Here is a 228008-nt window from a genome sequence, read left to right on the forward strand (position 1 = left end):
TGCCTGCGACCGCCACGCGCTCGACGCCTGGTGGCGCACCGTGTCGCTGCGGACCGCGGCCCGAGTCGCGCCGGATCACACCGCGGTGTGTGAAGTGTTCAAGTAGCGTCGGGTGGGTGAACCCATTCTCCGCACTGTCACCGACATCCTGAGGAGCGCGCTCTTCGCGCGTCTCGAAGGATCGACGGCCACCGGCCGGGCCGTGCATCCTTCGAGGCTCGCTCCGCTCGTACCTCCAGCGACAAAGGCGAAGCCTTTGCGCGGGGATGACGGGACAACGGAATCGGAGGATGGGTTAGCTAACCCACCCTACAGATCACGGCCGCGCTCAGAGCGTCTCCTGCTTGTGACCGCACTCCTTGCAGGCGAACTTGACGCGGGACTGGCCCTTTTCCGCCTGCACCCGGTTCGGCGCGCCGCATTTGCCGCAAACGGCCTCGATCCGGGTCGTGCCCTGCTTGATGACGAGGTTCCGCTTTTCCATTGTCTCGCGGATCAGGCGTTCGGCCTCCTCGCGCAGCGATTGCTTCGACATCATACCCACCGGTCATTGGTTAGCGGGCGGCGTCATAGCACGACCCGATGAAGCTTTGACAGCGGGTATCGCAGCTAATTTTCGGCAATGCTAGACGATGAGACGGTCGACCGGCAGGCGGAAATGCTGAGGTTTCAGCGGTTTCGGCGGCCGGCCGACGCGGAACACGTTGACGAGGCGCAGATCGCCGCCAACCTTGCCGAGTTTTCGCAGCCGATCGTTGAAGTCAGGATGGTCTGATAGCGCCGAGATCGGGCACGCCGCGAACCCGGCGCGATCGATCTCCAGCCAGATCCGATAGAAATGCCGTCCCGTCGTGAGTGGATCCTCACCGACCGGGCGGCAGAACAGAACGATCGCCGATGCCGACGCGGTCTTGGCGCTGTCTGCGAGCAGCGATGCGGCGATGCCGAGGCGATCAAGCGGCCTGAACAGGCCGCCGAGCACGAAGCGGGCCGCGCTGGCCTCGACCGCATTCATGGCGAGCGCGTCGCGGTTGAGACCATCCTGCAGATAATGCGGATGGCTCGGCGACAGCCGCATCCATGCGAGCAGTTCGTGCCGGTAATCGTCGTCCCGAACAAAGGAGAACTCGGCCTGGTCGGCCCAATCAGCAATTTCGGCAATCGCCTGGCGATCCCCAATGCAGATCACGTCGTCGCGCGCGGCAGCAAGCTGTGCCAGCACCGCCGCATCATCAGGCGACGCCACGAACTTGCCGCGCCACGACATGCGGCGCGCCACACGGCTCGCCAACGGATCGGGCCCAACGCCCTGCCGGATCGCAAAGCTGCAAAGCGCGGTAAATTGCGGCGACAGCGGCTGCTCGATCGTCGTCATGCCTGTTATGGCGAGACTGCGGCGGTTGAGCGCGAGGCTCATGCCCTCCAGCGCCGCGCCGTGCGATACCAGCACGTCGTGCCCCCGCGGGGTCCGCGACCGGCGCGCGTACGCCGACGTCGTCGACCAGCGCCAGCCGCCCGTCCGCGAGCAGCCGCCAGCGTGTCGGCTGGATGTTGTGGACGCTCGGCGCCAGCCGCGCCTCCGCGACCAGCTCGCGCAACAGATCCGGCGTCAGCTCGCTCATGCCGCCGCCAGCCGTTTGAAGAACAGATGCAGCCGGTGCAGCGGCTGGGCGCCGACCTTCTCGACCTGGCGCAGCGACGGACCGTTGATATCGGCGATCCAGGTGCCGCCGAGCGTGCGGTAGCCGGCCTCCTGCAACGCCAGCGCCGTGCGATAGAGCATCGCGCCGTTGAGACCGCGATTGTGCAGGTCGCGGCAGACCGACTGATAGATCAGCACGGCGCGCGTGTTCATGATGCGGTGCTGCACGAACCTGAACAGCGCTGATAGCCCGATCCGGCCGCCGATCGCCTTGATCAACGGATTGAGATCGGGGATCGCGATGATCGCGCCGGCGGGCCGGCCGCGGTGATAGACCACGGTCGAAATCCGCTTGTCGATGATCCACATCATGTCGCCGGCCTGGAACAGATATTCGGCCGCGGTCGGCGGCACGAACATCGGGTTGTCGGCAAAGCCGTCATTGAGGATGAGGCGGGCGTCCTCCAGCCGCTCCTTGAAGGCGGAACGCCTGATCGGTTGCCAGACGAAGTCCTTGTCGGCGAGCACCGCGCGCTGCTTGTCGCCAAGCAATTGCTCGGGCTTGCCGCCGTCGAGCGCGATCTCGAACGTCGTCATCGGGAAGGTCGCGGCATAGCCGGCGCGTTCGAGGTGGCGCGCGATATGCGGCGGCGACCACATCATGTCGGTGAATGGCGCATGGTCGAACCCGTCGGTCATCACGCCGATCTGCTGCATCGCCGTGAGATTGAAATTGCCGGCGACGCGGCTCATGCCGCGCGCGGACAGCCATTGCTCGGCGGCACCCAGCAGCGCGTCGGCCACCTCGGGCTCGTCGATGCAATCGAAGAAGCCGAATGCGCCGCGGCGGGTGCCATGCTTGCGGTTGGAGGCGTCGTGGATCGAGGCGGCGATGCGGCCGACCGGCCGTCCGTCGCGATGCGCGGAGAACAGCGCGTAGCGGCCGTGGCCCTCGGTGACGAACGGGTTCTTCGCGGCATCGAACATCCGCTCGAAATCGCTCCACAGCGGCGGCACGTAGAGACTGTCGGGCCCATAGGCATTGAGCGCGGCATCGAATGCCGCTTTGCGGTCGCCCTCCCTGATCTCGAGCGTCATTTGGCCTCCGGGGTCAGCGCCAATAGCCGCCGCACCAGCGCCAGCGCGGTTTCGGTGGCGGGATCGGCCGCGGTCACGGGTACGGCGAGCACGATCAGATCGAGCGGATCATGCGCGAGCACGATGACATGGGAGGCGCTGTTGGCCGTCATCAGCGAGACCATGCGTTCGGCCGCAGGATCAACCGCCGCCAGCCCCCACGGCGCATCGGACCGGCGCAGCACGCGCCTTTCCGACAGGAAATCGCGCAGCAGCGGCGGATCGTAGATCCCGAGCTCGCTCTCGCGAAAGTGCCGCGCGCTTTCGAAGATCGGATGCCGCGCGAGCTCGGCGATCAACTGCTCCCTTGTCTGCGCCGGCGACGCCGCCACCGAGTTGAGCACGCCGGGCTCCTGCGATTCGAACAGCGCGCGCAACGCATCCGTCATCAGCCCGATGGTCAGCACGCCGGCAATCGCGACCGCGACGAACCGGACGATCTGCGCGGCGTCGACGTCGGGCGCCATGAAGGCGGCGGCGAGCCCCAGCAGGCCCGAAGAGATCAGCCGCAGCGCCATCATCGCAAGCCCGTGGCGGCGGGTCTCGGCGCCGCCGCCGGCGATCAGCATCACGGTCACGGTCAGCAGTGCACCCAGCGCGCCGAGCCGAACCGGAATGTCCGGGAACAGCGTGCGGAAGTCGGTCAGGATGAACGGGATCACGACCAGCGCGCCGACCGCCATGCGGCCGATGCTGCGGTTTTCCGAGGCCATCAGCGAGGCGCGGTCGCGCGTCGCCAGCAGCAGCGCGCAGGTGGCGAAAGCAAGCAGCTGAAACAGCGCCAGCGTGATCGCGTAAGGCATCGCGAAGCGCTGCAGCCCGAACAGGCCGCCGAGGCCGAGCAGGATGCCGCCCGCGAGCGCTGCGATCTTGACTGCACGCGGCGCGTGGCGCCGCAGGATGCCTTCGGTGACGATCAGGGCGCCGAGCGGGATCAGTGCGGCCGGGATCACCGAGAGGTGGTCGAGCAGCCGGCTTCCGCTCCACCACGCGAGGCCGCGGTCGAGGAACAGGATCGCGATCACGCCGAGCGCAAGCAGCAGGCGGCGGGTCAGCGGGCTCCTGGGATCGCGCCGGTAGAACGTCATCATCGCCACCGCAAGGCCGATGGCGCCGCAGAGATTGACGATGGAATCGGCAATCGCCCCCGAGGTCATGTGCTGCCCGTCAATTGCTCGATCGCCCGGCGCACCAGCGGGCGCATCAGGGCGGCAACCAGCGCATTGCGCGGCCGCTCGATCGCGGGCCGGTGCGGATTGAGGAACCAGCCGCGGCAATCGGTGCCGGAGGTGCGGCCGAGGATCAGCGCGACCGCCTCATAGGCCATCAGCATCCCGGTCGAGATCACCATCGGCGCGAACGACATCCGGCTGCGGCGGCCGGCCGCGACTTCGCCGGCAATGGCGAGATCGACATAGTTGCGCGACGAGGAGTGCAGCATCACGTGCTCGATCTCGGCACGCATCGCGGCGCGGCGGTCGTCCTCGGTGATAGCAGTCCAGTCCTTGCCCGTCGTCGGAAAGCCGAGACGCTCTTCGGGCCGGGGGTCATGCGGGCGCACCACGATCACCGACGGCAGCGGCGACATATAGGCGTCGATCACGGTCGCGTCGGCACGCTTTGCGGTCCGGTACAGATGCACGCCGGCGGCGATGTCGTCCATGCCGTTGACGATGACCGGGCAACGCGCGGCGATCGCGGCGAGCTCATCGGTCCAGTTCTCGCCGAGCACCTCGATCTCGATGGTCGGGTTGATGCGTTTGGCGGCTTCGGCGGCGACCTCCGCCTTCTCGCGGCCGACCTCGTCGGCGAAGGCGAACACCTGGCGGTTGAGGTTGGAGACCTCGAAGCGGTCGATGTCGGCGATCACGAACTTGCCGACACCGGCGCGCGCCAGCGCCATGAAGGCCGCGCCGCCCATGCCGCCGACGCCGCAGACGAACACCCGCGCCTGGCGCAGCAACTGCTGCTCGTGCTCGTCGATAAAGCCGATGTTGCGGCCGGTGAAGGAGTAATAGTCGAAATTCATCGCGCTCCCCCGCTCTCCTGCCTGCGCGGCCGCAGCGTGCCGAAGGCGCGGCTGTCGTCGAGCCAGTAGACCACCGGCAGCACCAGGCGCTGCAGCGCCAGCATCGCGGACGCCGCGAGCAGCGCCGGCAGCGAGCCCGACGGCACCTCGCGCATCAGGTAACGGCGCGCGCCGGCAAGATCGACGCGACCGAGCTGCAGCACATCGTCGCCGCGGCCGTAATCCAGCTCGCGCGCGCAAAATTCGTTGTAGACGGCATCGCGATGTTTCGCTGCGATCTCGAAGGTCTTCTTCAGCGCGTCCGAGCCGCCGGTATAGGCATTTGTGATGACCGAGCGCGCCTCGTCGAAGCCGGCCTCCTCGCCGACGCCGAACACCGCGCGATGCCGTGCCATGATGCCGCGTGCCAGCTGCAGATGCGCAAAGCTCTGCCGCGCGCCCGGCTGCGGCGACGGGAACACGTCCGAGAACGTGTCGCTGACCATGCCGACCACCGCCGGCACCTGGGTGACGTTGGAAATCCATTTCGGCCGCAGCCCGTCGCGGGCAAACAGCACCAGCGCGGTCAGGCCGTAAAGCACCCAGGACAACCCCTGCCCGCGCACATCGGGATCGACCATGACGAGGCCGAGATGGGTGACTTCAGCGGGCTCGCCGTCGAGCGGCACGTCCATCACCGACAGCGCGTTGAAGGCGATCGGCCGCCCGGTGTCCTCCTCGGAGATCAGGGTGACGACGGCGCGCGACAGCCGCTCGGGCTCGCCGGAAAAGATGCCGTAGGTCAGGCTCTCCTCGGGCAGCGTCTTGGCGGCAACGATGCGCAGCTGCGCGACCAGTGCGTCGAGCTCGTCCTTCGGCAGCGACACGCCGGGCGATTCGACGATGCGGGTGCGCTGGCCGGCCTGGGTGCGCAAGGTGAGATCGATGGTCGGCTGCGACAACGCCTTCAGCCAAAAGCCGGCATGGCTGCGCAGGCCGTCAAAGGCCGCGCGCGCCTTCGCAAAGCCCCTGCCGCCGCGCGAGGCCGGGGTCGGATCATCCGTGGACGCCATTTCTCTGTCCCTCGGTCGCGATCTCTGCACTCAGGCCTGTTAAAGAGCCATGAGCGCAACCTGCCGCTGTTGGCCGCAGGGTAAACAAGCCGTTCCGGAAACGGAACAAGTTGCCCCCAACGACGAAAGCGGCGGGTGCAAAACACCCGCCGCTTCGCATCGGCTCCGGCTCAGGCCGCCTCTCATGCTGCCTTCGAGACTTCCATCAGCAGGCGCTCGGCCTTGGCGTCCTCGATACGGTTGACGAACTTGCCGCTCTCGTAATTGTCGCGCACCGTCTTGGTCATCGTCACGCAGGTCTGGATCAGCATCACGATGCCCATCGTCAGATAGCCCTTCATCCAGAGATCGATCGGCAGGAAGAACACGCCGATGCCGACGAGGAAGGCGGAGCCTGCGAAGGACGCGTAGGTGAAGGTGACCCAGGCGCCGCTGTGGGGTTGGATGGTCTGGTTCATGGTCGTCTCCTTGATGATATCCGGTTTGAAGTTGGCGTGGTTTCAGGCTTGAGATTTCAGGCTTGAGGTTTCAGATTTGCGGCGGGCGCTTGGCTCTCAGCCGCGCCAGCACGTCGTCGGCGGTCGATTTCATGCGCGGGCCAAAGCCCTGCTCGGCGAGCCTCTCGGCGACGACTGATGGTCCCGAGGCGGTATCGATTTCGAACAGCGCGTCGTCAGCCGCCTGGATCTCGATCTGCCGCTCGCGCAGCCGCTTCAGCGTCGCTTCCGCTTCCGGCAGCGTCGATTCGTAGGGGCGCGCCGCCTCGATGCCGCTCCGGCGCAGCGAGCGCACCGCCTCCGAGGCGCGGGCGAGGCGCCGGCCGCGATCGAGCTCGGCGATCCGCGCCTCGGCGTTGCCGACGTGGCGCTTCAGCCGTGTGATCTCGGTGGCGAACAGGGTGCGCGCGGTCATCGCGGCATCGCGTTCGGCTTCGAGGTTGGCGATCGCCTGCGCGGCTTCGCGGGCGAGGTCTTCCCGGCCGCCCTCGAGCGCCGCTGAGGCGCGCACCTCGAGATCGGCGATCCGGGCGTTGGTGGCGTCGAGCCGCCGGCCCTCCTGCTGGTCGCCGGCGATCGCCAGTGCCAAGGTCCGCTTCGAGCGGTCGACGGCGGCGGCCGCATCGCGCATCTGCTGGTCGAGGATGACCAGCGCGGTCCGGTCTTGCAGTTCCTCTTCGGCGACCGCCACGCTGCCGCGGAAAAGTGTCAAAACAGTTTTGAACATTTGGTCACTCCCTGTTATGAGCATCGCTCATGAATCTTTTGTACCACATACTGAGCGTTGCTCAAGAATTATTTGAGCGTCGCTCAAGTATATGGTTAACGGCGGGTAAAACATGTCCAAAGCATTGGAACGACGTGCGAAACTGCGGGAAGCGCTGATCGAGGCGGCGGAACGGGCGATTGCGACAAAGGGTCTCGGCGGCCTGAAAACGCGCGAACTGGCCCAGGAAATCGGTGTCGCCAACGGCGGCGTCTACAATCTGGTCGAGGATGTCGACGAGCTGATCCTGCGCGTCGGCTCGCGCACGCTGGCCCGGCTCGACGCCTCGCTGTCGCTGGCCGAGATCGGCGGGGCGGCGGCGCCGCGCGAGATGCTGGTGCGCATCGCGGTCGCCTATTGCGACTTCGCCGCCGACAATCTCGAATTGTGGCGGGCGCTGTTCGAGCACCGCATGCAACCCGGCAAGCCGGTGCCGGAATGGGCCATCACGGAGCAGATGGAATTATTCCGCCACATCTACAAGCCGCTCGCCGCACTGTTCCCGCAGCGCTCGCCGGCGCAGCTCGGCGTCACCGCGCGCAGCCTGTTCTCCGCGGTGCACGGCATGGTCGCGCTCGGGCTGGAGCACAAGCTGATTGCGGTGCCTATCGGCGCGCTGCGCAGCGAGATCGGCACCCTGACACGCGCGATGGTCGACGGGCTGACGGCGAAGAAGGAGTAGCGCACCCGCCCGATGCCCCCGCTGTGCGGTCGAGCAGACGACTTGCCGCAGGGAGACGTGGATTTCAGCTGTTGCCCCAGGAGCAAGGGCGACGTAGCGATTGAGGTCAGGACGGCAGAAACCACTTGCGGAATGATCGGATAGTAGCCATTTAGCTCGGATGGAGTTTCGGCCGAACGACTTGGCCTCGCCGCTGATAGCGCGCCTGACTGACGACCCTCCCCCCAAAACTTCGAACTAGAGCGTTTTCGAGCGAAGTGGCTACCGGTTCGCGTGAAGAAAACGCGCAAACGCGCATCTATTGAAGGACGAACTCCCATGAATACGGGAACTGTGAAGTGGTTTAACAGCCAAAAGGGTTTCGGCTTCATTCAGCCGGACCAGGGAGGCCAGGATGTTTTCGTTCATATCAGCGCCGTTGAACGCGCCGGCATGAGCACCCTCAACGAGGGGCAGAAGGTTTCTTTTGAAGTCGTTGCAGACCGCCGGACTGGCAAATCTGCTGCGGACAATCTGCGCGCCGCGTAAGCTGCCGCAATCGGCGCCATGCTGCTTTGACCACGGATGTACTGGCAGAGCCTCTGGTTTCGCGACCCCGCGACTGGTCACCCAGCCGCGGGCTTCTCTTTATCGCACCGCGCGCAATGCCCGCCAAGACCAGGACTTGAGCCGTCCGCTGGCGAGACGGCCCGCACATTGAAGCAATCGAGGTCGCGAGCGTGTCCACCAATATCGATCCAGTGTCGCAACACGACGACATCATGTACCCGCAGGTCCTCCCGTTCCTGCTGGTCCACGCAGGGTGTCTGGCGGCGATCTGGTCGGGCATCTCATGGCAAGCGATTACAATCTGCGTTGTTCTCTATTGGCTGCGCATGTTTGCGATCACGGCGGGCTATCATCGGTACTTCTCGCATCGCGCTTACTCAACAAGCCGGGCCTTTCAATTCATCCTTGCCTTCCTTGCCCAAAGCAGCGCCCAAAAAAGCGTGCTTTGGTGGGCTGCGAAACATCGGCATCACCATCTCCATTCCGACACCGAGCAGGATGTGCATTCCCCTCTGCACACGGGCCTCGTGTACAGTCATCTCGGCTGGATCTTCTATCGACAGCACGACGCAACCGATCTGACGAAAATCTCGGATTTTGCCGCGTATCCAGAGCTGATGTGGCTGCACAGATTCGAGGTTTTGCCGGCGGTCGTGGTCGCGGGCCTGTGCTTCCTCATTGGCGGATGGCCGGGGCTCGTGGTCGGTTTCCTCTGGAGCACCGTGCTGGTGTATCACGCCACGTTCTGCATCAACTCCCTCGCACATGTTCACGGACGCAAGCGGTATGTGACAGGCGACGACTCCCGCAACAATTGGCTGCTGGCCCTGATTACGATGGGTGAGGGTTGGCACAACAATCATCACGCCTACCAAAGCAGTGCACGGCAAGGCTTCCGCTGGTGGGAGATTGACGTGACCTATTATGTCCTGGTGGCCTTGTCCTGGCTCGGTGTTGTCTGGGATCTGAAGGCGCCGCCCGCACTGGTTCTCCGCAACGAGCGGCGCCTGGGATCACGCGTGATCAAGCGAACGGCCGAGCAGCTCGCGGGACGCTTCAATCCCGAGTACATCGCGATGGCGATCAAATCGTCGGTCCATGAGACCGGAATGTCGGTGCGGGACGCGCTTTTCCTGTTGCAGCATCGTGCCGACCTGCATCTGCCCAGCATGCCAACGCGTGACCAGTTGCTGGCTGAAGCCCAGGCCATGTTCGCGATGACGCCATCGCTGGACGATATCGTCGACCGTGCCCATGAACTCCTGGTGGAATCGGTTTGTTTTCTTCTGGCCGTTCCGCCTCCGGTCGCCACCGTAAGCCCGAAACCTTGAGCAGACGGTAGCATTTTGCCTCGGGCATCCCCATATGGGGTCAATGACCAACTGGCAAAAGCCGAGCAAGCGAGAACCACCCAAGACCAAGGCTGAATTGCGCGAGATGCTGACCGAGGCTGTGCGCAACACGCCGAGCCCCGACCAGGTGCCGCAGCGGCGCCCGGCAAAGGCCAAAAAGATCGCGGCCGGGACGGCTGACGACTAAGCCTCGCCCTCCACCCGACCGGATCGCCCGGCCCGGGATACGACCGAACTCCATTGGCGACGAGCGCGAAGATTTTCGCGAAGGAGTAGTATGCGCAGATTACCCAAGCCGACCGAACAAGAGATCAATGAGGGACCCCAGGCGGTGTCTTTTCAGATCGCGAACGGAAACGCGCGGCAGGACTGCATCCTGCAAACCACATTCCCAACGAAGATGCAGGCGCACAAGTATCTGCTCACGAATTGGCCGACCATCGAAAAGATGGCTCGCGACGCCCTTGCGGCGGGAACCATCGAAGGCGGCCAGATCAAGCTCGTGATGATCTGAACAGCCCGTGGGAAACGCCTGAGCCTCACGGCTCCATCGTGTAGGCGCGCCCGGGTTCGAGCGCGTAGATCGTCAGAAAGCGCAGCGGACGTTCCGGGTCGCAGTTGCGAAACAGCGTGTGCGGAAGGTCGGGGCGATCCTGCAAGGTCTCGCCTGCCCGATACCGGCGCGGAGCCTCACTGCCATAGGCGGACTCGGCGACACCTTCGACGATGAAGATAATTCCCCCAACCGGATGCCGGTGCAGCGGCGCGACCCCGCCGGGCGGATAGGTCACCTCGGCAACGACGAGCTCGCGATCATCGCCGGGCAAAGCGAGACGCTCAAGGGTCTTGCGCGTCACCCCGGCAAACCCGGTCTGTTGCGCGTTTGCCTGACCGTCCTTGCCATCAGCCATTGGAATCCCTTTTCTCGTCACGTGAGCCGTCCCCCCGATCAAGTCGCGATGACCATGAGGGCGCCTCACCACGGCAACAAGATGTCGGAGCGACGGTTCAGCACGTCGGCTCCCGAGCAACACAGAATGGCCGAAGGCCTTGCCACCCTCGCTCCGACGTTGCAGGATTCTTGCACCGAAGAAACCTTCAGCAGTGGGCTTTGCATGGGAATGAGCATCGTGACGACGCGGTTGCCGGGGATCGCCGCCCTGGCGCTCAGCATTGCAGCATCAAGTGTCATGCCGGCGTTTGCGGCGCAAGCCGTATCCGAATGCTCGATGTCGGTCACATTAGCGGATTGGGGCGAGAACTCGACCGGCGATATCGACGTCGCGTCAGGCCAAAGCTGCCTGATCCCGATCGGGATCCGCGGCACGGTGACCGACTCCGCGATCTCGCAAAAGCCGACCTACGGCAAGTTGAAGAAGATCAACGCATTGACCTTCGAATACAGGGCGAAGGCCAAGTACAAGGGCAACGACAGCTTTGCCATCAAGGCGACGGGTCAAGGACCGAAGACTTCAGGCACCTCGGTCATCACCGTGCGCGCGACGATCAAGTAATTGCCCCCTTCGCGCGCCGAACAAGCACGGCGCGCGACAGATTCCTTGATGAACGGGCGTCAGGCCGGACGCGCGCCGGTGCGGATGATCGACCCGACATGCTGGCCGCGCAGTGCCGCGGTGAGCCGGCCGGGAACGAGGCCGTTCACGACCTGCACGCGCTCGATATGGCGGGCGTTCTTCATCACCTCGAGCAGCGCGGGATCGAACGGCAGCGTGCCCTTCAGCTTGGCAAGATCGGCGACGCTGGTCTCGCGCAGCAGCTGCGCCTTCTTGCCGTCGGGACCGTTCGGATCATCGGTATACACGCCGTCGACGTCCTCGACGATGGTGAGGCCGGCCGCGCCGAGCGCATCGGCGAGCAGGAATGCACCGGTGTCGGCCCGATGCAGCGGGATGCGCGAGTCCGGAAATTCGTGATGGTGATAGGGCGGAAAGCCGCTGCCCACCACCGCGCGGGCCGCGGAGAGGTGGATCGCAAGCTGGCTCGCGATGGTCGGGTGCTCGATATAGGAGACGCCTTCCGGCGCGAGCAGGCAGGCCAGGATATGACCGTTCTGGCCGGCCTCGCTCGCCGCGAGCGGCGCGAGCGAGCCGACCGGCAGACCGAGGTCGAGGCCGACGCTGTAGAGGTGGCGGGCGCGGATGCCGGCGCCGGTCAGGATCAAGAGGCGGTGCTCCGGCAACAGCGAGCGCAGCTCGTCGACGATCGGCAGGATCGTTTCATGGCCGCGATCCATGATCGAGCGGCCGCCGATCTTCACCACCTGCACCCAGGGCAGCAGGGGTATAGGGCGTCCGCCGGCAACGGGACGGGTAAGATCGCTGTCGAGCAGGGTCTGGCGCGCGAGCGGCGAGGCGACGTGCTTGGTGGTATCATCCATGGTCGTGTCTCTCTCAGCTCGCGGTGATGATGGTGCCGACATGCTCGCCCGCGAGCGCGCGGGTGAGATTGCCGGGGACAAGGCCATTGACGACCTGCACCTCGCGGACATGGCGTGCGGCGGCGAGCAGATCGAGCACCGGGAATTCGAGGATCGAATCCTGCAATCCCTTCGCCTTCATCTCCGCGACCGAGATTTTCGGAATGAAGGTGGCGCCCTTCGAGGTCTTGGGGTTCGCGGTATAGAGGCCGTTCTCGTCCTTCACATAGATCATCGCCTTGCAGCCGAACTGCTCGGCGACCAGGAAGCATCCGGCGTCGGTGCGGTACGGCGGGATCATGCCTTCGGGTGCGGGGCGCATCCACAAGCCATAAGGCGGCATGCCGCTGAAGATCACCGCATTCACCTCGGCGAGATAGAGCGGCACGGCCGATAGCCCGGCGCCGCTGACCGCGGAGATGCCGTGCTTGGCAAGCAGCTGCCCCAGCATCACGGCGTTCTGATCGGCGACCGAGGCGCCGAGTTGCGACAGCACGCCGGCCGGCAGGCGAAGCCCGGCCGCGATCGAATAGAGATGCCGGGCGCGGGTGCCCGCGCCGGTCCCGATCAGGAGCTTGTGGGCCTTGCGGGCCGCGACGATCTCGTCGACCAGCGGATAGACGGCGGCGCGGCCGCGGTCGATGACGCTCTGGCCGCCGATCTTGATCACGGTCGCATCCGGCAGGATCCGGAAATCCGACGCCGCTTCCGCCGCCGCCAAAAGCTGCGGATCTGTCAGCGACCGCTGCATCAGGAGCCCTTCAAGCTCTGCCGTCGTGTTTGCCATGAGAAACGTTCCTTTTCCGATGCGCCTGGCACCGCTTCCGGATTGCACTGGTAGCGGTAAGCCGGCCGGGTCTCAAGATGCAATGGCATTGATGGCGCACCCCGGCGGTCGTGGCGCTGACGTCCTAAGCTTAGACAATCACATGACTATCCCAGCCTGGCGCGACGCGCGGTCAGCCAAACCGAACGGTGATGTCTTCGAGGGGAATGCCGCCGGCCAAGCGTGATGCCGCCAGGCCGCGAGGAGAATGTCGGGATCTGGGAATGATTGTTCAGGGAGGCAATGACCTCCCCGGCAATCGCTTCGAAGTTGGCTTGCGCCGTCATGCGACATGTCTACACCGGGGTGCCGACAGCGTCCAATCAACGGCGAAGTGCTAGGGCAAGATGAGTTTACTTCAAATCGAGCAACGGACTCCACCTCGCCCCGCGTGCGGGGAGAGGTCGGAACGCATCGTTAGATGCGTTCCGGGTGAGGGGGAGCCTCCGCAAGCGCAGCTATCGCCGAATACGCGGAGACGGCCCCTCACCCCAACCCTCTCCCCGTTAAGAACGGGGAGAGGGAGCGCAGCGTCTTCGTGGTTGCTATCCAACCTAATCTCATCACGTCCTAGTTGGGCGTGAAGATCACCTTGCCCTTGAACGCCGCGGCCTTGGCGATCGCTTTCGAAAATCCCTCGAGGCCGTAGGTCCCGACGACCGGCGCGCTGATTGCGCCGGATGCGACCATCGGCACCAGATGATCGTACATCGTGGCCAAGGCCTCATCGGTTGCGGTCTTGCCCCAATGTCCCAGCCAGAAGCCGCGCACCGACACTTCATTGAAGATCACGCTCAAGGCCGAACCTGAGAACGGCTGTCCGCTCATCGCGCTGTAGATGACCAGCACGCCCTTCGATGCCAGGCAGTTCATCAGGTTCAAGGCGGACGCGCCGCCGACGACGTCGAGCGCCAGCTGGATCGGCGCCCCGCCGGTCTCCCTGGCGACGCGCTTGGCGAGGTCCGGTCCGTCGACCAGCACGATATCGCCGCCGATCGCCTTGACCTCATCCACGACTTCCTCGCGCCGGACGACGTTGACCGTCTTGAGGCCGAGCGATTTGGCGATGCCGATCACCGCGCGCGCGGTCGCCGAGTTGGCGCCGTTCTGGATCACCCAGCCGCCGCGCGGGACTTTGACGAAATCGGTCAGCAGCAGATAGGCGGTCGCCGGATTGACCCCGATCATGGAGAGCTGCTGGATATCGGCGTGTTCGGGCAGCGGGCGCTGCCACGACGCCGTGAATTTGACGCGCTCGGTCCAGGTCGGGACCGTGAACGGAATCAGCGTGCGGTCGCCCTCCCTGAGGTTCTTCACCTGCGATCCCGCGGCGATCACCCGCCCGACGCCCTCGATGCCGAGCGTGGCCGGCGGCGACGGCAGATAGCCGTAGCGTCCGGCCATGATCATGAAATCCGAGTTGTTGATCGGCGCCGCCTCGACGGCGACCACCACCTCGTTGGGGCCGGGGCTATCAACGTCAGCCACCTCGTTGAGCTTGACCACATCAGCAGGACGTCCGAACGCAACAACCTGAACCGCCTTCATGGCACCATCTCCCGATTTTGTTATGTACCAGTAAGTACAGAATGAGGCTCGCGTCAATGGCCCGGAGCGCCTTCACAGCAAGGTGAAGGCTTCACATCCGACGCGGGAGTACATAAAACAGCGGTATGGCAAGGCCGCGCAGCTTCGATCCGGACGACGTCCTGGAAATCGCCCGTCAGGTGTTCTGGCAGAAGGGGTTTCAGGCAACCTCACTCGACGAGATCACGGCGGCGAGCGGCATCGCCAAGCCCAGCCTGTACGCGGCATTCGGCGACAAGAGCGCGCTGTTCCTGAAGGTGCTCGATCGCTACCACGACGGCATTCTGGGCTGGGCCGAACGCACGCTGGCGCAGCCGGGGCCCGCGCGCGAGGCAATCAGGCAATGGCTCACCGGGTTCATCCCCTATTGCTCGGGCGAGAAGGGGCAGCGCGGCTGCCTGTCGATCAATTCCGCGGCCGACGGCTCGCTCGATCGGGCCGAGGTCCGCAAGAGCATCGAGCGCTACAACCGGCGGCTCGAAGAGCTGTTGCGCACGCGGCTGCGCGCCGATCGCGCCCAGTTCAGGAAGGGCTTTGACCCCGACGTCACCGCGCACACGATCATGGTGGTGCATGCCGGCCTGCTGGCGCTCGCGCACCAGCGGCCGGAGTCGAAACAGGTGAAGGCCGTGATCGACCAGGTGATGGGCCTGCTCGCCTGACTTTAACGGCACCCGGCCTGACCTGGCTCACTCCGCGCCTCGCATGAATGTGAATATATGACGATTATCATCTTATTGATGTAGAGCTTCCGATGACCATGTCCGGATTGGCTGCCATGGGCTTTCCGGATTTGGGGATCAGATGGACAAACCGTTTTTGCGTGCGACGCTCGTTTTATTCACCGCGCTGCTGGCGATGCCGGCGTTCGGTCCGGCTCTAGCCCATGATCACCAGCATCCCGAGCTGAACGGCTGGTATGAGAGCCTGCAAAGCGGCAAGGGACCCTGCTGCGACGGCAGCGACGCGCGACGCGTCGACGATGCCGATTGGGACACCAAGGACGGCCACTATCGTGTGCGCCTCGAGGGCGAGTGGGTCGACGTTCCCGAGGACGCCGTGGTTACAGGACCGAACCGCGCCGGCCGCACCATGGTCTGGCCGTATTATCTGGATGGTCACCCGCGGCCGCGCTGCTTCATGCCGGGCAGCATGGGCTGAGCAATCGCGACGGCGCTGCGCGGGCCGAGTGGTCGGCGAACGCGGCCGGTCAGAGATCGAGCTGGATCCGGCCCTCGCCCTCGGCGTCCGGCTGCGCCGGCACGGCGCAACAGATCAGCACCTCGTCATCGGCCACCTCGGCGGTGGGCTCCTTCACATAAGTCACCGCGCCTGCCAGCAATCGGGTTCGGCACGTTCCGCAATTGCCTTCGCGGCAACTGAACACGGGGCTGAGACCGCGCTCTTCCGCCAGTTCGAGCAGCGTTCCCGACTCCGGCGTCCAGCGCGCCTCCTTCAGCGATGCGGTGAAGACCACCGGGACCGGCATGGTCGCGGGCGGCCGGCGCGGTGGTGCGGCCGTGACCACGTCCGGCTTCCGCACCAGCGACGACGGACCGAACGCCTCAGCGCGAATCCTGTCGTCGGCAATGTTGTAGCCGCGCAGGGCGTCATAGAGTGACTGCGTGAACTGCGGCGGCCCACACAGATAGAAGTCATAGTCGTTGAACGGCAGGACGCGCGACAGCAGCGCCATGTCGATCCGCCCGGCGGCGTCATAGTCGGCACCCTGTTCGGCGCCATCGACGTCGCCGAGCACGCGGATGATGCGGACGGAACCACCGGCGGCCTCAGCCAGTTGCCGCAATTCGTCGCCGAACGCACGATCCTGCTTCGTGTGCGCGGCCTGGAACAGGAAGGTCGGCCGGATGCCGCGGGTGCGCAGGCCCTCGTAGACCACGTGGCGCAGCATCGCGAGCATCGGCGTGATGCCGACGCCGCCGGCGAGCAGCACCGCGGGCCGCTTCTCGCGCGCATCGATCGTGAAGCCGCCGCTCGGCGCGCCCGCTTCGATGATGTCGCCGACATGGATGTGGTCGTGGAGATGCTGCGACACCAGGCCGTCGCGCTTCACGCTGATGCGGTACTTGCCGTCGGACGGCGCGACCGAGACCGTGTAGGTGCGGATGACGGGCTTGTCCGTCCCGGGGATCGAGAGGCGGATCGGCAGATGCTGCCCCGCCGCGTGCGGAAGCAACCCTGCCCCGTCATCCGGCTGCAAATGAAACGAGCGGATCGAGCGGCTCTCGTCGACGATGTCAGTCACCTTGAACGGACGCCATTGCGTCGCAAGCTCGGCCGCGCGGATGCGGTCGGCGGCCTGCGCCCAGTTGCCGGTCATCAACGCATTCGGCGACCAGCCGTCCGCCCGGAACGCCCAGCGCAGCGGCAGCGCGCCGCGCCGGCGCACCACACGGCGGGCGCGGAAGCTCCACAGCCGTTCGGCGCCCTGGAACGCCGCGACCTCCGGCGAGTCCAGGATCACCTCGGCGTCACCGCTCAGTTGCAGCAGGTCGCCGGTTTCGAAATCGGCAAACACCAGCCCGGCCTTGCCGTTGAGGTGGATGTTGCCGAGCGTGTTGAAGAACAGATTGCCGGCGAAATCGGGAATCGTCAGCGTGCCGTCGTCGCCAACCCGGACGAAGCCCGCTTTGCCGCCGCGATGCGAGACGTCGACCTGGCGGCGGTCCTCGCGTTCGGCATAAGACGCCACGAAGAACGTGTCGGCCGCCTTGATCATGTCGCGCGCGGCCTGATCGAGCGTCGGGCTCTGCTCGATCACCCCGGTGAACCGCTGATCCGGCTCGCGCACGAAGCGGAAATCGCGGAGCTGGATGTATTGCGGACAATTGCCGAAGCTCTGATCGAGTTCGAAGTTGAGCACCTTGCCCGACGATGCACCAAGCAACCCGTTCGCACGGTTGCGGCGCCGCGTGTGCAACTCGATTCCCAGCAATCCGATCGCATCGCCGTCGCGCATGCCCTCGCTGACGGGATCGCTGGGGTCGGGCCGCGCATCGATCTCGAGGCTGTGTGGCGTCGGCGACGAAATGAAGCCGGGCCGGCCGGCGAGCAGCGAGGCCCATGCGTCGCCGCTGCGGTCCACGCTGCCGACAACGATGAAGGGGATTTGCGCGAAGAAGTCGCGGTGCTGATCGGGCATGAAGTCGCGCACCGCGCGCTGGCCGACGGCCGCCATCTTCTCGGCCACGCCGACCTTCTGCTGGATCGCCTTCTCGCCGGCATGCCACACGGCCAGCTTGTTCTTGGTTCGCCTGTCGCTCATCTCGCAGCCCTCCCCTTCGGGGGTTGGACGGGCGTGCCCGAAGGCACGCCCGGTCAGCACGTTACGCTGCCGTAGCGAGACCGACGCGGGTCTTGGCGAACGGCACGAAGCCCGGCAGCGCCTCGATCCGGCGCAGGAAGGCATTGACGCGGGAATAGTCGGAGAGATCGACATTGCCTTCGGGCGCGCTCGACAGATAGCTGTAGAGCGCCACGTCGGCGATCGTCGGTCCCGTGCCGACCAGCCAGTCGCGACCCGCGAGATGCGCTTCGAGCCGCTTCAGCAGGAGATGGGCGCGGGCGATCACATCGTCCGGATTATGCTTGGCACCAAACACGGTGATGAGCCGCGCCGCAGCAGGTCCGAACGCGAGATCGCCGGCGGCGACCGAGAGCCAGCGCTGCACGGCGGCCGCACTCTTCGCATCCTGCGGCAGCCAATCGGTGCGGCCGAGCTTGGTCGCGAGGTAGACCAGGATCGCGTTGGAATCGGCAATGATCGTGCCGTCATCGTCCAGCACCGGCACCTGGCCGAACGGATTGAGCGCGAGGAATTCCGGCGTCTTCTGCGCGGCGGACTTGAGGTCGACCTCGACCAGCTCGTGCGGAATACCCAGCAGGGAGATGAACAGGCGGGCGCGATGCGCGTGGCCGGAAAGAGCAAAGTGATAGAGCTTCATGATGCCGTTCCTGATGTCGTGGACGGGATCCATTCCCGGCCGCACCCTCAAGGTGGCCCATTGCACGTCACATTATAATCGCCGACAACGGCACTTCATTATTGCAAATAGTGCAACGATCTCATTTCTCGTCATGGCCGGGCTCGTCCCGGCCACCCACGTCTTTCCATCAACCAAGCAAAGACGTGGATGCCCGGCACAACGCCGGGCGTGACGGTTTCGTGGCGGCGGCCCTTACACCTCGACGATCACGTAATTGTCTTCGATGTGCACCGGGAACGTCTCGGCGACGTACGGCCCCTTCTGCAACTCCGCGCCGCTTTCGACCGCGACCGGATAGGAGCGGATCTTGAACCGTTTCGGATCGAACCAGGACTGGCCGTTGCGCATGTCGAATTCCCAGCCGTGCCAAGGACAGCGCAGCATCTCGCCGACGCGGTCGCGCTGATAGATGCCGGGCTCCGGCGAGGTCAGCCGCGCGACGCAGGCCGCCTTCTCCAATGGCGCGCCCTCATGCGGGCAGCGATTGAGCAACGCGAAGAACTCGCCATTGACGTGGAACACGACGATATCGCGGCCCTCAAGGCCGAACACCTTGTTTCCGCCGGCGGGAATCTCGCTGGTGCGCGCGACGATGTGACGGGCCATTTGAATCCTAGCGCAGGGTGAGGTCAGCTTGAAACGGTTCGGCAACAGACTCGCTGCACCTCTCCCGCTTGCGGGGGAGGTCGTATCGCATCGCTAGATGCGATACGGGTGGGGGCTCTCTCCACACGAAGAGTGTCGCAAGCGGCGACACCCCCACCCCAACCCTCCCCCGCAAGCGGGAGAGGGGGCTCGGTTCCGTCGCGGTTGCTACTCGTCCTAATCTCATGATCCTAGAACTTGTAAACCGCGCGGGCGTTGCTGTTGAAGATCTTGCGCCGCTCGGCCTCCGTCAGCGGCGTCTTGAACGCGTAGCGCGCGTCGTCATAGTCCCAGTGCGGATAGTCCGACGAGAACAACAGCCGGTCGATGCCGACCCATTCGATCAGCTGGCGCAGATGCCTCGCCTCATCGGGCTCGTCGATCGGCTGGGTGGTGAACCAGAAATGCTCCTTCACATATTCGCTCGGCTTGCGCTTGAGATGCGGCACCTCGCTGCGGAAGCGCTCGAAATGCTGGTCCATCCGCCACATCGTCGCGGGAATCCAGCCGAAGCCGCCCTCGATGAACACGATCTTCAGCTTCGGGAAACGCTCGGGAACACCTTCAAGCACGAGGCTCGTGAGGTTCGAGGCCACCGTGTGCGCGTTCGACTGATGCTCCTCGCAGTAATAGGACGGCCAGCCGCCGCCGGTCGGCGCGTGCCCGCCATAGCCGCCGACATGGATGCCGAGCGGCAGATCGAGCTCCTGCGCGCGTTGATAGATCGGCCAGTAGCGGCGGCGGCCGAGCGGCTCGTTGGCCGGCGGCGAGACGTTGATCTGGATGTATTCGCCGGTCTTGGCGCAGCGCTCGATCTCGGCGAGGCCGAGGTCGGAGCCATCCTGCCCGACCAGGATCGAGGCCTTTAGCCTGGGATCGCGATGCGCCCAGAAGGCGAGCTGCCAGTCGTTGATGGCGCGCTGGATCGCGGCGCCGAATTCCAGATTCTGCTGCGAGAAGATGAAGAGGTCTAGCACCTGCAGAATCCCGAACTCGACGTCGAAGGGATCGAGGTGCTGCTTGCGCATGAAATCGAGATCGGAGCCGGGCACGCCGCCGGTCGGCGGCCAGGCATCGCGCCGCGCGATCAGCGGCGAGGAGCGCGGATACGGCGTGGTGCCGATATAGGGCGTGCGCAGATGGCTGCCATATTCCTTCAGATGCTGCTGCCAGCGTTTTGGCAGGAACTCGTTGAGGTCGCTGTGCGCATGGATGCTCGGATGAATGTCGCAATCGATGATCTTCAGCCGCGTCGCGGCGGTGGTCTCCTGGTCGAGCATCGGACGGTCGATGACATCACTCATGCGATCCTCGTTTTTGTTTGGCGCATGATCTTATCGGAAAACCGGTTCCCACTTTTCCGGATCATGCGCGCGAACTAGGAATCGAGCTTCAGGCGCGGAAAGGTTTCCAGCGGATTATCCTCGCACATCCGCTTGACGATACTGTCAGGCAGATATCGCGGGATCGGATCGTCGCCGTCGAACTGCCAGTGCGGATAGTCGGATGCGAACAGGAACATCTTGTCGGAGCCGATCTGGTCGATGACGTCGGCGACACCGGTGGCATCCGGCGGGCCGTCGAACGGCTGCATGGTGACGCGGAAATGGTCGCGGATGATCGCGGCCGGCTCGCGCTCGACCCACGGCACCTCGACACGCACGCCGCGCCAGGTCTTGTTCGCCCGCCACATGAACGCCGGCAGCCAGCTGACGCCCGACTCCATCAGCACCACAGTCAATCCGGGATACTTCCCGAACACGCCCTCATAGATCAGGCTCAGCGCCTGCGCCTGGAACGCCTGCGCTTCCGCGAGATAATATTCGTAGCGATAGGACGGCCAGCCGATCGAGCTCGGCGCGCCGCGGTAGGCGCTGCCGGCGTGGATTGCGATCGGCAATCTGTACTTCTCCGCGGCCTGATAGATCGGCCAGTAATGCCGCCGCCCGAGCAGCGTCTCGCCTTGCGAGGGCACCAGCACGGAGACGAAGCGATGATCGCCGGCCCTGCGCTCGATCTCCTCGACCGCAAGGTCCGGCGCCTGGATCGGCACCACGATCGAGGCGCGCAGCCGCGTGTCCCTGGCAAGCCACTCGGCGGCGATCCAGTCGTTGATCGCCTTGCAGAAGTCTGCCGCCATGTAGGAATCGAACACCGCCTGCGCGCCATAGACGACGTTGCAGATCGCATGGCTGGCGCCGAGTTGGTCGAACGCGCCGCGCTGCACCATGGCGAGATCGCTGCCAGGCTTGCTTCCGTCGGAAGGCCGCCAGTCGGCGCGGCCGGACAGCGGCATCGACGGCGGATAGGAATTGAGGTCGAGCCCGTCGATGGCGCGGCTGACGACCTGTTCCTTCCAGTGATCGCTGAGATAAGGCAGCAGCGTGGTGCGCGTTCCCCCCACCGCGGGATGGATGTCGCAGTCGATGCGCGTGGCCACCATGGCGCTCCTCGGAATATCTTTGTCTTCATTGTTGGCGGCATCGCTACCGCAGAGGGGACTGTGCCGCCGATGGCGCGATCGCGCAAGCCGATCCGCGCGGGGCCGCCCTGCCCTGTGCGCGCACCGTCCCTCACACGAAGTTGCAGGATGGCCGCTGAATGGAGTCACCCATTGAGGCCGCAAGGCGTGGTAGCGATTCCGCGCCGCGGAAGGCGCAGCGACAGGAGACTGGAATGAGGCTTGGAATGAGACTTGGCCGATTGACTATCCTCGCATGTTCATTGTCGCTGGCCGCGTCCGCCGCAGCGGCTGCGCCCGCGACCACTACCGGCTCGGTCGCGCTGGCGCTGGCAGGCGTGGTGGCGCCCTATTCGCCGCTGCTGCCTGCGGAGAAGGCCGCGGTCGCCGCGTTCTTCAACGGCGACAGCAATGTCCCCGCCACGACGAAGATCACCGTCACCGCAGACAAGGTGGTCTGCCGCGCCAGCAATGTCGACATCACCTCGCGCTCCTGCGAACTGACCTTCGGCAGCAAGACCCACACCGTGAAGGGAAGCGCAGCCAACGCGATCTTCGCCACCGTTGCGCTCGCCGGCGTGCCGCCCGACGGCGCCGCCGGCACGATCTACGAGGCGCTGTCAAAACTGTCCTGCACGCTCGATCCCGCCGTGATCAAGGACAAGGCCGGCGGCGGCGCCGACTGCACGTTCGAACCGGGGAATTAGTCTCCGGCAACAACAACACCCAACCTGGCAGCCACACGGCGTGCGGTCTCTTCCCGCTGCGCCGTGATCGCGCGTGTCGCCTGGCGCGTCTGCTGCAGGATCTCGGGTGGCGCGGTCTCCGGCGTGCCGCTGTTGAAGGGCGGTTCCGGCGCATAGGCCATATAGAGCTGGATCGCCCGCGCGACATCGTCGCCGCGCAATTCGGCCGCCAGCCGCAATGCGCCGTCGATGCCTGCGGTGACGCCGGCAGCGAAGACGTAGCTTCCATCCACCACCACGCGCTCGTTCACGGGCACAGCGCCGAAGAACGGCAGCAGATGAAACGACGCCCAATGCGTCGTCGCCCTGCGTCCCCTGAGAAGCCCGGCCGCTCCGCAGATCAGGGCCCCGGTGCAGACCGAAAAGATGCGGCATGCCCCCGCGGCCTGCGCGCGGATCCAGTCAAGAACCTCGCCGTCCTCCATCAGCGCCTCCTGACCGAATCCGCCAGGCACATGCAGCACATCGAGCGGCGGCGCGTCGGCCAGCGTGGCGTCCGGCGTCAGCCGCAATCCCTTGATGTCGCGAACCGGCTCCAAAGTCTTGCCGTAGATGCGGTAGGTCGAATTCGGAATCCGCGACAGCACCTCGAACGGCCCGGTCAAATCGATTTGATCGACGCCTTCGAACAAGAGCGATCCGATCCGGAGATGAACATCGTGAGCAATCATCGAACTTCCCTCGAACTTCCCGTGCGCTATGGACAAAGCGAAACTAGCGCGGCACGTTCCGGCGATGACGCCAAAGCCCCCACATTTTCCGCCAAAAGGCCGACGCCTGATCGAAGTGCTGGCGTACCCGGCGGTGCAACTGCTCGATGTCACCGGGCCGCTGCAGGTGTTCGCGTCCGTCAACGCGCAGATGGCCAAGGCAGGCAACGCCGAGCCCTATGAAGTCCGCGTTGTCGGCAAGGACGGTCCCACCATCGAAGCATCGGCCGGTGTCGGCGTTGCGGTGCATCCGCTTTCCGCGATCGATGCCGCCGTCGACACGCTGGTGATTCCGGGCGGCGACGGCGTCAACGCCGCAACGGCGGATGCCGTGCTGGTCGACTGGGTGCGCAGACGCACCACGCAAGCGCGCCGCACCGCGTCGGTCTGCACCGGCGCGTTCCTGCTCGCCGCAACGGGTGCCCTCGACGGTCGACGCGCCGCGACTCATTGGCAATTTTGCGCAGAACTCGCCGAGCGCTTTCCCGCTGTCCGGGTCGAGCCCGATCCGATCTTCGTGCGCGATGGATCGTTCTGGACCTCGGCGGGCGTCACGTCGGGGATCGACCTCGCGCTGGCGCTGGTGGAGGAAGATCTCGGCCGCGCGACGGCACTCGCCGTCGCGCGCTATCTCGTGGTGTTTTCCAAACGGCCGGGCGGGCAGGCTCAATTCAGCGAACTATTGTCGCTGCAAACAACCGACGACCGGTTCAGCGCGCTGCATGACTGGGTCGGCAATCATCTGGCCGAAGACCTCTCGCTTGCAACGCTCGCCAGGCAGGCCGGCATGAGCGAACGCAGCTTCAGCCGGCACTATGCCGATGCGACCGGGTTGACGCCGGCGCGCGCGATCGAGCGATTGCGGGTCGAGGGCGCCAGGCATCTGCTCTCGGAGACGCACCTGCCGATCAAGCGGATTTCACAGCGTTGCGGCTTCGGGTCCGAGGAGACGATGCGCCGCAGCTTTATGCGATTGCTGTCCACCACACCGCAGGACTACCGCGCCAGATTTGCGCGCTAGAGTCACGCTAGAGTAGAGTAAGGTGAAGTCAGGTTGAAGCGGCCTCGCGGCAGACTGGCTACACCTCTCCCGCTTGCGGGGGAGGTCGGATCGCATCAAAGATGCGATCCGGGTGGGGGCTCTCTCCACGACATGACTCGCGTGTTCAACCGGCATGATTCCCGACATTTTGGACCGGCATGATCCCCGACAGTTTGGGTTAAGCGGTCTGTTCGCCCGGTTCGCGCAGCCCCTCACGAGGCGGAGCGAACCGGGTGAACAGGCCGCGGCGGTCGATGAGACCGACGTCGAGGTCGCAGAAGCGGACGACGTGGTCACCGGTATCGAGTTCGGCGATGCCGACAAGTTCGTTCACCAGCGCCTGACCGATAAAGACGAACTTGCCTTTCCATTTAATCTCCCCATTGCCGCGAACACGGCGGGCCTGGTGATCGGCGTCATACCAGGGGTCTTGCTCGCGATCCGGCATGGTGCGTTGAGATGCTCGATAGGCGTCCTCCGGCGGCCGTTGGCCCAGCGCTTCGTGAGGACGTTCCTTATTGTAATGCTCTCGGAAGGCGTCAAAGCGGGCCTGTTGCTCGGACGCATTATCTGCCGGTGGGCTCGATGTTTGCGCCTTCAAGGTGCGATGCATGCGCTCATGGCGACCGTTCTCCTGCGGCGAGGCCGGACGGATGAAGTGCGGCGTAATGCCGAGCTTCAGCCACCAGACCGACAATGTGGTGAGACCGCCGGCGCCGCGCGAGCCGAACGGCGAACCATTGTCGCAGCGGATTGCCCGCGGCAGGCCATGCTCGCGGAAAGCCCTCTCGAAGCGGGGGCGGACGCCCTCGGTCGTCGGTGCGACGATCTGCAGTTCGATCAGGAAGCGACTGTGGCTGTCAGCCACCGTCAACGGATCAATCCGGCACTGGTCGCGGGTGCGGAACCAACCCTTGAAGTCCACGCTCCACTCGTCGTTCGGCTCCTGCACCGGCGTGCAGGGACGCCGCTGGTCGAGCGGACGGCGGCGGCGCTTCACCGGCGAGATCAGCCCCGCGCGCTTGAGAATGCTCCCAATCGTCGACGCCGCCGGCCAATCGATCTCCGGCGCCTGGCGGTCAAGCAGGGCGAGCAGCTTGCGCGGTCCCAGATAGGGAAAGCGCTGCCGAGCCGCGATCACCTTCTCTGCAATCGCCGCATCGGTCGTTTGTCGGCATTGCTGCGGCGCGTGCGAACGGTCCCTGAACCACTCCGGATCGCCGCTCTGCTTCCGCTGGCGCCATGCGTAAAACGTGTCGCGGCAGATACCGTGACGGCGGCACAACTCCGACACGCTCCAGTTCCCGCTCTCGTACTCCATAAGCATCCGGATACGCTCTTCCATCCGACTGGTCTCTCTGAACGGCATCGTCGGGCCCTCCCGCCGATGCTTCTAGAAACCTGTCGGCAATCATGCCGGTCTAAACTGTCGGGTATCTATCCGGTCTGTACCGTGGAGAGAGCCCCCACCCCAACCCTCCCCCGCAAGCGGGAGAGGGAGCGCACCGCCGTCGCGACCGCTTTTCAACCTAACCTCATCACGCACTGGTCCGGGCTTGCAGTACAGCGATCAGAGCCGCATGCCGGCCTCACAGCCGGCGTGCAGTGCTCGGCGCTCAGGCGAGATCGGCTCAGCCATTCCAGGCATGCGCCTGCAATGCGGCCTCCAGCGGCGGGTTGGTCACGCTGCCGGTGTAGTTGGTGATGGTCGATGCCGCCACGATGGTGATCACTTCAAGCACGAGGTCCTTGTAGAACCCGGCCGCCAGGAATCGTTCGATCTCCTCGTCGTCGAGCCGCCCGCGCTTTTCGATCAGCGACCTCGCCAGCGTCGAGAGTGCACCGAGTGTTTTGTCGGCAGGCGAGCGGCCGGCACGCATCGCCTCGACATCGGCCGGAGCAAGACCGGCCTGCAAGCCGAGCGCGGAATGCAGCGCGACCGCCCAGGCGCAGCCATTGGTTACCGCGTCGGTGAGCAGCACGGTCTGGATCTGCTGCTCGGTGAAGCTGCCGCTGTGAACCTTGTCGAAGATGCCGATGAAGCTCTGGATGAGCACGGGCGACGTCGCCATCGCCGCCGCAAGGTTGGGGATCATGCCAAACCGCGCCTCGACGTCGCGCAACGCGGGCCTGGAGGCTTCAGGCGCGGAGTCGCGCGTATGGACCGGAAAACGTGCCATCGGAATTGCCTTTCGCTGTGTTGATTGAACCCGAGGCCTCGGCGCGCAACCGAGCTGTTGCGACCAGCGTGCGGGCAACCGGGTTCGATGCAGGCTATCTAGCTGCGCCCAGACGCCAGCGTTCGCCAAACTCCCCACATTCCGCGCCATCCGCGGGGCCTGCGTTGACGCTCAGCTACGTCGCGCAACACTCTCTCAAACCCCGGCACGGTCCTTTACCCGCCGCGTCACAATGCCGAGCAGGCGGCTGAGCGTGCCGCCGGCGGGGCCCTTCTTGCGCGCCAGCGCGAGCGGCGCGACGAGACCCGCCGCACGATCGAGGCGGAGATAGGACACGCCTGCGGTCTCCAGCCGCGCCATCGATTCCGGCACGATCGAAATCCCGAGCCCCGCCGCGACGAGGCTGAGCGTCGACACCATCCGCGTCGCCTCCTGCGCCACCTTGGGGCTAAAGCCCGCGGCGCGGCAGGCCGCGATGATGCTGTCATAGAGACCCGGCCCGGTCGGGCGGCGGTAGAGGATCAGCGGCTCGTCGGCGAGCGAGGCCAGTGCAATCCGGCGGCGCGTGTCCTTGCGGGCGCGCGGATGATGGTCGGGCAGCGCAACCAGCATCTCCTCGTCGAGCAGATGGGTAATCGTCAAATTCTCCAGCCGCTCGCTCGGCGAGCGCACGAAAGCCGCATCGAGCCGATCGGCCTCGACGGCCTCGATCAGCTCGCCGGTCGAGGCCTCCTCGAGCGACAGCGTGATCGCCGGCGCACGCTCGCGCATCTCGCGCATCACGCCGGTGACGAAGGGATGGAAGGCGGCCGAGGAGGTGAAGCCGATCGCAAGCTGGCCTTCCTGGCCGCGGCTCGCCCGGCGCGCGGCCTCCACGGCGAGATCGGCGTCGCGCAGGATCGCGCGGGCCTTGTCGACGAAGGCACGTCCGGCCGCGGTCAGCTCGACCCCGCGCGGCTGCCGGCGAAACAGCGGCGCGCCGATCGCGGTCTCCAGCGCGCGGATCTGCTGGCTCAGCGGCGGCTGCTGGATGCCGAGCCGCGCGGCGGCGCGGGTGATGTGACCTTCCTCGGCCACCGCGACGGCATAGCGGAGATGGCGCAGCTCGATCATCGGATGCATCCATATCTAGAATATATGACAATTACCTGATCCATATATTTGATATTTGGAGCATCGCAAACTAGGTTCGGATCGAACACGACAAGAAACGGAGCCGATGCGCCGATGGATGCAGCACCCGCCACCCTCACCACCAAGCACGAGGCGCCCGATGTCGGCGAGTTGTTCATGGGCTTCTTCATCCTCGGCCTGACCGGCTTCGGCGGCGTGCTGCCGCTGGCGCGGCACATGATGGTGGAGAAGCGCGGCTGGCTCTCCAGCGCCGAGTTCACCGACCTGCTCGGGCTCTGCCAATTCCTGCCCGGCGGCAACATCATCAACATGTCGGTTGCGGTGGGCTTGAAATTTCGCGGCATTCCCGGCGCGCTCGCGTCGATCCTCGGCCTGATCGCGGTGCCGACCGCGGTTGTGATCGGCCTCGGCGTGATCTATGGCCGCTTCGCGAACGATCCCGTGGTCCGCCATCTGTTCGGCGGCCTGGCTGCCGCCGCGGCCGGGCTCCTGATCTCCACCGCGATCAAGATCGCCTGGCCGTTGCGGCGTGATGTCCTCGGCCTGTTCATCGGCGCGCTCTGCGTGCTCGCGATCGCGGTGTTGAGGTTGCCGCTGCTGCCGACGCTGCTGACGCTCGCGCCGCTCAGCATCTTTCTCCGATCGAGGCAGGCGTCATGAGCGGAACCCTTGTCACGCTCGCACTGATCTTCGCCCAGCTCTCGCTGCTCGCCTTTGGCGGCGGCAACACCATCCTGCCGGAGATGCAGCGTCAGGTGGTCGACATCCATCACTGGATGACGGCGCAGGAATTCGGCGCCCTGTTCGCGCTGGCGCAGGCCGCACCTGGACCGAACATGATGGTGGTCCCGCTGGTCGGCTGGCACGTCGCCGGCTTCTCGGGCGTGCTGGTGACCTCGCTCGCCAAGTTCGGGCCGTCGTCACTGGTCACCGGCTTCGCGCTCCGGCTCTGGGAACGCTTCAAGGACCGGCCCTGGCGACGCACCGTGCAGGCCGGGCTCGTGCCTGTCACCGCCGGCCTCGTCACCGCGAGCGCCATCGTCATCACCCACACCTCGGTCTCAGGCTGGGGCACGGCCCTGATCGCGGCTCTGGTCGCCATCGCCACCACGACGACCCGCATCCATCCGCTGCTCGCGCTCGCCGCTGGCGCCGCGCTCGGCCTCACCGGCATCGGCCAGCCCTGACCCCTGGCGCGTTGCGGCGATAGCGCGTCGTTCCCCGCGGCACGTGCGCGCTTTCGCCGCAATGGATGCGGCGCGACGTAGCGCTATGTTGATCGTGCCATGATCGACATGTTGAGCATCGACACCCGCATTGCGCGCCTCGGATTGCGCGCCGGACGTCTGCACGCAGGCAATTAGCCGGCCGGCGATTGCGCGCCGTCCGGATTCTCAGCGTCACCCAAAAATCATAACGTCATCAAAATCATTTCGGTCCGTCGCGTCGCGCGAGGCATCTGCGCGCACCCCCGATCAATCGCAAGGTCAAGCCAACATGACCAGAACCATTCAGACTAACTTTACCGCCCCTGCGTTGCCGCCGATCGTGATCACCGCGAGCGAGGCGCATCGCCTCAGCGTGCTGGCCGATTCCAGCATGGCGGTGTTTCCCAGCGTGGCCGAGTTCCTCGCGCGCGAGACCGACCGGGCGCAGCTCGTCGCCGATGATGCCGAGTTGCCCGACGTGGTCCGTATGGGCTCGCTCGTGCGCTATCGCGACGACGAGACCGGCGACGTCAGGGAGGTCGTGCTGGTGTATCCGCACGAAGCCGACATCGCACTCCGGCGCATCTCGGTGCTGACGCCGGTCGGCGCCGCGCTGATCGGGCTCTCGGTCGGACAGACCATCGATTTTCAGACCCCGAGCCACCAGACGCGTTCGGTGACGATTTTGGCCGTGAGGCATCACGGCTAGCGGTGCGGCTTCGCCAAGTGCAACGGCCCGTCGACGTAAGGGAGCCACCAACGGAAGAGCTCCCTCCCCCCTTGCGGGGGAGGGTTGGGGAGAGGGGTGCCACACGGCACACTCTCTCGGCTCAATCTTGAACGGCACGCGATCGGCGTTGCGATAGCGACGTGCACACAAATCATCGCGCCCGGGGCCACCCCTCTCCCCACCCTCCCCCGCAAGGGGGGAGGGAGCCTGAGAAGTGTGCTCACCTCACAAGATCGAGTCGGATACGCGAGCGCATCGCGCTGCTACTCACGCCGCGAGATGGCACTGGCCCATCTCAAGGCCGTGCCGGCGGCCGCGTGCGATGCCTTCGGCGATCGCTTTCACGACGATCTCGGCCGTATCGGGGGAAAGCTGATCGAGCGGCTGCCATGCGCGCATGATGTCGCGCGCGCGGTCGAGGTCGCCGTAGATTGCAAGGAGAGGAAGCGATTTGATCGACATGTCCGTGGCTCCCAACCGCAACTGCGCGAGCCTACCTCAGCTGGATCGGCCGAGCCATGCTTTTGGGAACCGCGTTTTACGTTTTACCGATCGCCGGTGCATGGCGAGGGCGCTATCGCCCCCGCCATCGATGCGCGTGTCACTCCGCGCCGGAGCCGCCCTGCACGATCTTCTCGTTCAGCTTCTGATCGACGGTCTCGACGGTGCGGTCGATCTCGGCGCTGGGCTTGCCGAGCTGGTGCGAGATCAACTTCACCAAGAGGTCGACGCGCTCAATGAACGGCGCGCCGGCGGCGACCGCACGGGCCGCCGAGGACGGCTTGAGCAGGCTTTCCGCCGCCTTGGCGTATTTCGCGAACGGCACCTGGTCAGCAGGATCGGCGCCGAGTTGGCGCGCGATCGAATCGACATGGTCGTAGATCGCCTGCGAGCGCGTCAGGTCGCCGTGCACGGCGTCGCGGATCGATTGCGGCTCCTTCGGCGTGATGCAGCGATAATTGCCGGTCAGCAGCATCGACCACTTCGCCAGCGGCACGAACAGCGACGAGAACACTTTCAGCTTCACCGGCACGTCCTGGCCGTCGAGCGTGACCGCGTCGATGTCGGCTTCGAGCTCGCGCAGCACCTTGTTGTGCTTGTCGTCGGCGAAGACGGAGGCCTTGAAGTTGGTCGGCAGGCCGACATGCAGCACGTTGGCCTTCTCTTCCGGCGGACGGAAGGCCTGCGGATCGGGCGAGCACAGCGTCACCAGTCCCGGCTCGAAGCGCTCCCACACCTGCGCATTGGTATAGGCCTCCTCGAGGTCCATGCCGGCGAGCGCGGGAATCCGCTTCAGATAGGGCAAAGGCGGCATGTTCATGATCGACAGGCAGGGCAGCTTCGCCGCCGCGATCTTGATCATCAGCACGCGAACCGTGTGGTTGGTGTATTGCGGCTCCTGCATCGCGAGCCCAACCATGTCGTAGCGCGACACGTCGACATCGGCTGGTGTCACGGCGTCGAGCTTGCCCGGCAAATCGCGCGAGAAGATCGAGCGGTGCTCCTTTTCGTCTCGCAGCTTGATGCGGACCTCGGTGCCGTCGCGGTTGATCAGGTCGGCCGTGTTCTTCCGGCACACCAGGGTCACGTTGTGACCCGCCATCAGAAGCTTGGTCCCCAGCAGGGAGCCGTAGGAAGCTCCCAAAATCAGAATGTTGCGCGCCATGCTCTCTCTTTCAAAGCCAATGCTGGAAGTCTCTCAACGCCCGAGCCGGACCCGTCCGGGTGACTGCCGCCGGTCCGCACTTGGCGGACAACGGAGAATGCCAGGCCGTGGTATACCACGGAAGCAACCCCTTACCGCAAGCCGCGCCGGTGTCCAGCACAAAGTGCAAGGGCGCGACAATGAGGGGGGCGACAATCGCGCCGCTCGAGACGCGGGTTGACGGCGGAGATCGGCGCCCGGCGCAACCATCCTGATCGGAGACGTTAATCACCCAATCGGTGAAATCGGTCGGGAACAGCGACTTAGGTCTAACGCCTATCGAGATCGCGAGAGGCGTTATCCCGCACCACGGGATGAAGCACGTGCGTTGCACTATTTACCGAGCGCTTGCTCACTTTTCCGGATGGTCGGGCACAAGCCATGCCCGAACCAGACTTGTCAATGCGTGGGCATTCGCGCAGTATCGCCGCGCTGTTGCGCTGCAACGATCAGCAAAACAAACTTCAATCAAAGTCAATCTTCAACGAGGAAACGACAGGATATGCGTCATCTTCCCTTTGCCGTGGCTGCGGCCTTCCTGATGCTTGGCGGCGCGGCCTTCGCGCAGGAAAACATCAAGATCGGCTATATCGATCCGCTCTCCGGCGGCGGTGCGAGCGTTGGTGAAGGCGGCCTGAAGACGTTTCAGTACCTCGCCGACGAATTGAACGCCAAGGGCGGCATCCTTGGCCACAAGGTCGAGATCGTTCCGCTCGACAACAAGACCAATCCGCAGGAAAGCCTGGTGCAGGCGCAGAAGGCGGTCGACGCCGGCATCCGCTACATCACCCAGGGCAACGGCTCGTCGGTCGGTGCGGCGCTCGAGGATTTCGTCACCAAGAACAATTCGCGCAACCCCGGCAAGGAAGTGCTCTACTTCAACTACGCCGCGGTCGATCCGGCCATGACCAACGAAAAGTGCAGCTACTGGCACTTCCGCTGGGATGCGAACTCGGACATCAAGATGGAAGCGCTGACCAGCTACATGAAGGGGCTGCCGTCCATCAAGAAGGTCTATCTGATCAACATGGACTATTCGTTCGGCCAGTCGGTGCGATCGCAGGCGCGCAAGATGCTGGGCGAAAAGCGGCCGGATGTCGAGCTCGTCGGCGACGAATTGCACCCGATGCTCAAGGTCACCGACTTCTCGCCCTATATCGCCAAGATCAAGGCGTCCGGCGCCGACAGCGTCGTGACCGGCAACTGGGGACAGGACTTCGCGCTGCTCTTGAAGGCGGCTGCCGACGCCGGCCTCAAGGTCAACTGGTACACCTATTATGCCGGCGGCGCCGGCGGACCGACCGCGATCAAGCAGACCGGCCTCGAGAACCAGGTGTTCCAGATCAGCGAAGGCGTCCCGAACTCCGGCAACAAGGCGGCGATGGATTTCGAGAAGGACTTCCGTGCCAAGACCGGCATTTCCGTGTGGTATCCGCGCGCGGTCAACGAGATGCGGATGTTCAAGGCGGCCGCCGAGAAGGCCAACTCGATCGATCCCGTCAAGGTCGCGGCCGCGCTCGAGGGCATGAAGTTCGACGTGTTCGACGGCGGCGAAGGCTTCATGCGCAAGGACGACCACCAGTTCTTCCAGCCGATCTACATCTCCTCGTTCGGCTCGCTGGCCGACAAGGCCAAGGAGCCCTACGACGAGGAAAACACCGGCTGGGGCTGGCGCATCGTCTCCAAGATCGACACCGCGCAGACGATGCTTCCGACCACCTGCAACATGAAGCGGCCCTGATCGGCTATTTCAGTCATTCCGGGATGGTGCGTAAGCACCAGACCACAGGTGCGCAATTGCGCACCGGGGAATCTCGAGATTCCGGGTTCGCTCGCTGACGCGAGCGCCCCGGAATGACAGGCAGTTCATTTCGTTCGACAGGTCTTTTCTCTCGTGAACCGTTCGAGTTTTCAGCGGGTGCGCCATGGCTGAGCTGATCGTCATCTCGACGCTCAACGGCGTCTTGTTCGGCATGCTGCTGTTTCTGTTGTCCAGCGGGCTCACCGTCATCTTCAGCATGATGGGCGTGCTCAACTTCGCGCATGCCAGTTTCTACATGCTCGGCGCGTTCTTCGGCTTTCAGCTCACCCGCTGGATCGGCTTCTGGCCGGCGCTGGTGATCGCACCGTTGCTGGTCGGCGTGGTCGGCATGGGCGTCGAGCGCTACGGCCTGCGCAACACCCACAAGCATGGCCATGTCGCCGAACTGCTGCTGACCTTCGGTCTCGCCTTCGCGATCGAAGAGATCGTCTCGATGATCTGGGGCAAGAGCCCGGTCGACTACCGGGTCCCGGCGGCGCTCGACTTTCCGGCCTTCACCATATTCTCCACCAACTACCCCGCCTACAAGATCTTCATGCTGGTGGTCTCGGTCGTGATCTTCATCGCGCTCTTAGTCACGCTGAAGAAGACGCGGGTCGGCCTCATCGTGCAGGCCGCGCTGACCCATCCGAGCATGGTCGGCCATCTCGGCCACAATGTCGGGCGTATCTTCATGCTGGTCTTCGGCGTCGGCAGCGCGCTTGCCGGTCTTGCCGGCGTCATCGCCGGTCCCTCGCTGGTGACGCAGTCCGACATGGCCGCGCTGCTTGGCCCGATCCTGTTCGTCGTCATCGTGTTCGGCGGCCTCGGCTCGCTGCCCGGCGCCTTCATCGCATCGCTCTTGATCGGCCTGATCCAGACCTTCGCGGTCGCGCTGAACGGTTCGCTCGCCAGCGTGTTCGGCCCGCTCGACCCGAGCCTTGGCGCCTCGCCGCTCACCGATATCTGGAACGTCACGATCGCGCAGATCGCGCCGATCCTGCCCTATGTGCTGCTGGTGCTGGTCCTGATCTTCCGCCCCATGGGCCTGCTGGGGACGCGCGAGTCATGACGAACGCTGCGACCCCCGCTCCCGCCGTCGCCAAGGAAGAGCCCAGCGGCGCCCTCGGCTTCTATGGCGTCTGGCTGCTCGCAGCCATCGCGCTCGTCGTGCTGCCGCTGATCTTCTCCTCCGGCGGCTCGCTGACCTCGTTCAGCCTGATCGGCATCGCGATCATCTTCGCGCTGTCTTACAACATCCTGCTCGGCCAGACCGGGCTATTGTCGTTCGGACATGCGGTGCAGTACGGCCTCGGCGGCTTCCTGGCGGTCCACGCCATGAACGCGGTCGCCAGCCACAACTGGCCGATCCCGCTGCCGGTGATCCCGCTGGTCGGCGGCATCGGCGGCATGGCCTTCGCGTTGGTGGTCGGCTGGGTCATGACCAAGCGCGCCGGCACCGTGTTTGCGATGATCTCACTCGGCATCGGTGAACTGGTGGCCTCGTCGTCGCTGATCCTGCGCAGCGTGTTCGGCGGCGAATCCGGCATCACCACCGACCGCACCGCCCTGATGCCGATGTTCGGCTGGACCTTCGGGCCGCAGATTCAGGTCTACTATCTGATCGCGTTCTGGGTGCTGATCTCGGCGATCGCGATGTACGCGCTGACCCGCACACCGCTCGGGCGCATCTGCAACGCGGTGCGCGACAATCCGGAGCGCGTTCAGTTCATCGGCTACGATCCGCATGTGGTGCGCTATCTCGCCTACATGTTCGCTGGCTTCTTCGCCGGCATCGCCGGCGGGCTCGCCGCGATCAATTTCGAGATCGCGAACTCCGCCTATCTCGGCGCGACGCAGTCGGGCCTGGTGCTGTTCGCCGCCTTCATCGGCGGCACCGCCTATTTCTTCGGTCCGATCCTCGGCGCCATCCTGGTGACCTATCTGCAGCTCGGGCTGAGCAACGTCACCTCGGTCTGGCAGCTCTATTTCGGCATTATCTTCATCGTCATCGTGATGTTCGCGCCGGGCGGCATCGCCGGCATCCTGATGAAGCACCGTCCGCTGATCCGCGCCGGCACCCTCGGCACCGTGATCCCGTCCTACCTGGTCGCGGCGATCCCGACACTTGCCCTGGTGCTCGGTATCATCCTGACCATCGAAACCGTCGCCCGCTTCGCGAGCGGCGACGCGATCAACCTCCTGGGCATTGCCTTCGTCCCGACCGCGCCGACGACCTGGGCGGCCGCCGCGGTTCTCGTCGTCGGCGGCTTCCTGGTCGCGCGCATCACCTGGCGGCGCGTCGCCGAGGCCTGGGATCGCGCCGCGACGGTGGCCCGTGATCGGGGGTATCTGGCATGACCGCTGCCATCCAAGTCAACGCCGTCGAGAAGAGCTTCGGCAATGTCGCCATCATCCGCGATCTCAACCTGAGCGTCGCCAAGGGCGAGCGCCACGCCATCATCGGCCCGAACGGCGCCGGCAAGTCGACGACCTTCAACCTGATCAGCGGCCACATCAAGCCGACCTCGGGCGAGATCCGCCTCAACGGCGAGCTGACCTCGGGCTTGCGGCCGTTCGAGATCAACCGGCGCGGGCTGTCGCGCTCGTTCCAGGTCACCAACGTGTTCGCCCGCATGACGGTGTGGGAGAACGTCCGCTGCGCCGTGCTGTGGGCGACCGGCCACCGCTACGCGTTCTGGAAGAATGTCGACAATCTGCCCGAGGTGAGACAGCGTACCGCGCAGATCCTCGACGACATCCATCTCAGCCATCGCCGCGACGTGCCGGCGGGCCTGCTCACCTACGCCGAGCAGCGCGAGCTCGAGATCGGCATCACGATCGCCGGCGGCGCCAGCGTCATCATGCTGGACGAGCCGACCGCGGGCATGAGCCACGCCGAGACCGAGCGCGCCGTCGCGCTGATCCGCCGCCTCACCGAGGGACGCACGCTCGTCATCGTCGAGCACGACATGAGCGTGGTGTTCGGCCTCGCCGACCGCATCTCGGTCCTGGTCTACGGCCACATCATCGCCTCCGGCACGCCGGAGGAAATCCGCGGCAACCCGAAGGTCAAGGAAGCCTATCTCGGCGAGGAGGTTGACTGATGCTCGAGGTCAGGAATCTCCACGCCTATTACGGCAAGAGCCACATTTTGCAGGGCGTCGATCTCGACATCGCAGCCGGCGAGGTAGTCAGCCTGTTGGGGCGCAACGGCGTCGGCCGCTCCACCACCGTCAAGGCGATCATGGGCGAGGTGCCGCCGCAGGGCACCATCCGCTTCAAGGGCCAGGACATCGCGGGTCTCCCGAGCCACAAGATCGCCCGCCTCGGCCTCGGCTACGTGCCGGAGCATCGCGACATCTTTCCGGGACTGACGGTGCGTCAGAACCTGATCCTCGGCATCAAGGACCCGCGCCGCCCCGGCAAGTGGCGGCTGCAGGAGATGCTCGACATGTTCCCGAACCTCGCCGCGCGCGCCGACACGCCGGCGGGCGTGCTGTCCGGCGGCGAGAAGCAGATGCTGACCACCTGCCGCACGCTGCTCGGCGACCCCGAATTGATGATGATCGACGAGCCGACCGAAGGGCTGGCGCCGCTGATCGTGCAGCAGGTCGGCGAGCTGATCGCGCGGATCGCGAAAGCCGGCGTCGCGATCCTTTTGGTCGAGCAGAAGCTGTCGATCGCGATGAAGATCTCGAACCGGGTCTACATCATGGGCCACGGCCGCGTCGTGTTCGAAGGGACCCCCGACCAGCTCAAGTCCAACGCCGCCATTCGCGAGGAATGGCTGGAGGTGTGAGGCGGGACGCCCGGCCGGGCCAGCCTGCCGTGGTCCTCGCAGAATCCACGAATGTCGGCGTCGCGATACCGGGTCAATTCACGAACACGACCCAAATCAGCGCAATCAAGAGGCTGTGAAACAAAATTATCGAAGCCAGGAACAGCCAGTCGTCCTTGCTCATGAAGCCGAACACCGCGTCCCTAGCGCGGCACCAGCGAAGCGCGAGTCGAGACAAGAAGCTTGAACGCATGGCACTCGCCTAGCGGAATACGATCCGCCAAGTCTTGTTATCCTGTGCCAGGTATTTGAGGCTTTGTGTCAGCCGATCACTGAACGTCGTTCGAAGCACGGTACGCCTTTGGCGTGACGCCGGTCCAACGGACGAAAGCATGTGTGAAGGAAGAGAGCTCGCTGTAGCCCAATAGCCATGCGATCTCGGAAATCGGCCGTTCTGCTTCTTCGAGATAACGGCGCGCATGTGCAATTCGAAACGCCTCGAGGACATTCGAAAAGCCCACACTCTCAGACGACAGGGCCCGAGCGAGAGTTCTCCGGCTCATGCCAAGACGGCGCGCGACTTCCTCAGCGTTGGCTTTGCCGTGCGGTAGCAGCTGGGCGATCTGGTCTTCGACCCGAGACCGCACGCTGGTCCGTCTGGATGCCCGGTTGCTCAGCGCTTCGTCGGCATACTGAAGCAATATCTTGTTGAGATGCAAATCAGCTCCCACGGAGGGTAACGCGGCGATCTGGGAAGGAAACAGCATCTCATCCCTGTCCGCTGCGAATTCGATGTCGCATCCGACGAGAGATCGGACATCCAAGGGTGTTTCTCGTCTATAGTGCTTCAGTTTGATTTGCATTGGGGCCAGCCTGCCGTCAGTCAGCGCGCGGCAGATACGGAGAAGCGCAATCAGCCAGAATTCCGCATGGTGGCGATCTGACGACCTGTCGATGTTGACATATTCGAATCCGATGGCGAAACCGCGCTCCAGAGACGCCCGTAGCCGCACCCCCTCGTTGTTGATCGCGCAGTAACGTCCCCCAATTTGCAGGGCGTCACCGAGGTGCTCCGATGAAGCCATGACGTAGTACAGAAGCCCGATCTCCCCCAGTTCGAAGCCTTGAGCCAAATGGAAACCAAAGCAGTCGTCCTGCAATTCCCTGGCAGCTAGCTCAAGCAGTCTTATCTGTGCTCGCGCGTCGATGCGGCGCTTGCGGTCTTCAACATCGTCGATTGTCAGGCCTGCGGCTGACACGATCGGAGCCAGCTCAATTTGTGCATCCCGCATTCGGGCACATGCGAGACGCGCTATGCCCCCGGCAGAGCTTGGTATCGATGGCAAGGTGCTTGCAAGGCGTTTGGCGATCTTCATCCGGCACCGAACTGTGTTATCGCCAAACGTCGAGGGCTTCGAGCGCCGCATTTTGACCTATGTCAAACAAGCCCATCCGTTCGAGGCATCCAGCCTGACAAGATCTCGCAATCAAATGACCCAGGATCACAATACGCTATGGAGGCAAATCATCTAGCCGATTGCTTCGCGGCCGTTCCATTTCTGCCTTGAACCGACGGCAGTTGGCTCCAACCGGGCCCGCGCAAGGGCGAACTTATGATGGGCGCGGTCATGGATCGGGAAAAACTTCAGGTGGAACGGGTGATTGACGCCAGTACGAGCGGCCATATGAGCTAAGTCGTGGCCGGACAAGGACGTGCTCAACAGAGCGGAATTCATCGATCAATTCATTACCTGATCACCGAAGCCGGGGCTCCGGGCACTTGGCATTACTCGTTCTTCATCGGCGATCGCAACTTCACGGGCAAGGTCCAGGCAGTTTTAGGATTGCTGGCGGCACGCCGCGTAAGGATGAAGATCGATCGGCTGTTAAAGCACCATGCGTCAATGGCGACTCATACCGATGCCGCAGTCGAACCGGATGTCTCTCAGCGCCCGCCCCCACCTATTGCGAGTGACGCCTCTTCAACCACTTTCCCCGATAGTCCGGAGTTGGCGCCGCTAAAGGCCGAAGCTTCAAGCACTGTGGCGTTTACCTGCGAGGCTTGCAAGTTCGTTTACGAGGCCGTGCAGGTTCGCGCTGCCGCAAGGGGGGTCTTTCGCTGCACCGCCTGTTGGTGGCCAGTCCATCGATGGGATGGCGAGTATGATTATAAGGGCTGGCGGCGGCTCGATAAAGACGTCGAGCCGCCGCCTCCGCTCGTCCCGCCCGCCGATCCCAAGGAATAGCGCAGCAGGCGTACCCACCTAACCCGGCCGGATCAACGCCACCACGTCGCCCGCGCGCAGCGTCTGCCCGGGCTTCACCGGCACCGACGCAATCCGGCCCGCTGCGGGCGAGAGCACGCTAATCTCCATCTTCATCGACTCGATGATCGCAAGCACGTCTCCGGCGGCAACCCCGGCGCCCTCCTCGACCAGGATCTTCCAGATGTTGCCGGGCACTTCCGAGAAGGCGCCGATCTGGCCGTCGGGAATACCCGTCGCGACGGCACCCGCATCGATCGACTCCGGCGGCGCCTCGTCGAGCTTCATCTCGCGCCAGCGCTGGCGTTCGGCATCGAACGCTGCCTGTTGGGTTGCCTTGAACGCTGCGATCGATGGGCGCGCCTCCGTCAATGTCTTGGCATAGTCGGCGTAGGAGAATTCGCCCGGCTCGATCCTGATGTCGTATTGCCCGTGCGGGAATGCGGCGCGGGCGTCGAGCAGCTCGTCGGCGTCGACCGGGAAGAAGCGGATCTTGTCGAAGAACCGCAGCAGCCAGGGGTGGCCAGGCTCGAACACCCGCGTCGTGCGCCAGCTGTTCCAGACCTGGATGGTGCGGCCGAACAGCTGGTAGCCGCCCGGCCCTTCCATGCCGTAGATGCACATATAGGCGCCGCCGATCCCGACCGCGTTCTCCGGCGTCCAGGTCCGCGCCGGATTGTACTTGGTGGTCACCAGCCGATGCCGCGGGTCGAGCGGCGTCGCCACCGGCGCGCCGAGATAGACGTCACCGAGGCCGAGCACGAAATAGTCGGCATCGAACACGATGCGGCGGACATCGTCCTCGCTCGCAAGCCCGTTGATGCGCCGGATGAACTCGACATTCGACGGGCACCATGGCGCATCTGATCGCACCAGCTCCTGATACTTCCGCATCGCAAGCTCTGCTTGCGGATCGCGCCATGACAGCGGCAAATGCACGGTGCGGCTCGGCACCCGCATCGCATCGACCGGCGGCAATTCGCGCTCGATCCGCCTGAGCATGTCGAGCAGTTTTTGCCGTGACAACGTCGTGCCGTCATAATGGATCTGCAGCGAGCGGATGCCGGGCGTCAGATCGATCAGGCCGCCGAGTTTTTCCGCCTCGAGCGCCTGCGCCAGCACATGCACGCGCAAGCGGAGCGCGATGTTGAGCTCCATCGGGCCGTATTCGACCAGCAGATTGTCGTCGCCGGCGCGCCGGTAGACCACCGGGATCGGGCCGTCATCATGACGTCCAACCACCGCCGAACCGAGCTCGGGCGCCCGCAGCACCGTGGGTCCGGCGACCGGATCGTCGCGTTTCACCGGCAGGAAGCGGACGGTGTCGCCGGGCCTGAGCTGGCCGATCTTCCAGAGCTCGTCGCGCGCGACGACCGCCGGACAGACGAAGCCGCCGAGACTCGGCCCGTCGGGGCCGAGAATGATCGGCATGTCGCCAGTGAAATCGATCGAGCCGACCGCATAGGCGTTGTCGTGGATGTTCGACGGATGCAGTCCGGCCTCGCCGCCATCGGCGCGGGCCCAGCGCGGCTTCGGACCGATCAGCCGCACGCCGGTGCGGGCGCTGTTGAAGTGCACCTCGTAGCTCGACGCAAACAGCGTCTCGATGTCCTCGTCGAGGAAGAAGTCCGGCGCACCGTGCGGGCCATAGAGCACGCCGATCTGCCATGCCGACGCGAGCTCTGGCCGCTCGCTTTCCTCTGCGCGTCGCGGGGCTGCAAGGCTCGACGTCTCGGCACCGATATGCAGCACGTCGCCCGCCTTCAGCGACCCCGTCGCATGGCCGCCGAAGGCACCGAGCGCAAACACCGCGCGCGATCCGAGAATCTCCGGCACGTCGATGCCGCCGCGCACGGCGAGATAGCTGCGCTGGCCCGCGCCCTGAATGCTGCCGATGACGAGCGTCTGGCCGCCGCGCACCGTGACCGGCTCGTGATACGCAACCTCGGCGCCGTCGAGCGATGCCTTCATCCGCGCACCCGAGAGCGCCACGATCGCATCGGTGTTGAAGCGCAAGGTCGGGCCGTTGACCGTCAGCTCCAGCGCGGTCGTCGTCTCCGGATTGCCCACCACACGGTTGGCGAGGCGGAACGACCGTTCGTCCATCGGACCGCTCGGCGGCACGCCGACATGCCAGAGATGCAGGCGGCCGGGCAATTCCTGCACCCCGCTCTGCGCGCCGGGTGCGACGACGTCGATGGTGCGGGGACGATAGGCGAACGCGCCGAGCACGCTGGTCGCGACCTGCCCGCTGCGGAACACGTCCGACGCCGCGATCGCCCGCAGATAGGCGAGATTGGTCTCGATGCCTGCCACGACCGTGTCATCCAGCGCCTGCGTCAGCCGCGCGATCGCGGCATCGCGGGTCTCGGCCGACACGATGATCTTGGCCAGCATCGGATCGTAGAACGGCGACACTTCGGTGCCGGTCTCGATCCAGCCGTCGATCCGCGCCTCCGGCGAAAAGCTGACCTGCGTCAGCCGGCCCGCGCTCGGGCGGAAGCCGGCGCCCGGATTCTCGGCATAGAGCCGCACCTCGATCGCCGCGCCCGTTGGCATGAGCGCGCCGGCGGTGCCGAGCACGTCCTCTCCGGCCGCCTGCCGGATCATCCATTCGACCAGATCGACGCCATAGACCTGCTCGGTGACCGGATGCTCGACCTGCAGACGGGTGTTCACCTCGAGGAAGTAGAAATCCTCGCGCTCGACGTCGTAGATGAACTCCACGGTGCCGGCGGATTCGTAAGCGACCGTCTTGCCGAGCGAGACCGCCGCCGCATGCAGCCGCCGCCGGATGTCTGCTGAAAGCCCCGGCGCAGGGGTCTCCTCAAAGACCTTCTGGTTGCGCCGCTGCAGCGAGCAATCGCGTTCGCCGAGCGCCACAACGTCTCCCTTGCCGTTGCCGAATATCTGCACCTCGATGTGGCGCGCCTGCGCAACGAACCGCTCGAGATAGACTCGCGCGTCGCCAAAGCTCGCCCGCGCGGTGCGCTGCACCGATTCGAATCTCTCGCGCAGCGTCGCCATGTCGTGGCAGAGCTGCATGCCGATGCCGCCGCCGCCCGCCGTGCTCTTCAGCATCACGGGAAAGCCGATCACGTCAGCCTGCTGCACCGCCTCATCGATGGTCTCGAGCAGGCCGGAGCCCGGCAGCAGCGGCACGCCGCTGCGCTCGGCGATCTCGCGTGCCTTGTGCTTGAGGCCGAAGGCGTCGAGATGCTCTGGCCGGGGCCCGATGAACTTGATGCCGTGCTCGGCGAGCCGCTCGGCAAAGCGGCGATTCTCCGACAGGAAGCCATAGCCGGGATGCACCGCCTCCGCGCCGGTCGCAAGACAGGCCGCCATGATCGCATCGACGTTGAGATAGCTCTCGGCGGCCGGCGCGGGGCCGATCCGCACCGCCTCGCCGGCGTCGAGCACCGGCCGCGTGAAGCGGTCGGCGTCGGAATAGACCGCGACCGAGCCGATGCCCATGCGGTGCAATGTTTTGCCGATCCGCCCGGCGATCTCGCCGCGGTTGGCAATGAGGACCTTGCTGAACATGCCTCATGCCTCCGGCTCGAAGATCGTGACCTGAACCGGCGTCGGGAAGAAGCCGTTGCAGGGATTGTTGATCTGCGGACAGTTCGAGATCAGGCACAGCACGTCCATCTCGGCCACCAGCTCGATGGCGTCGCCGGGCTTGGAGACTCCATCGACCACGGTGAAATTGCCGGCAGGGTCGATCGGCACGTTCATGAAGAAGTTCAAATTCGGCACGATGTCGCGCTTCGACATGCCGTATTTGGCAGCCTCCAGCACGAAGTTCTCGCGGCAGGCGTGCTGGTAGCGGGTCTGGTGCCCGAACCGCACGGTGTTGCTTTCGCAGGAGCAGGCGCCCGCCGAGGTGTCGTGCAGGCCGCAGCTATCCGCGGTGACGCGCAGCATCACGCGGCCTTCATTGGACATGATCTTCGTGCCGAGGCCGACATAGGCCGAGCCCTGCGCACGCAGCGTATCCTGGCCGCTGTAGCGCTCCTGATAGTCGTCGGCACGATAGAACAGTGTGTCGACCGCCTGCTGACCATGGGTATCTGTGATCCGCAGCGTCTGTCCCTTGCGGATGACGGCCGACCACGGCTTGCGTGCGGGAATTTCGGCGTCGAGAATGATGCGGCCGGCGGAGCGAGCGGATTGCGTGGTCATCGCACGGCTCCTTCCAAGGTCTGGCCGAGATACAGCGCATTGTTCTCGAGGGCGCGGATCGCCTCCGCCGTCGCGGTGCGGCACAAATCGTCGGTCGAGGGCGCAGCGGCGCGGTAGCGCACGACCTCCACGCTCGCCTGCGGATAGGTTTTCGCGGGATCGAGCGGATGCGGACAGTTCGACAGCGCAATCAGGAGATCCATCTCCGCGCGCAAATCGACGAAATCGCCCTTTTGCCGGCGCGCGTCGGACCAGACAAACTTGCCGTCCGCGTCGATGGCGACCGGTGCAAAGAAGCTGACGCAGGGATGCACGTCGCGGCGATCGAGCCCGAGCTTGGCCGCGGCCAGGATGAAATTGTCGCGGGTGTTGCGGAAATTGCCGTCGCCGTACTTCGCCTGGTTGGTCGCCGCGGTCGAGCCGCCGACCACGGCATCATGCGCGGCGCTGGTGTCCTCGGTGATGCCGAGCAACGCGCGCCCCATGTCCGACAGCAGCACCCGCCCCTTCTGCAGCCGCGCCGCCCACTGCACCTTGATGGTGTCGGCATGGTTGAGCCGCTCGATCGGATCGGCGCTGTTCCAGGCGAGCAGGCTGACGGTGGAGATCCCTGACGAGTTCACGATGCGCAGCGCCTCGCCGCGGTTCAGCCGGGTGGTCCAGTACCAGCCGGCCGGAATCGTCTCCCGGTGGATGATCGCGTCGGCGGCGATCGGCGCGGCGTCGCGCGAAGTCGGCTGTGGCAGCGCACGCGGGGCGTGCTCCTGCCCCGCCGCCTTCAACTCGTTGTAGCGTCGGGTATGCGCCGCGACCTCGGCCTTCTGTTCCTCTGTGAGGATCATGGTTGCTCCTTCAAGACGAGAGCGCCGGGCCGTCCCAGCTGATGCTCCTTGCCTGACCGGGTCGTCCCGATCGGAGCTGGCTGAACTGATGACCGCGGCTCGGCGCTGCGGCGCGGGAATATCTCGAGGTCGCGCGACACCGTGGCGCCGTAGCGCTCGCGCTCCTCGGGCCGGTTGCGCTGCCGCTCCAGCGCGATCACGCGCGTTGCGAGCCCGAACGCTTCGCTGAGGTCGTGCGTGACCATCACGACGGTCAGATGGGTCTCGTTCCACAGCCGCTTCATCAAAACATGGATGTCGGCGCGGATTCCCGGATCGAGCGCACCGAACGGCTCGTCGAGCAAAAGGATTTTCGGCTCGCGCATGATCGCCTGCGCCAGCGCGAGGCGCTGCTGCATGCCACCGGACAGCGCGGAGGGATATTTGTTCTCCTGGCCGGCGAGCCCGACCTCGGCAAGCAGTTTCATGGCATCATCGGCGGCGGCGCGGCGCGCGGCGCCGAACAGCCGGGCGGTGAATTTGGCGTCGCGCAATTCGCGGCCGAGCATGACGTTCTGCAACACGGTCAGATGCGGAAACACCGAGTAGCGCTGAAACACCACGCCGCGGTCGGCGTCCGGCTCGCCGGGCAACGGCTTGCCGTCGACCAGGATCTGGCCGCGGCTCGGCTGCTCCTCGCCGAGCAGCATGCGGAGCAGCGTGGTCTTGCCGCAGCCCGACGGGCCCACCAGCGCAATGAAGGCGCGCGGCTCGACCTCCATCGTGATGCGCTCCAACACGATGTGGTCGCCATATTCCTTCCAGACGTCGTCGAAACGGATCGCGCTCATTCCGCCCTCACCGAGGCAAACCAGGGAAACAGCCTGCGTTGCGTGACGCGCAGGCCGACATCGATCAGGAACGCAAGCAGCGTGATCCAGGCGACGTAAGGAATGATGACATCCATCGCGAGATAGCGGCGCACCAGGAAGATCCGGTAGCCGAGCCCGGAATCGGAGGCGATCGCCTCGGCCGCGATCAGGAACAGCCAGGCGGGCCCCAGCTGCAGCCGCAGCACGTCGATCAGCCGCGGCAGGGTTTGCGGCACCGCGACCCTCAGCGCGATCTGCCAGGTCGAGGCGCCGAGCGTCTGCGCCTTGACGATCTGCTCGCGCGGCAACTCCTGCACTTTCATCGCGAGATCGCGGATCATGCAGGGCAGCGTTCCGATCACGATCAGCGCGACCTTCGAGTTTTCCCCGAGCCCCATCACGATGAACAGGATCGGCAACAATGCCAGTGGCGGCACCATCGAGGTCACCGACACGAACGGCCCGAGCAGGGCGTTAGCGCCCGGCAACAGCCCGATCACGATGCCGAGCACCAGCGCCGCCACCGTCGAGATCGCCAGCGCCGACCCCAGCCGCCCCAGGCTGGCGACGGTGTCGGAGGCCATCAGATAGCTGCCGGTGCGCGGGTCGACCTCGAACGCCATCTGCTTGACGGCCTGCACCATGTTGGGCAGCGCCGGCAGCAGCTTGTCGTTCGGGTTTTGCGCGAGCCGCGCGCTGGAGCCGGCGAAGTAGGCGATTGCGACCAACAGGAACGGCAGCGCGAGCAGATAGAATCGCGTCTGCCGTCCCGGCCGTATGTTCACAAGTCGCATGGTCGGCTCCTGCCTAAGGCGGGCGATACGTTAGAGCCTGGCGTCAGAGCTTGCCCTTGGCGGCTTCGTCCATGTAGGTCGGGTCGAAGCGCAGCTTGACGTTCGACTTGTCGCCCAGCACCGACTTGTCGGCGAGCTCGATGCCGACGGCGTCGGCCGATTTCGCGCCCTTGCCGAGCAGATCCTTCTCGAACAGGAACTTGCGCACCCGATCCATGGTCGCCCCAACCGTCTTGCTGCGCGTAAAAGCTTCGGCATCGGTGGCCTTGTCGAACAGTTTGGTGGTCGAGAGCTGGCTGTCGAAACCGGCGAGATCGGTGCCGGAGGCCTTGGCCATTGCCTCCTTGGCGGCCCTCGCGGCGGGATCGTTCGCCGTCATCTTGGAGATCGTCTCGTACCAGATGCCGACCAGCGCCTTGGCGAAGTCGGGATTGTCCTTGGCGACCGCCGTGTTCACCACCATCAGGTCCATGATCTCGCCGGGGATCTGCGAGGAATCGAACACCTTCTTGGCGTCGGGCGAGCCAAGGACTTCGGTCACGATCGGATTCCAGGTCACGACTGCAGTGACATCAGGTGTCTTGTAGGCCGCCGCGATATCGGCGTCGGAGGTGTTGATGACCTTGACGTCCTTCTCGCTCAGCTTGCTGCTCTCGAGCGCGCGCGCCAGCAGATAATGCGACACCGAGAATTCGACCAGGTTGACAGTCTGGCCCTTGATCGCGGCGAGATCGGCCTTGTTCTTGAGGATCACGGCGTCGTTGCCGTTGGAGAAATCGCCCATCACGACCGCAGTCGTATCGACGCCGCCGGCGGCGGGAATCGACAGCGCGTCCATGTTGGTGATGGTGACGGCGTCATAGCCGCCGGCGGTGTACTGGTTGATCGATTCGACGTAGTCGTTGAACTGCTTGACCTCGATCGCGATGCCGTATTTGTCCGCCCACTTCTTGACGATGCCGGTGTCGGCCGCATAGCCCCACGGCATCCACCCGACATAGATCGACCAGGCGACCTTGAAGCTTTTCTTCGGTGCGGCGTCGGCGCTAGAAGCGGCCGCGAGCGCAACTGCGCAGCCGATGACTACAGAGCGGAGGAAGAAACTGAATTTGTGCATTGCCGATCCCTCTTGCGAAAACTTCACAAAAAGGGACTGGCGAAAAGACCATCGCTCCGCCAATCCCTTGGCTAACGAGGTCTCCCGGGCTTTTATCCCGCCGTGCACCTGCGGGGATGTCTCCCCCGCAAGCGGCTGCTCTCGGACCAGCACCTTGTCTCTCAAGGTCGGAACCCTAGCGGCCAACTCGACGCCTTCGATGCACGAGGCGTGCCACAGCGCCGGCATTTGAATCTCATAAGATTTTTTGGCGCGGGTCGCTCCGACGCGATGGCCGTTTGCTCAAAAACTGCGCAGGCCTGCCCAGAAATGGCTCTGTCATTTCGCCGGCGACCTCCGCAGGATCACGCTATCCTGATGTCGAGAGGGACGTTCGATGCGCAAGCTCTTGAGTGCCCTCTGGCGCGGACTGCATGGCCGGTACGGCCTGACGCCGCGATGCGACGTCGGCGGTCCAAAACGGACCGGGACGCGGGCTCATTGATGCGCAGCATACCCTTATCGATGCGAGTTGGACGAGCGTGGGGTAGATGGCAGCAAGCCTGTCCTATCGCGTCGCGGCCCGACGACGGGGCTTGATTCTATTGACCTGAGGCTCGCAGATCGAACGACGTAGCGTCTGTTCTCGCGCTCAGCCCGTCAAAGACTCGCCGGGCATTGGGGCTACCCCTTCTGAGCCGATCAGCCTGCTGGCAGAAACGTTCTTGATTGGTTGGCTGCAAGATTCGCTTCTGGAATGGCGGCCAGTCCGCCCTGCCGGAGGACTGCCCCGCGGATGATCGGTCAATCTGGCACTTGTAGGACTCCCGATCCGCTGTCATCTTGGAGCATGCGGAACTCGCATGGCTGCTGCCCGAAACGGGCCGGCGTCACCATAAGCAGGGGCGAACCAACGCGCCGGTTTTTGGGATCGAGACCGACATGGCCGGTGGCGGATCGTTTGACACGTTCCCCAAATTGCTGCTGCGGAATGCAGCGCAGTTAGGCACGCGTCCGGCGTTTCGGCACAAGGATCTTGGCATCTGGCAGAGCTGGACCTGGGCTCAAGTTGCCGGGATCGTCCGTGCCTATGCCGCGGGTCTGCATCGGCTTGGTTTGCGGCAGGGTGAGATAATCGCGGTCGTTGGCTCCAATCGGCCGAAGCTCTACTGGACCATGATGGCAGCGCAGGTGCTGCGCGCGATTCCCGTTCCGGTTTACGCTGATGCAGTGGCCGACGAACTTGCTTTTGTGCTCGCCCACGCCGAGGCGAAGCTGGTCGCGGCGCAAGACCAGGAGCAGGTCGACAAGATCCTGTCGGTGTCCGATCGATTGCCGCAACTCGACAAGATCGTCTATGACGAGCCGCGCGGCCTTGATGGCTATGATGACGGTCGACTGATCGCAATCGGCGATGTCATCGAAGACGGCCGCGTAGCGCTTGCGGCTGACATGGCGCTTGGCGAACGGATCGATGAATACGTGCAGGCGGGCAACGGTTCGGACATCGCAGTCATCCTCTACACTTCGGGAACGACCGGCGCGCCGAAGGGAGTCATGCTGTCCTCGCGAGGCTGCATCGATGCTGCGACCGACACCACGCGGTTCGACAGACTGACCGACAGGGACGTGGTGCTCGCCTATCTGCCGCTGGCCTGGGCCGGCGATCATTACGTCAGCTACGTGCAAGGCCTCGTGGCTGGATTCTGCATGGCGTGTCCCGAGAGCGGCGACACGATTGAGCAGGATCGGCGTGAGATCGGACCAACCTTCTACTTAGCCCCACCACGCGGTTTTGAGGCCATGCTGACGCGGCTGATGGTCCGGATGGAGGACGCGGCGCCGATCAAGCGGCGATTGTTCAGCTACTTTCTGGACGTCGCGCGGCGGTATGGCGAGCCAGTCTTGACGGGACGTCCGGTGCCGCTGTCAGGCCGATTGCTCTATGCGCTCGGACGCTGGCTGGTCTACGAGCCTCTCAAGAACGTTCTTGGCCTGTCTCTGGTGCGCGTTGCATACACTGGAGGTGAAGCGATCGGTCCGGAACTGTTCGCGTTCTACCGCTCGATCGGTCTGAACCTGAAGCAGCTCTACGGCCAGACCGAAGCGTTCCTCTATGTAACGTGCCAGCCCGATGGCGAGATCTACTCGGATACGGTTGGTCCGCCGGCGCCCAATGTTGACATTCGCATAGCGGAATCGGGCGAAGTGCAGTTTCGCTCGCCCGGCATGTTCCTCGGATATTTCAAGGATCAGGCAAAGACCGCGGAAGCTATGTCGTCCGACGGATACGTCAGGACTGGTGATGCAGGCTTTTTCGACGAGAAGACCGGGCATCTGAAGATCATCGATCGTGCGAAGGACGTCGGTCGGCTGGCGGACGGCACGATGTTTGCCCCGAAGTATCTCGAGAACAGACTGAAGTTCTATCCAAATATCAAGGAAGCGGTCACTTTCGGTGACTCCCGAGATTTTGTTTGCGCGATGCTCAACATCGACCCGGTCGCCGTCGCGAATTGGGCGGAACGCAACAACGTTGCCTACGGGTCGTATCAGGAGCTGGCCGGGCATCCGCTGGTCTACGACATGGTCGCGAATCACGTTGCCGAGGTGAACCGCTCGCTTGCAAAGGAAACGGTGCTGGCGGGCGCGCAGGTTCGCCGCTTCCTCATCCTGCACAAGGAGCTCGACGCGGATGACGGTGAATTGACCCGCACGCAGAAGGTGCGCCGCCGGTTCATTGCCGAGCGCTATGCGCCGCTGGTCACGGCGCTCTACAACGGCTCGCAGGAGGCCGACATTTCCACCGAGGTCACGTTGGAGGATGGTCGCAAAGGTACGATCGCGGCACGGGTCAAGGTGCGCGACATGCAAGTCATCGGTCCGACAGAATCGCTGGGACGAGCAGCATGAGAGCGCCGGACACCAACGAAATCCTGCTCCAAGTCGAGGGCGTGGCACTGGCCTTCGGCGGCGTCAAGGCGCTGCGGGACGTTTCGTTCAACGTCAGAAAGGGTGAAATTCGAGCCATCATCGGCCCCAACGGCGCCGGCAAAACCTCGATGCTGAACGTCGTCAACGGCTTCTATCATCCCAACCATGGCGCCATCACCTTCAAGGGGCGCACCCGGGCCAGAATGCAGCCTTTCGAGGCAGCACGCGGCGGCATCGCGCGCACCTTTCAGAATGTCGCCCTATTCAAGGGCATGAGCGCGCTCGACAACATCATGGCAGGCCGCAGCCTGAAGGTGCGCCGGGGGCTGTTGTGGCAGGTGCTGCGTTATGGCCCTGCCCTCGCGGAGGAGGTCGAGCATCGGCGCAAGGTCGAGGAGATCATCGACTTTCTGGAGATCGAGACAATCCGCAAGGTACCGGTTGGGCGTTTGCCATACGGCTTGCAGAAGCGTGTCGAACTCGGTCGCGCTCTCGCGATGGAGCCCGACCTTCTTCTCCTCGACGAGCCGATGGCAGGCATGAACCTCGAGGAGAAGGAGGACATGTCGCGGTTCATCACTGATGTGAACAACCATTACGGCACGACCATCGCCTTGATCGAGCACGACATGGCCGTGGTCATGGATCTGTCGGATCGCGTAGCGGTGCTTGATCACGGCGTAAAGATCGCCGACGGCACGCCTGATGAAGTCAAGAGAAGTCAAGCCGTCATCGACGCATATCTTGGCGTCGCGCATTGAGGTGCGTCCATGATCGCACTGGGTCAGTTTCTCGAGGTCCTTATCGGCGGATTGATGTCCGGCGTGCTCTATTCGCTGGTCGCGCTCGGCTTCGTGCTGATCTTCAAGGCATCCGGCGTATTCAATTATGCTCAGGGAGCAATGGTATTGCTCGCGGGATTGGCGTTGGTTCGCTCCCTCGACCTCCTGGTCGCCAACGGCTTTCCGCTTTGGGTCGCGGTCGTCCTCGCTGTCGGGTTTGCCGCCGTGATCATGGCGGCAACGGCCTGGCTCATCGAGCGGTTCGTGATCGGACCTCTGGTCAACCAGAACGGCCTGACGCTGTTCATGTCGACGATCGGCGTGACATTCGTCATCGAGGGCGCCGCGGAGATGATCTTCGGATCGGATGTCTACCCGTTGCGGCTGTTCCCGACCGACGCCTGGTTCTTGTTTGAAGGCTTGTTCCCGGGTGGGATTCTGGTCAACAAGCTGGATGTCTGGGGCGCACTGATCGCAGGCATTCTGGTCGCTGGCCTCGCAATTTTCTTTCAGCGTACCAAGACCGGTCGCGCACTCAGGGCCGTGGCCGACGACCATTTGGCCGCGCATTCAGTCGGTATCCCGATCAGTTGGATCTGGTTCGTCGTCTGGCTTGCCGCCGGCCTCGTTGCGCTGGTCGCGGCGACCGTGTGGGGGACCAAGCTCGGCGTGCAGTTCTCCATCACTTTTCTCGCCCTGAAGGCGCTTCCGGTTCTGATCATCGGAGGCCTCACCTCGATTCCGGGAGCCATCGTCGGCGGGCTCATCGTGGGGGCGGGCGAGAAGCTTGCCGAGGCGTATCTAGGGCCATCCATCGGTGGCGGTATCGAATATTGGTTTGCGTTTGTGTTGGCGTTGGCGGTGCTGCTCGTGCGGCCGCAGGGGCTGTTCGGCGAGCGGATCATCGAACGTATCTGAGACAAGGAGTTCGTCGTGCTTTATCGCGAGGCCGGCCAGTTCAAGACGAGCTACGCGGAGGACATGGCGATCTTTCCGATCCGTCAGGACCGTATTGCGCTCGCCGTCTTGCTCGCGATCGCTTTCGTTGGCGTGCCGCTGTTGGCCACCTTCCGTATCTGGCCGTTCCGCACCGACTATCTGTTGTGGGCGATCTTGCTGCCCTTCCTTATCCTGGCGCTCGCCGCCATCGGCACGAACATACTTGTCGGCTATTGCGGCCAGATTTCGCTCGGCAGCGGCGCGTTCATGGCCATCGGCGCCTATTCCGCCTACAAGCTGGCGACCGGCGTTCATATCCCGCTTGCCTGGCTTGGCTTCGCGATCTCGATGCCGCCGTTGCCCGTGCTGGCATCCATTCTGCTTGGCGGGTTCACGGCGGCTTGTGCCGGAATCCTGTTCGGCATTCCCAGTCTGCGGATCAAGGGTCTCTACCTGGCGGTCGCAACGCTCGCCGCGCAGTTCTTCTTCGATTGGGCGTTCCTGCGAATTCCGTGGTTCACCAACTACGCCCCGTCGGGATCGGTCAATGCACCGGCGCTGGATTTCTTCGGCATGGTCGTTCGCACGCCGGTCGAGCGCTACCTGCTGTGTCTGCTCTTCGTGACCGTGATGGCGGTGTTGGCGAAGAATCTCGTTCGCGGCAATCTCGGCAGGCAGTGGATGGCGATCCGCGACATGGATATCGCCGCCGAACTGATCGGCATCCGGCCGCTCTATGCCAAGCTCACAGCCTTCGCGGTCTCTTCATTCATCATCGGGGTGGCGGGTGCGCTCTGGGCGTTCGTCTACCTCGGTTCATGGGAGCCGCTTGCGTTCTCGATCGACCGCTCGCTGGAGCTTCTGTTCATGGTCATCATCGGCGGGCTCGGATCGATCATGGGCTCGTTCATCGGGGCGGCTTTCATCCTCATCGTGCCGATCATGCTGAATGTGATTCCAACCGAACTCGGCCTGCCACTGTCGACGCAAACGATCACTCACCTCCAGTTCATCATCTTCGGATCCCTGATCTGTTATCTGCTGATCAAGGAACCCCATGGCTTCGCCCGGCTGATATCGATCGGCAAGGAGAAGCTCCGACTTTGGCCGTTTCCATATTGAAGGAGCGATCGCGCCTCGATCGCGACGTGGATGGCGGCCGCTGACAACCGAGAGGAAAGAAGCATCGCAGACGGAAAAGAGGGGCTTTAAGGAGGAGGATATCAATATGGCAAGTATTGCACGCAGTGTATTGATACTGGCGACCGCCTTGGCCGGCGCGGCGTTCAGCGCACCGGCCGCAGCGCAAAACGAGCAGTTCATTCCAATTCTGTCCTACCGGACTGGACCGTACGCCGTGAACGGCGCGCCCTATGCAAACGGCGTTGCCGACTACTACAACCTGATCAACGAGCGCGACGGCGGCATCAACGGCGTCAAGCTTCTGGTCGAGGAGTGCGAGACCGCCTACGCGACCGACAAAGGCGTCGAGTGCTATGAGCGTCTCAAGAGCAAGGGACCAACCGGCGCGGCCTTCATCAATCCGCTGTCGACCGGCATCACCTTCGCGCTCACTGAAAAGACCGTGACCGACAAGATCCCGATCATCACGATGGGGTACGGCCGTGCCGATTCCAAGAACGGCGCGGTGTTCGCGTATAATTTTCCGTTGCTCGGCACTTATTGGTCCGCGGCCGATATCGCGATCCAGCACGCCGCCAAGGAGCTCGGCGGGTTCGACAAGCTGAAAGGCAAGAAGATTTCGCTGCTGTATCACGACAGCCCCTATGGCAAGGAGCCGATTCCGATGCTGCAGGTGCTGGCGCAGAAATACGGCTTTGAGTTCACGCCGATCCCCGTCACGCATCCCGGCGTCGAGCAGAAGTCGCAATGGCTGGCGATCCGCCAGAATCGGCCGGACTATGTGCTGGTCTGGGGCTGGGGCGTCATGAACAGCACGGCAATCAAGGAAGCAGCGGCCGTTGCCTATCCGCGCGACAAGATGATCGGTGTTTGGTGGTCGGGCGCAGAGCCGGATGTGACGCCCGCGGGCGATCAGGCCACGGGTTACAAATCGTTGATGCTGCAGCATGGCGCGGGAAAATTCCCGGCACACGCGGACATAGAGAAGCACGTCTACGCCAAGGGCAAGGGTTCGACAGAACCTGGCAAGATCGGCGAAGTTCTCTACAACCGCGGCATGACGAACGCCATGCTCGGCGTGGAGGCGATCCGCAAGGCGCAGGAAAAGTTCGGCAAGAAACCGCTGACGGGCGAGCAGGTCCGTTGGGGGCTTGAGAACCTCATCCTCACCGCTGATCGGATCAAGGAACTCGGCTTTGAGGGGATGTTGAAGCCGGTCAGCATTTCCTGCTCCGACCACGAGGGCGCGCGCTACGGGCGCGTCCAGCAATGGGACGGCAAGGGTTGGAAAGTGATCTCCGACTGGTACACGGCCGACGAATCGCTCATCGAACCGCTCGTGGCCGATGTGTCCGCGAAGTATGCCGCGGAGAAGAAGATCACGCCGCGCGACTGCGCGAAAGAAACCTGAGCCCGTGCAAGTGATCCGGGAGGCAGGATTGCCTGCTCCCGGATCCCGCTACAGTTTGGAGGTCTGCGCGTGTCAATCGCCAAGGTCGTCGCTGCGACGGAAGCGGCAGCTCTGATTCTATCGGTCAACAATATCGAGGTTGTCTACGATCACGTCATCCTCGTGTTGAAGGGCGTCTCGCTGGAGGTCCCGCGAGGCGGCATTGTCGCGCTTCTCGGCGCCAACGGCGCCGGCAAGACGACGACGCTGAAGGCGATCTCCAACCTGCTGCACGCAGAGCGCGGCGAGGTCACCAAGGGCTCGATCCTGTTCAACGGCGTCGAGGTGAAGTCGCTGTCGCCAAACGACGTGGTGCGACGCGGCTGCATTCAGGTGATGGAGGGGCGGCGCGCCTTCCCTCATCTTACGGTCGAAGAGAATCTCCTGACCGGCGCCTTCACGCGCAGGGATGGCAAGTTCGCGATCACGCAGGATCTGGAACGGGTCTATGCCTATTTCCCCCGTCTCAAGGAACGGCGCGGTTCCACCGCCGGCTATACGTCGGGCGGGGAGCAACAGATGTGTGTGATCGGGCGCGCGCTGATGTCGCGCCCGAAGATGATCCTGCTCGACGAACCTTCGATGGGCCTCGCGCCCCAAATCGTCGAGGAGATCTTTGACATCGTGAAGGACCTCAACGTCAAGGAAGGTGTATCGTTTCTTCTGGCCGAGCAGAACACCAATATGGCGCTCAGATATGCGAGCCACGGCTACATCCTCGAGAACGGCCGCGTGGTGATGGATGGCGAAGCGCGCGCCCTCGCCGCCAACGAGGACGTCAAGGAGTTCTATCTTGGCATCGCCGGCGACAAGCGAAAATCATATCGCGATGTGAAGCACTACAAGAGGCGCAAGCGTTGGCTCGCTTAGCCGACGGCAACGTTTGCCTTTGAGCGGCCCGGGAGGCCCTGACACGTGTCACCGCTCAGATCTTCACGGTGTTGACCGCGACGCTCTCCTTGTAGGCCGGCCTTGCTGTGACGCGATCGAGATACGGCGTCGCGACGTCGCAGACCCCGACGCCGTAATCGATGGCCCACACCAGACAGGTGGTCAGCAGGATATCCGCGCTGGTGAACTGATCGCCCATCAGATACTGGCGACCGTCCGACAACGCGACTTCAACGTGCCGCAGTTGCTGGCGGAAATACTCCGCGGCCTTGCCGACCACATCGGGAGCGTGGCCGTAGATATGCGCGAGGCCCTTGAGGCCGTGGCGGCGCATCACGTAGAGGCTGGTCGAGTCCAGTTCGGCCACGATGAAGAAGCACCACTCCAGCCATCGCGCGAAGTCGTGCTCCTCGACCGGGACAAGAGAGATGTTCGGATTGGAATAATGGCGCGCCAGATAGGCGACGATGGCGGCACTCTCGCCGATCGTGAAGTCGCCATCCTGCAGCAGGGGTATTTTCTGACGCGGATTGAGCAACGTGTATTCCGGCGTCTTGGTCTCGCCCGAGCGCGGCAGGATCGGCTTGCAGTGATAATCCAGCCCCAATTCGTGCAGCGCCCAATGGGCCCGAATCGTCCGCGATGTCCCTACCCCCCACAGCGTCAGCGTTTCCGGCATGGCGTCACCATTTCTCGACGGAGGGACGCAGATCCAGCTCGTGGCTCCAACCGTCGCGGCTTTGCTGGTGCACGAACCAGTAGGCTTCCGCGATCGAGGGCGTGCGGGTCAGGGTGTCAGGCGGGATCGCCGACGCATCGATGCCCGTGGCGGCCTTCATCCGCTGGTGGATGGCCGGGCTGTCGACGCCGGCATCGATCAGGAGATGGGCGACATGGATGTTCTTCGGCCCGAGTTCGCGCGCCATCGCCTGGGCGACCGCGCGCAGGCCGAACTTGGCGGATGCGAATGCCGCAAAGCCGCTGCTGCCGCGCACGCTGGCGGTTGCGCCGGTGAACAGCATGGTGCCGCGGCCATGCCGCAGCATGTGCCGCGTCGCCTCGCGCCCGACCAGGAAGCCGGCGAAGCAGGCGAGCTCCCAGGCCTTGAAGAACAGCTTTTCGCTGGTCTCATGCAGCTCCTTCTTGACGTTCGACCCGGCATTGAACAGGCAGACCTCGATCGGCCCGAACTCGCGTTCGACCCGCTCGCAAAGCTCCTGCACCTCGGTCTCGCGCCGGGCATCGACGCTGAGCGCATGCACCCGGCCGCCGGCGCCGGTCAGCTCCTCCACCAGCGCGCTCGATTTCGCCGCATCGCGCCGCGCGATGCAGACGGTGTAACCGCCAGCCGCGAACCGCCGCGCCACCGCGGCGCCGATCGCATCGCCCGCGCCAACCAGCAAGGCAGTCTTGTTGTTCTCGGCCATAGGACATCTCCCACCGACGGCGGTTGCTCAGTTCAGGAATGGGTACGTTGCGTGGTGCGGCCGCTCAGACCGCGCGCACGGCCCTCTCGGCGATCATCTGTTCGATGGCCGCATCGCCGTAGCCGAGGTCGCGCAGCACCTCGCGACTGTGCTGGCCGATGCGCGGCGCCGGACCGCCGATCGCGGCAGCATCGACATCGAACCGCGCCGCGGGTTTTGGCTGCCGCACGGTGCCGACCCCGGGCTGCTCCAGCTCGGCGATCAGCCCGCGGGCAACCACCTGCTCGTTGGCGATGATCTCGCCGCGCCGCAGAATCGGCGCGCACGGCACGTCGGCCGCATCGAGCCGCGCCAGCCATTCGGCGGTGCTGTGCCGGCCGATATAGTCCTGCATCCTGTTGATGCGCGCCGTCGCATTGACCGAGCGCGAGGCCGGCGTGGCGAAACGCGCATCACTGGCCAGTTCCGGATCGCCGGTGGCCCTGCAGAAGCCTTGCCACTCGGAATCGGAAATGGTCCCGCAGGTGAGGTAACCGTCCGAGGTCTGGAACACGAGATCGGGACGGTCGTTCGGATCCGACGTGGTCTGCTCGCGGCCGACCACCGTGTATTGCATCATGCCTTCCGGCCAGAGATAGGCGATCATCGCGTCGAGCATCGCGACCTGGATATGCTGGCCGCGGCCGGATTTCTCGCGGGCGTACAGCGCCGCGGTGATCGCCTGCGCGGCATAGACCGCCGTCGTCTTGTCGGCCACGATGGTCCGGATCATCTGCGGACGGTTGGTGACCGGCTGCGCCTGGATATCGCAGAAGCCGGACAAGCCCTGCACGATCGGATCGTAGACCCGCTTCTTGGCGTAAGGCCCGTCTTCGCCGACGCCGCTGATCGAGACATAAATCAGCCGCGGATTCTTGCTGCGCACCTCGTCCGGACCGAGCCCGAGACGTTCCATCGTGCCGGGCCGGAAATTCTGCACCAGCACGTCGGCCTCGAGCACCAACTTGCCCAGCACGTCGCGGCCGGCATCGGTTTTCATGTCGATCGAGAGCGAGCGCTTGCCGCGGTTCGACGAGATGAACAGCGCCGAGAATTCGCCTGTCTTGTCGACATTGGCCCGGCTGCGGCGGGTGATATCGCCGCCGATCGGCTCGACCTTGAGCACATCGGCGCCCTGATCGGCCAGGAACATCGTTGCGAACGGGCCCGAGACGACACCGGTCAGATCAAGTACGCGAACTCCCGCCAATGGCCCAGACATGCGCTGCTTCCTTCTCCGATTTACGCCATGCAGGCGTACGATGGAGCATGGGCCCGCGCTTCCGGGAAACCGCCGCGACTTGCAAAAAAGCGCCGAAACTCAGGCCCGGCACTGCTGGCGGAACAGCGACGGGCTCATGCCGGTGGCCTGCCTGAACGCCGACGAAAAATGCTGGGCGTGGCTGAAGCCCGACGCCAGCGCGATGCTGGTCACACTGTCATCGGTTTCGCCGAGACGGCGCTTGGCCTGGTCGATGCGTAGATCGAGCACATAGCGATGCGGGCTGGTGCCGGTGCTCTCCTGGAAAGCGCGCAGGAAATGCCGCTTGCTCAGGCCGGCCACATCTGACAGCGCCGACAGCGAGATCGTCTCACCAAGGTTTGCCCGGACGAACTCCTCGATCCTGCGCAGCTTGAGCGCCGGCAATCCGCCGCGGCTCAATCGCTTCGCAGGCTCCGCGCCGCGCGACAGCCGCGCGATATGGGCGAGCGCCTGGCTGGCCCAGCCCTCGGCGAACAGATCGAACAGATTGTCGGGCGTGGTGGCCTCCTGGCTGAGCTCGGCGAGGCCGCGGCAGAGCTGGTCATGGCCGAACGCAAGCGCGGGCCGTTCGATCAGACCATTGAGACGGCTCTGCACGAACTTTGGATCGAGGAACACGACCACATAATCGAACGCCGGCCCGACTGACCATTCGCCCTCGATCTCGGTGCCGGCCGGAAACAGCGCGAGATTGGCCGCCTCGGAGAACTCGGATTCGACCGGCCGGCCATTGATCGTGGCGCGCAATTGCGAGCAGCCATTGCGGAACCAGAACAGGGTCAGTTCAGGTTGGCGGAAATGCCAGTTCATGCGCGGCCGCGAGGTCCGGCTCAACAGCTCGACCCGGATCGGCTTCGACCGCGCGATGACGGAGGACACAAGTTCACCGCCGACCTGGCGGACATACCGCTCGGTGCGCGCTTCCTCCATGGGATATCTCCTCCGCGTTTGGCACGGATGGGTGAGTTCTGAATCAGAATTGACTATCCCGGAGAAAAAATCCAGCCCCTTGTCGCTGGATTGTCGCGGCGCACGGAACCGTGATGCGGCCTATTGCGGCTAACGCGATCGTCGCGCCGACCGAAGCGGCGCGGCCGGGCGGGTGTGACTCAGCGCCGATCAACCGCGCGTCATCCCCCGGCGGCGACCCGCAGCGCCGTCACCGCGACGCAGGCATTGCCGAACGGAATCAGCACCACTTGCGCGCCGTTCGGCAGCGCGATGGTCAAGAGCTCGCCCAGCGTGCCATTCTGCCCATTGAGCTTGGCGAGCTCGGCGGCAACCGTTGGGCAGCTTTCCGTGCGTGGCGTCACCCGCACCAGATTGCCTTCGCAGGACGATCCAACCGGTGCGGCAAACACGATTCCGGCGGCCTGCTGCGCCGCGCTGCCTTGCGCGTTGCCTTGCGCGTTGGCCTGCGCGGCCTGGCCGGGCGCGAGCGCGACCAGCGACTGCACCGAATGGGAATTGCCGGCCTTGGCGTCCCATTGCGACTGCGCGGTGTAGTTCGAGTTCATCGCGAGACCGCGGCCGAGCGTCGCGAACAGATTGGCGCAGGTCACGATGTTGCCCTGCCGCGCATGATCGTCGAACACCGTCGGCTGCTGCGCCGCCTGCTGCGGCGGAGCCGATACCGCAGGCGATTGCGGCTGCGCTTCCTGCGGACGCGACTTGTGCGGCTGCGGCTTCGCGGCGACGGCGGGCTTCTTGGCCGGCGCGGGCGCGCCCTGCTGCAGCGGCAGCGGCTGCGCCTGGGCAGGCTGCATCTGCTGGGCATATCCCACGACGCCGGCCGCGCTGAGCGCCGCCACGACGACCGCCGCGAAAATCAGGATGGGGGTCTTCAGTCGCATCGGCGTCTTCGTCCTCTTGTCGATCATTTCAATTTCGCCAGCACGCCGGACAGTCCGTCCAGCGGCGCCGTCAGCACGATCGGCCCTGCTTGCGGAAGCTGATAGGACACAAGGCACGGCGTTGCCGCGCGGATGTGCCGGCGGAGCACATTGCCGATCGCAATCGTGGCGAAGCAGAAACTGGCATCGCAGCGATCGGTCTGCGCGACGATGCGGTCCGGCGTTTCACCCATGGCGAGCTCGATCTGCGCACCGACGCCGGCGGCTGCGGGGATGCGCATCGCCATCAGCGGCTTGCCGTCGGCGGTCGCAATCAGCGACCAGTTGAAGGCGACGGCGCCCTGCGCGTTGACGATCGACTGCGTGACGTTGCAGACCCGGCGCTTCGATTTCAGGCTCTCGTCGCAGATCAGGGTCCAGTTCTTGAACGGCTGGATCATCCGCCTGAACTCGCCGAGCGTCTCGCCTTCGGGCACCACGACGTCCGACGGCTTCACGGCGTAGGCGGACGGCGGCGCACCCTGCGCTGCCGCACTCGCCGCCGCGCAGAGCCAGATTGCAAAAGCCAGACACGCCAGCCGCCTCGTCGACGTCAGGGTCAATTGAGTGTCAGGCTCACGCCGGCACTGACGCCCCAGTCGCTGCCGGCGGTGGTCGCCGCGGCGTTGCTGCGCAGCCGGCCGTTCTCGCTGGTGTAGCCGATGCCGAAGGCGAGCGCGCCCTGGCTGCGCCAGACGCCGCCGCCGGCCGATGCACTGATCTTGCCGGGCCGGTCGTCGTAGCGTAGCGACGCGGCGGCCATGCCGATCGCCGCCGCGCGCCAGGCGTCCTGCCGCACCTCGCCGATCTGGCCGTTGAGCTGCTGGAACGCACTGTTGAGCTGGTTGACGTTGACCGCATCGGTGCCGGCGACGCCCGCCGCCACGTTGCTGATCGTCACCGGCCCGCTACCGCCGCTGTTCAGCGTCACCTTGTTGGTGGTGTTGCCGGAGGCATCGGTGTCGTAGCGGATCGAGCCGCTCGCAACCGCCTGGAGCTGGCTCACATTGACCGCATCGGTCGCAGCCGAGCCCGCGGCGACATTGGTGACGCGGCGTTCGGCGCCGGACGAGCCGACCGAGACTTCGCCGGTCGCGACGCCCGCCACGGTCTTGCCGACGACAGGCGTATAGGCCGCATCGCTCAGATTGGCCGTGGTGGTCGAGTTCGCACCGAGCGCCAGCGAGTTGGCCTGGGTCGCCTTGGCGCCGGCGCCGATCGCGACCGAATTGTCGGCCGACGCGGCGGAGCCGTTGCCCATCGAGATCGCGTTGGCGCCGCTGGCGACCGATTGCGGTCCGATCGCGACGCTCTCCGCACCGGTGGCGGAGGAATCCGCCGCGGTCGAATTGGCGTGGAAATACTTGATGCCGCCACTGCCGGTCGAGATGTTGTTGACGGTGGTATAGAGCGCGTCGAGCGAGGTGTTGGTGGCCCACAGCTGCGAGCCGTTGATCGCATCCGTTGAGGTCGCGCTGATCTGCCCCGCGGCCAGGTTGGTGAGGGTACGCTCCGAACCGGCGCTGCCGATACTGACGGTCGAGGTCGGCGTCGCGCCGGCGAAGGCGTACGTGGTGCCACCGATTGTGGTGTTAGCGGTCGCCACCACGGTCGAGGTGGTCGAATTGGCGCCGAGCGCGACATCGCCGGCCTGCGCCGTCGCCTTGGCATTCGGACCGAGCGCGACACTGGTCGGATTGGTCGTCTGGGATCCTGCGCCGATCGACACCGACTGGATGCCGCTGGCCTGCGCATTGGTTCCGAACGCGATCGAATCGGCAAAGTTGGACACCGAATTCTGGCCGATCGCAATGCCGCCGGGCGCGGTCTGCGCCACGGTTGCACCAAAGCCCATGCCGATGCCGTTGTCGCCATTGACCACGGTCTGCGGCCCCACCGCGACCGAGTCGTTGCCGACCGCCAGCGAATCCGCCAGCGTCGAATTTGCGTGGAAGTATTTCGTCGTCGTGGTCGCGAACGAGGTCAGCGCCCCGGTCAGCTGCCGCACGGTGACGGCATCGCTCGACTGGGTGCCGTCGGCCACGTTGGTGATCTGCCGGTAGCTCGTCGCGTTGCCGACCGACACCGCGCCGAGCAACGCGAGATCGGTGGTGTTGAAGGGGATGATGGTGCCGCCGATGATGCCGGACGCCGGCGCGACCGCGCGGTTGGATATCGAACCCGAGCCGATCGCAACGCCATCGGCCACCGTGGCCTGGGTGTTGAAGCCCACCGCCGTCGAATTCGTGGCCGTTGCCGACGCGGCAACGCCCGCCGCCATCGAATTGGTCCCGGTCGCACCGTTGTTGGTGTAGTTGGCCTGCTGGGTGCCGCCGTCATTGACACCATAATAATGCGTCAGGCCGTTGCTGACGACGGTCGAGAGGCTGTCGATCGCCGACGTCGCGGCAAACAGCTGCGAACCGTTGATCGCGTCGGTCGAGCCGTTGCTGACCCGGCCCGCCGCGACGTTGGTGATGGTGCGCTCGTTGCCGACCGTGCCGACACTGACGGTCGAGGTTGGGGTGGTGCCGGCGAAGCTGTAGGTGGTGCCGCCGATGACCATGTTGGCGGTTTGAACCGCCGTGCTGGTCTGGCTGCCCGAGCCGAGCGCGATGTCGTTGGCGTTCGCGGCGGTCGCGCCGTTCCCGATCGACACCGAGCCGCTGCCGGTCGCAGTCGACACCGGTCCGATCGCAACCGAGTTTGTTCCCGCGGCAGACGAATCGGCCAGCGTCGAATTGGCGTGGAAATACTTGATGCCGCCGCCATTGTTGATGTTGTTGACGGTGGTGCCGATGGCGTCGACCGCCTGGTTGGTCGCAAAGAGCTGCGAGCCGTTGATCGCATCGGTCGAGGACCCGCTGATCCGCCCCGCCGCGACATTGGTGATGGTGCGCTCATTGCCGACCGTGCCGACGCTGACGGTCGAGGTCGGTGTTATGCCCTGGAAGTTGTAGGTGGTGCCATTGATCACCGTGCTCGCCGTGCTGACCGCCGTGCTGGTCTGGCTACCCGAGCCCAGCGCGATATCGTTGGCATTCGCCGCGGTCGCGCCATTGCCGATCGATACCGAGCCGGCGCCCGTCGCGGCCGACACCGGTCCGATCGCAACCGAGTTCGTACCCGCGGCGGAGGAATCGGCCAGCGTCGAGTTGGCATGGAAATACTTGATGCCGCCGCCGGTGTTGATGTTGTTGACGGTGGTGGCGAGGCCGTCGACCGCCTGGTTGGTCGCAAAGAGCTGCGAGCCGTTGACCGCATCGGTCGAGGATCCGCTGATCCGCCCCGCGGCGACATTGGTGATGGTGCGCTCGGCGCCGGGTGCGCCGACGCTGACGGTCGAGGTCGGCGTCGTGCCCTGGAAGGTGTAGGTGGTGCCGTTGATCACCGTATTCGGCGTGCCGACCGCCGTGGTGGTCTGGCTGCCCGAGCCCAGCGCGATATCATTGGCATTCGCCGCGGTCGCGCCATTGCCGATCGACACCGAACTGCTGCCGGTCGCGGTCGACACCGGGCCGATCGCAACCGAGTTCGTACCCGCGGCAGACGAATCGGCCAACGTCGAATTGGCATGGAAATACTTGATGCCGCCGCCATTGTTGATGTTGTTGACGGTGGTGCCGATGGAATCGACAGCCTGGTTGGTGGCAAACAGCTGCGAACCGTTGACCGCATCGGTCGAGGATCCGCTGATCCGCCCTGCGGCGACATTCGTGATGGTGCGCTCGGCACCGGGCGCGCCGACGCTCAGCGTCGCGGTCGGGGTGGTGCCCTGGAAGGTGTACGTGGTGCCGTTGATCACCGCATTTGGCGTGCCGACCGCCGCGGCGGTGACGCTGCCGTTGCCGAGCGCGACGGCGCCCGCGTTGGTCGCGATTGCGCCCGCACCGAGGGCGATTGCGTTGGCGGCCGACGCGTTGGCCTGGCTGCCCAGGGCAACCGCGCTCGCGCCATTGGCCACGTTGCGGTCGCCGATCGCCACCGCGCCCTGGCCGGTCACTGTGTTCTGATAGCCGATGCCAACCGCGCCCTGCGCCGGCGTGCCCGCGGTGCCGACGGCCTGGCCGCCGCCGCCCACCATGTTGGTGTTGCCCATCGCGACCGCGCCGTCGCCGGTCCCGGTGTTGTTCAGGCCGCTCGCAATGGCGCCATTGCCGGTCGCGGTGTTGGGATCGCCGATCGCGACCGCGCCATTGCCGCTGGCGACGTTGCCGGCGCCGACCGCGACCGCCTGGCCGTTGGTCGCAAGCGTATTGGTGCCCACCGCAACGGCGTTGGCGGAATTGGCGACGGCGCTGGTGCCGACCGCGATCGCGCTTGCAGCGCTGGCGGCAGACTGTCCGCCGATGGCGATTGCGTTGTTCCCCGATGCATTCGCGCCGGCGGTGGCATTACCGCCGATCGCCAGTGACCCGACGCCCGAGGCGGTCACCCGCGTCGCAAGCGTGGTCCCGCCGGAGCCATATGCGTTCGCATACGTGCCAGTGGCCTGCGCCAGGGTGCCGACGGCTGTGGCATTCCCTCCGGATGCGGTAGCCCCGACACCGATGGCGGCCGCCGAGACGTTGGTGGAGCTCGCATTGTTGCCGAGCGCAATACCACCGGTCGCCGTGTTGCCAACGATGGCGCCCGATCCAATCGCGACCGCGCCCCCGGCAGCTTGCGCCTGCGCCTGGTTGCCCACAGCCACGGCGAAATCTCCGGCCGCGGTGGCGGAGCTACCCCCGGCGAATGAGTTGATCCCCGACGCGACCGATTGTTTGCCAAGAGCAACAGCGCTGTCTGCCGAGGCGACGGACGACCAGCCTCCGGCCCATGAATAGTTGGCGCTGGCCGTGGAGCTGACGCCGACCGCGGTGGCATTGCCGCCGGTGGCACTGGCGAATGTGCCCAAGGCGCTCGTGCCTGCTCCCGTGGCATTGGCGGAAACGCCGAGCGCGACCGAATTGACGCCGCTCGAGACCGTGCCCTGGCCCAGCGCCATCGCGCCGCCGGTGCCCGTGGCCTTCGCGTTCAGGCCGAGCGCCACCGAGTACTGTGCCGACGAAACGGATGAACGTCCAATCGCAATGGCGTCGGCCTGGGATGCTGTCACGTCCGTGCCAATGCCGATTGCACTTGCAGCGGTGGCACCTGTTCCCGCAACAGTGCGCGAGCCAAGGTAGACGGAGTTCAACTGGGACGCGATCGCCTGGAAGCCGATCGCGACGGCATTCTGAGCACCTGCGCTCGTGCTCGTGCCTTGGGCGATGGAATCGAGTCCCGACGCCGCTGCTCCGCTTCCAAGCGCGATGCCGCGCAGCCCGCTGGCCGTCGAGCCAGGTCCGACCGCCACGGCATTGCCGCCTGTCGCGGAACCTCCGCCTGCCTGATAGGCCTGCGCGTTCGCGGTCTGAGGGATGGCAGCAAAACTCGCCGCAACCAGCACGAACGACGCCCAACCCACGAACCCGCCGCTGAACAACCGTGGTGTTATGGCTCCCGAGACGCCCAGCGTCCCGAGCCCGAGCCGGTCACGCTTGACGCCGAGTCTCCGATGCGCCTGGCGCAGCACCGTCATCAGCCGGCGCCGCAGCGAACGGCTGTCCGCATCGCCGGATGCGACCCAGCTCCGGACGAAGCCTTGCGATCTCACGCGTGCAACAGAGGTCCGTGCAACAACCATGGCGTGTCCCCTTTGTGACATCTTGTCCAGACGTCGGGGTGCCGTGCCACGGACTGTGCCCACATGCGTGCCCATCAAGAACGCATGTGGAGAAGTAAAGACAGCGCGTTGCGCGCTCGCCTTTCGGTCCTGGCCAACGATGTGTCGAGTTTAGCGAGCGCACTCTTGCCACCCCGCGCTCGCTCGACTGCCCCATCAATGTGCCCCGAGTCGTCATAAACAAAAATGATAGACACATATTTGACAACGTCACTCAGCAGGCCGTCCAAATAGCGCGCAGATCGTCTCACAAGTTGAATGATTTGCCCGATGCACCGTGTGGTATTTTGCGCCTCTTCAACCGGCAGTTGATCAACGGCGCGCGCGTTCGCGTGCCTCGCGCGGGCTGACACCGAACTCGCGGCGGAAGGCGCGGGTGAAATCCGACGCCAGCTTGAAGCCGTGCCGATAGGCGACCTCCTGCACCTGCCGGTCGGTGGTCGCGACGAGCTCTGCATGCGCCGCGCGCAGCCGCTTGCGCATGATATAGCCGGCGACACCACCGACGCTCTCGAATGCACGGTAGAGTGCAGAACGCGAGATCCGCAATTGCTGCGCAATGCGATCCGGCGTGAGGTCGAAGTCGCCGAGATGCGCCTCTATATAACGGCGCGCGCGCTCGAACAGGATGGACTCGATGGCGCCCTGCCCTTGCTCCACCCCGTCAGCCGACAGCTCGATGCACGCGGCGATCATGTTCGCGGTCGCCCGTCCGGCCTGCCTCAGCTCGTCCGGTGACATCTGAATCAAACGCATCTCGAGCCGGTCCAGATAATCCGCAAGCAGGTCGATCAGATTGCCTGAGAGAATGGTGTTGCAGACGCTGTCGAGTTGCTCGGCGACGCCCGCGAAGGCGCCGCGCCGCAAGCCAATCACCAGGCCGTCATAATCCGTGATGCGGCCGCGGAAGTCGTCGTCAAGCGAGATCATGAACATGGCGCCAGGCCCGGCAAGGATTTGCCGCTCGCCGGTCTCGAACCAGGCTTCTCCCGAGCGCACGCGGAACAACCACCAGATATCGACCGGGGGACGCTGCGACGACTCGGACATACGCGCAAAGGTCTGACCGGCAAACTGCCCGGATGAGAACACGATGTCAGCCATGTTGCAGGTGAGGTATTCGACCTCGAACCCGCGTGCAGGGTCGTGGCCGTCCGGTGGCGCCACGTCGAGCAGCGAGGCCATGCGCGTCTTCCAGACCTCGAACTGCTCCGGCGCCGGATAGGGTCTGGTCGAGAAGAGCCGCGGCGGCGCCGGCGTGATGTCCCTGATGTCCCGGGGCTCGCGTGGCAGGGGAACCTGTTCCAGCAGCTTGGCTGCGCTCACCGGCCTGTTGTCGTCTTCTTGCATGTCATTTCGTCCCCCGTTGTCGCAACCGACGAACGTCGGCTCAACGGAGGTGCATTCCCAAGGTTGCGTCGCCGGCCTCGGACGGACCGGCGAATTTTCAGGCCGACGGAGAAGCGGGATTTTCTGGATGCGGGCATGTCATCCTGCTTACGATGGCCGCTCCTGATAGGGCCGATGCAGGTTCCTGCGGCACTCGTGCTCACACATGGCATTCATCATTGTCGCGATTGTATTGTCGCGTGGTTGCCGGATCCGGCTCGAGAACCCATCGCCGAGATCGCTCGAGTGATCTAGAGAACAATCTGCGCGAGAACCAGAGGAGCGGCAACGTGCATCGTGAAGAAATCCAAAATTGCTTTCGTGCGATGCGATCGGGCAACGCATCGTCGCGGCGTGTTCAGAAAATTTACGCGATCTTCGCGCTGAGACGAAACGCACGTAGCGGCCGAGAACAGACGTAAGCACGGTACATGACATATCGAGAATCCAGCGCACCGGATTCCCGTCGACCGCGACTGAAGACGTGTGCCTAATCATGTGGCAATCCACCGCGCGCGACGTGAATGCGATCCATGCGAACAGAACACGCGGGCTGCGCGGGCCGCACATGTTGTCGCAGGTTGCGGCATCCTCATATGAACGTCGAGATGACGAAGGTCATAGCGGCTCGTCACATTGCGCGGCGACCCCAGCCCTCATCATCGATGGCGGACACGACCTCTGCTCGGGCGTCGCCCCCGGCTATGCCTTGCTTTGCCCGATCTGGTCGAGCCACGCCGCAAAGCGCGGATGTTTCACGAACCTCAGTTTCACGACCGCCAATTCCTGCTGGAAGACAGGCAGGGAGAGCACCCTTTCGATATCGGGCTCCCTGATCTTCCAGATCCCCGGCGGAATGAAGCCATGGACCTTGAGTTCAAAGAGCTCGAAGATCGAGAAGATAACTTCATGCACGATCCGGCGCTCGTCCGGCGTCATCTCAATGCTGCCGGCGGCGCCCTCGTCATGGAACGCCGCCGTTGGCAGGCGGCGTCGCAGGTCGGAAATGCGGTCGGAATATCTGAGGAAGATATCGGCGCCGAGCCGCCGGTTGTTGGTGTGGAGCGCAGTGTAGATCGCCGTGATGCCGACGATGATGGTCCCGAGCGTCATGAATTTCAGGATGTGATCGAGCACTGCGATTTCTCCTCCGACCTTCCATGATCGCGCGAGAGGCCCTGAGCGACCTCAGGTTCCCGTCCCTTTATTACCGCAGTCGCAGCAATCGTCGAGATGCGGATCACTGAGTTGCCCGACGGCGCAAGCCCCAACAGCAAAAATATTTCGGTTTATCGGAACGATAATTTGATGTATGGTTCGCCCGTCTCACCCGATCGAGGGGCGCTTCGCGATCGTCACGAACGCGGTGTGGGATGCGGTGGACGCGGAGATCACGACGGACGAAGCGTGATTGATGCGGACGGTGAAGTCGTGTGGTCCTGACGCCCTAGCGGCCGGTGTCCCCTCGCAAAACGCGCAAGCGTTCTTACGAAGGCGGTGACAAACAAGCCCAGTCTCGCCGGGGAGAGCACGAAGTAAGCCGTAACCCATCGTGCAGGGAAAGCCGGATTGCTCCGGTTACACCTGTGGTCCTACCCCCGAGCTTTCACCCTTTGCTCGGGGCCCATGGGTGCGATCGGCACCCGGCTTTCCCTGCGCCCTCTGCGAGAGGAGGGCGGAACGAAATCCAAAGCTCGGACAAATCATGTCGCGAGAATGCGAAGCTGTGTCCCCACCCTCACTGTCATCGCCCGGCTCGACCGGGCGATCCAGTACGCCGCGGCCTCTCGGCTCAAGCACAACCGTCTCTGGAATACTGGATCACCCGCATGCGCGGGTGATGACACCGAGCTAGCTGTTTGACAGGTTGAATCGGAAGATCGTCGCCATTGCCGAAGCGTGGCTTGCCCAGCCGTAGCCTGCGGCGACAGTCCGTCTTCGCTTTCACGTTCGTTCAAGCTACGCCGGACACGCTTCGCTCTGACGGTCTCCGCGTGGCTGCGCCACGCGAAGCCCGAAGTAAGAAGATAATGAAGCGTGGCTTGCCGAGCCGTAGCTCGCGGCCAAAGGCCCGCCTACGCCCGTCGGGCTTCGGCGTGGCATCCTTCTCTCGCTTCGCGAGCGAAGGATGGTGGGTGCGACAGGGATCGAACCTGTGACCCCTACCATGTCAAGGTAGTGCTCTCCCGCTGAGCTACGCACCCAAAGCGCTGTTTGGATCGGGACCCTATAACGGACCGCGGCGGGGCAGGCAAGGACGCAAAGTGAAGCTTTTTTGGCGAATCAGGCCGCCAGCAACTTGTTCACTTCGCTGACCAATTCCCTGAGGTGCACGGGCTTGGCCAGCACCTTGGCGTTTTTCGGCGCCTCCGAATCGGAATTGAGGGCCACCGCGGCGAAGCCCGTGATGAACATGATCTTGATGTCGGGATCGAGTTCCGAGGCGCGGCGCGCCAGCTCGATGCCGTCCATCTCGGGCATCACGATGTCGGTGAGCAGCATTTCGAACGGCTCCTCGCGCAGCCGCTGGTAGGCCGACATGCCGTTGTCGTGCGGCGAGACCTTGAAACCCGCGTTTTCGAGCGCCTTGACCAGGAAGCGGCGCATATCGGTGTCGTCTTCGGCGAGGAGAATTTTCGGCATGACTGGAATCGTCGAATCCGGCTTGGAGGATCTGTCCGAACAGTAGGCACGACAGACGGTAAATTTCGGGTGAAATTTGCGGCCGGCCTGAGGCGGCAAGCACCACCTATTTGTGGACCGAACCCCGCAGCGAAGCAACCTTGGTTGGCATTTCCTGCTTTTAAGACCCGTTCCAGCGGAAACCATACTCTTTTCACTTGGCAGAATGATCGCGATTACCGACAATGCCCGCCCATAAATCTCCGCTTTTCCGGCAGAATCAATTCTTGCGGGGCGAGGCGGACGCAAGGGACGGCGCCAAGGGAATGAGCGAATTTGCTGGCGAGTTGTCGCCCCCGTTCGAGATCGTTGAGCCGCAGGCCTGGCGCGCGCCGATCATCTTCAATTCTCCGCATTCGGGTTCGGTCTACCCCACCGAATTCCTCGAAGCCTCGCGCATCGATCTGACCTCGCTGCGCCGCTCCGAAGATTCCTTCATGGACGAGTTGATCGCGGGCGTGAGCGACCGCGGCTTTCCGATCGTCCGGGTCAACTTCCCGCGCTCCTATGTCGACGTGAACCGCGAGCCCTATGAGCTCGACCCGCGCATGTTCACCGGACGACTGCCGAGCTTTGCCAACACGCGCTCGATGCGGGTGGCCGGCGGGCTGGGCACCATTCCCCGGGTGGTCGGCGACGGCCAGGAGATCTACCGCGAGCGGCTCGACGTCGACGAGGCGCTGCGACGGATCGAGGTGCTCTACAAGCCCTATCACCGCGCGCTGCGCCGGCTGATCAACAAGGCGCACCAGGCATTCGGCGCCGTGATCGTGGTCGACTGCCATTCGATGCCGTCGGTCGGGGTGTCGCGCGACGAGCCGCGCCGGCCCGACGTCGTGATCGGCGACCGCTACGGCACGAGCTGCGCGCCGCTATTGCCCGACCTGGTCGAGGAGATGATGAGCTCGCTCGGCTATTCGATCGGCCGCAACAAGCCCTATGCCGGCGGCTTCATCACCGAGCATTACGGCAACCCGGCGAGCGGCCTGCACACCGTGCAGATCGAGCTCAACCGCGCCGTCTATATGGATGAGCGCCACCGCGAGCGCGGGCCACGCTTCGCCCAGGTCGCGGCCGACTTCGCGACCTTGGCGGATGCGCTCGCGAAAATTCCGTTCGGGGATCTCGGCCCGTTCCAGGCGGCGGCGGAGTAGACAAGTCTCGGACGGGCACTGCGGTGCCCGTCGAAGTCATGAACAGAGAATCCATTTCGCGACGGGAGCCGAGCGCCGAACTGGATTCCAGGTTCACGCGTGGAGATGTCGGCCCAAGAAAAAAGGGCCGCTTGAATGAACAAGCGGCCCAAGTCTAGGGAGGAAACGCCCAAGGAGGGCAGCGATAGCGCGAGGCGCTACCGCACCGCAACAATATGCGGCCGCGCTGCACAAAACGCAAGAACTTTCGAAACATTTCCTCTGCAATGTTGGTAAATCTGGCGAAACTGCAACAGCCGCACGCCCTGAGTTTTGTTATTTAGATTCAATGGCTTATGACAAAAATCTGGAACGTTCAGCGCCCCGCGCATAGCTTGTATACCAGGACTCGCAACTTCGTGATCCGCCGCCAAGCCCAGGAGACTTTCGAATCCGAGGCCAAACGAAAGTGGGGAACCCCGTCATCAAGCCGGGATAACACTCCGTTAACCGTGCGCGCCGCGCCGGATTGAGCTAGGCAGATCGCATCCGATTTCTACCGCGTCGTTTGCGCATTCAGGGACATGCCGTGACGGTCATCGACTTCACCGCCTTCATCGGCCGCCTCGCGACCGCATCCGGCGAAACCATCCTTCCGTTCTTCCGGACCTCGCTCTCGGTCGACAACAAGAGCTCGAACGATTTCGATCCGGTCACCGAGGCGGACCGGGCCGCGGAAGCCGTGATGCGGCGGCTGATCAAGGCGAACTTCCCCCAGCACGGCATCGTCGGCGAGGAATTCGGCAATGAGCGCGAGGACGCCGACTATGTCTGGGTGCTCGATCCGATCGACGGCACCAAATCCTTCATCGCCGGCTTTCCGATCTGGGGCACGCTGATCGCCCTGCTGCACAAAGGTACGCCGGTATTCGGGATGATGCACCAGCCCTATATCGGCGAGCGCTTCTCCGGCGACAGCGGCTCGGCGCATTATTCCGGGCCGTCGGGCCAGCGGCGGCTCTCGGTGCGGCGCTGTACCGCGCTGAAGGAGGCGACCGTCTTCACCACGAGCCCGCTGCTGATGAATCCGGATGATCGCGCCCGCTTCGGCCGCGTCGAGAATGCGGCGCGCCTGTCGCGCTACGGTGGCGACTGCTACTCCTATTGCATGCTCGCGGCCGGCCATCTCGACCTCGTGGTCGAGACCGAGCTGAAGCCCTACGACATTGCCGGCCTGATCCCGATCGTCACCGGGGCCGGCGGCATCGTCACCACCTGGGACGGCAAGCCGGCGCAAAGCGGCGGCCGCATCATCGCAGCCGGCGATCCGCGCGTGCACGAAGCGGCGATGAAGCTGCTCAACGCCTGATTTCCTGGCCTGATCTTTTGGCGTGATCTCTTGGCCTGATTTCTTGAGTTGCCGCGCGATTGATCTGCGCCCATCCTGACGGCAACGAGAAAAGTCAGGGATGGATGGGCGCACATGACGATTTGCGGCAGGTTGCTGGCGACCCTTCTGCTTCTCGCGCCCGGCGCAGCCTCGGCCCAGGATTTTCCGGCCAAACCTATCCGGCTGATCGTGCCGTTCCCGCCCGGCGGGCCGAACGACATCATCGCGCGCGTGATCGGGCAGAAGATGTCGGAGCTGGTGAGGCAGCCGATCATCGTCGACAATCGCGCCGGCCAGGGCGGCGTGCTCGGCACCGACGCGGTCGCGAAGGCTGCGCCCGATGGCTACACGGTCGCGATCGCGAGCGCCGGTGCGCTCGCCATCAGCCCGAGCATGGAAAAGGTCGCCTACGACACGCTGAAGGATCTCGCGCCGGTGACGCTGGTCGCGACCGTGCCGGAGATGCTGGTGGTCGCCACCAATGTACCGGCGAACAACATGAGCGAACTGGTCGCGCTCGCCAAGGCGCAGCCGGGCAGGCTCAACTTCGCCTCCTCCGGCCCCGGCAGCCTGCCGCATCTGGCCTGCGAATTGTTCAAGCTGACGGCGAAGATCGACATCGTGCCTGCCCTATCGCGGCGCGGCGCCCGCGGTGAACGATCTGCTCGGTCAGCAGGTGCAGATGACTTTCCTCGACCTGCCGGTCATCCTGCCGCAGATCAAGGCGGGCGCGCTGCGCCCAATCGCGCTCGGCGGGCGCGAGCGCGCCCCGACCGCGCCCGACGTGCCGACCACGGCGGAAGCCGGCATGCCCGACCTCGTCATCGAGAACTGGTACGGCATGGCCGTGCCCGCCGGAACGCCGCCGGCGATCGTCGCGAAACTGAACAGCGTCGCCACCGCGGCGATGGCCGATCCGACGGTGAAGCAAAAGCTCGCCGAGCAAGGCCTGACGCTGGTCGGCGACACGCCGGACCATTTCCGCGACTTCGTCGCCGCCGACATCAGGAAATGGGCCAAGGTGATCCAGGATGCCGGCGTCGTGACGACGAAATGAGCGTGCCGTCAGCGCTGGGCTTCGGCCCGTAAATATTCCACGAGCTGCTTGGCCGCCCGCGGCAGCGCCTTGAAGCTGCGGGCGCAGATCGTCAGCCGGCGGTTGGCCCAGGCGTCGCGGATCCGGATCGTTGTGATCGGCATCGACGCTGCGCAGCGCCGCGCCGCGGTTTCCGGGATCACGGCGATGCCGACGTCGGCAGCGACCATCTGGCAGATGGCGTCGAAGCCGCGCAGCCGGGCGCGAAAGCGCAGCCGCGCGCCGAGCTTGGCCGCGTGGCGGGAAATATGGACCTGCAGCGCCGACGTCGCGGTAAGCCCGACGAAATCGCGGCCAACCACTTCCTGGAAATCGATCTGGCGACGGCCGCCGAGATCGCTGCGCCGCGACGCCACCAGCATCAGGCGATCCTCGCTGAACAGGAAACGCTCGACGCTGTCGGGCAGCGCGTGTTCCGCGGCGAAGCCGAGATCGGCGGCGCCGCTGGCGATCGCGGTCGCGATATCGGTGCTCTCGCGCTCCTCGACATCGACGCTGATGTCGGGATATTCGTGCAGGAAGGCGGCCAGCGCCCGCGGCAGGTGCTCCGACAGGCCCGAGGTGTTGGCGAGCAGCAGCACGTTGGCGCGGACGCCGCTGGCATAGGCGGCAAGATCGCTCTGCAACGCCTCGACATTGTGGATCACGATGCGGGCGTGGCCGAGCAGGCTCTCGCCCGCCGCCGTCAGTTCGACGCCGCGGCGGCCGCGCTTGAGCAGCGCGACGCCGAGCGCCTCCTCGAGGCCCTTGATTCGCTCGCTTGCCGAGGCTAGCGCCATGTTCGCGCGCGCCGCGCCCTGGGTGATGCTGCGCGCATCGGAAACCGCGATGAACAATTGCAAGTCGATCAGGTCGAACCGCATGATTTTTCCCGCCCCATACCTTCGCCTCGTCCGAAGGCTAACTCCGTAACCTCCAGATTGTGCCGATCGGATCGATCGGTCAATGTGCCGCTATGGTCGACCATCTCCTGATCTTCATCGCCTTCGCCTTCCTGCTCGCCGGCTTCGTCAAGGGTACGCTCGGCCTCGGTCTGCCGACGGTCGCGATGGGGCTGCTCGCAACCACGATGCCGCCGGGCCAGGCGATCGCGATCGTGATCGTGCCGGCGATCGTCACCAATATCTGGCAGACCTTCGTCGGCCCCTATCTGCGCGACATCATCAAGCGGCTGTGGCCGCTGATGCTCGGCACCGTGGTCGGGATCTGGATCAATGCCGGGCTGTTGACCGGGCCTTACGCGGCCTACGGCACCGTCGTGCTGGGCGTGCTGCTGGTGATCTACGCGATCGTTGGCCTGAGCCGGTTCAACTTCAAGGTTGCGCGCCGCAACGAGAAATGGATCGGCGGCATCGTCGGCGTCATCACCGGGCTGATCTCGGCCGCAACCGGAGTTCAGGTCATCCCCTCGATGCCGTTCATGCAGGCGATCGGCATGGAGAAGGACGAGCTGGTGCAGGCGCTCGGCGTCTTCTTCACCACCGCAACGATCGCGCTCGCCTTCAACCTCACGGCCTCGGGCCTGCTGACGGCGGCCACCGCACTGCCGGGCGCGGTCGCGATGGTCGCATCATTCACCGGCATGTTCATCGGCCAGGCCGTCCGCACACGGATGCAGCCGGACGTCTTCCGCCGCTGGTTCCTGATCGCGATGATCCTGCTCGGCATCTATCTCGCCGGCAGCGCGCTGCTCAAGATCCACGGCTAGGGCATGATCCGGAAAAGTGCGAAGCGGTCCGAAAAGATCATGCCCAAACTAAAGGGCTGAAGCGCGAGGACGATTCACCCCAATCTCATCGCGCTTAGCGCGCCTCCAGCATGGCGACGCGGACGCCGAGATAGATGAAGAGCGCGCCGAGCGAGCGGTTGATCCAGGCGATCACGCCGGCGGATTGCCTGATACGGCCGGCGGCCCTCGCCGCAAAGGCGGCGAGGCCGAAGCACCACAGCGTGCCGCCGGTGATGAAGATCAGCCCGAGCACCAGGAAGGCCAGCGTCTTGCGCGGCGCGTCCGCCGCCACAAACTGCGGCAGGAAGGCCAGGAAGAACAGCGCCACCTTGGGATTGAGGATGTTGGTGAGCGCCCCCTGCCAGAACACAAGCGAGATCGAGGTCTCACCGCCCTGCCCGGTGATCTCCGCGATCGGCTTGGCGCGCGACAGCAGCATCTGCAGGCCGGTCAGCACCAGATAGGCCGCGCCGATCAGCTTGACGGCCAGGAAGGCGGTCGACGACGCCATCAGCAGCGCCGACAGCCCAATCGCCGCCCCCAGCACATGGACCAGGCAGCCGCAGCTGATACCGATCGCCGCAGCGGCGCCGCCACGCCACCCCAGCTGAATCGTGCGCCCGATGATATAAGCGGTATCCGGCCCCGGCGTGATGTTGAGCAGCAGGCCGGACAGGACGAAAAGCCAAAGTTCGTGAATTCCCAGCATGTCAGCGCAATTAACCTATGTAAGTAACGGCCGGATAAGGATGGTCAGCCGACCGGCGCCATCCCGGCGACACACGAATTCAGTAGACAAACGGACTGTACGATCCGTTGGTCGCATGCCAATTCCTGCTACTATGCATTATAGGTGCCTGCAAACCGAGCTTCCGCCGAACCCGGCCTGTCTTGTAAGTATCGGATTCGGTCACCTCGGCTGAGTGGCCATTCCAGGGCACAGGAAATATGGAAAGACGGCTCGCTGCCATTCTTTGCGCCGACATTACCGGCTATTCCCGCATGATGGGCGCCGACGAGGCGGGGACGCATGCCTCGTTCAAGGCGCACCGCAGCGCGATCTACCCGATCATTCTCAACCATGGCGGCCGCATCGTCAAAAACACCGGCGACGGCTTCCTGCTGGAATTCCCGAGCATCATCGGCGCCATCGAGGCTGCCGTCGCCATGCAGACCATGATGGCCGAGCGCAACGAGCATCTGCCGGCCGACCGCGCCATGCATTTCCGGATGGGCGTCCACATGGGCGACGTCATGGCCGACGAGGACGAGGTGTTCGGCGACGACGTCAACATTGCCGTCCGTCTCGAGACGGTCGCAGCGCCCGGTGGCATCGCGGTATCGGACAAGGCCCGCACCGAAGCGGGGCGGCGGCTTGCCGTCATCCTGGCGGACGCCGGCCCGCACCGCTTCAAGAACATCGCCGAACCGATCCATGTCTGGACCTGGGCGCCGGCCGGATCCGATCTGCAGGAGAAGACCCCGGACGACGGCCCGCATCTGCCGGGGCAATACCGGACCGCAATCGTCGGCGTGCTGCCGTTCGACAATCTCAGCGGCGGCGCCGACGAGTATTTCTCCGACGGCCTGACCGAGGATCTGATCCACGCGCTGTCGCTGCAATCCTTCTATCGCGTGCTGAGCCGCAACTCGACCTTCGCCTACAAGGGCAAAAGCGTCTCGACCCGCCTGATCGCGCGCGAGATCGACGCGACCTATCTGATCCAGGGTTCGGTGCGCCGCGCCGGCAACAAGATCCGCGTCTCCGCCGAACTGATCGCGCCCGAGAAGGGCGAGCAGCTGTGGACCGGCCGCTATGATCGCGACATGGGCGACCTGTTCGCGATGCAGGACGAGATCACCGCCAACCTCTCCGCCGCGGTGGCCCAGGAGATCTACCGTGCCGAGGCCTCGGCACCGGCGCGCTCGCCGAACGCCGAACTGACGGCGTGGGATCGCTTCCTGAAGGGCCTGTCGCACTACTATCACCAGACCAAGGACGACTGCGACACCGCGATCGCGCTGTTCAAGGAGGCGATCGAGCTCGACCCCGCGCTGTCGATCGCGCGCGCCTATCTGGCGCTGATCCAGATCCAGAGCATCCAGTTCGGCTGGATCCCGAGCACGCGCGAATTGTGGGCCTCGTCGGTCAGCCTGGCCGAGAGCAGCGTCCGGCTCGACCCGCGCTCCTCGTTTGCGTTTTCGCTGCTGGCCTATCTGCATGCGATGCAGGGCCACTACGAAGCCGCGATGGACGCCATCAAGCGCGCGATCGAGCTCAACCCCTACGACATGGGCGCGCGCGGCGTGCTCGGAATCTGCCACATGGTGATCGGCGACCACCGCAAGGCGGTCGACCTGTTCTCGACGGCGGTCCAGCGCGGCAACAGCGACCCGCGCTACCAATGGGCCGGGCTGAACGCGTTCAGCCATTATCTGCTCGGACAATATGACGCGTCGCTGTCGTGGTCGCGCGAGGGGCTGTATCTCAACCCGAACCATCTGCAGTGCCTTGCGGTGCGCACCGCGGCGCTCGCCCAGCTTGGCCGCGCCGACGAGGCCGCGCAGGCGGCAGAGGCGCTGCTCGCCAGTCATCCCGATCTGACGGTCGAACGTCATTTGCGGAATTTCCACTGGAAGAACCCGGCCGACATCGCGCATTACCGCGATGGCCTCTTGAAAGCCGGCCTGCCCTTCGGCAAACTCGTTCTGGTTGCATCTACGCCGAAATTCGCCGCTGAATCCTGAGCGAGTTCATCCGCTGGTAATGGATGCTTTTTAGGCTGAAGCTTTTCAGGATGTGGTTTGATGTCCGATATGCCTGCAAGCGAGGCCGCTGCCCCGCAGGTTTCCCCCAATAATCCCTGCCCGTTCCTGCGCGCACTCGTCGCCGGCAACTATGTCGGCGGTCATGTCGTGCCGCTGCCCGAACTGACCGGCACGATCGGCCGCGCCACCGGCAAGACGGGCCTGGCGGGTGCCGACGCAAAGGCGAAGATCTTCATGGTCGCGCAGATGGCCAACGGCATCGGCCCGTTCAGCCAGTTGCGCAGCCTGACCCAGGGCGCGATCCTCGACGAGCTGCGCAACGGCCCGCTCGACAAGCACGGCGCGGGCTCACGCATCCTCGACCAGCATGCGGTGGTGCATGACGACGAGATCGCCCGGCTTGCTACCTTCGGCAAGGACTATCCGAATCCTGACGGTGGCACCGAACGCGGGCTGTCGGCGTCCGACATCAAGACCTTCATGGCCGCGAACTTCCAGCGCGCCAAGGACGAGCATCCGCCGTCCTACGCGATCCTGCACGGCTACTATCCGCTCCTGATGCTCGGCGAGTGGCCGGTGCTGCTCGACATCATGGGCAAGGGCGACGGCAACGACCGCTATCTCAGCGTCGCCGAGGTCAGGACGCTGTTCGTCGAACGGCGCTTTCCGGACCGCATCGTCGCGTTGCTCAACGGCTGAGCCACAGGCCTTCCGCAAACAGATGGATCACTTGAACAGCGGCGTGCCCGGCACGAAGGCGTCGAACGCCGCCCAGAATTGCGCGCGATAGCGATCCTGCTCCTGCAGGATCTCGTGCTTGGAGCCGGCGATCACGAGATGCGAGCCGGCGCGCAAATGATAGGCGAACTCCTCGATCGCCGCTGTCGACACCACCTCGTCATTGCTCGCCGCCAGCATCAGGATCGGCTGACGGATTTCGGACGGATACGACATGCCGCGGAAGGTGCGCATCGCCTTGAACGCGGTGTCGGCCCAGGCAATAGTCGGCGCCGCGATCCCGAGCGTCGGGTCTTCCTCCAGGATCGCCGCGTTGCGGGCGTGGCGCACCAGATCGCTGGTCACGGGATTGCCGATGAACGGCGCGAGGCCGACCAGTTCGCCGCCGCCGCCCGGAATGTAGCGGCCGCCCTGCCCGGCCAGGCGCATGATCCGGAGCAGCGCGCTCGGAAAGAACGACACGCGGCGCCGCGGCAGGTCGATCATCGGCGCCGACAGCACCATGCGGTCGAACCAGCGCTTGCCGGCATGCGCAAGCCGCAGCATCACCGCGCCGCCCATCGAATGCGCCAGCGCGAAATAGGGCGGCGGGCAATCCGGCAGCACCACCTGCTGCACGAAGGTCTCGACGTCGACCTCGTAATCGGCGAAGTCGCGCACATAACCCTTGCGCGGATCGCGCAGCCGCCGCGACGAGTGGCCCTGCCCGCGCCAGTCGATCGTCGCCACCGCAAAGCCGCGGTCGCGCAAATCGCGCACGGTCTCGAAATATTTTTCGATCATCTCGCCGCGCCCGCCGAACACGCAGACCGTGCCCTTGCGGCCGGGCGGCGGCGCCCAGCGCGCAAAGCGCAACTCGGCCCCGTCGGGGGTCTTGATGGTGCCACTGACCACGTCGTCCGGAACCGGATTGGCAGGAATCGAGACGAGCGTCATGCGGGGAACCGGTAGGTGGGACGGAGTGGAGATCAAGGGCGCGGGCGTCAAAAGCGACGCTGTTTCCGTCCCTTGAACGCGACGTAACCCCTCCCATATCACCTCAGTGCAGGCCGCTACCAGTGTTTCGGAACCGGAACATCAGGCTGCACACATCTAAGCCCGGCCCGATGGCGGGCGGGTAACTGAAACAGTCGCTCACTGGAGGACTAGCTCTATGCGTACCTACGACCTCACTCCGTTCTATCGTTCCACCGTCGGCTTCGACCGCCTCTTCAACCTGCTCGATCAGGTGACCTCGGACGGCAGCCCCGGCTACCCCCCCTACAACATCGAGCGCACCGGCGAGAATGCTTACCGGATCAGCGTAGCGGTCTCCGGCTTCTCGCAGGCCGAGCTTTCGATCGTCGCGAAGGAGAACACGCTGACGATCAAGGGCGAGAAAACCGCCAACGAGAACTCCGGCAACACCTCGGAAGTGCTCTATCGCGGCATCGCCTCCCGCGCCTTCGAGCGCGTCTTCCAGCTTGCCGACTTCGTGCAGGTGAAGAACGCCTCGCTCGAGAACGGCCTGCTCCACGTCGATCTCGTCCGCGAGATTCCCGAGGCCAAGAAGCCCCGCAGCATTCCGATCGGCGGCAGCGAGAAGGCTCCGCAGGTCGTTGACGGCTCGGCGAAGGTCGCGGCCTAAGCAACACGTCCCGCGTCAGCAGATATTGGCTGCACGCGAAAACGCCCCGGGAAACCGGGGCGTTTTTTGTTGCTGGTAACCGTCACTCCAACCCCTGCACCTTCGGCATGTCCTGTGTCGGCAGGATCGCGGGCGCGGGCGGAGGCGGAGCGGCCTGGCCGACGGTGGGAGCTTCGGCACGCTGAACGGCAGGCGCCGCCGCCTCGGCCGGCTTCGGCGCTGCAGCGGCCTGCTGGGCAGGCTCAGGCGCCGCCGCCTGGGTGGGCGCGGGCTGCGGGACCGCGGCCGGGACAGCCGCTTGGGCCGCCGGAGCCGGAGTATCCGCGGGAACCTGCGCCTTGGCCGCGAGCGGACTGCGCTTCGGCACCGGCACGCGGCTCGCGACATGCGGAATCGGAGCCGGCGGCCGCGGCACCCGGGCCTGGATCGGCCGCGGCATCGGGCCGACCGGACCATAGGCGGCGCTCAGCTCCTCGTCGTAATTGTCGCCGAGCCGATAGGCCGGCGTGAAGCGGAGGATGTGCCCGTCGCGGGCATCGATCACCAGCCGGCCGTCGTCGCCGCCCTGATCGATCACCGAGATCGTGTAGACGAAACCCCGCTGCCGGGGGGCGCCGAGCGGCAGATAGCCGTTCTCGCGGAGCACGGTGTAGACCTCGACCGGCGGCAGCAGGCTCGGGACACGGCCGAAGCGCGGCGGCGGCGGAACCTCGGGCATGGCGGCATAGGGCCCGCCCATGTCGGATACCTTGATCAAAACCGGGCTGCCGATCCGGGCCGATGTCGCCAGCTGGGCTTGGGCCGAGAGTGCGCTGAGCGCGAGCACGGCGGCTGCAACCGAACCTGTGAACAACTTCATCGCCGTTACTCCTGTCTTGCCCGCGCCCTGTGGAGCTTCCTGCTCTCTGGCCGGCTTGCCCGGAGTAAAATTTCAGTTTCAAATCCGGCGGTCCTTGGTCGCTCCTTGGGCCAGATCACGGCGTGTTTGCTTCGAATCAGGGGCGCGGCGGGCCGGCCGAGCCGTTCGTTCCAAGCATGCGGGCGAGGACTTCCTCGCGCTTGTGTGATAGACAAAAATTTGGCAAGGTCGAAGTTAGGACAGCAAGACTGTCTCAAATTCGAGGCCATTCCGGCATAGGGATTGCAACGAAACCTCGGCGCCCCGGGCTCCGAGAATGCTGCAGGCAGGGCCGTTCCGCAGGGGACGTTGAAACGCCCGACGTCTGAATTTAGGAAAATGCGGCTCGCGGCGGACGAGCGGTGGCCCGGTGGGTGCCGCAACGTCCAAGGTGCGCCAAATACGGTGAGGCCCCTGACGCAAGGGAGAGGACACATGAGCGGGTCGGAATTCGAGCGCGAAATCATCGTGGCAGGTACGCTGTCGGCGACCGCGGACTCGAAAGCCGCTGACGCCGCGCATGACGCCTCATATGATGCGTCTTATGGGCCGCACACTCCCGAGCTGCACACCTGGCGTCCGCAAGCCGAAGGCCTTTACGACCTCAGCCTGGAAAAGGATTCCTGCGGCGTCGGCTTCATCGCCAACATCAAGGGCCAGAAGTCGCATCAGATCGTCTCTGATGCGCTGAGCATCCTGTGCAACCTCGAGCATCGCGGCGCCGTCGGCGCCGACCCGCGCGCCGGCGACGGCGCCGGCATTCTTGTGCAGATCCCGCACGCCTTCTTCGCGCGCAAGGCCGCGGAGTTCGGCTTCAAGCTGCCGCAGCCCGGCGAATACGCCATCGGCGCGCTGTTCATGCCGCGCGATGCCGCGTGGCGGAACGTGATCAAGAGCATCATCGCCGACGAGATCAAGAACGAGGGCTTCAAGCTGCTCGGCTGGCGCGATGTACCGTCTGACAACTCGTCGCTCGGCGTCACCGTGAAGCCGACCGAGCCCTATCACATGCAGGTCTTCATCGGCCGCAACGGTGCCGCCAAGACCGAGGACGATTTCGAGCGCCGGCTCTATATCCTGCGCAAGTCGATTTCGCAGGCGATCTATCAGCGCCGCGACCGCGGCATGGCGGGCTATTACCCGTGCTCGCTGTCGTGCCGCACCGTGATCTACAAGGGCATGTTCCTGGCCGACCAGCTCGGCAAGTACTATCCCGACCTGCACGAAGCCGATTTCGACAGCGCGCTGGCCCTGGTGCATCAGCGCTTCTCGACCAACACCTTCCCGACCTGGTCGCTGGCGCATCCGTACCGGATGATCGCCCATAACGGCGAGATCAACACGCTGCGCGGCAACGTCAACTGGATGGCCGCGCGGCAGGCTTCGGTGCATTCCGAAGCCTACGGCAAGGACATCAGCCGTCTCTGGCCGATCTCCTATGAAGGCCAGAGCGACACCGCCTGCTTCGACAACGCGCTCGAATTCCTGGTGCAGGGCGGTTACTCGCTGCCTCACGCCGTGATGATGATGATTCCGGAAGCGTGGGCCGGCAATCCGTTGATGGATGAGCAGCGCCGCGCCTTCTACGAATATCATGCCGCGCTGATGGAGCCGTGGGACGGCCCGGCCGCGATCGCCTTCACCGACGGCCGCAAGATCGGCGCCACGCTCGACCGCAATGGCCTGCGCCCGGCGCGCTACCTCGTCACCAAGGACGACCGCATCGTGATGGCGTCCGAAATGGGCGTGCTGAAGATTCCGGAGGACCAGATCGTCACCAAGTGGCGGCTGCAGCCCGGCAAGATGCTGCTCGTCGACCTCGAGCAGGGCCGCCTGATTCCCGACGACGAGATCAAGGCCGACCTCGCCAAGAGCCACCCCTACAGCGACTGGCTGCATCGCACCCAGATCCAGCTCGAGGAGCTGCCGGATGCGGCGGCCAAGGGCGTGCGCTCCAACCTGCCGCTGCTCGACCGCCAGCAGGCGTTCGGCTACAGCCAGGAAGACATCACGATCCTGATGACGCCGATGGCGGCCACCGGCGAGGAAGCCGCCGGCTCGATGGGCAACGACACGCCGATCTCGGCGCTCTCGGACAAGCCCAAGCAGCTGTTCACCTACTTCAAGCAGAACTTCGCGCAGGTCACCAACCCGCCGATCGACCCGATCCGCGAGGAGCTCGTGATGAGCCTCGTCTCGATCATCGGGCCGCGGCCGAACCTGTTCGACCTGCAGGGCCTGGCCTCGACCAAGCGCCTCGAAGTGCGCCAGCCGATCCTGACCGACGCCGACCTCGAGAAGATCCGCTCGATCTCCGACGTCGCCGAGACCCATTTCAAGTCGCGCACGCTGGACACCACCTTCCACGCCGGCTTCGGCGCGGCGGGCATGGAGCAGGTGCTCGACGAGCTCTGCGCACGCGCCGAGGGCGCGGTGCGCGAGGGCATCAACATCATCATCCTGTCGGACCGCATGACCGGCACCGACCGGATTCCGATCCCGTCGCTGTTGGCCTGCGCCGCCGTGCATCATCATCTGATCCGCACCGGCCTGCGCACCTCGGTCGGCCTCGTCGTGGAGTCGGGTGAGCCGCGCGAAGTGCATCACTTCGCCTGCCTCGCCGGCTACGGCGCCGAAGCGATCAACCCCTATCTCGCGTTCGAGACCATCCTCGCAATGAAGGACCGGCTGCCCGCAGCGCTCGACGACTATGAGATCGTCAAGCGCTACATCAAGTCGATCGGCAAGGGCCTGCTCAAGGTGATGTCCAAGATGGGCATCTCGACCTACCAGTCCTATTGCGGCGCGCAGATCTTCGACGCGGTCGGCCTCAAGGCGGACTTCGTCGCCAAGTATTTTGCCGGCACCCATACAAGGATCGAGGGCGTCGGCCTCGCGGAGATCGCGGAAGAGACAGTGCGTCGTCACGACGACGCGTTCGGTGACGGCCAGATCTACAAGAGCGCGCTCGATGTCGGCGGCGAATATGCCTACCGCACCCGCGGCGAGGACCATGCCTGGACCGCGGAATCGGTCTCGACGCTGCAGCATGCCGTGCGCGGCAACTCGCTGGAGCGCTACCGGGCGTTTGCCAAGATCCTCAACGAGCAGTCCGAGCGACTGCTGACGCTGCGCGGCCTGTTCCGGATCAAGAGCGCCGAGGACGACAAGCGCAAGCCGGTCAAGCTCGAGGACGTCGAGCCGGCCAAGGACATCGTCAAGCGGTTCTCGACCGGCGCGATGTCGTTCGGCTCGATCTCGCGCGAGGCGCACACCACGCTGGCGATCGCGATGAACCGGATCGGCGGCAAGTCGAACACCGGCGAAGGCGGCGAGGAATCCGACCGCTTCAAGCCGCTGCCCAACGGCGACAGCATGCGCTCGGCGATCAAGCAAGTCGCCTCGGGCCGGTTCGGCGTGACGACGGAATATCTCGTCAACTCCGACATGATGCAGATCAAGATGGCGCAGGGTGCCAAGCCCGGCGAAGGCGGCCAGCTGCCCGGCCACAAGGTCGACGCGACGATCGCGCGCGTACGGCATTCGACGCCGGGCGTCGGCCTGATCTCGCCGCCGCCGCATCACGACATCTACTCGATCGAAGATCTCGCCCAGCTGATCTACGACCTCAAGAACGTCAATCCTGACGGCCAGGTCTCGGTCAAGCTGGTGTCGGAAGTCGGCGTCGGCACGGTTGCCGCCGGCGTCGCCAAGGCGCGTGCCGACCATGTGACCATCGCTGGCTTCGAGGGCGGCACCGGTGCCTCGCCCTTGACCTCGATCAAGCATGCCGGCTCGCCGTGGGAGATCGGTCTCGCCGAGACCCATCAGACGCTGGTGCGCCAGCGGCTGCGCAGCCGCATCGCGGTCCAGGTCGACGGCGGCTTCCGCACCGGCCGTGACGTCGTGATCGGCGCGCTGCTCGGCGCCGACGAGTTCGGCTTCGCCACCGCGCCCCTGATCGCGGCGGGCTGCATCATGATGCGCAAGTGTCACCTCAACACCTGCCCGGTCGGCGTCGCGACCCAGGATCCGGTGCTGCGCAAGCGCTTCACCGGCCAGCCCGAGCACGTCATCAACTACTTCTTCTTCGTCGCCGAGGAAGTCCGCGAGATCATGGCGCAGCTCGGCTACAAGACGTTCGACGACATGGTCGGCCAGGTCCAGATGCTGGACCAGACCGCTTTGGTCTCGCACTGGAAGGCCAAGGGCCTCGATTTCTCCAAGCTGTTCGTGCGGCAGCAGGAGGAGAAGGGCCAGACGATCTATCACTCGGAAACCCAGAACCACCATCTGGACGCCGTGCTCGACCGCCGGCTGATCGACAAGGCGCAGGCCGCGCTCGATCGCGGCGCGCCGGTCAGGATCGAGGAAGAGATCAACAACACCGACCGTTCCGCCGGCGCGATGCTGTCGGGCGCGGTGGCCAAGATCTACGGCCATGCCGGCCTGCCGCTCGACAGCATCCATGTCAGCCTGAAGGGCACCGCGGGACAGGCATTCGGCGCCTGGCTCGCCAAGGGCGTCACCTTCGATCTCGAGGGTGAAGGCAACGACTATGTCGGCAAGGGCCTCTCGGGCGGGCGCATCATCGTCAAGCCGCCGAAGATCTCCGGTATCGTGCCGGAAGAATCGATCATCGTCGGCAACACCGTGATGTACGGCGCGATCGCGGGTGAGTGCTATTTCCGCGGCATCGCCGGCGAGCGTTTTGCCGTGCGTAACTCCGGCGCAGTCGCGGTCGTCGAAGGCGCCGGCGATCACTGCTGCGAATACATGACCGGCGGCATCGTGGTGGTGCTCGGCAAGACCGGGCGCAACTTCGCGGCCGGCATGTCCGGCGGCATCGCCTATGTGCTCGATGAGGCCGGCGACTTCGCCAAGCTCTGCAACCTGTCGATGGTCGAGCTCGAGCCGGTGCTGTCGGAGGAGCTGATCAACGCCGGCACCTACCACCACTCCGGCGATCTCGAGGCGCATGGCCGGGTCGACGTGTTCCAGAACCTGCTCGACTCCGATGTGGAGCGGCTGCATGTCCTGATCACGCGTCACGCCAAGCTGACCGGCTCGAAGAAGGCGGCCGAGATCCTCGCCGACTGGAAGACCTGGCTGCCGAAATTCCGCAAGGTGATGCCGGTGGAGTACCGCCGCGCGCTCAAGGAAATGAAGGCGAACGCCGACGCCGAGCCGAAAATCGCGATCGGCGCGTAGTATCACCAGGCGTCATTCCGGGGCGCGCGAAGCGCGAACCCGGAATCTCGCCAACCGACTTCGAAACCTCCGGGTCTGCGCCTCGCGGCGCAGCCGGAATGACGGAACAACTGAGATGCAGGGGCATCGGGTTTCAATGGGTAAGATCACAGGTTTTCTCGAGATCGAGCGGCATGACCGCAAGTACGAGCCGGTCGCCGAGCGGCTCAAGAACTTCAACGAGTTCGTCATTCCGCTGAGCGAGAAGGACACCCGCGACCAGGCCGCGCGCTGCATGAATTGCGGCATCCCCTATTGCCACGGCACCGGCTCGACCGCGCCGGGCACGCCGGGCTGCCCGGTCAACAACCAGATCCCCGATTTCAACGACCTCGTCTATCAGGGCAACTGGGAAGAGGCCTCGCGCAACCTGCACTCGACCAACAATTTCCCCGAGTTCACCGGCCGGATCTGCCCGGCGCCGTGCGAGGCGTCCTGCACGCTCAACATCGACGACAACCCGGTCACCATCAAGACGATCGAATGCGCGATCGTCGACCGCGCCTGGGACAATGGCTGGGTGAAGCCGGAGATCGCGGCCAGCAAGACCGGCAAGAAGGTCGCCGTGATCGGCTCCGGCCCCGCCGGCATGGCCTGCGCGCAGCAGCTCGCGCGCGCCGGCCACGAGGTGCATCTTTACGAGAAGTTCGCCAAGGCCGGCGGCCTGCTGCGCTATGGCATTCCCGACTTCAAGATGGAGAAGAACGTCATCGACCGCCGCGTGGCGCAGATGGAAGCCGAGGGCGTCACCTTCCACTACGGCAAGGCGGTGGGTGGCTCGACGCCCGGCGCGATCGATCCGCAGGAACTCGCCAAGCAGTATGACGCGGTGGCGCTGACCGGCGGCGCGGAAGCCCCGCGCGACCTGCCGATCCCCGGCCGTGATCTCGCCGGCATCCACTTCGCGATGGACTTCCTGCCGCAGCAGAACCGCCGCGTCTCGGGCGAGCGGCTGGACGGCACCGCCGACATCCTCGCCGGCGGCAAGCATGTCGTCGTGATCGGCGGCGGCGACACCGGTTCGGACTGCATCGGCACCTCGTTCCGTCAGGGTGCCAAGTCGGTGACCCAGCTCGAGATCATGCCGGCGCCGCCCGAGCACGAGAACAAGGGCGTGACCTGGCCGAACTGGCCGCTGAAGATGCGGACGTCGTCGAGCCAGGCCGAGGGCGCGGTGCGCGAATACGCCGTGCTGACGACGAAGTTCGAAGGCAAGGACGGCAAGGTCAGCAAGCTGCACTGCGTCAAGGTCGACGACAAGTTCAAGCCGCTGCCCGGCACCGAGTTCACGCTCGACGCCGAGCTCGTGCTGCTGGCGATGGGCTTTGTCCATCCGGTGCACGAGGGCCTGCTCAAGACGCTCGGCGTCGAGCTCGACCAGCGCGGCAACGTCCGCGCGTCCTTGCACGACTACCAGACCTCGCGCGCCAAGATCTTCTCCGCCGGCGACATGCGCCGCGGCCAGTCGCTGGTGGTCTGGGCGATCCGCGAAGGCCGCCAGTGCGCGCGGTCGATCGACGGCTTCCTGATGGGGAAGACGGACCTGCCGGGGTAAGGGCCTCGGCGATTGCCTCAAATTGTTGCCACACACTGAACTGTCATCGCCCGCGAAAGCGGGCGATCCAGTATTCCAGAGACGTCAGAGCTTGAACGGACTGGCCGCGGCGTACTGGATGCCCGCATGCGCGGGCATGACGACCGATAGGTGATGTAGCTACAGCGAACTCCCCGTCACGCATTCCCGCATTGTCATACCCATCACGTTGACGTTCCGGCACACTGCACCGGAGCCCGGGATTTCCGGATTATCGCAATCGTTGTGGCACACCCGCATTCCGTTCTCGGTGTGCCAACCGACCGACGGGTCCCGCGAGTCGCGATTGTAAACGGTCGCGGGCCGCTCACTGCGCTTCAGCGTGTGGGACATGAAGCGGTATCCGAAACCACGCATGCAGTCCTTGAAGGCCTCGGGAATATAGCCCTGATCCGGTTCGCCCAGTCGCTGGTTGCAGGCGCTCACGGCGGCCATGCCGACGGCATTCGGCCGCTTGTGTCCGTGCGGTCTGATGGTGTCGTACCACCTGACCGTGAGTTGATCGGCGTGGGCTTGAACGGCGGCGCTCATCAGCAATGCGGCGACGATGACGATGCGTTTCATGTGACTCTCCAGCTCTGCAGAGAGTGGTGGGTCCCAGCGCGCGCCTCGTTCAAGGCCGACGGATTACAAGTTGGCAATAACGCGGCGACGACATCCTATCCGGGCAGAAGACGTTAGTTCTGCACCCGCACGCCGAGCATCACGACCGTCGATGCCGAGCTCTGCCCCGCCAGGTTCGAATCCAGCCAGTCGCGGCGCAGGGTGCCCTTGATCCAGAGGCTGCGGGTCATCTTGTAGATCAGGTCGCCGGACACCGAGTAGATGGTGTCGTTGCGGTTGTCGCCCTGGTAGTCGAGCGTGCCGTAGGTGAACTTGCCGATCCCGGTCAGCCAGCGACGGAAGTCGTGGTCGACCTCGACGGTGTAGGTGCGCGACAGCACGCCCGAGGTGCCGGGCAGCGTGGTCTCGCCGAGCTGGGTGTCGGAATAGAATTTGGCCGTGGTCAGCGGCGTCGCATTCCAGGTCAGCGAGGCCGTGGTGAGCAGGCCTTCGAGTGGGCTAAGCCGCGGGTCGACATAGTCGCGCCTGGCATAGCCAATCGAGACCTCGCCGAACAGCAGCCGGGTGAACTCGAACGACGTACCGACCTTGGCATAACCGCCCGACGAATTGCGCGCGTAGCCGGAGCGGTCGAGATAGAGGTCGTGGAAGCGGCTGTCGCCCTCCACCTCGACGAACGCCTTCACGGCCGGATTGAGCTCATAGCTGACGCGGCCGACGCCGCCATATTGCGTGAAATTGCGGTCGTCGTTCGACGACGAGGTGCCGTCGGTGAGCTTGGACCATTGGTAATCGGTACGGTCGACGGTGGCACCGAGCGAGACCTGCAGGCGGTTGAAATGCTGGTCGATGCCGAAGGTGCCGCCGACCGTGGTGTAGATCGGATACTTGGCGAGGCCAGCCTGCACGTTCGGGCTGCCGGGATTGTCGGTCGAGACCAGCAGGCGGGCCTGCCCCAACAAATGCGTGTCTCTGGAGACGTCGAGACGGCCGTCGATATGGCCGGTGAAATTCGGACGGTCGACATCGAGCGGCGCCGACAGCGGCGTGCCGTCGGCGTTCGGCGTCAGCTGGGAGCCGTAGCCGGTGAAGGAGCCGCGCAAATCGGCGACGATCGCATGACGCTCCCAATCCGACACCGCGAGGAATTCCGGCGCGACCATGTAGAACGCCCTGCCCTGCGGCGAATTGAGACGGCCGGGATTGGTGTCATAGCCGGCCATCACCTCGACCGCAGTTTTGACCATGAACGAGCCGGCGTAGTCGCCGACCGCGCCGAACGGATCGTCGTCGATCTTGAGCCGCCTGCGCGGCGGCTGGCCGACGATGGTGCCGGCCATCGCCGGCGGCAGCGGCGGCTTGCTGGCGGTTTCCGACGGCGGGATCGACAGCCGCAACTGACCGCTCGCGCTCAGCGGCGGCGGTGTAGGCACCGGCGAGCCGGGTCCCGGCGGCGGCTTCGGCTTGGCCTGGCCCGGATAATATTTCGGCTTCAGGCGTTTGCGGTTGAGCGAGTCATAGCCCGAGGTCGCGGCGCCGTTCGCAGCCGGCAGACCGTAGGTCGGGACCTGCCCGATCCGCTGTGACGTCGACGTCGATGAGGAAGACGAACGCCGGTCACGATCGGCATCCGGCAGCCTCAAGCCATTGAGCGGATCGAGCGCCTCGGCCGTGGTCCGGCGCAGCGGCGAATCCGGTGTGATCACCTGGCTCTGGCGGCTCGGGCTGAACAAATCCGGCGTCACGGTCTGGGCCTCGGCGAGCCCGCCGCTAGCGGTCAGCGCAAGGCATGGCAAAACCACGCGAACGAGGCGTCCGCGCCGATTTGGGCCGCTTGCTGGCCGCCGCCACACGATGGAAATACCCCAACGAATTCATGCACTTGACGTACGCACTCCGCCGGGCGGCGGAAAACGTCCTTAATGGAGTTAAAACAATTATGGTTAATGACCCGTTGAGGATCGGCCGCCGCGCGTCGCATCGCGGAATCGAACGTGCTAAGGGAGACGCCCGGGTGCAAAACCCCTCCCCTGGAATGCGAAATGGCCAAACCGAAACCGCTGATGACCAAATCATCCGGCCCCGATGACGGCGCCATCCAGTCGGCGCTCCGCACCCTCGATGCCGAAGCAAGCGGCGTCGCAGCCCTTTCCGCGGCCCTGAAGTCTGACCTCGGCGCGCCGTTCGCGGCAGCGGCCGAGCTGATCGGCAAGGCCAAGGGACGCCTGATCGTCACCGGGCTCGGCAAGTCGGGCCATATCGGCCGCAAGATCGCCGCCACCTTCGCCTCGACCGGCACGCCGGCATTCTTCGTGCATGCCGCGGAAGCCAGCCACGGCGACCTCGGCATGATCACCGTCGATGACGTGATCCTGGCGCTGTCATGGTCCGGCGAGCAGCCGGAGATGCGCAATCTGATCGCCTATGCCGCGCGCTTCGGCATTCCGCTGATCGCGATGACCGCCGACAAGGATTCGACGCTGAGCAAGGCCGCCGACGTGCAGCTGACGCTACCGAAAGCCCGCGAAGCCTGCCCGCACAATCTGGCGCCGACCACCTCCTCGCTGATGATGCTGGCGCTCGGCGATGCGCTGGCGATCGCGCTGCTCGAAGGCCGCGGCTTCACCTCGACCGATTTCAGCGTGCTGCATCCGGGCGGCAAGCTCGGCGCGCTCTTGAAATATGCCCGCGACCTGATGCATAGCGGCGATGCGCTGCCGCTCAAGCCGCTCGGCACCAAGATGTCGGATGCGCTGGTCGAGATGACCTCCAAGGGATTCGGCTGCGTCGGCGTCGTCGACCGCCACGGCCATCTCGTCGGCATCGTCACCGACGGCGATCTGCGCCGCCAGATGCGCCCCGATTTGCTGGCGCTGTCGGTCGACGAGGTCATGACCAAGACGCCGAAGACGATCAGCCGCGACACGCTGGCCGGCGAAGCGCTTGAGCTGCTCAACGCCTCGAAGATCACGACGCTGATCGTGACCGATGCGAAGAAGCCGGTCGGCATCATCCATCTGCACGATCTGCTGCGCGCCGGTGTGGCGTAATTTCCCTCCGTCATTCCGCGGCACGCGAAGCGTGAACCTCAGATGCGCAATTGCGCATCGGGGAATCTCGAGATTCCGGGTTCTATGCTACGCATCGCGCCGGAATGACAGCGATTATTTCGGAAACCGCGCCGCGGTCGGCTCCAGCGGCAAGGCCAGCGCATTGGCGAGGTAGGAGACGGTGCGGTAGAAGCCGCACAGCAGGATGATCTCCAGCACCTGATCGTCATCATAATGCGCCGACAGCGCGGCGAATTCGGCGTCATCAAGCGTCGCGCGCGCATGCAGCGCATCGACCGCCGCGATCATCGCCTGTTCGGCCGGCGACCAGCAATTGGCGTCGGCCTTGCCGCGCACGGTGGCGTCGACCTGCTGCTCCGACAGCCCGGCGGCCGCGCCGAACGCCGTGACATGCACGCCCCACTCATATTCGCATTGATTGAGCGCGCAGGTGCGGTCGATCACGATCTCGCGCTCCCGCAAGGGCAGCGGCCCGCGGTCGAGCAGGCTGCCGCCGCGAAATTTCTCCCAGGCGCGCGGATGGCCGGCCATCACGCGGAACAGCACCAGCGGCGGCTTGCCGCGCATGATGCGGTCGAAATGCTGTTGAATGTCCACCGCATAGGGCGGATCGAGCGGCGCGATACGTGACATGGCCTGATCTCACTGCTACATTTACTGTAGCATCACGCTACAATATCTGTAGCAACCAACGCAAGTGAGATTCAAGAGGGATTCGCGACATGGCAAAGCAGGGCCCGGCCACAAGACCCGGCGCCCGCGGCTCGCGGAGCGGCCGCCCGATCATGGCGCTGCTCGATCTCTTGGGACGGCGCTGGACCTTGCGCATCATCTGGGAGCTGCGCGAGACCGCGCTGACCTCGCGCGCGCTGCGCACCGCCTGCGACGAGGCCTCGCCGACGATCCTGCAGACGCGATTGACCGAATTGCGCGAGGCGGGGTTCGTCGAGCTGACGGACGATGGTTACGGCCTCACCGCACTCGGCAGGGAGCTGTTCCAGACCTTCACGCCGCTCAATCGCTTCGCCGAGCGGTGGAGCAAGCAAGTCACCAGCTAGACCCCGGCCACCGTCAGGCTCGCGCCGTCGGCGCGGACGACCTTGACACGGCTGCCGGCCGGCGCATCGGGGCCGGCGACACGCCAGACCGTGTCGTCGATCCGCACCGTGCCTGAGCCGTCGACGATCGGCTTCTCCAGCGTGAATTCGCGGCCGACCAGGGCTTCATTGCGGCGGTTGAGAAACGGATTGCTCTTGCTGGCCTCGGTCGCGCCCCTGGCGAAATGCCGCCAGACCGGCACCGCGAGCGCAGCGAATACCGCGAACATCAGGAGCTGCATCTGCCAGGACGGCGTGAAGACGAACGACAACAGGCCGACCAAGAGCGCTGCGAGCCCGAGCCAGAACAGGAACACGCCTGGCGCCGCGAGCTCCAGCGCCATCAGGATGAAGCCGAAGATCAGCCAGTTCCAGGTACCCAATGTCGAAAACATCTCGGCCATGACATGACCTCTATCATTGCGGGCGTGATGCCGTCACGCCCTCACCGCTGCGGCGGCACCGGCGGCGGCGTTGGACCTGCCGGCGGCACCGAGCCGCGCCGCGCGGCGGCCGCGGCGGAGGCAGCGCTCTCACCGAAGGTGGCCTTGGCGATCTCGCCGATGCCGGCGAGCGAGCCGAGGATGCTGGTCGCCTCGATCGGCAACATGATGATTTTCTGGTTCGGCGAGTCGGCCAGTTGCCCGAACGCCTTGATGTACTTGTCGGCGATGAAATAGTTCAGCGCGGCGACGTCGCCTTTGGCGATGGCATCGCTGACCATCTGGGTTGCCCTCGCCTCGGCCTCGGCGGAACGCTCGCGCGCCTCGGCGTCGCGGAACGCAGCCTCCTTGCGGCCTTCGGCCTGCAGGATCTGGCCCTGCTTGGCGCCCTCGGCGCGCAGGATTTCGGACTGCCGCTGGCCCTCGGCCTGCAAAATGTCGGCGCGCTTCACGCGCTCGGCCTTCATCTGCCGGCCCATCGCCTCGACGAGGTCGGCCGGCGGCACGATGTCCTTGATCTCGATGCGGTTGACCTTGAGGCCCCAGGGCGAGACCGCCGCGTCGACCACGCGCAGCAGCCGCTCGTTGATCTCGTCGCGATGCGACAGCACCTGGTCGAGATCCATCGAGCCCATCACCGAGCGGATGTTGGTCATGGTCAGCACGATGATGGCCTGGTTGAGATTGGCGACCTCGTAGCTCGCCTTCGCGGCATCGAACACCTGGAAGAATGCGACGCCGTCCACCGTCACGGTGGCGTTGTCCTTGGTGATCACCTCCTGCTCGGGGATGTTGATCACCTGCTCCATCATGTTCATCTTCCGCCCGATGCGATCGAAATAGGGCACGATCAGATTGAGCCCGGGCGACAGCGTGCGGGTGTATTTGCCGAACCGTTCGATGGTCCAGTCATAGCCCTGCGGAACGGTCTTGATCCCGGCGAACAGCGTGACGATGACGAGAAGAACAAGCGCGATCGCGAAAATATCGAAGCCAGTCATAAAGTCCTCCAGGGCCCGCGAGACCATCGCCAGGCACGGTCCGTGCATTGGTCGGCAGGACCGCTCCGCCGGTTCAGCCGGCGGTTGTTCTCCCTAGCACATATGAAGCTGTTGTCGGATGACCAGATGCGAGCGAATGGCCGTGTCCGGTGTCACGGTTCGTTAACAATCAGGCCCAGGCGTTCCTAGATCCAGCCTTGCTAGATTCCAGCCTTGTTAAATCCACCCTTGCAGCTCGCGCAGCACCAGCTGGCGGATCACGTCCATGCCGCCGTCGCTGTCGTTGAGGCAGGGGATAGCGGCGAACTGCTCCCCGCCATTGTGCCGGAAGATTTCCGCGTTCTCCTGCGCGATCTCCTCCAACGTCTCCAGGCAATCGGCGGAGAAGCCGGGCGTGACCACGGCCATGCGCCGCACGCCGTCCTTGGCCAGCTTCTCGACGGTCTTGTCGGTATAGGGCTGCAGCCACTCGGCATTGCCGAAGCGCGACTGGAAGGTGAGGATCAGCCTGTTGGCATCGAGCCCGAGCCGCTTGCGCAGCGCATTGGTCGTGGCAATGCACTGGGCCTGATAGGGATCGCCCTTGTCGACATAGTCCTTCGGCATGCCGTGGAACGAGGCGAGGATGATCTCGGGCTGGAACGACAGCGTCGCCAGATGCTCATTGATCGAGACCGCGAGCGCCTCGATGTAGTCGGGGTCGTCGTAATAGGGCGGCGTCACCCGCAGGATCGGTTGCGCGCGCATGGCGGCCAGCACGCGAAACGCTTCGTCGCAGACGGTCGCCGACGTCGCCGCGGAATATTGCGGATAGAGCGGCACCAGCAGCAGCCGGCCGCAACCTTGCGCCGCCAGCGCCTCGATGCGCTGCTTGATCGAGGGATTGCCGTAGCGCATCGCCCAGTCGACCACGACATGGTCGTGATCGGCGATCGCCTCCGCGAGCTTGTCGGCCTGCGAGCGCGTGATGGTCTTCAGCGGCGACTCGTTCTTCTCGGTGTTCCAGATCTTCAGATAGTCGCGCGCCTTGCGGGCCGGGCGGACGCGCAGGATGATGCCGTTGAGGATCAGCTTCCAGAGCAGGCCCTGATCCTCGATCACCCGCGGATCGGACAAGAATTCCTTGAGATAAACCCGTACCCCCGTGGCATCCGCGGTATCCGGCGTGCCGAGATTGACCAGCAGCACGCCGACGCGTTCCGACTTCGGCGCCGCGGCAGGCTTCGCGCTCTCGAAGGGGATGACCGTGCTCATGATCGCCTTGCGCTTGGGGTAGTTGGGCTTCGCGCGTTGCTCCAACCTTGTCAAGCCGAGTGCCGGTTGGCTACGCTCCCGTCCGGAATATGGGGAGGAACCATGACGATCGCCGAATGGTGCGTCTTCGGGACGCTGATGCTTTCGCTCCTGACGATCGTATCGGTGAAATGGGCCGGCATCCGCGGGTTCGACAATTCGAAGCCGCGCGATCCCGACTTCTACGACGACCCGATCCGCGCGCGGGCGCTCGGCGCCCACCAGAACGGCATCGAGGCCTTCCCGTTCTTCGCATTCGCCGTGCTGCTCGCCGAATTCCGCGTCGGCCCGCTGCGGCTGATCGACGAGCTCGCGGTGCTGTTCCTGATCGTGCGGATCGCCTACGTCTTCACCTATATCGGCAACCGCCCGACTCTGCGCTCGATCCTCTGGAGCATCGGCTTCGCGATCAACATCGCGATCTTCTTCCTGCCCGCGATCCGGGGATACCTGACGAGCTGAGCCTGAATTCCGTCTCCTTCCCGTCATCCTGAGGAGCGCGCTCTTGCGCGCGTCTCGAAGGATGCACGGCCCGGCCGGTGGCCGTCGATCCTTCGAGATGCCTGCTGCGCAGGCTCCTCAGGATGACGGATCACTTGGAGTTAGAGCCCTAAAGGCACGTCGCCCGCTCGGCTGCGACGTAGCCGAACAAGAGCCCGAGCCCGAACAGCAGCACCAGAGCTGCGGCGGCGAATTCCAGGCCGCGCATGATGACCATGCCGCCGCCGTCGCGCGCCGCGCTCAGCCGCTCCGCCAGGCCGCGCGCCGACACCGCGACCAGCGCGATCGCGGCCACGGTGATGGCGGTGCCGAGCCCCATCACGAAGGTCGCGGCAATGCCGGCCCAGAACAGGCCCTGCGCCAGCGCGAACACCAGCACCAGGATCGCACCCGAGCAGGGCCGGATCCCGACCGTGAGGATCGCGCCGAGGCCGCGCCGCCAGCCGCCGGGACCGGCGAGCTCGGCCGGCGTCGGCCCGTGCGAATGGCCGCAATGCTCGTCATGGACATGCTGCGCGTCATGATCATGATCGTGACCGTGATGGTGATCGTGGTGATGATGGCCGTGATCGTCATGAGCATGGTCTTGGGCGTGACGATGATGGTGATCATGGCCATGGTCGTGGTCATGGTGATCGTGCTGATGCGCGCCGGCCATCGCCAGCGCCGGGCGCGGCACCTGCAGCGCGCGGAAGAAGCCGCCGCCCTTGACCCAGACCAGCCGGGCGCCGAACGCCGCGATCAGCGCGTAGCTTGCGATCTCGATCCCCTTCTCCGCCCCGCACATGGTCTTCGCCGTCGCATTGAGCAACCAGGCGCAGACGCCAACGATGAGAACGGCGACCAGCGACTGCATCAGCGCCGAGGCGAACGACAGCACGATGCCCCGTCGCGCAGTCTCGCGATTGGCGACCATGTAGGAGGAGATCACCGCCTTGCCATGACCGGGGCCGGCGGCATGGAAGATCCCGTAGGCAAACGAGATCGCAAGCAGCGTCCAGACCGCCGAACCGTCGGATTTCGCGGCGCGGATGGTCTGCGATATCTCGCGATAAAACTCCGACTGCTTGGCCAGCAGCCAGCCGATCAGCCCGCCCTGCGGCTCCGCCGCACGCGGCGCACCGAACGGATTTTGCGCCAGCAGCGCATGAACCGCACCATCGAGGAGCGCCAATGCCGCCAGCACGGCAGCGGAGACGGCGAGGCCGCGGGTCACGCGGGAGACGATCGGCGTCATGGGCACTCCACCGTGATCTTGTTGGCGAACATCATGGCGAAGTTGCCGGCATTGCCGTCGAGGAAGTTCTGCTCGCCGAGCTTCGCCGCGGCGGCGGTGCCGTCATTCGGCCGCTCGAACTGCAGCTTGCAGTCCGCCGCGGCGCCGACCAGCTTGACCGGCTCCTTCTCGGCGAACTGGAAGTCGATGAAGTAGGTCGGGTCGAACACTTCGAGCGAGAGCTGCCTGGCCTTGAACGGCGTCTTCACCGGCAGAGTGAAGTGCAGCGTCAGCGCCGAATCCTTGTATTCGAGATAGTAGTCGACCGGCTCGGTGAACTTCTGCTTCTTGCCGTCGCCCTTGGCGAAGGTGAAGTAGGCGTATTCCTTCAGCGATTCGACGTTGGTCTGCGCCAGCGGCGCCAGCTCCTCACGGCTGTAGGCGCCTTTCACCTTGGTCTCGATGCCCTGCAGCGCGTAGGTCGAGAACATATCGTCGAAGGTCCAGGCGTGGCGGACCCCGGTGATGGTGCCGTCGGGCGCGTAGATCAGCTCGCTCCGGGCGGTGATCCAGACATGCGGATGGGCCTCTGCGGCCGCCGCGCCGAGCACGACAGATACCGCAAGCACCAGCCAGGCGATCAGGCGGCTGAAGGCGGGCCGCACCTTCAGGCCGCCTCGGGCGTTTCAAGCAGGCCGCGACGGCGCAGCAGCGCGTCCGGCTCGGGCTCGCGGCCGCGGAAGGCGACATAGGCCTCCTCCGGATCGCGCGAGCCGCCCGACGAATAGATGTCGTCATGCAGCCGCTTGGCGGTCGCGGGATCGAAGATGTCGCCGGCCTCCTCGAAGGCGCCGAAAGCGTCGGCGTCCATCACCTCCGACCACATGTAGCTGTAATAGCCGGAGGCATAATGGTCGCCGGAGAAGATGTGGCCGAACTGGGTCGGCCGGTGCCGCAGCGAGATCTCGGCGGGCATGCCGATTTTCTCCAGCTCCTTCTGCTCGAAGGCCCTGATATCGCGGCTCGCCGCCGCCGGCTGGGTGTGGAATTCGAGGTCGACCAGCGCCGAGGAGACGAACTCCACGGTGGCAAAACCCTGGTTGAACTTGCGCGCGGCGAGGAAGCGCTTGAGCAGGTCGTCCGGCAGCGCCTCCCCGGTCTGGTAGTGGCGGGCGAAACGCTGCAGCACCTCGGGCCGCTCCTGCCAGTGCTCGTAGAGCTGCGAGGGCAGTTCGACGAAGTCGGTGAACACCGATGTCCCCGACAGCGACGGATAGGTCACGTCGGAGAGCATGCCGTGCAGGCCATGGCCGAACTCGTGGAACAGGGTCCGCGCGTCATCGGGCGACAGCAGCGACGGCGCGCCGTCGGCGCCCTTGGCGAAGTTGCAGACATTGATGACGAGCGGCGCGACGGCGCCGTCGAGCTTCTGCTGGTCGCGCAGCGAGGTCATCCAGGCGCCGGAGCGCTTCGAGGGCCGCGCGAAGTAGTCGCCGTAGAACAGCGCCTTGTGCTTGCCGTCGCGGCCCTTGACCTCCCAGACCCGGACGTCCGGGTGCCAGACCGGCACGTCCTTGCGCTCCTCGAAGGTGACGCCGAACAGGCGGGTGGCGCAGTCGAAGGCGGCCTCGATCATGTGGTCGAGCACCAGATAGGGCTTGATCGCGGAATCGTCGAAATTGGCGCGGCGCTGGCGCAGCTTCTCGGCGTAGTAGCGCCAGTCCCAGGACGCCAGGGTGAAATTGCCGCCCTCTTCAGTGATCAGCGCCTGCAACGCGTCGCGGTCGGCGAGCGCCCGCGCCCGCGCCGGCTTCCAGACCCGCTCCAGCAGGCCACGCACCGCCTCCGGCGTCTTGGCCATGGAATCCTCGAGGCGATAGGCTGCGTAGGTCGGGAAGCCCAGGATCTTCGCGGTCTCCTCGCGCAGCGCGAGGATCTCGACGATGGTCGCATTGTTGTCGTTGGCGTTGCCATTGTCGCCGCGGGCTGTGAAGGCCTTGTAGACCTTCTCGCGCAGGTCGCGCCTGCCGGAGCTCTGCAGGAAGGGCTCGACCGAGGAGCGCGACAGCGTCACGATCGCCTTGCCGGGCATGCCGCGCTGTTCCGCCGCGGCCTTGGCGGCCGCCACGAATGTGTCGGAGAGGCCGGCGCGGTCGTCCTCGCCGAGCTCCATGGACCACTCCTGCTCGTCGCCGAGCAGATGATGGCTGAACGAGGTCCCGAGATGGGCGAGCCGCTCGTTGATCTCGGCCATGCGGGCCTTGGCCGCGTCGTCGAGCCCGGCGCCGGAGCGGTGGAAGCGGGTATAGGTGCGCTCCAGCAGCCGCATCTGCTCGCCGGTCAGGCCGAGCGAGGCGCGCTTCTCGTGCAGCATGGCGATGCGGCCAAACAGCACAGCGTTCATCATGATTGGATTCCAGTGCCGCGCCATCCGGGGCGACACCTCCTTGTCGATCTCGAGGATCGCCGGGCTCGAATGGGCCGAGACCAGATCGTAGAACACCGCCGAGACCTTCGACAGCAGCTTGCCGGAGCGCTCCAGCGCCGTGATGGTGTTGTCGAAGTCGGGCAACGCCGGATCATGGGTGATCGCAGCCACTTCAGCCGAATGGTCGGCGAAGGCCTGCTCGAAGGCGGGGAGGAAATGCTCCGGCTTGATCTCGGCGAAGGGCGGCGTCTCGAGCGGCGTCTGCCATGCCTTCAGGAGGGGGTTGGCCAAATTCTGGACCTCGGCTTCTGCGCTGGTTTCTGACATCGAATGTCCCGTCTTTCGCCTTGAAAATGCGGCCCAATCTATATCACGCGATACGGCATTTTTGGGCCTTTTGCGCTTGAAAGATGGGCACTTTTCGGAGAGATTGCGCCCCCCTGAACAGGACCTATTCCATGACCATGCAGCCCTCCACCTCAGGCAACCGCACCATCGCCTGGCCGAGCGTCATCACCGTGATCTCGGCGGCGATCCTGATCGGCGCGGAAGTGTTCGGCGCGGCGTTCGCCGGCGGCTGGGCGCTCGCGATCCTGCTTGGGCTCAGTGATGTCGGCGCGCACATCCTGCAGGCCGTGCTGTTCGGCATCGGCGTCCTGATCATGATCGCCTTCATCCGCGCGGCGCAGCGCGTCGAGCCGTTCACGCGTCGCGCCTGACCGCTGCGATTCAAGAAAGCGCTGCGGCACAGGGCTAAAACGCCACACGCTTCGTTAGTCATTCTTAACAGCCGTTCATCTTCACCGCCCCGACCGTGTGCTGCGCGCGAGATCGCAAGCACGCGTTAGGGAAATTTGTCGCTACCGCAAAAAAAATCTTGCACCCCGAATTCAAAAGATTTATTTCCTGCCTTGCCCAATTTCGCACGTGCCTGTGGTCGTGTGTCAGTCGGTAGGTATCCGGACAAGAGGCCGGACAGCCGCCAAGGGGTGGAAGAACCGAGGGTCGCTTACGTCCATCAGGACACGAGGCGGCCAGCCTCCCTCTCCAGGGATGCCGTTGAAGGTCTCACCACTCTTTGCAACCGTGACTGGCAGCCGGAGGCGAACCGGCGCACCCCGCTCTCAACGGGGGACGCGACTTAAAGCAACGACGGATCGGGCTTTTTTGGTCTCTACCGGCAGTCCAAAGCCGGCGCGGGCTACTGAAAAGGCTTGTCCTTCATTGCCAGGTGAGCGGGCGGGAAACTCTCCCAACCAATCCACGGCAGCACAGTCTGGTTTGAGTCTTTTGGCTTCGTTGCGCCTCCATCGCGCAATGTGGCCAGAGCACTCCTATCCGACGTCACGTTGATGCGGATCCCGTCGCTGGGGCCGTTGGAGAGTGCCATGACCGAACGTATCCAGGAATTCCTGCGTCACCGCCGCAGCGAAGGTCTCGACACCGAGCCGTGCCTCGTCGTCGACCTCGACGTCGTGCGCGACAATTACCAGACCTTCGCGAAGGTGCTGCCGGACAGCCGCGTGTTCTACGCGGTGAAGGCCAACCCGGCGCCCGAAGTGCTGTCGCTGCTCGCCTCGCTCGGCTCCTGCTTCGACACCGCGACCGTCGCGGAGATCGAAATGGCGCTGGCCGCCGGCGCGACGCCGGACCGCATCTCCTATGGCAACACGATCAAGAAGGAGCGCGACATCGCGCGTGCCTTCGCGCTCGGCATTCGCTTGTTCGCGGTCGACTGCGCCGCCGAGGTCGAGAAGATCTCCCGCGCCGCTCCCGGCGCCAAGGTGTTCTGCCGCATCCTCTATGATTGCGCCGGCGCCGAGTGGCCGCTGTCGCGCAAGTTCGGCTGCGACCCGGAGATGGCGGTCGACGTGCTCGACCTCGCCAAGCGCCTGGGGCTGGAGCCGTGCGGCATCTCGTTCCATGTCGGCTCGCAGCAGCGCAAGGTGAAGGCGTGGGACCGCGCGCTCGCGATGGCCTCGACCGTGTTCCGTGACTGCGCCGAGCGCGGGATCAACCTCACCATGGTCAACATGGGCGGTGGTTTCCCGACCAAGTATCTCAAGGACGTTCCGCCGGTCCTGCAGTATGGCCGGTCGATCTTCCGCGCGCTGCGCAAGCATTTCGGCAACCAGATCCCGGAGACGATCATCGAGCCGGGCCGTGGCATGGTCGGCAACGCGGGCATCATCGAGACCGAAGTCGTTCTGATCTCGAAGAAGAGCGACGAGGACGAGGTGCGCTGGGTCTATCTCGACATCGGCAAGTTCGGCGGTCTCGCCGAGACGATGGACGAGTCGATCCGCTACGCCATCCGCACCCCGCATGACGGGGCGGACATGACGCCGTGCGTGCTCGCGGGCCCGACCTGCGATAGCGCCGACGTGCTGTACGAGAAGCTGCCGTATCCGCTCCCGGTGACGCTCGAGATCGGCGACAAGCTGCTGATCGAAGGCACCGGCGCCTATACGTCGACCTACTCGTCGGTGGCGTTCAACGGCATTCCGCCGCTGAAGACCTACCACATCTGACCCGCCTCCTGTTCGAGGCCTGATAAACCGGGAGCCGGCCCCGCCGGCTCCTTCCCGATCATTTTTGATTTTCTGAACGACGCTTGCCGCGGCGTACGACACGCCGTTGCAAGCGGGGACTGACGTGCCATGACTGCAAAACGGAACACCCCCGTTGCCCTCATCCGACAAGCCGCTCCGTTCGCGATCCGTGCGGAGCGAGCCTCGGACGTCGTCGCGCGTGAGGCGCTGCTGGATGCCTGCTTTGGCGAAAATCGCCATGCCCGCATTTGCCAGCGCCTGCGCGACGGACGCGCGCCCGCCGAAGGCCTGAGCCTTGCGGCCGTGCGCCAGGACGGCCGGTTGGTTGGAACCGTGCGGTTGTGGCACGTCAGCGCGGGGGGCCGCAGCGCGCTGATGCTGGGGCCGCTGGCAGTCGACGATGACTGCCGCGGCCTCGGCGTCGGCGCCGCGCTCATGCAGCGTGCGCTGGCCGTGGCCAAGGCGCGTGGCCATGGCGCGGTGATCCTGCTCGGCGACGCGCCCTACTACGCCCGTTTCGGCTTCTCTGCCGGCAAGACCGGCGAGCTGTCGCTGCCTGGTGCTTTCGAGCGCGACCGGCTGCTCGGTCTCGAGCTTGTCGAGGGAGCGCTGGATGGCGCCTGGGGCATGATCACGCCAACCGGCGCTGTGCCTAAAGTGAAGGCATCCCGGACCCGGAAGGCACCGCTCGCCGTGCCGCACGCGGCGTAAGGCGGGCCGCCATGTCGGAGCACATTCCCGCAACCGATGGCGCGCGCCCGCGTTGGCGCGGCCTGGTCACCACTGTCATGCTGATCCTGATCTCGGTCATGATCGTCAGGGACATCCTGATCCGGCGCTGGACCGGCACGCCGCCGTCCCCGCCGGACACCACGCAGCAGTCGCACTAGCGCCGGCCGCAGGGCCAAAACCCAAGTCAGAATCTCAAGTCAGAATACCAGGTCAGAATCCGGGGGTTGCGCGGGCGGCAAAAATGCCCGTAAACCCCGCGCAAAGCCATTTTCAGCCGAGGTCCGACATGTCCCGCCACCTGATTTCCACCGGCTCTCCGTTCGAGAAGACCGCCGGCTACAGCCGTGCCGTGATCGACGGCGACTTCGCCTTCGTCGCCGGAACCACCGGCTACGACTACAGCACCATGACCATGCCCGAAGATGTCACGAGCCAGTCACGGAACTGCTTCAAGACCATCGAAGCTGCCCTCAGGGAGGGCGGCTTCGCGATGGCCGACATCGTCCGCGCGACCTACTACCTCACCGACGTCAATGACGCGGACGCCCATTTCGCGGTCTGCGGCGAGGTTCTCGGCGACATTCGCCCGGCGGCGACACTGCTGATCGTCGCGGGGCTCTACAAGCCCGAGATGAAGGTCGAGATCGAAGTCACCGCGAAGCGTCGCAACCCCTGATCCACTCTACCCGCCGCTAGGCACTCTCCTGGAGAAAATGATGAGTCCCTCCTCGCAGATCTACGCGAAGATCACCGGCCCCATCGTGATGGTCGGCTTCGGCTCCATCGGCAAAGGCACGTTGCCGCTGATCGAGCGGCACCTCGACTACGACAAGTCGCGCGTCACCGTGATCGATCCGAAGGACGAGGGCCGCAAGGCACATTGCGAGCAGCACAATGTACGGTTCATCCAGAAGGCCGTGACCAAGGACAATTATCGCGACTTGCTGACCCCGCTGCTCACCGAAGGCGGCGGCCAGGGCTTTTGCGTCAACCTCTCGGTCGATACCGGCTCCACCGACATCATGGAGCTCTGCAACGAGCTTGGCGCGCTTTATATCGACACCGTCAACGAGCCCTGGCTCGGCTTCTATTTCGATTCGTCGAAGGGCCCGGAAGCGCGCTCCAACTACGCGCTTCGCGAAGTGACGCTGGCCGCCAAGAAGGCGCGCCCGGCGGGCTCGACGACGGCCGTCTCCTGCTGTGGCGCCAATCCCGGCATGGTTTCCTTTTTCGTCAAGCAGGCGCTGCTCAATGTCGCCGCTGACCTGAAGCTCAATGCCCCCAAGCCGAAGACCAAGGCCGAATGGGCGGACCTGATGCGGCAGGCTGGTATCAAGGGCATCCACATCGCCGAACGCGACACCCAGCGCGCCAAGTTGCCGAAAGAGCCTGATGTCTTCGTCAACACCTGGTCGGTGGAAGGTTTCCTGTCGGAAGGCGTGCAGCCGTCCGAACTCGGTTGGGGCACCCATGAAAAATGGATGCCCGAGAATGCGCGTACCCACGAAGCCGGCTGCGGCGCAGCGATTTACCTGATGCAGCCCGGCGCCAACACACGCGTGCGGACCTGGTGCCCGACCCGCGGCGCGCAGTATGGCTTCCTCGTCACCCACAACGAGTCGATCTCGATCGCCGATTACTTCACGGTGCGTGACGCATCGGGCAAGGCGATCTACCGGCCGACCTGCCACTATGCCTATCACCCGGCTGACGATGCCGTGCTGTCGCTGCATGAAATGTTCGGCCGCGCAGCGAAGATGCAGGAAAAGCACCACATCCTCGATGAGAACGAAATCGTCGACGGCATCGACGAACTCGGCGTGCTGCTGTTCGGCCATGACAACAATGCCTACTGGTACGGCTCGCAGCTCTCGATCGAAGAGACCCGCAAACTCGCGCCCTATCAGAACGCCACCGGCCTGCAGGTGACCTCGGCCGTGCTCGGCGGCATGGTGTGGGCGCTGGAAAACCCGAACCAAGGCATCGTCGAAGCCGACGAGATGGATTTCGATCGTCTGCTGGAAATCCAGCTGCCGTATCTCGGCCCGGTGAAGGGATTCTACACCGACTGGACCCCGCTGACGGATCGTCCGGGACTGTTTCCGGAAGATATCGACACGAGCGATCCCTGGCAGTTCCGGAATATCCTGGTGCGGTGATCGACCACCACGCCTTGAGAACGAATGCCCGGCCTCGCGCCGGGCATTTTGCTGTCAGCCGCCGCTCACTTCGCCATGTAGTCGAATGCCACCGAGCCGAGGCCGAGCGTCAGGTCCGCCTTGTAATGCAGCGCCGAGACCACCTCGCGCACCGGCAGGCGGGCGACGTCGCACAGCGCGTGCGGAAACAGGCCGAGCGCGGCGGGACCGGTCCAGGCTTCCTTCAGCACGACATCGTCGAGATGAAAGCGCACCAGCTCGCAGATCCGCGGGGTGCCGTCGACATGCGGGATGATCTTCAGGATGAAGTTCGGCGCCTTCATCGCATTCAGCACGGTGTCGTGGTCGACCTTGCGGTGCTTGTAGCCCATGGTGGCGGAGGCGCAGAGCACCGAGCCGTAATGCAGCGAGCCGACCAGGACATCGCTTTCGATCTCGATCTTGGGCCGCGCCAGCTTCTTCGGAAATCCCCACAGCTCGCGGCCGCCCGCGATCGGGGCCTCGTCGTCGAGATACATCGCGTGGGTATAGGCCCCGAGTTCGCCCTTGAAGCGGACCGGGATCACCTGCCCGGTCTCGGTGTAGTCGCCGAAGCCGGTCGAGTCGGGCATGCGGATGAATTCATATTTCACCACCGGCTCGGCGACCTCGAGCGGCTCCGGCACCACGGCCGCGAGCGCTTCCGGGTCGGTCTTGTAGGTGATGATGAAATATTCGCGGTCGAAGAACCGGTACGGCCCCGGCGGGAACGACGGGTTGGTGAGCGGCATCGAATAGGCGGTGCGGCGGACGTCCTCGATCTTCATGAAAGGCCCCGATCTGTCGTTGGCGAGACGGCAGATTATGGCGGGCGCCGGCGGCGGAGGCGAGACCGTATAAGCGGCAGCGTTCGTCAAATGCGCGTCACAATGCGCTTGGCCCGGGGCGCGCCTATTTCTTCTCGATCGGCGGCGCAGTCTTCTCGGCGGGTGCCGGCGGCAATGCCGGCCTGGCGCCGGCCTTCTGCGCGTCGGCGTCGGGACGGGCCGGCTGCGGCGCCGGCGTGGTCGGCCGCTCGCCGCCCGGCTTCGATTCGGCCGGCGGCGCGGTCTGCTGCGGCTCGGGCGACGGCGTGGTCTGCAGCGGCTGGGTCGCCTGCGCCATCTCCTGCGGCGGGGCCGCGTTGATCGCGTGCAGCGACAGCACCGCGATCGCGACGCCCGCCACCACCAGCGTGGAGGCGATCAGCATGTCGTTCCGCAGCCTGGTCCGATCCGCAGCCATCTCGTTCACCTGCATTGTCAGCGAGGTCAACGATTCCGCCACGGCATGGTTCCGAAGCGTCCGGCTGCGGAACCCAGCGTCAATCCGTGGTGCTGATCTCCCAGGTCGCGTGCCGCACGCCGGGCTGATGCTGCAGGTCGACCACCACGGCGTTCAGCTCGTTGGGCTCGACCGCCGTCGACACCAGCGTCGCCACGATCTCCAGGAAGTCGTCACCGGCCTCGACCACATCGACATCGGCGACCGGATAGTTCGCCGCCTCGAGCTTCTCAACCAGGCGGTCGCGCATGTCGGGCAGCGCCTCGGGAGTGACCGCGAGCTTGAAGTAGTAGGTCGCCTCCGAGGCCTTCTCGTTCAGCGGGATGCGGTTGATGGCGTTGACCAGCGGCCGCAGCAGCGTGTTGCCGGCGATCACGAACACGGTCAGCGCCGCCGCCTGCGCCACCAGATCCGCGCCGGCGCAGGAGCCGACCGCGGCCGAGGCCCACAGCGTTGCCGCGGTGTTGAGGCCGCGCACATCCATGCCCTGCTTCATGATGACGCCGGCGCCGAGGAAGCCGATTCCGGACACCACATAGGCGATCACCCGCACCGCGCCGTCGGCGCCCGCCAGATGCATTGCGAGATCGACGAAGGCGGCGGCGCCGACCGCGACCAGCACGTTGGTGCGCAGCCCCGCAGTACGCTGCCGGTACTGCCGCTCGGCGCCGATCAGCGTGCCGAGCACGAAGGCGGTCGTCAGGCTGACCAGCGTGTCGATGAAGTCGGCGAGCTGGAATGTCGTGAGAAACCGCATGACGCTACCCCGGCCTAGCGCTTCGGATGCCGCGATCTCTTACATTTCCAGGATGCCCGCGTCACCATCTTCCGTGCCGAAGGCGAGCAGCGTGCCCTTGGCATTCCATCCGAGCGCAGACACCGCAGTGCCGGCGTTCCGCCGCACCAGGATCTCGGCGCCGTCTTCGAGCCGGACCATCAGCACGGTGCCGTCGGCATAGCCGACCGCCATGACGTCGTTCTTCGGATGGCAGGCGACCACCGCGACTCGCGCCGGCATCGGCGCCAGCATCGCCGGCTCCTTGCCCATCGGCCCGTCCTTGCTGGTGAACGGCCAGACGATCACGGTATCGGCGCCCGAGGTCGCGAGCCCCTTGCCGCCGGCGCTCCATGACATCGAGCGCACCCGGCCGGGATAGCCGCTCATCCGCATGTGCCTGTTGTCGGCGAGCCGCCAGCCATGCATCGCCGGCTCGTGCATCGCGGTGACGAGGAATTTGTTGTCCGGGCTGAACATGACGGCGAGATGCGAGCCGGCCCATTCCAGGAATTCCGGATTGGCCGCCATGTTGGGAAACCACAGTGTCACGCCGTTGTAATGCGCGATCGCAAGCCGCAGGCCCTTCGGCGCAAACGCCAGCCCGCCGACGGTCGACGGCACCTCGAAGGTTTTGGCCTCGCCCTTGGCGCCCTGGACGAACGCGGTCTTGCCCGCCGACCACGCCACGGTGCCGTCGCCATGCAGCGCGACATTGTCGATCCAGCGCCGCTTGGCGTCGGTCGCGAGCGTCGAGGTCTCGCCCTTGGCGTCGATCGCGATCAGCTTGCCGTCGTCACCGCCGGTGACAATCCGCTTGCCGTCGGACGCCGCGCACAGGATGGCGCCGAAATGCGTCTCTGTCCGCGTGATCTCACCGTCGGCGGTCGCGATCGCGACACCCTCCTCGGCGCCGACGAAGAACGCGCGGTCGCCGAGGAAATGCACCGAGCCGACCGCCGCGCCGAGCGGGAGCTGCTTGACGCGGTCGGTGATCGAAACGATGGAAGAAGGGGCCTCGCCCGGATCGAACTCTTTCATCACGTGGTGATGCACTGCTCGAAGCCGTCGCGGATCGCCTGCTCGGGCAGTTCGCGACCGATGAACACGACGCGGCTCTCGCGCTTCTCGCCGTCCTTCCATTTCCGCTGGTGGTCGCCCTCCAGCATCATGTGGACGCCCTGGAACACGTAGCGGTCGTCATCGCCGGTGAAGGCGAGGATGCCTTTCGAGCGCAGGATCTTCTGGCCCTCGGTGGCGACGAGCTGTTGCAGCCAAGGCATGAACTTGGTCGCGTCGAGCGGCTTCTCCGAGCGCAGCGACAGCGATTGCATGTCCTCGTCGTGATAGTGCTTCAGCCCATGGCCATGGCCGTGATCATGATGATGGTGGTGATCATGGTCGTGATGATGATGATCGTGCTCGTCGCCGGCCTCGAGGAAATCGGGCTCGATCTCCAGGATGCGGTCGAGGTCGAACGCGCCGCGCTCCAGCACGTCGGCGATTCCGACCTGGCAGCGCTCAGTGCGATGCAGCTTGGCATACGGATTGATGCCGCGGATGCGGGCCTCGACCTCGGCAAGCTCGGGCTTGGAGACGAGGTCAGTCTTGTTCAGCACGATGACGTCGGCGAACGCGATCTGGTTCTTGGCTTCCGGCGCGTCCTTCAGACGGTCGCTCAGCCATTTGGCATCGGCGACGGTCACGACAGCATCGAGCCGGGCGTTCTTCTGCACGTCCTCGTCGACGAAGAAGGTCTGGGCGACCGGCGCCGGATCGGCAAGGCCGGTGGTCTCGACGATGATGGCGTCGAACTTGCCCTTGCGCTTCATCAAGCCGTCCATGATGCGGACGAGGTCACCGCGCACCGTGCAGCAGACGCAGCCATTGTTCATCTCGAACACTTCCTCATCGGCGCCGATGATGAGGTCGTTGTCGATGCCGATCTCGCCGAATTCGTTGACGATGACGGCGTATTTCTTGCCGTGGTTTTCCGACAGGATGCGGTTGAGCAAGGTGGTCTTGCCGGCGCCGAGATAGCCCGTCAGCACGGTCACAGGAATTTTTTGCGAAGCTTCAGCCATAACAACTCCGGGAACTTGGGTCCGCGCTCCAATCCCCGGCAGGGAGGCCCCCCTGCCCCTAGTCGGCGAGCGCGCTGGTCAGGGCCTTTATATTGTGCCTGACCATATCAATGTAAGTGGGGACTTGGCCCTTTTCGCCGGTCAAACTGTCCGAATACAGGGTGCCGCCGACCCTGGTCCCGGTCTCGGCCGCGATCCGCTCGATCAGGCGCGGATCGCTGATGTTTTCGAGAAAAACTGCTGGAATTTTTTCAGCTCTGATCTGGGAAATGATGGCCGCGATATCGCGTGCGCTGGGCTCGGAATCGGTGGAGACCCCGAGCGGGGCGATGAAGGCGACGCCATAGGTATCGGCGAAATAGCCGAAAGCGCCGTGGGTCGAGATCACCTTGCGCCGGCCTTGCGGTATTTTCGCCACCGCTTCCCGCACCTCGCGGTCCAGCGCGTCGAGCTTCGCCAGATAGGCCTCGGCGTTGGCCTTGAAGGTCGCGGCATCGCTGGGGGACGCGGCGACCAGCGCCTCGCGGATGTTGCCGACATAGATTTTTGCATTGATGACCGATTGCCAGGCATGCGGATCCTCATGGCCGCCACGCTGGCGCGGCGTGATCCCCGTCGTCGCCACCACGATCGGCGCCTTGCTGCCGGAGGCCTGCAACAGCCGCGGCATCCAGCCCTCGAAGCCGAACCCATTGACGACAAGCAGCCGCGCAGAAGCGACTGTCTTGGCGTCCGACGGCGTCGGCGCATAGACATGGGCGTCGCCGTCGGGCCCGACCAGCGCCGTGACATCGACCCTGTTACCACCGACATTCCGCACAATGTCGGCGAGGATCGAGAAGCTCGCGACGACATTGATACGCTCCGCAGCGCACGCCGGGCCGCTCGCCACCGCCAGCGCCAGACACATCAACCCGAGCAAACGCCGCATCGCACTCACGCCTCGAGATGGCGGCCGGGGAACAGCTGCCGCACCAAACCACTGACATTGCCGAACAGCAGCGACACCAGATAGAGCCCGGCGGCGACCAGGATGATCGCCGGGCCGGAGGGAATGCGGGTCTGGTACGACAGCACCAGCCCGGCATAGCCGGACACAATCGCGCTCGCGACCGCGATGCAGATCATCGTGGTGATGTCGCGCGACCAGAACCGCGCGATGCCCGCCGGCAGGATCATCAGCCCGACGCCGAGCAGCGTGCCGAGCGCATGGAAGCCGTTGACGAGGTTGACCACGACCAGCGCGAGGAAGGCGAGATGCGCCGGCGCGCCGGCCCGGCTCACAGTGCGCAGGAACACTGGATCGACGCATTCGATCACCAGCGGGCGATAGATCACCGCGAGCACCAGCAGCGTGAGCGTGGCATTGAACGCGATCACCAGCAGCGTCTGGTCGTCCATCGCGAGGATGTTGCCGAACAGCACGTGCAAGAGGTCGATATTGGTGCCCTTGATGGAGACGATGGTGACGCCGAGCGCGAGCGAGACCAGATAGAAGGTCGCGAGCGAAGCGTCCTCCTTCAGCTCGGTGGTGCGGGCGACGAGGCCCGCGAGCAGCGCCACGGTGAAGCCCGCGATCAGGCCGCCGGTCGTCATCGCGAACAGGTTGAGCCCGGACAACAGGAAGCCGATTGCCGCCCCCGGCAGGATCGCATGCGCCATGGCGTCGCCGACCAGGCTCATCCGCCGCAGCATCAGGAACACGCCGATCGGCGCGCCGCCGAGCGACAGCGCGATCACCGCCGCGAGCGCGCGGCGCATGAACTCGAATTCGGTGAAGGGTGTGATCAGTGCGTCAGACAGCATCGGCGTCAGGCAGCCCGCGAGCGCGGATCGGCGGCGCAGGCGCCGGCAGAGTCGTCGAACGCCTCGCACATCCGCATCGCGACCATCAGATTGTCCGCCGTCAGCGCCTCTGCGGTCGGGCCCCATTCCACCGGGCCGCGCGCCAGGAGCAGCGTCTCCGGGAAATTGTTGCGCACCATGTCGAGGTCGTGCAGCGCCGCCAGCACCGTGCGCCCCTCGCCGTTCCAGCGCTTCACCAGCGCCAGCAAATCGGCTGACGTCTTGGCATCGATGGCGTTGAACGGCTCGTCGAGCACGATCAACCGGGCATCCTGCAGCAGCACGCGCGCGAACAGCATGCGCTGCATCTGGCCCCCCGACAGCGTGCCGATCGGGCGGTTCTCAAAACCGTTGAGGCCGACCGCGGCGAGCGCCGCCAGGATCTTGTCGCGCGCGCCCTTGCCGATGCCGCCGAAGAAGCCGGTCGAGCGCCACAGCCCGGTGCCGACGAAGTCGAACACCGAGATCGGGAAGGTGCGGTCGATGTCGGCGGACTGCGGCAGATAGGCGATGTCGCGATGGTCGAGCCCGTCGAGATCGATCACGCCCGACAGCGGCTTGAGCACGCCGGCGATGCCGCGCAGCAGCGTCGACTTGCCGGCGCCGTTCGGGCCGATCACGGCAAGCAGCGCGCCCGCCTCGACGGCGCCGTTGAGGTGATGCACCGCCGGGTGGCGGTCATAGCCAAGGGTAACGTCGCGGAATGTGACAAGCGCGCCCATGCTCACCTCATCGCCAGCCAGACGACGCCCCACAGGCAGGCCGAGACCGCGAGCGCCGCGGCCAGCCGCGCCGGCACGGTCATGCGCAGGATCGACCAGTGCGCCGTCTGGGCCGGATGCCCCGCCGGGCCGTGACTGTGGGCGTGCGGATGGGGGTGGTCGTGATCGTGGGTATGTGCATGCGCCATGGAGAGACTGTTATATTATAACATAACGCGAGTCTACAAACGAGGAACTCATGGCGGATCCGCAAAACCGGGAGAGATTTGAGCTGCGCCGGCAAAGTGACGACCTCGTCTACGTCTTCGTCCGCAAGACCCGCCCCGATGGAACCGTCGGCTACCAGCGCCAGGATCAGGATCTCTGGATCGAGCACCGGCCGGATTGGGGCTGGGTCGCCTGGGACCCGGAAAGCCAGTCCTGCACCGGCCGTCCCTGGAACGTGCTGCCGGCCGACCAGGTCGACCACCCGCCGGAAGGCGACTGGGTGAGCCGCAAGGGGGCGAAGTCGTATGTCTATCGGCTGGTGTATGTGAGCTAGGCGAAGGGTCATCGCGGCGCGGGCCCTCCGTTCGTCGCGGCGGCGCAGACGGAGACGGAAATGGGGATATTGCTCGATTCAAGATGTCAAACACGCGGTGTCATCACCCGCGCATGCGGGTGATCCAGTATTCCAGAGGCGTCGGTGATTGAATCGAGAGGCCGCGGCGTACTGGATCGCCCGGTCAAGCCGGGCGATGACAGTTGTGGGTGGGACGTACCTTCGCATTCTCGCGACATGTTTTGCCCGAGTTCTACTCTTCGTTTCGCCCTCTCTCTCGCAGAGGGCGCAGGGAAAGCCGGGTGCCGATCCCATCCATGGGCCCCGCCTTTCAGACCGCAGCGAGCGGCAGGCGGCCTGACGCCGATCCGGCTTCACTGCGCCTTCGTTGCATCATCGGTGTCGTAGACCACACCGCAGACCCTGTGCGCGTAACAGGAGCGCAGGTGACATCGTTGATCCAGCGCGCAGCCGCCGTAGATCAGGGCGAAATAGCCGAGCACGGCGAAGGCGGTCACGCCAAGAAGGCATCTGGTCCAAATATCCATCGAAGACGACCTTAATCCATTCGCCAGCGAGACCAACAAGGGCTTGGCTCCTCTTTGTGCGCCCCGATCGCAAACAGGTTCGGGCAGCCGGCCCTGCTGACACCATGCTGTCAGCAGGACGGGCGTACGCAGACCTTGCACGGGTGCAACCCCGGGCAGGGATTGGGAGGAAGCGCGGCATGCACGATCGCTCGTCTCAGATCGCCCCACAGCGACCGAGCCTGATCACGTCAGTTCTTGGCCTTGGCGTATTCCTGATCCCGTTCGATGTGACAGCTGTCGTGGTTGCGCTGCCGGGCATTGCTGGGGATCTCGGGTTTGCCGTTGCCGGAGCCGCCTGGGTCATCGACGCCTACAGCCTGGCACTCACCGGCGCGCTGCTGGCATCGGGCGCACTCGCGGACCGCTTCGGTCGCCGGCGTGCGATGCTGGCCGGCAACATCGTGTTTCTGCTGGGTTCGATCGCCTGCGGTGCGGCGACGAGCGGTCCGCTGCTGCTCGCTGCACGGGCCCTGCAAGGTATCGGCGCGGCCTTCCTGATCACGGGCGCGATCGCGTTGGTCGCCGGGGCATTTCCCGACCAGAGCCAACGGGCAAGGGTCTTCGGCACTATTGGAGTGATCTCGGGCGTTGCCATGGCGCTTGGCCCAACCTTGGGAGGCCTGCTGGCTGCCTGGTGTGGCTGGCGCTGGATCTTCCTTGCCAACATCCCGTTTTGCCTGACGCTGGCGGCCGTCGTGCCACGGGTCATTGCCGAGACGAATGAACCGGGCGGGCGCCCGCTCGATCCTGCCGGCATCGTGCTGCTGACGCTGTCGCTCGGTCTCGCAATCGACGCGTTGTTGAGACATGACGCCTCGCCGATCGTGAGAGCGACCGGCCTGATCGCAGGCGTGGCGACCGCCTTCGGGTTCGTCCGGCAGCAGTGGCGCAGCCTCAATCCGGTGCTCGACCCGCGCGTGTTCGCGACAGCACCGATGATCGGGGTCGGCGCGTCGTTGACTGCCCTCCAGTTCGGTTACTGGGCAACACTGGTCTATCTGCCACTGTTCTTGAGTGCCGGTCTGCATGTCAGCATGGAAGTGGCGGGCGTGGCGCTGCTTGCGGCAACGTTGCCAATGCTGCTGGTCCCGCTGCTCGGTGGGAGGTTTGTCACCCGATGGGGCTGGCGGCGCTTCTTCATGGCGGCCCTTGGTGTTGTCGCTTCGGGAGACGCGCTGCTTGTGGTTGCCGCGCTGTCTGCCGACGCCGCGATCCGCGGCATCGCGACGTCGGCCGGCATGCTGACGATCGGCATCGGAGCAGCACTGGCGAACCCGCAATTGGGAAACGTCGCCTTGGCCCTCGCTCCGCCGGCGCAGGCCGGCATGGCCTCCGCCATGACAATGATCGTCCGTCAGGCCGGCTTTGCCGTCAGCATTGCCGCGCTGGGGGCGATGCTCAAGACAACGGATATGGCGTCGGCATTCGCGGCTCCATTCGTGCTCTCGACAATCGGGGCCATCGTCGGCGCGGTCGGTGCCGCGACGCTGTTTCCTGGTGCGCAGACCGAAATCTAAGAAGGCCAGGCGGGTCAGCGCTAAACGCGCGCCCTGTCCCTTTGTCATTCCGGGGCGCGCCACTTGGCGCCGGCCCTGAATCCATTCCTCCATGGAGTATGCGGCCCGATGGATTCCGGGCTCGTGCTTCGCACGCCCCGGAATGACGAAAGCTGTTCACGCCTCGCGTCCGTAGCTCTTCAACCTCGCCTCGAGCACTGCCATCACCTGGTCGCGGACAGGATCGCGGGAGCCTTTCAGCCAGGCGGCGGCGAGCGGCAGGCGGCCGGCGGCGCTGCCGCGCTTGAGTCTGAGGGGAACGAAACGCACGCCCGGGATCGCCATCCGCGCGGTCCATCGCGGCACGATGGCAACGCCGAGCCGCGCCGCGACCATGTTGACGATGGTCTGCTTCTCGTCGGCGATCTCCTGGATGCGCGGCGTCAGCCCGGCCTCGTCGAACAGTTTTGTCGTGAGATCATGGCTGTGCGGCCGCGAGCGGCGCTCCGGCACGATCAAAGGCTGATCGGCGATGTCAGGCAGCACGATCTGCTTGCGCCGCGCCAGCGCATGTGTGTGCGACAGCGCCACCACGGCAGTTTCCTGCAGCAGCGGAGTGAACTCGATGCGCCGATCGGGCCGCTCCGGCGGGCGCACGAAAGCGAGATCGAGCGCGCCTGACAGCAGTTTTGGCAAGAGACGGATGGTCTTTTCCTCGAGCAGTTGCACGGCGACGTCGGGATGGATCGCGCGGAGGTCGCGCAGCAGCGGCGGCAGCAGGCCGGCCGCGGCGCTGTCGATCGCGCCGATCCGGAACCGCCGCGCCTGCGGCTTGCGCAGACGGTGGCGAAAGCCGTCCTCGATCGCCTCGGCGCGACCGAGCAGCGCGCGGCCCTCGCGCAGCAGCACAGAGCCGTCCTCGGTCAACGACACCGCACGCGTGGTGCGCGCAAACAGCCGCACTCCGAGATCTTCTTCCAGCAGCTTGATGTGGCGGCCGAGCGCCGACGGCATCATTTGCAGGCGCTGCGCGGCGCGGCCGAAATGCAGTTCCTCGGCAGCCGCGACGAAGCAGCGAAGCTGGTGCAGTTCCAAGATGCTGGCTCCTTTAGACATCGATTCCGTCATGCCCGGCCATAGCCGTACGAAGGACGGCGTCGCTTCCGCTCGCCTATGCCGGGCATCCACGTCTTGGCGGCACGAAGAAAGACGTGGATGGCCGGGACGAGCCCGGCCATGACGACCCGGTGAGAAGACGGAGACCCGATTATATCATTTTTTTGTATAAACCGGCGCGGATTGAAGCGGAAGGGCGCGAGCCTCTAGGCTTGCCGGTGGCGCGGCGAAATGCGCCGTCCCAACAAACAAGACGAACCCCGGGGAAGCCCATGGAAAGCGAGCTTGGCACTCGCGTGTTGCGCAAGATCTCACTGCGCATCGTGCCGTTCATCATGCTGCTGTACTTCGTGGCCTTCATCGACCGGGTCAATATCGGCTTCGCGTCGCTGACCATGAACAAGGACATCGGCCTGTCGCCGACCGTCTACGGCTTCGGCGCCGGTATCTTCTTCTGGGGCTATTTCCTGTTCGAGGTGCCCTCCAACATCATCCTGCACAAGATCGGCGCGCGGATCTGGATCGCGCGGGTGATGATCACCTGGGGCCTGGTCTCGGCGGCGATGGCGCTGGTGCAGGGCGCGACCAGCTTCTACGTGCTGCGCTTCCTGCTCGGCGCCGCCGAAGCCGGCTTCTTTCCCGGCATCATCCTCTATCTGTCCTACTGGTTCCCGGCGCGGCAGCGCGCCGCCGTCACCGCGCTGTTCATGGCCGCAGCCCCGCTGTCGACCGTGCTCGGCTCGCCGGTGTCAGGCGCGCTGCTGGAGATGGACGGCCTGTTCGGCTTCAAGGGCTGGCAATGGCTGTTCGTGCTGGAAGCGGTGCCCGCCGTGCTGCTCGGCTTCGTCGTGCTGGGCTTCCTGACCGACCGGCCGGAGCAGGCCAGATGGCTTACCGACGACGAGCGCGCTTGGCTGGTCAAGACCATGAAGGCGGAGAACGACGGCAAGGCCGCGACCGCGAGCCACAGCATCTGGCGCGGCCTTGCCGACCCGCGCGTGCTGGCGCTGTCGCTGGTCTATTTCGGCACCTCGGCCGGGCTCTACACGCTTGGTGTATGGGCGCCGCAGATCATCAAGGCGTTCGGCCTGTCGTCACTCCAGGTCGGCTTCCTCAACGCGGTGCCGGCAACCATCGCCGTGATCGCGATGGTGCTGTGGGCGCGGCACTCGGACCGCACCGGCGAACGCACCTGGCATGTGGTGCTGGCCTGCCTGATGGCATCAGCGGGACTTGCGCTGGCCGGCCTGTGGACCGGCCTTGCCGCCGTGATCGCGGCGCTGACCTTGGTCAATATCGGCATCTCCTCGTCGAAGCCGCCGCTGTGGAGCATGCCGACCATGTTCCTGTCGGGCTCGGCCGCCGCGGCCGGGATCGCCACCATCAACTCGATCGGCAATCTCGGCGGCTTCGTCGGGCCGGCGATGATCGGCTGGATCAAGGAACGCACCGGCAGCTTCGAGGGCGGCCTGTACTTCGTCGCCGCCCTGCTGGTGCTGTCAGCCGTGCTCACCCTGCTGCTGTCGCGCGCGCAAGCAGCACCTGTGCCCGCCGAACCGCAACCCAATCCCGTACGAACCCGCTAACAACAGATCCGGAGAGAAACCCATGCGCACCCATTCCATCGCCGCCATTCCCGCCGACGGCATCGGCCCCGAAGTGATTTCCGCTGGTGTCCGCGTGCTCGAGGCGCTGGCCAAGCGCAGCGGCGACATCAGCTTCAACGTCAAGACCTTCGACTGGGGCTCGGACTATTACAAGAAGCACGGCGTGATGATGCCGGCCGACGGCCTCACTGAGCTGAAAAAATTCGACGCGATCTATTTCGGGGCGGTCGGCGCGCCCGATGTGCCGGACCACATCACGCTGTGGGGCCTTCGGCTGCCGATCTGCCAGGGCTTTGACCAATACGCCAATGTGCGGCCGACAAAGATCCTGCCCGGCGTCGCCTCGCCGCTGCGCAATGTCAGCGTCGGCGATCTCGACTGGGTGATCGTGCGCGAAAACTCCGAAGGCGAATATGCCGGGATGGGCGGCCGCGCGCACAAGGGCCTGCCGGAAGAGGTCGGCACCGAAGTGGCTGTCTTCACCCGGGTCGGCGTGACGCGGATCATGCGCTACGCGTTCCAGCTCGCGCAGTCGCGGCCGCGCAAATTCCTCACCGTGGTGACCAAGTCGAACGCGCAGCGCCACGGCATGGTGATGTGGGACGAGATCGCGGCCGAGGTGGCGCGGGAGTTCCCCGACGTCACCTGGGACAAGATGCTGGTCGACGCCATGACGGTGCGGATGACGCTCAATCCGAAGAGTCTCGACACGATTGTGGCGACCAATTTGCACGCCGATATCCTGTCCGATCTCGCAGGCGCCCTGGCCGGCAGCCTCGGCGTCGCGCCGACAGGCAACATCGATCCGCAGCGCCGCTTCCCCTCGATGTTCGAGCCGATCCATGGCTCGGCCTTCGACATCACCGGCAAGGGCATCGCCAACCCAGTGGCGACCTTCTGGACCGGCGCGCAGATGCTGGAGCATCTCGGCGAAAAGGACGCCGCCGCGCGATTGATGGCCGCGGTGGAGAAGGTGTGCGCGGCCGGCGTGCTGACGCCCGACGTCGGCGGCACGGCGACGACGAAGGAAGTGACGGATGCCGTGATCGACGCGATCCATGGGTCGAATGTGTGAGGGGCAGGCGCACCAGCTATCCGCGAACTCCGTTCGCCTCTCCCGCTTGCGGGGGAGGCCGGATCGCATCGTAGATGCGATCCGGGTGGGGGCTCTCTCCACAGCACGACTCGCGGAGGGAGCCCCCACCCCACCCTCCCCCGCAAGCGGGAGAGGGAGCCCTACCAGGGTGCTCACCTCACGAGAGCAGCGCGCTCACCTCGCCGACGTCCCCGCCTCCGCGCAATTCGTCAGCCGCGCCGGCACGCCGATTGCGGTGCAGCCGGCGGGCACATCTGAGGTCACCAGCGCGCCGGCGCCGATCTTGGCGAAGTCGCCGATCGTGAGATGTCCGATCACCGTTGCGCCGGCACTGAGCAGCACACCGCGGCCGATGGTCGGGGCGTGGCGCGGGTCGTCCTGATGGCGCGCGATGGTGACGTTCTGCAAAATCGTGACCTCGTCGCCGACGGAGGCCAGCGCGCCGATGATGATGCCGGTGCCGTGATCGAGGAACACCGCGGTTCCGATCCGGGCCGAGGGGTGAATGCTGATCTGCAACTGGTCCGCCGCCGCACTCTGCATCAGCAGTGCGAGGTCGGGGCGGTCCTGGCGCCACAGCCAGTTCGCGACGCGCCAGGCCTGCAGCGCGGCGTAGCCCTTGAAGTTGAGGAGCGGTGGCAGGAAGCCTGAGATCGCCGGATCGCGGCGCACGATCGCTGTGAGATCAACAGCCGCGGCATCGACCAGCGCGGGCTCGGCCGCATACGCCTCGCGGGCCGCACGCGCAAACTGCGCACGATCGGCCTCGGCGCGGCCGATGCGCCGGCCGATCAGGAAGGCGAGCGCGCCGCCGAGCTCGCCCTGATCGAGGATGAAGGCAGCCGACGCCTCGAGAAAGGGATCGGCGACGACGGCGGCTTCCGCTTCGCGCCGGATCGAACGCCAGAGATCGTTAGAACTCGCCGTCACGTGCGTCGCCATGATCTTCGCCTCATCGTCCGGGCCGCCGACGATAGAGTGGACATGACGCTCCCAGAATGCAAACCGCCCGCTTGCTCATCGCAAACGGGCGGCTCAGGGCCATCAGGTGTTATGGGGGCACATCGCCTGAAGGCTCAGCGCTTGCCTTCCGTGATCAGCTCTGCGGCGGCTGGTCGTTCGGCGGGGTCGGACGGGTCTTGTGCTGCGCCATGAAGGCGTCGAACTCTTCCTTGTCCTTGGCGTGGCGCAGGCGATCGAGGAAGTTCTTGAACTCGACCTGCTCCTCCTCGAGACGGCGCAGCGTGTCCGTGCGGTACTCGTCGAAGGCGCGGTTGCCGCTCGAGGGCGGGCCGAAGCCGCCGAACGGGAAGCCGCGGCGCTCCATGCGGCTCTTCATCCGCTCCATCTTGTCCTGCATGCGCTCCATCTTGTTCTGCCAGCGATCCATGTCGTTGTGACTCCAACAGGCCATCTTTCTGCTCCCGAGTGTGAAAAAGAGAAGGGCGAGACCGATCGGCCACCAGATCATGAAACCAAGGATGATCCCGGCGATCTTCAGGGGATGCCACGGCGTCGCGTAGAAGTAGGGGCGGTAGGGTTCTTCGACGGGGCCGCGCCAGCGATTGACATCAGCGGTGTAGGCCATTTCCTTCTCCATGACGGCATCACGCCGTTGTGAATGTAAATAACATTTACATAGATAGCCGACCCCTTGGGAAAGTCAAGCAGCGCGGATGACGCACCCCTGGGATTATTTTTGAAATTTTATTTCGGCTTGCCCCAGGGACCAGGCTTGTCACCGGCCGACTTGTCGTCGGCGGGCGCCTCGGCACCCGGCCTGCGATCGGTGAGGAAGCCGAGGCCGCGCAGATAGATCAGCACTTCGGCTTCGAGCAGATCCTCCGGCGACATCGGCAGCTTGCGCCGTGCGGCATCGCCGCGGCCGAACAGCGAGGCCACACCATGCGACATCGACCAGATGTGCAGCGCCATCATCATCGCCGGCGGGCGCGGCGTGCCGGGCGGCGCCAGCGCCGCGAGCCGCTCGGCGGCGGCGCGGATGATCGCAAATGCGCGTTCGCTCGCGGCCATCAAGGTCGGATTGGAATCGACCGGCAGGCCGGATTCGAACATCGCGGAGTAGAACGCGGGCTCCTCGCGGGCAAAGGCGAGATAGGCCTTGCCGACGCGCTCGAACGCCGAGACGGTGTCGGGACGACCGTCGTCCCAGGCTTGCGTCAGGAGCGATTCGAATTGCTCAAAGCCGCGCTGCGCGATGCTGGCGATCAGTTCGTCGCGGTCGCGGAAATGCCGGTACGGCGCGGCGGGGCTGACGCCGGCCATCCGCGCAGCGTCGGCGAAGGTGAAGCCGGCCGGCCCTTTCTTCGTGATCAGGTCGAGGGCTGCCTGCAGCAACGCCTCTTTGAGATTGCCGTGATGATAGCCGCGCTCGGCGCGGCCTTGGTCCTTGCGCCAGCTCATGTGAACGGCTTTTACATGAGCCGGCGGTAAAGGTCACTAGGCCACCGGTCCTGGTCGACCCAGGACAGGTGGCCTAGATTCTTGCTTCAACGCGTTTTTCCGCTGGAAAACGCTGGGCGGCGGGACGCGGGGTTAACCAAGATTAACGGATAGGTGGCGCGGGGGCTCGCTGCTCTCGCTCGACCAGAGCAGCCCGGCTCAAGCCAATGGCTCCATCTTCCCCTTCCCCCTGAAAGGGGGAAGGTCGGGATGGGGGTCAGCCGCAGCCGACGCTGTATGCGGGGAGAGCAGATCCCCACCCGCTTTGCTCTCGCGAGCAAAGCGACCTCCCCTTTTCAAGGGGAGGTGGTCCCGCCTCAGCGGCCCGGGATCGGCAGCACCGGCATGATCTCGACGGCCTCGCCCGGGAAGATCGCAAAATGCGGGTGGTTCTCGAACAGCTTTGCGGCCGCCTCATGCGACGCCGCGCGCACCACGGTGAAGCCGGTCATCAGATTGGCGATGTCGGCGGTGCCGTCAGCGGCGACCTTCTTGGTCTTGCCGAGCGGTCCGCCCATCTCGACGATCACGTCGTGGTGCTTCTCGACCCAGGCGCCCCAGGCGGCCATGCCCTGCTGCTCCTTGGCGCGCCGTTCGGCCTCCGGCATCGCGTTCCAGGCTGCCATCCGCGAACCGTCTTTGCCGCCGCCGAGATAGACGGCGAGGAAGGTGTTGGTGCTCATCTTGCGTCTCCGTTGTGGTGGTTGGTTGATCGTCGTGCGTGGCGCGATGACGCTCTGAAGCGGCACCGCTGTGTTGGTTAGCGCAGCGCCTTGCCCCAGCCGCCCTGCGGGTGCTCGAAGGTGGCGGCTGCCTGTTGCACCTCCTCGGAGAAATCGCCCATCTCCTGCACCTGGCGGATCTCGATCATCTCGTTGGCAGAAGCCGGGCACTTCTTGGCCCACTCAATCGCTTCAGCACGCGAAGCGACGTCGATCATCCAGAAGCCGCCGATCACTTCCTTGGCCTCGGTGAACGGACCGTCGGTCACGACGGGCAAGCCGCTGTCGAACCTGACCCGCGCGCCGGTCGCCGGCGGATGCAGGCCTTCCAGCGTGATCAGCACGCCGGCATCCTTCAGCGCCTGATTGTATCGCATCATCGCGGCGACCCGTTCCGGGTCGAGCTCGAGCTTGGCCGGCGCGGACTCGTAGCCCTGCGGGATCATCAGCATCATGAAACGCATTGGTCGATCTTCCTTGCTTGTTGAATTACTCGCCTTCGTCATCTCGGGCATGCGCCGTCGGGCGCAAGCCCCGCAATGACGAAGACGTCACTTCTTAGCGGCCTGCGCGCGCAGCCGCTCTTCCTGTTCGCGCAGCTCGGGCGTCAGCGCCTCGCCGAAATCCTCCGCAGCAAACACCTGGCGGATCTCGATCTCGGAGCCGCCGTCGAACGGCGCGCGCTTCATCCAGCCGATCGCTTCATCGAGCGATTTGGTCTCGATCAACCAGAAGCCGCAGACGAGATCGCTGGTCGGGCTGAACGGTCCGTGGCTCACGGTGCTCTGCCCGCCAGCATATTTGACGCGGGCGCCCTTGTTGGTCGGATGCAGGCCCTCGCCGGCCTGCATCACGCCGGCCTTGACCATCTCCTCGTTGAACTTGCCCATCGCGGCGAGCAACTCGGTGCTCGGCATCACGCCGGCCTCGGTATCCTTGTTCGCCTTCACGATCACCATGAACTTCATCGTCCTGCTCCGTTGTGGTGGACCGGCCGTTGCCGGTGCTCGTCAGAAGGACGACGCCGCTCTTGCCACGCCGACAGGTCGAGCGAAATTATTTCGGAGGTCATTGCATCGCGCGCCACAGCCTTCAGCGCTCCTGCCTGACAAGTTCGCCGTCCTGATGCGACGGACCGAAATAGACGTCGATGCGCGACACCTTGTCGCCGTCGAACACGACAAACTCGGTGTTGCGAAAGCTCTTGCCGTCGCGGCCGACGCAGCGATAGGTGACGAAGGCCTCTCCTCCGTCGACCATGATGCGCTCGATCTCGTGGCGGCCGATCCAGCTGGAGTCGCGCCAGCACTCGGCGAAATAGCGCGGCTTGTCGATGTTCTCGCCGTAGGGCGTCGAGAAGCGGAAATCCTCCGCAAATGCCGCTTCGACCGCCGCGCGGTCATTGGCGAGATAGGCGGCGAAGAGCCCGCGGATGATCTCCGCCCTGTTGCCAGCTGCAGCCATGTCATCTCCACATAATTCGCCCGGGCCTCCGGAGCGCGCTCCAGAACCCGGGCCTCAGGGAGATGACGAACGGGGCGGCGCGAAAGCGACATCGCGCCGCAATTTATTTTCAGGCCCGGCTGGGACTTCAGCCTTCCCTGGGGAACATGCCGAAATAGGGTTCGGCCTCCCTGAGCACGCGCGCGAAGGACGGCCGCGCCTGCAGCCGCTCCAGATAGCCGGCCAGATGCGGATGGCCGTCGCCGAACGGCTCGACCTTGTTGCCGTAGAACAGCGCCGGCGCGGCGGCACAATCGGCCAGCGAGAAGCGTTCGCCCATCATCCAGCCGCCATGCGCGAGTTGCTGCTCGAGAATGGCATAGGAGGTGCGGAGCTGCGCCCGTGCCTCCGCGACGCCATGAGGGTCCTTGCTGTCCGCCGGCCGCAGCCGGTCGCCGACGATCCTCTGCATCGGCAGATGGACATAGAGATCGAGGAAGCGGTCGCGCAGCCGGGTCTGCAGCGCGAGCCCCTGATCTTCGGGGATCAAGGCGACGGTGCCGGGATAATGCCGGTCGAGATATTCGATGACGATGCTCGATTCCGGCACCGTCTCGCCCCGCGTCTCGTCGCGGAGCACGGGGAAACGGCCGATCGGCCACAGCGCGAGCAGCGCCGCGCGTTGCGCGGCATCGCCGAGATTGACCAAATTGGGCGTGAACGGTGCGCCGTTCTCGTAAAGCGCGACCAGCGTCTTCCAGCAGAACGAGGACAGCGGGTGGTAATGCAGGGTGAGCGACATCAGAACTCCATCATGAAACCGGTGCCCGGAGGACGAAGCGGAGAACGCGCCGCCGACATCCGGCATAGTATTTATTTTTCGCCGTCGCCGGGCATGGATATGAGCCTGGACATTGAGCATCGACGCGACACGCATTCGTCGAGCACGCGAATCAAGATGCTGGATTGCTTTGCGAAGCGGTCAGCAATATCAGCCTTCGTAATAGGTCTATCAGCGTTGCTGAAGTGCACGCGTTCCGATCATCTGCATCAGACGAAAGTTGTCGTCGCTTTTCGTCCGTAGGATTACGGTGAACATCGCATGCCGACTATGAATGATAACGTGCACATCGGAATATTTCTTCGCAAGTTGAAATAGATGCGCGCACGACGCAACGCGTTGTGCAGTCCGTGCCAGGCCCGCGCGAGTATCAGGCTTTACCGATGCTAAACGGCTCGCTGCAACCTTTCCGTGAGTTGCCTCGATCCGCTTTTCCGAATCCCGTTTCTTTTGAACCCTTCACGGAGCCCTGATGTTCAGTTTCCGCAACAAGGCAAACATCGACAGTGCGCTGGCGCAAGCCGCCGCGATCGGCAAGTCGCAGGCGGTGATCGAGTTCAAGCTCGACGGCACCATCGTCACCGCGAACGAGAACTTCCTGAATGCGATGGGCTACACGCTCGACGAGATCAGGGGCAAGCACCACAGCATGTTCGTCGAGCCGGCGTATCGCGACAGCCACGACTATCGCGCGTTCTGGGCAAGCCTCAACCGCGGCGAATTCCAGGCCGCGCAGTACAAGCGCCTTGCCAAGGGCGGCCGCGAGATCTGGATCCAGGCCTCCTACAACCCGATCCTGGACAAGAGCGGCAAGCCGGTCGGCGTCATCAAGTTCGCCACCGACATCACCACGCAGAAGATCCACAGCATGGAAGACGCCGGCAAGATCGCCGCGATCGGCCGCGCGCAGGCGGTGATCGAGTTCAACATGGACGGCACCATCGTCAATGCCAACGAGAACTTCCTCGGCGCGATGGGCTATTCGCTCGCCGAAATCCAGGGCAAGCATCACAGCATCTTCATGCCGCCGGCCGACCGCGACAGCCCGGCCTATCGCGATTTCTGGGCGCGGCTGAACCGCGGCGAGTTCGAGGCCGGCGAATTCAAGCGCCTCGCCAAGGGCGCCAAGGAGATCTGGATCCTCGCCACCTACAACCCGATCCTCGACGACCGCGGCAAGCCGTTCAAGGTGGTCAAATTCGCCACCGACGTCACCCAGCAGAAGCTGAAGGCCGCCGACAATGACGGCCAGATCGACGCGATCAGCAAGTCGCAGGCGGTGATCGAGTTCAACATGGACGGCACGATCCGTACCGCGAACCCGAACTTCCTCGGCGCGATGGGCTATCTGCTTGCCGAGATCCAGGGCAAGCATCACAGCATGTTCGTCGAGCCGGTCGAGGCGAGTTCGGCCGGCTATCGCGAGTTCTGGGGAGCGCTGAACCGCGGCGAGTTCCAGGCCGCCGAGTACAAGCGCATCGCCAAGGGTGGCCGCGAGATCTGGATCCAGGCCTCCTACAATCCGATCCTCGATCTCAACGGAAAGCCCTACAAGGTGGTGAAATACGCCACCGACATCACCGCGCAGGCGATCGGCCGCAAGAAGGCCGACAGCGCGCGCGGCCTGATCGAGGCGGTCGCCGCCGGCAGCGAGGAGATGAGCGCCTCGATCCGCGAGATCTCGGAAACCATGACCAAGTCGAAGCAGAACGCCGCGGTCGCGTCTGGCCGCGTCGAGGCTGCCGACGGCCAGGCGCAGAAGCTCAATGCCGCAGCTCAGGCGATGAGCGGCATCGTCGAGATGATCTCGAGCATCACCGGGCAGATCAACCTGCTCGCGCTCAACGCCACGATCGAATCGGCGCGTGCGGGCGAAGCCGGCCGCGGCTTCGCGGTGGTCGCCTCCGAGGTGAAGAGCCTCGCCAACCAGGCCAAGCAGGCGACCGACACGATCTCCTCGGAAATCGACGCGCTGAACTCGATCGCCGCCGAGGTGGTGACCTCGCTGTCCGAGATCAAGGCCGCGATCGCCGGCGTCAACGAATACATCACCTCCACCGCCGCCGCGGTCGAGGAGCAGAGCATCGTGACGCAGGACATGTCGACCAACATGCAGCGCGCCTCCGCCGAGCTCGCAGCGTAAGCCACGGTGCGATCCTCGAAGGGTGCACGGCCCAGGCTGGTGGCCGTGCATCCTTCGAGACACCCGCTTTGCGGACTCCTCAGGATGGCGGGGAGAAGCCCAAGGGTGCCGTCGGAAACCGACACTCCACTCTTCTATTGACCCGGATAGCAATTGCTTCACTCTTGGTCCGCGTCAAATGCGAGCGGTCAATTGCGATGGGCATTTTTGTCTACATGCTTCGCTGCGCCGACAACTCCTTCTATGTCGGCAGTGCCACGGGCGACGATCTCGCGCCACGGATCGATCAGCACAATGCCGGCGCCTATCCGGGTTATACGTTCAATCGACGGCCGGTCGTTCTCGTCTGGTCCGAACATTTCGACCGAATCACCGATGGCATCGCTGCTGAGCGACAGATCAAGGGGTGGAACCGCGCCAAGAAGGAAGCTCTGACACGCTCGGACTGGAGTTCAGTTAGCCGTTTCGCACGCCGTCGAGGCGGTAGACTACGCACCACGCCGGATACCAATCCCTCCCCGTCATCCTGAGGTGCGAGCCCGGCGGCGCACTTGCGGCGCTGGGCGAGCCTCGAAGGATGCGCGGCCCGGCTGGTGGCCGTCCACCCTTCGAGGCTCGCTCCGCTCGCACCTCAGGGTGACGGGAAACAGGGGCCCGGTTGACAGGGCGAACCAAAGGTCGCAGACGCTGCTTTCATCAAAAGCACGCCGCTCGCCCAAACAGCTGGACTCGCATCATGACCTCGTCTTCCCAAAAAGTCGTACTTGTGACCGGCGCCGCGCGCGGCATCGGGCTTGCCGCCGCGAAACGCTTTCTTGCGGACGGCTGGCGCGTCGCGCTGCTCGACATCGAGGGTGAATTGCTGGCGAGCGCCGTCGCGGCGCTGAAGCAGCCCGACGCTACGCTGGCGCTGACCTGCGACGTATCCGATGCTGCCGGCGTGACCAAAGCGATGGCGACGATCGCTGGCCGTTTCGGCCGGCTCGACGCGCTGGTCAACAACGCCGGCATTGCCGTGTTCACGCCGGTGCTGGAGACCTCGGACGCCGACTGGAGCCGGATCATGGCGGTCAACCTCACCGGCCCGTTCCTGTGCACCAAGGCGGCTGCGCCCTTGATGCGCGAGCATGGCGGCGGCGCGATCGTCAACATCACCTCGATCTCGGCGGTGCGCGCCTCGACGCTGCGCTCGGCCTACGGCACCAGCAAGGCGGGGCTTGCGCACCTCACCAAGCAGCTCGCGGTCGAGCTCGCCTCGCTCGGCATCCGCGTCAACGGCGTGGCGCCCGGGCCGGTCGAGACCGCGATGGCGAAGGCCGTGCACACGCCGGAGATCCGCGCCGACTATCACGACGCCATCCCGCTGAATCGTTACGGGCTGGAAGAGGAGCTGTCGGAAGCGATCTTCTTCCTGTGCTCGGAGCGCGCCAGCTACATCACCGGACAGATCCTCGCCGTCGACGGCGGCTTCGATGCCGCCGGCATCGGCCTGCCGACGCTGCGCGGCCAGCGGAGGAATGGGTAGCTCCTCCGCTTTCTCACCGTCATCCTGAGGAACGCGTCCTTACGCGCGTCTCGAAGGATGGACGGCCCGACTGGTGGCCGATTCATCCTTCGAGGCTCGCCCAGCGGCGCAATTGCGCCGCAAGGCTCGCACCTCCAGCGACAAGGCGAAGCCTTTGCGCGAGGATGACGGGTTGAAAATCAGCGGAAAAGTCTACCGCCCGTTCACCGCAACCACGCGCCAGGCGCCGGCCAGCCGATCGATCCGCGTCAGCGATAGGGGATCGATCACGAAGCGCAGCGCGAGCTCCGGCGCGAGATCGAGCGCGATTGCAAGCACCGCACGGATGGTGCCGGAATGCACGACCAGCACGACGTCGCCGGCCGGCAGACGCGCGAGCCCTGCTTGTGCCCGCGCAATCTGATCCGCAAAACTTTCGCCGCCGGGCGGCCGGTTAGTCCCCGGCGATTGCCAGAACGCGCGATAGCCTGCCGCGCCGAGCTCTCTCTCGATCTCGCTGTGGCGCCGGCCGGTCCAGTCGCCAAAATCCTGCTCGCGGAAGGCGTCGTCCTCGGGCGCCGTGAGGCCGAGCCGCGCGGCGGTCTCGCGGGTGCGCCGCGCCGGGCTGCAAACGGCGAAGGCGTCAGCCGGCAGCCGCGCCTGCAACGCGGCGAAGGCCGCGGCATCGCCGAGCTCCGCGGGCGCATCGGGCGCGTGGATCACGCCGCGCGGTCCGTCGACCAGCGCGTGGCGGATCAGCCAGAGATGCGTTTCGCCGTCCATCTTTCGCTCATTCTATTTTGACGCGTTTTCTTCACGCGAACCGGTCTCCACTTCGCTCGAAAACGCTCTAAGCCAACCGTGCTGCGAGCAGCACCAGGATCGCGGTCTCCGCAACCTGCTCGGCGCCGCCGAGCACATCGCCGGTCTGGCCGCCAATCTGCCGCTTGGCCAAAAGCGCCATGACCAGCGCGCTCGCGCCGGCCGCGATCGCCGCCAACAGCGCGCTGCCAAACGGCAAGGCAAGGATCGCGATCAGCAGCGCGATACCGGCCGCGACCGCCGCAATCGTGGCATCGGGCCGGCCGGCATTGGCGGCAAGACCATCCTTGCGCGCGTAAGGCAGGCTGATCGCGATCCATGGCAGCACGCCGCGGCCAAGCGCATGCGCAGCGATCAGGCCCTGCACCACCAGACCGTTCGGAAGTGCCGCGAGCGCCGCAAGCTTGGCGGCAAAGCTCACCACCAGCGCCAGCGCGCCATAGGTACCGAGCCGGCTGTCGCGCATGATCTCGAGTTTTGCCGCGACATCGCGGCCGCCACCGAAGCCGTCGGCGACATCAGCGAGCCCGTCCTCATGGAGCGCGCCGGTCAGCAGCGCACCGCCGCCGAGCGCCAGCGCCGCTGCGGCGAGATCCGGCACACCGACCGCCCGCAACAGCAGGCAGAACAGGCCGATCGCCGCCCCGATGCCGGCCCCGACCAGCGGGAACAGCCGCTGCGCCCGCGCAAAACTCTCCGGCCGCGCACCGTCCAGATGTGGCATCGGCAGGCGGGTCAGAAAGGCGGTGGCGGTCCTGAGATCGTCAAGCCACTCACGTATGGTCTTGGTATTCAAAGTCCTGGCCTTCAAATTGCTCTAAACCGCGATGAGATCAGGCCGGATCGTCATCCCGTTTCAGCGTCCAGTTTGAGCATAATCTTCCTGGAAAACCGCTTCACAGCGTTCCGGATCATGCTTTAGCTTGCGCCCGCTCGACGAGGGAATCGCATGCAGTTCAGTACTCTAGACGACATCCGCAGCTTTTGTCGCGACCTGCCCGCAGGCGACGAGGCGAGCGCTGCGGCGGCTACCCTGCGCCAGCAGAATCTGACCAAGCCGCCGGGAAGCCTCGGCCGGCTGGAAGAGGTCGCGATCTGGCTGGCGCGCTGGCAGCGGCGCGAGATCCCCCGGCTCGACCAGGTCACCATTGCCGTGTTCGCCGGCAATCACGGCATCGCCGAGCGCGGCGTTTCGGCCTTTCCCTCTGAAGTCACTGCGCAGATGGTAGCGAATTTCGCCGCGGGAGGCGCGGCGATCAACCAGATCGCAAAACTTGCCGGCGCCACGCTGCGCGTCGAGCCGCTCGAGCTGGCGCGCCCGACGCGCGATTTCACGACGTCCACGGCGATGGATGGCGCCGATTTCCTGGTCGCGCTCGACACCGGCTGGCGCGCGGTGCCCGAGCAATGCGACCTGCTCGTGGTCGGCGAAATGGGCATCGCCAATACCACCGTGGCCGCGACGCTGTGCGCGGCATTGATGGGCGGGCGCGGCGCGCGCTGGGCCGGCCGCGGCACCGGCGTCGACGATGCCGGCCTGCTGCGCAAGCGCACGGTGATCGACACCGCGCTGAAACTGCATCGCAACCTGCTCGACGATCCCTTGGCCGTCGCAGTCGCGCTCGGCGGGCGCGAGCTCGCAGCGATCGCAGGCGCCGTGCTGGCGGCGCGTGCAAGATCGATCCCGGTGCTGCTCGACGGTTTCGTCGCGACATCGGCGGTGCTGCCGCTGGCGCGGCTTGCACCCAACAGCCTCGTACATTGCCGCGCCGGGCATGTGTCGGCCGAACTCGGCCACCGCGAATTGCTGCGCGAGCTCGCGCTCGCTCCCCTCCTCGATCTCGAGATGCGGCTCGGCGAAGCATCCGGCGCGGGGGTCGCGATCCTGCTGCTGCGCGCCGCGCTCGCCTGTCACGGCGGCATGGCGACCTTTGCCGAGGCCGGCGTTTCCGGCGCGGACTGAAGCCGGGGGATAGCGGCACAGTTCCTTCAAAAAGCCGGTGCATACCGCCGATGCGGGTCACAATCTTCGCGTGCGCAGCATGACCACTGCGCGCGAAAGGCCTAACTTGTGCGTCGGCGGGCGCCGGCCGGCGCCTCGGCCATGCTGAAACCAGATACCGGGGAGAATCACGTCATGTCGGGTGTTCTCATCAATCTGATCATTCAAATCATCAGCGGAGCCGTCGGCGGCAATGTCGCGGCGGGAGCGGCCAAGAACATCGACCTCGGCACGCTCGGCAACACCATCGCCGGCGCCATCGGCGGCGGCGCCGGCGGACAGCTGCTAGGCATGCTGATCCCACTGCTCGCCAATTCAGGCGCTGCGCCTGACATCGGCAGCATCATCGGACAGGTCGCCGGCGGCGGCGTTGCCGGCGCGGTGCTCACTGCGATCGTGGGCGCGCTCAAGAACCGGGCAGCCTGAATCGACTGCCGTCGCGGAACGGGCATCGGTCTTGACGATGCCCCATTCCGGCGCGAGCCTTGCGATATCCGATGCGGCGAACCCTTGATCGCATCGGCGGCAGGGATTGCGTTCATGAAGGCACTTGTCGCAGCGGCAGCTCTCTGTGCAACGGTTTCCTGCGCACAGGCCGACGTTCGCATCCTTGCCAGCCCCGGCGGGCAGGTCGGCCCGTTCATCGACCTGTTCGACAAGGTGCGCGAGTCGGGCGAGCGCGTGGTGATCGACGGGCCGTGCCTGTCGGCGTGCACGCTGGTGCTCTCGATGGTGCCGGGCGACCGCATCTGCGTGACGCGCCGCGCGGTGCTCGGCTTTCATGCCGCGCGCTCGATCGACCAGCGCGGCCGGACCTATGCGGAGCCGGAAGCCTCCGTCGCTGTGCTGGAAGCCTATCCGGCGCCGGTGCGCAGCTGGATCGTGCGCCGCGGCGGCCTGACCTCACACCTGCTGCTGCTGCGCGGCCGCGAGCTGGCGGCCATCTATCCGCGGTGCAGGTGAGAATCTGTAGCTTGCAGAATGGGCAAAGGCACGTCTGCGTCATGCCCACTCCGCGATCCCAAACCCGTCATCCTGAGGTGCGAGCCCTTGCGAGCCTCGAAGGATGAACGGCCACCAGCCGGGCCGTCGATCCTTCGAGGGCCGCTGAAGGAGCGGCCACCTCAGGATGACGGTGATAGAAAGCACGCCGGGATGAAGACTTCCCGGCCTACATCTGCTGCGGGCAGTTCACCATCCAGGGGATGCCGAACTGATCGACGCACATGCCAAAACCGTTGGAGAAGAAGGTCTTGCCGAACGGCAGGGTGACGGTGCCGCCTTCGGACAGCGCCTTGAAGCGGCGTTCAGCATCAGTGGGATCCTCGACCTGCAGCGCGACGTGGAAGCCCTGCGGCTTCTGGAAGTGGCCGGGCGGGGCGTCGGAGGCCATGATGATCTCGCCGTCGATCGTGAGGCGGGCGTGCATGATCTTGTCCTTCCAGCCGGGCGGCGTCTGCATCTCCGCATTGCCCTCGCCGTAAGGGAAGGTCTCCTCGATCTGCGCGCCGAGAACCGTCTGGTAGAATTTCAGCGCGGCGTCGCAATTGCCGTCGTAGGAAAGATAGGGGTTGACCTGCATGACATGCTCCCTGTGATAGATTCTCGTTTTGACGCGTTTTCTTCACGCAAACCGGTAACCACTTCGTTCGAAAACGCTCTCTATTTTTCCGTCAGCTTCTTCAGATTGGCGAGACCGATCTCGAAATCCCTGCCGATCATGCGATCCAGGTTCATGAATACCTGCATCACCTTCGACATGAAGACGGCCGGACCATACATGGTCCATGTGACGCTGGTCGCATCTCCCTGCGGCAGCATTGTGAATTCCGCGGTGTTGTGGCCCTCGAACGGCTTGATGAAATCGAGCTTGATGACGATCTTCGACGGCGCGGAGGACTGCAGGATCTCCATGCGGCCGGCGCCGACATTCTTGTTGCCATCCCAGGCATACACCGCACCGTGCCCGCGCTCGGCGCCGCTATAGATGCGCTTCATGTCCGGATCCCGGTTCTCGTAGGGCGACCACACCGTCCACTGATGGAAATCGTTGATCAGCGGAAACACCCGCTCCGCCGGCGCGTCGATGCTGATCGCACGCGTCACCCGGAGCGTGCCCGGCTTGGTCGCTGCGAGGATCAGGATAACGGCAATCGCGAGCGCAAGAATGACGGCGATGATGGCAATGGTCTCGAACATGACGGTCTCCAGGTGGATGAATTTACCGACTACGCGTCGGCACTTACCGACTGATGGTCGGTAAGTCAATTGGCTGTGGGCTAGCTAGCGGCGAAACGGAAGCATTGCGCGCAGATTGCCGTCGCGCAGATAGAGCCCGCCCCACACCATCAGGCCGAGATAGAGCCCGAACAGCGTGTGGGTGAACAGCGGACTATCGATCCGCACATGCGATGCGATCGCACCGCCGAGATAGCCGGTGAGCAGGATGGCGCCGAGGATCGAGGTCGGCGGCACCGAGTACAGCAGCGTGCAGACGATGGTGATGATGCCGAGGCTGCGCGCCAACGTATCGCTCGCGCCGTAACCCATCCTGTCCATGGTCTCGGTAACGACCGACAGCGGCACCAGCTTGATCGCGCCGTCGAACAGCAGGAACAGGACGACCACGCCGCTCATGACGCGGCCGGTGATGCGGGCGGGCTTTGAGATCTCGGCATCGACGATCGTCGGCATGGCTTGCTCCCCAATGTGTGGTGATGCTCTGCCTTCATGACGAACGGGGTGATGCGCGGCCGACAGGGGCGGTGAAGATTTTTCTGGGAGAGCGCGATGAGATGCGGTCATACCGCGACCGCGGCGGGACTGCGGCTCCCTCTCCCGCTTGCGGGGGAGGGCTGGGGTGGGGGTCTCACCACGAGTCCTATTGAGGTGAGAGCCCCCACCCGTATCGCATCTACGATGCGATACGACCTCCCCCGCAAGCGGGAGAGGTGCAGCGTGCGTGCAGCGATGTGGATGAGACTACTTCGCCTTCACATTGCGCGGCTTGCTGTCGCGCATCAGGCGGTCGATGTGCATGCGGATGTGGGCGGCTTCGGCGGTGGTGTTGGCGAGCGCGATGGCGCGGTCGAAGGCGATGCGGGCCTCCTCGTTGCGGCCGAGTTGCATCAGGAAGGCGCCGCGCACGCCGAAATAATGGAAGTAGTTGGCAAGCCGCGGCGCCAACGGCTCGATCATCTCGAGCGCGGCCTCAGGCCCCTTCACCTTGGAGACCGCAACCGCGCGATTGAGCGTGATCACCGGCGACGGCTGCATCACGTCGAGCGCGCCGTAGAGCAGATCGATCTGGGTCCAGTCGGTATCCTCGGGCTTTTCGGCGCGGGCGTGCAGCGCTGCGATCGCCGCCTGCACCTGATAGGGCCCGCTGCGGCGGTGGCGCATCGCCTTGTCGATCAAGGCGAGGCCCTCGGCAATCAGCTTCTGGTTCCACAGGCTGCGGTCCTGGTCGTCGAGCAGGATGACCTGGCCGTCCGCATCGAAGCGCGCGGCGGCGCGGGCATGCTGCAGCAGCAACAGCGCCGTCAGCCCCATGATCTCGGGCTCGCTCTGGAACAGCCGCAGCAGCAGGCGGGCCAGCCGGATCGCCTCCTCGCACAGCGGCGAGCGGATTTCGGCGGTGTCGCCGCTCGCCGAATAGCCCTCGTTGAAGATCAGATAGATCATCGCCGCGACCGAGACCAGCCGCTCGCTGCGCTCGACCGCGCCCGGCGTCTCGAACGGCACATTGGCATCGGCAACGCGCGTCTTGGCCCGCGTGATGCGCTGCTCCATCGCCGCTTCCGAGACCAGGAAGGCGCGTGCGATCTGCTTCACCGACAGGCCGGAGACGATGCGCAGCGCCAGCGCGATCTGCTGCGTTGCCGGGAGATCCTTGTGACAGCAGATGAACAGCAGCCGCAGGATGTCGTCGCGGTAATGCGAGCCGTCGAGCCGCTCGGCGATCTCGTCCTCGGCATCGTCGAGGTCGGAGATCGCCTGGTCGTCCTCGGGCAGCGGCTGCTGCTTTTTGCTGCGCCTGATGTCGTCGATCGCGACGTTGCGGCCGACCATGATCAGCCACGCCGCGGGATCGCGCGGCGGGCCGTTCTGCGGCCAGCTCTTCAGCGCCCGCAGGCAGGCGTTCTGGAAGGCCTCCTCGGCGGTATCGAGATTGCGGAAATAGCGCAGCAGTGCGCCGACCGCCTGGGGACGCGCCGACGTCAGCGCGGCATCGATCCAGGCGGTGTCGTTCATGCTCACGCCTTCGTACCCCCCTGATTGAAGTAGCCGACCGGGCGGATCTCATAGGTGCCGCCGGGATTGGCCTCGCCGAGGTCGCGCGCGATGTCGAGCACCTCGTCGAGGTTCTTGCCCTCGACCAAATAGAAGCCGAGCAGCTGTTCCTTGGTTTCGGCGAACGGGCCGTCCAGCACGACCGGCGGGTTTTCCTTGCGCAACGTGGTCGCGGCGGTGGTCGGCAGCAGCCGGGCCACCGGGCCGAGCCGGCCCTGCTTGGCGAGCTTGTCCTGCACGACGGACAGTTTCTGCATGACCGAGGCGTCGTGCTCCTTGCTCCAGGAACCGACCATGTCTTCGTCGTGATAGCAGAGGATGGCGTACAGCATCGAAAAGGCATCTCCGTTCATTGCAAGAACGAACGATTATGCCCGCTGCCGACAGGGGGAGTGAAAGAAATTTAGGTTCCGGATATCGGCGATGGATTTCGCCGAAGCTGCATGGCGAGCCGCGACAGACCAAAGCCGAGGCACGGCGATGGCGCGTCAGGTCACTACCGCGACGATGATGCTGCGGTTACCAGGTGACGCCGTAGCGGGCCGCGATCCGGCGCGCCTTGGCTTCGTCGCTCTCACGGCGGCGGGCATGGTTCTTGTTCACAGGCCGGGACGCCTGCTGCCGGGGGGCCTCGGCCGGCTGGGCCTGCGACGGCGCCGGCTGGGCGTCGGCCTGAGATGCGGCAGCGGCCGGTTGCGCCTGGGCGGGCGCATCCGCTGCGGCGAGCACGAGGCCGCGGCTCTGACCGGCAGGGCGGTGGCGATGGAGGTTGCGATGAGAGCCGGGACCAGGATCAGCTTGCGCATGGAAGTTCTCCCCTGTTGATGGCAGGAGATGAGCGGGCGGGTCGGACCCGCTTTGTGATGTACACCACACTGACGTTGGAGGTATCTGGATGGGTAATGGCGAACTCGCGCTGCTGATCAATGGTGGCTCGGAAAACTGGTCGTCGGCGCGCTGGAAGGCGCGGTTCGACGCCGTCTGCCCGGACCGCCGCGTGGTGCTACTGCCGGACGGCGCGCTCGATCCGGCCGAGGTGCACTATGCCGCGGTGTGGAAGCCAAAGCCGGGCGAGCTCGCCGCATTCAAGAACCTGCGCGTCATCTTCAATCTCGGCGCCGGCGTCGACGCGCTGATGGCCGATCGCTCGCTGCCCGACGTGCCACTGGTGCGGGTTTCGGTCGGCGACCTCACCGACCGCATGACCGAATATGTCGTGCTGCATGTGCTGATGCATCACCGCCAGGAGCTTTACTTGCGGGAGTCGCAGCGGGCCAAGCGCTGGGCGCCGAAATATCAATGGGCGGCGGGCGCGATCACCGTCGGCATCATGGGGCTCGGCACGCTCGGCGCCGCCGCGGCGCATGCGCTGCGCGCGCTCGGTTTCCGGGTCGTCGGCTGGAGCCGCAGCGAGAAGCGGATCGACGACATCGCCTGCCACCACGGCACTGAGGGGCTGGCTGCGTTCCTGCGCGAGACCAACATCCTGGTCTGCCTGCTGCCGCTGACGCCGGATACGCGGCATGTGCTGAACCGCGACGTGTTCGCGAAGCTCAATCGCAACAGCCCGCTCGGTGCCCCCGTCATCATCAATGCCGGCCGCGGCGGCCTGCAGAACGAGGCGGACATTTTGCGCGCGCTCGACGACGGCACGCTGGGCGCAGCCTCGCTCGACGTCTACGAGACCGAGCCGCTGCCCGAGGGGAGCCCGTTCTGGAGTCATCCCAAGGTGGTGCTGACGCCGCACAACGCCGCCGACACCGACGCCGACGAGATCTCGAAATACGTCGCGCAGCAGATCGCGCGCTTCGAGGCCGGCGGCGCGCTGGAGAACCTGGTCGATCGCGGGCGAGGGTACTAACTCAGTGTCGTCCCGGGCAAGCGGAGCGCGACCCGGGACCCATAACCACAGGCGTTCGTGATCAAGAAAGCTGTGGCCCCAGCTTACCATAACAACGACAAACCGTGGTTATGGGTCCCGGCATTCGCCGGGACGACAGGTGGAGAGGGCGCTCGTCAGCCCATCCCCGCGACGATCTCGGCGAGCCGGTCGTAGGCGGGCTCGACGCCCTTCTCGATGCCGGAATTGAGATGGCCGTCGCGCGCCTCCTTGGTGGGATGGCGGATGGTGGTGGTCAGCGTGGTCGTGCCGGCCTCCTCGACGAAGGTCGAGGTGACCAGATATTCGTCGCTGGTGAAGCCCGGCATCGAGAAGGTCTCGCCGAAGGCGATGCGATCCGGGCGCGCGACCTCGCGGAAGGTGCCGGTGAGGACGTGCTCGATGCCATCGGACGAACGGAACACGTAGCGATAGCGGCCGCCGACCCGCAAATCGACCTCGCAGACCGGCATCGCCATCGCGTCGCAGCCGAGCCAGCGAACCAGATATTCCGGCTTGGTCATCGCATCGAACACCAGGTGCCGCGGCGCGTCGAACTGGCGCGTCATGGCGAACTCGATATCCGACGGGGTGGTGATCCTCAACGTCTTATCCACGCGTGCGTCCACGTTGCTTCTCCTTTTTTGCTCTGACTTTACTGGTGCTGCGCGGCGGGGCCTTGGCGGCCTCCTCCGCCTTCATCTCCTCGAGCAGGCCGTCGAGGCGGTTGAAGCTCTCGTCCCAGAAGCGGCGGAAATTCCCGAGCCAGAAATCGACCTTCCTGAACGAGTCGGGCGCGATGCGGCATGGCCGCCACTGCGCCTCGCGCCCGCGCGCGATCAAGCCGGCATGCTCGAGCACCTTCAGATGCTTGGAGATCGCCGGCAGGCTCATGTCGAACGGCTTTGCCAGCTCCATCACCGAGGTCTCGCCGAGCGCGAGCCGCGCCAGGATCGCGCGCCGGGTCGGATCGGCCAGCGCCGCGAATGTCGAACTGAGGGGGTCGGGCGGCATCTACTTAGCTCATTGGTTAAATAACCTTTGGGTTAAGTACGACCAAACGGCGCCCACGTCAACGGCGGATTCGTGCGGCTGACGCAGGCGTGAGCGGTTCAGGACTTGCGCGCGAAGGTGACGTGCGTGGCGTACGGGCTCGCGACATGCGAGACGACGGCATAGCCGAGAGCGGGCAGATCGAGGCCCGCGAACAGGCTCTCGCCGGCGCCGAGCACGACCGGCGGCAGCACCAGCTGCAATTCGTCGAGCAGACGCGCCTGCAGGAATTGCCGCACCACCGAGACGCCACCGCCGACGCGGATGTCCTTGTCCCCCGCAACCGCGCGCGCCCGCTCCAATGCGGCAAGCATGCCGTCGGTCACGAAATGGAACGTGGTGTCGCCTTCCATCTCGATGTCGGGCCGCGCATGATGGGTCAGCACGAATGTCGGCGTGTGGTACGGCGGATTGTCGCCCCACCAGCCCTTCCACGAATGATCCGGCCATGGCCCGCGGATCGGGCCGAACATGTTGCGGCCGAGGATCCAGGCGCCGATATTCTCCATCGACTTGCGCGCGATCTCGTCGTCGAGCCCGGTCGTCCCGCCATCCTGGCCGGTCATCGCGCGAAAGGCACGCGTCTCGAACAGCCAGGCGGCGGGCAGCGCCAGCCCGCCCTCGCCGAATGGATGTTCGAGGCTTTGGCGCAGCGCAGCACCAAATCCGTCGATCGAGACCGTGAATGTTGAAGTCCTGACTTTTCCCATGAGATTCCGCTTCCGTGAGTGAGGGCACCTTACGGAGGACGGGCGGGAAAACCAGCGCCCGACATTTGCTGCGGAGGAAATTTCGCGAGCCGCTATTTCGGCCCGCACATCACGTCGACGGCGCCCTTCACGATCGCCTCGAGCTCCTTGCGCGGCACCCGGGCGCGGGCACGAATCGCAATGGTGTGCATGGTGGCGGAGGCGAGATGCGCCAGCGCGGCCGGATCGGCGCCGTCAGCCAGCTCGCCGCGCTCCTTGGCATGGCGGAAGCAGATGCCGAACGCCTTGTCGAGCTCGGTCAGGCCCTCCACCACCATGCTGCGGATGCCCGGATCCGACACCGCCTCAGACGCCGCGGTCATCACCGTGAAGCAGCCGCGCGGACCGGACTCGCCGGAGAGATAGATGTCGAGCGCGATGCGGTAGATGCGCTCGAGCCGCTCGCGCAGCGGTGCCTCGGCGCGGAAGATGTCGACCATCGCGGCGCGCGCGTCGTCGCGATAGCGCTGGTAGCTCTTGATGTAGAGCTCGCGCTTGTCGCCGAACGCGCCGTAGAGGCTCGGCCGGTTCATGCCGGTCGCAGCACTGAGATCATCGAGCGAGGTCGCGGCAAAGCCGTCGCGCCGGAACAGATCGAGCGCCTTGCCGAGCGCGACATCCGGCTCATAAGCGCGCGGCCGTCCGCGGCGCTTCGGTGCGACCGGGGCCTCGATTTTGGCAGCAGATGGCGGCTTCTTACTTTTTTGTACCATTTCGCATTAAATTCCTTGACGCCGCAATTATTATCCAAGACAGTACAAAAATCAATAACGGCCGGGACACCCGCGCCAGACGCCCCAAGGAGGCACCAATGGACCTTTATTTCTCGCCGCTTGCCTGCTCGATGGCGACCCGCGTCGCGCTCTATGAGGCCGGCCAGCCGGCCAACTATCTCGAGGTCGATCCGAAGACCAAGCAGGTGCGCAACGACGGCACCGACTTCAACAAGGTCAATCCGCTCGGCCTGGTGCCGACGCTGCGCACCGACGACGGCGTGGTGCTGACCGAGAACGCCGCGATCCTGCAATATGTCGCCGATCAGTTCCCGCGCGCCGGCCTCGGCACCGTGTCGAACGCCGAGCGGTCACGGCTGCATCAATGGCTGTGCTTCATCGGCACCGAGCTGCACAAGGGCCTGTTCCTGCCGCTGCTCGACAAGAAGGCGCCGCCGGACGCCAAGACTTACGCGCTGGAGAAATACGTCTCGCGGCTCGACTATGTCGAGAACCATCTGAAGGGCCGCGACTATTTGCTCGATCATTTCAGCGTCGCCGACGCCTATCTCGTCACGGTCATCAACTGGACCATGGCGACGCCGCCGATCGAACTCGCAAAATGGCCGGCGCTGAAGGCCTATTACGAGCGGCTGCGGACCCGGCCATCAGTCGCAAAGGCGGTCGCGGAAGAGTTCGAGCTCTACAAGGCCGAGATCGCACGGCACAAGGCGGCGGCGTAGGGCACACTGCGCGCCCTCTCCCCGTTCTTCACGGGGAGAGGGTTGGGGTGAGGGGCGGCTTCCACATGTTGTGAACGAGGTTAGACCTGTACCCCCTCACCCGGCTCGCATCTTGCGATGCGATCCGACCTCTCCCCGCAAGCGGGGCGAGGTGAAGTAAGTAGCCCGGATGGAGCGAAGCGCAATCCGGGATCAATCGTGCCACAGGTGAGACTGTCCCGGATTTCGCTTGGCTTCATCCGGGCTTCTGTAACGGGCCTTTGTAAGTCAATCCCTTTTTGCGTGATCCACTCGCCGGGCACTTGCTTCTGTACGGGATCGGCGCGAAGGCCGTCGCCTGATGGGGTGCATTGAGGAGCCGGCCGGCCAATCTACGGAAGCGTGGTTGTGAGCCACTTCCCGGATGGCGGCCTGACCGGATCCATCGTCCCGGCGCAGGGACCTCGCTCAGGGAGAGCCTGGTGTCGTGGCCCGCCCAGAACCGATTGCTGCTCCTTGCTTAGGTTGCCGAGGCCTTGGCCATCGGGTTGAACGGTTTGGCGTCGGCGAGCATGCGATGCAGAACGACGGCGAGCTTGCGTGCGAGCGCCACCTTGGCCTTGCGCAGGCCTGCGCGCCGGGCGATCCGCATCGCCCAGCCTTTCAGCGCCGAGCAGTTCCTGACCGGCTTGGTCAGCATGACGTGAGCCGCCTGATAGAGCGCCTCGCGCACGGAGGCATCGCCGATCTTGCTGATGCGGCCGGTATAGTCGGTTTCGCCCGATTGGTACTTCTTCGGGGTGAGGCCAAAATGCGCTCCCGTCGCCTTCGAGGACCGGAAGCGCTTCGGGTCGTCGACCGCCGCGGCGTAGGTAAGCGCCACGATCGGGCCGACGGACGGTGTCGTCATCAGGAGGCGGGCTTGAGGGTGCGACCTGGCGAGCTTTTGGGTGTGCTTATCCAGGCCATTGAACTCGCGCCGCAGCACGGCGTGGGCTTCGAGCAGCGCCTGTGCCACGATCTCAAGTCCGGGATGGCCCGCTACGAGCTCCCGGATGCGTTCGGCGAACGTGCGCTCGGTGGTCGTGCCGACCTTCAGACCGAAGCCGCGGAGCACGCCGCGCAGGCTGTTCTCGATGTCGCGCAGCTTGGACTGCAGCAGCTTGCGTGCCGTCAGAACCGCCCGCGTCTCCTGCGCTTCGATCGACTTGCAGTGCACCGGCCGGAACCAGCCCAGCCGCATCAGTTGCGCGATCCCGCGGGCATCGTTGCGGTCCGACTTCACCGGCATCGCCTTGAAGGCATCGCGGACGTGCCGCGTCTCCAACAGTTCGACTGCCAGGCCCGCATCCCGCATCGCTGCGTAGAGCCATTGCGACAGCGGACCAGCCTCCAGCCCGATCCGTTCCAGCACCAACCCCAGCGACCGCAACCAGGTGATCAAGGCCTCCGGCTCACTCGCAACCCTCGCCTCGCGCAAAATCTTACCTGTCCCATCGACAAGGCAGACGCTCGAGCATTCCAAAGACACGTCGATTCCTGCATAGTGGTACATGGTCGTCCCTTAATGATGCTTGGAGCGGGCTTGCCCGACTCCGTTTATTGACACCATCAGTTTGAGGGACGACCGCCTTCCAACCAACAGGCCGCTCGCGAGCGCGCTTCCAAATCGCGCCGTAGCGAGCGGGCGGCCGGCCCGTTACCCCATCTACGCCGCAATCAGAACGGCTCCTGCCCCAGTCCCGGCACATCGGCCGGACGCGGGCCCGGCGCGGGCCAATGGAAGCGGCGGTCCTTCTCTGAGATCGCGATGTCGTTGATCGAGGCCTCGCGGCGACGCATCAGGCCGTGCTCGTCGAACTCCCACTGCTCGTTGCCGTAGGAGCGAAACCAGTTGCCGGCGGCGTCGTGCCATTCGTACTGGAAGCGCACCGCGATGCGGTTGCCGTCGAACGCCCAGAGATCCTTGATCAGGCGATACTCCAGTTCCTTCTCCCATTTGCGGGTCAGGAAGGCCACGATCGCCTCGCGTCCCCCGAACACCTCGGAGCGGTTACGCCAGCGGCTGTCCTCGGTATAGGCGCCGGCAACCCGAACGGGGTCGCGCGAATTCCAGGCATCCTCCGCCATGCGCGCCTTCTGCGCGGCGGTCTCGCGGGTGAAAGGCGGCAGCGGCGGACGTGACATCGGCGATCCCTCGCGGTTGTTTGTCGCGCAAATCTATCGCCCCGCCGCGCAGAGTCGATGGGGCATTTCCGATCGGTCAATAGTTAGGCCATATCGGCCTTCATCAGTGTGCGGATGCTCTTCGGTATAGGCTGTGCCCTGCCCTGACTGACGAAGGCAACGCGCACCTGTGCCTTCACAAGCACGTCATCGCCGCGCCTGACCTCCTGCGCGAGCATGATCGAGGCGCCCTTCACCGCGATCGGCCAGGTCACGATGTCGAGCATGTCGTCCATCCGCGCGGGCTTGAGGAAGTCGAGCGTCATCGAGCGCACGACAAAGGCGAAGCCGCCGGTCTCCTCTTGCGCCTCCTCGAACAGCGCGTTCTGCTCGGCGCCCATCAACCGGAGATGATTGGTGCGCCCGCGCTCCATGAAGCGCAAATAATTGGCGTGGTAGACGATGCCGGAAAAGTCGGTGTCCTCGTAATAGACGCGGACTTGCATATGGTGGCGGCCATCGCGGATCGCGCCGTCGATATGGGGTAAGGTCATCTGGAAAACTCGCGCTCAATATCTCCGCCACCGTCGAGAACTCGAACGATCACGATCCAATCCGTCTCTACCAAATAGAATGCAATGCAGCCCTTGATCAACGGCCCACGTAACGACGGCCGCAACTAACTTCGATTGCCTCATCGTGCAACGAACACGAAACCATAATATCCGTGCTTCACTCCGACTTGTCGACGTTCCAGAAGATCGGCGTGGCAGGGCCGTCAAGCACGCCCGAGAGCGATTTTCGCCACGCGCCGACCCCGCGCCACTGCCCGAGGGGGACATAGATCACCTGGTCATAGACGACCGCCTGGATATCTGCGGCGATCTTCTTCTGCTCGGCCGGCGTGGATGCACGCACGAACTGGTCTTTCAGACCTTCAAGCCGGGCCGATTCCGGCCAACCAAACCAACCACCGTTCCTGCCTCGACCGTTGACCAATATGTTGACGACGGGGTCCACCACATCGGCAATGATGAAGTTGGTGAAAAACAAGTTCCAACCGCCCTCTTTGGGCGGCTTCTGGCTGGCGCGACGGGAGACCACTGTTTGCCAATCGGTCGCCTGGAGGTCCACGTTGAACCCAGCCCTACGCAGCAGTTGCGCCGCGACGATCGGCTGTGCCTTGAAAACCAGGACGTCACCGGGCGCCATGATCACAACAGGCGTGCCGTCGTAGCCGGACTCGGCAAGGAGCTTCGTCGCTTGTGCGATGCCATTGCCTTTCACCAGCGAATCCGAGCCGGCGTCGGTGGCCAGCGGCGTGTCACAACCGAAAACCGCGCCACATACCCGGTAGTATTCTGAATTGCCAACCAATGCGTCCAGCACGTCCTTCTGGTTCAGCGCCAGCAACGCCGCGCGGCGCACCAGCACGTTATCGAACGGCGGGTAAAGAAAATTCATGCGTCCGACGATCTGGAAGCCATGCTTGTCCAGGGTCTCAAGCTTCAAGTCCTTGTTGGCCGCCAACTTCGTCACGAGATCGAAGGGAATATTCTCCACGAAGTCGATGTCGCCGGATTGCAGCGCGTTCACGGCGGTCTGTGCATCTGGCATCCTGATCCATTCGACCCGATCGACCTTCACGACCTTGCCGCCCGACGTCCAGTTCGGCGGCTCCTTGCGCGGAACGTAGTCCGTGTTTTTCTCATAGACGGCCTTTACGCCAGGCTGGAATTCAGACTGAACGAACTTGAAGGGACCGGAGCCGATCTGCTCCTTGATTTGCTGGCCCGGCGGCGTTTCGGCCAGACGCTTGGGCATCATAAACGGAACAATCGATGAAGGTTTTCCAATCGATTCCAGCACCAACCCGTAAGGCTCTTTCAGTTTCAGCGTGATGGTTCTGTCGTCAGTGGCCTCAATGCTGGCTGTGAAGTCCATGAGCGTCTGGCCCATGGTCTCGTTCTTGCTCCAGCGCTTGAGCGACGCAACGCAGTCTTCCGCGGTGACCGGGCTGCCGTCATGCCATTTAAGTCCGTCGCGGAGGGTGAAGGTGTAGGTGAGCTTGTCGTCGGAGACCTTCCAATCCGCCATCTGAGGCTGGATCTTGAAGCTAGAGTCGGTGGCGAGCAAAGTGTCAAAGATCATGTAGCCGTGATCGCGCGTGATATACGCCCCGGTGAAGCCCGGGTCGAGAATGCGCAGATCGGAATGCATCACCGCAATGAGAGTCTTCGCATGCACCGGCGACGAGATTGGTTGCGCCGAAGCGAACACTGCCGACAAGGCGCCAACTGACACCACAGTGCAAAGTTTCCGACATGATATCTGAAGCATTGGATGTCTCCTGATATCGGCTGGTCAAATCCTCAAATTCGGGCTTAGCTGAGCGTGCAGGCTTGATATGGCGGAGCACCGCACCAGCGACCACATGCAGAGATGTCCGCCCGGCACCCTACCCGCAATCATCCCTCGGGTGCTGCGCTGGACAGCGCTCGTTGCGCCGCGAGCGAAATGAGTACCGATGAGCCGACCTTGTCGATCGACTGCGATTATTTCATTCCCGCCTGCTGCAATCCCTTAAAGAGTTCATTCAAGGTACTCTGAAACGCCAGATGCTGATTTGGAATTTCCTGGGAATAGATGTCGCGGATACGCGCCAGTGTGTAACCCGGCAGCGCGCTGTTGAAATCATTCAGCTCGTCGACCGCTTCGGTTTGCTTTCCGGCCAGCGCAAAGGCGCTCACCAAATGCGCGCGACTGAACCAAACCGTGCGTCTCTCCTCAACCGCTCTACGAAGCCAGACAATTGCATCGTCGTAGTTTCCCATCGCGAAGTACGCGCGCCCCAGGACCCAGGAAAATACACTCCTGGCAGGATCGCGAGGACTGAGTCTGATCGCCTTCAACACCAGCGGAGGCGCTTCCTTGGGACGCCCCGTCAGGACAAGTTGATTGGCCTTTTGAGCATATGCGAGGGCAAGATTGGGATCGAGGGCAAGCGCCCGTTCGAAAGCGTCCAGGGCTCCTTGATGATCCCCCTTCGCACGGCGAATAAAGCCATCATCCATGTGGCTCAGAGCAATGGTCGGGTCGAGACTGAATGCCTGTTGCAGCGCGTGCTCGGCCTGGCTCAGCAGCTCAATTCGTGCGTTGGAATCCGTTCCAGCAGCTTCGTTCCAGCGATTCAAATAGTCACGCATCAAGACATCTGCCAGTTGGCTCCAGGCGATGGCCGATTGCGGGCTGAGCTGCAGAGAATCCTGAAGATACTTGCGTGCGATAAGATTGTGCTGCGGAGTAATCGATTCAATGAGAATAGCCATGGCGCGTAACCTCATATCAATCGCATTGGAATCTCCCGATCGATTACGTCGGCGGCTCTCGGCCTTGACCAGTTGAAGTCCGAGTGACGATGCGATTCGACCAGTTACAACTTCCTGCAATTCGAAAAGGTCTGTAACATCCGTATCAAATTGATCCGCCCAAATAGCCGTGGCGGAACGCGCATCTACCAGGTGCGCGTTAGCTTGCACCTTGGTACCGACTTTCCGGATGCTGCCTTCCAAGAGATATCGAACGTCGCAGTCCTGTCCGATTTGTCGAGGGTCGATATCTTTCCCTTTGTAAGTGAAAGCCGTTGCACGCGCAATCACCACGGTATCAGCCAAGCGGGAAAGGTGCGTGGTTAGATCATCGGTGACCGCGTCGGCGAAATAGCCCTCCTGCGGATCATTGCTCATGCTGCGAAACGGCATGACCATGATGGAAGCTTGAGCAGACTGCGCTTTTTGGCCATGCCAAAGCGGCAGTGTGCCCACAATCGTCGCGATGGCTAATAAGACTGCAAATGCAGCGACCACCGGACGACGCATCGGAGGAAGCGCGACAACTCGGCGCGCGGCGAGACGCATTCGCCCCAGGAGGGATTTGTCTTGCTCCTGGGCCTGGGTGACCCGAAAGACCTGAATCGGAGGGTCAATGTTCTTGAGCCGGTGGCGGCCTCTGTCCTCAAATGCGAGGTCCGGATGACCCAGGAGCTGATCCCGAACAGTATTGGTAACAAATAGCTCGCCCGGCTCGGCGAGAGTCTCTAGCCGTGCCGCAATATTGACGCTATTTCCGTAGATATCGCGCTCGTCGAAAATGACGTCACCGGCGTTTACGCCGATGCGCATTTGGAAGCGGCGCTCGGGGGCGGCACCGGCATTGCGCTTGCTCAATTCCTGCTGAATTTCGATACCGCAACGTACGGCATCCAGAGCGCTGCCAAATTCGACAAGCAATCCATCGCCGCTGGATCGTATAAGGCGACCACCATGCTCGGAAACTTTGGGTTCGATCAGGCCGCCGAAACATTCGGCCAGCATCACGTGTGTGGCGTCCTCGTCGGTCGACATGAGCCAACTGTAGCCAACGACGTCCGCCAGCAGGACGGCTGTCATCCTGCGTTTCACAGGGCACCTCCTTCCCGCGGCATCGGGCTTAATGTTTTTACAGGAGCGGGCTGCTGTTGTCACGCGCCGAGGTCGGCGTGGGTGCACAACACCCGTTTGGGTGACGAACGTGCGTACCTCGCTAAAGGATGCCGCGTTTCAAGGAACTTCCCATGCACCCTGATCTCCAAACGCCGACGTCCGCGCCTTTGTGAGTGCACGGCCGGGCTCGTCAGGACACCACCGGCCCCTTGGCGCCGAGCGTCACCTGCACGATCTCGGGCGGCACGCCGAGGCGGAACGGCATGATGCTGCAGCCGAGGCCGCCGGAGACGACGACGTCGCATTTCAGCTTCAGATGGCCATAGGCGAGCCGCATGCCATGCTTGACCGGCACCGCCGGCGACCAGCCGAGCAGCCGGATCTGGCCGCCATGGGTGTGGCCCGACAGTTGCAACGCGACGCGCGAGGGCACGCGAAGCGCAACGTCGGGCTCATGCGCGAGCAGGATCACCGGCGCGTCGTCGGTGACCTTTGCAAGCGTCGCGTTGAGATCGTCGACGCCGATGCGCCGGACCTCGCGATAGCGCCGCGCCGGCAGATAGGCGAGCTGGTCGCCAAGGCCGGCGAGCCAGAACGCACGGCCGTCCTTGACGAGCCGCACCACGTCGTTCTCATAGACCGGGATGCCGGCCCGCTCCAGCGCACGGCGCGCGACCGGTGTGCCCTGCCCCAGACGCTGTACCGCCTTGTCTTCCCAATAGTCGTGATTGCCGAGCACGGCATGCACGCCGAGCGGCGCCTTCAGGCCCTTTAGCACCGCAGCCCATTCGGAGGCCGGAATGAACCGCGTGACGTGACGCAGCCCCGCGACATAGTCGCCAAGCAAAACGATGATGTCGGCGTTCAACGCATTGGTGTGCTCGACGATTGTCTCGATACGATTGAGCGACATCCAGGGATCGCAGGCGTGGATGTCGGCGAGCACGGCAATCTTGAGCGGAAAGTCCGCCGGCCATTGCCGCGGCGACAGATCGTAACGCGTGAGGGTGAGCCGGACGACCGGCTCGCTCAGGCCGTAGGCCGCGGTCGAGGCGGTGACGGCGGTCAATCCGCCGAACCCGCGAAGCAAATGACGACGTGAAATCATGGACGTTTGATCGGTGATGCCTGACGCTTCCTGGAAACGCTCCGACCAATCATAAGCCCTTTGATTGGAGCGGAATTGGGCCGCGTTTGTGCAGACGGCCTGCAGAGACTTCGCAAGGGTTAGCGGGCAAGGTTACCCGGCTGCGCGATGCGCTGCACCAACACGTCTTTTCACGACTTCGGGAGCAGCTCAGTCCTCGTCGCCATTATTGCCGAACAGGCCGAACTGCGAGGGATCGCGGTTCGGCTCGGCGAGGCCGAGATGACGGAAGGCATGCGAGGTCAGCAGCCTTCCGCGCGGCGTACGCTGCAGATAACCGCACTGGATCAGATAGGGCTCGATGATGTCCTCGATCGCATCGCGCGGCTCCGACAGTGCCGCCGCCATGGTCTCGACGCCAACCGGCCCGCCGCCATAGTTCAGGGCGATGGTGGTCAGATAGCGCCGGTCCATCGCATCGAGCCCGGCACTGTCGACCTCGAGCGCACTCAGCGCGCGGTCGGCGATGCCGCGATCAATCGCGTCGGCGTCCGCCGCGGAGGCAAAGTCGCGCACCCGGCGCAGCAGGCGGCCGGCGATCCTCGGCGTGCCGCGGGCGCGGCGCGCGATCTCGTTGGCGCCGTCAGGGCTCATGCCGATGTTGAGTACGCGGGCACCGCGGGTGACGATCTTCTCCAGCTCGTCCTCGGTGTAGAAATTCAGCCGGATCGGAATCCCGAAGCGGTCGCGCAGCGGATTGGTGAGCAGGCCCGCGCGCGTCGTCGCGCCGACCAAAGTGAATTTCGACAGCTCGATCTTCACCGAGCGCGCCGCCGGGCCCTCGCCGATGATCAGGTCGAGCTGAAAATCCTCCATCGCGGGATAGAGCACTTCCTCGACCGCCGGGCTCAGGCGATGGATCTCGTCGATGAACAGCACGTCACGCTCTTCCAGATTGGTGAGCAGCGCGGCGAGATCGCCGGCCTTCGCGATCACCGGACCCGAGGTGGCACGAAAGCCGACGCCGAGCTCGCGCGCGACGATCTGCGCCAGCGTGGTCTTGCCGAGGCCCGGGGGACCGACGAACAGCACATGATCGAGCGCCTCGCCGCGCTTCTTCGCGGCCTCGATGAAGATCGAGAGATTCTTGCGCGCCTGGGCCTGGCCGACGAATTCCGACAGCGACTGCGGACGCAGCGCGGTGTCGCCGACATCATCGGAGCGGCGTTCGGGCGAAACCATGCGCGAGGGCGTGTTCATGATGCGAAACTAGCACGAGATCGTTGTTCTCCCTCGCCCCGCCCTTGCGGGGAGAGGGTCGGGGTGGGGGGCTCCATCCGCGAGCAGGGTGTGTGTTGAGACCTGTACCCCCTCACCCGGATCGCATCTGCGATGCGATCCGACCTCTCCCCGCAAGCGGGGCGAGGTGAAGAAAAAATCCGCTCCGGCGCATCACTCACTTCGACAATTCCTTCAGGCCCAGCCGGATCAGCTGCGCGGTCTCGGCCTGCTCACCGGCGCTGCGCGAGGCGGTGGCGATGGCGGCGGCAGCCTGCGGCTGGCCGTAACCGAGATTGACCAGCGCGGAGATCGCGTCCGTCACCGGGCGCGGCGCGCGGTTGTTGTCGATCGCGCCCGACAGCTGCACCACCGCGGGATCGACATCGGCAAAGCCCGGCGCCTTGTCCTTCAATTCGCTGACGATGCGCTCGGCGACCTTCGGCCCGACCCCCGGCGTACGCGCAACCGCCGCCTTGTCGCGCAGCGCGATCGCGTTGGCCAAATCTGTCGGCGGCAGCGTGCCGAGCACCGCGAGCGCGACCTTGGCGCCGACGCCCTGCACGGTCTGCAACAGGCGAAACCATTCGCGCTCAAGATCCGAGCGGAAGCCGAACAGTTTGATCTGGTCCTCGCGGACATAGGTCTCGATCGAAAGCACCGCCGCTGCGCCCGGCGACGGCAACGCTTGCAGCGTGCGGCTCGCGCAATGCACCTGATAGCCGACGCCGCCGACGTCGAGGATCACGTAGTCCTCGCCGTAGGAGTCGATCAGGCCCTTGAGCTTGCCGATCATCGCGCCCCCCCAAGTTCGGCGCTCGTGGCTCGCACGATCGTTTCGACTTCGGTGAGGGAGGCACCAGCGGAAGGGTTCCCTCCCCCCTTGCGGGGGAGGGTTAGGGAGAGGGGTGCCGCTTGCTCAGTTGGCTGACGCATAACAACGCTCGCACCGCACTCACTTGTCTCGCGCGCTTCGTTGATGCCTCGTCGTCGCACATCGCGCACCGTCGCCCGGGGCTTACCCCTCTCCCCAACCCTCCCCCGCAAGGTAGGGCTATCGCATATGGGCGAGGACGGAGAGAAGGAAGTCGTTATTCCATCTGGCCTGGAGCATTTTGTGGCTGGTGCGCGTGGGACCTGGCGTGGCTTGTAGAGCGTTAAGTGCCAGCTTTCGGATGGCGGCAAGATTTTCGGCGGCATGGCCCTTGCGGCTACGGCAGGCGTCTTCGTCGAACAGAACGTCGAGAACCCAATGCAAGTTGTTCTCGATACCCCAGTGGGCGCGGACGGCCTCGAGCAGCTTCTTGGCCGACAACCGGCGTGAGGCCAGAAAGTATCGGGCCGTGTGTTTGGCTGTCTTGCCGGCCTTGGCGCGCCAACTATCGATGCGACCGACGACAGCGATAGCAGGGAAGCTGTATTGCTTTGCCAAGTCTGGGGCCGGCACGACGATGGCCTGCCGGCGCTCGATGCGGCCGTGGGCCGATGTCCTTCGCTGGCTCGCCCGCGCTGGCTTCCGGGCCGTATCGAGCAGCGCCTTGACGGCTTTGAAGAGCCGGCCGCGATTACTCTTGATGGCCAATACATAGTGGCCCTTCCGATCGCGGATGGCCTGCGCCGTGTCGGGCCGGCAATGCAAGGCGTCGGCGGTGACAAGAGCACCATCCAGATCGAGCAGGGCGAGGACTTCGAGAGCGCCGGCAATCTCGTTGCGATTGGGAGCCTTTCTCTGCGCCAACGCCATGCGCGTGCCTGCCGCCCAGACGTTGACCATATGTAGCGGCGTAGCCCGCCGGCCACGCGTGAAGGCTCCGCGCAACGCCTTGCCGTCGATGCTGACCACGCCCTTGACGCCGAAGCTCTTGCTGAACTTACGCAAAACCGCTTCCAGACCCTTCGGGTCCAGCACGCGGAAGACGTTGCTGAACGTGTCGTGGCTAGGAATACCGTGTCCAAGCTCCAGGAACTTCCGCAACAGCTGCTCTCGGCCTTTGCCGAAGAACTCGAACTCGGTGCAGGTCTTGGCGCCGGCCAGCGTCGCCGCCAAGGCAATGACGAGGATCTCCAACAAATCGTGTCGCGTGTTGCCGGCGCGTGGATCCTTGAGCGGTCGAAACAGGCGCCTGAGTTTGCGCATTTGGGTCTCCCTCGACAATCGAGAGACCCCCAAAGAATCCAGTTCCAACCGCTTGGCAACACCCCTCCTGAGCCATATGCGATTCCCCTACCCCGCAAGGGGGGAGGGAGCCCAACCAGTGTGCTCTCCTCACTTCGCGATACGTCAGAAGAGTCCCTCATAGGCTCGCCACCCTGAGCCGCAGCGCGGTGCTCTGGCGGTGATGGGCGTGGGTGATCGCGACCGCGAGCGCGTCGGCGGCGTCGGCGGACCGCGGCTCGGCTTTCGGCAACAGGATCTTCAGCATCACCTGGATCTGGTTCTTCTCGGCGTGTCCGGCGCCGACCACGGTCTTCTTGACCTGGTTCGGTGCGTATTCGGCGACCGAGATACCAAACATTGCGGGCGCCAGCATGGCGACCCCGCGGGCCTGGCCGAGCTTCAGCGTGGCGACGCCGTCCTTGTTGACGAAGGTCTGCTCGACCGCCGCCTCCGCCGGCTTGTAGTCGCCGAGCACGGCGGCCAGCCCCTCATGGATTGCGAGCAGCCGGTTCGCCAGCGGCACATCATCCGGCGGCTCGACCGAGCCGCAGGCGATATAGACGAGACGATTGCCTTCGGTCTCGATCACGCCCCAGCCGGTGCGGCGGAGACCCGGATCGATACCGATGATGCGGACGGGAGAGCGAATCGGCTGCGATGTCATGGGGTAGTGATACCGCCTGCGCCGGGAGAACGAAACACAAACGGGCGGGTCATCCCCTGCCGCGGTCGTAGCAGCGAGCCTCGCTCGTCATCCCCGCGAAAGCGGGGATTCAGTACGCCGCGGCTTCTCGGATCAAACTCGGGTCTCTGGAATACTGGATCGCCCGATCAAGTCGGGCGATGACAGCGGAACAAGTGGATCAGCCGCCCATCTTCGCGATCAGCGCGTCGGACACCTCGAAATTGGCGAACACGTTCTGCACGTCGTCGTGCTCGTTGAGCAGGTCCATCAGCTTCAACAGCTTTTCGCCGGTCTCGTCGTCGACCGCGACGGTGTTCTGCGGCTTCCAGGTCAGCGCCGCCTTGCGCGGCTCGCCGAACTTCGCTTCCAGCGCCTTGGCGACTTCGCGGAAGGTGTCCTGCGAGGCGTAGACCTCGTGGCCGGCCTCGCTGGAAACCACATCGTCGGCACCTGCCTCGATCGCAGCGTCCAGCATGGCATCGTCGGAGGCGACCTTGGCGTCGTATTCGATGATGCCGGTGCGGTCGAACATGAAGGCGACCGAGCCGGTTTCGCCGAGATTGCCGCCCGACTTGGTGAAGAAGGAGCGGATGTCGGAGGCGGCACGGTTGCGGTTATCCGTCAGCGCCTCGACGATGACGGCGACGCCGCCGGGGCCATAGCCCTCGTAACGGATCTCGTCATAGTTCTCGCCCTCGTTGCCCGCGGCCTTTTTGATCGCACGATCGATATTGTCCTTGGGCATGTTCTCGGCGCGGGCCGCGACCACGGCGGCACGCAGGCGCGGGTTCATCGCAGGGTCCGGGGTGCCGAGCTTGGCCGCCACGGTGATTTCGCGGGCCAATTTGCCGAAAAGCTTCGACCTCTGGGCATCCTGCCGGCCCTTGCGGTGCATGATGTTCTTGAATTGGGAATGGCCGGCCATGCGACGTCTCTTCGAAAGCGTAGGGTCTGAACGGGTGGAAAACGCGGCCTTATAGGCCCCTGGCGGTCAAAATCAAAGATCGGCGGGGGCCGTCCGGTCCCGGAATACTACCGCATCCCGGAATATGAGGCACTTGTTAACCATGACTTCACGCCCGGATGCGAAGATCGCCCCGTTCCGCCGTAACTTTCCAAGGCAACTTCCAACAGCCCCCACAGAGCCCACATGGCGTTCGGTTTGTTTCGAAAGCAAGTGCCGGAGCCGGCTGCGCCCGCCGTCGCGCCGAAGGTTCCAACTGCGGCGGCTGCACCCGACAGCCCCTCCTCGACCGAGACTGATTCGGCCCGGGAAATCCTCGAACTGCTGGAACTCGAGCTCGGCGCGATGATCCGCCAGCTCGAGCGCGCCGCAGGCTCGGTCGCCGACGGCGCCGAAGCGACGGCCGCCAAGCTTGCGACCATCCGTGCCCGGACCGACGCGCTGAGCGGCCGCAGCAGCGACGCGCAGAACACCGCGACGACGTTCTCGGAAGCTGCCGGCCGATTCACCCATTCCGCCGAGGGCATCGGCCAGCAGGTGCGCAGCGCGAGCCAGCTCGCCGACGATGCCGCGGCGGCGGCGCGCGAGGCCACCGCCAATGTCGATCGCTTGCGCGAATCCTCGGCCGCGATCGGCAACGTCGTCAACCTGATCGCGCAGATCGCGCGGCAGACCACGCTGCTGGCGCTCAACTCGACCATCGAGGCGGCGCGCGCCGGCGCGGCCGGCAAGGGCTTTGCGGTTGTCGCCACCGAGGTCAAGGCGCTGGCGGTGCAGACCCAGAGCGCGACCGAGGAGATCACGAGGAAGATCGAGGCGCTGCAGAAGGATGCCACCGGATCGGCCGACGCCGTGCACCGCATCTCGCAGGCGATCGAGGCGATCCGCCCGGTGTTCGAGAACGTCAACGGCGCGGTCGCCGAGCAGAATGCGATCACCGGCGAGATGGGCCAGAACGCGGCCTCCGCCTCCAGTTTCATCGTCTCGGTCGGCACCAGCGCCGGCGAGATCGACTCTGCGACATGCGAAGCCGCCGCGCATGGCGACAATGTTGCGAAAGCCGGCAAGGCCGTGACCGCTTTCGCCCAGAAGCTGAAGGCGCGCTGCGCGGTGCTGCTGCGCCAGGACGAGCGCGACGACCCGCGCCAGAACGAGCGCCTGCCCTGCAGCCTCAGGATCGAGATCACGACCGGGCGCGGAATCATCACCGCGCCGGTCTACGAGATCGCGATGGATGGCGTCCTGATCGGCGGGCCCGATGCCGACAGACTGCCGGCCCATGAGACCCTGATTGGGACCTTGCAGGATATCGGCGCGTGCCGGATCAGGATCGGCGACCGTACCAAGGCCGGCGCGCAGGCGCGTTTCGAGGCACCGACCGCCGCGCTGCGCGAGACGATCGAAGACCGGATGTGGGCGATCCACGAGGAGAACGCCGAACTGATCACCCGCGCGATGGAAGCAGGCACGGCGCTGACCAAGGTTTTCGAGAGCGGCCTTGCGAGCGGCGCGATCACGATCGACGACATGTTCGACACCGACTACGTCGAAATTTCCGGCACCAATCCGGCGCAATACCGCACAAGGATGCTGGATTGGGCGGATCGCGCGCTGCCCGCTCTGCTCGAGGCGTTCCTCGCCAAGGACAAGCGGCTGGCGTTCTGCGCGACGGTCGACCGGAACGGCTATCTGCCGGTCCACAACAAGATCTACTCGCATCCGCAGCGGCCGGGCGATGTCGCCTACAACACCGCCAATTGCCGCAATCGCCGCATCTTCAACGATCCCGCGGGCCTCGCCGCCGCGCACAATCAGCGCGCCTATCTGGTGCAGAGCTATGCGCGCGACATGGGCAACGGCACAACCGTGATGATGCGCGAGATCGACGTGCCGATTCGCGTCCGCGGCCGGCACTGGGGCGGCTTCCGCACCGCCTACAAGCTTTGATTGGAATTTCTGTAGCCCGGATGCGGCGAAGCGTAATCCGGGACGAGCGTGCCCACGGGCGGGAATCCCGGATTTCGCTGCGCTGCATCCGGGCTACGGAGTGCACGCTCAGGCAAGACCGGCGGCGCGAATCACGTTTTAGATTGAAATGGGGAATGCTGCGGCGGCTCAACCGACCGCTGGGATAGAGGAAGCGCTGATATGTCGGCCGTGCAGCTTGCAGTTCTGGACACCTCATCGAACCGGACGCTGGCCGAACGGCTCGTTGACCAGCTTGCCGACCGCATCGGCGGCCTCGGAGTGGAACTCGCCGACATCGCCGGCAACGTCCAGGAGGTCGCCAACCGCGTCACCAACCAGTCGGAGCGGTTCCATCATTTGCAGGCGACGGCCGAGACGATGGTCTCGGCCAATCACGACATCGCCAACGCATCGCAGGCGGTGCAATCGACCGCGTCCGCCGCGGTCGGCCAGATCGCGGAGTCGCGCCATGCGGTGGACACTGCGGTCAGCCACATCTCCGAACTCGTCGCCGCGGTCGCGCGGATCGAGGCGCGGCTTGCCGCGGTCGGCTCCGCGCTGAGCCAGGTCGCCAAGGTTTCCGGTTCGATCGAGGCGATCGCCAAGCAGACCAATCTGCTCGCGCTCAATGCCACGATCGAGGCGGCGCGCGCCGGCACCGCCGGCCGCGGCTTTGCCGTGGTCGCGAGCGAGGTGAAGAGCCTCGCGGAGGCGACCCGCCAGGCGACGCATCAGATCTCCGACACCGTGCGCGATCTCGACGGCCAGATCGGCAGCCTGATCGGCGAGAGCAGCGACGCCTCGCTGCGCGCCAAGAGCGCCGGCGAAGGCGCCCAGCAGATATCCGGCATCATCATGCGGGTGCAGGAAGGCTTTTCATCTGTCGGTGCCGAGATCGACAACGTCGCGCGCGCCGCGACCTCCAATCTCGGTCATTGCGACACCGTGATCGCGGAGCTGAACGAGCTCGCCAAGGGCGTCGATCTCTCGTCGCGCGACCTCAAGCACGCCGACGGCCGCGTCGCGAAGCTGCTCGAGCTGTCCGAGAGCCTGATCGTGACCATCGCCGACAGCGGCGTGGAGACCAGTGACGCGCCGCTGATCCGCGTCGTGATCGACACCGCGAAGCAGATTTCCGAGCTGTTCGAGAATGCCGTCGCGCGCGGCGAGATCACGCTTGCGCAGTTGATGGACGAGAACTACCGCGAGATCGCGGGTTCCAATCCGAAGCAATATCTCACCAACTATGTCAGCTTCACCGACCGCGTGCTGCCGGCGATCCAGGACCCGATCCAGAAGACCGATCCGCGCATCGTGTTCTGCGTCGCCTGGGCGCGCGGCGGCTATCTGCCGACCCACAATCCGAACTACCGGCTGCCGCAGGGGCCCGACCCGGTCTGGAACAACGCCAATTGCCGCAACCGCCGCCTGTTCAACGACCGCGCGGTGAGCAAGGTCGCAGCCAATACAAAGCCGTTCCTGCTGCAGACCTACCGCCGCGACATGGGCGGCGGCAATTTCGTGCTGATGAAGGATGTGTCGTCGCCGATCGTCGTGCACGGCCGCCACTGGGGCGCGTTCCGGATGGGCTTCCGGCAGTCGTAAATCCGTAGCCCGGATGCAGCGCAGCGCAATCCGGGATCAGCCCCTCAACCCGCGAGCCCCCGGATTTCGCTGCGCTTTATCCGGGCTACAACGTCCAAAACCCCGGCACCGCGGGCTCGAGCCGTCCGCCGGCGCGGACCGGGGCGACCTTCACGGCAAGCCCGGTCGTGTCGTCGGTCTCGACCGCGATGCCGCTCAGCGTGGCTGTGCCCGCAGCCGGCTCGAAACGGCCGGAGGGAATGCCGGTGAGGAAACGCTGCAGCGGCTCCTCCTTCTGCATGCCGATCACCGAATCATAGTCGCCGGTCATGCCGGCATCGCTCATATAGGCGGTACCGCCCGGCAGCACCTGGTGATCAGCGGTCGGCACATGGGTATGGGTGCCGACCACGAGGCTGACACGGCCGTCGCAGAAGAAGCCGATGCCCTGCTTCTCGCTGGTCGCCTCGGCATGGAAGTCCAGCACGATGGCGTCGGCGCCCTCGCGCAACGGACAGGCCTCGAGCTCGCGGTCGATCGCGGCGAACGGATCGTTGGACGACGGCTCCATGAAGACGCGGCCGATCGCGTTGATGACCAGCGCGCGCTTGCCGTTCTTGGTGTCGATCAGGGTCGAGCCGCGGCCGGGCGAATGGCGCGGGAAATTCAAGGGACGGATCAGGCGCGGCGCACGCTCGATGAAGACCAGCGCCTCCTTCTGATTCCAGGCATGGTTGCCGAGCGTGATCGCATCGGCGCCGGCGTCGAGCAACTCCTGGTAGATCGCCTCGGTGATGCCGAAACCGCCGGCGGAATTCTCGCCATTGACGATGACGAGATCGAGTGACCAGTCCCTGATCATGCCGGGAAGGTGGTCGGCGATGGCGGTGCGGCCGGTCCTGCCGACGACGTCACCAACGAACAGAATACGCAATGCTAGGGGCTCCGGAAATCGAACGTCTTGCGCTCGGTTAGCACATAATCCAGCGGGACGTCGTGCGACAACGCCGGAATAGCCTTGCTTTCCTGTGCAGCGAAGGCAATCCCGACCCCGATCACATGCTTGGCCTTTCGCAGATGCGCAAAGGTATAGTCGTAATAGCCGGCGCCATAGCCGATGCGGTGGCCGAGCCGGTCGAACGCCGCGAGCGGCACCAGCATCACGTCGGGATGCACCTCGGGTGAGGCCGGCGACGGCTCCGGAATGCCGAGCGGCCCGAGCATCAGGCGGTCCTGCGGCGACCAGCTGCGGAAGGTCAGCGACTGGCCGCGCGCATTGATGCAGGGCAGCGCGAGCCGCGCGCCCTTCTCGGCCAGCTTCTTCATCAACGGCGCCGGGTCGAACTCGCTGCGGATCGGCGCATAGCCGGAGACGATCATGCCCTGTGTGATCTCGAACGGCGCGCCGCGCTTGGCGAGCGCTTCGGCCGCCGTCGCGCGCTGCTCGTCGCTCAGCGCATCACGCTTGGCGAGGGCAAGCGCCCGAAGCTCGGCCTTCGATGGAGCTGCGTGCATGATCCATCTTCCGCTGTCGTCGTCCGCGACAACGGACGATCCATCATTCCAGAGACGCTAAAGCGCGATGAGCGCTTTAGCGTTCTTGTTTGAGCATGATCTTTTCGGAAAACCGCTTCGCACTTTTCCGGATCATGCTTCAGCACCGTATGGCCAGGCCGCGGCGCACTGGACGCCCCGCTTCGCAGGGGACAGCGCTGCACCACAATCGAACCGCCGCCGCGCGACGACAAGGCAACAGCAAAATACAGTGCGAAGCCGCAGAGGCCGTTGGAGCGCTCGATCCCGGAGTTCCCTACGAAAGTAGGTGGGCACCATATGTCCGGGTCCACGGACCCGGCCAGGGACAGTTCCCTAAAGGATCGATAAGGCCCCGGGGATATATGGCTCCTGACGCACGACGCAGCTTCGCAGGGTCAATGTAGCGACGAAGTGCCGGTTCCGCTAGCGGCAAGAAACCGCGATCAAGGCTCGGGCTCGCTCCGCCGTCATGGCCGGGCTTGACGAAATCCCGCAGGGGATCACATCACCCGATCGCGATGCCGCCGCCGATGGTTCGGTTGAGCACCTGGGTGGTGCGCTCGATCCGCTCGGCGGCGGCATTGAGCGCGTTGGAGACCGCGGTCTGGGTGGCGCGGGCGCGGTCGGTGGCGGCTGTGCGCGCATTGCGCAGCTGCTCGACCTCTTCCTCGAGGCTGCGGAGGCGTGCGCTGGCATCGGCCAGTTCGTCGCAAGCAGTCAGCGCCGCCATCACCGTGAGCCGTGCATCACCGATCTCGCCGAACTTGCCGCGCAGCGATTCGACGCGCTGCTCGAGGTTTTCCGCGAGCTTGAGCAGCCGCACCTCCTGGCCCTCCTCGCAGGCCATCCGGTATTGCCGGCCATTGATAGTGACGTTGATGTGGCTCATCTGCTGTCTCCGCCCTCGAGCACGGCGCGAATGCTGCCGATCGCCGCGTCGAGCTTTTCCGCGATGTCGCGATTGACGCGCTCGAGCTTGCGCGTCTTGACCAGCGATCCGTCGAGTTCATCGGCAAGTCTGGAGCGATCGGCGCCGAGTGCCTGGATCCGGCTCGCCAATTCGTTTTCGTCGCGGTCGGCCTCGCGGCGCCGCTCCACCGAGCTTTCCAGCGCATCGAGCGCAGCCATCAGCCGCTTTGTTGCAGCATCGATATCGGCAAGCGGTGCCTCGGTATTGCCAGACCCGTTGGCGAGACGATCACTCATGACACGCGGCGTGGACCCTTCTTGGGTTGGCTGGGTAGCCTGCTGGAGATAAGCCTGCCGCACGGCAAAACTGGCGGTTCGGCAAGCGCTTACGGGACGAAATTTACGTGGCAAGCGAGCCGAGCGCAACGGCGGCGCAGAACTATGCACCGTTGAATGAAATAGGGCCATTTCGGGCAACTTTTCCCCGTTTTGGGGCGTTTCATCGCCTTGGACTTGCGGAATTGAGGTGCTAATCCACCCTCAAACCCGTAAGGCCATCCACGCGCGTATCGCGGCTGCCCGCCCCGATGCGTCCAGCAATCAGCTCCTCATTTCAGGCGGACTTTTCATCATGTCGCAGGTCGATCACACCCGTATGGCCAATGCGATCCGTGGCCTGGCCATGGACGCCGTCGAGAAGGCGAAATCCGGTCATCCCGGCCTGCCGATGGGCGCCGCCGATATCGCGACCGTGCTGTTCACCCAGTTCCTGAAATTCGACGCCGCCGATCCGGCCTGGCCCGACCGCGACCGCTTCGTGCTGTCGGCGGGCCACGGCTCGATGCTGCTCTATTCGTTGCTGTACCTCACCGGCAACAAGGAGATGACGCTCGACCAGATCAAGCATTTCCGCCAGCTCGGATCGCTGACGCCGGGACATCCCGAGAATTTCCACACCAAGGGCATCGAGACCACCACCGGCCCGCTGGGCCAGGGCATTGCGACTGCGGTCGGCATGGCGCTCGCCGAGAAGATGCTCGCCGCCGAGTTCGGCAAGAAGATCGTCAGCCACCACACCTATGTGCTCGCCTCCGACGGCGATTTGATGGAAGGCATCTCGCAGGAAGCGATCGCGCTCGCCGGCCACTGGCGCCTCAACAAGATGATCGTGCTGTACGATGACAACGGCATCTCGATCGACGGCCCGACCTCGCTTTCCGACTCCGTCGACCAGGTGAAGCGCTTCAAGTCCGCGGGCTGGGCTGCTGAATTGATCGACGGCCACGATCCGAAGGCGATTGCGGCTGCGATCACCCGCGCGCAGAAATCCAGCAAGCCCTCGCTGATCGCCTGCAAGACCACGATCGGCTTCGGCGCACCGACCAAGGCCGGCACCGCGAAGGTACACGGCGAAGCGCTCGGCGCCGAGGAGCTCAAGGGCGCCAAGGAGAAGCTCGGCATCTCGCTCGAGCCGTTCTCGGTGCCCGATGACGTGCTGAAGGCCTGGCGCGAGGCGGGTGCTCGCGGCGCCGCCGAGCACAAGGCCTGGGACGAGCAGTTCGCACAGCTCGGCAACCGCAAGCGCGCCGAGTTCGAGCGCCGGCTGCGTCACGAGCGGCCAGCCTCGCTCGCCAAGGGCCTGCGCGCCTTCAAGAAGGGGCTCCTGGAAAATCCGCTCAACGTCGCGACCCGCAAATCGTCGGAAGCTGCGATCGAGGTGATCGCGGCTGCGATGCCGATGGAGTTCGTCGCGGGCTCCGCCGACCTCACCGGCTCCAACAACAACAAGGCGAAGTCGGCGGTGGGGTTTGCCGCCAAGACGCCGAAGGGCCGCTTCATCCATTACGGCATCCGCGAGCACGGCATGGCGGCGTGCCTCAACGGCATCTTCCTGCATGGCGGCTTCGCGCCGAACGGCGCCACCTTCCTGGTGTTCACCGACTATGCGCGGGGCGCGATGCGGCTGTCGGCGCTGATGGGCACCGGCGTGGTCTATGTCATGACCCATGACTCGATCGGCCTCGGCGAGGACGGTCCGACGCACCAGCCGGTCGAGCACCTCTCCGCGCTGCGCGCGATGCCCAACATGCGCGTATTCCGTCCCTGCGACGCGGTCGAGACCGCCGAGTGCTGGGAACTGGCGCTCAACCGCATCGACGGTCCGACGGTGCTGGCGCTGACCCGCCAGAACCTGCCGCAGCTCCGCACCACGGTGCCGAACGACAGCCCGTGCAGCCACGGCGCCTACGAACTGGTCGCGGCGCAGGGTGACGCAAAAGTGTCATTGTTCGCGTCCGGTTCCGAGGTCCAGATCGCGGTCGAGGCGCAGAAGCAGCTCGCCGGACGCGGCATCGCGACGCGGGTGGTCTCGGTGCCGTCGCTGGAATTGCTGCTGGCACAGCCCGCCGAGCGGCAAAATGCCATTATCGGCAACGCCCCGGTCAAGATCGCGATCGAGGCCGCGGTGCGCTGGGGCTGGGATGCCGTGATCGGGCACGATGGCGAATTCATCGGCATGCACGGTTTCGGCGCAAGCGCCCCGGCGAAGGACCTTTTCCCGCATTTCGGCATTACCGCGGAGGCCGTCGTTAACGCTGCCCTGAAGCGCGTCTGACGCTGGCCTGACACCCGCCGGTCAAAGGTTGAGCTTGCCGCAAAAAAGGATTACCAAAGCTCCATCTTTTCCGCTCGCGTCCGGCTGAACCGGGCGTTCCGCCGTAAAAGCTTCGTGGGAGCCCTCCCGCGGGGCTGGCAGCAGCTTTTAGAGGAGACAACAGCATGGCAATCCGCGTCGCGATCAACGGGTTTGGGCGTATCGGCCGCAATGTGTTGCGCGCCATCGCCGAGTCCGGCCGCAAGGACATCGAAGTCGTCGGCATCAACGACCTCGGTCCGGTCGAGACCAACGCGCATCTGCTGCGCTTCGATTCCGTGCACGGCCGCTTTCCCGGCACCGTGACCGTCGACGGCGACTCGATCAGCCTCGGCGACAACAAGATCAAGGTCTCGGCCGAGCGCGATCCCTCCAAGCTGCCGTGGAAGGCCCTCGGCGTCGACATCGCGCTGGAATGCACCGGCATCTTCACCGCCAAGGACAAGGCCTCTGCGCACCTCACCGCCGGCGCCAAGCGCGTGCTGGTCTCGGCGCCCGCCGACGGCGCTGACGCCACCATCGTCTACGGCGTCAACCACGACACGCTGACCAAGGATCAGCTCGTCGTCTCCAACGGCTCCTGCACCACCAACTGCCTCGCGCCGGTTGCCAAGGTGTTGAACGAGACGGTCGGCATCGAGACCGGCTTCATGACCACGATCCACGCCTATACCGGCGACCAGCCGACGCTCGACACCCTGCACAAGGATCTCTATCGCGGCCGCGCTGCGGCGATGTCGATGATCCCGACCTCGACCGGTGCCGCGAAGGCGATCGGCCTGGTGCTGCCGGAACTGAAGGGCAAGCTCGACGGCGTCTCGATCCGCGTGCCGACCCCGAACGTCTCGGTGATCGATCTGAAGATCGTCGCCAAGCGCGCCACCGACGCCAAGGAAATCAACGAGGCGATGAAGCGCGCCGCCGAGCAGCAGCTCAAGGGCATTCTGGGCTTTACCACCGCGCCGAACGTCTCGATCGACTTCAACCACGATCCGCACTCGGCCACCTTCCACATGGACCAGACCAAGGTGCAGAACGGCACGCTGGTGCGGGTGATGGCGTGGTACGACAATGAGTGGGGCTTCTCGAACCGCATGGCCGACACGGCCGTCGCCATCGGCAAGCTGATTTAAGTTCGACTGTTCGTGATGCCCGGCCCCGCGCCGGGCATCCGCGTCTTTGCCCCGCATTCGCGACGTGAATGGCTGCGACATAGGCAAGCGAAAGCGACGCCGTCCTTCGGACGGCCATGTCCGGCCGTGGCACAGGAAACGCCCGCACAGGAAACGTCCATGACAAAATCATTCCGCACCCTCGACGACGTCGACGTGAAGGGCAAGCGCGTGCTGCTGCGCGTCGACCTCAACGTCCCCATGGAAGGCGGCCGCGTCACCGACGCCACAAGGCTCGAGCGCGTCGCCCCGACCATCACCGAGATTTCCGACAAGGGCGGCAGGGTGATCCTGCTCGCACATTTCGGCCGGCCCAAGGGACGCGACCCCAAGGAGTCGCTGAAGCCGGTCGCTGAAGCGCTGTCGAAGGTGATCAAGCGCCCGGTCGCCTTCGCCGAGGACTGCATCGGCGATCCCGCGGCCAACGCGGTCGCCGCCCTCAAGGACGGCGACATCCTCTGTCTGGAAAACACCCGCTTCCATAAGGAAGAAGAGAAGAACGACGCCGGCTTCGTCGCTGAACTCGCAAAGCTCGGCGACATATGGGTCAACGACGCCTTCTCCGCCGCGCATCGCGCCCACGCCTCGACCGAAGGCCTCGGCCACAAGCTGCCGGCCTATGCCGGCCGCACCATGCAGGCCGAGCTCGACGCGCTCGGCAAGGCGCTGGAAGCACCGACCAAGCCTGTGATCGCGATCATCGGTGGCGCCAAGGTCTCGACCAAGATCGACCTTCTGGAAAATCTCGTGAGCAAGGTCGATGCGCTGGTGATCGGCGGCGGCATGGCCAACACCTTCCTGCACGCGCAAGGTATCAACGTCGGCAAGTCACTCGCCGAAAAGGACCTCGCCGCGACCGCGCTGCGGATCATGGAGAAGGCCAACGCCGCGAACTGCGCCATCATCCTCCCCGTCGACGCCGTCGTCGCCAACCAGTTTGCCGCCAATGCGCCGTCGCATGCCTATGGCCTCGATGCGATCCCGGCTGACGGCATGATCCTCGACGTCGGTCCGCAGTCGATCGCGCGGATCCATTCCGCGATCGACGACGCGGCGACGCTGGTCTGGAACGGTCCGCTCGGCGCCTTCGAGCTGACGCCGTTCGACCGCGGCACCGTAGTGTCGGCCAGGCATGCCGCCGAGCGCACCAAGAGCAAGAAACTGGTCTCGGTCGCCGGCGGCGGCGATACCGTCGCGGCGCTGAACCAGGCGGGTGTGGCGGGCGATTTTTCCTACGTCTCGACCGCGGGCGGCGCGTTTCTTGAATGGATGGAAGGCAAGCCGCTGCCGGGCGTCGAAGTTCTGAAACACGGCTGATTTAGGTCAACCCGCGAACGCGCTTTACAGGGAGAAATGGAATGGCTCGCATAACGTTGCGGCAACTGCTCGATCACGCGGCCGAGCACGATTACGGCGTACCTGCCTTCAATATCAACAACATGGAACAGGCGCTGTCGATCATGGCGGCGGCCTCCGAGGTCGACGCACCCGTCATCATCCAGGCCTCGCGCGGCGCGCGGTCCTACGCCAACGACGTCATGCTCAAGCACATGATGGACGCCGTCACCGAAATCTACCCGCAGATCCCGGTCTGCGTGCATCTCGACCATGGCAACGAGCCCGCCACCTGCATGACCGCGATCCAGGCCGGCTTCACCTCGGTGATGATGGACGGCTCGCTGAAGGCCGACGGCAAGACCCCGGGCGACTGGGACTACAATGTCGGCGTCACCAGGACCGTGACCGGCATGGCTCATCTCGGCGGCATTTCGGTCGAGGGCGAGCTCGGCGTGCTCGGCTCGCTCGAGACCGGCATGGGCGACAAGGAAGACGGCCATGGCGCCGAGGGCAAGCTGTCGCATGACCAGCTGCTGACCAATCCCGACGAGGCCGTGAAGTTCGTCCAGGAGACCAAGGTCGACGCGCTGGCGATCGCGATGGGCACCTCGCACGGTGCCTACAAGTTCACCCGCAAGCCCGACGGCGACATCCTCGCCATGAACGTGATCGAGGAGATCCATCGCAAGCTGCCGAACACGCATCTCGTCATGCACGGCTCCTCGTCGGTGCCGCAGGAGCTGCAGGAGATCATCAACGCCAATGGCGGCAAGATGAAACCGACCTGGGGCGTGCCGGTCGCCGAGATCCAGCGCGGCATCAAGAACGGCGTGCGCAAGATCAACATCGACACCGACAACCGCATGGCGATGACCGGCCAGATCCGCAAGGTGCTGAAGGACAATCCGGAAGAGTTCGATCCGCGCAAATACCTGAAGCCCGCGATGGAGGCGATGACCAAGCTGTGCAAGCAGCGCCTGCAGGAGTTCAACACCGCGGGCCAGGCCAGCAAGATCAAGAAGGTGCTGACCACGGCTGAGATGGCCAAGCGCTACGCTGCGGGCCAGCTCGACCCCAAGGTCGCCTAAAGAGGTTGCCTGAAGAGATTGCCTGACACCATATTGCCCGAAACATTAAGGCGGGACACCGGCTCCGACGCAGTTGGAAACGGTGTCCCGGGGCTTGATCGCCGGCTGCGACAAACAGCGGCCGCGACGAACGTTTTCTAGGCATTTGCCCGAGAACCGCCTATTTTGGTTTGCAAAGGCAATGCGCTCCGGAGGACGTTTCCATGAACCTCGCTGACCTCAACAAGATTGCCCTCGCCATGGTCACCCCGGGCAAGGGCATCCTTGCCGCGGACGAATCCTCCGGCACCATCAAGAAGCGGTTCGACGCCATCAAGGTCGATTCGACCGAGGACAATCGTCGCGACTACCGCGAGATGCTGTTCCGCTCGCAGGAAGCGATGAGCAAGTACATCTCGGGCGTGATCCTCTACGACGAGACGATCTGGCAGAATGCCAAGGACGGCACGCCGCTGGTCAAGCTGATCGAGCAGGCCGGCAGCATTCCAGGCATCAAGGTCGACGAAGGCACCCAAGCCCTGCCGAACTGCCCGGGCGAACTCGTCACCGTCGGCCTCGACAAGCTCGCCGAGCGGCTGAAGAAATATTACGAGCGCGGTGCGCGCTTTGCGAAATGGCGCGCGGTGATCGATATCGGCTCGGGCGCCGGCAGCCGCGGCATCCCGACCATGACCGCGATCCGCGTCAATGCGCATGCGCTGGCGCGCTACGCCGCGCTGTGCCAGGCCGCGCAGATCGTGCCGATCGTCGAGCCGGAAGTGCTGATGGACGGCGATCACGACATCGACCGCTGCTACGAGGTGACGCAGCGCGTGCTGAACCGCACCTTCCAGGAATTGCGGGTGCAGCGCGTGGCGCTCGAAGGCATGATCCTGAAACCGAACATGGCGATCTCGGGCAAGAAGTGCCCGAAGCAGGCGTCGGTGCAGGAAGTCGCCGAGAAGACCGTCCGCCTGCTCAAGAGCTGCGTGCCGGCCGCAGTGCCCGGCATCGCCTTCCTCTCCGGCGGGCAGAGCGACGCGGAAGCGACCGCGCATCTCGACGCCATGAACAAGATCGGCCATTTGCCCTGGCGGCTGACCTTCTCCTATGGCCGCGCGCTGCAGGCGGCGCCGCAGAAGGCGTGGTCCGGCAAGCCCGACAACGTCCCCGCGGGCCAGCGCGCCTTCTCGCATCGCGCCCGGATGAACGGGCTGGCAAGCACCGGCAATTGGGAAGCCGGCCTCGAAAAGCAGGCGGCATAGTTGGCGACCAAGCCCGTTCCGCCGCGGCCAGCGCCGCGCCTCTATCTGGCAACGCCACCGCTCGACGAGCCCGCGCAGCTTGCGGCCGAGCTTGCCGAGCTGCTCGCCGCGGCCGACGTCGCGGCCGTGCTGGTGCGGCTGCGCGAGAGCGATCCGCGCAGCATGATTTCTTACGTCAAGGCGCTGGCGCCGGCGGTCCAGAACGCCGGTGCTGCGCTGCTGATCGACGGTCATCCGGATATCGTGGCCCGCGCCGGCGCCGACGGCGCGCATCTGACCGGCATCGCCGCGATGGAAGAGGCGATGCCGTCGCTGAAGCCCGACCGCATCGTCGGCGTCGGCGGGCTCGCGACGCGCCACGATTCCATGGCCGCGGGCGAGGCTGGCGCCGACTACGTGCTGTTCGGCGAGCCCGATCCCCGGGGACAGCGGCCCTCGACCGAGGCGATCGCCGAGCGGCTGCAATGGTGGGACGAATTGTTCGAGCCGCCTTGCACAGGCTTTGCGACCTCGCGCGAGGAGGCCGAGGCGTTCGCATTGGCCGGCGCGGATTTCGTGCTGGTCGGAGATGTTATCTGGTCCGATCCGCGCGGCGCCAAGGCGGCGCTCGTCGAGATCGGTGAAGCGATTGCGCAGGCCCATGCCAGCACATTCGGCACGGCCAAGGCCGAGGGATGACGCCGGAATGAAGTCCCTGCGTCCGATAGGTGTTGCGCTCGGCTGCACGATGCTGGCGAGCGGCGCGATGGCGCAGCTCTCGATCACGCCGCCGGCACAGACGCCGCCGCCTGCGAAGAAGGAGGCGCCGAAAGAGAAGCCGAAGGTGCATGCGCCGGTTGCGAAGAAGCCCGTGCCGAAGCCGGCTGCCTCGGCGACGCCCAGCCCGACGCCCTCGCCGACCCCGACGCCGGACGATCCCAATGTCGACCTCGTCTACGGCGCCTATCAGCGCGGCATGTACAAGACCGCGTTCGACCTGGCGACCGCGCGCGCGCAGAACAACAACGATGCCAAGGCGATGACGATGCTGGGCGAGCTCTATGCCAACGGGCTCGGCGTCAAGCGCGACTACGTCAAGGCCGACGAATGGTACAAGCGCGCCTCCGATGCCGGCGACCGTGAGGCGATGTTCGCGCTCGCGATGATGCGGATCGCGGGCCGCGGCGGCACGGTGGACAAGGATTCCGCGGTCAAGCTTTTGGCATCGTCGGCCAAGCTCGGCGAACCCAAGGCGGCCTATAATCTCGCGCTGCTCTATCTCGACGGCCAGACCCTGCCGCAGGACCTCAAGCGCTCCGCCGAGCTGTTGCGGATGGCCGCCGACGCCGGCAGTCCGGAGGCGCAATACGCGCTCGCGACCTTCTACAAGGAAGGCACCGGGGTGCCGAAGGACCTCGAAAAGGCGGCGCGGCTGCTGCAGGCCGCCTCGCTGGCCGACAACGTCGATGCCGAGGTCGAATATGCCATCGCGCTCTATAACGGCTCCGGCACGCCGCGGAACGTGCCGGCGGCGGTGGCTATGCTGCGCAAGGCGGCCCGGCAGAACAGCGCGATCGCGCAAAACCGCCTCGCCCATGTACTGGCGACCGGCGCCGGCGCCCCGGTGGACAAGGTCGAGGCGCTGAAATGGCACACCGTCGCCAAGACCGCCGGCAAGGGCGACCCCGATCTCGACGACATCCTCGCCGATATGAGCCCGGAAGACCGCGCCAAGGGCGAGGCAGCTGCCCGGAAATGGATCGGAAACAACGTCAAATGACGCCTTGACGGGGCGGCCTCCAGAGGGCACCCAGTCCAGCAATCTCCGACGCCGAAAGCCGTTCCCCGTCATCCTGAGGTGCGAGCGGAGCGAGCCTCGAAGGATGCGCGGCCCGGCTGGTGGCCGTTGATCCTTCGAGACGCGCGTTCCGCGCTCCTCAGGATGACGGGACCACTTTGAACCCGCCGTCAGCTCAATCGCACCGAAGAAGCCGCCATCATGCTCTACTCCGCCCTCATCAATGTCATGGTCAAGGCCGCGCGCCGCGCCGGCCGCAGCCTCAAGCGCGACCTCGGCGAGATCGAACATCTCCAGGTGTCGCTGAAGGGGCCGGCGAACTTCGTCTCGCTCGCCGACAAGCGCGCCGAGGAGATGCTCTACACCGACCTCGAAAAGGCCCGGCCCGGTTACGGGTTCCTCGGCGAGGAAGGCGGCAATCGCGAAGGTTCGGACAAGAGCCACACCTGGATCGTCGATCCGCTGGACGGAACCACCAACTTCCTGCACGGCATCCCGCAATTCGCGATCTCGATCGGGCTGAAGCGCGAGGACACGATCATCGCCGGCGTGATCTACAATCCCGCCAATGACGAGCTCTACATCGCCGAGCGCGGCAAGGGCGCGTTCCTCAACGACCAGCGGCTGCGCGTCGCCGGCCGCCGCCAGCTCAACGAATGCGTGGTCGCCTGCGGCCTGCCGCATATCGGCCGCGGCAATCACCAGCTGGCGCTGCAGGAAATGGCCGCGCTGCAGACCAAGGTCGCGGGCTTCCGCCGCTTCGGCGCCGCCTCGCTCGACCTCGCCTTCGTCGCCGCAGGCAGGCTCGACGGCTTTTGGGAGCGCAATCTGCAGCCCTGGGACATCGCGGCGGGCCAGATCATGGTCAGGGAAGCCGGCGGCACCGTCTCCGGTATCCAGGGCAATGACGACCCGCTGCAGACCGGCCACGTCGTGTGCGGCAACGAGTTCGTGCACGGCGAGCTGATCAAGATTTTGAAGCCGCTCGGGCAGTAGCGCGACGGCGCGATCTAATCGTCATCGTCATCGCCGTCGTCTTCCCCGTCACGAAATTCACCGCCGAGGGTCAGGCCCTCGATGGCCGTGGCGCCCTTCGCCTTGATCACCCGGCGAAGCGGGACCGAACTCTCGCTCTGCAACGCCTCCATCAACTGTTCCGAATGGGTGACGATCCAGATGCCGGCGCGGCGCGACGCCTTGGCGATCAGCCGGGCCAGCGGTGCCAGCAGCGATGGATGCAGGCTGGCCTCGGGTTCGTTCAGTGCGATGAACGGCGGCAGCCGATAGCCCATGAACACGGCGAGCAGGCAGATATATTTCAGCGTCCCATCGGATAGTTCGTGCGCCTTGAACGGACGCGGCATGTCCGCCAGTTGCAGCTCGAATTCGCACCGCCCGTTCCCTTCCCATGCCCGAAGCTCGGCGCCTGGGAACGCATCCTCGATCGCATCCTGCAGGTCGGCGGCATCTTCCCTGATCGCGTAGAGGGTTGCCAGGGCGGCAGCCAGATCGCTGCCATCGGCACCGAGCGCAGGCGTCGTGATCGCGAGACAAGGCTTTCGGATCGGCGACGCCGGATCGGTGCGAAAATCGTGATAGAATCGCCAGCTCTGCATTGCGTTTCTGATCAGGTCGACTTCGGGGCACGTCTTGCCGTCGAGGAATCCGGCGAGCGCGGTTTCCGACGGCAGCACTGCATCCTTGTGCTCGCTCCAGGCTCCGCTCTCGCCGCGCACGCTGACATGTGAATTCGTCCGCTCCATCAGCAGTACTTTGCGCTTGCCGTGGGCCACCTCGATGCGCTCGGACTTGATCATCGGCTCGCCGGAAAATGCCGCCTCGAGCGGGCCGGGAAATCCGAGCTCGATAGCGTATCTGATGTCGTCGAATCTGGCCGCCAATCGCAGTCGTCCATCCTCGCCCCGCTTGCGAATGCCGGACCAGCAGACCGAGTTCAATCCACCTTCGCCAGCGATCGTGCGCGTGATCCGGCCCGTCGCCGCGTCACGCAGCAGCGACAGGGACTTGTAGAGATTGGATTTGCCGACACCATTCTCGCCGACGAATACCGACAGCGGTTCGATGGGCATGAGGAGCCGCCGAATGGAGCGATAATTCGAGATCGCAATATCGGTCGGCCGCATCACATGCCCTCAATCCACGGGTTGCCTGCAAGCTCCCCGTTCAATCCAGAGATGCAATCTGGATTGGTCGGCCTGTGAAAGCAAGCCGGAGGCGGCGCCAAGCCCTGATGAGATCGGCGCCGATCTCGGACATTAGTGGCCGCCCCTTGCCGGCGCAGGCGGCCGATACGCCTCGGCCTTGTCGGCGACCTTCTCGCGATCCCCCGCCAGCACGCGCTGCACGCTGACGAAGAACACTGGCACCAGCAACAGCGCCAAAATCACCACGGCGATCATGCCGCCCATCACTGACGTGCCGAGCGCCTGCTGGCTGGCGCCGCCGGCGCCGGTCGCGATCGCCATCGGCAGCACGCCGCAGACGAAGGCGAGGCCGGTCATCAGGATCGGGCGGAATCTGAGGCTGCACGCCTCGATGGTCGCCTCGACCAGCGGCTTGCCCTGCGCGCGCAGATCCTTGGCGAACTCGATGATCAGGATCGCGTCCTTGGCGGCGAGACCGATGATGGTGATCAGGCCGACGGTGAAATAGACGTCGTTGGACAGGCCGCGCATCGTTGCGGCCACCACCGCGCCGAGAATGCCGAGCGGAATCGTGAGCAGCACCGCGAGCGGAATGGTCCAGCTCTCATACAGCGCCGCGAGCAGCAGGAACACCACCAGCACCGACAACGCGAGCAGGAACGGCGCCTGCGAGCCCGACAGTTTTTCCTGCAGCGACTGGCCGGTCCACTCATAGCCGAAGCCGCGCGGCAGCTTGTCGGCGAGCCGCTCCATCTCGGCGATCGCATCGCCCGAGGTGAAGCCGGGCCGCGCCTCGCCGGAGATGCGCACCGCCGGATAGTAGTTGAAGCCCGCGATTTGCGTCGGCCCCTTCGACCATTCGATGGTGGCAAAGGCCGAGAACGGCACCAACTGGCCGCGGCTGTTCTTGACGTTGTAATTCAAGATGTCGTCCGCGTTCATGCGGCTGGTCTTGTCAGCCTGCACGATGACGCGCTGCATGCGCCCGCGGTTCGGGAAGTCGTTGATGTAGTTCGAGCCGAGATTGGTCGAGATCGTGTTGTTGATGTCTTCGAAGGTGAGCCCGAACGCGCCCGCCTTCTCGCGGTCGATCATCAGATTGACCTGCGGCGCCGGCGGCAGGCCTTCGACATAGACCTTCTGCAGGATCGGGCTGGCGTTGGCCTCCGCGATCAGGCGGTCGGACGCGGCGATCAGCGCCGCGTAGCCCTTCTGGCCGCGATCCTGCAGGCGGAACGAGAAGCCCGAGGAGTTGCCGAGATTGTCGATCGGCGGTGGCTGCAGCGCCGAAATCCTGGCGTCGCGGATCGACGACGACAGGTCGCGGTTGATGTCGGCGACGATCGCGGCAGCGGAATCCTTCGGGCCGCGCTCCGACCAGTCCTTCAGCGTGATGAAGGCCTGCGCGGTGTTCATGCCCTGGCCGAGGAAGCTGAAGCCGGTCAGGAACGTGACGTTCTCGATCCCGGCGCGGGTCTTCAGGTATTTTTCAACCTGCTCGACCGCAGCTTCGGTGCGCGCATAGGACGATTCCGACGGCGTCTGCACGTCGGTGGTGATGAAGCCCTGGTCGTCGACCGGCAGGAAGCCGCCGGGCAGCCGCACGAAGCCATAGGCGACGCCTGCGAACAGCACGAGGTAGATCGCCATCAGCCGGCCGGTGCGCTTCAGCCCGGCCTGCACCGTGCTGACATAGCCGGCGCGGCCGGAGTCGAGCACGCGGTTGAACCAGCCGAACACGCCCCTGCGGGCATGGCCGTGGCCCTTCTCGACCGGCTTGAGCAAAGTCGCACACAGCGCCGGCGTCAGCGACAGCGCGAGCAGCGCCGAGAACGCGATCGCCGCCACCATGGTGACCGAGAACTGGCGATAGATGATGCCGACCGAGCCGGGGAAGAACGCCATCGGCACGAACACCGCCATCAGCACCAGCGTGATGCCGATGATGGCGCTGGTGATCTGCGACATCGCCTTCTTGGTGGCTTCCTTCGGCGGCAGGCCTTCCTCGGCCATGATGCGCTCGACGTTCTCGACCACGACGATGGCGTCGTCGACCAGGATGCCGACCGCCAGCACCATGCCGAACATGGTCAGCATGTTGATCGAGAAGCCCACGACCATCAGCGTGGCGCAAGTCCCGAGCAGCGCCACCGGAACCACGATGGTCGGAATGATGGTGTAGCGGATGTTCTGCAGGAACAGGAACATCACGATGAAGACCAGCACCACCGCCTCGACCAGCGTCATCAAAACCTTCTCGATCGAGGCCTTGACGACGGGGGTGATGTTGTAGGGGATCTCGTAACCGATATTGGCCGGGAAGAAGCGCGACAGCTCCTTCATCTTGGCCTCGACCGCGCTCGCGGTCGCCAGCGCATTGCCTTTCGGCGACAGCAGCACCGAGAGACCCGCGGTCGGCTTGCCGTTGAGGCGGGTGTTGAACTGATAGCTGAGGCCGCCGATCTCGATCCGCGCGACGTCGCGCAGGCGGACCGTCGAGCCGTCCGGGTTGGCGCGCAGGATGATCGCACCGAACTCATCGGGCGAGGAGAGCTGCCCCTTTACCAGCACCTGGGCGGAGATCTTCTGCGTGTCGGTGCTCGGCTCGGCGCCGATGCTGCCGGAGGCGACCTGGGCGTTCTGCGCCGTGATCGCCTTGTTGACGTCGTCCGCGGACAGGCCGTAGCCGACCAGCTTGGCCGGATCGATCCAGATGCGCAGGCTGCGCTCGGTCGAATACAGCGTGGCGCGGCCGACGCCGGGAATGCGGCGCACCTCGCCCAGCACGTTGCGGATCATGAAGTCGCCGAGGCCCACTTCATCCAGCGAGCCGTCGGTCGAATTCAGCGTGATGATCTGCAGCACGGCGGAGGAGGCTTCCTCGACCAGGATGCCCTGCTGGATCACGGCGCGCGGCAGCCGCGCCTCGACGCGCTTGAGGCGGTTCTGCACCTCGACCGAGGCCTGGCTGGTGTCGGTCCCCGGCTTGAAGTTGGCGATGATCTCGACCTGGCCGAGCGAGTCGGAGGTCGATTCGAAGTTCAGGATGTTGGCGGCGCCGTTGAGTTCCTCCTCGATCAGCCGCGTCACGCTGTTGTAGAGGTTTTCAGGCGACGCGCCGGGATAGCTCGTCGAGATCGAGATCGAGGGCGGCGCGATGATCGGATATTGCGCGACCGCGAGCAGCGGAATCGAGATCGCGCCGACCAGACAGATGAACAGCGCGACGACCCAGGCGAAGATCGGCCTGTCGATGAAGAAGCCGGGCATGTCGGATCACCGCACCGCGTGCGCGGTCTGCTGCGAATCCGTCATTGCAGCAGCGTCGACATCACGCCAGGCCTGCGGCCGCACCTTGTCGCCGGCGGCGAATTTCTGGAACCCCTCGACCACGACCATGTCGCCGGCCTTGAGGCCTTCGGTCACGAACCAGTGGCCACCCTGCAGCGAGCCGGTACGCACCGGCTGCACCGCGACGAGGTTGTCGTCCTTGACGACGAACACCTCGCTGCCGCCGCCACCGTTGCGCTGGATCGCCTGCTGCGGCACGGCGATCGCGTCCGAGTCGATGCCCTGCTCGATCAGCACGCGGACATACATGCCGGGCAGCAGGATGCGATTGGGATTCGGGAACTCGCCGCGCAGGGTCACCTGCCCGGTATGGGCGTCGACCTTGGCGTCGGAGAACAGCAGCTTGCCCGGTATCGGATAGATCGAGCCGTCGTCGAGCACGAGGCGGACCTTCATTGCATCCGACGCAATGCGGTCGAGGTCACCGCTCTCGAAGGCGCGGCGCAGCTGATTCATCTCGGTGACCGACTGCTGAAAGTCGGCATAGATCGGATCGAGCTGCTGGATGGTCGCAAGGCTCGCGGCATCGTTCTGCACCACGAGCGCGCCCTCGCTGACCAGGGCGGCACCGATGGTGCCGTCGATCGGCGCGCGGATCGTTGCATAATCCAGATTGAGCCTGGCACGCGCGACATCTGCCTCGCGGCCCTGCACGTCGGCTTCGGCCCCCTTCAGGGTTGCGATCGCCTTTTCGTTCTCAGCTTCCGGCGCCGCGCGCTGGCTGGTTAGGGTGGCGATGCGGCGGGCCTGCAGCGTAGCCTGCTCCTGCACGGCCTTGGCGCGCGCCAGCGCCGCCTCGGTCGATTGCAATTCGACTTCGAACGGGCGCGGATCGATCTGGTACAAGGGATCGCCGACCTTCACCTCGCTGCCCTGATGGAACATGCGGTTCACGACGATGCCCGAGACGCGCGGGCGCACCTCGGAAACGCGGGTCGGCGCGATACGGCCCGGCAGCTCGCGCACCATCGCGCGCGCCTGCGGCTTCACGGTGACGACACTGACGTCCGGCTCGGGTGATGCTTGTACGGCGGCGGTTGCAGTACTCGGCTCGTCGCAGCCAGCAAGCAGTGGCGCCGTCACGGCCAGCATCAGAGCAATGCATGCCGATTGCGCGCGAAGTCCAGACATTGAGATGATCGCCCCTGTGGGTTGTAATAAACAAACGGCGGCGTCACACCGACACCGCTTCTGTTGCTGAAAGTAAAACCCGCTTGCTGCGATGCAAAGCGTTTGTCAGGCGGCTCAATGTCACACAAACCTATCGCACTGATTTCGCGGCACCTTTTAGCGAGTCACCGGATTGTGAGCGGGTTCCATCGCAGGCTGTGGGAATGCATTAACGACTGCGTGAGCGGGAATAGGTCAATTGCCTGCGCAGGAATGCCGCACATCGCAACATCAGCGAACGAATCACCTGTCACGGCACTTGCCTCACCCGATGCTGCGTGCGGCCCGCACGCGATCTGCTGACCGGACCGGCTTCGGCGCCAATGGTGATGCGCGGACTGGGCTGAAAGCTGGGCGAAGCGGCAGCAACCCGCCCGGTTTCAACCCAAGGTTCTGCGCGCCCGCTTTGGATTCGGCTTTCCTCACTCCGCCGCTGTGCCATATTGCTGGCAGATGCGGCCTTCGCGAACGGATGATCCGGCAATGCCCCCTTCCCGCTCCGATATGGAGATCGAACTGAGCAAACTGTCCTCGCCCCGGATCTTCCTGGTGCGGATGCTGGTGTTCCTGGTGCTCTGCGGCCTGGTCGGGGTCGTGCTGTACAAGCAGATCGTCACCGCCTTCTTCGCCAATCCCGGGCTGAACGCCCTGATCGGCGCGGTGCTCTTGATCGGCATCATCCTGGCGTTCCGCCAGGTGATCCGGCTCTATCCCGAGGTCGCCTGGGTCAATAATTTCCGCATCGCCGATCCCGGGCTTGCGATCGACCGCCGCCCGAAGCTCCTTGCCCCCATGGCCGCCATCCTCGGCGGCGAGCGCTCGGGCCGGATGTCGATCTCGCAGCAGACCATGCGGCATCTGCTGGATTCGATCGCGACCCGGCTCGATGAAGCCCGCGATATCTCGCGCTACATGACCGGCCTTTTGGTGTTCCTCGGCCTGCTCGGCACCTTCTGGGGCCTGATCGAGACGGTGGGCTCGGTCGGCAAGGTGATCGACGGGCTCAAGGTCGGCGGCGATTCCGGCGCGCTGTTCGATACGCTGAAGGAGGGGCTGGCCGCCCCGCTCGGCGGCATGGGCATCTCGTTCTCGTCGTCGCTGTTCGGCCTCGCGGGCTCCCTGATCCTCGGCTTCCTCGATTTGCAATCGAGCCAGGCCCAGAACCGCTTCTACACCGACCTCGAGGACTGGCTCGCCACCACGGTGCGCGGCATTTCCGGCGACGAGACCGGCGTCACCGGCGACATGCAGGGCGCGATCGACCGTCTCCGCACTGCGCTGGAGGAAGGTGGCGGCGGCGGCGGCCGCAACACCACGGCCGCGATGGCCAATCTCGCCGAGGCGATCCAGGGGCTGGTTGCGCATATGCGCACCGAGCAGCAGATGATCCGCGAATGGGCCGACGGCCAGGGCGAGCAGAACCGCGAGATCAAGCGGCTGCTCGAGCGCCTCGCCCGCCAGCCCGAGAAGAGTTGAGGCGCGGAGGCCTGTGTGCTTGACCACGTGACCATCGGCATCAGCGATATCGAGCGATCCAAGGCGTTCTATGACGTAGCCTTGCGTTCGCTCGGCATCAGCCGCCTGTACGCCGAAGGAACGGAGTTCGCGGGTTATGGCGTTGGTCCGAAGGCGTTCTTCTGGATCGGCCGGCGCGACACGCCGCAGACCGGCGCCCACATCGCCTTCACCGCAAGCGATCGCGCCACTGTCGATCGCTTCTACGAGGACGCGATCAGGGCCGGTGGCAGGGACAATGGACGGCCCGGCATTCGACCGCACTATCATGCAAACTACTACGGCGCCTTCGTGCTCGATCCCGACGGCCACAACATCGAGGCCGTCTGTCATGCACCGCAGGATTGACTGCGTTAGATAAAGGGAAACCGAATGGCCCTCGCCCGCTCGCGCCGCAGCGAATCCGGCTTCAACTATTGGCCCGGCTTTGTCGACGCGCTGTCGACGCTGGTGCTGTCGATCGTGTTCCTGCTGTCGGTGTTCCTCGTGGTGCAGTTCTTCCTGTCGCAGGAGGTCACCGGCAAGGACAAGGCGCTGGAGCAGCTCACCGCCAAGATCGCCCAGCTCAACGAGCTGTTGTCGCTGGAGAAGCTCTCCAAGCTGACGCTGGACGACCAGGTGTCGCAGCTCCGCGCCGGGCTCGCCTCCGCCGAAGGCGAGCGCGACCGCATGAAGGGGCTCTATGAGGGGCTCGCCAGTTCCGGCACCGACGCGCAGGGCCGCGCCAACGAGCTCAACAAGGCGCTGGAGTCCGAGAAGAGCGTGTCGTCGCGCGCGCTGGCGCAGATCGAGGTGCTGAACCAGCAGATCAGCGCGCTGCGCCGCCAGCTCGCCGCGCTCGAGGAAGCGCTCGACGCCTCCGAGAAGCGCGACAAGGAATCGCAGAGCCGGATCGCCGATCTCGGCTCGCGCCTCAACGTCGCGCTGGCGCAGCGGGTGCAGGAACTGTCGAAATACCGCTCGGAGTTCTTCGGCCGGCTGCGCGCGATCCTCGGCAACCGCCCGGACATCCGCATCGTCGGCGACCGCTTCGTGTTCCAGTCGGAAGTGTTCTTCGACACCGGCCAGGCGCTGCTGCTGCCGGAGGGCAAGACCGAGCTCGACACCGTGGCCAATGCGCTGATCGATCTGGACAAGCAGATCCCTGCCGAGATCGCCTGGGTGCTGCGGGTCGACGGCCATACGGACGTGCGGCCGATCAACAGCCCGCTGTTCAAGTCGAACTGGGAGCTGTCGTCGGCACGCGCGATCTCGGTGGTGCAATATCTGGTCTCGCTCGGCGTGCCCGCGCAGCGCCTGGTCGCCGCCGGCTTCGCCGAATTCCAGCCGCTCGACACCGCGCAGACCGAAGACGCCTACAAGCGCAACCGCCGCATCGAGCTGAAACTGACGGAACGGTAGGTGGCACACGCCTTCGCGCTCCGTCCCTATCGCGCCGCGGATGAAGACGCCGCCATCGAGCTGTGGCGGCAGACCTGGCAGCAGGCCTATCCGTCGATCGACTTCGACGCACGCGTGGCATGGTAGCGCGAGCGCTGGCGCAACGAATTGGTGCGCGATGCCGCGATCGTCGTCGCGGAAGCGAGCGGCGCGCTGGCCGGCTTCGTTACCATCGACAGAACCGGCTATCTCGACCAGCTGGTGGTCGATCCCGCGCACTGGGGCTCGCCGCTGGCGAGCGCGCTGCTCGACGCAGCCAAGCGCCTTGCGCCTGAAGGCATCACGCTGCTGGTCAACAAGGACAATGCCCGCGCCATCCGCTTCTATGAACGCAACGGCTTTGTGCATGCCGGCGAGGACGTCAACCCGACCTCGGGGCGGCCGGTGCTGAAGATGGCGTGGAGATCGTAAAAAATCCTGCGCGCATCGCTGATCCATCCGTCGTCCTGGCGCAAGCCAGGACCCATATGTGGACGGCCCCCGTGGCACAAGAGCTGTTTGGTGAGATCGGATCGCTTGCATCCATATGTCCGGCCTGTTGAGTGCGATCGAATGGATCGCTGGCCAAGATGGTTTGCGCGATGCGAGTTCCAAACAACCACGCGACCTGTTGGCGGCCGATGGGTCCTGCGGACTGTCTCGCATCGTTGCTCGATCGATCGCTCCATCTGCTCTTGCAGCTCCGGTCGGTCGGCGGGTGAGCCCGCCGGCCAATCGATTAGGCGGCGGCTGTCATGGGATTGATCCGTGCCGCCTCGTAACTCTCGCCCGTCGCCATCAGCTTCCAGGCGATACGGGCCACTTTGTTGGCGAGCGCCACGGCCGCAAGCTTCGGCGGCTTGCGCTTGATCAGCGCCAGCAGCCAGCGCGAGTGATGACCGCGTCCCCGCCCGGCCTGCTGGATCACCGCTGTGGCCCCGACCACCAGCAGACGGCGCAGGTCCTCATCGCCGGCCCGCGTGATCTTGCCAAGCCTGGTCTTGCCAGCGGTGGAGCGGTCCTTGGGTGTCAATCCCAGCCAGGCCGCAAAATGACGACCAGAACGGAACGCGCGCGGATCAGGTGTCTTCATCACCAGCGCGGTTGCAACGATCGGACCGACCGAGGGGATCTCAGCCAAGCGCCGGCCCGTGGCATCGGCGCGGTGCCAGGCCATCAGTTTGGCCTCAACCCCCTCCAACTCACCCTCGAGCCTGATGCGCTCCCGGCCCAGCACCACAAACAGTTCGCGCGCCAGAACGGGAAGCGTCTCGTCCTGGGCGATCCGCGCCAGCAGTGGTTCGATCGCGTCCAGCCCCTTGGGCGCGATCAGGCCATACTCCGCCGCATGGCCGCGTATCGTATTGATCAGCTGGGTGCGCCGGACGATCAATCCGTCGCGAACACCCATCAGCATCAGCGCAGCCTGCTGCTCGGCCGTCTTCACCGGCACGAAGCGCATGCTCGGCCGGCTCATCGCTTCACACAGACCTTCTGCATCCCGCCCGTCATTCTTGTTCCGCATCACGTAGGGTTTAACCAATTGCGGTGCCATCAGCTTCACCTCGTGACCGAGCTTGGAAAGCTCACGCGCCCAATGTTGCGAAGCCCCGCATGCCTCCATCCCGATCACGGTCGGCGGCAATTTGGCGAAGAACCCCAGCACCTGTTTGCGCGACAGCTTCTTGCGCAGCGCCACCTGCTCCCTCGCATCAACCCCATGCAACACAAAAATATACTTCGACGTGTCAATCCCAATGCGGATAATCTGGTTCACGGACGGCTCCCATGTATGAGATCTAGACAACCTCATTCTGGCACACTGATGCCGTAGGGGGCCGTCCACACCATCAACCACCGCCTTCGGTGATGAACGGGATCGCGGCCCCAGCGTCGCGCAACAATTGAGATTTGGGGTAATGGGTCCTGGCTTTCGCCAGGACGACACCGAGAATGTTGCGCGACTTGTGAGTCATGCACTCGCATCCTCGCGGCGCGCTTCGCCCGAGTTTTGGATCTCGTTCCGCCCTCTCTTGAACAGAGGGCGCAGGGAAAGCCGGGTGCCGATCGCACCCATGGGCCCCGAGCAAAGGGTAGAAAGCTCGGGGGTAGGACCACAGGTGTAACCGGAAACACTCCGGCTTTCCCTGCGCGATGGGTTACGGCTTACTTCGTGCTCTCCCCGGCGAGACTGGGCTTGTTTGTCACCGCCTTCACAAGACGCAATTGCGTCTTACAAGGGGACACCGGCCACTAGGGCGTCAGGACCACACGACTTCACCGTCCGCTTCACATGCGTTCGTCGCTCGCATGATCAGCGTCCACCGCATCCCACACCGCGTTCGTGACGATCGCGAAGCGCCCCTCGATCGGGTGAGACGGGCGAACCATACACCGAGTTGCACTTCTGATAAAGCGAAATATTTTTGCTGCGGGGGCTTGCGCCGTCGGGCAACTCAGTGGCACGCGCGCGTGAGGGACGCACGGGCGGCAGGGTTCCCTCTCCCCTTGCGGGAGAGGGTTAGGGAGAGAGGTGCCACACGACGAGTTCTCTCCGTATCGTCGCGGCGACAAGCGGAACAAGTTGCGAGAGCGATGCACTCATCGATCATCTCGCCCGGGGCCACCCCTCTCCCCACCCTCTCCCGCAAGGGGAGAGGGAGCCTGAGACAGTGCTCACCTCACTTTCACTCCGCGACATGCGAAGCGTGGCCTCGGACTGACAGACGAACTCCCCCTTAGCGTCCAACCATCTGTTGCAGATGCTCCGGATATCGCGCGCCCTGCACCTCGATCGCGGCCAGCGCCGTGCCGATCTCGGCGAGATCGGCGGGCGTCAGCTCGATCCGCGCGGCGCCGATGTTCTCGCCGAGGCGATTAAGCTTGGTGGTGCCCGGGATCGGCACGATCCACGACTTTTGCGCGAGCAGCCAGGCCAGCGCGATCTGGGCCGGCGTGGCGCCCTTGCCGGCGGCGATCCGGCCGAGCTGATCGACCAGCGCCTGGTTGGCGCGGCGGGCTTCCGGCGAAAAGCGCGGCACGAGGTTGCGGAAGTCGTCGCTTGCGAACGTGGTGGACGCGCTGATCGCGCCGGTGAGAAAACCTCGGCCGAGCGGGCTGTAGGGCACGAAGCCGATGCCGAGCTCCTCCAGCACCGGCAGGATCTCCGCTTCCGGCCCGCGCTCCCACAGCGAATATTCGCTCTGCAGCGCCGTGACCTTCTGCACCGCATGGGCGCGGCGGATGGTCTGTGCGCTGGCCTCCGAGAGGCCGAAATGCCGGACCTTGCCGGCGGCGATCAGGTCCTTGACGGTGCCGGCGACATCCTCGATCGGTACCGCGGGATCGACCCGATGCTGATAGAACAGATCGATGACATCGGTCTTCAGCCGTTTCAGCGAGGCGTCCGCGACGGCCCTGATGTGCGCGGGCCGGCTGTTCAGCGAACGGTGCCGCTCCGCCATGGAGCCGATATCGAATCCGAACTTGGTCGCGATCACGACATCGTTGCGGAACGGCGCCAGCGCCTCGCCGACCAGTTCCTCGTTGACGAAGGGGCCGTAGACCTCCGCGGTATCGAACAAGGTGACGCCGCGCTCGACGGCGCCACGGAGCAGCGCGATGCCGGCTGCGTGGTCGACCGCTGGACCATAGGCGAAGCTGAGGCCCATGCAGCCGAGCCCGATCGCCGATACCTCCAGATTGCTGTTACCGAGTTTACGTTTCTGCATGTCGTCTCTCCGCATCAAGGACTGGAACCTGCCGCTGCGGCATTTAGGGCGTGCACAGGCGCGCCATTAGACGTAAAAATCGGGATGGACTTATGAGCCGGATTCATCAATGCCGCGGCATGACGTCAACGACCTGATCGCCTTCCTCGCGGTCGCGCGCGACCGCAGCTTCACCCGCGCCGCGGCAAGGCTCGGCATATCGCAATCGGCGCTCAGCCACACCATGCGCGCGCTGGAGGAACGGCTCGGCGTGCGGCTTCTGACCCGCACCACGCGCAGCGTCGCGCCGACCGAGGCCGGAGAGCGGCTGCTGCAGGGTGTCGGTCCGCGCTTCGAGGAGATCGAGGCCGAACTCGCCGCGCTCAACGCACTGCGCGAGAAACCGGCCGGCACCATCCGCATCAACGCCGGCGAGCACGCGGCCGAGACGATCCTGTGGCCGGCGCTGGAAAAGTTTCTGCCGCGCTATCCCGACATCAAGGTGGAGCTGACCGTCGACAACGGGCTCGCCAACATCGTCGCCGAGCGTTTTGACGCCGGCGTCCGCCTCGGCGAACAGCTGGCCAAGGACATGATCGCGGTGCGGATCGCGCCGGACTTCCGCATGGTCGTGGTCGGTGCGCCCACTTACTTCAAGCGGCGGGAGCGACCGAAGCGGCCGCAGGACCTGACCCAGCACGCCTGCATCAACATTCGCCTGCCGACCCATGGCGGCATCTATGCCTGGGAATTCGAGAAACGCGGACGCCCGATCAAGGTCCGCGTCGACGGACAATTGGTCTTCAACAGCACCGCACTGCGGATCAAGGCGGCGTTGGCCGGACTTGGGCTTGCCTATATCGCCGAGGATCAGGTGCAGGCGCAATTGGCCAAGGGTCAGCTGGTCCAGGTGCTCGACGACTGGTGCGCGCCATTTCCCGGCTATCACCTCTATTATCCGAGCCGCCGGCAATCCTCACCGGCCTTCGCGCTGCTGGTCGACGCGCTGCGCTATCGGGGTTGATCGTGAATTGCACCGCGCCGAGTGCGCTCGACACGGATAGTTTCTTCGCAGTTGACGCGGCTGCCGGGAACGCAACCAGCATGGCCGACGTTGTTGACACGCAATCTTGAGAGCCTGCTTGACGGCTTGGCGGATGTCTCGTCTCCGTCACAGCTCTATATACAGTGCAGCCTCACCGCCTGATCTCGGAGTAGCGCATGCTCAGGAACAAATTCGCCATCATCATCGCCGCCGGCCTCGTGCTCGCGCCGGCCCAGCTTCTCGCGCAGAGCGCGGGCGGCAGCCCGCTGCCGCCCAGGCCCGGCGACCGGGCCGCGCCGTCGGGCGGTGTCGGTGGGAGCGCGCTTCCGACCCAGACCGGCCAGCGCGTTGCACCGTCGTCCGGCAGCAGCGCCGGCAGTGCGGCACCGGCCGTTCCGGGAGGCTCGATGGGCACGACCGGCAACGCATCAACGGGACGCTGAGGCGCGCTTGCGCGAGCCGCCGAGGTCGCGGCGATACGATCGGCGATTTGCTTCGCTGAGCCGGTCGAATACTGATCGATGAATGCTAGATAACGCCGGCCGGCTCCGCAGCCGGTTCGGCCAGCTCAGGCTCCGCCGTTACGAATTTGAGCCCGTAGGTCTTGCCGCGTCGCCACACCACCTCGCATGGATAGCGCTTGGCGTGATCGGCGAGCAATGTCAGCGCGAGGCGGTCCTTCACCTCGAACTCGACCTCGGTCGTGATCTTGGCGCCGCCGGGCGAGATGTCGACCACGGCGCAGGCGCTTTCGGTCGCGCCGTCATCGACCGTGATCCAGGCCGCACGGTTGTTGAGTTGGCGCCGCGGCTCGCGACTGACCTTGATCCGTGCTCCATTGCTCGCCATCGTCGTCGTCCTCGAAGACATTGGGGACCGCGCGCGTCGATCGACGCGCCCGGCACGCAACCGCACGGGCCACCATGCCGTCCCCCCGTAAAGTCCGGCTTAGCGCGATCGCTTGAACTTTACCGGAATCTTGACGTGGCTTTTAGGCAACCGGGATTCTGCAATTCCCTCAGCATGATACCGGCCGTATCGGCGACCGTCGGCTTGACACGACGACCGCATAGTTGGTCAAGTGGCGGCCGTGGCTTTGGCCACATCCCTGCAACAAGAGCGCTTCAAGCCGCCCCCCTTTCTGACGGAAACACCCATGCTGATCCCCTTAGCCGACGTGCCGCGCTGGTATGCCGAACGCAAACCTGCAGATGCGATCGCCGTCAGTCACGGCGCTGAAGCGCTGACCTGGCGCGAGCTCGAGCGCCGCGCCAATGCGCGGGCGCGGGCGTTCGCCGCCAAGGGCGTCAAGCCCGGCGACTTCGTCGCGATCGGGCTGCCCAACAGCAACGCATTCTTCGAGACCTCTTTTGCGGTGTGGAAATGCGGCGCGACGCCGACCTCGCTGTCATGGCGGCTGCCGCGCGGCGAGGCGGCCGCGGTGCTCGAGATCCTGAAACCGTCATTGGTGGTCGGCGGCGAGGCCGACTGGAATGCGCCGAATTCGCTGCCGGTGAATTTCGTGCCGGAGGGATTTTCCGGGGAACCACTCGATGCGCCGGTTGCGCGCTACTGGAAAGCGATGACGAGCGGCGGCTCGACCGGACGGCCGAAGGTGATCCTCGATCACAACCCCGCCGTGATCGACACCACGACGCCACCGCTGCTCGGGATTCCGTTTGAGGCGTCGCTGCTCAATCCGGGGCCGCTCTATCACAACGCGCCGTTCATCCTGTCGCATTCCGCGCTGTTCGGCGGCGGGCGGCTGACCGGCATGGTGAAGTTCGACGCCGAGGAGACGCTGCGGCTGATCGAGCGCGAGCGCGTGCAATGGGTCAACTTCGTGCCGACCATGATGCACCGGATCTGGGCGCTGCCCGAGGAGGTACGCAAGCGCTACGACGTCTCCAGCCTGCAGATCGTGTTTCACATGGCAGCGCCGATGCCGCCCTGGCTGAAGGAGAAGTGGATCGAGTGGCTCGGCCCGGAGCGGGTCTGGGAGCTCTATGGCGGCACCGAGCGGCAGGGCGCCTGCGTGATCTCCGGCGTCGAGTGGATGGCGCACAAGGGTTCGGTCGGCAAGATCGGCGAGACCGCGAAGCTCCGCATCATCGGCGAGGACGGCAATGACGTCGCGCCCGGCGAGACCGGCGAAATCTACTTCCTGCCCAATGACGGCGCCGGCTCGACCTATCACTATCTCGGTGCGGCGCCGAAGCGGCGGCCGGACGGCTGGGAATCGCTCGGCGATATCGGCCGGCTCGACGAAGAGGGCTATCTTTATCTCGGCGACCGGCTCGCGGACATGGTGCTGCGCGGCGGCGCCAACATCTATCCGGCCGAGGTCGAGGCCGCGGTCAGCGAACATCCCGAGGTGCGCTCCTGCGTCGTGGTCGGTCTGCCCGATCCGGAATTCGGCCAGCGCGTGCATGCGATCCTCGAACTCGCCGACAGCGCCGACGCGCAGCAGATCGCCGACGGCATGGCCGATTTCCTCAAGGACCGGCTCAGCCGCTACAAGCATCCGGAGAGTTTTGAGCGCGTCGGCACTGCGCCGCGCGACGATTCCGGCAAGGTCCGCCGCACCATGCTGCGCGACGAGCGCGCCGCCTGGATCAAGGAGAACCGCGCCTTCCGCATCATGCCGGCGCGCGCATCGGCGAAAACGGAGTAGACGCCGGTTCTCGACACCAGAGATATATCGCAGAAATACATTCTGAGGTAGAATGAGGATCGGCAGGCGCCGCTAACCGTGGCAGGTAGTCCCATGTCGTTTCGCAGCGACAACAAGGCGTTCGAGGCCTGGCTCGCCGGACAGTGCGACGTCGTCAGATCCGACATCGCCTACAAGCACGACCGGATGCGCAAGAGCGCGTTCATCTTCCTGCGTGCGACCTATTTCCGCTGGGCGCGCAAGATCGGCGACTGGTGCCCGGAGCTGATGGATGGGCCCGCGGTGCTCTCGGTCGGCGATCTGCATCTGGAGAATTTCGGCACCTGGCGCGATGCCGACGGACGGCTGGTGTGGGGCGTCAACGATTTCGACGAGGCCGCCGTGATGCCCTATGTGCTCGACCTGGTGCGGCTTGCGACCAGCATCCGGCTCGCGCCGCGCCCGGCGATCAGCGCAAGTGAGGCGGCTGCCGCGCTGCTCGACGGCTACCGCGAAGGGCTCGACGATCCGCAACCAGCGCTGTTGTTCGAAGGCCAGACCTGGCTCAGGCCCTACGCCGAACCGGATGAGGCGAAGGTGAAGAAATTCTGGAAAGACGTCGCAGATTATCCGACCGCAGCGCCGCCGCCGAAGATCGCTGCAGCGCTGCGCGCGAGCCTGCCGCGCGATGTCGCGCGCAACAGCATCCGGCTGTGCCGCATCCTGCGCAAGGGCGGCGGCGGCCTCGGACGGCCGCGCTATGCGGCGATTGCCTATTGGCGCGGCGGCCAGATCGTTCGCGAGGCGAAGGCGCTGGTGCCGTCGGCATGGAGCTGGGCGCATGGCAGCCGCGCCCGCAGCGCGCCTCACTTCATGGCACTGGCAACCGGACGGTACCGGGCGCCGGATCCGTTCCTGCATCCTCGTCACGGCTTCATCCTGCGCCGCATCGCCGCCGATTCCCGCAAGATCGAGCTCGGCGAGGATGCCGGACGGAAGCTGCAACGCAAGCTGATCAAGGCGATGGCCTATGATCTGCATCGATCCATGCAGGCGGCACATCCCGGGTCAGCCGGTTGCAGGAAGACCTCAAGCGGCGGCAGCGAAAACAGCGCAACTGGCTCGATGCCGCCGCCGAAATCGCCGAGGCCAAGGTGCAACGCGATTTCCGGGAGTGGCGCGGCTGAGCCGATGCTGAACGCGCGGGCAGCCGCGTGCCCGATCTGGCGTCTCGATCATCCGCCAATTGACTGTTATAAATCACGGAAGCGGACGACAGTCCGGACCGTGATCTTTTCGCCTCGCACGGCGTTATCGACGACGCATTTGCGACCCTGCGGAGACCTCCATGCCCTCCACCACCGAATGGAAAGTGCCACCGGCCTTTCAGCCTCGCCCCGAAGATTACCGCTTCGATCTCGATCGCGCGCTGATGAGTGTGGTCGGCCTGCATTCGATCATTCCGCCTGACGCCTTCAGCGCCGAGACGCTCGGCACCGAGCGCGCCGGCAACGGCGTGCTGATCGACGACGGGCTGGTGCTGACGATCGGTTACCTGATCACCGAGGCCGCAACGGTGTGGCTGCATCTCGGCGACGGCCGGGTCGTTGAGGGCCACGCGCTCGGTTTCGATTTCGAATCCGGCTTCGGTCTGGTGCAGGCGCTCGGCCGGCTCGATCTCGCTCCGCTGCCGATCGGCCGGTCCGCGGCAACGCGGGTCGGCGACAGTGTCGTGGTCGGCGGCGCCGGCGGCCGCACCCGCTCGGTCGCGAGCCAGATCGCGGCGAAGCAGGAATTCGCGGGCTATTGGGAGTACCTGCTTGACGAGGCGCTCTTCACCTACCCGTCGCATCCGAACTGGGGCGGCACCGGACTGATCAACAACTCCGGCGAGCTGATCGGCATCGGCTCGCTGCAGCTCGAACGCGAGCGCTCGGGCCGCGCCGAGCATGTCAACATGATCGTGCCGATCGACCTGCTCAATCCGGTGCTCGACGATTTGCGCAAGTTCGGCCGCGTCAACAAGCCGGCACGGCCGTGGCTCGGCATGTACACGACCGAGATCGACAACCGCCTGGTGGTGGTCGGCATCGCCAGCAAGGGTCCGGCGGCGCGCGCCGAGCTAAAGACCGGCGACGTCATCATCGCGGTCGACGGCGAGAACGTGACGAGCCAGACCGCGTTCTATCGCAAGCTCTGGTCGCTCGGCACGGCCGGCGTCGACGTGCCGCTGACCGTCTACCACGAAGGCGTCACCTTCGACGTGACGCTGACCTCGATCGACCGCATGAAGCTGTTGAAGGCGCCACGGCTGCACTAGAGCAATGAGGCCTGCATCATTATCACCGCGGGCTCGATCCACCTCTCCCGCTTGCGGGGGAGGTCACATCGCATCGAGGATGCGATGTGGGTGGGGGCTCTATCCACTCAAAGGCTCTCGCCCGCGGCGATACCCCCACCCCAACCCTCCCCCGCAGGCGGGAGAGGGGCGCAGCTCCCGCGCGGCGACGGAATCTGATCTAGCAACCAAGAAGGACATCGGCGATGAGCGAGGCCGTGGTTGATAACATCGTGGCCGTGCTGCCGCCGCTGTTGCAGACGCTGGAATCGCTGTCCTTTGTCGCGCGCAATCTCAACCCGCCGGACTTCGATCGCGTGATGCAGATCGCGGGCGAGCCCGATGAGACCTTGCAGGCGGTGCGGCCGCTTCTCGCCGGATGGCCGGAGAAATTCGACCACATCAAGACCGCGCTTGAAGCTGCGATCGATGCGGCGCTCGCCGGCTATGCGGGCCTGCGCGCGGTGCAGTACGGCGAAGGCGATCTGGTCAGCGTGTTCCGCGCGCTGCGCTATCTGCCGCGGGCGCAGGAGGCGCTCTATCCCTTGACCGAGTTGCCGCCGGTAAGCCACTTCTTCCTCGCGCCCGACTTGCGCGAGGATGCCGGGCTGCAGGCCAGGCTCGCGGCCACGCCAAACGATAACACCGGCATTTTCCATGAGCGCAACGAACCGGGCAGCCGCGGCGGCTTCTCGATGTATGTGCCGGAATATTACACGCCTGATCGCGCCTGGCCGCTGGTGATGGCGCTGCATGGCGGCAGCGGCAACGGCCGCGGCTTCCTGTGGAGCTGGCTGCGCGACGCGCGCAGCCGCGGCGCCATCCTGGTGGCGCCGACCGCGACCGGCCAGACCTGGGCGCTGATGGGCGACGACACCGACACGCCGAACCTCAACCGCATCATCGACCAGGTGCGCGAACGCTGGCGCATCGACGAGACGCGCATGCTGCTGACCGGCATGAGCGACGGCGGCACCTTCAGCTATGTCAGCGGGCTCGACGGCGCGTCGCGCTTCACGCATCTTGCGCCGGTTGCGGCGACCTTCCATCCGCTGATGGCTGAGATGGCCGATGCGGATCGGTTGCGCGGCTTGCCGATCTTCATCACCCATGGCCGGCTTGACTGGATGTTCCCGGTGCAGACCGCGCGGCAGACCCAGGGATATGTCGGCCGCCGGCGCCAAGGTCGTCTATCGCGAGATCGACGATCTCAGCCACACCTATCCGCGCGAGATCAATGCGGAGATCTTTCGCTGGCTGAACGGCGAGCGCGCCGACGGCGCGTCAGGGTCTCTCTCCCCGTCACCCTGAGGAGCGCGAAGCGCGTCTCGAAGGGTCGACGGCCCGGCCGCGGCGACGTGGCTGCATCGGGGCCGCACACCCTTCGAGGCTCGCCCAGCGGCGCAAGTGCGCCGCAAGGCTCGCGCCTCCAGCGACAAAGGCGAAGCCTTTGCGCGGGGATGACGGTGATGGATGACGCGCGTGGCACTATCCTCGTCGCTGCCGTGGATCGAAAGGCGCGAGCTACTTGTTCACCCGCGGCTTGAGCAGGTCGGAGAAGCCGACCCGGTGCAGCATCTCGTTGCGGACGCGGTCGATCACACCGAAGGCGACCTCGGCACCGTCCTGGGTCGGATCGATGTGGACGCGGAACGGCCGCTTGCCGAACGGTGTGTCGACGACCTCGACGATCGCGTCCGCGACGGACGACGCGTCGGCATCCTCGGGCACGATCGCCGAAAACGCCTTCATGATCTCCTCGCCGAAGCCGGCATAGGGACCCGCTTCGTATTCGGCCACACGCGCCTGATCGGCGGGACGGCCGGAATGCGCGAAGTGGTTGGTGCCGCCGGTGAAGGCGCCGGGCACGATGATCGAGGTCTCGATACCCCAGCGCGACAGCTCACGGGCATAGATCACGGCCATCGCATCCATACCGGCCTTGGCCGCGAAGTACGGCGCCAGATAGGGCGGCGTGCCGCCGGCCGAGCTGCTGCTCGACACCCAGACCACAACTCCCCTGCCCTGCTTGCGCAACTGCGGCAGCGCCGCGCGGTTGACGCGCTGGGTCGAGAGCACGTTGACGTCGTAGAGCTCGGCGAGCTGCTCGGGCGTGAACGCCTCCGCCGGGCCGAACACCATGTGACCGGCATTGTGGATGACGACGTCGAGACGACCTTCCTCGGCGACGATTTGCGCGATCGCCGCATCAACCGAGGCTTGCGAGCCGACATCGAGCTCGAGCGCGCGCAGATCAACATTGTTGTCCCTGGCGAACTCCTCGATATCGGCGACCGCGGCGGCGTTGCGGCCGGTGGTGTGGCGCATCGAGGCGTAGACAATGTGGCCGGCCCTGGCGAGCGCGTTGGCGGTGAGGCGGCCGAAGCCGCTTGAGGCGCCGGTGATGACGATGACTTGTTTCATGACAAATATCCTTGTGAAGTCGATTGAGTGCGCGTTGGGTGAAGGTGTGCGAGCGTCAGACCAGGCCGCCATTGGCGCGCAGGGTCTGGCCGTTGATCCAGGAGCCGTCGGGACCGACCAGGAACGACACGGCGTTGGCGACGTCGTCGGGCGTACCGAGCCGCTCCAGCGGGACCATCTTGGCGAAGCGGTCGATCAGTTCGTCCGACTTGCCGTGCAGGAACAGGTCGGTCGCGGTCGGGCCGGGCGCGACTGCATTCACGGTGATGCCGCGGCCGCGCAATTCCTTGGACAGGATCGCGGTCAGTGACTCGATCGCCGCCTTGGTCGCGACATAGATGCCGTAGGTCTCGAGCCTGGTGCCGACGACGCTGGTCGAGAAGTTGACGATGCGCCCGCCGGCGCGCAGCCGGCGCGCCGCCTCGCGCATGGTGTTGAAGCTGCCCTTCAGATTGACCGCGACCTGCTGGTCGAACGCCGCATCGTCGCTGTCGGCGATCCTGCCGAGCTTCATGATGCCGGCATTGTTGACCAGCACGTCGACGCCGCCGAACGCCGCTTCCGCCGCGTCGAACATGCCGCGGACGGCATTGGCATCGCTGACATCGGCCTTGGCCGTCAGCGCCCGGCCGCCGGCGGCTTCGATCCTGTCGGCCACCGCCTGGGCGGGCTTGGCGTCGCCGGAGTAGTTGATGACGACGATGAAGCCGTCCCTGGCGAGGCGTTCGGCAACCGCAGCGCCGATCCCGCGCGAGGCACCCGTCACCAGAGCTACCTTGTTGGTTTGGTTGGTCATTTTCAGTCTCCCATTAGGTTGTGCGGCCGGGCCGCGTTCGATGGGAGGACGCTACGTCTTGGCACTCACCGGATAATCATGCATCTTCCGGCATCACTATTTGCAAATTTCGGACAATAACATGGACCGCTTCGACGCCATGCGCGTGTTCACCCGGGTGGTGGAGCGGCGCAGCTTTTCGCTGGCCGCCGACGATCTCGGGCTACCGCGCTCGACGGTGACGGACGCGGTGAAGGGGCTGGAGGCGCGGCTCGGCGTCCGCCTGCTCGAACGCACCACGCGCACGGTGCGCCCGACGCTCGATGGCGAGGCGCATTACCGCCGCTGCCTGTCGCTGATCTCGGACCTCGAGGATGCCGAGGGCGCGTTCGGCGGCGCGCGGCCGAAGGGGCTGCTGCGGCTCGAAGTGCAGGGCACGCTGGCGCGGCACTTCCTGCTGCCGAACCTGCCGGGCTTCCTCGCCGAATATCCCGATATCGAAATCAACATGAGCGAGAGCGACCGCTGGGTCGATCTGATCCGCGAGGGCGTCGACTGCGTGCTGCGCTTCGGCCAATTGCCCGACAGCGACATGATCGCGCGGCAGGTGACGATGCTGGAGCGGCTGACCTGCGCCACGCCGGATTACTTCGCGCGCTTCGGCGTGCCGACCGATCCGTTCGCACTCGACGGCCATCGCATGATCGGCATCCGCTCGCTGACGACGGGACGCGTGCGGCCGATGGAGTTTCTGATCGACGGCGCGCTCAAGCAATTTCCGCTGGCCGCGTCGATGTCGGTGACCGGGCCCGAAAGTTATCTCGCGAGCGCCAGGCTCGGCCTCGGCCTCGTGCAGGTGCCGCGCTTCCACGCCGAGACCGATCTCGCCAACGGCACGCTGGTGCCGGTGCTGCAGCAATGCCCGCCGCCCTCGGTGCCGGTATCCCTGCTCTATCCGCGCAACCGCCAGCTCTCGCCGCGGGTTCGCGTGTTCATCGATTATGTGATGCGGGTGTTCGCGCGGGGCTGATGGGGAGCCACACGCCGGTTAACAGAGCCCGGTCTTCAGATGGAGTTCGGGCAACTCGCCTACGCGATCTCGCGCGTTCGAAAGGATATTGCGGTCGGCAACGGTCAATGAGTTCAGATCTCCATCGCCAAAGAATCCGATTGCCCGCAACACCTGCGCGGGCTCGCCGTGAAACATCTTCTTGAACCCGCTCAAGGCTGTCGGCAACGAAGCGCCCGCGGACAACATTGCAGCAATATCCCGGTAATCCTTGGCCTCGGCGCGGTCCAGCGTCGCCTTGAGCTTGGTCGCCATCAGATCGTCGAGCGACGCGACGAGCAGCACGCCATCGGAGGTCTGAAGCGGGTCGTTGATTCGGCCGAGCTTTAGGCCGCCAAAGAACGAAACCTTGACCGGGCCTGAAGGCGTCTCGGCCAGCACGACCAACGTGTCCGGCGCATCCTGCAGGATCGCAGCGCCGGCGACGAACGCGAATTCGGCGCGAAGTCGTCCTTTGTCGAGGTGCTCGGTGCAGAAGAAATCGAAGTCGAGCGATTCACGATGACCAAGCTGGAGTGCAACGGCCGTCCCCCCATACAGAACGAACTTCATTCGTTGCGCCGAAGTGAGGTCCGGCCATATCTCGCGTTGCGCGGCCGGAAGGATATCAAGTCGCGGCTCAAACTGCGGCATGGAATCCCCTGCGGGGAGCCCTGTCCGGAATTGCCGAGCGGGTGGCAAATGTCAGCCGGCCCCGCCAGAATTCCCACGAACGATCATTGATCCAGCCCGGCTCGGCGTGGCGCATGATCTCGACGAGACGGGCCTGGCCGACTGCCTCCTCAAGCAAAAGAATGTCGTCGTATGTTCCGAGATTCATCGTCTGGGCGATGACGCGTTCTTCGGAAAATGGCCGTCCGTCCACCGGCCTCCACCACAAATATTTGCGGCGAAATTGCTCCAACAGATCGCTCGGTAAGCCTGTTGCCGTCATGGCCTATCATAGCTGATTCAGGCGCCATTTTCCACGCAGAACGGCCTTTGTGGCGTACCGCAACGGAGATGAGGTTGATGATCTGCCGCGCCGGCATCCGGAACCACACCGAGCCCCGCGGCGTTATCCCGCCGACACCGGAGGGATTAAGCGATGCGGACGTTTTTCGGCATGATTTTGGGTGCGCTGCTGCTGGTTTGCGGCGTCTATGTCTACGATTCGATGCGGACGTCGAGCGTGGCCAATGGTGATGTCGCGCGGGACACGCGCACCATCGTCAATTGGGACGTCGCGGCGCATGACTGGAACCTGTTGAAGGAGCGCGCCCGCGAGCAGTGGACCAAGGTCGCCGAGAAGTAACGGTCGGTTTCAAGCCGAGACAAAAGCAAATGGCCTCTCCGGCGCCGGAGAGGCCGTGATTGTTTCTAGCGAACGTCTTACCGGATGAGGCGTTACAAGTTCTTCTCGTTGTTGCGGCCCATATTGGCCTTGCGGGCGTCGGCGATCACCTGCTCGAACTGATCCATGCTGAGCACACCCGGCACACGATATTTGCCGACGATGAACGAGGGCGTGCCGTTGAAGCCGAACGCCAGCGCCTGCTCGTTGTTGCGCGCCAGGATCGCGTCGATCGCCTTGGCGTTGGCGTCGAGATCCTTCTTGAGCCGGTCCATGTCGAGGCCGGCGCCCGAGAGCAATTCGGCGATGCGCGGCTCGGTGATGCGCGAATTGACCGAGATCATCGCTTCATGCGCGGCCTCGAACTTGTCCTGGTATTTTGCCGCCAGCGCCATCCGCGACGCGACTTTGGAGACCGGCCCGAGGATCGGCCAGTCCTTCAGCACGAGGCGGACCTTGCCGTCGTCCTGCACCACCTGACGCAGCTCCGGCGCGAGCTTGCGGCAATACGGGCAGTTGTAGTCGAACCATTCGACGATGGTGATGTCGCCCTTGGGGTTGCCGATCACCGGGATTTCCGGATCGCGCAGCACCTGGGCCTCGGTCAGGACGTTATCGTCCTCGGCGCGCGCGCCGCCTGCGGCCAGCAGCGCGATGCCGGCACCGAGCAGGCCGAGCGCGCCGCGGCGGGTCGCGCCGGCGTTGGTCAGAAGCGATTTCGTCAGATGGTTCATGGCTAGCTTTCGCAAGGGCACTTCGCCCTTCTACGTTCAGGACACATTGATGTTACGCAGCAGCATATAGATCGCCACCACGATAATCACAGTCGCAAACACAATATTGAGCGCGCCGCGCCGTTCCGACAGGTGCCGGGCGCTGCGTGTGCCCATCAGGCCGCCTGCGACGCCGCCGGCGACGAATAGCCCCGCCAGCCCCCACGACACCAGCCCGGACCACGCATAGCTCAACGCCGTGGTCATGCCGAAGGCGGTAACGGCGACCAGCGAGGAACTGACCGCGTTCATGATCGGCATGCCGGTCGCCAGCATCAGGGCCGGCACGATCAGGAAGCCGCCGCCGATGCCGAAGAAGCCGGACATGGTTCCGGTCGCAAGCCCGAGGCCGATGATCGCGGGCATGTTGGACATCGACATCTTGACGTCGGTCACCCCGACCCGCGCGCGGGTCTTCAGCATCAGGCCCGCAATCGCCAGCATCACCAGCGAGAACAGCGCGAGCAGCTTCTGCCCCTCCAGCATCTTGCCGAGGATCGAGCCGCCGAAGGCCCCGCAAATGCCTGACAGCGCGAACACCAGCGCGCAGGACCAGATCACGGTGCCGCCGCGGGCGTGGTTGGAGAGGTTGATCGCGGCATTGGCCGCGACCGCGATCGCCGAGGTGCCGATTGCGACATGCGGCTCGGGCACGCCGACCAGATAGACCATCAGCGGCACGGCAAGGATCGACCCGCCGCCGCCGACCAGGCCCAGCGAAAAGCCGACCAGCATGCCCGATGCCAGCCCAAGCACGCTTTGAGTTGCGGAAAACACCAAGGGGAACAGACTCACGTTTGAGGCCGCGACCCTAGAAGGATTTGCTGCAGAACGCCATACCAACAGCACAAAACTGCCCTGCAGCCGGAGTCAGCGCACCAGATAGGTCACGGCGAGCGGCACCAGCAGCGAGGTGACCAGCGCGTTCAGGCTCATCGCGATCCCGGCAAACACGCCGGCAACCTCGTCGACCTGGAAGGCGCGTGCGGTGCCGATGCCATGGGCGGCGATGCCGGCGGCAAAGCCGCGGCCGCGGAAGTCGGTGATCCCGGTGAAGTTCATCAGCGGCGTGACGATGATCGCCCCCATGATGCCGGTGAGGATCACCGACACCGCCGTCAGCGACGGATCGGCATGCAGGGATTCGCTGATTCCCATCGCGACGCCGGCGGTCACCGATTTCGGCGCCAGCGACAGGATGATGTCGCGCGGCAGCCCGAACGCCTGCGCCAGCAGCACCACCGAGACGATCGCGGTGAGCGAGCCGACCGCGAGCGCAACCAGCATCGGCAGGATCGCAGCCGCGACCCGCCTGCGGTTCTCATAGAGCGGCACGGCCAGCGCGACCGTCGCAGGTCCGAGCAGGAAGTGCACGAACTGCGCGCCGGCAAAATAGGTGGTGTAGGAGGTTTTCGTCACGAGCAGGAATGCGCCGATGATCCACAGCGAATGCAGCACGGGATTGGCGAGCGGATGCCGCCTTGTCTTCAGCGACACCGCATCGGTTGCGGCATAGGTCAGCAGCGTCACTGTCAGCCAGAGCAGCGGCGACTGCGAGAGATAGACCCAGAGCGAGAACGGATTATCGCTCACGGCCTGTCCTCCTCGCGCGGAAGCAGACTGCTCGCCGCAACGAAGGTGGCGACCGTCGCCAGCAGCGTCACGATGACCGAAACCGCGAGGATCACCAGGATCGCGATGCCGTGCTCGGCGAGCAGATCCAGCTTCTGCACCACGCCGACGCCGGCCGGTATGAACAGCAGCGAAAGATTGGCCAGCATGGCGCGGCTCGCGCTCTCGACACCGTCATCGCCGAGCGGCCCGCGCGCCAGCGCCGGAAAGCGGTCGCGCGCCAAGAGCAGCAACAGCAGGAGCACCAGCCCGACCACCGGCCCCGGCACCGGTACGCCAAGCGCCCGCACGCCGACCTCGCCGACCAGCTGACAGAGCAGGATCAGGCTGAGGCTGGCGATCATGACAAGACGCTCACGTGAAGCATCCGCGTATCAGGTCGTTGTGGCGGGAGCTTGTCAATGCGACGATCTCGGGAGGATGCGCAGATGCTGGGCACGACGGCTTCACAGTCCCGTCATCCCCGCGCAACGGCTTCGCTGTTGTCGCTGGACGTGCGCGCTCTTGCGCGCTTCGAAGGATGCACGGCCACCCGGGCCGTCGATGCTTCGAGACGCCGCTACGCGGCTCCTCAGCATGACGGGGATAGATTGCTCGTCACAATCTATTGCGCGCGCCGCTGCAGCGCCATCAGCGTGCCGCTCATGGTCGCGATCAGCGTTTCGACGCCGTCCTGTACTGCATAGGCGCGGCCGTCGCAGACGGTCAGCGTCCGGCCGGGCTTGACCACGACGCCGCGGAACACGAACCGCTCGCCGCGCGCCGGTGCCAAGAGATTGGTCTTGAACTCCACGGTGAGGATGTCGGCGCCTTCAGCCATCAGCGTGAAGGCGGCGATCCCGCAGGCATTGTCGAGCCCCGCCGTGATGATGCCGGCATGCACAAAGCCGTTCTGCTGGCAGAACTCCGGCGCATAGGGCATTGCGAGAACGACCTCGCCGGGCTCGATGCGCGCGATCGAGATGCCGAGCGTCTGCATCGCGCGCTGGCGCGCGAATGTCGCGGTCGCGACCGCGCGATAGTCGGGATTCTTCGGTACGAAACGCGGCATGGCGGTCACGCGATCACAGGTTCTGACGGCACGAGGTGCGGCATCGCGGCGTAGCGGATCGCCGGCGCGAACGGCACCGACTTGCGCGCCGCGCGGTCGATATGCACGGCCGCGACCTCACAGGTCGCGGCGACCTCGCCGGTCTCCGCGTTGCGCATCTCATGCAGGAAGCGGATCGACTTGTCGCGGAATTCGACCAGCCGGCTCTTGACCTCGATGATATCGCCGGCGAGCAGCTCGCGCTTGTAGGAGATGGTCTGTTGCACGGCGGCCATGCCGCAGCCGGATTCGCGGAGATAGGTCGGCGTCAGCCCGATCCGCGCGAACATGTTCCAGTTCGCCTCGTCGAACTTGCCGACATACCACATCACGTTCATGTGGCCGATGTGGTCACAGTGCCACGGATAGACCGTGCCGCGGTAGGTCGCCTCGCCCTCCATCGTACGCCTCCTCGATTTGTGATACGGTAGCGTATCAGGGACAAAGCGGGCTAGCAATACGGTACCGTATCAAAGCATGATCCGGAAAAGTGCGAAGCGGTTTTCCCTCGCGACAAACGCAACGCGTTTGCGCGGAGATCATGCTCAAACAAGAGATTAGTGCGCGATGACGCTCCCATCGCACATGAGGGTGCGCGGAGATCACATGACTGAAAGCAAGGGCGACGTCTGGGTCGCGGCCGGCTTTGCCGAACTCGCCCATACCGGCATCGACGGCGTGCGGGTCGAGGTGCTGGCCAAGAATCTCGGCGTCACCAAAGGCGGCTTCTACCGCCGCTTCAGAGACCGCGCCGCGCTGCTCGAGGCCATGCTGACGCGCTGGCGCGACGGCCGCATCGCCGCGATCGAAAAGCAGACCGCGCTCGACGGTGCGAGCGCGCGCGAGCGGCTGAAGGCGATCATCACGCTCTATTCGGAGCGCATGAACACCGAGGCGATGGCGGTCGAGCTCGCGATCCGGCAATGGGCGCGCACCGACGAGGCCGCGGCCACTGCCGCCGCGAGCGTCGATGCCGCGCGGCTGAAGAATGTCGGCCAGCTCTATCGCGCCACCGGGCTGCCGGCCGAGGAGGCCGATGCGCAGGCCTTCCTGTTCTACTGCTTCATCTTCGGCCAGAGCCTGCTGTTTCTCGACCGCGGCCCGCGCAAGCGCGCGCAACTGCTGGCGCAGTCGGCGGACAAGCTGCTGGCGGAAGGCCAATAGAGCTCGCGCCCAAAGAAAAGCGGCCGGCTCGCGCCGGCCGCTCATCAAACTCGCTTCGGCTGACTCAGGCGCCCTTCAGGCGCTTGTTGCATTCGCTGTAATAGCCGCCGCCCTTCTGGATCCACTTCAGGCCGCCATTGCCACCCGTGGTCTTGTTGGCGTTGTACTGGTCGACGCAGGTATGCATGCGTCCCTTGCCTTCGGACTCCTTGGCATATTTGGGATCGATGGCGTTCGGAAACACGGCGGGCCCTGCCGGCAGCGCCGGGGCTGCGGCCGGAGCGGCTTCCTTCTTGGCCTCCTTCGGCGCGGCCGGAGGGGGCGCAGCTGCAGCAGGCGGCGGAGCGGCGGGCGCCGCGGCCGGGGTCGCGTCGGCGCCGCATTGAGCCTTGCGGAAATCATTCCACTTCTGGCCGGCGAGGGTGCCGGCTGTCTTGGCCGCCTGGTACTTGGCGCTGCATTCCTGCGCGGTCAGGGCCTGCGCCGGTGCGCTCGCCGCAAAGGCTGCAAAGCCCGACACCGCAATCACACACAACAATCTGGTTTGAATGGTCATCCCTGGTCTCCCTTTGGGGGGCATTGGCATAAGACCATTATCCTAGCGCAACCCGGACTTGCGACAACGCGCGGACGCGCCTCCCCCTCAAAATATTGTGGCGGCGGGACCGCCGCACGTTCATCCACGGTTCAGCATCGCCGCGCAACGTTTCGGCCTCCTTTCCTCACGAGGTGCCTTCATGACGAAGATTTCCACGTTCGCGACCGCAACCGCCCTTGCCTCCCTGCTGCTGATGGGCGGCGCCTTCGCGCAAACTGCTGCGCCTGCCGCCAAGGACGCCGCTCCGAAGGCGGACACCAAGGCGCCGAAGGAAGCCAAGCCGCGCACCGCCGAGTCGCTGGAATGCTCGAAGCAGGCCGACGCCAAGGGCCTGCATGGCAAGGAGCGCAAGAAATTCCGCTCCGAGTGCAAGAAGGCGGGCGGTGCTGCCGCTGCGCCCGCGGCGACGAAGTAACGCTGAGGCATCTTTGATGCCCTTCACCCTCCCCCGCGGGGGAGGGTGAAAATCTGTGCGCCAGGCGAGTCGCCAGCGTTTTCCGGCGCAATGCTGCAATCGCGAGATGCATTTGTCCCGTGGTTGCGAATTTGCCATAAGGCGGCGTGACCCTGATCCGCGCTTCGATGGCAACGGCCATTCCCGACCGCAGCAAAGTTCTGAACGGGCTCGAGACACTCGTCATCGGCGCTGGCGGCGGCTTGCTGTTTTTGTGGGCAGAATTGCCGGGCGGCCTGATCTCGGGGGCGATGGCCGCGGTTGCGATCGCCGCGCTGATGGGGCGGCCGCTCGCGGTGCCGCCGGTGCTGACGCAGTCGGTGCTGCTGCTGCTCGGCATTTCGCTGGGCTCGCTGATGTCGCAGCAATTGCTGCAGCATATGAGCTCCTATCCGCTCACCATCGGCCTGCTGGCGCTGGCCACGTTCTGCTCGACCTTCGGCTCGAGCCTGTATCTGCAGCGCGTCCACGGCTGGGACCAGACCTCGGCCTTCCTCGCCGGCAGCCCCGGCGCGCTGTCGCAGATCACGATCCTGGCCGCGGAAAAGGGCGCCGACGTCGCGGCGATTGCCGTGGTGCAGACCATGCGCGTGATCATCCTGACCGCGGCGCTGCCGCTGGTGCTGGCGCTGACCGGGGTGACGCACGGCGCGCCGCCGGCATTGCCGACCTCGGTCGCCTCACCATTCGGCCTCATCGCCCTGATCGCCGGGTCGATCGGCGTTTCACTACTGCTGCGCTGGGTGAAATTCCCGGCGAGCTGGATGTTCGGCGCGATGCTCGCCTCCAGCCTGCTGCATGGCTCTGGGCTGGTCGATGGCGGCCTGCCGCCGTGGATCCGCAACGTCGCGCTGGTCGGCATCGGCGCGCTGATCGGCACCCGCTTCGCGCGGATGAAGACCTCGACCCTGCTGAGCCACGTCAATGCCGGACTCGGCTCGTTCGCGATCGCGATTCTGATCTCCGCCGTGTTCGTCGCGGTGATCGGCTTCACCACCCATGTGCGGCTCTCCGACGTCGTGGTCGCCTTCGCGCCCGGCGCGATGGATGCGATGCTGGCGCTGGCGCTGACGCTGCACATCGACCCGATCTTCGTCGGCGCGCACCATCTGTCGCGCTTCCTGTTCGTCACCATCTCGACGCCGGGCATCATCCATCTGTTCGGACGGCCGCAGGACGACGTCGACGATTAGGTTCAAAGCGTCGATTGGACCAACGCGTGGGATGGGTAGAGCCAATCCCGATCATGCCTCGGCCGTCGACTGGTTCGGCTGATCGCGGAACGATCGCGCCAACGCCGTCAGCTCCGCGGGATCGAACCACAGCTCTTCGTCCCGGTCGGTGTGCAGTTTCGCAACCGCTGCAGCGCGCCACAAGGGCCCGGTGATCCGGGCATAGACCGAATCGGGCTGTGCTTCGTTCCATTCCTCGAGCCGCTCCCTGGCGACTGCGCGCCACAACGCGGTCAGCCGGCAGCTCGCGCCATGTATCTCGGCGATCGCGTATCTCGGGCGCTGCTCGCTCATCAACGTGGCGATGAGGTTGCGCCGGCTCTTGAGACGCATCAGCGTCTCATTGGCCAACAGCAACAGCTCAACGGGGACGCGGCGCACGATGATCAGCATAGGCTCGTCTGTTGCGCAAAGTCGGGGACTGTGACGGCGGGATACACCTTGGAACACCTGACATGCATCAGGGCCTTCGCACAGGGAAGCCGCTATCTTTGCTTCCGGAAATCGATGCTGCGCAGGACGATCCCGGGCGGCGCTCCCTCGAATTCCTTCGCCTGGTACTTGCCGTCGGCGCAGGCTTCGATGCGCTCGCGCAGGCGCATGAACTGGGTCTCGCGGTGGCCCGCGCGCCCGAGCGCCCCACCTTCCAATTCATCCATGGCGGAGGTCGAGATCGCGCAATGGATCTCCTTCTGGTCGTCATGCATCGAAAACAGCACGACCATCCTGTCGTACTCGTAGCTGATGAAGCGACCCTGCCTAAGCGTCATGTGACCGGTTCCTTCAAAGCCGCGCAGTGGTCCTGGCTCATCGCGGCTCGGTGAGCCGGACAAAATCCTCGAGAATTGCCGTCACCAGATCGCGATGCCTTGTGTCCTCCGGAGGCAGGCTGGCTGCGTACAGATTCAGGACGTAGCGCGCCTTGGCGGCGACCTCCGGCCACGACGTCGCGGGTGCTGCCAGCAGGCCGGTTTCCAGCGCGGCCTGGCGTTCCCGCAGATCCCTCGCGTGGGTCTCGATTTCCGCCAGCGCGCGACGAATATCTGTGGCCTTCTGCGCCGCCATGCCGCGGTGGCGATCGAGGTCGAGCGGCTCGTCAGTCATGGGATGCGCTTGCGTCGATACGCTGGGCGTTCGCGAGATCGACCGAGCCGATCGACACCATCTCCGTAGCCAGTCCGCGCGAGCCCTGTGCCGGGACGATGATCATCGTGGCGACACGGCGGAACGCCGCGAACGAGAGCCCCTCGATCGCCTCTTCGTCGGTAATGACCTCATAGGCGCCTGCGGGCAATTCACGATCGATGCCTCTGATCCGGAATGGATGCCGGAAGGTGACGACTTCACGTTGTGAGCGGATGGTCATGGGCCAGCCTTTGCGAAACGTTTTGCGGCGGTGCGGCCCCGCGGCCAGCATGCGCCGCTTCGGCCGCAATAGCCACAGCTTTCTGGGCTTTTTGGGCTTTCCTGGCTCTATTGCCGAGACCGGAACGACGCCCCGCTTGCCCTTTGCATGCTGTGCGTCGTTGCCGCAGCACTGCCGGACACTTTCGCGCTCGCTATTTGGGGGACATCGGCCTACGCTCGACGATCATCGCGTGTCCCACGGCATCGGCCGGTGACTGAGGGCCGCGCGCCCTATCGCCGCAATGAACAGGAAGCATCTCTTGCGGCAATTTCAGCTGGCCGAATGGGTCGTGGCATCCATCGTCGTTGCGCTGTTGCCTGCTTTGGTGTGATCGCAGCGGCTCTCCTCCACACCTAACGCGTTTTCGCGAAGCCGCCATTGCTTCGCGCAGGCAAATCCACATCGACGTCAGAGCCTGCCGCCACGGCCAAGCTTTGGCGGATCGATCCGATCCTCTCGAGAAGCACAATGGAGACCGTCATGTCCAAAGGCGAGCGACGCAGCAACCGGGAAGCCAAGAAGCCCAAGAAGGAGAAGGTCAAGGTGATCGCCGCGGCTCCCAGCCTGAAGGGCGGCGGACAACCGAGCTTCGCACCGGGAAAGAAGAAATAGGTCGGTTGAGTCGGGCCTGTTCTGTCAGGCCTTCACGTCAGACCTTGGCCGCCTTCGCTACGCCCCAGCCGGCGATCGCGGCCATCAGCAGCGAGATCAGCACGTTGTAGCCGGCAAGCGAGATGCCGAGGAAGCGCCACTGCACCTCATCGCAGCGGATCACCTTGACCTTGTCGAGCTGGTCCAGCAGCGAGCCGGCCTTGCCGAAATCCACCAGCGGTCCGGTGCAATCGGTCGGCCCCGGCCAAAAACCCCATTCGACGCCGGCGTGATAGGCGCCGAGCCCGGCATTGGCGAGCGCGGCGAGGCCGAGGATCACGAGCCCTGCAAGCAGCAGCCACCGCGGCGCACCGCGGGCGGCAGCCAACGCGACCACGGCGCCGAGCGGGAGCGCGAGGTAATAGGCATAGCGCTGCTCAAGGCAGAGCGGACAGGGCATGATCTCCAGCACCAGCTGGAAGAACCAGGCGCCGGCCAGCGTCGCCGCCGCAATCACGGCAATCGCCAGCGCCGAGCCCAGCGCCGGATTGCCGGCGGCGGAAGCATGCGACGGGTGGGCGGTGGCGAGCGTCACGGCATTCCTCCTGCGAGCATCATTCGGAAGGGCCAAGCCCCCTGCTCCATGGTTCAACCGAGGTCGTATCGCGCGAAAATACCGCTGTCGAGGCGCGGGACAATCACATCCGCGCGGGTTGACCGTGACGGGCCGGCCGCTATAGTCCGCGGCGCTTCGCGACCCCCGGCCGTTTTCCTGGCCGGGAGCTGGCGAATGCCCCTGTGGCGGAACTGGTAGACGCGCTCGACTCAAAATCGAGTTCCGCAAGGAGTGCTGGTTCGATTCCGGCCAGGGGCACCAACTAGGCTGTTCAAGCCCGTTCCAAAGTGTCCGCAACCGTCCGCGCAGTGCTTGGAAACCCTTGAACAATAGGCACTTCTGCGTACATTCTTGTTCGTCACTGTTTGTTCTCCTCCGATCCCAGCCGACCGATTTGTTGGTATTTTTGCTGGTATCGTGTTGGTATCGGGAGAACAAACGTTCACGGCGACTTTCGCTTTTCCGAATGAAGGAATTGAGCAGATGGCCGGCAAGAACGACGGCGCATGCGCCAATCCCAAGCAGATCAGGACCGACGTCGACTGCCGCGCCGCCCGACCGAAATTCGACCATGGCGCGTGGAGCCCCGCTAAGATTTCCGACGTGACCGGCGGTGGCCTCTATCTCTTCGTCACGCCGGACCAGAGCCGGCCCGGCAACGCTGCTTCCAAGCTCTGGCGGATCGGCTACCGCTTCCACAGCCGTCAGAAAACCTACTCCATCGGCCCTTACGGCAACGGCAAGGATGGCACGTTCTCGCTCGCCGATGCGCGGCGCGAGCGCGATAAGGCGAAGGATCTGCTCAAGGAAGGCAAAGACCCGAGCACCGAGAAGCAGCTCGACAAGCACAGGCAGGCGGCAGTCCGGCCTTTCGAGCAATGGGCCGACGAGTGGCTCGCGAAGAAGAAAGTGGAGAAAGTCAGACGCGGCAGGATCGTCGCGGTGCGCGACCCTAAGACCATCGAGGTGCTCGAGCTGCGCGTCGCCTACGTCAAGGCTCGTTTCGGCAAGCTGTGCAGGAAGGACATCAAGCGTCCGGACGTGCTCGCTTTCATGCGTTCATACGAAGCCGAAGGAAAGCTGGAAACCCGCGACCGCGTGCGCAGCATCGGTGAGCAAATCTGCGACTATGCCGATATCGAAGGCGACGGCTACAATCCATTCCGCAACCTGAATGGGCAGATGATTGCCAACATTTCGACGCCGCGTCCCGGCGTCACGGAACCACGCGACGTGACGCGCGTGTTCAAGCTCATCAGCGCACCGTGGACGAGAGCGAGGTTTAGTGACGTTGTTGGCCTTGCCTTGCGCTTCGATGCGCTGACCATTCCCCGCCCCGGCATGGTCAATGAAATGGAGTGGAGCGAGGTAGATTGGGATGACGAACGCTGGGCTATTCCAGCCGCCAAGATGAAGACCGGTTGGGACCACGTCGTGCCTTTGTCACGGCAGGCACTCGCAATCCTGCGCAGCGTTCAGAAGCTGACCGGCCATCGCCGGTACACGTTTTCCTGCTCGAAGGACGCGCCCCTATCAAACAACACGCTCAACAAGCGCTTGCGGCTGCTTGGCATTGACACCAAGACTGATCATTGTGCCCACGGATTCCGGACCACCTTCTCGACCCTGTCTCACCACGAAGAGATCAAGGACGCCAAGGCATGGGATGGCGATGTCGTCGAGCTGCAGCTCGCGCATCTCGATAACTCTACTGTGGAAGGTCTCTACAAGAAGCACGGACCGCTCGCGCTGATCGGCTCGCGCACGAAGCTGATGCAGCATTGGGCTGATCGGGTCGACCAATGGCTCGATCCCAAGAAGGTGATGCCGATCAAGTCGCGTAACTAACGGCAACGGCCTTTGTCGCACCCCTCATCTGTTTTGCTGTCGATTCGAACGATCGGATACAAGGGAGAACGGTGCTTCGGCGGAGAGAGTGTCAGTCAACCCCCGTTGAAAGATAAAGCATTTTCGACCATCTTAGACCCAAACCCACAATTCGAGCTACGGCCCGAAATGGGTATTCCGACGCGGGCAAAAGCCTGACAACTTGCGAAAGGCAAATTGCCCGTCGCACCGCTCAGCCTGATCGCGATCCGTCGGGCAGCCTAGCCAGGTATTCTCGGCGCCGGCACCCTCGCCTGATCGCGATTTACGACGGCGAAACTCAATCGTCCTCATTCAGCGCCGATGCGGCGCCCATCGAACGCGATCGGCTTGCTAAAGTAGTTCCTTCTCGAGATCTTTCAGGAGGCAGTCGGCATCGAACACGTTCGTCTTGTCAGTCGCATTTCCGTCGCCGCGGCACTGGCCCGGCAAAGGGTCTTCGGCCGAAATGAGATCGACCGTCCCGCCGGATAGCCGCCATCCGAGGGGTAGGTTATACAGCAGCCCGTGAAGTCGGAGGATGCGAACGGTGTTTGCCGCATCCGGCGAGATATTCAACGTTTGATCTGCCGAGCGTATCGCCTCGACCGGTCGCGTGCCCCAAGAGTTCAACATCGCCCGGATGGGATCGAGCGGTTCGTGCAATCCGCCGATCGGATCGACGGCTCCGGGAGCCCCCGTCAAAATAATGAGCTTTGGTTCGACTTTGTCCTTCAAGTCAGAAGTCTTGATTGCTGCCATCAGCTCTTGCGCGGTCACCAGCCCCGAATTGTCGTAGTAGCCGCCGTCGACCAGATAGGTGATGTTGCCAGACTTGTCCCTGAACCAGGCCGACGGCGTCACCCAGGGGAAGCGCGCACTTAGGAAGGCCGCTGTACTCAACTTTATGTTTGCAAGCTCTCCGTTTCCCGAGACGGGGAGCATCTTTTGCGGGTCCCTGCCGAAATCAAATGGAGCCATGATCCGCCGCTCGCCGCTCCGGACATCGGTCGTATTCAGAAGCAGAGCCGGCCATTGAGCCTTAGCGTGCCAGTGGCTGGCGAACGAATTTCGCAGGGGATTTTTCAGCGGTGCCAACATCGACGTCGGCCCTCCGCTCGCGAGGTCGGTAGGAGTGTCGAAAGCGCTTTCGAGCGAACGGTCCAAAGCTCTGGCGCGATCGAACACCGGGAAGTCCCGCGGCAGTACGGACTGCAACACGTCGCCGAACAGCAACCCGGAAATCAACGGCGACAGAAGATCGTGATCGAGGATCTGGCTCGCTCGGTTTGCCAGCGAACCGCCGTCGGCAAAGAGCTCGCTGTTGGGTTTGGTCTGATCCTTACAGCGGGCCGGATCGGTGGTCGGCGCCTTGAGCTTCAGCAGGGAGACGAACACGGAGGCTCCGACGCTACCTCCGGAGACACCGCTGATCGCGAAGGTATGCGAACCGAATGCCGCGCATCTGTCCTGAAGGACGCCCAAGACGCGGGCTGTATCATAGGCGGCGTAGATGCCTCCGCCCTGCGCCGCCACGATGTAAAGCGGGTAGCGTTTGGGCGACACATACCGATTCCGATCCGTGCGGCTCTCATACCACTCCGCCAGCAGTTCGTTGAACGAGCGGTTCGCGGACGACGCGACGCTTTCTCCCTTGGAGCTGACCGCGCCCGTTTCGACGATATGGTCATTGTTGATGCCTGACCAGGACAGAAGCAGCATCCAGCACGATAGCAGAAAAAGGAACGGAATTTCATACCGAGACGAGAGCGCGGAAAGCTGCGAAAGGATCGCTGTCGCGCACATAAGAAATAGGCCGAGTAACCCGACCGAGCCGATGAATTGTGGTATCGAGACCGGCGCCATCGCGAAGGCGGTCACTAGAATCAAAAAGATGAGTACTGGACCTCGTCGTTCCCAGCGACTGGCAGGCGCGATATCCGCGGGGCTTTTCGCGCGTGGCAAGAGGCAAGCGAGCGAGACCGCGACAGCTGCTAAAAGACCCGCCATGATGTTCATGACGTTCGTGGGCAAGATCAATACTTCGACCGTCTCGCGCATCGCCGATAGCTGGCGGGCGGTCGGGGAAAGACCGACTTGCGCGATCGCTTTGCGCTCCGTGATCACATTGAGGACGGCATCTTTCGGTCCGCCCGGAGTGAACGGAATGGCGCTATAGACGCCCCAAGCCGCAGTCAGCAAAAATGCGACCGCAAGTACGGCTGGAACACCTCGCAGGATTGCTCGCTCCACTCCAGCGTCGGCCGACTTTGGCCAAAATTGCGACGCGAGACGCCGAGCCCAATACCAGATCGCAAGTGCAGCGCCGAGCAAGCCTAGAAACGCGAATATTGATTCTCTCAAAATCGATAAGTGAGGACAGGTCTTGTCGAGAATGCCCGCGAGGCACCTAAAGTTATATCCATACTGAACATCTTGCGCGACGACTCGATAGACCTCCTCTGTCTGCGGCGGGAGAACGAGCAATCCGCCGCCTATTATCACCACCGCGATCGGGACCCTAACGATCCGAGCCGCACGAAAAGATCTGCCGGCGCAGGAAAGGAAGTCGCCTACACAGGATGTGCTCATTGTACGGGCTCAGCGATCCGGAATGCCGCGCCGCCGGCAGGCATCGTAAGCCTTCCGACAATCCATCAGGCATTTGTCGTCGTCTTTACCGCATTGTGCTCGGCAGAAAGTATAATTCTGATCGCACTGGCCGGGCGCGCTGTCGGTCTCGGCCGCGATGACTTTATTGCTATTGTCCATCAGCAGAATGACGAGTCCCGATCCCGCCAGAATAAGAGCTAGGACGAAGAGAAGCACTCGAAATCGAAAAGCCTGCCGCATACTCATCTATCAATCCTTTTTCCGACGTCCTGAAATAAATTGCGTTGTGGGTTGCTAATGGCCACTCCCTTCGGGAGCGTGCCAAAAATGACGCGTGTCACCATTTGTTCAATTGCGATCCGCGAAAAATTCAACTCGGCTAGGTCTTTGGCGTTAGGCCCTGTCTTCGCGCACGCACCATTTCCGTCCGTCTGGCGGATAGAAAAGTCCGTGGTCTTTCTGACGCAGAACTTTTGCTGGGAAATCGCCCCGGGCACCGCGACCTCGTGGCCGCTCGCGTCACGCGCGTGCACGTAAAACGCGTGACCGGCGTCGCCGCTGTGTGAACTGCTCTATTCCCGATCGCCCCCTATTCTCGATGATGTAGGGCACCGTGCTGGTGTCGGCGAATGTCGTTCGCCTAACTCCGATCGTGTTGCATGCACCAGACAACTGAAAGGGGTTGTGACACATCATCCAAGCGAGATTTTCGCAAGTCCGCCAAGACCAGAACTCTGGAAGATCCTCCTCGAGCGACTTGCGAGACAAGCCGTAGATTTGAAGACCCCATACCAGAGCTTGTTCGACGGTCTGGACATGGAAGGCAGACTTGTTGGGCGTAACTAGAAAAGTGAAAAAGAGAGACGCGGGAAGGAAGGGATCGACATCCGCCGTGCTTAGCATCCGCTCGATCGACTCGCTCGTCGAGAGGTCAGGCGTTCCTAAGCCACTAGGCTGATCGCGGGTCAGGTAATCCCACCCTTGAAGAAAGAGGATTCGACCCATTGTGAGGCGGCTTTGTTCGTATTCTTTGAGCAACTGATCTTTGGTGATCGTGCCGTCGGGCAGCCCCTCAAGTGTCGGCGCGTGAAAGGACAATATCCCCGTATAATGCAAATACCTGGCCTGCCGTCGGTTGGTCGAAGAGAACCCAAAGTCCCCGTACGGGCCGGCGAACAGCCCGGCGCCCATAAACGCAATGGCGCAGGCCGACTCGCACAGAGCTCCTTGCGGGACGACTGCGATCCAGCGATCCAGGTGAGGGATGAGATCAAGCGCGTCGTGAATCCGGCCGCCCGAACTCGACATGCAGAGCGCTCGGAACCCAGGTTGCTTTTCCAGGGGAGCCAGAACATCGTTATCGCGCTTCGGAGTGGTTCGGGCGTCGAGTTCTTTGACCGCGTTTTCGAAATCCGCGACCGTATTGCCGTCGATGGTACCAGACATCACCAGATTGCAGCGTGGCTCGAACTGAATGTCCTCGAGCGGATTATTCAGATAGTCGATATTCTCACGGACGATATCGAAATAGGCGGCCTGAACGGGGGGCGCGGTTGTAGAAACCATCGCCGCAACGACCAAGCGGGCGAAAACAGCCAAAATGCGCTGCGTTGATCCTGATAATCGGCTCATAGCTCAAAATCGGTCACAACCAAACTGACGCCGAACAACCATAGGGCGTTAATCAATCGATTTCTATCGAGATTTGGGATATTTTGCTAAATTGAAGCGCGTGCGGTGATGGCGAGGCACCCGGAAGTTTGCGCAACTGTCGTGCGATCGCGCGATCCGCGCCCGCTCCTCCCGCGCGCTCCGAGACTTGACCGCTCAACGTCCGACCGAGCACGAAGAGGGTTAAGTCACGACCTTGAACGCTGTCGCGATCATTGCCGCGGCCAGGCCGGTCGATGCCCTGATAGGGCGGCTTCGCATCGAAAAGGCCGGCCGCGCCGGCGACTCGGCGATCGTCCTGTCCTACTTCTATGCAGCGCCGTTTCGACTATGATCTTACGTGACGCATCCGCGAAATCATTGCGATCCGCGAGCGCACGCTCGTCCGCCGCGGCTCTCCGTCAGCCGCAAGGCTTGATACCACTTGCTTTGGCTTCCGCTCCCGAACTTTGCCCAACGATGAAGCCCTTGCACCAAATGGTGACGATGGAGCTGCTGCCGGACTTCGTATAGCAGTAGCTTCTGGATGCCTCCCCAGCGCAGCTTTGGTCGTGCTGAGCGCTCGTCTGAGACGCGCGGCCGATGCAAGATGAAGCATCACCTCGCTTAGCTGCGGCAAGCCCAGTCGAACCTTGCCTTCGAACGAGTTTAGGATGGTGAATCTTCTCTCCTTAAAGGAGGTCACCATGATCGATAGCGCAAGAGACGTTCAAGGCGCTGAGAAAGTTGTCCAGCGGAGAACCGCTACAAAATCAAGATACAAAGATTGTCTTCATTTATTGGCCGGCGGAGTGGGGGATCCTGCAGGAGCAGTCTGATCTTGTCCTTGAGTCTCCGCCGGCGCTCCTCGAGATTGGTTCGATGTCGGTTCGAAGCGCTGGGACGAACCGCCAACATCAAGATTTGCGTATGCCCCATACTCGGGCAGAATTGTCGCTCGGATACGGCGAATAGCGTTTATCCAGTCTGTCATCTTATTGGAATCAACGGCTGCCCTGCTTTCCTTCGCATCACATTTGACGCTAAGAATGACTTCCTGATGAAGCTGCCGCAGGTCGAGCAGTGCGCGGGTATTTTGAGTAAGTATCCTCGTCGGATCATAAACCTGCTTTAGTCCGGTAAGCGACGTGCCCGTAATCGACAAGGCAATCGCCAGAAACGCGACCCATCTAAAGCCGGATCCCGGCCCCCACAGAGCGTAGGAAAATCTGACACCGATGGAAGATTTATCCAGAGTCTTCTTGTCTTCGTCTGACAGTTCGACAGCCCTTGTTTTTCCCTGCAAAGTAACGAAAAGGGTCGCCAAGGCAGAAATGATCAGGGTCGTGACCCCGAGGCGCTGAACCCACGGGACATTCGAATTGGCTCCATCAGCCGCAGCAAGACGTGCTCGCGCAATTGAATCACTGAGCGAGATAAGATCCTGATCAGTGCCAGTGAGCACCAGCGGCTTGATGTCCTTGTCGCGCGTGGCAAGCAGCGCTTCTTCACCTTCCTTGGCAACAAAGACATGATTGCCCGATGGCGCCAGATCGAGGAGCAAGGCGCTGAAATACTGGCGCGGCATCGCGTCCAGCACGACGTCGGACAACTTCTTGCAGCTGAATACCGCATACGCAAGCAGCCGATGATCAGACCGCGCACCCCACCATTCGTCAGTCGCGGAAGGTTGCGATTTCAATCCATTGGTGAAGTAGGCTTCGGTCTGCTGCGGAGTCTTCGCTTGGCCGGCTGCTGACGCAGTGTCGGTTTTGGGTGCGAAAGGTTGCACTGCATAACGATTGGCGACGAACAAGGTGCCGACAATGAGCGCGGCAATGAGCACAATGCCGATAACCGACAATATCAAAGGTCGTACGAAGCGATTTTGCAATTCTGGCTCTCCTGGAAATGGCGACGACATGAAAATCCCCCTACGTTGTACATTGATTTTGCTCTACTTTAGCGCTACCGTTTGGCGAACGGCAAGCGTCAGTGCCAGTCTGTGGGGGTTTGGGGTGGGAGTCGCTCGGCCCGTATCAGCAATCGTGTTGCGTTTTTGCGCCGGTCATGACTGCTCATGAGACCGGCTCATTCCAGCCAACGCGGCAGCAGCGCCAACGAACCCGCCCCGTCGGCCTCGCGGGATTCAGCATCTATTTCCGTCCCTTCGCTGAGCCTTCCAAAGGGCGGCGGCGCTCTAAGGGGAATCGGCGAGAAGTTCTCAGTCAACGCATGTACAGGGACGGGAACGACTGCAGTTCCGTTACCCTTCATGTCGACCCGCGGAGAACTCCAGCCAAGCCTGACGCTGTCCTACGATTCCGGCTCAGGCAACGGCCCCTTCGGAGCCGGCTGGCAACTCGACATCGGTTCTATCTCGCGCAAGACCGACAAGGGATTGCCGAAATATGAAGATGTTGCCCCGACCGATGTTTTCATCTTTTCCGGCGCCGAGGATTTGGTCCCGGTGCTGCCGGAGAATCTTCAGAGCAGAGACGGATACCTAGTGCGCCGATTTCGCCCGAGGGTGGAGGCTGGGTTCGCGCGGATCGAATGGTGGGTTCATTCAGACATCCCGTCGCACAACCATTGGCGGGTGATCTCGCGCGACAACGTGACGCATATTCTCGGTTTCTCGACGGACGCACGCATCGCCGACCCGTCGGATGCCTCGCGCGTTTTTCAATGGCTCCTTGAGTGTTCTTTCAACGACAAGGGAAACGCTGTCGTTTATCGCTACAAGCCGGAGAATTTCGAGGGTGTCGATGTCAACGATCTCTCGGAAGCTCACCGGCTTCAGGGAATTTGCGGAGTAGCCGGGTCTCACCTCGAGTCGATTTCATACGGCAATATTGCGCCCTTCTTTGCGGAAGACGGGGCGGATTATTGGCCGTCCGTCGAAACCCTGATCGCTTCGGCAGAGTCCTTTTCAGAGCATTGGCAATTCCGGGCCTTTTTCGATTACACCGCACGCGGGCTCGAGCACTTCGCGCCGGACAACGGCAACTGGCTGGCGCGCCGTGATCCGTTCTCAAGCTACCGGGCCGGGTTCGAAATTCGTTCGTATCGTCTCTGTCAGAAGATCCTGTTCGAAACGAGCGTCTCGATCGAGATTGAGGGACGAGAGACAGGCTACGCGGGCATTACGCACGCGCTCATGCTTCGATACCAGGAGCCCGCGGGCGCGGCGGCGAATAGCGGCCAGGGCGTGCCGATCCTGACCAAGCTTGAATCGATGCAACAGGTGCATGTTCGCCGAAAGGGTGCCCAGGGAGCCAATCCGCCGACCTACGAAACGGCCCCATGGCCGCCGCTCGAGTTCGAGTACTCGGTCAGCGGTGCGATGGAATTGCAGCAAATCTCGCCTGCGAACGCGCCGGCGCTTCCGGAAGGCATTGATGGCGGCCGGTATGAATGGGTCGATCTCGATGGCGAAGGCATTCAAGGCGTGCTTTCGCGTCGCAATGACGCATGGTGGTACGCGCCAAACCGTTGGACCAGCAGCTCGACGCCGGATGCAGCGCCGAACGACCCAGCCACGGGTGGCGCATTCGCGCCGCAGAGGCCGCTACGGCTGCAAGCTGCGACCGCGATCGGCAATGCAACAGCCCAACTGGTAGATCTTGCGGGTGACGGCTCGCTCGACGTTCTCGAGCGTTCATCGGGCGCCACGTTTTTCTATGAACGGAACGACTCGGGTGGCTGGGAACGACCCAGACCTTTGCCGCGTCATCCCGCATATTCTCTCGACGACCCCAATCTGCGGATGATCGACCTCGATGGTGACGGCCTCGCCGAGCTGTTCATCACGGAGGACGATTGCCTTGTCTGGCAGGAAGCGCTGGGGGAAGCGGGTTACGGAGCCGTGCACCGCGTGGCCAAGGTGCTCGACGAGAAGCGCGGGCCACGATGTGTTTTCAGCGAGGTGAACCAGACGATTTTTCTCGCCGACCTGTCTGGCGACGGCTTGACGGACATCGTTCGGATTCGAAACGGGGACGTCTGTTACTGGCCAAATCTTGGTTACGGCAGGTTTGGCGCTCGCGTCACCATGGATTATGCGCCCGTTTTCGACACCATCGACCAATTCGACCCGAGGCGAATTCGGCTTCTGGATGCGGATGGATCTGGCGTTGCCGATCTAGTCTACCTCGGGCGCAAAGGCGCTGCCTTTTGGGCAAATCAATCTGGCAACAGCTGGTCTGAGCGACGCGAGATTCCATTTCCGATCCCGCATTCCCTGGCGGGCGTTACCGCGACCGATTTCTTCGGTCGGGGAACAGACTGCCTCGTTTGGTCATCCCCTGCACCGGGAGATTCCGCCGCTCACTTCCAGGTCGTTGACCTGACCGGCGGTATCAAGCCGCATTTGCTGACGTTGGTCCGCAATAACCTGGGAGCGGAAACCGCACTTTCCTACTGCAGTTCGACGCAGTTCTATTTGAAGGATCTGGCGGATAGAAAGCCCTGGATCACAAGGCTCCCGTTCCCGGTTCATGTGATCGAAGCGGTCGAAACACGGGACCTGATCGGCAGAAATCGCTTCGTTTCCCGATACGCCTATCATCACGGATATTTCGACGGAGCTGAGCGCGAATTTCGCGGCTTCGGCATGGTCGAACAATGGGACACGGACGAAATCGGCGCGCTATCGGCCGCCGGGGACGTGGCCGATAACTGGCAGTCAGCCAGCTACGTGCCACCCAAACTGACCCGAACGTGGTTTCACCACGGCGCCTGGAGCCTCGACGGTTCGCTGACCGAAGCCTTCAAGGCGACCTACTGGCGCGGCGACGACGAACGAGCCATCCGTCTGGCGGAAAGCACCATTCCGGAGGGCCTCAGCGTCGACGAGGAGCTTGAAGCTCATCGCGCGTTGCGCGGCCGCATGCTGCGACAGGAAATTTATGCACTCGATGCCGACGACGATTCGGCGCTGGAGGTCCGGGAACGGGCCGCACGGCCGTACGAGACGATCGAACAAAATTTTACCATCCGCACGGTGCAGCTGCGCGGCAGGAACCGTCATGCGGTTTTCTTCGTTCATCCCCGTGAAGTACTGCATGCCCACTACGAGCGCATCGCCCCACCCGATCCCCGCGTCGCGCATACCCTGACGCTCAAGGTCGATGCATATGGCAATGTCAAACAGTCCGTCGCTATCGGATATGGTCGCCGCCTTCCGCCCAAGCAGGACGATCCCCCTCCGACCAAACCGGACGTTCCACCTCAGCCCAAGCCGGGCGGTCAAAAGGACAAGCCGCCGCCGCAGCATCAGCTTACACCCAACGAAACCACCGCCCAAAATCGTACGCTGCTGACTCTGACCGACAGCATTTTCACCAATGCCATTGAGAATCTGCCGGACGAATGGCGCACTCCCCTGCCCGCCGAGGAGCGCACATACGAACTCACTGACTACGAATGGCAAAATGCCAAGGCGGAAAAGGGCAGCGGGCTGACCTTCGAAATCCTGCAGGATGCGGTCGGGCAACTCAGCGCAATCGAGGAAATCGCATACGAGGCCAACGCAAGCTACGCGAAGCGACAGCGCAGGCTCGTCGAGCACCATCGTACGTTCTATCGATCCAACGACCTCAAAATCCTTCTGCCGCTCGGCCGTCTGGAGTCGCTCGCCCTGCTGGGCGAAGCCCTCAAGCTGGCGCTGACGCCTGGCCTACTCGATTTGTATAAAGACAATGTTGGTTCCGATGACGTGTCCGGCTATCTTCGGGATCGATCGGCGGGCTACGCCGAACCGGAAGGCGACCACCATTTCTGGATACCATCCGGCCGGACGTTCTTCTCGCCCGATGCGTCGGGCACCCCGCAAGGATCGGCCGCGGAGTTGGCTTTTGCCCGCAAGCGATTTTTCCTGCCGCACAGATTTGTCGACGCATTTGGCAACGCAACATGGGTAGCGTACGACGATGCCATTCTGCGGGTCGCAGAGATCACCGACGCTGCGAAGAACACGACGCGCGCGACGTACGACTACCGCGTGCTGCAACCCCGACTCCTGGTCGATGCCAACGACAACTATCTCGCCGCAGCATTCGACCTGCGGGGGCTGGTGGTGGCGACGGCGGTCCTCGGGCAGAGCACGCCGGTCGGCGAGTTCGGCGACACCCTGGAAAACCTGAATCCCGACCTCAGCCCGGCTGAGGTCGGTGCTTTCTTCAAAGATCCGGTCGGCAAGGCAGAAGATCTGCTCGCCGGCGCCACCACCCGGTTTGTCTACAACGTGATGCGGTTCTACGATGCCGCAGCCGCCGAGAAGGCCGGATCACCGGTGTTTGCCGCCACTCTCGAGCGGCAATTCCATGTCAACCGGCCGTTTGCGGACAGTGCCATCGCACGTCGGCATGCCGGACTGGAAAACTTCGTTCTGGCCGATCATATCCAGTGCCGGTTCAGCTATTCCGACGGCTTCGGCCGCGAGATTCAGCAGAAAGTTCGCACCGCACCCCTGATCAAGGACAATCCTGCGCAGACCAAGCCGCGCCGCTGGGTCGGCAGCGGGTGGACCATCTTCAACAACAAGGGCCAGCCGGTCCGGCAGTATGAGCCTTTCTTCCACGAGGACCAGGGCGCCGGTTCGCGTCCTCATGACTTCGAATTCCGCCGCACCGAAGGGGTCAGCCCGATCCTGTTCTACGATCCTCTCGGACGCGTGGTCGCGACGCTGCATCCCGACAACAGCTGGGAGAAGGTGGTCTTCGATCCCTGGCTGCGTGACGCATGGGATCGCAACGACACGGTCGGCATTGATCCGCTCGACGATCCCGACGTGTCCGCGTTTTTCAACCGACTGCCCCCCGTCGACTGGCCGTTGATCGGCACGGCATCGCCGACATGGTATAACCAACGCGCGCTGTCCGAACCAGGCGTTCAAGCAGAATGGCGGCCCAAGCAGGAGGCACAAGCGGCAAAACAGACCGCTGAACATGCAGGCACCTTCACGACGACGCACTTCGACACGCTGGGACGCGAGTTCCTCGTCGTTACGCACAACCGCTTTGTTGATCCCCGTTCAAATGTGTCAAAGGAACAGTTCGCGCATACGCGGACCATCCTCGATATCGAAGGCAACCGCCGCGAAGTGATCGATGCGCTCGGCCGCCCCGCCATGGTCTGGAAATACGATATGCTCGGCCGTCCGCTGCAGGAGACCAGCATCGATGCGGGAAGCCGCTGGACGCTGCCGGATGCGGCGAGCCAACCGATGTACCGCTGGAACGAGCGGGACCATTTCTTCAGGCATACCTATGACGCGCTGCGGCGGCCGGCCGAGAACTGGATTACCAGCGGGCACACGTCACCCGACAATCATGCCGACGCGGTCTGCTACGAACGCTTCATCTACGGCGAGCAGCCGGGGGCGCCGGCGGACGCCAATCTGCGCGGTCGGGTGTGGAAGCATTACGATACGGCCGGCCTGGTGACCGTCGGAAGCTACGACGCAAAGGGTAACCTGCTCGCCTCGACACGGCAATTTTGCCGCGACTACAAGTCGACGCCTGACTGGTCTGCGAGCCCTGCACTGGACAGTGACCCGCACGCATCGAGCACGGACTTCGACGCGCTTAACCGCCCTATCCGGCTGGTAACGCCCTACGCGCAGGATTGCCCGACCTTTCGACGCTACAATGTTGCCGGCCAATTGTTCGCCACCACCGTCAGGACGCCTCCGGAGCCGTTCCTGATCGTGCGCGGCATCGACTACAACGCGCGCGGCCAGCGCTGCGTCGTGCAATACGGCAACAACCACGATGGCTACGGCCTGCGCACGACCTTGAGCTATGACGACAAGACGTTCAGGCTGTCCGGCCTGGTCACGGTCGACAAGGATACCGGAAGTTCATCGGCCAGTTATCAATCGCTTGACTACGTCTACGATCCGGTCGGCAATATTACCGCGATCCAGGACCGCGCCCAGGAGACCATTTATTTCAAGCAGAAGGTAGTCAAGCCCGACGCCGCCTACGCATACGATGCGCTATACCGGCTGACATCCGCGAGCGGGCGCGAGCATATCGGACAAAACCTTCCGCCAAATGCCTGGGATGCCCATCGCATGGGGACATTTGACGGAAACTGCAAGCTCACCAGCTTTGCCAATCCAAACGATCAGAAGGCGATGCGCATTTACACGCAGCGTTACGCCTATGATCTGGTTGGCAATATCGAGGAGATGCAGCATCAGGCCGAACCGAACGACTCATGGCGACGCGTCTACGGATATGAGTTGATCGCGGGATCGCGTGACAAGAAGTCGAACAAGCTGATTAGCACGACCATCGCGGGCACAACCTACAAGTACGATCACGATGCGCATGGCAGCATGGTCGCGATGCCGCATTTGCAGCAAATGGAAACCGATTTTCGCGATCAGTTGCGCCTGACGATGCGCCAGAAGGTCAAATGCGCCGCGGATCGTCCCTTTTCGCAGGGTCAAGTCACCTACTACGTCTACGACGGCAGCGGCGAGCGTGCCCGCAAGGTGACGGAACTCGACGGCAAACGGGTGAACGAGCGCCTCTACATCGGATCGAGCGAGATTTACCGCGGTTACGAGGCGAACGGGGACGACGTCAAGGTCGAACGGCGATCCCTGCACGTCTCCGATGGCGAACGGCGCTTCGCGCTGTTCGAAACCCGCACAACAGCGCCAAACGACGGCGTCGCCAAGCAACTGATCCGCTGCCAGTTCCCCAACCACCTCGGCTCCGCCTGCCTCGAAACCCAGTTCGAAAAAAAGGCGCCGGTGATCTCCTACGAGGAATTCCACCCCTTCGGCACGACCGCCTACCAGGCCGTCAATCCCACGATCAAGGCCGCCGCCAAGCGCTTCCGCTTCACCGGCAAGGAACGCGATGAAGAGAGCGGACTGAACTATCACTCGGCGCGATATCTCGCGACGTGGCTGGGGAGATGGGTGTCGGCGGATCCGATGGGAATAGGTGATGGCACAAACCTGTTTCAATACGCGCGATCAAATCCAACCAGGCTCATCGATCAAGGCGGGCTCAGGTCAAACGAACCATCAAGCAAGGCTGACCCACACTGGAGCCAACTGGCCCCTGAGGGAGCATCTCTGGGCGGAACGATCGGCGCCGTGCGATCTGTGGACGCGGCCAAGAAATCAAACTTGGGGCATGCGGTCACACAGTTGCTGTCTGGAGAGACCGAGCTTGACAATCTGCAACGAATCTCTCGTACCGCATCTGCGCAGCGCGGATTGCTCCGCCAAGCGGATCAAGCAATGGGTGGTCCGCTCCTCCAACGGCTTAGTAAGTTCTTGGACAAGAACTCTGGCACCGCATGGTCGTCTTTTCTCAAAGAGGCTTTCGCGAAGGTTGGAGGAGAAGGCGAAGCGGCGCTGGCTGAAGCTTATAAAAAAGTCGCGCTCGGTGCTGCGAAAGGAAACCGATTTGCGAATAACGTGGGCCGCTTTGGCGGCGCGATCGGAGGAGCACTCGGTCCCTTTGGAGTATATCAGTCCTCGAAAGATCTATCTGAGCACTTGCAGAGCGGGGCGTTGAAGAACGTTCCAGCCGATGTTGCAGGGCTGGCGTCCAGCGGGCTTGCCACCTTCTCCACTGCTATCGCTGGCACGACGGCTATTGGCGTCACCTCCGTAGCCCTGGGTACGACCGCTGTGACTGCCGGCCTAATTGGAGGGGCCGTCGGCGCATCGGCGCTCGCCTATACCGGCATCATGTGGGCGGGCGAGAAGATTGCAAGCAAGTTTGAGAGCAAGGTCGCGGGTGGTATGGCCGCGGCAGGCGCAGGCTTGGCCCTTGGAGCGGCGTCCGCAGCATTAATAGGACTAGCCGTGGTCGGCGTCGCTGCAGTCACAGCACCTGTCCTTATAGCTGGCGCGGCCATAGGAGCAGTCGCCGCGCTTGCCGGAGCACTTTGATGATTTGATCGTACCACGCCAATGCGCGCTCGCAGTTCATTGAAGAATTCTGAGAACCGACCATCGCTGACGTACGAATTCGCAAGTAACTGGCGTTAGAAGTTAGGGGAAAATTTCATGAAACCCGTTTTACCAATTCTCGATCCCGCAACCGCAGACAAGGACCTCGTCACCATTCTGCAGAAGGCCCTCGTCCCTTTGTGGGGGATCACGCCGAACCCTCCGATCAAAAAGCCGACCGGCGCGAAGCTCACGGCTTACAACAAGGAAGTCGACGAACAGCGCTATGGCGACATCACTAACGCATTGGTGTCTGACTTTCAGACGTTCAGCACGCTTCCGGCCACCGGGATTCTGACCGCCGAAACTGCAGATTCGATCAACAAGACGCTTGTGGGGATCAATAACCTCTGGCTCGTCAAAGGCGCCGTGAAGGTCAAGAAGGCGGACGGCACTTTCCAGCCTCTCCCGCACCTGCCTGTTTCGCTATGGACCGAAAACGGCACAGACTCACCTCCCGAGTGGGGTGCTGCGACGACGAGCGACAAGGACGGCAACTATGAGACTCTGTCCGAAGTCGTTGAAAAAGACGGAAAGCCCCTGCCACAGGATCTATTCGCGCGCGTATTCACAACGCTGAACCTCCGCGAGAATGAGGCCGGTCGATCCACGACGGTCTGGAATGCCTTTCTGACCCAGAGCACTGCGTCGGGTCTAGACGTCGTGGTCGACGAAGCAAAGTTGCCGCCGGTCGAATATCCCTGGGTTCTTGCAGAAGTTCAGGCGAGAATGACTCGCGCGAACATTGTGATCTCGAACGACGACTGGAGCAAGCTCGCCCGAGCTGATATCACGAGGCTGGTCACGATAGGACCCGATACGCAAAAGGTGGTCGTGCTGAGCGAACAGCAGATCGAGCATCTCGTTTTTTCGCACATATTCGCCTCAGTCACAAAACACCTCGATTTGTCACTCGACGCCGAGTTCTTCTACGCGATCCTGCGCACGGAAGCCCTGCTCTATGCGAGTTTCGGTACTGATATTGAAGCCAAACCTACTGACGCAAAAGCGATTCGGCCGGATGCGCAACTTCTCATCCTGCCCGGAAGGCAGGTAGAAGAACCGGACCAGAGGTCGAGGCACCTCGCGCAGATCGCCTTCTATTCCACACCTGTCAGCAACGATGGCGGTAACAATAGCTCACTTGAGACCGAGCTATACAATGTCATCAAGAAGGCGACCGACGCGAGAGTCATAAGTGCCAAACATCTGGGTGACAAGGATCGCTGACCACGGCCGACATCGAGGCCCTGCAGAAGCTCCGCGAACGCGTCAAACAATTCAAGCCCAAGCTGCCGTTCCATCGCTACATCGATCGTGAATGCTTCTGCAAGGACGGCAAATGCCGACCGTCGCCTCACGACGAAGTCCTGAAGTCGCTCATCGACAGCGGAAAACTTCCCGATCTGTACGCCGGTGCGGCGACGAATGTCCTGGTCGGTCAGGCGAAACAAGCAGACGGCCCGAACGGCGCGTTTGGCCTGCTGTCCGGCAACGCGCGACAGCAGAGTGCAGATATCGGCCTGGACAAGGCGCAGACCGAGGCGCTGCTGTCGCTGCGTCGGGCCGCGATGCTCACCCAGGATCCGGCGGAAGTCGGCTTCCTCCTCTCCAGGGCTCCCGACGGCCGCAACCTGGACAGTGCGTTGAAAATCCAGTCGCGGGGCCAGGGCGCCTTCGCCGCCGCCTATGCGGACGCAATTGGCGCCCAGGTCGGCGGCGATCCCACCGCATTGAAGAAGCGCGCTGACCAGCTTTACAGCCGCGCCATAGCCCGCGCGGATGCCGTCGCGCATGCATTTGCAGAAGCGCAGTCCCTGGCTACCGCACAACACGTCGATGCGCTTTGTTCGCCCGACGACCGTAATCGCTTGCGCGAGCAAATGAAGACACCCGACGCCGGCGGCGCCACAAAGCTGCCCAGTTGGGAAATGCTGTTCGGTTCGCTGGACGCCTGTGCATGCGACGAATGCGATTCGATTTACGGGCCGGCGTCATACCTCGTCGACGTGCTGGAATATTTCAAAAAGCTCGAGGCGGGCAATCCGGGCGATGGCACGCCGGCGCCCTGCCTTGCGGCCCCCGCAAGCGCGAAGCACGTCTTCGACGTGCTGATGAGCCGCAGGCCCGATATCGGATACCTGGATCTCAATTGCGCAAACGCAATGACGCCGGTCCCCTATATCGACCTCGTCAACGAACTGCTGGAGGATTTCGTCGGGCGAAAGCCTCTGTGGCTGCCGATGAAACTGGAACCCGGCCCGATCCCGGACATCGTACTGAACGCGCTCAGGGCCAACGGCTTTCTCGAGGTGACCGGAAAAGCGAAGGTCACCGCGGACTCGCTCGACAACCGTCTGGTGCGGGATGAACGGGCTCTGATCCTGTTCAAGCGGGATGGGGAAGAGGCCGGTTGTCCTCGCTGGCTCGTCAGGCAACTGCGGCAGACCTACGGCACCGAAAAGGAAATCGCAGCTGCGCCTGAATACGTCAATCAGGAAGCTGTCAAAATGCTGAAAGGCAGCCACCTCGCGCTGGCGCTGCCGTTCGACGCGGATCGCGTCGAGGCGACGGCCTATCTGGGCAAGATGGGAACCGATCGGGCAACCATTATTCGGGCTCTGTCGAAAGAGCCCGACGGCACCACGGCGGATCGGCTGACTGCGGCGACCGAAGCGCTCGGTCTGACCTCTATCGAACGCCAGTTGATCACAACGCCGGATCCGAACCACCAGAGTGAATACTGGGCGGAGGCTTCGGAAACCATCCTGAAACGCATGGCGCAGCTACGCCGCTTTCTCGACAATACGGGTTTGACCACGGAGCCGGTTGGCAAGAGTCAGCTGGATGAACTGCTCGCCGGCGGCTTCATCAACCCTTGCGGAAAAACGCTCCATATCGTCCCCGACGATCCGACCGATACGTCCTCGCGATGCGACACCGAAAAAATGCGTATCGACGGGCTGGACAAGCCGGCCCTCGACAGGATCAATCGCTTCCTTCGGCTGTGGCGAAAGGTTCGCTGGCCGATGAACCTGCTCGACCGCCTGATCATGTCGCCGGCCGTCGGCAAGGGCGTGCTCGACAACGACTGCCTTGCACGCATCGCCGAAATCATCCGGCTTGGGACGGATATCGGTATCGACCCCACGAAGGTGGCACAATGGTTTGTCGACATCTCGATTCTCGGCGAGCCATCGGACTATCGCCGCATTTTCCTGCAGAAGGGCGATGACGGCCACCCCTACCAGGCGTTCCTGACAGATCAGTTCTGTCCACCGCCTCAATGCCAAACTGCCGACACACCCCCCTGCCCTGATCTGGCGAACCACAAGCCCGCCATTGCCAGAGCTATCGGAATTCCGCTGGAGCAACTGGAAGCGTTACTTGCCTATTGCGGCAACGAACCCGGTGCGAACGTCGCTGCCAAACTGTCGCTTGCCAACCTTTCCCGCGTATGGGCCTGGTTCCAATTCGCAAGAAAGTTTGGCCTCAACATGCGAGATTTGATCTCGCTGCTGTCGCTGCTCGGCATCAAGGATGCGCTCGCAGAGCCCGTCGTGACGCGAAAACTCTGTGAGGTCATCGCGCTACTGAAGAAGTGGCACATCGGTGTCGCCGACCTGCAGTTCTGGCTGCTTCACACGACACAAAATTCCGGGGAAGCAAAGAAGCGGGTCATTGCCGATACCGGAGTAGCGCGGCTGCTTTCGGATCTGCGCCTCAAGCTCAGAGCCGTCAGCGATGCACGACCTGCCAAGGAGATCACGCTTCCGGTTGAGGATTCGCAACATTCCGTCCTCGGCGACGGGATGACAGCCTGCGTCGAGAAACTGTCATCTGTGCTGTCGCAGATCGAGGGCCTTTCGGCGGAGGCAGCCCGGCAGATCGTGGCCCTCGTCCAGGAAAGAAAGACCCAGGAGGATGTCGACAGTCTGAAAGCCCTGCTGAAGGCGAAGCCGCTGGCAGACATCGCCGGCGTGAGCGCATCGGCCGATTTGGCGCCAGTCAACGCCAACGGTGCCTGGACCGAAACGGATGAGCAACCCGCCGGTCATGTCGCCCATCGGAAATGGGCGCACGACCTCGTGACCATTTTGCTCGACCACGTCGATATCGAGATGCGGACTGGCATCACCATTCAAGTCGTCAGCCAGTCCTTCAAGACACCTGTCGAGCAGGCTAAGGCGATCTTGCGCTGGTGCCGTATGCCCGATGGCGGCAAGCCGGCGAAAGGCGGCGAGTTGCTCGCCATTTTGTCCGCCCCGGCCTGGGCGCTGGACCCCGTGCCGACCGGCGCGACGCCCGAACTAAGAAAGGCAATCGAGGCGTTGTGGGACGGCGCATTGTGCGTCACCGACGATTGCATCGCCAATCTGGACGACAAGCAAAGAAAGTTCCGCGACGCCGTCTTGAAGGGAAATCCAATCGAGTCCTGGAACGAGCCACCCGCGCTCGCCGACGTCAAACAGTGGCGCGATCGGCTTAGCCAACTCTTCGTTGCAGTGCGGCTGGCTCACAAGATCTCCGGCTTCACCAATACCCTGAAGTTGCAGACGGAGGAGCAGCTGTTGTGGGGGCTGCTGCGGACGTCAGCAGCCCCCGATGCCAACCGGTTTCAACTGCTTGGCTGGTTTTCGCCGGATGAGATGCCTCTGACGGCCAACGGCACCGATGCCGCGGCCGATTACAAAAGGCTCGCCCTGCTGCTGCAGGGTCTCGAACTCATGGAAACGTATCCACTCAAGGAAACTCCCACCGATCCCAATGTCAAGATTGGCGCATCAACGGCGTTCGAACTTGCACTCCTGACCCCGAAGGACGCCAGCGGCAGCCCTTTGACCGGTCTGGATTCCATTCGCGACATCGTCAGCATCTGTTACCAGCTTTTTGGCTCACCTGACGTCAATTTACTGGACACCGCCGAGCGGCTGGATTTGCATCTTGACCGCACCCGCTTCAAGGTCGCCTCGACCTACCGGAGGCTCGCGCGCGCTGCAGACACGATCGGCAACCTCGGGATATCTTTCGCGGACCTCGACAAGCTCGTTGCGGAAGATGTGTCGCGCGAACTGGCGCTGGTTCTCCGCCAATGCCTGAAGCAAAAGTCGGATGAGTCGTCCTGGCTGGATACGCTGAAGGACATCCAGGGCCCCATTCGTGAACTGAAGCGCGACGCACTCGTCAGCTATCTGATAGCAGATCCGAGCCACGGCTGCTTCAAGGAAGCCAACGATCTGTACGATCACTTTCTGATCGATACGCAAATGTGCTCTTGCATGCCCACGTCACGCATCGTGCAGGCGCATGCCGTCGTGCAGTTGTTCGCTCAACGCTGCCTGATGGGTCAGGAGCCGTCAGTCGACCCCAGGGCCGACGACAACCACGGTAACGATTGGCAGGAGTGGCCGTGGATGCGAAATTACCGCGTCTGGCAGGCTAACCGCAAAATCTTCCTTTACCCGGAAAACTGGATCCAGCCGGATCTACGGGACGACAAGTCGCAATTCTTCAAGGAATTCGAACAGTCGCTGTCCCAGATTGAGGTCAATGATCTCAACGTTGAAATCCCCGCACGAACATATCTCGACAAGCTCGACGACGCGGCCTTCATGGAAGTGCTGGCGATCCACTATCAGGACACCGAGTATTCCGAGAACGGCAAGAAGGAAGGTCGCGTGCTGCACGTCGTGGCGCGTACCAAGGGAGGCGATCCTTCGCTCTACTACTATCGACGGTTTGTCGAGGAGAAGTATTGGACCGCCTGGGAGAAAATCGACCTCGACATCGCGACAGATCATGTCTTGCTGTTTGTCCGCAACAATCGCCTGAACATCGCATGGCCGATTTTTGCTGATGTCACGGATGAGTCAGCCAAGATCGAGGTTCCGAACCCCACGGCGGGAAAGAAAGAAGCAATTCCGACCGCTCCCAGGGGATGGAGCATCCAGCTTGCCATGAGCGAGCGCAGCAATGGCCTCTGGCAGCCCAAGCGAACTTCAAAAGAAGCCATACGATCGCCGAAGCTCGTGAATGCTGCGAGCGACCAGATGGCGCTCGAGCGCAAGCGATGCCGTTTTGTCATTCGAGATCAGGAGCCGCGCGGCGTTTCTTTCCCGGCCGAAGATCATCCGGAGTTCGGTTTCTTCATCATCGCATCTTCGATGGTGGGGTCAGCCAAGGATGACAAGGGTAATGAAAACTACGTGCCATTGCCGCCTGAAGCCGAACCGACGCTGATGGGAGCCTTCAATCTCGCGGGTTGCCGCGGATATCCGGAGTTGGTCTCTCCCGAAACGTTGAAGAAGATCGGGACCTCGGCAGCAACCGCTCTCCCGCGGTTTAAGGATAGCGCGCTCGAAACCCAGCGATGGATCGAAAAGGACAACGATGCTGACGACGACCTCGTCGTCGAGGGTTTGGTAGCAAACAATTTTGCTCCCACCGGGGTACTGGGGGCAACGCCAGGCATATTCAAGATTACCACCACGCAACAGACCACCCTGGTCGACGATGTCCTGTCAAACCTGCTGAAGATGCTTGGTCAAGTTCCGGTCCGCTGGCAACCAAGCGGCATCTTCGTGCCCTTCTTCTACGAGGACGGACGCCGGGGGTATGTTGCAATTCCGACGATGTGCCCCGGGGATCGTGAGCCTGCGACGATCAGCAAGATCGTGGCCAATCTGCAGGAGCTCGGCGTCCGCGAAGCCGCCAAGCCCGGAAAAACGTGGCATGACCTAGTCGATCAATGGAGCAAGGACACGGACCAGCAGGCGGCATTCGACTCGTTGACCAAACAACTGATCGGCTGCTTCGGCCTGAATTTCCATGCGTTCTATCACCCCTTCATCTGCTTCCTGAAGCGGAGTCTGGCGGCGGGCGGGTTCGAACGGCTCATGAATGCCTCGCCGCTTGAGTGGGATGGTGACCACCAGTTTGAAGGCTTGTTCAAGCCTCATCCGGCCGTGCTGACACCATACCCGAAGGAGACAAGCGGCTTCAGCTTCGATCGCATAGACGGTTATGCCAGTTACAACTGGGAGATCTTCTATCACCTGCCGTCGCTGGTCTCGCAAAAGCTTGTCCTCAGTCAGAAGTTCGAAGATGCGCAGCGCTGGTCTCACTTCATCTTCAATCCCAGCGGCCTGCCTGCGCCGAAGCTTGGCGATGATAGCGGCGCAAAGCTGAAGGCTCTACCCAAAGGGCCCGGCCGCTATTGGATGACAAAACCGTTCCGTGACCGGGACAGTCAACCCAATCCTTTGGAAACCTATGTCGGGCAGCGGATTGAATACATCCTCGCTTCGTTGAACGATCCGAACAATCAGGACGTGGGCAGGTTTTGGCAGGACGAAGTCACACAATGGCGGCGGAATCCGTTCGTGCCGCATCAAATCGCGCGTGGCAGGACAGTGGCCTTCCAAAAAGCCACTGTCATGGCCTACCTCGATACAATCATTCAATGGGGAGATTACCTGTTTCGGCAGGATACCCGCGAGTCGGTCAACGCGGCCCTTCAACTCTACACAACCGCCGAGCGTCTGCTTGGCCCCCGGCCAAGGGTCGTCAAGGCTCCCGGCACATTCCACAGCCGCACTTATCGCGAACTGGAAGTGGCCATTCACGGCGCCGAGATCGACGGCTTCGATTCTTTCGGAAATAGCCTGGTAGAGCTGGAAAGCCTGCTGCCACCGCAGCCGGACGCATCCGAGACTGTTATTCCCAGCATGCCACCCCTGCCCGCAGGGGCGCTGTTGAAAGTTCCTTACTTCTGCATTCCGCGCAATGAAAAGCTGATGGGCTACTGGGATACTGTCGCCGACCGGCTGTACAAAATAAGACATTGCCAGAATATCGAAGGGGTCGAGCGACAACTTGCGCTGTTCGCACCGCCGATCGATCCGGGCTTGCTTGTCAGGGCGGTAGCGGCCGGCCTCAGTATCGGAGATGTGCTTTCACAGGGAGCCGGCGAACTGCCTCAATATCGCTTCGCGACGCTCGCGCAGAAGGCGGGTGAGTTGACGCAAATGGTCATCAGCCTCGGAAATGCCTTGCTGCAAGCAATTGAGAAGAAGGAAGCCGAGGCGCTGGCGCGGCTTCGTTCCAATCAGGAGATCGACCTTCTGAAGCTGGTGCGGCAGATCAAGCTGAACCAGGTTCAGGAAGCGCTGCAGAACCAGGCGGGTCTCGAACGCACAAAGGCCGTTACGGAAGCGAGGCGCGACTTCTATCGTGACATCAAGTACACGATAGGCACCGAAGAAAAGTCGCTCGAGCTGAATGAGGAAGGCGCCCGCCTTGGAACAGCAGGGCTTGTTTTCAGCACAGCGGCGAACATTGCATTCCTTATCCCGACCTTCAAGTTTGGAGGCTGGGGATTTGGCGGCGCTCCTGGCGCCGATGCGGAGTGGGGTGGCGATAATATAGGTAAGGCCGCGAGCGCGATGGGGCAATTTCTTGGTGGCTTGGGCGGCTTGCAGCGAGAAGCAGCCGGCACATTGCTGACGAGAGCGGGATACGAGCGCCGCTGGGACGAATGGAAGCTGCAGGAAAGGCTTGCAGACCGGGAACTCGCCCAAATCGATCGGCAGATCTCTGCAGCCGAGATCAGGGTTGAGATAGCGAAGGAAGAGCTCTCCAATCACGACAAGCAAAGAGAGCAGGCCGAAGAACTCCTGGCTTATCTGAAGGACCGCAAATTCACCAACGTCGATCTCTATGACTGGATGATCGCGCAAATTTCCGCGACTTACTTTCAGTCGTGGCAGATGGCCCAGCGGTTTGCCCTCCAGGTTGAGCGCGCCTTCCACTTCGAGCTTGGTCCGAAAGACACACAGTTCGAGAGTTATGTTCGGCCCCGCGGCTGGGATAGCTTGCACAAGGGACTGCTCGCCGGCGACGCACTGCTGTTTGACCTGAAGCGAATGGAGGTCGACTATCTGGCGCGCAATCGCCGGGAACTGGAGATCACAAAGCACATCTCGCTCGTGCGCCTCAACCCGGACGCCCTGATCACGCTCAAGGCTGCAGGCCGGTGCGAGATCGAACTGGACGAACTGCTGTTCGATGTGGACTATCCGGGCCACTATTTCAGACGAATCAAGAGCGTGGCTCTGAGCATCCCTTGTGTGGCAGGACCTTATGCCAGCGTGAACTGCACGTTGACGCTGACGAAGAGCCAGATAAGGATCAAACAGGCCAGGCTAGATGACGAGGGAGACGAAGAAAATCTTCTGAGAAACTTTTCGCGCATCCAGTCGATTGCCACAAGTACGGGCCAGAACGACAGCGGAATGTTCGAGGTCAACTTCCGCGACGAGCGGTACCTGCCGTTTGAGGGTGCGGGTGCGGCGAGCACCTGGACGCTGGAACTGATACCGGATGACAACCGCGAACTGGACTTCGACACACTCACAGACGTGATCATGCACGTGAAGTACACGGCGCGACAGGGTTCGAAGCAATTCGGGGACACTCGCCGCAAGACAATCAGCCGACCGGTCGTCCATCGTCTGTTTGTTCTTCCGGACGAATTTGCCGGCGAATGGAATCGTTTCAAGAATCAAAAGCAGGACGCCGACGGGAGGCGCACCCTTACCCTGGAGAACTTCAAGGATCGACTTCCCTATTTTTCGTCGGGACTTTCCGGCAATGCCGCACGCGTCCGCATCGTTAGTCTGGAACATGGGGCGGTCAATCCGGGGTTCTTTTTCAAACAATCATCGAAGCCGGACCAAAGCGCCACCGAATGGGAGGAGCCTATTGCCCTTGGGCAATGGGAATTCAGCTGCGCGGCGGACACGATTCCCAAACTGGGGCTTCTGGTGAGCGTGGCGGAGAAACCGGCAAAAAGCTGAACCAGCGCGAGAGATTGTTTTTCGACACGCAACCGATCTGATTTATGATAGCGCCCATGGCGATGCATCTGCGTGTTCACTCGCGCTCGCTCAGTTCCGGCGGGTGAGCCACAGTAACAGAGTGCAACTGATATGAGCCACGACGGGGACACGGACCGTTGCTTGGGATGGAACACGGAACAAACACTTAATAGACTACACCGCAAGCCGCGTTGAGATGTCGCCGAGATCACGCTGGCCATGTCATTCGAGTGCTGATAACAGCCGCCTAAGCCGACGTTCCATCACGCAGACGACGGCGTCAGGATTGTTCGCGAGGCAAGATCCGCAGTTTTGCGCT

At 64.3% G+C, this 228008-nt stretch carries 212 protein-coding genes, 2 tRNA genes, 1 other RNA gene, 3 pseudogenes and 1 riboswitch (1 of these 219 running past the window's edge); of the genes and pseudogenes, 89 read left to right on the top strand and 129 right to left on the bottom strand.

Annotated features, from left to right (window positions below; translation table 11 throughout):
- Positions 1-106 carry the final stretch of a DUF2478 domain-containing protein gene (locus tag WDM24_RS34840; protein WP_338828976.1) on the top strand. It extends 470 nt beyond the left edge of the window, so 106 of the gene's 576 nt are visible here — the last part of the coding sequence; the start codon falls outside the window, past its left edge; the stop codon is at positions 104-106.
- A 222-nt stretch (positions 107-328) separates the two neighbouring features.
- Here the strand turns inward: WDM24_RS34840 and WDM24_RS34845 are convergent, their stop codons facing one another.
- The 8 genes from WDM24_RS34845 to WDM24_RS34880 all read right to left on the bottom strand — a co-directional run bounded on the left by WDM24_RS34845 (position 329) and on the right by WDM24_RS34880 (position 7084).
- On the bottom strand, positions 329-535 hold the full coding sequence (locus tag WDM24_RS34845; RefSeq protein ID WP_029079341.1) for a hypothetical protein: 207 nt from the start codon (positions 533-535) through the stop codon (positions 329-331).
- Between the two features lie 90 nt (positions 536-625).
- Positions 626-1450, bottom strand: a complete 825-nt coding sequence (locus WDM24_RS34850; RefSeq protein WP_338828977.1) for a hypothetical protein — start codon at positions 1448-1450, stop codon at positions 626-628.
- 168 nt (positions 1451-1618) lie between these two features.
- Positions 1619-2740, bottom strand: coding sequence for a GNAT family N-acetyltransferase (locus WDM24_RS34855; RefSeq protein WP_338828978.1), 1122 nt, complete (start codon positions 2738-2740; stop codon positions 1619-1621).
- Positions 2737-3936, bottom strand: a complete 1200-nt coding sequence (locus WDM24_RS34860; protein WP_338828979.1) for a hypothetical protein — start codon at positions 3934-3936, stop codon at positions 2737-2739. The genes WDM24_RS34855 and WDM24_RS34860 overlap by 4 nt, the downstream gene beginning before the upstream one ends.
- Positions 3933-4808, bottom strand: a complete 876-nt coding sequence (locus WDM24_RS34865) for a ThiF family adenylyltransferase (protein ID WP_338828980.1) — start codon at positions 4806-4808, stop codon at positions 3933-3935. Before WDM24_RS34865 ends, WDM24_RS34860 begins: the two co-directional genes overlap by 4 nt.
- Positions 4805-5860, bottom strand: a complete 1056-nt coding sequence (locus WDM24_RS34870; protein WP_338828981.1) for a hypothetical protein — start codon at positions 5858-5860, stop codon at positions 4805-4807. The genes WDM24_RS34865 and WDM24_RS34870 overlap by 4 nt, the downstream gene beginning before the upstream one ends.
- Positions 5861-6042: 182 nt before the next feature.
- Positions 6043-6318: a YiaA/YiaB family inner membrane protein gene (locus tag WDM24_RS34875; protein ID WP_338828982.1), complete on the bottom strand. Its 276-nt coding sequence runs from the start codon at positions 6316-6318 to the stop codon at positions 6043-6045.
- 70 nt (positions 6319-6388) lie between these two features.
- On the bottom strand, positions 6389-7084 hold the full coding sequence (locus tag WDM24_RS34880) for a PspA/IM30 family protein (protein ID WP_338828983.1): 696 nt from the start codon (positions 7082-7084) through the stop codon (positions 6389-6391).
- A 112-nt stretch (positions 7085-7196) separates the two neighbouring features.
- Here WDM24_RS34880 and WDM24_RS34885 point away from each other — a divergent pair, with 112 nt between their 5' ends.
- The 5 genes from WDM24_RS34885 (at position 7197) to WDM24_RS34905 (ending at position 10220) form a co-directional block, all read left to right on the top strand.
- Positions 7197-7805, top strand: a complete 609-nt coding sequence (locus WDM24_RS34885; protein ID WP_166298850.1) for a TetR/AcrR family transcriptional regulator — start codon at positions 7197-7199, stop codon at positions 7803-7805.
- Between the two features lie 318 nt (positions 7806-8123).
- On the top strand, positions 8124-8333 hold the full coding sequence (locus tag WDM24_RS34890) for a cold-shock protein (RefSeq protein WP_029079350.1): 210 nt from the start codon (positions 8124-8126) through the stop codon (positions 8331-8333).
- A gap of 233 nt (positions 8334-8566) precedes the next feature.
- Positions 8567-9685 (top strand): acyl-CoA desaturase, encoded by a 1119-nt coding sequence (locus tag WDM24_RS34895; RefSeq protein WP_338832503.1) that lies wholly within the window; start codon positions 8567-8569, stop codon positions 9683-9685.
- Between the two features lie 43 nt (positions 9686-9728).
- On the top strand, positions 9729-9893 hold the full coding sequence (locus tag WDM24_RS34900) for a hypothetical protein (RefSeq protein ID WP_166298851.1): 165 nt from the start codon (positions 9729-9731) through the stop codon (positions 9891-9893).
- A 90-nt stretch (positions 9894-9983) separates the two neighbouring features.
- The gene (locus tag WDM24_RS34905; protein ID WP_338828984.1) at positions 9984-10220 is read left to right on the top strand and encodes a hypothetical protein; all 237 of its coding nucleotides are present in this window, start codon (positions 9984-9986) and stop codon (positions 10218-10220) included.
- 25 nt (positions 10221-10245) lie between these two features.
- Here the strand turns inward: WDM24_RS34905 and WDM24_RS34910 are convergent, their stop codons facing one another.
- Positions 10246-10617: a cupin domain-containing protein gene (locus tag WDM24_RS34910; RefSeq protein WP_166298853.1), complete on the bottom strand. Its 372-nt coding sequence runs from the start codon at positions 10615-10617 to the stop codon at positions 10246-10248.
- 65 nt (positions 10618-10682) lie between these two features.
- The gene (locus WDM24_RS34915; RefSeq protein ID WP_338828985.1) at positions 10683-10946 is read right to left on the bottom strand and encodes a hypothetical protein; all 264 of its coding nucleotides are present in this window, start codon (positions 10944-10946) and stop codon (positions 10683-10685) included.
- On the opposite strand from WDM24_RS34915, the gene WDM24_RS34920 reads away from it, so the two are divergent.
- Positions 10936-11220 carry a hypothetical protein gene (locus WDM24_RS34920; protein WP_338828986.1) on the top strand — a complete coding sequence of 95 codons (285 nt, stop codon included), beginning with the start codon at positions 10936-10938 and terminating at the stop codon, positions 11218-11220. The two genes, WDM24_RS34915 and WDM24_RS34920, sit on opposite strands and share 11 nt — an antisense overlap.
- A 59-nt stretch (positions 11221-11279) precedes the next feature.
- Here the strand turns inward: WDM24_RS34920 and WDM24_RS34925 are convergent, their stop codons facing one another.
- The 3 genes from WDM24_RS34925 to WDM24_RS34935 all read right to left on the bottom strand — a co-directional run bounded on the left by WDM24_RS34925 (position 11280) and on the right by WDM24_RS34935 (position 14517).
- Complete coding sequence (locus WDM24_RS34925; protein ID WP_338828987.1) at positions 11280-12104, bottom strand: molybdenum storage protein subunit alpha; 825 nt, start codon at positions 12102-12104, stop codon at positions 11280-11282.
- A 13-nt stretch (positions 12105-12117) separates the two neighbouring features.
- Positions 12118-12930, bottom strand: a complete 813-nt coding sequence (locus WDM24_RS34930) for a uridine kinase (RefSeq protein WP_338691968.1) — start codon at positions 12928-12930, stop codon at positions 12118-12120.
- Between the two features lie 609 nt (positions 12931-13539).
- The gene (locus WDM24_RS34935; protein WP_338828988.1) at positions 13540-14517 is read right to left on the bottom strand and encodes a 2-enoyl thioester reductase domain-containing protein; all 978 of its coding nucleotides are present in this window, start codon (positions 14515-14517) and stop codon (positions 13540-13542) included.
- 125 nt (positions 14518-14642) lie between these two features.
- Here WDM24_RS34935 and WDM24_RS34940 point away from each other — a divergent pair, with 125 nt between their 5' ends.
- Together WDM24_RS34940 and WDM24_RS34945 are read left to right on the top strand one after the other, a co-directional pair.
- Complete coding sequence (locus WDM24_RS34940) at positions 14643-15218, top strand: TetR/AcrR family transcriptional regulator (protein ID WP_338828989.1); 576 nt, start codon at positions 14643-14645, stop codon at positions 15216-15218.
- Between the two features lie 142 nt (positions 15219-15360).
- Positions 15361-15717 carry a hypothetical protein gene (locus WDM24_RS34945; RefSeq protein WP_338828990.1) on the top strand — a complete coding sequence of 119 codons (357 nt, stop codon included), beginning with the start codon at positions 15361-15363 and terminating at the stop codon, positions 15715-15717.
- A gap of 49 nt (positions 15718-15766) precedes the next feature.
- On the opposite strand, the gene WDM24_RS34950 is transcribed toward WDM24_RS34945, so the two are convergent.
- The 5 genes from WDM24_RS34950 to WDM24_RS34970 form a co-directional block, all read right to left on the bottom strand.
- Entirely contained in the window at positions 15767-17842 is a 2076-nt protein-coding gene (locus tag WDM24_RS34950; RefSeq protein WP_338828991.1) for a pyridoxamine 5'-phosphate oxidase family protein, read from the bottom strand.
- A gap of 61 nt (positions 17843-17903) precedes the next feature.
- Positions 17904-18521, bottom strand: a complete 618-nt coding sequence (locus tag WDM24_RS34955) for a glutathione S-transferase (protein WP_338832504.1) — start codon at positions 18519-18521, stop codon at positions 17904-17906.
- Between the two features lie 234 nt (positions 18522-18755).
- Positions 18756-19169, bottom strand: a complete 414-nt coding sequence (locus tag WDM24_RS34960; protein ID WP_156928449.1) for a Rieske (2Fe-2S) protein — start codon at positions 19167-19169, stop codon at positions 18756-18758.
- Between the two features lie 230 nt (positions 19170-19399).
- Positions 19400-20512, bottom strand: coding sequence for an amidohydrolase family protein (locus WDM24_RS34965; RefSeq protein ID WP_338828992.1), 1113 nt, complete (start codon positions 20510-20512; stop codon positions 19400-19402).
- A 74-nt stretch (positions 20513-20586) separates the two neighbouring features.
- Positions 20587-21651, bottom strand: a complete 1065-nt coding sequence (locus WDM24_RS34970) for an amidohydrolase family protein (protein ID WP_338828993.1) — start codon at positions 21649-21651, stop codon at positions 20587-20589.
- A 245-nt stretch (positions 21652-21896) separates the two neighbouring features.
- Here WDM24_RS34970 and WDM24_RS34975 point away from each other — a divergent pair, with 245 nt between their 5' ends.
- Positions 21897-22376 (top strand): hypothetical protein, encoded by a 480-nt coding sequence (locus WDM24_RS34975; protein ID WP_338828994.1) that lies wholly within the window; start codon positions 21897-21899, stop codon positions 22374-22376.
- Here WDM24_RS34975 and WDM24_RS34980 read toward each other — a convergent pair.
- Positions 22373-23086, bottom strand: a complete 714-nt coding sequence (locus WDM24_RS34980) for a DJ-1/PfpI family protein (RefSeq protein ID WP_338828995.1) — start codon at positions 23084-23086, stop codon at positions 22373-22375. The two genes, WDM24_RS34975 and WDM24_RS34980, sit on opposite strands and share 4 nt — an antisense overlap.
- A gap of 64 nt (positions 23087-23150) precedes the next feature.
- Here WDM24_RS34980 and WDM24_RS34985 point away from each other — a divergent pair, with 64 nt between their 5' ends.
- The gene (locus tag WDM24_RS34985) at positions 23151-24146 is read left to right on the top strand and encodes a GlxA family transcriptional regulator (RefSeq protein WP_338828996.1); all 996 of its coding nucleotides are present in this window, start codon (positions 23151-23153) and stop codon (positions 24144-24146) included.
- 199 nt (positions 24147-24345) lie between these two features.
- On the opposite strand, the gene WDM24_RS34990 is transcribed toward WDM24_RS34985, so the two are convergent.
- The 3 genes from WDM24_RS34990 to WDM24_RS35000 all read right to left on the bottom strand — a co-directional run bounded on the left by WDM24_RS34990 (position 24346) and on the right by WDM24_RS35000 (position 27457).
- A complete protein-coding gene (locus tag WDM24_RS34990) occupies positions 24346-25512 on the bottom strand; it encodes an integrase core domain-containing protein (protein ID WP_224496526.1) in 1167 nt (388 codons plus the stop codon).
- 286 nt (positions 25513-25798) lie between these two features.
- Entirely contained in the window at positions 25799-26347 is a 549-nt protein-coding gene (locus WDM24_RS34995) for a carboxymuconolactone decarboxylase family protein (protein ID WP_338828997.1), read from the bottom strand.
- A gap of 195 nt (positions 26348-26542) precedes the next feature.
- Positions 26543-27457 carry a LysR family transcriptional regulator gene (locus WDM24_RS35000; RefSeq protein ID WP_414645784.1) on the bottom strand — a complete coding sequence of 305 codons (915 nt, stop codon included), beginning with the start codon at positions 27455-27457 and terminating at the stop codon, positions 26543-26545.
- 117 nt (positions 27458-27574) lie between these two features.
- On the opposite strand from WDM24_RS35000, the gene WDM24_RS35005 reads away from it, so the two are divergent.
- The 3 genes from WDM24_RS35005 (at position 27575) to rnk (ending at position 29398) form a co-directional block, all read left to right on the top strand.
- Positions 27575-28141 (top strand): chromate transporter, encoded by a 567-nt coding sequence (locus WDM24_RS35005; RefSeq protein ID WP_338691981.1) that lies wholly within the window; start codon positions 27575-27577, stop codon positions 28139-28141.
- On the top strand, positions 28138-28668 hold the full coding sequence (locus WDM24_RS35010; protein ID WP_338828999.1) for a chromate transporter: 531 nt from the start codon (positions 28138-28140) through the stop codon (positions 28666-28668). The genes WDM24_RS35005 and WDM24_RS35010 overlap by 4 nt, the downstream gene beginning before the upstream one ends.
- Before the next feature lie 310 nt (positions 28669-28978).
- Positions 28979-29398 (top strand): nucleoside diphosphate kinase regulator, encoded by a 420-nt coding sequence (rnk, locus tag WDM24_RS35015; RefSeq protein WP_338829000.1) that lies wholly within the window; start codon positions 28979-28981, stop codon positions 29396-29398.
- Between the two features lie 288 nt (positions 29399-29686).
- On the opposite strand, the gene WDM24_RS35020 is transcribed toward rnk, so the two are convergent.
- Complete coding sequence (locus WDM24_RS35020; RefSeq protein WP_338829001.1) at positions 29687-29881, bottom strand: hypothetical protein; 195 nt, start codon at positions 29879-29881, stop codon at positions 29687-29689.
- Between the two features lie 139 nt (positions 29882-30020).
- A complete protein-coding gene (locus WDM24_RS35025; RefSeq protein WP_338829002.1) occupies positions 30021-31085 on the bottom strand; it encodes a ketopantoate reductase family protein in 1065 nt (354 codons plus the stop codon).
- Between the two features lie 541 nt (positions 31086-31626).
- Between WDM24_RS35025 and WDM24_RS35030 the strand changes: the two genes are divergently transcribed.
- From WDM24_RS35030 to WDM24_RS35050, 5 genes are all read left to right on the top strand, one after another.
- Positions 31627-32865, top strand: coding sequence for a branched-chain amino acid ABC transporter substrate-binding protein (locus tag WDM24_RS35030; protein ID WP_338829003.1), 1239 nt, complete (start codon positions 31627-31629; stop codon positions 32863-32865).
- Between the two features lie 184 nt (positions 32866-33049).
- Complete coding sequence (locus WDM24_RS35035) at positions 33050-33997, top strand: branched-chain amino acid ABC transporter permease (protein WP_338691986.1); 948 nt, start codon at positions 33050-33052, stop codon at positions 33995-33997.
- The gene (locus WDM24_RS35040; protein ID WP_338829004.1) at positions 33994-35286 is read left to right on the top strand and encodes a branched-chain amino acid ABC transporter permease; all 1293 of its coding nucleotides are present in this window, start codon (positions 33994-33996) and stop codon (positions 35284-35286) included. Before WDM24_RS35035 ends, WDM24_RS35040 begins: the two co-directional genes overlap by 4 nt.
- Entirely contained in the window at positions 35283-36032 is a 750-nt protein-coding gene (locus WDM24_RS35045) for an ABC transporter ATP-binding protein (protein WP_338691988.1), read from the top strand. The genes WDM24_RS35040 and WDM24_RS35045 overlap by 4 nt, the downstream gene beginning before the upstream one ends.
- Positions 36032-36727, top strand: a complete 696-nt coding sequence (locus WDM24_RS35050; protein WP_338691989.1) for an ABC transporter ATP-binding protein — start codon at positions 36032-36034, stop codon at positions 36725-36727. The genes WDM24_RS35045 and WDM24_RS35050 overlap by 1 nt, the downstream gene beginning before the upstream one ends.
- 308 nt (positions 36728-37035) lie before the next feature.
- On the opposite strand, the gene WDM24_RS35055 is transcribed toward WDM24_RS35050, so the two are convergent.
- Complete coding sequence (locus tag WDM24_RS35055) at positions 37036-38082, bottom strand: AraC family transcriptional regulator (RefSeq protein WP_338829005.1); 1047 nt, start codon at positions 38080-38082, stop codon at positions 37036-37038.
- A 321-nt stretch (positions 38083-38403) separates the two neighbouring features.
- Here WDM24_RS35055 and WDM24_RS35060 point away from each other — a divergent pair, with 321 nt between their 5' ends.
- Complete coding sequence (locus tag WDM24_RS35060) at positions 38404-38952, top strand: hypothetical protein (protein ID WP_338829006.1); 549 nt, start codon at positions 38404-38406, stop codon at positions 38950-38952.
- An 18-nt stretch (positions 38953-38970) separates the two neighbouring features.
- On the opposite strand, the gene uca is transcribed toward WDM24_RS35060, so the two are convergent.
- Genes uca through WDM24_RS35090 form a run of 6 tightly spaced genes read right to left on the bottom strand, consistent with a single transcriptional unit; the run spans position 38971 to position 46759 of the window.
- Entirely contained in the window at positions 38971-42513 is a 3543-nt protein-coding gene (gene uca / locus WDM24_RS35065) for an urea carboxylase (RefSeq protein WP_338829007.1), read from the bottom strand.
- 3 nt (positions 42514-42516) lie between these two features.
- Positions 42517-43155 (bottom strand): urea amidolyase associated protein UAAP2, encoded by a 639-nt coding sequence (locus WDM24_RS35070; RefSeq protein WP_338829008.1) that lies wholly within the window; start codon positions 43153-43155, stop codon positions 42517-42519.
- Complete coding sequence (locus tag WDM24_RS35075; RefSeq protein WP_338829009.1) at positions 43152-43997, bottom strand: urea amidolyase associated protein UAAP1; 846 nt, start codon at positions 43995-43997, stop codon at positions 43152-43154. The genes WDM24_RS35070 and WDM24_RS35075 overlap by 4 nt, the downstream gene beginning before the upstream one ends.
- Complete coding sequence (locus WDM24_RS35080; RefSeq protein WP_338829010.1) at positions 43994-44827, bottom strand: ABC transporter ATP-binding protein; 834 nt, start codon at positions 44825-44827, stop codon at positions 43994-43996. Before WDM24_RS35080 ends, WDM24_RS35075 begins: the two co-directional genes overlap by 4 nt.
- The gene (locus WDM24_RS35085) at positions 44824-45642 is read right to left on the bottom strand and encodes an ABC transporter permease (RefSeq protein WP_338829011.1); all 819 of its coding nucleotides are present in this window, start codon (positions 45640-45642) and stop codon (positions 44824-44826) included. Before WDM24_RS35085 ends, WDM24_RS35080 begins: the two co-directional genes overlap by 4 nt.
- 43 nt (positions 45643-45685) lie before the next feature.
- Positions 45686-46759: a putative urea ABC transporter substrate-binding protein gene (locus tag WDM24_RS35090; protein WP_338829012.1), complete on the bottom strand. Its 1074-nt coding sequence runs from the start codon at positions 46757-46759 to the stop codon at positions 45686-45688.
- A gap of 79 nt (positions 46760-46838) precedes the next feature.
- Positions 46839-46949: riboswitch (guanidine-I (ykkC/yxkD leader) on the bottom strand.
- A 731-nt stretch (positions 46950-47680) separates the two neighbouring features.
- On the opposite strand from WDM24_RS35090, the gene WDM24_RS35095 reads away from it, so the two are divergent.
- From WDM24_RS35095 to WDM24_RS35120, 6 genes are all read left to right on the top strand, one after another.
- Positions 47681-49651, top strand: coding sequence for an AMP-binding protein (locus WDM24_RS35095; RefSeq protein WP_338829013.1), 1971 nt, complete (start codon positions 47681-47683; stop codon positions 49649-49651).
- Positions 49648-50433, top strand: coding sequence for an ABC transporter ATP-binding protein (locus tag WDM24_RS35100; protein ID WP_166298864.1), 786 nt, complete (start codon positions 49648-49650; stop codon positions 50431-50433). The genes WDM24_RS35095 and WDM24_RS35100 overlap by 4 nt, the downstream gene beginning before the upstream one ends.
- A 9-nt stretch (positions 50434-50442) precedes the next feature.
- The gene (locus WDM24_RS35105; protein WP_338829014.1) at positions 50443-51372 is read left to right on the top strand and encodes a branched-chain amino acid ABC transporter permease; all 930 of its coding nucleotides are present in this window, start codon (positions 50443-50445) and stop codon (positions 51370-51372) included.
- Positions 51373-51387: 15 nt separating this feature from the next.
- Positions 51388-52515, top strand: a complete 1128-nt coding sequence (locus WDM24_RS35110) for a branched-chain amino acid ABC transporter permease (RefSeq protein ID WP_338692001.1) — start codon at positions 51388-51390, stop codon at positions 52513-52515.
- Positions 52516-52621: 106 nt separating this feature from the next.
- Positions 52622-53947 (top strand): ABC transporter substrate-binding protein, encoded by a 1326-nt coding sequence (locus WDM24_RS35115; RefSeq protein ID WP_338829015.1) that lies wholly within the window; start codon positions 52622-52624, stop codon positions 53945-53947.
- Positions 53948-54016: 69 nt separating this feature from the next.
- Positions 54017-54856 (top strand): ABC transporter ATP-binding protein, encoded by an 840-nt coding sequence (locus WDM24_RS35120; protein ID WP_338829016.1) that lies wholly within the window; start codon positions 54017-54019, stop codon positions 54854-54856.
- 55 nt (positions 54857-54911) lie between these two features.
- On the opposite strand, the gene WDM24_RS35125 is transcribed toward WDM24_RS35120, so the two are convergent.
- From WDM24_RS35125 to cpdR, 11 genes are all read right to left on the bottom strand, one after another.
- Positions 54912-55556, bottom strand: coding sequence for a glutathione S-transferase family protein (locus WDM24_RS35125; protein WP_029079390.1), 645 nt, complete (start codon positions 55554-55556; stop codon positions 54912-54914).
- Positions 55557-55560: 4 nt separating this feature from the next.
- Positions 55561-56304 carry an SDR family NAD(P)-dependent oxidoreductase gene (locus WDM24_RS35130; protein WP_338829017.1) on the bottom strand — a complete coding sequence of 248 codons (744 nt, stop codon included), beginning with the start codon at positions 56302-56304 and terminating at the stop codon, positions 55561-55563.
- A gap of 64 nt (positions 56305-56368) precedes the next feature.
- Positions 56369-57565, bottom strand: coding sequence for a CaiB/BaiF CoA-transferase family protein (locus WDM24_RS35135; RefSeq protein WP_338829018.1), 1197 nt, complete (start codon positions 57563-57565; stop codon positions 56369-56371).
- A 99-nt stretch (positions 57566-57664) separates the two neighbouring features.
- Complete coding sequence (locus WDM24_RS35140; protein ID WP_338829019.1) at positions 57665-58537, bottom strand: AraC family transcriptional regulator; 873 nt, start codon at positions 58535-58537, stop codon at positions 57665-57667.
- 200 nt (positions 58538-58737) lie between these two features.
- Positions 58738-59487 (bottom strand): hypothetical protein, encoded by a 750-nt coding sequence (locus WDM24_RS35145; RefSeq protein ID WP_338692006.1) that lies wholly within the window; start codon positions 59485-59487, stop codon positions 58738-58740.
- On the bottom strand, positions 59484-60062 hold the full coding sequence (locus WDM24_RS35150; RefSeq protein WP_166298872.1) for an invasion associated locus B family protein: 579 nt from the start codon (positions 60060-60062) through the stop codon (positions 59484-59486). Before WDM24_RS35150 ends, WDM24_RS35145 begins: the two co-directional genes overlap by 4 nt.
- The gene (locus WDM24_RS35155; RefSeq protein WP_338829020.1) at positions 60059-65167 is read right to left on the bottom strand and encodes a calcium-binding protein; all 5109 of its coding nucleotides are present in this window, start codon (positions 65165-65167) and stop codon (positions 60059-60061) included. The genes WDM24_RS35150 and WDM24_RS35155 overlap by 4 nt, the downstream gene beginning before the upstream one ends.
- A 351-nt stretch (positions 65168-65518) precedes the next feature.
- On the bottom strand, positions 65519-66391 hold the full coding sequence (locus WDM24_RS35160) for an AraC family transcriptional regulator (RefSeq protein ID WP_338829021.1): 873 nt from the start codon (positions 66389-66391) through the stop codon (positions 65519-65521).
- A 906-nt stretch (positions 66392-67297) separates the two neighbouring features.
- The gene (locus tag WDM24_RS35165) at positions 67298-67732 is read right to left on the bottom strand and encodes a hypothetical protein (RefSeq protein WP_166298874.1); all 435 of its coding nucleotides are present in this window, start codon (positions 67730-67732) and stop codon (positions 67298-67300) included.
- Positions 67733-68724: 992 nt separating this feature from the next.
- Positions 68725-68799 (bottom strand) — tRNA-Val (locus WDM24_RS35170).
- Positions 68800-68878: 79 nt separating this feature from the next.
- A complete protein-coding gene (gene cpdR, locus WDM24_RS35175) occupies positions 68879-69238 on the bottom strand; it encodes a cell cycle two-component system response regulator CpdR (protein ID WP_016843340.1) in 360 nt (119 codons plus the stop codon).
- 305 nt (positions 69239-69543) lie between these two features.
- Between cpdR and WDM24_RS35180 the strand changes: the two genes are divergently transcribed.
- The 3 genes and pseudogenes from WDM24_RS35180 (at position 69544) to WDM24_RS35190 (ending at position 72857) form a co-directional block, all read left to right on the top strand.
- Positions 69544-70431: an N-formylglutamate amidohydrolase gene (locus tag WDM24_RS35180; protein ID WP_338692048.1), complete on the top strand. Its 888-nt coding sequence runs from the start codon at positions 69544-69546 to the stop codon at positions 70429-70431.
- 568 nt (positions 70432-70999) lie between these two features.
- A complete protein-coding gene (gene hisN / locus WDM24_RS35185) occupies positions 71000-71779 on the top strand; it encodes a histidinol-phosphatase (protein WP_338692049.1) in 780 nt (259 codons plus the stop codon).
- Between the two features lie 114 nt (positions 71780-71893).
- Positions 71894-72857 (top strand): annotated as a pseudogene (locus WDM24_RS35190) (tripartite tricarboxylate transporter substrate binding protein).
- 8 nt (positions 72858-72865) lie between these two features.
- Here WDM24_RS35190 and WDM24_RS35195 read toward each other — a convergent pair.
- Positions 72866-73759 carry a LysR family transcriptional regulator gene (locus WDM24_RS35195; RefSeq protein WP_029077516.1) on the bottom strand — a complete coding sequence of 298 codons (894 nt, stop codon included), beginning with the start codon at positions 73757-73759 and terminating at the stop codon, positions 72866-72868.
- 92 nt (positions 73760-73851) lie between these two features.
- Between WDM24_RS35195 and WDM24_RS35200 the strand changes: the two genes are divergently transcribed.
- Complete coding sequence (locus WDM24_RS35200) at positions 73852-74604, top strand: sulfite exporter TauE/SafE family protein (protein WP_166210421.1); 753 nt, start codon at positions 73852-73854, stop codon at positions 74602-74604.
- A gap of 94 nt (positions 74605-74698) precedes the next feature.
- Here WDM24_RS35200 and WDM24_RS35205 read toward each other — a convergent pair whose 3' ends face one another.
- The gene (locus tag WDM24_RS35205; protein WP_338692053.1) at positions 74699-75334 is read right to left on the bottom strand and encodes a LysE family translocator; all 636 of its coding nucleotides are present in this window, start codon (positions 75332-75334) and stop codon (positions 74699-74701) included.
- 239 nt (positions 75335-75573) lie between these two features.
- On the opposite strand from WDM24_RS35205, the gene WDM24_RS35210 reads away from it, so the two are divergent.
- Positions 75574-77373 carry an adenylate/guanylate cyclase domain-containing protein gene (locus tag WDM24_RS35210; RefSeq protein WP_029077519.1) on the top strand — a complete coding sequence of 600 codons (1800 nt, stop codon included), beginning with the start codon at positions 75574-75576 and terminating at the stop codon, positions 77371-77373.
- A gap of 60 nt (positions 77374-77433) precedes the next feature.
- Complete coding sequence (locus tag WDM24_RS35215) at positions 77434-78093, top strand: hypothetical protein (RefSeq protein ID WP_338829023.1); 660 nt, start codon at positions 77434-77436, stop codon at positions 78091-78093.
- Between the two features lie 27 nt (positions 78094-78120).
- On the opposite strand, the gene WDM24_RS35220 is transcribed toward WDM24_RS35215, so the two are convergent.
- Positions 78121-79068: an alpha/beta hydrolase gene (locus WDM24_RS35220; RefSeq protein WP_338829024.1), complete on the bottom strand. Its 948-nt coding sequence runs from the start codon at positions 79066-79068 to the stop codon at positions 78121-78123.
- A gap of 217 nt (positions 79069-79285) precedes the next feature.
- Between WDM24_RS35220 and WDM24_RS35225 the strand changes: the two genes are divergently transcribed.
- The gene (locus WDM24_RS35225; RefSeq protein WP_338829025.1) at positions 79286-79759 is read left to right on the top strand and encodes an Hsp20 family protein; all 474 of its coding nucleotides are present in this window, start codon (positions 79286-79288) and stop codon (positions 79757-79759) included.
- Positions 79760-79841: 82 nt separating this feature from the next.
- On the opposite strand, the gene WDM24_RS35230 is transcribed toward WDM24_RS35225, so the two are convergent.
- Positions 79842-80618, bottom strand: coding sequence for a hypothetical protein (locus WDM24_RS35230; RefSeq protein ID WP_338829026.1), 777 nt, complete (start codon positions 80616-80618; stop codon positions 79842-79844).
- A 474-nt stretch (positions 80619-81092) separates the two neighbouring features.
- Between WDM24_RS35230 and gltB the strand changes: the two genes are divergently transcribed.
- Both gltB and WDM24_RS35240 read left to right on the top strand, forming a co-directional pair.
- The gene (gene gltB / locus WDM24_RS35235) at positions 81093-85868 is read left to right on the top strand and encodes a glutamate synthase large subunit (RefSeq protein ID WP_338829027.1); all 4776 of its coding nucleotides are present in this window, start codon (positions 81093-81095) and stop codon (positions 85866-85868) included.
- 136 nt (positions 85869-86004) lie between these two features.
- Positions 86005-87462 carry a glutamate synthase subunit beta gene (locus tag WDM24_RS35240; RefSeq protein WP_338829028.1) on the top strand — a complete coding sequence of 486 codons (1458 nt, stop codon included), beginning with the start codon at positions 86005-86007 and terminating at the stop codon, positions 87460-87462.
- A 159-nt stretch (positions 87463-87621) separates the two neighbouring features.
- Here the strand turns inward: WDM24_RS35240 and WDM24_RS35245 are convergent, their stop codons facing one another.
- Together WDM24_RS35245 and WDM24_RS35250 are read right to left on the bottom strand one after the other, a co-directional pair.
- Positions 87622-88065 carry a hypothetical protein gene (locus WDM24_RS35245; RefSeq protein ID WP_338829029.1) on the bottom strand — a complete coding sequence of 148 codons (444 nt, stop codon included), beginning with the start codon at positions 88063-88065 and terminating at the stop codon, positions 87622-87624.
- 113 nt (positions 88066-88178) lie between these two features.
- Positions 88179-89861, bottom strand: a complete 1683-nt coding sequence (locus WDM24_RS35250; RefSeq protein ID WP_338832505.1) for an outer membrane beta-barrel protein — start codon at positions 89859-89861, stop codon at positions 88179-88181.
- A 246-nt stretch (positions 89862-90107) separates the two neighbouring features.
- Between WDM24_RS35250 and WDM24_RS35255 the strand changes: the two genes are divergently transcribed.
- Entirely contained in the window at positions 90108-91115 is a 1008-nt protein-coding gene (locus WDM24_RS35255) for a KpsF/GutQ family sugar-phosphate isomerase (RefSeq protein WP_338829031.1), read from the top strand.
- 114 nt (positions 91116-91229) lie between these two features.
- Here the strand turns inward: WDM24_RS35255 and WDM24_RS35260 are convergent, their stop codons facing one another.
- Positions 91230-91769, bottom strand: a complete 540-nt coding sequence (locus WDM24_RS35260) for a carboxymuconolactone decarboxylase family protein (protein ID WP_338829032.1) — start codon at positions 91767-91769, stop codon at positions 91230-91232.
- A gap of 89 nt (positions 91770-91858) precedes the next feature.
- Between WDM24_RS35260 and WDM24_RS35265 the strand changes: the two genes are divergently transcribed.
- Positions 91859-92194, top strand: coding sequence for a helix-turn-helix domain-containing protein (locus tag WDM24_RS35265; protein WP_338829033.1), 336 nt, complete (start codon positions 91859-91861; stop codon positions 92192-92194).
- Here WDM24_RS35265 and WDM24_RS35270 read toward each other — a convergent pair.
- The 3 genes from WDM24_RS35270 to hemH form a co-directional block, all read right to left on the bottom strand.
- Positions 92191-92637, bottom strand: coding sequence for an NfeD family protein (locus WDM24_RS35270; RefSeq protein WP_338829034.1), 447 nt, complete (start codon positions 92635-92637; stop codon positions 92191-92193). The two genes, WDM24_RS35265 and WDM24_RS35270, sit on opposite strands and share 4 nt — an antisense overlap.
- 41 nt (positions 92638-92678) lie before the next feature.
- Positions 92679-93677 carry an SPFH domain-containing protein gene (locus WDM24_RS35275; protein WP_338829035.1) on the bottom strand — a complete coding sequence of 333 codons (999 nt, stop codon included), beginning with the start codon at positions 93675-93677 and terminating at the stop codon, positions 92679-92681.
- A gap of 216 nt (positions 93678-93893) precedes the next feature.
- Positions 93894-94931: a ferrochelatase gene (gene hemH, locus WDM24_RS35280; protein WP_166298889.1), complete on the bottom strand. Its 1038-nt coding sequence runs from the start codon at positions 94929-94931 to the stop codon at positions 93894-93896.
- Between the two features lie 102 nt (positions 94932-95033).
- Here hemH and WDM24_RS35285 point away from each other — a divergent pair, with 102 nt between their 5' ends.
- Positions 95034-95432: an MAPEG family protein gene (locus WDM24_RS35285; RefSeq protein ID WP_029077534.1), complete on the top strand. Its 399-nt coding sequence runs from the start codon at positions 95034-95036 to the stop codon at positions 95430-95432.
- 148 nt (positions 95433-95580) lie between these two features.
- Here WDM24_RS35285 and WDM24_RS35290 read toward each other — a convergent pair whose 3' ends face one another.
- The 3 genes from WDM24_RS35290 to WDM24_RS35300 are packed head-to-tail and all read right to left on the bottom strand — an operon-like array spanning position 95581 to position 99442.
- Positions 95581-96708, bottom strand: coding sequence for a nickel/cobalt transporter (locus WDM24_RS35290; RefSeq protein WP_175619362.1), 1128 nt, complete (start codon positions 96706-96708; stop codon positions 95581-95583).
- Entirely contained in the window at positions 96705-97352 is a 648-nt protein-coding gene (locus WDM24_RS35295) for a DUF1007 family protein (RefSeq protein ID WP_414645648.1), read from the bottom strand. The genes WDM24_RS35290 and WDM24_RS35295 overlap by 4 nt, the downstream gene beginning before the upstream one ends.
- A gap of 2 nt (positions 97353-97354) precedes the next feature.
- Positions 97355-99442 (bottom strand): M3 family metallopeptidase, encoded by a 2088-nt coding sequence (locus tag WDM24_RS35300; protein WP_166298918.1) that lies wholly within the window; start codon positions 99440-99442, stop codon positions 97355-97357.
- Between the two features lie 131 nt (positions 99443-99573).
- Between WDM24_RS35300 and WDM24_RS35305 the strand changes: the two genes are divergently transcribed.
- Positions 99574-99834: a hypothetical protein gene (locus WDM24_RS35305; protein WP_029077538.1), complete on the top strand. Its 261-nt coding sequence runs from the start codon at positions 99574-99576 to the stop codon at positions 99832-99834.
- A gap of 482 nt (positions 99835-100316) precedes the next feature.
- Here WDM24_RS35305 and WDM24_RS35310 read toward each other — a convergent pair whose 3' ends face one another.
- Positions 100317-100505 carry a hypothetical protein gene (locus WDM24_RS35310; protein WP_029077539.1) on the bottom strand — a complete coding sequence of 63 codons (189 nt, stop codon included), beginning with the start codon at positions 100503-100505 and terminating at the stop codon, positions 100317-100319.
- On the opposite strand from WDM24_RS35310, the gene WDM24_RS35315 reads away from it, so the two are divergent.
- From WDM24_RS35315 to WDM24_RS35335, 5 genes are all read left to right on the top strand, one after another.
- Entirely contained in the window at positions 100504-101646 is a 1143-nt protein-coding gene (locus WDM24_RS35315; protein WP_029077540.1) for a type III PLP-dependent enzyme, read from the top strand. The two genes, WDM24_RS35310 and WDM24_RS35315, sit on opposite strands and share 2 nt — an antisense overlap.
- Positions 101647-101775: 129 nt before the next feature.
- Entirely contained in the window at positions 101776-102378 is a 603-nt protein-coding gene (locus WDM24_RS35320) for an N-acetyltransferase (protein ID WP_338829036.1), read from the top strand.
- An 11-nt stretch (positions 102379-102389) separates the two neighbouring features.
- The gene (locus tag WDM24_RS35325; protein WP_166298921.1) at positions 102390-102557 is read left to right on the top strand and encodes a hypothetical protein; all 168 of its coding nucleotides are present in this window, start codon (positions 102390-102392) and stop codon (positions 102555-102557) included.
- A 128-nt stretch (positions 102558-102685) separates the two neighbouring features.
- Entirely contained in the window at positions 102686-103075 is a 390-nt protein-coding gene (locus WDM24_RS35330; RefSeq protein WP_338829037.1) for a RidA family protein, read from the top strand.
- Between the two features lie 40 nt (positions 103076-103115).
- Complete coding sequence (locus tag WDM24_RS35335) at positions 103116-104558, top strand: homospermidine synthase (protein WP_338829038.1); 1443 nt, start codon at positions 103116-103118, stop codon at positions 104556-104558.
- 65 nt (positions 104559-104623) lie between these two features.
- Here the strand turns inward: WDM24_RS35335 and WDM24_RS35340 are convergent, their stop codons facing one another.
- From WDM24_RS35340 to WDM24_RS35380, 9 genes are all read right to left on the bottom strand, one after another.
- The gene (locus WDM24_RS35340; protein WP_029077544.1) at positions 104624-105364 is read right to left on the bottom strand and encodes an acetoacetate decarboxylase; all 741 of its coding nucleotides are present in this window, start codon (positions 105362-105364) and stop codon (positions 104624-104626) included.
- Between the two features lie 124 nt (positions 105365-105488).
- The gene (locus WDM24_RS35345; protein ID WP_166307430.1) at positions 105489-105821 is read right to left on the bottom strand and encodes a hypothetical protein; all 333 of its coding nucleotides are present in this window, start codon (positions 105819-105821) and stop codon (positions 105489-105491) included.
- A 79-nt stretch (positions 105822-105900) separates the two neighbouring features.
- On the bottom strand, positions 105901-106617 hold the full coding sequence (locus WDM24_RS35350; protein ID WP_338829039.1) for an MgtC/SapB family protein: 717 nt from the start codon (positions 106615-106617) through the stop codon (positions 105901-105903).
- Between the two features lie 39 nt (positions 106618-106656).
- The gene (locus tag WDM24_RS35355; protein ID WP_338829040.1) at positions 106657-107676 is read right to left on the bottom strand and encodes a WD40 repeat domain-containing protein; all 1020 of its coding nucleotides are present in this window, start codon (positions 107674-107676) and stop codon (positions 106657-106659) included.
- A complete protein-coding gene (locus WDM24_RS35360) occupies positions 107676-108719 on the bottom strand; it encodes a GTP-binding protein (RefSeq protein WP_338829041.1) in 1044 nt (347 codons plus the stop codon). Before WDM24_RS35360 ends, WDM24_RS35355 begins: the two co-directional genes overlap by 1 nt.
- A gap of 58 nt (positions 108720-108777) precedes the next feature.
- Positions 108778-109650, bottom strand: a complete 873-nt coding sequence (locus WDM24_RS35365; RefSeq protein ID WP_338829042.1) for a metal ABC transporter substrate-binding protein — start codon at positions 109648-109650, stop codon at positions 108778-108780.
- A gap of 5 nt (positions 109651-109655) precedes the next feature.
- The gene (locus tag WDM24_RS35370; RefSeq protein WP_166298928.1) at positions 109656-110525 is read right to left on the bottom strand and encodes a metal ABC transporter permease; all 870 of its coding nucleotides are present in this window, start codon (positions 110523-110525) and stop codon (positions 109656-109658) included.
- 5 nt (positions 110526-110530) lie between these two features.
- The gene (locus tag WDM24_RS35375) at positions 110531-111286 is read right to left on the bottom strand and encodes a metal ABC transporter ATP-binding protein (RefSeq protein WP_166298929.1); all 756 of its coding nucleotides are present in this window, start codon (positions 111284-111286) and stop codon (positions 110531-110533) included.
- A 2-nt stretch (positions 111287-111288) separates the two neighbouring features.
- Positions 111289-111474 (bottom strand): hypothetical protein, encoded by a 186-nt coding sequence (locus tag WDM24_RS35380; protein ID WP_166298930.1) that lies wholly within the window; start codon positions 111472-111474, stop codon positions 111289-111291.
- A 50-nt stretch (positions 111475-111524) separates the two neighbouring features.
- On the opposite strand from WDM24_RS35380, the gene WDM24_RS35385 reads away from it, so the two are divergent.
- On the top strand, positions 111525-111827 hold the full coding sequence (locus tag WDM24_RS35385; protein ID WP_338829043.1) for a hypothetical protein: 303 nt from the start codon (positions 111525-111527) through the stop codon (positions 111825-111827).
- A gap of 374 nt (positions 111828-112201) precedes the next feature.
- On the opposite strand, the gene WDM24_RS35390 is transcribed toward WDM24_RS35385, so the two are convergent.
- On the bottom strand, positions 112202-112375 hold the full coding sequence (locus tag WDM24_RS35390) for a hypothetical protein (RefSeq protein ID WP_338829045.1): 174 nt from the start codon (positions 112373-112375) through the stop codon (positions 112202-112204).
- Positions 112376-112554: 179 nt separating this feature from the next.
- Between WDM24_RS35390 and WDM24_RS35395 the strand changes: the two genes are divergently transcribed.
- A complete protein-coding gene (locus tag WDM24_RS35395; protein WP_338829046.1) occupies positions 112555-113934 on the top strand; it encodes an MFS transporter in 1380 nt (459 codons plus the stop codon).
- A gap of 156 nt (positions 113935-114090) precedes the next feature.
- Here WDM24_RS35395 and WDM24_RS35400 read toward each other — a convergent pair whose 3' ends face one another.
- Positions 114091-115008, bottom strand: a complete 918-nt coding sequence (locus tag WDM24_RS35400) for a LysR family transcriptional regulator (RefSeq protein ID WP_338829047.1) — start codon at positions 115006-115008, stop codon at positions 114091-114093.
- Positions 115009-115301: 293 nt separating this feature from the next.
- Here WDM24_RS35400 and WDM24_RS35405 point away from each other — a divergent pair, with 293 nt between their 5' ends.
- Together WDM24_RS35405 and WDM24_RS35410 are read left to right on the top strand one after the other, a co-directional pair.
- Positions 115302-116615 (top strand): MFS transporter, encoded by a 1314-nt coding sequence (locus WDM24_RS35405; protein ID WP_338829048.1) that lies wholly within the window; start codon positions 115302-115304, stop codon positions 116613-116615.
- 22 nt (positions 116616-116637) lie between these two features.
- On the top strand, positions 116638-117711 hold the full coding sequence (locus tag WDM24_RS35410; RefSeq protein ID WP_338829049.1) for a tartrate dehydrogenase: 1074 nt from the start codon (positions 116638-116640) through the stop codon (positions 117709-117711).
- Positions 117712-117906: 195 nt separating this feature from the next.
- On the opposite strand, the gene WDM24_RS35415 is transcribed toward WDM24_RS35410, so the two are convergent.
- From WDM24_RS35415 to WDM24_RS35450, 8 genes are all read right to left on the bottom strand, one after another.
- Positions 117907-118674 carry a serine O-acetyltransferase gene (locus WDM24_RS35415; protein ID WP_338829050.1) on the bottom strand — a complete coding sequence of 256 codons (768 nt, stop codon included), beginning with the start codon at positions 118672-118674 and terminating at the stop codon, positions 117907-117909.
- Positions 118675-118828: 154 nt separating this feature from the next.
- Positions 118829-119320, bottom strand: a complete 492-nt coding sequence (locus tag WDM24_RS35420; RefSeq protein ID WP_338829051.1) for a DUF2852 domain-containing protein — start codon at positions 119318-119320, stop codon at positions 118829-118831.
- Between the two features lie 119 nt (positions 119321-119439).
- Positions 119440-120156, bottom strand: coding sequence for a TetR/AcrR family transcriptional regulator (locus tag WDM24_RS35425; RefSeq protein WP_166298937.1), 717 nt, complete (start codon positions 120154-120156; stop codon positions 119440-119442).
- Positions 120157-120512: 356 nt separating this feature from the next.
- Positions 120513-120878: a YciI family protein gene (locus tag WDM24_RS35430; protein ID WP_166298938.1), complete on the bottom strand. Its 366-nt coding sequence runs from the start codon at positions 120876-120878 to the stop codon at positions 120513-120515.
- A gap of 77 nt (positions 120879-120955) precedes the next feature.
- The gene (locus tag WDM24_RS35435) at positions 120956-121381 is read right to left on the bottom strand and encodes a YciI family protein (RefSeq protein WP_338829052.1); all 426 of its coding nucleotides are present in this window, start codon (positions 121379-121381) and stop codon (positions 120956-120958) included.
- An 87-nt stretch (positions 121382-121468) separates the two neighbouring features.
- Positions 121469-121885 carry a YciI family protein gene (locus WDM24_RS35440; protein WP_166298940.1) on the bottom strand — a complete coding sequence of 139 codons (417 nt, stop codon included), beginning with the start codon at positions 121883-121885 and terminating at the stop codon, positions 121469-121471.
- A 124-nt stretch (positions 121886-122009) separates the two neighbouring features.
- Entirely contained in the window at positions 122010-122381 is a 372-nt protein-coding gene (locus WDM24_RS35445; RefSeq protein ID WP_166298941.1) for a nuclear transport factor 2 family protein, read from the bottom strand.
- Positions 122382-122508: 127 nt separating this feature from the next.
- A complete protein-coding gene (locus tag WDM24_RS35450; RefSeq protein WP_338829053.1) occupies positions 122509-123162 on the bottom strand; it encodes a glutathione S-transferase family protein in 654 nt (217 codons plus the stop codon).
- A 511-nt stretch (positions 123163-123673) separates the two neighbouring features.
- Here WDM24_RS35450 and WDM24_RS35455 point away from each other — a divergent pair.
- The 3 genes from WDM24_RS35455 to WDM24_RS35465 all read left to right on the top strand — a co-directional run bounded on the left by WDM24_RS35455 (position 123674) and on the right by WDM24_RS35465 (position 126869).
- Positions 123674-125344 (top strand): PAS domain-containing methyl-accepting chemotaxis protein, encoded by a 1671-nt coding sequence (locus tag WDM24_RS35455; RefSeq protein WP_338829054.1) that lies wholly within the window; start codon positions 123674-123676, stop codon positions 125342-125344.
- 197 nt (positions 125345-125541) lie between these two features.
- Positions 125542-125874, top strand: coding sequence for a GIY-YIG nuclease family protein (locus tag WDM24_RS35460; RefSeq protein ID WP_338829055.1), 333 nt, complete (start codon positions 125542-125544; stop codon positions 125872-125874).
- A 206-nt stretch (positions 125875-126080) separates the two neighbouring features.
- Entirely contained in the window at positions 126081-126869 is a 789-nt protein-coding gene (locus tag WDM24_RS35465; RefSeq protein WP_338829056.1) for an SDR family oxidoreductase, read from the top strand.
- A 192-nt stretch (positions 126870-127061) separates the two neighbouring features.
- Here the strand turns inward: WDM24_RS35465 and WDM24_RS35470 are convergent, their stop codons facing one another.
- Both WDM24_RS35470 and cobS read right to left on the bottom strand, forming a co-directional pair.
- Entirely contained in the window at positions 127062-127631 is a 570-nt protein-coding gene (locus WDM24_RS35470; protein WP_338829057.1) for a histidine phosphatase family protein, read from the bottom strand.
- Positions 127632-127698: 67 nt separating this feature from the next.
- Positions 127699-128466 (bottom strand): adenosylcobinamide-GDP ribazoletransferase, encoded by a 768-nt coding sequence (cobS, locus tag WDM24_RS35475; RefSeq protein ID WP_338829059.1) that lies wholly within the window; start codon positions 128464-128466, stop codon positions 127699-127701.
- Between the two features lie 153 nt (positions 128467-128619).
- Here cobS and cobT point away from each other — a divergent pair, with 153 nt between their 5' ends.
- The 3 genes from cobT to WDM24_RS35490 all read left to right on the top strand — a co-directional run bounded on the left by cobT (position 128620) and on the right by WDM24_RS35490 (position 130635).
- On the top strand, positions 128620-129633 hold the full coding sequence (gene cobT / locus WDM24_RS35480; protein ID WP_166298944.1) for a nicotinate-nucleotide--dimethylbenzimidazole phosphoribosyltransferase: 1014 nt from the start codon (positions 128620-128622) through the stop codon (positions 129631-129633).
- A 174-nt stretch (positions 129634-129807) separates the two neighbouring features.
- A complete protein-coding gene (locus tag WDM24_RS35485; RefSeq protein WP_021080156.1) occupies positions 129808-130098 on the top strand; it encodes a hypothetical protein in 291 nt (96 codons plus the stop codon).
- 114 nt (positions 130099-130212) lie between these two features.
- Positions 130213-130635 (top strand): hypothetical protein, encoded by a 423-nt coding sequence (locus WDM24_RS35490; protein ID WP_166298945.1) that lies wholly within the window; start codon positions 130213-130215, stop codon positions 130633-130635.
- Between the two features lie 208 nt (positions 130636-130843).
- Here the strand turns inward: WDM24_RS35490 and WDM24_RS35495 are convergent, their stop codons facing one another.
- From WDM24_RS35495 to WDM24_RS35515, 5 genes are all read right to left on the bottom strand, one after another.
- Positions 130844-131254 carry a VOC family protein gene (locus WDM24_RS35495; protein ID WP_166298946.1) on the bottom strand — a complete coding sequence of 137 codons (411 nt, stop codon included), beginning with the start codon at positions 131252-131254 and terminating at the stop codon, positions 130844-130846.
- A gap of 80 nt (positions 131255-131334) precedes the next feature.
- Positions 131335-131871 (bottom strand): SRPBCC family protein, encoded by a 537-nt coding sequence (locus WDM24_RS35500; protein ID WP_166298947.1) that lies wholly within the window; start codon positions 131869-131871, stop codon positions 131335-131337.
- An 84-nt stretch (positions 131872-131955) separates the two neighbouring features.
- Complete coding sequence (locus tag WDM24_RS35505; protein ID WP_338829060.1) at positions 131956-132366, bottom strand: DoxX family protein; 411 nt, start codon at positions 132364-132366, stop codon at positions 131956-131958.
- Between the two features lie 288 nt (positions 132367-132654).
- Positions 132655-133932 (bottom strand): RNA polymerase sigma factor, encoded by a 1278-nt coding sequence (locus WDM24_RS35510; protein ID WP_338829061.1) that lies wholly within the window; start codon positions 133930-133932, stop codon positions 132655-132657.
- On the bottom strand, positions 133929-134297 hold the full coding sequence (locus tag WDM24_RS35515; RefSeq protein WP_166298951.1) for a YciI family protein: 369 nt from the start codon (positions 134295-134297) through the stop codon (positions 133929-133931). The genes WDM24_RS35510 and WDM24_RS35515 overlap by 4 nt, the downstream gene beginning before the upstream one ends.
- Positions 134298-134388: 91 nt before the next feature.
- On the opposite strand from WDM24_RS35515, the gene WDM24_RS35520 reads away from it, so the two are divergent.
- Positions 134389-134790: a hypothetical protein gene (locus WDM24_RS35520; RefSeq protein ID WP_338829062.1), complete on the top strand. Its 402-nt coding sequence runs from the start codon at positions 134389-134391 to the stop codon at positions 134788-134790.
- 70 nt (positions 134791-134860) lie between these two features.
- Complete coding sequence (locus WDM24_RS35525; protein WP_338829063.1) at positions 134861-135826, top strand: glyoxylate/hydroxypyruvate reductase A; 966 nt, start codon at positions 134861-134863, stop codon at positions 135824-135826.
- Positions 135827-135981: 155 nt separating this feature from the next.
- Here WDM24_RS35525 and WDM24_RS35530 read toward each other — a convergent pair whose 3' ends face one another.
- From WDM24_RS35530 to WDM24_RS35545, 4 genes are all read right to left on the bottom strand, one after another.
- On the bottom strand, positions 135982-136461 hold the full coding sequence (locus tag WDM24_RS35530; RefSeq protein ID WP_338829065.1) for an SRPBCC domain-containing protein: 480 nt from the start codon (positions 136459-136461) through the stop codon (positions 135982-135984).
- Positions 136454-136858 (bottom strand): metalloregulator ArsR/SmtB family transcription factor, encoded by a 405-nt coding sequence (locus WDM24_RS35535; protein ID WP_338829066.1) that lies wholly within the window; start codon positions 136856-136858, stop codon positions 136454-136456. The genes WDM24_RS35530 and WDM24_RS35535 overlap by 8 nt, the downstream gene beginning before the upstream one ends.
- Before the next feature lie 98 nt (positions 136859-136956).
- Positions 136957-137607, bottom strand: a complete 651-nt coding sequence (locus WDM24_RS35540; protein WP_338829067.1) for a dihydrofolate reductase family protein — start codon at positions 137605-137607, stop codon at positions 136957-136959.
- Positions 137608-137699: 92 nt separating this feature from the next.
- Entirely contained in the window at positions 137700-138359 is a 660-nt protein-coding gene (locus WDM24_RS35545; RefSeq protein ID WP_338829069.1) for a TetR/AcrR family transcriptional regulator, read from the bottom strand.
- 98 nt (positions 138360-138457) lie between these two features.
- On the opposite strand from WDM24_RS35545, the gene WDM24_RS35550 reads away from it, so the two are divergent.
- Positions 138458-139102, top strand: a complete 645-nt coding sequence (locus tag WDM24_RS35550; RefSeq protein WP_338829070.1) for a glutathione binding-like protein — start codon at positions 138458-138460, stop codon at positions 139100-139102.
- Positions 139103-139601: 499 nt separating this feature from the next.
- On the opposite strand, the gene WDM24_RS35555 is transcribed toward WDM24_RS35550, so the two are convergent.
- The 11 genes from WDM24_RS35555 to WDM24_RS35605 all read right to left on the bottom strand — a co-directional run bounded on the left by WDM24_RS35555 (position 139602) and on the right by WDM24_RS35605 (position 151861).
- Positions 139602-140636 (bottom strand): IS110 family transposase, encoded by a 1035-nt coding sequence (locus WDM24_RS35555; protein ID WP_338826979.1) that lies wholly within the window; start codon positions 140634-140636, stop codon positions 139602-139604.
- Between the two features lie 164 nt (positions 140637-140800).
- Positions 140801-141268, bottom strand: coding sequence for a nuclear transport factor 2 family protein (locus WDM24_RS35560; RefSeq protein WP_338829071.1), 468 nt, complete (start codon positions 141266-141268; stop codon positions 140801-140803).
- Positions 141269-141351: 83 nt separating this feature from the next.
- A complete protein-coding gene (ybgC, locus tag WDM24_RS35565) occupies positions 141352-141801 on the bottom strand; it encodes a tol-pal system-associated acyl-CoA thioesterase (protein ID WP_338829072.1) in 450 nt (149 codons plus the stop codon).
- Positions 141802-141979: 178 nt separating this feature from the next.
- A complete protein-coding gene (locus WDM24_RS35570) occupies positions 141980-143587 on the bottom strand; it encodes an ABC transporter substrate-binding protein (RefSeq protein WP_338829073.1) in 1608 nt (535 codons plus the stop codon).
- A gap of 215 nt (positions 143588-143802) precedes the next feature.
- Complete coding sequence (locus WDM24_RS35575; protein ID WP_338829074.1) at positions 143803-145695, bottom strand: adenylate/guanylate cyclase domain-containing protein; 1893 nt, start codon at positions 145693-145695, stop codon at positions 143803-143805.
- A 223-nt stretch (positions 145696-145918) separates the two neighbouring features.
- Positions 145919-146836, bottom strand: coding sequence for a metallophosphoesterase (locus WDM24_RS35580; RefSeq protein WP_166298961.1), 918 nt, complete (start codon positions 146834-146836; stop codon positions 145919-145921).
- 189 nt (positions 146837-147025) lie between these two features.
- The gene (gene ruvB / locus WDM24_RS35585) at positions 147026-148075 is read right to left on the bottom strand and encodes a Holliday junction branch migration DNA helicase RuvB (protein WP_338829076.1); all 1050 of its coding nucleotides are present in this window, start codon (positions 148073-148075) and stop codon (positions 147026-147028) included.
- 196 nt (positions 148076-148271) lie between these two features.
- Positions 148272-148889: a Holliday junction branch migration protein RuvA gene (gene ruvA, locus WDM24_RS35590; RefSeq protein WP_338829077.1), complete on the bottom strand. Its 618-nt coding sequence runs from the start codon at positions 148887-148889 to the stop codon at positions 148272-148274.
- Between the two features lie 258 nt (positions 148890-149147).
- Positions 149148-150230, bottom strand: a complete 1083-nt coding sequence (locus tag WDM24_RS35595) for an ISAs1 family transposase (RefSeq protein ID WP_338821920.1) — start codon at positions 150228-150230, stop codon at positions 149148-149150.
- 157 nt (positions 150231-150387) lie between these two features.
- Positions 150388-150915 carry a crossover junction endodeoxyribonuclease RuvC gene (gene ruvC, locus WDM24_RS35600; protein ID WP_338692110.1) on the bottom strand — a complete coding sequence of 176 codons (528 nt, stop codon included), beginning with the start codon at positions 150913-150915 and terminating at the stop codon, positions 150388-150390.
- Between the two features lie 199 nt (positions 150916-151114).
- Positions 151115-151861: a YebC/PmpR family DNA-binding transcriptional regulator gene (locus tag WDM24_RS35605; protein WP_338692111.1), complete on the bottom strand. Its 747-nt coding sequence runs from the start codon at positions 151859-151861 to the stop codon at positions 151115-151117.
- 225 nt (positions 151862-152086) lie between these two features.
- Here WDM24_RS35605 and WDM24_RS35610 point away from each other — a divergent pair, with 225 nt between their 5' ends.
- Positions 152087-153847: a methyl-accepting chemotaxis protein gene (locus tag WDM24_RS35610; RefSeq protein WP_338829078.1), complete on the top strand. Its 1761-nt coding sequence runs from the start codon at positions 152087-152089 to the stop codon at positions 153845-153847.
- A gap of 201 nt (positions 153848-154048) precedes the next feature.
- The gene (locus tag WDM24_RS35615) at positions 154049-155473 is read left to right on the top strand and encodes a methyl-accepting chemotaxis protein (protein ID WP_166298967.1); all 1425 of its coding nucleotides are present in this window, start codon (positions 154049-154051) and stop codon (positions 155471-155473) included.
- Positions 155474-155558: 85 nt separating this feature from the next.
- On the opposite strand, the gene WDM24_RS35620 is transcribed toward WDM24_RS35615, so the two are convergent.
- The 5 genes from WDM24_RS35620 to WDM24_RS35640 all read right to left on the bottom strand — a co-directional run bounded on the left by WDM24_RS35620 (position 155559) and on the right by WDM24_RS35640 (position 158194).
- Positions 155559-156386: a TIGR00282 family metallophosphoesterase gene (locus tag WDM24_RS35620; RefSeq protein WP_338692114.1), complete on the bottom strand. Its 828-nt coding sequence runs from the start codon at positions 156384-156386 to the stop codon at positions 155559-155561.
- A 2-nt stretch (positions 156387-156388) separates the two neighbouring features.
- Positions 156389-156967, bottom strand: coding sequence for a 5-formyltetrahydrofolate cyclo-ligase (locus WDM24_RS35625; protein WP_166298969.1), 579 nt, complete (start codon positions 156965-156967; stop codon positions 156389-156391).
- A gap of 251 nt (positions 156968-157218) precedes the next feature.
- Positions 157219-157379, bottom strand: a non-coding RNA gene (gene ssrS / locus WDM24_RS35630) — 6S RNA.
- 114 nt (positions 157380-157493) lie between these two features.
- A complete protein-coding gene (locus tag WDM24_RS35635) occupies positions 157494-157877 on the bottom strand; it encodes a cell division protein ZapA (protein ID WP_338829079.1) in 384 nt (127 codons plus the stop codon).
- Complete coding sequence (locus WDM24_RS35640; RefSeq protein WP_338832507.1) at positions 157874-158194, bottom strand: DUF4164 domain-containing protein; 321 nt, start codon at positions 158192-158194, stop codon at positions 157874-157876. The genes WDM24_RS35635 and WDM24_RS35640 overlap by 4 nt, the downstream gene beginning before the upstream one ends.
- A gap of 334 nt (positions 158195-158528) precedes the next feature.
- On the opposite strand from WDM24_RS35640, the gene tkt reads away from it, so the two are divergent.
- The 8 genes from tkt to WDM24_RS35680 all read left to right on the top strand — a co-directional run bounded on the left by tkt (position 158529) and on the right by WDM24_RS35680 (position 168165).
- Positions 158529-160511, top strand: a complete 1983-nt coding sequence (tkt, locus tag WDM24_RS35645) for a transketolase (RefSeq protein ID WP_166298971.1) — start codon at positions 158529-158531, stop codon at positions 160509-160511.
- Between the two features lie 164 nt (positions 160512-160675).
- On the top strand, positions 160676-161683 hold the full coding sequence (gene gap / locus WDM24_RS35650; RefSeq protein WP_029077598.1) for a type I glyceraldehyde-3-phosphate dehydrogenase: 1008 nt from the start codon (positions 160676-160678) through the stop codon (positions 161681-161683).
- 159 nt (positions 161684-161842) lie between these two features.
- Positions 161843-163039 carry a phosphoglycerate kinase gene (locus tag WDM24_RS35655; RefSeq protein ID WP_338829080.1) on the top strand — a complete coding sequence of 399 codons (1197 nt, stop codon included), beginning with the start codon at positions 161843-161845 and terminating at the stop codon, positions 163037-163039.
- 41 nt (positions 163040-163080) lie between these two features.
- A complete protein-coding gene (fba, locus tag WDM24_RS35660) occupies positions 163081-164148 on the top strand; it encodes a class II fructose-bisphosphate aldolase (RefSeq protein WP_026192208.1) in 1068 nt (355 codons plus the stop codon).
- A gap of 203 nt (positions 164149-164351) precedes the next feature.
- Positions 164352-165392: a class I fructose-bisphosphate aldolase gene (locus WDM24_RS35665; RefSeq protein WP_338829081.1), complete on the top strand. Its 1041-nt coding sequence runs from the start codon at positions 164352-164354 to the stop codon at positions 165390-165392.
- Positions 165393-166070, top strand: a complete 678-nt coding sequence (locus WDM24_RS35670) for a thiamine phosphate synthase (RefSeq protein ID WP_338829082.1) — start codon at positions 165393-165395, stop codon at positions 166068-166070. It begins immediately after the preceding gene.
- A gap of 7 nt (positions 166071-166077) precedes the next feature.
- Complete coding sequence (locus tag WDM24_RS35675) at positions 166078-167151, top strand: tetratricopeptide repeat protein (protein ID WP_338829083.1); 1074 nt, start codon at positions 166078-166080, stop codon at positions 167149-167151.
- Positions 167152-167370: 219 nt separating this feature from the next.
- Complete coding sequence (locus WDM24_RS35680) at positions 167371-168165, top strand: inositol monophosphatase family protein (protein ID WP_338692119.1); 795 nt, start codon at positions 167371-167373, stop codon at positions 168163-168165.
- 14 nt (positions 168166-168179) lie between these two features.
- Here WDM24_RS35680 and WDM24_RS35685 read toward each other — a convergent pair whose 3' ends face one another.
- The 3 genes from WDM24_RS35685 to WDM24_RS35695 all read right to left on the bottom strand — a co-directional run bounded on the left by WDM24_RS35685 (position 168180) and on the right by WDM24_RS35695 (position 173816).
- A complete protein-coding gene (locus WDM24_RS35685) occupies positions 168180-169313 on the bottom strand; it encodes an AAA family ATPase (RefSeq protein ID WP_338829084.1) in 1134 nt (377 codons plus the stop codon).
- Between the two features lie 132 nt (positions 169314-169445).
- Entirely contained in the window at positions 169446-172604 is a 3159-nt protein-coding gene (locus WDM24_RS35690) for a multidrug efflux RND transporter permease subunit (RefSeq protein ID WP_338829085.1), read from the bottom strand.
- Between the two features lie 6 nt (positions 172605-172610).
- Complete coding sequence (locus WDM24_RS35695; RefSeq protein WP_338829086.1) at positions 172611-173816, bottom strand: efflux RND transporter periplasmic adaptor subunit; 1206 nt, start codon at positions 173814-173816, stop codon at positions 172611-172613.
- Positions 173817-174338: 522 nt separating this feature from the next.
- Between WDM24_RS35695 and WDM24_RS35700 the strand changes: the two genes are divergently transcribed.
- The 4 genes and pseudogenes from WDM24_RS35700 to WDM24_RS35715 all read left to right on the top strand — a co-directional run bounded on the left by WDM24_RS35700 (position 174339) and on the right by WDM24_RS35715 (position 177221).
- Entirely contained in the window at positions 174339-175331 is a 993-nt protein-coding gene (locus tag WDM24_RS35700; protein WP_166298977.1) for a flagellar motor protein MotA, read from the top strand.
- 15 nt (positions 175332-175346) lie between these two features.
- Entirely contained in the window at positions 175347-175718 is a 372-nt protein-coding gene (locus WDM24_RS35705) for a VOC family protein (protein WP_338692123.1), read from the top strand.
- Between the two features lie 24 nt (positions 175719-175742).
- The gene (locus WDM24_RS35710; protein ID WP_338829087.1) at positions 175743-176771 is read left to right on the top strand and encodes a peptidoglycan -binding protein; all 1029 of its coding nucleotides are present in this window, start codon (positions 175743-175745) and stop codon (positions 176769-176771) included.
- Positions 176772-177221, top strand: a pseudogene (locus WDM24_RS35715) (GNAT family N-acetyltransferase).
- Positions 177222-177528: 307 nt separating this feature from the next.
- Here WDM24_RS35715 and WDM24_RS35720 read toward each other — a convergent pair.
- The 3 genes from WDM24_RS35720 to WDM24_RS35730 form a co-directional block, all read right to left on the bottom strand.
- Positions 177529-178566 (bottom strand): IS110 family transposase, encoded by a 1038-nt coding sequence (locus WDM24_RS35720; RefSeq protein WP_338829088.1) that lies wholly within the window; start codon positions 178564-178566, stop codon positions 177529-177531.
- A gap of 73 nt (positions 178567-178639) precedes the next feature.
- On the bottom strand, positions 178640-178765 hold the full coding sequence (locus WDM24_RS35725; protein ID WP_338829089.1) for a hypothetical protein: 126 nt from the start codon (positions 178763-178765) through the stop codon (positions 178640-178642).
- Positions 178766-179527: 762 nt separating this feature from the next.
- Positions 179528-180520: an aldo/keto reductase gene (locus tag WDM24_RS35730; RefSeq protein WP_338829090.1), complete on the bottom strand. Its 993-nt coding sequence runs from the start codon at positions 180518-180520 to the stop codon at positions 179528-179530.
- Between the two features lie 109 nt (positions 180521-180629).
- On the opposite strand from WDM24_RS35730, the gene WDM24_RS35735 reads away from it, so the two are divergent.
- Both WDM24_RS35735 and WDM24_RS35740 read left to right on the top strand, forming a co-directional pair.
- Positions 180630-181523 carry a LysR family transcriptional regulator gene (locus WDM24_RS35735; protein ID WP_338829091.1) on the top strand — a complete coding sequence of 298 codons (894 nt, stop codon included), beginning with the start codon at positions 180630-180632 and terminating at the stop codon, positions 181521-181523.
- Positions 181524-181720: 197 nt separating this feature from the next.
- Complete coding sequence (locus WDM24_RS35740) at positions 181721-181987, top strand: hypothetical protein (RefSeq protein ID WP_166298983.1); 267 nt, start codon at positions 181721-181723, stop codon at positions 181985-181987.
- An 85-nt stretch (positions 181988-182072) separates the two neighbouring features.
- Here the strand turns inward: WDM24_RS35740 and WDM24_RS35745 are convergent, their stop codons facing one another.
- The gene (locus WDM24_RS35745) at positions 182073-182393 is read right to left on the bottom strand and encodes a PilZ domain-containing protein (protein ID WP_166298984.1); all 321 of its coding nucleotides are present in this window, start codon (positions 182391-182393) and stop codon (positions 182073-182075) included.
- A gap of 307 nt (positions 182394-182700) precedes the next feature.
- On the opposite strand from WDM24_RS35745, the gene WDM24_RS35750 reads away from it, so the two are divergent.
- The 4 genes and pseudogenes from WDM24_RS35750 to WDM24_RS35765 all read left to right on the top strand — a co-directional run bounded on the left by WDM24_RS35750 (position 182701) and on the right by WDM24_RS35765 (position 187846).
- The gene (locus WDM24_RS35750) at positions 182701-184218 is read left to right on the top strand and encodes an AMP-binding protein (protein ID WP_166298985.1); all 1518 of its coding nucleotides are present in this window, start codon (positions 182701-182703) and stop codon (positions 184216-184218) included.
- Positions 184219-184311: 93 nt separating this feature from the next.
- Positions 184312-185667, top strand: a complete 1356-nt coding sequence (locus WDM24_RS35755) for a DUF2252 family protein (RefSeq protein WP_338829092.1) — start codon at positions 184312-184314, stop codon at positions 185665-185667.
- Positions 185570-186517, top strand: coding sequence for a S1C family serine protease (locus tag WDM24_RS35760; protein ID WP_338832508.1), 948 nt, complete (start codon positions 185570-185572; stop codon positions 186515-186517). The genes WDM24_RS35755 and WDM24_RS35760 overlap by 98 nt, the downstream gene beginning before the upstream one ends.
- A gap of 224 nt (positions 186518-186741) precedes the next feature.
- Positions 186742-187846: pseudogene (locus WDM24_RS35765) on the top strand (phospholipase).
- Positions 187847-188059: 213 nt separating this feature from the next.
- Here WDM24_RS35765 and WDM24_RS35770 read toward each other — a convergent pair.
- The gene (locus tag WDM24_RS35770) at positions 188060-188959 is read right to left on the bottom strand and encodes an SDR family oxidoreductase (RefSeq protein ID WP_338829093.1); all 900 of its coding nucleotides are present in this window, start codon (positions 188957-188959) and stop codon (positions 188060-188062) included.
- 55 nt (positions 188960-189014) lie between these two features.
- Entirely contained in the window at positions 189015-189755 is a 741-nt protein-coding gene (locus WDM24_RS35775; protein WP_338829094.1) for an SDR family oxidoreductase, read from the bottom strand.
- A gap of 121 nt (positions 189756-189876) precedes the next feature.
- On the opposite strand from WDM24_RS35775, the gene WDM24_RS35780 reads away from it, so the two are divergent.
- Entirely contained in the window at positions 189877-190764 is an 888-nt protein-coding gene (locus WDM24_RS35780; protein ID WP_338829095.1) for a LysR family transcriptional regulator, read from the top strand.
- 18 nt (positions 190765-190782) lie between these two features.
- On the opposite strand, the gene WDM24_RS35785 is transcribed toward WDM24_RS35780, so the two are convergent.
- A complete protein-coding gene (locus tag WDM24_RS35785; RefSeq protein ID WP_166298991.1) occupies positions 190783-191436 on the bottom strand; it encodes a nucleotidyl transferase AbiEii/AbiGii toxin family protein in 654 nt (217 codons plus the stop codon).
- Positions 191423-191737 (bottom strand): hypothetical protein, encoded by a 315-nt coding sequence (locus WDM24_RS35790; protein ID WP_338692135.1) that lies wholly within the window; start codon positions 191735-191737, stop codon positions 191423-191425. Before WDM24_RS35790 ends, WDM24_RS35785 begins: the two co-directional genes overlap by 14 nt.
- Positions 191738-191890: 153 nt before the next feature.
- Here WDM24_RS35790 and WDM24_RS35795 point away from each other — a divergent pair, with 153 nt between their 5' ends.
- Positions 191891-192097 (top strand): hypothetical protein, encoded by a 207-nt coding sequence (locus WDM24_RS35795; protein WP_166298993.1) that lies wholly within the window; start codon positions 191891-191893, stop codon positions 192095-192097.
- Between the two features lie 92 nt (positions 192098-192189).
- Here the strand turns inward: WDM24_RS35795 and WDM24_RS35800 are convergent, their stop codons facing one another.
- The 6 genes from WDM24_RS35800 to WDM24_RS35825 form a co-directional block, all read right to left on the bottom strand.
- The gene (locus WDM24_RS35800; RefSeq protein WP_338692136.1) at positions 192190-192870 is read right to left on the bottom strand and encodes a DsbA family protein; all 681 of its coding nucleotides are present in this window, start codon (positions 192868-192870) and stop codon (positions 192190-192192) included.
- 36 nt (positions 192871-192906) lie between these two features.
- The gene (locus WDM24_RS35805) at positions 192907-193686 is read right to left on the bottom strand and encodes a sulfite exporter TauE/SafE family protein (protein ID WP_166307445.1); all 780 of its coding nucleotides are present in this window, start codon (positions 193684-193686) and stop codon (positions 192907-192909) included.
- Positions 193687-193779: 93 nt separating this feature from the next.
- On the bottom strand, positions 193780-194502 hold the full coding sequence (locus tag WDM24_RS35810) for an LrgB family protein (RefSeq protein ID WP_166298995.1): 723 nt from the start codon (positions 194500-194502) through the stop codon (positions 193780-193782).
- Entirely contained in the window at positions 194499-194885 is a 387-nt protein-coding gene (locus tag WDM24_RS35815; protein ID WP_338692137.1) for a CidA/LrgA family protein, read from the bottom strand. Before WDM24_RS35815 ends, WDM24_RS35810 begins: the two co-directional genes overlap by 4 nt.
- Before the next feature lie 260 nt (positions 194886-195145).
- Entirely contained in the window at positions 195146-195592 is a 447-nt protein-coding gene (locus WDM24_RS35820; RefSeq protein ID WP_338692138.1) for a PaaI family thioesterase, read from the bottom strand.
- A 5-nt stretch (positions 195593-195597) separates the two neighbouring features.
- A complete protein-coding gene (locus tag WDM24_RS35825) occupies positions 195598-196032 on the bottom strand; it encodes a thioesterase family protein (protein WP_338692139.1) in 435 nt (144 codons plus the stop codon).
- Positions 196033-196237: 205 nt separating this feature from the next.
- On the opposite strand from WDM24_RS35825, the gene WDM24_RS35830 reads away from it, so the two are divergent.
- Entirely contained in the window at positions 196238-196795 is a 558-nt protein-coding gene (locus tag WDM24_RS35830) for a TetR/AcrR family transcriptional regulator (RefSeq protein ID WP_338829096.1), read from the top strand.
- A gap of 64 nt (positions 196796-196859) precedes the next feature.
- Here the strand turns inward: WDM24_RS35830 and WDM24_RS35835 are convergent, their stop codons facing one another.
- Positions 196860-197351 (bottom strand): hypothetical protein, encoded by a 492-nt coding sequence (locus tag WDM24_RS35835; RefSeq protein ID WP_166210739.1) that lies wholly within the window; start codon positions 197349-197351, stop codon positions 196860-196862.
- Positions 197352-197532: 181 nt separating this feature from the next.
- Between WDM24_RS35835 and WDM24_RS35840 the strand changes: the two genes are divergently transcribed.
- Complete coding sequence (locus tag WDM24_RS35840) at positions 197533-197808, top strand: PsiF family protein (RefSeq protein WP_029077629.1); 276 nt, start codon at positions 197533-197535, stop codon at positions 197806-197808.
- A 146-nt stretch (positions 197809-197954) separates the two neighbouring features.
- The gene (locus WDM24_RS35845) at positions 197955-199040 is read left to right on the top strand and encodes an AbrB family transcriptional regulator (protein ID WP_414645649.1); all 1086 of its coding nucleotides are present in this window, start codon (positions 197955-197957) and stop codon (positions 199038-199040) included.
- A 51-nt stretch (positions 199041-199091) separates the two neighbouring features.
- Here WDM24_RS35845 and WDM24_RS35850 read toward each other — a convergent pair whose 3' ends face one another.
- The 4 genes from WDM24_RS35850 to WDM24_RS35865 form a co-directional block, all read right to left on the bottom strand.
- The gene (locus WDM24_RS35850; RefSeq protein ID WP_338692141.1) at positions 199092-199472 is read right to left on the bottom strand and encodes a hypothetical protein; all 381 of its coding nucleotides are present in this window, start codon (positions 199470-199472) and stop codon (positions 199092-199094) included.
- Positions 199473-199564: 92 nt separating this feature from the next.
- Positions 199565-199849 carry a DUF1488 family protein gene (locus WDM24_RS35855; RefSeq protein WP_029077632.1) on the bottom strand — a complete coding sequence of 95 codons (285 nt, stop codon included), beginning with the start codon at positions 199847-199849 and terminating at the stop codon, positions 199565-199567.
- A gap of 37 nt (positions 199850-199886) precedes the next feature.
- Positions 199887-200183 (bottom strand): hypothetical protein, encoded by a 297-nt coding sequence (locus WDM24_RS35860; RefSeq protein ID WP_029077633.1) that lies wholly within the window; start codon positions 200181-200183, stop codon positions 199887-199889.
- Positions 200176-200445, bottom strand: coding sequence for a hypothetical protein (locus tag WDM24_RS35865; protein ID WP_166307451.1), 270 nt, complete (start codon positions 200443-200445; stop codon positions 200176-200178). The genes WDM24_RS35860 and WDM24_RS35865 overlap by 8 nt, the downstream gene beginning before the upstream one ends.
- A gap of 522 nt (positions 200446-200967) precedes the next feature.
- On the opposite strand from WDM24_RS35865, the gene WDM24_RS35870 reads away from it, so the two are divergent.
- Entirely contained in the window at positions 200968-201099 is a 132-nt protein-coding gene (locus WDM24_RS35870) for a hypothetical protein (RefSeq protein ID WP_256434592.1), read from the top strand.
- Positions 201100-201136: 37 nt separating this feature from the next.
- Here WDM24_RS35870 and WDM24_RS35875 read toward each other — a convergent pair whose 3' ends face one another.
- Positions 201137-201673 carry a disulfide bond formation protein B gene (locus WDM24_RS35875; RefSeq protein WP_338829097.1) on the bottom strand — a complete coding sequence of 179 codons (537 nt, stop codon included), beginning with the start codon at positions 201671-201673 and terminating at the stop codon, positions 201137-201139.
- A 197-nt stretch (positions 201674-201870) separates the two neighbouring features.
- Here WDM24_RS35875 and WDM24_RS35880 point away from each other — a divergent pair.
- Together WDM24_RS35880 and WDM24_RS35885 are read left to right on the top strand one after the other, a co-directional pair.
- A tRNA-Leu gene (locus WDM24_RS35880) sits at positions 201871-201955 on the top strand.
- Positions 201956-202177: 222 nt separating this feature from the next.
- Complete coding sequence (locus WDM24_RS35885) at positions 202178-203542, top strand: tyrosine-type recombinase/integrase (protein ID WP_338829098.1); 1365 nt, start codon at positions 202178-202180, stop codon at positions 203540-203542.
- 372 nt (positions 203543-203914) lie between these two features.
- Here WDM24_RS35885 and WDM24_RS35890 read toward each other — a convergent pair whose 3' ends face one another.
- The 3 genes from WDM24_RS35890 to WDM24_RS35900 all read right to left on the bottom strand — a co-directional run bounded on the left by WDM24_RS35890 (position 203915) and on the right by WDM24_RS35900 (position 207772).
- Positions 203915-205813, bottom strand: coding sequence for a hypothetical protein (locus WDM24_RS35890; RefSeq protein ID WP_338829099.1), 1899 nt, complete (start codon positions 205811-205813; stop codon positions 203915-203917).
- 348 nt (positions 205814-206161) lie between these two features.
- Positions 206162-206419, bottom strand: a complete 258-nt coding sequence (locus WDM24_RS35895; RefSeq protein ID WP_338829100.1) for a hypothetical protein — start codon at positions 206417-206419, stop codon at positions 206162-206164.
- A gap of 273 nt (positions 206420-206692) precedes the next feature.
- The gene (locus tag WDM24_RS35900) at positions 206693-207772 is read right to left on the bottom strand and encodes a hypothetical protein (RefSeq protein WP_338829101.1); all 1080 of its coding nucleotides are present in this window, start codon (positions 207770-207772) and stop codon (positions 206693-206695) included.
- A gap of 268 nt (positions 207773-208040) precedes the next feature.
- Between WDM24_RS35900 and WDM24_RS35905 the strand changes: the two genes are divergently transcribed.
- On the top strand, positions 208041-208178 hold the full coding sequence (locus WDM24_RS35905; protein WP_338829102.1) for a hypothetical protein: 138 nt from the start codon (positions 208041-208043) through the stop codon (positions 208176-208178).
- Positions 208179-208616: 438 nt separating this feature from the next.
- On the opposite strand, the gene WDM24_RS35910 is transcribed toward WDM24_RS35905, so the two are convergent.
- Positions 208617-209747: a hypothetical protein gene (locus WDM24_RS35910; protein ID WP_338829103.1), complete on the bottom strand. Its 1131-nt coding sequence runs from the start codon at positions 209745-209747 to the stop codon at positions 208617-208619.
- 351 nt (positions 209748-210098) lie between these two features.
- On the opposite strand from WDM24_RS35910, the gene WDM24_RS35915 reads away from it, so the two are divergent.
- From WDM24_RS35915 to WDM24_RS35925, 3 genes are all read left to right on the top strand, one after another.
- Positions 210099-217751: a SpvB/TcaC N-terminal domain-containing protein gene (locus WDM24_RS35915; protein ID WP_338829104.1), complete on the top strand. Its 7653-nt coding sequence runs from the start codon at positions 210099-210101 to the stop codon at positions 217749-217751.
- Between the two features lie 117 nt (positions 217752-217868).
- Positions 217869-219041: a hypothetical protein gene (locus WDM24_RS35920; RefSeq protein ID WP_338829106.1), complete on the top strand. Its 1173-nt coding sequence runs from the start codon at positions 217869-217871 to the stop codon at positions 219039-219041.
- 341 nt (positions 219042-219382) lie between these two features.
- Positions 219383-227668 (top strand): neuraminidase-like domain-containing protein, encoded by an 8286-nt coding sequence (locus WDM24_RS35925; protein ID WP_338829107.1) that lies wholly within the window; start codon positions 219383-219385, stop codon positions 227666-227668.
- The last annotated feature ends 340 nt before the right edge of the window (positions 227669-228008 follow it).

Origin of the sequence: Bradyrhizobium sp. 27S5 (assembly GCF_037217225.1) — a bacterium.
GTDB classification, from domain to species: domain Bacteria; phylum Pseudomonadota; class Alphaproteobacteria; order Rhizobiales; family Xanthobacteraceae; genus Bradyrhizobium; species Bradyrhizobium septentrionale.

What these genes read in the sequence shown, in the direction of transcription:
- WDM24_RS34945 (WP_338828990.1), top strand. Translation starts at nt 15,361, where the DNA reads ATGGACAAACCGTTTTTGCGTGCGACGCTCGTTTTATTCACCGCGCTG.
- WDM24_RS35695 (WP_338829086.1), bottom strand. Translation starts at nt 173,816, where the DNA reads ATGTCTGGACTTCGCGCGCAATCGGCATGCATTGCTCTGATGCTGGCC.
- WDM24_RS35685 (WP_338829084.1), bottom strand. Translation starts at nt 169,313, where the DNA reads ATGCGGCCGACCGATATTGCGATCTCGAATTATCGCTCCATTCGGCGG.
- WDM24_RS35345 (WP_166307430.1), bottom strand. Translation starts at nt 105,821, where the DNA reads ATGGCTGCGGATCGGACCAGGCTGCGGAACGACATGCTGATCGCCTCC.
- WDM24_RS35420 (WP_338829051.1), bottom strand. Translation starts at nt 119,320, where the DNA reads ATGGCCTACACCGCTGATGTCAATCGCTGGCGCGGCCCCGTCGAAGAA.
- WDM24_RS35320 (WP_338829036.1), top strand. Translation starts at nt 101,776, where the DNA reads ATGACTGCAAAACGGAACACCCCCGTTGCCCTCATCCGACAAGCCGCT.
- WDM24_RS35895 (WP_338829100.1), bottom strand. Translation starts at nt 206,419, where the DNA reads ATGAGTATGCGGCAGGCTTTTCGATTTCGAGTGCTTCTCTTCGTCCTA.
- WDM24_RS35135 (WP_338829018.1), bottom strand. Translation starts at nt 57,565, where the DNA reads ATGTCTGGGCCATTGGCGGGAGTTCGCGTACTTGATCTGACCGGTGTC.
- WDM24_RS35795 (WP_166298993.1), top strand. Translation starts at nt 191,891, where the DNA reads ATGCGGACGTTTTTCGGCATGATTTTGGGTGCGCTGCTGCTGGTTTGC.
- WDM24_RS35570 (WP_338829073.1), bottom strand. Translation starts at nt 143,587, where the DNA reads ATGCTTCAGATATCATGTCGGAAACTTTGCACTGTGGTGTCAGTTGGC.
- WDM24_RS34955 (WP_338832504.1), bottom strand. Translation starts at nt 18,521, where the DNA reads ATGAAGCTCTATCACTTTGCTCTTTCCGGCCACGCGCATCGCGCCCGC.
- WDM24_RS34965 (WP_338828992.1), bottom strand. Translation starts at nt 20,512, where the DNA reads ATGAGTGATGTCATCGACCGTCCGATGCTCGACCAGGAGACCACCGCC.
- WDM24_RS35850 (WP_338692141.1), bottom strand. Translation starts at nt 199,472, where the DNA reads ATGCTGATCATCGTGCGCCGCGTCCCCGTTGAGCTGTTGCTGTTGGCC.
- WDM24_RS35145 (WP_338692006.1), bottom strand. Translation starts at nt 59,487, where the DNA reads ATGATCGACAAGAGGACGAAGACGCCGATGCGACTGAAGACCCCCATC.
- WDM24_RS35770 (WP_338829093.1), bottom strand. Translation starts at nt 188,959, where the DNA reads ATGAAACAAGTCATCGTCATCACCGGCGCCTCAAGCGGCTTCGGCCGC.
- WDM24_RS35430 (WP_166298938.1), bottom strand. Translation starts at nt 120,878, where the DNA reads ATGAGCACCAACACCTTCCTCGCCGTCTATCTCGGCGGCGGCAAAGAC.
- WDM24_RS35535 (WP_338829066.1), bottom strand. Translation starts at nt 136,858, where the DNA reads ATGCCGCCCGACCCCCTCAGTTCGACATTCGCGGCGCTGGCCGATCCG.
- WDM24_RS35085 (WP_338829011.1), bottom strand. Translation starts at nt 45,642, where the DNA reads ATGCGACTTGTGAACATACGGCCGGGACGGCAGACGCGATTCTATCTG.
- rnk (WP_338829000.1), top strand. Translation starts at nt 28,979, where the DNA reads ATGACCAGAACCATTCAGACTAACTTTACCGCCCCTGCGTTGCCGCCG.
- WDM24_RS34935 (WP_338828988.1), bottom strand. Translation starts at nt 14,517, where the DNA reads ATGAAGGCGGTTCAGGTTGTTGCGTTCGGACGTCCTGCTGATGTGGTC.
- WDM24_RS35870 (WP_256434592.1), top strand. Translation starts at nt 200,968, where the DNA reads ATGTCCAAAGGCGAGCGACGCAGCAACCGGGAAGCCAAGAAGCCCAAG.
- WDM24_RS35315 (WP_029077540.1), top strand. Translation starts at nt 100,504, where the DNA reads ATGACCGAACGTATCCAGGAATTCCTGCGTCACCGCCGCAGCGAAGGT.
- hemH (WP_166298889.1), bottom strand. Translation starts at nt 94,931, where the DNA reads ATGAGCACGGTCATCCCCTTCGAGAGCGCGAAGCCTGCCGCGGCGCCG.
- WDM24_RS35255 (WP_338829031.1), top strand. Translation starts at nt 90,108, where the DNA reads ATGGCCAAACCGAAACCGCTGATGACCAAATCATCCGGCCCCGATGAC.
- WDM24_RS35550 (WP_338829070.1), top strand. Translation starts at nt 138,458, where the DNA reads ATGGACCTTTATTTCTCGCCGCTTGCCTGCTCGATGGCGACCCGCGTC.
- WDM24_RS35100 (WP_166298864.1), top strand. Translation starts at nt 49,648, where the DNA reads ATGAGAGCGCCGGACACCAACGAAATCCTGCTCCAAGTCGAGGGCGTG.
- WDM24_RS35485 (WP_021080156.1), top strand. Translation starts at nt 129,808, where the DNA reads ATGTCGGGTGTTCTCATCAATCTGATCATTCAAATCATCAGCGGAGCC.
- WDM24_RS35365 (WP_338829042.1), bottom strand. Translation starts at nt 109,650, where the DNA reads ATGCGGCGTTTGCTCGGGTTGATGTGTCTGGCGCTGGCGGTGGCGAGC.
- WDM24_RS35465 (WP_338829056.1), top strand. Translation starts at nt 126,081, where the DNA reads ATGACCTCGTCTTCCCAAAAAGTCGTACTTGTGACCGGCGCCGCGCGC.
- WDM24_RS34905 (WP_338828984.1), top strand. Translation starts at nt 9,984, where the DNA reads ATGCGCAGATTACCCAAGCCGACCGAACAAGAGATCAATGAGGGACCC.
- WDM24_RS35005 (WP_338691981.1), top strand. Translation starts at nt 27,575, where the DNA reads ATGGATGCAGCACCCGCCACCCTCACCACCAAGCACGAGGCGCCCGAT.
- WDM24_RS35920 (WP_338829106.1), top strand. Translation starts at nt 217,869, where the DNA reads ATGAAACCCGTTTTACCAATTCTCGATCCCGCAACCGCAGACAAGGAC.
- WDM24_RS35025 (WP_338829002.1), bottom strand. Translation starts at nt 31,085, where the DNA reads ATGGCGCGCAACATTCTGATTTTGGGAGCTTCCTACGGCTCCCTGCTG.
- WDM24_RS35330 (WP_338829037.1), top strand. Translation starts at nt 102,686, where the DNA reads ATGTCCCGCCACCTGATTTCCACCGGCTCTCCGTTCGAGAAGACCGCC.
- WDM24_RS35080 (WP_338829010.1), bottom strand. Translation starts at nt 44,827, where the DNA reads ATGAGCGCGATCCGTTTCGACGACGTCTGGAAGGAATATGGCGACCAC.
- WDM24_RS35635 (WP_338829079.1), bottom strand. Translation starts at nt 157,877, where the DNA reads ATGAGCCACATCAACGTCACTATCAATGGCCGGCAATACCGGATGGCC.
- WDM24_RS35800 (WP_338692136.1), bottom strand. Translation starts at nt 192,870, where the DNA reads ATGAACCATCTGACGAAATCGCTTCTGACCAACGCCGGCGCGACCCGC.
- WDM24_RS35910 (WP_338829103.1), bottom strand. Translation starts at nt 209,747, where the DNA reads ATGTCGTCGCCATTTCCAGGAGAGCCAGAATTGCAAAATCGCTTCGTA.
- WDM24_RS35155 (WP_338829020.1), bottom strand. Translation starts at nt 65,167, where the DNA reads ATGGTTGTTGCACGGACCTCTGTTGCACGCGTGAGATCGCAAGGCTTC.
- WDM24_RS35460 (WP_338829055.1), top strand. Translation starts at nt 125,542, where the DNA reads ATGGGCATTTTTGTCTACATGCTTCGCTGCGCCGACAACTCCTTCTAT.
- WDM24_RS34995 (WP_338828997.1), bottom strand. Translation starts at nt 26,347, where the DNA reads ATGGCACGTTTTCCGGTCCATACGCGCGACTCCGCGCCTGAAGCCTCC.
- WDM24_RS35865 (WP_166307451.1), bottom strand. Translation starts at nt 200,445, where the DNA reads ATGACCATCCGCTCACAACGTGAAGTCGTCACCTTCCGGCATCCATTC.
- WDM24_RS35035 (WP_338691986.1), top strand. Translation starts at nt 33,050, where the DNA reads ATGGCTGAGCTGATCGTCATCTCGACGCTCAACGGCGTCTTGTTCGGC.
- WDM24_RS35355 (WP_338829040.1), bottom strand. Translation starts at nt 107,676, where the DNA reads ATGAAAGAGTTCGATCCGGGCGAGGCCCCTTCTTCCATCGTTTCGATC.
- WDM24_RS35395 (WP_338829046.1), top strand. Translation starts at nt 112,555, where the DNA reads ATGCACGATCGCTCGTCTCAGATCGCCCCACAGCGACCGAGCCTGATC.
- WDM24_RS34900 (WP_166298851.1), top strand. Translation starts at nt 9,729, where the DNA reads ATGACCAACTGGCAAAAGCCGAGCAAGCGAGAACCACCCAAGACCAAG.
- WDM24_RS34975 (WP_338828994.1), top strand. Translation starts at nt 21,897, where the DNA reads ATGAGACTTGGCCGATTGACTATCCTCGCATGTTCATTGTCGCTGGCC.
- WDM24_RS35780 (WP_338829095.1), top strand. Translation starts at nt 189,877, where the DNA reads ATGGACCGCTTCGACGCCATGCGCGTGTTCACCCGGGTGGTGGAGCGG.
- WDM24_RS34890 (WP_029079350.1), top strand. Translation starts at nt 8,124, where the DNA reads ATGAATACGGGAACTGTGAAGTGGTTTAACAGCCAAAAGGGTTTCGGC.
- WDM24_RS35830 (WP_338829096.1), top strand. Translation starts at nt 196,238, where the DNA reads ATGACTGAAAGCAAGGGCGACGTCTGGGTCGCGGCCGGCTTTGCCGAA.
- WDM24_RS35030 (WP_338829003.1), top strand. Translation starts at nt 31,627, where the DNA reads ATGCGTCATCTTCCCTTTGCCGTGGCTGCGGCCTTCCTGATGCTTGGC.
- WDM24_RS35070 (WP_338829008.1), bottom strand. Translation starts at nt 43,155, where the DNA reads ATGACCACGCAATCCGCTCGCTCCGCCGGCCGCATCATTCTCGACGCC.
- WDM24_RS35885 (WP_338829098.1), top strand. Translation starts at nt 202,178, where the DNA reads ATGGCCGGCAAGAACGACGGCGCATGCGCCAATCCCAAGCAGATCAGG.
- WDM24_RS34970 (WP_338828993.1), bottom strand. Translation starts at nt 21,651, where the DNA reads ATGGTGGCCACGCGCATCGACTGCGACATCCATCCCGCGGTGGGGGGA.
- WDM24_RS35105 (WP_338829014.1), top strand. Translation starts at nt 50,443, where the DNA reads ATGATCGCACTGGGTCAGTTTCTCGAGGTCCTTATCGGCGGATTGATG.
- WDM24_RS35410 (WP_338829049.1), top strand. Translation starts at nt 116,638, where the DNA reads ATGCGCACCCATTCCATCGCCGCCATTCCCGCCGACGGCATCGGCCCC.
- WDM24_RS35860 (WP_029077633.1), bottom strand. Translation starts at nt 200,183, where the DNA reads ATGACTGACGAGCCGCTCGACCTCGATCGCCACCGCGGCATGGCGGCG.
- WDM24_RS35090 (WP_338829012.1), bottom strand. Translation starts at nt 46,759, where the DNA reads ATGCACAAATTCAGTTTCTTCCTCCGCTCTGTAGTCATCGGCTGCGCA.
- WDM24_RS34990 (WP_224496526.1), bottom strand. Translation starts at nt 25,512, where the DNA reads ATGGAAGAGCGTATCCGGATGCTTATGGAGTACGAGAGCGGGAACTGG.
- WDM24_RS35755 (WP_338829092.1), top strand. Translation starts at nt 184,312, where the DNA reads ATGTCGTTTCGCAGCGACAACAAGGCGTTCGAGGCCTGGCTCGCCGGA.
- WDM24_RS35640 (WP_338832507.1), bottom strand. Translation starts at nt 158,194, where the DNA reads ATGAGTGATCGTCTCGCCAACGGGTCTGGCAATACCGAGGCACCGCTT.
- WDM24_RS35230 (WP_338829026.1), bottom strand. Translation starts at nt 80,618, where the DNA reads ATGAAGTTGTTCACAGGTTCGGTTGCAGCCGCCGTGCTCGCGCTCAGC.
- WDM24_RS35435 (WP_338829052.1), bottom strand. Translation starts at nt 121,381, where the DNA reads ATGCGTTTCATGATGCTGATGATCCCGCAGGGCTACGAGTCCGCGCCG.
- WDM24_RS35450 (WP_338829053.1), bottom strand. Translation starts at nt 123,162, where the DNA reads ATGTCGCTCACCCTGCATTACCACCCGCTGTCCTCGTTCTGCTGGAAG.
- WDM24_RS35615 (WP_166298967.1), top strand. Translation starts at nt 154,049, where the DNA reads ATGTCGGCCGTGCAGCTTGCAGTTCTGGACACCTCATCGAACCGGACG.
- WDM24_RS35505 (WP_338829060.1), bottom strand. Translation starts at nt 132,366, where the DNA reads ATGCCGACGATCGTCGATGCCGAGATCTCAAAGCCCGCCCGCATCACC.
- WDM24_RS34980 (WP_338828995.1), bottom strand. Translation starts at nt 23,086, where the DNA reads ATGATTGCTCACGATGTTCATCTCCGGATCGGATCGCTCTTGTTCGAA.
- WDM24_RS35050 (WP_338691989.1), top strand. Translation starts at nt 36,032, where the DNA reads ATGCTCGAGGTCAGGAATCTCCACGCCTATTACGGCAAGAGCCACATT.
- WDM24_RS35385 (WP_338829043.1), top strand. Translation starts at nt 111,525, where the DNA reads ATGGCGGATCCGCAAAACCGGGAGAGATTTGAGCTGCGCCGGCAAAGT.
- WDM24_RS35125 (WP_029079390.1), bottom strand. Translation starts at nt 55,556, where the DNA reads ATGCCGGAAACGCTGACGCTGTGGGGGGTAGGGACATCGCGGACGATT.
- WDM24_RS34845 (WP_029079341.1), bottom strand. Translation starts at nt 535, where the DNA reads ATGTCGAAGCAATCGCTGCGCGAGGAGGCCGAACGCCTGATCCGCGAG.
- WDM24_RS35560 (WP_338829071.1), bottom strand. Translation starts at nt 141,268, where the DNA reads ATGTCACGTCCGCCGCTGCCGCCTTTCACCCGCGAGACCGCCGCGCAG.
- WDM24_RS35370 (WP_166298928.1), bottom strand. Translation starts at nt 110,525, where the DNA reads ATGCTGTCTGACGCACTGATCACACCCTTCACCGAATTCGAGTTCATG.
- WDM24_RS34880 (WP_338828983.1), bottom strand. Translation starts at nt 7,084, where the DNA reads ATGTTCAAAACTGTTTTGACACTTTTCCGCGGCAGCGTGGCGGTCGCC.
- WDM24_RS35440 (WP_166298940.1), bottom strand. Translation starts at nt 121,885, where the DNA reads ATGAAGTTCATGGTGATCGTGAAGGCGAACAAGGATACCGAGGCCGGC.
- WDM24_RS35740 (WP_166298983.1), top strand. Translation starts at nt 181,721, where the DNA reads ATGCTCAGGAACAAATTCGCCATCATCATCGCCGCCGGCCTCGTGCTC.
- WDM24_RS35515 (WP_166298951.1), bottom strand. Translation starts at nt 134,297, where the DNA reads ATGCTGTACGCCATCCTCTGCTATCACGACGAAGACATGGTCGGTTCC.
- WDM24_RS35815 (WP_338692137.1), bottom strand. Translation starts at nt 194,885, where the DNA reads ATGATCGCCAGCCTCAGCCTGATCCTGCTCTGTCAGCTGGTCGGCGAG.
- WDM24_RS35055 (WP_338829005.1), bottom strand. Translation starts at nt 38,082, where the DNA reads ATGAAGATCGCCAAACGCCTTGCAAGCACCTTGCCATCGATACCAAGC.
- WDM24_RS35470 (WP_338829057.1), bottom strand. Translation starts at nt 127,631, where the DNA reads ATGGACGGCGAAACGCATCTCTGGCTGATCCGCCACGCGCTGGTCGAC.
- WDM24_RS35195 (WP_029077516.1), bottom strand. Translation starts at nt 73,759, where the DNA reads ATGCGGTTCGACCTGATCGACTTGCAATTGTTCATCGCGGTTTCCGAT.
- WDM24_RS35240 (WP_338829028.1), top strand. Translation starts at nt 86,005, where the DNA reads ATGGGTAAGATCACAGGTTTTCTCGAGATCGAGCGGCATGACCGCAAG.
- WDM24_RS35495 (WP_166298946.1), bottom strand. Translation starts at nt 131,254, where the DNA reads ATGCAGGTCAACCCCTATCTTTCCTACGACGGCAATTGCGACGCCGCG.
- WDM24_RS35680 (WP_338692119.1), top strand. Translation starts at nt 167,371, where the DNA reads ATGCTCTACTCCGCCCTCATCAATGTCATGGTCAAGGCCGCGCGCCGC.
- WDM24_RS35040 (WP_338829004.1), top strand. Translation starts at nt 33,994, where the DNA reads ATGACGAACGCTGCGACCCCCGCTCCCGCCGTCGCCAAGGAAGAGCCC.
- WDM24_RS35455 (WP_338829054.1), top strand. Translation starts at nt 123,674, where the DNA reads ATGTTCAGTTTCCGCAACAAGGCAAACATCGACAGTGCGCTGGCGCAA.
- WDM24_RS35520 (WP_338829062.1), top strand. Translation starts at nt 134,389, where the DNA reads ATGGATTTCGCCGAAGCTGCATGGCGAGCCGCGACAGACCAAAGCCGA.
- WDM24_RS34870 (WP_338828981.1), bottom strand. Translation starts at nt 5,860, where the DNA reads ATGGCGTCCACGGATGATCCGACCCCGGCCTCGCGCGGCGGCAGGGGC.
- WDM24_RS35580 (WP_166298961.1), bottom strand. Translation starts at nt 146,836, where the DNA reads ATGATTTCACGTCGTCATTTGCTTCGCGGGTTCGGCGGATTGACCGCC.
- ruvA (WP_338829077.1), bottom strand. Translation starts at nt 148,889, where the DNA reads ATGATCGGCAAGCTCAAGGGCCTGATCGACTCCTACGGCGAGGACTAC.
- WDM24_RS35375 (WP_166298929.1), bottom strand. Translation starts at nt 111,286, where the DNA reads ATGGGCGCGCTTGTCACATTCCGCGACGTTACCCTTGGCTATGACCGC.
- WDM24_RS35625 (WP_166298969.1), bottom strand. Translation starts at nt 156,967, where the DNA reads ATGCACGCAGCTCCATCGAAGGCCGAGCTTCGGGCGCTTGCCCTCGCC.
- WDM24_RS35610 (WP_338829078.1), top strand. Translation starts at nt 152,087, where the DNA reads ATGGCGTTCGGTTTGTTTCGAAAGCAAGTGCCGGAGCCGGCTGCGCCC.
- cpdR (WP_016843340.1), bottom strand. Translation starts at nt 69,238, where the DNA reads ATGCCGAAAATTCTCCTCGCCGAAGACGACACCGATATGCGCCGCTTC.
- WDM24_RS35130 (WP_338829017.1), bottom strand. Translation starts at nt 56,304, where the DNA reads ATGGCCGAGAACAACAAGACTGCCTTGCTGGTTGGCGCGGGCGATGCG.
- WDM24_RS35160 (WP_338829021.1), bottom strand. Translation starts at nt 66,391, where the DNA reads ATGGCCTCGCTGCTCGACGTGGCGCCACCGGACGGCCACGACCCTGCA.
- gltB (WP_338829027.1), top strand. Translation starts at nt 81,093, where the DNA reads ATGAGCGGGTCGGAATTCGAGCGCGAAATCATCGTGGCAGGTACGCTG.
- WDM24_RS35350 (WP_338829039.1), bottom strand. Translation starts at nt 106,617, where the DNA reads ATGCGGTTTCTCACGACATTCCAGCTCGCCGACTTCATCGACACGCTG.
- WDM24_RS35285 (WP_029077534.1), top strand. Translation starts at nt 95,034, where the DNA reads ATGACGATCGCCGAATGGTGCGTCTTCGGGACGCTGATGCTTTCGCTC.
- ruvB (WP_338829076.1), bottom strand. Translation starts at nt 148,075, where the DNA reads ATGAACACGCCCTCGCGCATGGTTTCGCCCGAACGCCGCTCCGATGAT.
- WDM24_RS35555 (WP_338826979.1), bottom strand. Translation starts at nt 140,636, where the DNA reads ATGTACCACTATGCAGGAATCGACGTGTCTTTGGAATGCTCGAGCGTC.
- WDM24_RS34875 (WP_338828982.1), bottom strand. Translation starts at nt 6,318, where the DNA reads ATGAACCAGACCATCCAACCCCACAGCGGCGCCTGGGTCACCTTCACC.
- WDM24_RS35360 (WP_338829041.1), bottom strand. Translation starts at nt 108,719, where the DNA reads ATGGCTGAAGCTTCGCAAAAAATTCCTGTGACCGTGCTGACGGGCTAT.
- WDM24_RS35730 (WP_338829090.1), bottom strand. Translation starts at nt 180,520, where the DNA reads ATGCAGAAACGTAAACTCGGTAACAGCAATCTGGAGGTATCGGCGATC.
- WDM24_RS35325 (WP_166298921.1), top strand. Translation starts at nt 102,390, where the DNA reads ATGTCGGAGCACATTCCCGCAACCGATGGCGCGCGCCCGCGTTGGCGC.
- WDM24_RS35260 (WP_338829032.1), bottom strand. Translation starts at nt 91,769, where the DNA reads ATGTCACGTATCGCGCCGCTCGATCCGCCCTATGCGGTGGACATTCAA.
- WDM24_RS35275 (WP_338829035.1), bottom strand. Translation starts at nt 93,677, where the DNA reads ATGACTGGCTTCGATATTTTCGCGATCGCGCTTGTTCTTCTCGTCATC.
- WDM24_RS35820 (WP_338692138.1), bottom strand. Translation starts at nt 195,592, where the DNA reads ATGCCGCGTTTCGTACCGAAGAATCCCGACTATCGCGCGGTCGCGACC.
- WDM24_RS35405 (WP_338829048.1), top strand. Translation starts at nt 115,302, where the DNA reads ATGGAAAGCGAGCTTGGCACTCGCGTGTTGCGCAAGATCTCACTGCGC.
- WDM24_RS35690 (WP_338829085.1), bottom strand. Translation starts at nt 172,604, where the DNA reads ATGCCCGGCTTCTTCATCGACAGGCCGATCTTCGCCTGGGTCGTCGCG.
- WDM24_RS35220 (WP_338829024.1), bottom strand. Translation starts at nt 79,068, where the DNA reads ATGACGCTCGTCTCGATTCCTGCCAATCCGGTTCCGGACGACGTGGTC.
- WDM24_RS35790 (WP_338692135.1), bottom strand. Translation starts at nt 191,737, where the DNA reads ATGACGGCAACAGGCTTACCGAGCGATCTGTTGGAGCAATTTCGCCGC.
- WDM24_RS34895 (WP_338832503.1), top strand. Translation starts at nt 8,567, where the DNA reads ATGTACCCGCAGGTCCTCCCGTTCCTGCTGGTCCACGCAGGGTGTCTG.
- WDM24_RS35340 (WP_029077544.1), bottom strand. Translation starts at nt 105,364, where the DNA reads ATGAAGATCGAGGACGTCCGCCGCACCGCCTATTCGATGCCGCTCACC.
- WDM24_RS35700 (WP_166298977.1), top strand. Translation starts at nt 174,339, where the DNA reads ATGCCCCCTTCCCGCTCCGATATGGAGATCGAACTGAGCAAACTGTCC.
- WDM24_RS35310 (WP_029077539.1), bottom strand. Translation starts at nt 100,505, where the DNA reads ATGGCACTCTCCAACGGCCCCAGCGACGGGATCCGCATCAACGTGACG.
- WDM24_RS35180 (WP_338692048.1), top strand. Translation starts at nt 69,544, where the DNA reads ATGAGCGAATTTGCTGGCGAGTTGTCGCCCCCGTTCGAGATCGTTGAG.
- WDM24_RS35675 (WP_338829083.1), top strand. Translation starts at nt 166,078, where the DNA reads ATGAAGTCCCTGCGTCCGATAGGTGTTGCGCTCGGCTGCACGATGCTG.
- WDM24_RS35665 (WP_338829081.1), top strand. Translation starts at nt 164,352, where the DNA reads ATGAACCTCGCTGACCTCAACAAGATTGCCCTCGCCATGGTCACCCCG.
- WDM24_RS34865 (WP_338828980.1), bottom strand. Translation starts at nt 4,808, where the DNA reads ATGAATTTCGACTATTACTCCTTCACCGGCCGCAACATCGGCTTTATC.
- WDM24_RS35785 (WP_166298991.1), bottom strand. Translation starts at nt 191,436, where the DNA reads ATGCCGCAGTTTGAGCCGCGACTTGATATCCTTCCGGCCGCGCAACGC.
- WDM24_RS35525 (WP_338829063.1), top strand. Translation starts at nt 134,861, where the DNA reads ATGGGTAATGGCGAACTCGCGCTGCTGATCAATGGTGGCTCGGAAAAC.
- WDM24_RS35045 (WP_338691988.1), top strand. Translation starts at nt 35,283, where the DNA reads ATGACCGCTGCCATCCAAGTCAACGCCGTCGAGAAGAGCTTCGGCAAT.
- WDM24_RS35745 (WP_166298984.1), bottom strand. Translation starts at nt 182,393, where the DNA reads ATGGCGAGCAATGGAGCACGGATCAAGGTCAGTCGCGAGCCGCGGCGC.
- WDM24_RS35915 (WP_338829104.1), top strand. Translation starts at nt 210,099, where the DNA reads ATGTCGACCCGCGGAGAACTCCAGCCAAGCCTGACGCTGTCCTACGAT.
- uca (WP_338829007.1), bottom strand. Translation starts at nt 42,513, where the DNA reads ATGTTCAGCAAGGTCCTCATTGCCAACCGCGGCGAGATCGCCGGGCGG.
- WDM24_RS34930 (WP_338691968.1), bottom strand. Translation starts at nt 12,930, where the DNA reads ATGGCAAACACGACGGCAGAGCTTGAAGGGCTCCTGATGCAGCGGTCG.
- WDM24_RS34860 (WP_338828979.1), bottom strand. Translation starts at nt 3,936, where the DNA reads ATGACCTCGGGGGCGATTGCCGATTCCATCGTCAATCTCTGCGGCGCC.
- WDM24_RS35545 (WP_338829069.1), bottom strand. Translation starts at nt 138,359, where the DNA reads ATGGTACAAAAAAGTAAGAAGCCGCCATCTGCTGCCAAAATCGAGGCC.
- WDM24_RS35215 (WP_338829023.1), top strand. Translation starts at nt 77,434, where the DNA reads ATGTCCGATATGCCTGCAAGCGAGGCCGCTGCCCCGCAGGTTTCCCCC.
- WDM24_RS35575 (WP_338829074.1), bottom strand. Translation starts at nt 145,695, where the DNA reads ATGACAGCCGTCCTGCTGGCGGACGTCGTTGGCTACAGTTGGCTCATG.
- WDM24_RS35925 (WP_338829107.1), top strand. Translation starts at nt 219,383, where the DNA reads ATGCTCACCCAGGATCCGGCGGAAGTCGGCTTCCTCCTCTCCAGGGCT.
- WDM24_RS35735 (WP_338829091.1), top strand. Translation starts at nt 180,630, where the DNA reads ATGCCGCGGCATGACGTCAACGACCTGATCGCCTTCCTCGCGGTCGCG.
- WDM24_RS34950 (WP_338828991.1), bottom strand. Translation starts at nt 17,842, where the DNA reads ATGAGCGACAGGCGAACCAAGAACAAGCTGGCCGTGTGGCATGCCGGC.
- WDM24_RS35425 (WP_166298937.1), bottom strand. Translation starts at nt 120,156, where the DNA reads ATGAGCTGGCGCAAGGACCAAGGCCGCGCCGAGCGCGGCTATCATCAC.
- WDM24_RS34985 (WP_338828996.1), top strand. Translation starts at nt 23,151, where the DNA reads ATGACGCCAAAGCCCCCACATTTTCCGCCAAAAGGCCGACGCCTGATC.
- WDM24_RS35390 (WP_338829045.1), bottom strand. Translation starts at nt 112,375, where the DNA reads ATGGATATTTGGACCAGATGCCTTCTTGGCGTGACCGCCTTCGCCGTG.
- WDM24_RS35095 (WP_338829013.1), top strand. Translation starts at nt 47,681, where the DNA reads ATGGCCGGTGGCGGATCGTTTGACACGTTCCCCAAATTGCTGCTGCGG.
- WDM24_RS35825 (WP_338692139.1), bottom strand. Translation starts at nt 196,032, where the DNA reads ATGGAGGGCGAGGCGACCTACCGCGGCACGGTCTATCCGTGGCACTGT.
- WDM24_RS35010 (WP_338828999.1), top strand. Translation starts at nt 28,138, where the DNA reads ATGAGCGGAACCCTTGTCACGCTCGCACTGATCTTCGCCCAGCTCTCG.
- WDM24_RS35855 (WP_029077632.1), bottom strand. Translation starts at nt 199,849, where the DNA reads ATGACGCTTAGGCAGGGTCGCTTCATCAGCTACGAGTACGACAGGATG.
- cobT (WP_166298944.1), top strand. Translation starts at nt 128,620, where the DNA reads ATGCAGTTCAGTACTCTAGACGACATCCGCAGCTTTTGTCGCGACCTG.
- WDM24_RS35335 (WP_338829038.1), top strand. Translation starts at nt 103,116, where the DNA reads ATGAGTCCCTCCTCGCAGATCTACGCGAAGATCACCGGCCCCATCGTG.
- WDM24_RS35840 (WP_029077629.1), top strand. Translation starts at nt 197,533, where the DNA reads ATGACGAAGATTTCCACGTTCGCGACCGCAACCGCCCTTGCCTCCCTG.
- WDM24_RS35020 (WP_338829001.1), bottom strand. Translation starts at nt 29,881, where the DNA reads ATGTCGATCAAATCGCTTCCTCTCCTTGCAATCTACGGCGACCTCGAC.
- WDM24_RS35415 (WP_338829050.1), bottom strand. Translation starts at nt 118,674, where the DNA reads ATGGCGACGCACGTGACGGCGAGTTCTAACGATCTCTGGCGTTCGATC.
- WDM24_RS35140 (WP_338829019.1), bottom strand. Translation starts at nt 58,537, where the DNA reads ATGGAGGAAGCGCGCACCGAGCGGTATGTCCGCCAGGTCGGCGGTGAA.
- WDM24_RS35710 (WP_338829087.1), top strand. Translation starts at nt 175,743, where the DNA reads ATGGCCCTCGCCCGCTCGCGCCGCAGCGAATCCGGCTTCAACTATTGG.
- WDM24_RS35270 (WP_338829034.1), bottom strand. Translation starts at nt 92,637, where the DNA reads ATGGCCGAGATGTTTTCGACATTGGGTACCTGGAACTGGCTGATCTTC.
- WDM24_RS35380 (WP_166298930.1), bottom strand. Translation starts at nt 111,474, where the DNA reads ATGGCGCATGCACATACCCACGATCACGACCACCCCCATCCGCACGCC.
- fba (WP_026192208.1), top strand. Translation starts at nt 163,081, where the DNA reads ATGGCTCGCATAACGTTGCGGCAACTGCTCGATCACGCGGCCGAGCAC.
- WDM24_RS35300 (WP_166298918.1), bottom strand. Translation starts at nt 99,442, where the DNA reads ATGTCAGAAACCAGCGCAGAAGCCGAGGTCCAGAATTTGGCCAACCCC.
- WDM24_RS35725 (WP_338829089.1), bottom strand. Translation starts at nt 178,765, where the DNA reads ATGACTCACAAGTCGCGCAACATTCTCGGTGTCGTCCTGGCGAAAGCC.
- WDM24_RS35540 (WP_338829067.1), bottom strand. Translation starts at nt 137,607, where the DNA reads ATGGGAAAAGTCAGGACTTCAACATTCACGGTCTCGATCGACGGATTT.
- WDM24_RS35445 (WP_166298941.1), bottom strand. Translation starts at nt 122,381, where the DNA reads ATGGCTGCAGCTGGCAACAGGGCGGAGATCATCCGCGGGCTCTTCGCC.
- WDM24_RS35225 (WP_338829025.1), top strand. Translation starts at nt 79,286, where the DNA reads ATGCGTACCTACGACCTCACTCCGTTCTATCGTTCCACCGTCGGCTTC.
- WDM24_RS35305 (WP_029077538.1), top strand. Translation starts at nt 99,574, where the DNA reads ATGACCATGCAGCCCTCCACCTCAGGCAACCGCACCATCGCCTGGCCG.
- ruvC (WP_338692110.1), bottom strand. Translation starts at nt 150,915, where the DNA reads ATGACATCGCAGCCGATTCGCTCTCCCGTCCGCATCATCGGTATCGAT.
- WDM24_RS35595 (WP_338821920.1), bottom strand. Translation starts at nt 150,230, where the DNA reads ATGCGCAAACTCAGGCGCCTGTTTCGACCGCTCAAGGATCCACGCGCC.
- WDM24_RS35775 (WP_338829094.1), bottom strand. Translation starts at nt 189,755, where the DNA reads ATGACCAACCAAACCAACAAGGTAGCTCTGGTGACGGGTGCCTCGCGC.
- WDM24_RS34925 (WP_338828987.1), bottom strand. Translation starts at nt 12,104, where the DNA reads ATGGATGATACCACCAAGCACGTCGCCTCGCCGCTCGCGCGCCAGACC.
- WDM24_RS35210 (WP_029077519.1), top strand. Translation starts at nt 75,574, where the DNA reads ATGGAAAGACGGCTCGCTGCCATTCTTTGCGCCGACATTACCGGCTAT.
- WDM24_RS35115 (WP_338829015.1), top strand. Translation starts at nt 52,622, where the DNA reads ATGGCAAGTATTGCACGCAGTGTATTGATACTGGCGACCGCCTTGGCC.
- WDM24_RS35490 (WP_166298945.1), top strand. Translation starts at nt 130,213, where the DNA reads ATGAAGGCACTTGTCGCAGCGGCAGCTCTCTGTGCAACGGTTTCCTGC.
- gap (WP_029077598.1), top strand. Translation starts at nt 160,676, where the DNA reads ATGGCAATCCGCGTCGCGATCAACGGGTTTGGGCGTATCGGCCGCAAT.
- WDM24_RS35200 (WP_166210421.1), top strand. Translation starts at nt 73,852, where the DNA reads ATGGTCGACCATCTCCTGATCTTCATCGCCTTCGCCTTCCTGCTCGCC.
- WDM24_RS35290 (WP_175619362.1), bottom strand. Translation starts at nt 96,708, where the DNA reads ATGACGCCGATCGTCTCCCGCGTGACCCGCGGCCTCGCCGTCTCCGCT.
- WDM24_RS35655 (WP_338829080.1), top strand. Translation starts at nt 161,843, where the DNA reads ATGACAAAATCATTCCGCACCCTCGACGACGTCGACGTGAAGGGCAAG.
- WDM24_RS34910 (WP_166298853.1), bottom strand. Translation starts at nt 10,617, where the DNA reads ATGGCTGATGGCAAGGACGGTCAGGCAAACGCGCAACAGACCGGGTTT.
- WDM24_RS34960 (WP_156928449.1), bottom strand. Translation starts at nt 19,169, where the DNA reads ATGGCCCGTCACATCGTCGCGCGCACCAGCGAGATTCCCGCCGGCGGA.
- WDM24_RS34855 (WP_338828978.1), bottom strand. Translation starts at nt 2,740, where the DNA reads ATGACGCTCGAGATCAGGGAGGGCGACCGCAAAGCGGCATTCGATGCC.
- WDM24_RS35500 (WP_166298947.1), bottom strand. Translation starts at nt 131,871, where the DNA reads ATGTTCGAGACCATTGCCATCATCGCCGTCATTCTTGCGCTCGCGATT.
- WDM24_RS35075 (WP_338829009.1), bottom strand. Translation starts at nt 43,997, where the DNA reads ATGATCCTCACAGAGGAACAGAAGGCCGAGGTCGCGGCGCATACCCGA.
- WDM24_RS35750 (WP_166298985.1), top strand. Translation starts at nt 182,701, where the DNA reads ATGCTGATCCCCTTAGCCGACGTGCCGCGCTGGTATGCCGAACGCAAA.
- WDM24_RS35245 (WP_338829029.1), bottom strand. Translation starts at nt 88,065, where the DNA reads ATGAAACGCATCGTCATCGTCGCCGCATTGCTGATGAGCGCCGCCGTT.
- WDM24_RS34940 (WP_338828989.1), top strand. Translation starts at nt 14,643, where the DNA reads ATGGCAAGGCCGCGCAGCTTCGATCCGGACGACGTCCTGGAAATCGCC.
- tkt (WP_166298971.1), top strand. Translation starts at nt 158,529, where the DNA reads ATGTCGCAGGTCGATCACACCCGTATGGCCAATGCGATCCGTGGCCTG.
- ybgC (WP_338829072.1), bottom strand. Translation starts at nt 141,801, where the DNA reads ATGACCTTACCCCATATCGACGGCGCGATCCGCGATGGCCGCCACCAT.
- WDM24_RS34920 (WP_338828986.1), top strand. Translation starts at nt 10,936, where the DNA reads ATGTCGGTCACATTAGCGGATTGGGGCGAGAACTCGACCGGCGATATC.
- WDM24_RS35265 (WP_338829033.1), top strand. Translation starts at nt 91,859, where the DNA reads ATGGCAAAGCAGGGCCCGGCCACAAGACCCGGCGCCCGCGGCTCGCGG.
- WDM24_RS34885 (WP_166298850.1), top strand. Translation starts at nt 7,197, where the DNA reads ATGTCCAAAGCATTGGAACGACGTGCGAAACTGCGGGAAGCGCTGATC.
- WDM24_RS35835 (WP_166210739.1), bottom strand. Translation starts at nt 197,351, where the DNA reads ATGACCATTCAAACCAGATTGTTGTGTGTGATTGCGGTGTCGGGCTTT.
- WDM24_RS35605 (WP_338692111.1), bottom strand. Translation starts at nt 151,861, where the DNA reads ATGGCCGGCCATTCCCAATTCAAGAACATCATGCACCGCAAGGGCCGG.
- WDM24_RS35205 (WP_338692053.1), bottom strand. Translation starts at nt 75,334, where the DNA reads ATGCTGGGAATTCACGAACTTTGGCTTTTCGTCCTGTCCGGCCTGCTG.